Genomic DNA, 230,686 nt, shown 5'->3' with positions numbered 1-230,686 from the left:
TCTTTTTCATACAGAATCGCGTCAGGATTACTACCGGATATACTGATCTCCTGTTTGACTTTTAAGGTATCAAGATCAAATACTGTGATCGTGTTAGCCCGACCATTAGAGGTGAACCCCAGATTTAAATCCTGGGCAAAAGCAATTCCGTGAACACCCTGGGTATTGGCTATTTCACCCACCTCTTTTCCTGACGCCAAATCTACGACTTGCACATGATCTGCACGGCTCAAAAATAAGCGACTTCTAACTGGGTCTATATCCAGATAGTCCCATTTGCTTGCGATACCCAACTCCCAGCGCTGGTCCAGCTGATAGCCGGAATTTCCTGCCTGCGCTGCAGATTGCGCCAAGGATGCAGTTGCCAACATAGCTGCAACAATTAATTGTCTTCTAATTTTTTTCATAAAATATATCCATTGTTTTTATACTGATTTCAATCACAAGAACTGACGCAAACATTGCCCTGCAAAGCGTGACGATGCAGGTCATGGTAGACGAATGGTAAGTAGCCATAACGCTGCTGGAGCAGTTTTTCGTCTATCTTGGTAACTAATGTTTATGCCGATTTGATATGTCGTACCATCATACTCCTGCAGCATGGTTCGATTTGTTATGTTATCAAGAAGAAATGTGATTCATGGCGACACGCCAAGCACGTCTGTGCCTGCAAGCTCCACATCTTAGGGAGTGTATGTGACAGGGAAGCTACAGCAAAAGAAAAGCCGATTTGCCGTTGTTTTTGCATTGTTTTAACGATGGCTTAAGTATTCACCTGAGAAACTGTAGCTTTGCGTTCTATTATTTATTGCCAGGCTGCCGCAACCAGACGGTCAGATCGCTGAGATCCAGGTTTGACTTATTTCCTATCAAATCACACCAAACAGCCTGTGAAACCATTTCTTCATAATATGGGTAAGTACCAGATAGATGGCAAGCATGGCGGTAACGATGGGCCAGTACGACCAAGGAAGTGCGACGAAACCCAGGGAACTGGCAAACGGCGAATAAGGCAGCCAGATTCCAACGCAGCAAATGGCAACACTGGTCAATATCAGTGGCGTACTGGCGCGGCTTTCCACAAAGGGAATCCTGGAGGTACGGATGATGTGGATAATCAGGGTTTGTGACAACAATGATTCCACAAACCAGCCTGTCTGGAACAAGGAAGCCTGAGCCAATGTCCTGGCGTCAAAAAAATAATACATGGTTGCGAAAATCGCATAATCGAAAATAGAACTGATTGGCCCGATAAAGAACATAAAGCGGGCGATGTTATTGATTTCCCATTGACGTGGTTTATCCAGGTATTCAGGATCGATGTTATCGGTGGGGATTGCAGTCTGTGAAAAATCATACAACAAGTTATTTGCCAGCACTTGTATCGGTGCCATGGGCAAGAAAGGCAACCAGGCGCTGGCACCAAGCACACTGAACATATTGCCGAAATTCGAGCTGGCACCCATGCGTATATATTTGATGATGTTGCCAAACACCTTGCGTCCTTCAATGACGCCTTCATCCAATACCAGCAGGCTCTTCTCCAGCAAAATGATATCGGCTGACTCCTTTGCGATATCGACTGCCGTATCGACCGAAATACCGACGTCGGCTGCTTTAAGAGCTGGTCCGTCATTGATGCCGTCACCTAAATAACCTACTACATGCCCCCGGCGGTGTAGCGCCTCAATCACCATGACTTTTTGCGAAGGCGACAGCTTGGCAAACACCTGAGCTGCTTCTGCAGCATCGCAGCGTTCATCGAGGCTGAGTTTTTCAAAATCACTGCCTAGCATGATTTTATCGACTTGCAAGCCTACGTCTTTACAGATTTTCCTTGTGACGATATCGTTATCCCCAGTCAGGATTTTTACACTGACACCATGCTTGGCAAGCGCCGCCAGGGCAGCACTGACACTGTCTTTTGGCGGGTCCAGGAACGCGATGTAGCCCAATAAGATGAGATCAGTTTCATCCTTCACTGAGAAATCTGTCTTACTTGCGTCAACCCGCTTGTAAGCGATGGAAATAACCCTGAAGCCGTTCTCATTCAAATCTTTACTCTCGGCCTGGAGCGAGGTCAAATGGCTTGCATCGAGATCAAATGTCTTGCCATCCAGTTCGCCATGAGAACAGGCATTGAACACTTCCTCCACCGCACCTTTGCAAATTAGCAGGCGTTCGCCATGGCCATCGACTATCACTGACATTCTGCGACGCATGAAGTCAAATGGAATTTCGTCGACTTTGCTATATTCGCCGGTGGCATGTAGCTTTTCATGCACTTCGTTATATTTCAACACGGCAACGTCAAGCAAATTCTTCAGGCCCGATTGGTAGTAACTGTTAAGGTAAGCAAAATCGAGTACCCGTTCACTTGGCTTACCGTTCAGGTCCACATATTTTTCCAGGATGATACGGTCTTGCGTCAACGTCCCCGTCTTATCGGTACAGAGTATGTCCATGGCACCAAAATTCTGGATTGCATTGAGCCGCTTGACGATCACTTTCTTCGCGGACATCGCTAATGCCCCCTTACTCAGGTTCACTGTCACCAGCATGGGCAACATCTCGGGCGTAAGACCAACGGCAACGGCTGTAGCGAATAGCAGGGCTTCCAGCCAATTGCCCTTGCTTATTCCATTGATGACGAACACCAAAGGCACCATGACGGCAATGAAACGTATCATCAACCAGGTAAAACGGGTGATGCCACGATCAAAACTGGTAGGTGCCCGTTCACCAGCAATAGCTTTGGCGATGCCGCCAAAGACTGCCCGCGCACCTGTATGGATAACGACAGCGGTTGCAGTGCCACTGGCAACATTGGTGCCCATGAAGCAGACATTGCGCAACTGCAGGTAGTCAACACCGGCTGGCTCAACCAGGGGAAATTTCTCGGATGGCAACGCTTCACCCGTCATTGACGCCTGGTTGACAAACAAGTCTTTGGCAGTGAGCAAGCGAATGTCGGCCGGCACCATATCACCAGCTGACAAATGTACGACATCGCCAGGCACGAGCTGACTGATTGGAATTTCTTTTGTGGACGCGGCTGAGGCGGCACCTGAAATGTCTGAAGATGCACGACGCAATACGGTGGCCGTGGTATGTACCATTGCCCTCAATGCAGCCGCCGCACGGCTTGATCGTCTTTCCTGGATAAAAGCCAGAGTGACGCTCAAGATCACCATAGCGGCAATGATACCTGCCGATTCTAAATTGTGCGTCGCCAGCGACACACTGGCCAAAATCAACAGTAGAATATTGAGTGGATTGCCCAATCTTTGCAACAACTGCACGACAAGGTTTTTTTCTGTCTCTTCAGCAATCGCGTTGGAACCAAACGCTTTAAGGCGCACCTCTATATCGTAATCAAGTAAGCCCAAAGAATTACTGTCAAGTTTTTGCATTAACTCCGCTAAATCAAGTGCAGCCAGCGCACTCAATTCATGTTGGTTAGTCTGCTCAGCATGATTTGGCTGCGATAGTTCATGCGAACCGTGAAGACGCGAAAATTGCTTTCGTAGATAGTCGTAGAGTTGCATGACATGTTTCCAGTAAAGTGAAACTACAGCAACACTTGTCGCGGCATCGGTTAAAAAATGCCGGTATCAAGAGCAAATAAACCGATGGCCTATTTGTAAGTTCTAAAGATATTAACGTGGCTATCCTACCTTTGCCTTAGGCATTTAGATTTGACCTAACTCAAGCAAACGTGGGTAGAACAATACAGTAGCTTGCAGTGCGATGTACGTTGGATCAGTTGGACAACCAGTTAGCTATACTTATATCACTGTTTGTTGCCATAACTTGTTTCACCAATAGGAGTGAACAGGTCAGCCTGGTGGCTGACCACGGAAGTTGAGAGTGGAATTGGCAAAGAAAGCACTGATTATCAGAAAATTGTCACATAAATTGAGGCCGATTGCCGCAAAAGCTGAGATTTTTTTTATTTGTGTCAGAGAAAATGAGATTTTCTCGATTTCACTTTTTTTTTTGAAATCTACGTCTAAATATTGAGCCCACTTTGCCAGGTGATAGTAGTCATTCTTATCACATCCATTTTCTCAATACATACAGGTGAATGCACGGATGAAGGATATCGAAAAAGAGCTGATACAAGCGGCTTACCGTCATGGTCAATCGCAAAAAACGCTGTATATCGTGATCGATGAGGCGCACTTGCTGGATGTGGGCATTTTACGTAAATTGCGCTTGTTGTTTGAGCGTTTCCCTAAAAAGCACAATCTGGTGTTGCTGGGCCATCCTGAGTTGATGTTTCGTTTGTCAATGACGTGTAATGAAGACATCAAGAGCCGGATCAGTTATTCCAGGCAGGTGCTGCCGTTGCATGACGATGACTTGATCAGGTTTGTCATCACCGAGCTGGCTGCCGTTGGTTTGGGCGCCAATACTTTCGATGAAGCAGCCTTGCAGGTCGTGTTGCGGGCGGTGCAGGGTAATTTACGGCTATGTCATAACCTTTGTTACGCTACTCTGATTGCGACTTGCCTTGCGCATCAACGCATTTGCACGGTGTCGCATGTCAATGCCGCGCTTCTGCAACCGCACTGGCGGTCACACGATGCTTTGCTTAAGCAACAGGTCAAACCGCAGCGGGTGTCATCATGAGCATGCACATCCACAAGCTCACCACTTACCTTCGGCCAAAGGATGCGTACAATATCGTTGAATTCCTTGATCAGGTGCGTGATATGTTGATGCAGACTTATGGTGATGAAATAAAAATCATGCAACAAGAAGCATCACAGAGCAATCCAGCACAAAGAGAGTCGGATGATGAGTCGTTTTAGCAGGTAGCCAAAATCATCGTATCGTTCGGGGGCGTCATGCCCTCTTTTACACAGCATTCGATATGACGGCAATTGGGTTGTCGTTATGATTCAAGTGAAGTTGGACATGCAAAACCGTATGACCGGAATGGGGTAATCCACACTCAATCTTGCCAAAATCGTGCGATGGCAATTTGGGAGGAAGTACGATGGAAGCGGCGTGCGCAACACCTACTTCAAATCCTCATGCCTCAATAAAACGAAATCTTTCGCACTTTGGCTCAATCTCTCCTGCAAATCTGCTGAACGTGAAGTGTCATTTACATAGAATAAAATTTTATGCCCAGGAAATGACATTTCAGCAGGCTCATCATCAATAGGGTCAACATTCAGTTTCAAGACAAAATTCTCGTCGCCAGTTTTCCCCCATTTGTAATATTCCCCTCCCTGATAGTCACTATTGCGAACCTCAAATTGAATCTCAAGGGAGGATTCGAGAATTTTCCTTGCGCCACTGATGTCATCTAAAACAAAACCATAAAGATCGTAGACCGCCATATTCTTATTTCCTTCCAGGTAAAACCACACTCGGAGCTTTCTGAGAGGCTGTCGCCGTATTGTTATAGATCATGAAATTAACTTCCCTACCAGCTTGTTGGCCCATTTGGTTCGACAAGTCAAACACCCCAAGCGCGCGCAAGTCTCGTTCTGTAAGCGGCCCAGTACGGGTTCCACCTGAACGCAAACCAATACCCAATTCTTTAGCTCGCGCCAACATAGAGGGGTCTGCAAGTGCAACGTCAAAGTCACTCACATGGCCAACATCAAACGGTTGGCCAGTTTTAAAGCTCTTCCCGGTGACGGCACTTCCTTGAAGTAACGGCTCCGCATTCTCGTATCCTGCTCGGCCTAGCCCAGTACGCATATTGCTACCGAATTGGGCAAATTCGTCCACGTTTGCAAAGCCAAACGGCACTGTGCTATTTGCCCCACCAGATCCTGGCGGCACAATATATGCCGGCTGAGGCATGTCACTTATTGCCAGAAGATCCTAGTTGAATTGACTAAAATCCGGCTTCCGCTTCTGGAAAAAAGCCATAAACGCCTCCTTCGCTTCCGGACCACTCAGCATGGCGGCGAAGTGCTTGTTTTCTTCCAGCATCTTAGCGCTGATAGCTGCAGGCTGGTTGCCTTTCATCAGACGTTTGGTGACACGGATGGACGCTGCCGGCAAAGCAGCCAGCTTGGCTGCTTGCTGTTGCGCATAAGGCAGCAATTCTTCGAGTGGCAAGACCTTATTGACGAAACCCATTTCAAACGCTTCCTGGGCGCTGAAGGCTTCACCCAGCATGAGTTTTTCTGCGGCGCGCTGATAACCGACGATTTGCTGGAACACCATGCTGGAAGCAAATTCAGGGCACAAGCCCAATTGCGTGAAGGGCATGGAAAGTTTGGCATTGTCAGCCAGGTAAATCATGTCGCAATGCATGAGCAAGGTGGTGCCTATGCCGACGGCGGCACCAGACACAACAGCAATGACAGGCTTGCCGATTTCATTCAATGCCTGCATGAATTGGTACACCGGCGGCAAATTGTCTGGTGAGGCGATGCTGCCAGAATTTTTCATGAAATCTTCGAGATCATTACCTGCTGTAAAAATCTCCGGCTTGCCGGTGATCAGAATAGCGCGCACGGCGACATCGGTTTCTGCATCACGCAGAGCGTCAGCCATGGCCTGGTACATGGCCTGGGTAATGGCGTTTTTCTTTTCAGGACGATTGAAATTGATCGTCAAAATACCGTTTTCTTTGTGGGTCAGGATATCCATTGTCTAGTCTCTTATCTTCAGGTCGATTGTTTTATTGAAGCAGTATTTGAAGCAGTATTTAAAGCGGCATTTGGAGCAGTGTTGAGCCATTGTAAGGCTTGCTGCCAAAGTGTGTTGCGGAACTGTGGGCGGAAAAAGCCGAAATGTCCTATGCGTTTTGCATTCACTTCTGCGGGATGGATATAACGCCGTTCCACCGAAGCGTTGCTGTAATAATCATGCATGCTATCTATGCTGCGACGGCTCATCATTTCATCATCGGTAAAGCTCATGCACAGTATGGGTTTGTGGATTTTATGATGCCCGGTCTGCATGGGGCTGCCATCTTTTTCCACAAAATACGCAGGGTTGCGACACCAGCGTGACCATTGGTAGATCACCCCCTTGGGTAAATCACCCACCTTGCGCATTTTTTTTCCAGGGAAATAGCCCCACAGGCGCGTGTACAGAGGAACCAGGAAATACCACATCAACCAGACGAAACGCTTCAACTGCGGTGCATTATCTCGCCAGTAGCCGCTGCCACAACCAACGGTCAGCATGCCATCTATCAGGTGATTGTCCGGCACCAGACCTGGCAGCTGACCGCCCAGTGAATGACCAACAATCAGCAGCGGTACATCCGGCTGCCATTCTTTGGCGGTCTTCAGGGCAGCGTTGTAGTCTTTCTCGGCCCAGTCATTGATATTCGCCTTGAAACCACGCAACGATCCACGATACTGGTCAGGAATGGATTCACCCATGCCGCGATAGTCAAAGCTCAATACGGCAATGCCATGTTCAGCCAAAAATTCTGCAAAGGGCTCATAGAAATTCTGCTTCACTCCCATGGCCGCAGGCATGACCACCACCGATTGTATGCCGACAGCAGGTGTAAATTTCTTTGCTGTCAGCACCGTGCCATCAGCAGTAATAATTTGTATCGTCTCCATCACAACTCCTTAAAAAAAACCGCGCAGAAAATTCAGTCTGCGCGGTTTGTTTTACTCAGGCAGTCCAGCTTACATGCGTTCAAAAATACCGGCAGCGCCCATACCTGTACCGACGCACATGGTGACCATGCCGTATTTCAGGTTATTGCGATGCAGGGCATGGATAGTCGTTGCTGAACGGATCGCACCAGTTGCCCCCAGCGGATGACCCAGAGCAATTGCGCCGCCCATAGGGTTGACCTTGGCTGGGTCCAGTCCCAGGTCTTGCACCACGGCCAGAGATTGTGCAGCGAACGCTTCATTCAATTCAAACCAGTCGATCTGATCTTGCGTAATGCCAGCGGCACGGCATGCAGCCGGGATAGCTTCTTTAGGACCGATACCCATGATTTCTGGTGGTACGCCACGTACTGCAAAAGAAGCGAAACGTGCCAGTGGGGTCAGGTTGAATTGCTTGAGGATTTTTTCGCTGACGATGATCAGGGCACCAGCACCATCGGAAGTTTGTGAGCTGTTACCTGCTGTAACGCTGCCTTTGGCGGCGAACACAGGCTTCAGCTTGGCCAAACCTTCGATAGAGGTGTCTGGGCGTGCGCCTTCGTCACGACTGACGGTACGTGTTTTCAGTTCGATTTCGCCAGTGGCCAGGTTCGGCACACGGTCGATGATATCGACAGAGGTTGTTTCTGCATCGAAGTAACCGGCGTTTTGTGCAGCAATTGCGCGCTGGTGTGATTGCAGGGCAAATGCATCTTGCGCTTCGCGGGATACTTTCCATTGCTGGGCAACTTTTTCTGCTGTCAGACCCATACCGTAAGCCATGCCGACGTTTTCGTCTTTCAGGATAGCCATGTTCATGGATGGGCTATTACCCATCATAGGCACCATGGACATAGATTCGACACCACCAGCAATCATCACGTCAGCCTGACCGACGCGGATACGGTCTGCCGCCATCGCAACGGCAGTAATGCCGGATGCGCAATAACGGTTGATGGTGACGCCACCGATGGTATTTGGCAAACCCGCCAGCAACACGCCCATGCGCGCCAGGTTCAGGCCTTGCGGGCCTTCGGGGAAAGAGCAACCAATGATCGCATCTTCAGCCAGCTTTGGATCAAGGTTAGGCACTTGCGCAAAAGCAGATTGCAATACGCGCACCAGCAGGTCGTCAGGGCGGGTGTTACGGAACATGCCACGACCAGATTTGCCGATCGGGGTACGGGTAGCAGAGACGATGTAGGCGTCTTGGAGTTGTTTAGTCATGTTAATGTACCTCGATTAGTTACGGACTGGCTTGCCAGTTTGCATCATGCCCATAATGCGCTCTTGTGTTTTTGGATGATTCAGCAATTCCATAAACGCTTTGCGCTCCATGTCGAGCAACCATTGCTCGCTGACCAGGCTGCCATTATCGATGTCGCCACCGCTGACCACTTCAGCAATCATTTTGCCCAATTTAAAATCATGTGCAGAGATGAAACCACCATCACGCATATTGATCAGTTGTGCAGCGATAGTCGCAATGCCATGGCGTCCAGTGACAGGCACCAGTTTGCGCATCGGTGCACGGTAACCGGAATCAAACATGGCCCGTGCTTCTACCTTGGCAACGTGCAGCAACTCATATGGGTTGAAGACGATGACGTCATCCGCAGACAGGTAACCCATCTTCTGTGCTTCCAGCGCAGATTTGGATACGGCAGCTGTGGCTGCATTGGTGAAGTAGTTTTTCAGGAACTGCAGCACATCTGTGCCTTTGGCATCTGCCGCTGCACGCACTGCTGCTTCTTTCAAACCACCGCCACCAGGCACCAGACCAACACCGACTTCGACCAAGCCGATGTACGATTCAATGGAAGCCACGCGTTTGGCCGTGTGCATCATCAATTCGCAACCACCGCCGAGTGCCAGACCAGATACGGCAGCAACCACAGGGATATTCGCGTATTTCAAAGCCTGATGCGCATTTTGCAGGCGCGAGATCGCTGGCTCTATCGCTTTTACACCGCCAGACATGAACAATGGCAGCATGGCTTGCAAGTCAGCACCAGCAGAGAAGGCACCGCCGTCAGCTGCGTCTGCACTCCAGATGACCAGACCCTTGAAGTTCTTCTCGGCTTCGGCGATGGCTTTTTCCATGCCTTCGATCACGCCTGGACCAATCACGTGCATCTTGGTCTTCAGCGACAGGACCAATACGTCGTCATTCTGATGCCAGATACGGACAGATTCATCTTCAAAGAAAGTTGTGCCGGCTGTTGCACCTGTGGCTACGCCTGTGCCCAATACCGGAGCACGGAAGGCTTGGCGGTTATATACAGCCAATGTAGAACGTGGCACAAACTTGCCGCTGGCTGGTGACCAGGAGCCTTCTGCTGTATGGACGCCCGCATTTTCTGCAACCTTGCCATCGAATACCCAGGCTGGCAGCGGTGCATTGCACAGAGCCTTGCCAGCTTCGATATCTTCCTTGACCCAACCAGCGACTTCTTGCCAGCCAGATGCCTGCCACGTTTCAAACGGGCCGACATTCCAGCCAAAGCCCCAGCGCATGGCAAAGTCGATATCGCGCGCGTTGTCGGCTATCGTTGCGCCATGGAAGGCGATGTAATGGAAAGCATCGCGGAAAATCGCCCACAGGAACTGTGCCTGCACATTGGTCGATTCACGCAGGGTCTTCATTTTCTTGACCGGGTCTTTTTCTTTCAACATGCGGGCGACGACGTCGTCAGCCTTGGCACCGCCAGTCACATATTGTGCTGTAGCAAAGTCCAGGCGCTGGATATCTTTGCCGACTTTCTTGTAAAAACCTGCACCGGATTTTTGTCCCAAAGCACCAGCAGCGACCAGTTTGGCCAGCACTTCAGGTGTTTTGTAGACAGCAAAGAAAGGATCATCAGACAGATTGTCTTGCATGGTCTTGATAACATGGCCCATGGTATCCAGACCAACCACGTCCGCAGTACGGAAGGTACCAGAAGAAGCACGACCCAGTTTTTTGCCGGTCAGGTCATCGACGACATCCACAGTCAGGCCGAATTTTTCTGCTTCATACATCGTTGCCAGCATGCCGAAGATACCGACGCGATTGGCAATGAAGTTAGGTGTGTCTTTGGCACGGACCACGCCTTTACCCAGGGAGGTCGTCAGGAAGCCTTCGAGCTGATCAATGATTTCTGGACGGGTAGCAACGGTAGGGATCAATTCCACCAGGTGCATATAGCGTGGCGGGTTGAAGAAATGCACGCCGCAGAAACGGGCTTTCAGTTCTGCATCAAAGCCATCAGACAAAGCAGTGATAGACAGGCCGGAAGTATTGGATGCGAAAATCGCATTAGGTGCAATGTGCGGGGAAACCTTCTTGTACAGATCATGTTTCCAGTCCATACGTTCTGCAATAGCTTCGATGATCAGATCACAACCGGCCAGCACGTCAAGGTTGTCTTCGTAGTTGGCGACTTCGATGAGGGCAGCGTCTTCCTTGTTGCCCAGTGGGGCAGGGTTGAGTTTTTTCAGGTTCTCGATGGCGCGCAGGACGATGCCGTTCTTCGGACCTTCCTTGGCTGGCAGATCAAACAAGACTACAGGTATTTTTGCATTGATACAGTGAGCAGCAATTTGCGCACCCATCACGCCAGCGCCCAGAACGGCGACTTTTTTAACGATGAAATTGGTCATTTTTAACCTCAGGTAGGACGCTCCATCCTGCATAGACAGAATGGAGCGCATGTTTGATTAGAACAAGTCAGCTTCGAGTGCCAGCAAATTGGCAGAACCAGAACGTGCCTGGCGGATCAGCATCGCTGTTTCCGGATACAAACGGGCAAAATAGAAACGCACAGTCGCCAGTTTCGAGATATAGAATTTGTCGCCAGAATCCTGCTTTTCAAGAGCGATCTTGGCCATTTGTGCAAAGAAATAGCTATACACCAGATGACCGACTACACGCAGATACGGTACAGCAGCAGCGCCGACTTCATCCGGGTTCTGGAAGGCTTTCATACCGATTTCCATGGTCAGCTTGGTGACTTTGTCGCCCAGTTCAGCCAATGGTGTGATGAATTCTGACAGTGCTTCGTTAGTACCATTGGCTTCAACAAAGGCCTGAACCTTGGCACCAAATTTACGCAGTTTTGCACCGTTGTCCATCAGGATTTTGCGACCCAGCAAATCCAGTGACTGTACTGTATTCGTACCTTCATAAATCATGTTGATACGGGCATCGCGCACATATTGTTCCATACCCCATTCAGCGATGAAACCGTGGCCGCCATACACTTGCAGACATTCAGAAGTCGCGGTCCAGGCATTGTCAGTGATGAAGGCTTTGATGACTGGTGTCAGCAGAGCTACTTCGTCAGCGCAATCCTTGCGTACCTGTTCATCAGGGTGGTTCAATTCTTTATCCAGTTGCAGGGCAACGTAGGAACAAAATGCACGTGCGCCTTCAGCATAGGCTTTTGCGGTGAACAACATGCGGCGTACATCAGCATGAACGATGATAGGGTCAGCTGGTTTGTCCGGTGCCTTAGGGCCAGACAGGCTTCGCATCTGGATGCGGTCTTTGGCGTACACCAGGGCATTCTGGTAAGCCACTTCTGTCAGCCCCAGACCTTGCATGCCAACGCCCAGACGTGCGGCATTCATGAACACGAACATCGCGTTCAAACCCTTATTAGGGCCACCGATCAGCCAGCCAGTTGCGCCGTCCAGGTTCATCTGGCAAGTGGAATTACCGTGGATGCCCATTTTTTCTTCGATAGCGCCACAGAAGATAGGATTGCGTGCGCCATTGCTACCGTCAGCATTTGGCAGAAATTTAGGTACGATAAACAGGGAAATACCTTTCGAACCTTCTGGCGCACCTGGCAGACGTGCCAGTACCAGATGGACGATATTGTCCGACATATCATGTTCGCCGGCAGAGATGAAAATCTTTGCACCTGTGATTTTGTAGCTGCCGTCAGCCTGTGGTTCTGCTTTGGAACGCAACATGCCCAGGTCAGTACCGCAATGTGGCTCGGTCAGGCACATGGTGCCAGTCCAGTCACCAGAAATCAGCTTAGGCAGGTACAGGGATTTTTGTTCTGGTGTGCCATATTCATGGATACATTCGTAAGCACCATGCGACAAGCCTGGGTACATGGACCAGGCCTGGTTCGCTGAATTCATCATTTCATAGAAAGAATTGTTGACTACCAGTGGCAAGCCCTGACCGCCGAATTCCGGGTCGCAAGACAATGCAGGCCAGCCAGCTTCCACATATTGTTTGTAAGCTTCTTTAAAGCCTTTTGGTGTAGTGACAGTGTGGTTGGTCTTGTCGTGGTGGCAGCCTTCGCGGTCACCGGAATGATTCAGTGGGAACAATACATTGGCAGTGAATTTGCCGCCTTCTTCCAGAATCTGGTTGATGATGTCGCCATCAACATCAGCATGCTTAGGCAGCTGTTTCAATTCTTCTTCAACATTCAACAGCTCATGCAACACGAACTGCATATCACGCAATGGAGCGATATATTGACCCATGATTTTCTCCTGACGGCAAAGTTATAACGTTATTTGTGGATACAAAACTTATTTGCGACGGTGCTTCAAGCGGTTTCTTTCACCGGCGCGTAATACTCGATCATTCGTTCAAATCCGACTTCAGCACGACCTACACTACCTGGTTTGCGCAAGAAACGCGCATCATGGTGCAGTGCCAGTATGAGGCCGTACATCTCATACACAATCTGTTCAGGGTCAACATCGTTACGCAAATGGCCCAGTTGTATCGCCTGCGCTGCTGCACGGTGCAAGGCCCCCTGCCACGCATGGACCATACCCACCAGCTCGTCCCTGATCGGCCCTGCCCTGTCATCGTATTCGGCAGCGCCACTGATATAAATACAGCCAGAGGCGATTTCTACCGTAACACGCTTGACCCACAAGGCAAACATGGATTGCAAACGCGGCAAACCACGTTCTTCTTTCATGCTGGGATAAAACACTTCCTGTTCGAAATGGTGGTGATACAGCTTCAGCACTTCGATCTGCAAGTCTTCACGCGATCCGAAATGGGCGAACACGCCAGACTTGCTCATGTTCATCTTGTCGGCCAGCAAACCTATGGTCAGGCCCTCAATACCGTCACGACTGGCGGCATCCAGAGCTACATCCAGAATGGCAGCACGGGTCAATTCCCCCTTGCGCATGAATTTTGATGTCATATTCATATTACATTGATTGTGTTGAGAAGATTCATGCTTACATAAACCAATAGAAAAAGTGATGCAAACAAATGAATTTATCGAACGCTCGTACTATTATGCACGGCGCATAAAATGTCAAACCAGATTCCGTCTTTAGAGGAGAGTATCTATTATGTTTTACCTCCTTGAATCCTGCTTGTGTCTTGCTGGTGGCCTCGCCTGTCACCGTGTTTTTTATCTTTTCATTGTTTTCAGCCTCATTTAACTGCGCGTCTGGTCCAATTGTCGCCTGTCACGCTTGGTAGGCCTGCCAGTCAGCGTGGCCGTTGGTTCACGGAAATACTTCCTGTCTTCTGCAGCTTTGGCGCGTTTTGCTGCGCTTTCGGCGGTTTCTTCATACATAGTCTGGGCAACCGTCGCTGGCCCGCGCATTTCCAGTATGCGCAACACCCTGACCTGCCAGACTTGCTCGGCCTGCTGCACCTCAATCAGGTCACCCACTTTGACGTTATGGGCAGGCTTGATACGCTGCTCGTTTTGCATTACACGGCCAAGTTCTATGGCATTGGTCGCCAGGCTGCGGGTTTTAAAGAATCTGGCTGCCCATAGCCATTTATCGATACGGGTGGTGTCGCTCATGAAAGATGTCGCTTTTCCTTGAAATTGAAGCTACGCAAAAGCCAAGCATAACCCTAAAAAATACGTCCATACTATTTTGATGCAATGTATGGCAGCTGAAAGGCAAATACAAGCCATTTTCGCCCAATTTTTGTGCATACAACAAAGCCCGTCAACAAGTTGAGCTATGTTGCAGTGCGCATAGACAATAAACTGAACGACCGTACAATTCGGCAAAGTTTTGCATTAATTTAAATATTCGCATGCTTGCCAATTTGGTCGGATCAGCTCATGAGCTCTGTTGAAGAACTAAGTGGAAAAAAGCGCGCAATTCTCATTGCCGCAGAGAAATGCTTCGCCGCACAAAGCTATGAAGGCGTCTCCATACGTGACATCGCGCATGAGGCTGGGGTGCCTATTGCCCTGATCGGTTATTACTTCGGTGCCAAGAATGAGCTGTATCATGCCATCTATGAGCACCACAGCGGCTATATTGCAGAACGCCTCAATGGCTTGCGCCACGCTCGCGCGCATAGTCCCCCCGGTGCCGCACTTGAAGCCATCATCGCCGCCTTTGTGCTGCCTGTACTCAAACTCAACGAAAAAGCCGAAGGTGCCAATTTCTCCCGGATGGTCATGCGGGGCGTCATTGACCAGCATGAAGCCAGCGAACGCATCACCCGCGAATTCTATGACCCCATGGCCCGTGAATTCATCGCTGCACTGCACGATGCCCTGCCCCACGCTCCCGCCGACAGCGTCTACTGGAGCTATCAGTTCGCCCTTGGTGCGCTGTTGCACCACGTCGTCGATACCCGCATAGAACGCCTGTCCGACGGCCTGTGCCCTGCCCGCCAGGCCGACCTTGCCGCCCCCCACCTGCTGCGCTTCATTACAGACGGAATACGGGCGGCCACGCGGGTGAGTTAACTGCGCTATCGCATGTAATACAATACAAAACCAACATATCAGTGTGCAGACGAATGGAAGCCATCATATTTATAGGATTACAGGCCAGCGGTAAATCTTCTTTTTACAAAGAGCACTTTTTCAATAGCCACCTGCGTATCAGCAATGACTTGCTGAAAACCAAAAATCGCCAGGCGCGCCTGCTGGATTTTTGCTTTGACACCAGCATGTCTTTTGTCATCGACAATACCAATGCCACTAAAAAAATCCGGGCAGACTATCTGGAACAGATCAAAGCCAGGCAATGGCGCGTAAGCGCCTATTACTTCAAGACCGACCTGGAAAGAGCCTTGACATGGAATAGTCAACGGCAAGACAAGGATATAGTTCCCAAGGTCGGAATACTGGATACGCATAGAAAAATGGAAATTCCCGACTATGACGAGGGCTTTGACCGTCTGTATTACGTCGATTTTATAGATGGAAAATTAACTGCCATCGATTGGAAAACATGAAGTTTGATGAACTTGAAAAAGTCATGCGTGCCTACGAAACAGCACATGATGACTGCGTCCCGATCGGGACTTATATGGTGGCACGCATAGACGGCCGTAGCTTTACGCGTCTGACCAAAGAAATCTGCGCGTTCGAAGCACCGTTTGACATCAGATTCCGTGACCTCATGGTAGAAACCTGCAAGCATCTGATGAACTGCGGTTTCAAGGTTGTCTACGCTTATAACCAGAGCGACGAGATTTCCTTATTGTTAGACCTGCATATCAATGCTTTTGGCCGCAAATTAAGGAAATATAATTCCCTGCTAGCAGGGGAAGCTTCTGCCAAATTCAGCCTGATGCTAGGTCAGGTGGCTGCCTTCGATTGCCGTATCTGCCAGTTACCAAGTGCGAATCTGGTCGTGGATTATTTTCGCTGGCGCAATGAAGATGCTCACAGAAATGCCCTGAATGCCCATTGCTATTGGCAACTCAGGAAAGAAGGCAAGTCACAAAACGAAACCACCAGCTTCATAGAAGGCAAGTCGCTGGCCGAAAAAGAAGCACTGCTGCAAAGCAGGGACATACACTTCGCCAGTCTGCCGCTTTGGCAAAAACGTGGCACCGGCCTGCACATGGTTGACGAAGAAAAAATTGGCTTTAACCCCAAAGAAAATAAAGAAGTTGTCAGCATAAGAAAAGTATTGAAAACAGACTATGAATTGCCGCAGGGGGACGCATATGGAGATTTTCTGTCAAATTTGTTAGCGAATAATGCAGACTGATCACAGTACAAATAATCAACAGCGATATCCTGCTTTGGCCTACGCGCTGGCCCCTTTATTTGCACCAGTCATCTGGTTCGTTACCGGGCTTATTAAAGATGTATCTGGCCGTGGATTAGGTCTTGCAGTACTTGGTTTCAAAGTCCTGTTCATGATGTCGCTATGTCTGGGGTCCTATGCCTTGTGCATACCCTTGTTGCGCATCTTGGACTCCTTGCTGCCCGAACTCCACAAGAGAATAAACGGTAGCATCCTGTCTGTAACAGTATTTGCTACAACTATGACAACGGTAACCGGAATCGTCTACGCGCAGCCCGATTTTCAAGATGCCAGCATACCCACCCGTAACATGTTTTACCTTGGGATCATGTTACTCATCTGCCTTGGTATGTTTATCGGCCTTAAAGACATCTTTACAGCCACAAATCACCGGCATTTCGCAGCCCGACTTACATGGATAAGCAAAATCCAAAACCGATGGGGAATATTAAGCATGCTACAAGGGATAGTGTCCATCACCCTGATCAGCATCGTGACTTATTTTCAATCCATCAATTTCCATGTAGATGTCTTGAAATTTTTTTCAAAAAAAGACGAGCACGACATCTACCCGGAAGAAGTATTCCGTGCGTCTGTATTTGATGTGAGTCCGAACGCTATTGTCGATTGGTGTTTTTATGCCGCAATCATCCTGGCGCTTGCAGCGATTACCTCTGCACTGGTAGCAAAAATCCAGAATGAAAATTCTTTATATCGCGCAACAGGATGTGTTTGCGGTGGATTAGCATTTGCCATCATTGACCCCAGGTTAGCGGTATATGCGATGGTCTTCTATGGCATCACTACTTACGCTCTACAGTTTAAAGTACGCTAAGAACTCAGGCTCCAACTATCCACCCTTCCAGCGCATCAAACTCAGGCAAGCCATAATTATTTTCCCGTCTTTGCCAGGCCCATGCGGCCAGCAGCATACATAGCACGGCATCCAGTAAATCGGCGCTACCATCGTCCACCAGTTCGGTTCTGAACTGCCCCATATCCAGTTTGATCTTCCAGGGCGTGTTGCCAGCTTCCAGTGCTTCGACTATCTGTACACGCGCCTGTCTGCGTTCAAGTGTCTGTTTGGTTTTATCGTCGCTCTTGTACGAGACTTTCGTAATGCTGCGTGCCACCATGCCAGGATAGGCTTCCAGCGCGATGCGTTGCGGGTCGCCCCCATGCATACCAGGTATGCTGACACCCGCGTCCAGCAGGCGCGGGGCACCTGCATGCAGCATATAGGCGACGGGTGGGTTGACCCATTTCATGGATGGCGAAGAACCTGCAGGAATGTCGGCGGCCCTGTGGGCGAATTTATTGCCAACTGTGCGGGCGTCGCAAAAAGCCTTGAATTGCAAACGCATGTCGGCTCGCGAAAGACTTTGCAGATGTCGCATCAAAGCTGGCCAATTGGTCGGCCAGCCCAGATGTTTCACCAATTCTCGCGGCAGAGAGAATGGCAGATCAAAACCTGCCAGCCAGGGGCCGGGCTGCATGAGCCAGATTTCAAACGCTGCAAAGTCAGACAGGCTGGTCAGTGTCTGCAATTGCAAGACATCTTCACGCAGTGTACCGCTGGCAATGGTGATGCATTTGCGGCGCGTTGGCGCTGAAGTAAAATCGACGCCGTGCAACTTCATCCGTAATGTCCAAATGTGACAATGCGCATCAGACCGCGGTAAACCAGATAGGCAATGCTATGCCAGACGTGTCTATACCAGGCTTTTTTATGAACGTCAGCGGCCAGAATTTCCACGCCATCGGCCAACCCCTGGTCCAGTTCACGTGACAGCATGGTGACAAAATCCCGGTCACGGACAACTATATTTGCTTCATGATTGACGAACAGACTCAGCCCGTCGAAATTGCTTGACCCCACGGTCGCCCAGTCTTCATCTACCACCGCAACCTTGGCGTGTAATTGCGTCTTGCGATATTCAACAATGCGTACACCTGCCTGCAACAGGCGACCATAAAAGGACTGTGCCACCGCATCCTGTAGCGCAAATTGACCAACACCCAACAAGAGCACGACGTCAACGCCGCGCGACGCCGCAGATATCATGGCACGTCTGAATTTTCTGCCAGGCGCAAAATAAGGCGTCACCAGAATGGCACGTGTTCTGGCTGTACCCAAGGCGTGCAGGTAAGCCTTTTGTATAGTGGTACGGTTACGTAAATTATCCCTCACCACCAGGGCGGCTGCCGTGATTTGCCTGCCTCCGCTTTTGGCATCAGCATGCAGATGCCGCATCAGTGCAAAGCGTGAACGGAAATCCAATCGTCCCAGTTTGCGCCATTGTGCATCCACTTCCAGATGTACATGCGCAACCAACGGCCCGATTACCCTAACAGCAAAATCCCAGCGCGGAAAAGGCAGGGGCCGGGCAGACCCATCATCTGACACTGCGTCATCAATAATGTTCAGGCCACCTACCATTGCGACCTGTTGGTCAAGCACACAAATTTTTCTGTGAGTACGGGCTAGCCCACGTGTAAACCAGGGATTGAAGCAACGACAATCGACACCGGCACCATTGAAACGCTGGGTCAGGTCAATGGCAGCCTGACGGTCGCTGCCTATCCAGTCGATGACGACCCGGACCTGCACGCCACGCGCGGCGGCCTGCACCAGTGCAGTCTGCACATCAACAGCTGTCTGGTCATTGGCGAAGATATAGGTTTCCAGGTAAATTTCGTGGCTGGCCTGATTGATCCCGCCGATCAGCGCAGGAAAAAACTGCGCGCCGCTGTGTAGCAGTTGTATGTCATTCCCAGCAACGAAATGCAGTTTGCTCATGACATTTCAGCAGGTTTCAACAATTCCAGAGTGACCATAATCGGCACATGGTCTGATAGCGTGGTCCAGGGTGCTCCCGTAAGTACTTCTGCTCCTTCGACTTTAAAACCTCGCAAATAAACACGGTCCAGACACAACCATGGCAACCCTGCAGGAAAAGTACGGGCATGGCGTCCCTTGTTTTTGACAAACAGGTTACGCATATTTTTCAATGAAAAACGTGACATGCCGTGACTCGCATCCACATCAAACGCCTCAAACACCCCCAACTCCTGATACAGGGTCTGACTAAGCCGCTGGCTCCAGTCATTGAAATCACCAGCAATGACCAATGGTGCCTGGTCAGGCAAATCGCGTTTGATGGTGTGGATCAGGGCCTGTATCTGGCGTCGCCGACTGACAGCAAACAGACCCAGATGGATGACGAAACAATGCACATCCACTTCGCCCACACGTACTACGGCATGCAGTATGCCGCGTTGTTCATAGGCATGATCGGAAACATCGTGATTCACAAAGGACGAAATGGAATAGCGGCTCAGCAAGGCATTACCGTGATGACCATGTTCGTACACGGCATTCATGCCATATACAGCCTGGTGAGATTGCCCTGCCAGGAATTCATGCTGGCCTTCTTGTGGCCACAGCGTATGGTTTTCAGCATGCAGATCATGCTGGCCCTGCACTTCCTGCAGGAATACGAGATCAGCGTTCAGCAGGTCTATGGCATCCTTGATGCCATGTATGCGCGCCTTGCGCCCAAATGCACTGACGCCCTTGTGAATGTTATAAGTGGCGATGCGCAGCTTCATTGCGGCTCTCTTTAACTGTTAAGGTCGGCATTGGCCCGTATCATTTCAGGCAATTGCAGAATGGCTTCAGCATTCGATGCAGAAAAACAGCGATCTGCCGCCTCGCGCCATGACAACCACTGATATTGCAAGTGCTCACGCGGTGCCAGACGCACAGGTACGTCGCGGCTGACACATAAGCCGAATACATGCTCCGTATTCCGTGTCACACCTGGGGCATAGCGGTGACGCCAGACGGGGTAAATGTCATATACGTTCGACAATTGCCAGTCACGCAAATCGAATTGTGTCGCATCAATACCCGTTTCTTCAGCAACTTCACGGATGGCGGTAGTCATCAGGGCTTCATCAGGCATATCTTTGGAACCAGTGACCGATTGCCAGAAACCGGCTTTATCAGCACGCTCCAGCAAAAGAACATCAAGTGACGGGGTATAGATGACGACAAGAACAGATTCAGGAATTTTATACTCGGGCATAGTGCTTATGGATGCCGGGCAGAGCCATACAGGTATCTTCAACGACACCATTTTAGCGCCTTTACGCTAAGCATTTTTGCAATTGTGCAAAGTAAAATGCCGCCCCGTAAAACTTGTTACACAGCGCAACATCAAAAACCGGGCGCTTGCCCATCATATTGACAGGCTTAGGCAGGGCAAAGACTAGAAATCATTCCATCAACAGGAACGATCTCCAATTATTTAGCGAAATAGGTACCAACGCAGATCATGCTTTCACCAGCACCGCGTTCGCAATACGAACGTTTCAACTCATACGACTGGGTTGCCGGATTATTGAATTTATAAGGGCCATACCAACCTTTGGACGATGCCTTAACGAGATCTATCATGCCTTTGATAAAGGCATTGCCATCCACGTCTTTCATGGAAATCAGATTTTTCCCGACCATTTTTGCATTAGCACCCTGCGCCAGACAATTACCGTCAAAGTCATAGACAAATACATACAGATCCTTATCTTTGAAGGCGCCATCTGGATGGTCAGTAAACGCTTTATAAGCTTTTTCTATTCCAGCTGATTTGACCAGTGCGACAGCCTTTTTCACCATATCTTGCGCTTCGGCTTCGCTACCATGTTCTCCAGCTGCATAGGCCATGCGGGTCAGTGCGACAGCCGCCAGCGCGACTACAGGCATTATTTTTCTGAACAAGTCACCCATATTTTCTCCGTAAAATAATTATTTATCCGCAAGTCAGCCCCTGCCTGCAGCGCGCCTAGTTTCTTTATAGCAGCTTTTATTGGCTGTCCAAGAAAATGAAACAAGAGTTCACACTAGCATGTTATTACGACGCTATTTAGATCTGGCGCAAATTCAACGATAGACACGGATAAGGTATTTGCATCTGCAAACATGGCCTCTCTTTCCCTGCACCACGACACATGGCACTGGTCCAGACAGATGAAAAGTAAAAAGGTCTGCAACGCAGACCTTTTTAGTGAAATCACGGGTGTAACTACCGATCAAACTACTTCTTGACGGGCACTGCAGGCGGCAATTCTTTTTCCTGCAACTGCCTGACTTGTGGCACCAGCTTGTTGTGTGCATCCAGAAAGGCTGCAACGATGACCTTGGCTTCATTGGTATTGCTCCAGCCTGCACCAAAACCGCCACCGCCCGCACCGAAGCTTAAGCCACCCATACCCAGATCAGTCGACTTGGCAGAGCCGGTTGATGCTGCCAGTTGCTCTGTTGTTTCATTGTCCGTCAACAACAAGGCCACCTGGGCTTCCTTAAAACTGACTTTTTCGGCATAGCCGGTAAAGTTTTTCAGGATAGGGATCATGCCCATGATGGCACCAATACCGCCACCGGCCTTGCTTTCTGAAAACGTCAGGCTGGGCGTGATGGTGTATTGCGCTTCATAGCCCTTGCCTTTGGCAACGGTAGAATTTTTACGGATGATGCCCTGGTCTTTCAGTTCTTGTTCCTGTATCACTGCCTTCAGGCCGGATGAACGATCAACCACCCGGAAGCAACCGCTTTGCTGTGCCAGCAAACGTATCAATGGCACTGGTGACGTAGGCAGGTTGTACTGACTGCTCATCACATAACCGTTTGGGTTTTCCACCAGTGACAGGGTTGCCACTGGTGCATCGCACTTCACCAGGCTCTTGCTGGCACCTTTGGCACCGGCAGGACCGGCAGCGCCGGTCACTTCAGACGAGCCTTCACCCAATTCGGTTTTCTTTTCACCGCAGGCAGCGAGAAACAGACTGGCACTTAACAACAAAAACAGGGCTTTCTTGTTACTGGCTTGAATGTTGAAATTCATCGTCGTTTCCCGCGTTGGTCAGTAAAAATCAGGCGATTTTTGGTTCGGTCGTACGCAAGCGGATATGCAGTTCACGCAATTGTTTTTCATCCACTTCAGATGGCGCTTGTGTCAACAGACATTGTGCACGCTGAGTTTTCGGGAAAGCAATTACGTCACGGATGGATTCTGCACCGGTCATCATGGTAACGATACGATCCAGGCCGAAAGCCAGACCGCCATGTGGAGGCGCACCGTATTGCAATGCATCCAGCAAGAAGCCGAATTTCAATTGTGCTTCTGCATCATCGATCTTCAATGCGCGGAATACTTTGCTCTGTACGTCAGCACGGTGGATACGTACAGAACCACCGCCCAGTTCCCAGCCGTTCAGAACCATGTCATAAGCTTTGGCGATACATTTACCCGGATCTGTTTCCATCAAATCTTCGTGACCATCTTTTGGCGCAGTGAATGGATGATGCGTCGCAGTCCAGCGATCGTTTTCTTCATCATGTTCAAACATCGGGAAGTCAACTACCCACAATGGCTTCCAGACATCGTCGAACAAACCATTGGATTTGCCGAATTCACTATGACCGACTTTGACGCGCAGTGCGCCGATCGCGTCATTCACAACTTTGGCTCTATCAGCACCGAAGAAAATCAGGTCGCCATCTTGTGCGCCTGTACGTTCCAGGATTTGTGTCAGGGCTGCATCATGGATGTTCTTGACGATAGGCGATTGCAGACCGTCACGGCCTTGTGCTTTTTCGTTGACCTTGATGTAGGCCAGGCCTTTGGCACCATAAATGGCGACGAACTGCGTGTAAGCATCGATTTCAGAACGTGGCATATTGGCACCGCCTGGTACACGCAAACCAACCACTCGGCCATTCACCATATTCGCGGCACCGGCGAAGACTTTGAAATCGACATCTTTCATGACATCTGTCAAATCTGTGAATTGCAGCTTGACACGCATGTCTGGCTTGTCTGAACCATACAGGCCCATCGCTTCCGCATAGTCCATGACGGGGAAAGGATTTGGCAGGTCGATGTCCAGCGTGTTTTTGAAGACCAGACGTATCATGCCTTCAAACATGTCGCGAATTTCCTGCTCATTCATGAAGGAAGTTTCGCAATCGATCTGGGTGAATTCTGGCTGACGGTCAGCACGCAAATCTTCATCACGGAAACACTTGGTGATCTGGTAGTAACGGTCAAAGTTCGCCACCATCAGCAATTGTTTGAACAATTGCGGCGATTGTGGCAGGGCAAAGAAGTTGCCAGCGTTCACACGAGATGGCACCAGATAATCACGTGCGCCTTCTGGTGTGGACTTGGTCAGCATCGGTGTTTCGATATCAATGAAGCCGTTCGCGTCAAGGAACTTGCGCACTTCCATAGTTACCTTATAACGCAGACGCAGGTTGTTTTGCATTTGCGGACGACGCAAATCCAGCACGCGGTGAGTCAGACGTGTGGTTTCAGACAGGTTGTCATCATCCAGCTGGAACGGTGGCGTAACGGAAGGATTCAATACTTCCACTTCATGCGCCAGCACTTCTATCTTGCCAGATTTCAGATTTGCATTGCCTGTACCTTCTGGACGACTACGTACCAGACCTGTAATCCGGAGGCAGAATTCATTACGGACCGTTTCTGCAGCTTTGAACACGTCAGCACGATCAGGATCGCAAACAACCTGCACCAGACCTTCGCGGTCACGCAAGTCAATAAAGATCACGCCGCCGTGATCGCGACGACGGTGCACCCAGCCACACAGGCTGACGGTTTGGCCGAGTAATTCCTCTGTAGTGAGGCCGCAGTAATGGGTACGCATGGACATATTTCTTACCTGTCTGTATTCAAAATTAATAATGATTTGATGCGGTGGGTAACCACATCATTTATTTGGTGGGGAGATGCTCGGGAGCCACCACGCCCATGGAAACAATGTATTTAAGTGCGGCATCCACACTCATATCCAATTCTATCGCCTGTTCTTTCGGCAACATCAAAAAGAAACCAGATGTCGGGTTGGGTGTCGTTGGCACATAGACGCTGACAAATTCACCTTTTAGGTGATTGACCACATCGCCACCAGGTATACCGGTCAGGAAACCAATCGTCCAGCAATCGCGACGCGGATATTCAATCAGCACCGCCTTGCGAAACGCATTACCTGAGGACGAAAACAATGTATCCGATACCTGTTTGACGCTAGAGTATATCGAACTGACGATGGGAATGCGCTGTAACAGGCTTTCCCATGCCTTGATGACATAGTTGCCGATAAAGTTCTGTGCCAGTAAGCCAGTAACAAAAATGATCAGCAGGGTCAGCACCGTACCTATGCCCAGCACCTGGAAACCAACCAGTTTTTCTGGTCGCCATTCAACTGGTAACAATAGCAATGACTGGTCCATGGTACTGATAATGGCATGCAGCACCCATAGCGTAATTGCCAGGGGCACTAAAATTAGCAAGCCAGTAATAAAGTATTTACGCATGGTAATCGATTCACTTTTGATAAATATGACAAAACGAACTGGGCAAATGCCGGTCAGACAGCCTGATTACCTTCTGTTGATGTCGACGATGCCGGGGTCGGTGCCGAGACAGAGGTAGCAGCTGACTCAGTTGACGCCGGTGCAGGTTCGCCTGCTGGTGCAGTTGCTGCTGCACCGCCGGAACCACCACGGAAGTCAGTCACGTACCAGCCAGAACCCTTGAGTTGGAAGCCGGCAGCAGTGACCTGTTTCGTAAAAGAAGATTTGCCGCATGAGGGGCAAACACTCAACGGATCATCGGAAATCTTTTGCAATACATCTTTGGCAAATCCGCATTCTTGACAGCGGTAAGCATAAATCGGCATGGCTTTGCCCCTAAAAAAACTGATAAAACCCTGAATTATAAAGGTTTTTGATCAGAATTTGCGCATTGCATCACAGCCATGCCTGTGCCAAGCCTATATCGCCATCGTCTTGCGGCTCAACTGGGGCAGTAAAGAACCCAGAATCATCCCTGTCATGCTCATCAATACGCCTACCAGTTGTGGCGGCCACAAGCCTTCAGGAGCCAGGATTTCCATGCTAACCCAGGAAACCAGCCCAAGAATGATGGATGCCAGACCACCCTGTGTCGTAGCGCGCTTCCAGTACAGGCCAAAGGCCAAGGGCACAAAAGCAGCCACCAAAGTCACTTTGTAGGCATTCTCTACCATTTTATAGATACTGGATTCGGTATTCATTGCAAAAAGTGTAATGATCGTAGTAAAGACCAGAACGACTATGCGCATCATCCGCAGAAATTGCTTGTCACTTTGATTAGGAAAGAAAGGCTTCAGAATGTTTTCCGAGAAGGTCACCGAAGGCGCCAGTAAAGTTGCACTTGCACAACTTTTTATAGCTGACAGCAAGGCACCAAAGAACATCACCTGAGCCAGCATCGGCACCTTGGTCATGATCAGGGTAGGTAAAATCAGTTGTGAATCCTTGTCGATCAGGCTTTCCACCATTTTAGGGTCAATCAGGGTTGCCGAATACGCCAGGAACATGGGAATAAAGGCAAAGCAAAAATACAGTACACCGCCCAATACAGACGCATTTCCGGCAATTTTTTCATTTTTCGATGAAGCCACGCGCTGGAATACGTCCTGTTGCGGTATCGAACCCAGCATCATGGTGATCCAGGCGGCAAAGAACCACAGGCTTTCCTTGGCAGTAGGTGTTGGCCAGAAATCCAGTTTGCCGGCATTGGCTGCATGTTCTATGACCACGCCGGCACCGCCGACCATGCCCGACACTTCCCAGCCTATATACAACATGCCAACCACGATGATGATCATCTGCAGGAAATCCGTGATGGCCACCGACCACATCCCGCCCATCAGGGTATAGATCAGGACGCTGCCAGCACCAATGATCATGCCCACATCCATGGGAATATAACCGCCAGATACCACACTAAAAACCAGACCCAGCGCCTTGATCTGTGCAGCTACCCAACCCAGATAAGACACCACGATGCACATCGTCACCATGATTTCAGCAGTGCGGCCAAACTTGTTGCGGTAATAATCGCCGATCGTCAGCAAGTTCATGCGGTACAAAGGACGGGCAAAGAACAGGCCTACAAATATCAGGCACAAAGATGAGCCAAAGGGGTCAGCGACCACACCTTTCAAGCCGTCCTTGACGAAAGTCGATGAAATGCCCAGCACCGTTTCGGAACCAAACCAGGTCGCGAACACCGTTGCCGTCACCACATACATGGGCAGGGAGCGTCCAGCAACCGCATAGTCTTTGGAATTGTTCACGTAACGGGCGGCATACAGACCTATCCCCACAGAGATGACCCAATACAGAATGACGAACCAGATTAGTGTATTCATGAATAGATGCGTGATGACGTCAATAAAAAACCCGCTTTTTTGCTGCGGGCATTATAGTCGTAAGTTACACGAAGTTTGAACCTGAAACAGGTGATTTTGTAACAGATCGAAGCTTTATTTTCTGTACGGAGCGGCATGGCAACACAGAAGGACGAATTTGCCTTTTAAATAAACCATTTGCACAACAAAAGTGCACCTGAATTTGCCTGCAAGCGGCAAGAAGGGCACACCAATCGCAGCGGTGAAAATGTAAAAATTTGTGATATAGCAATGACTATTGTAGAATCAGGGACGACTTGCAATTTTTGCAGGTTACCTAATAAATCAAGCCGCTTACCTTTTTACAGGTTTAAGGCAATTCTAAGATAGGGATATCCATGGAACTGACAAGCACCCAACAAGGCTACGGACCAGCGCGCGAGCGTTTTATCAGCAAGACTTTCAATCACCTCGGTGGTGCCATTCTCGGTTTTACCGCGATTGAGGTCATCTTATTCAAAACCGGTGTAGCAGAAGTATTGGCCAAAGGCATGATGAGCATGTCATGGCTTATCATTCTTGGTGCCTTCATGCTGGTGGGATGGCTGGCATCACGCACAGCCCATACAGTAGAAAGCCTGGCCATGCAATATGTGGCGTTGGCTGCCTACGTTCTGGCTGAAGCCATTATCTTCATTCCTATCCTGTTTATTGCCAATCAGGTTGCTCCTGGTGCAATCGCCAATGCTGGCCTGATTACTGTACTGGCAACCATTGGTCTGGTCGGCGTAGCCTATATGTCTCGCAAGGATTTTTCCTTCTTGGGCAGTATCCTGAAATGGGCTGGCCTGGTAGCACTGGTACTGATCGCAGGTGGCCTGATATTTGGTTTCCAGCTTGGCTTGTTCTTCAGCGTTGCCATGGTCGCACTATCTGGCGCAGCGATTTTGTATGACGCGTCGAATGTCATCCATCACTACCCAGAAGATCGTTATGTCGGCGCATCACTGCAGTTGTTTGCCTCTGTCGCCATGATGTTCTGGTATGTACTGCGCATCCTGATCAGCTTGCGCGATTAAGTTTTAGTTTCAACATGCGCTGCCGTCCTGGCAGCGCATGGCATTTCCTGCATCCTCCGCTACACTGTGTATCACCACCTGATCTGCCCCCCCCATTACCGCTTAATCCTGAAATTTATGGTCAACAAGGCCTGGTCCAGCAAATAACTGGCTTTCGATAACAAATCTACTGCACCCAAATAAAACTGCGGGTTGATCTTGTCTGCCGTATCCGTAGGCTGATGGTAATCGGCATGGTCTTCAACACCGAAATAGATATGTGGTACACCTGCCGCAAAGAAAGGATAATGATCTGACTGCCTGGTCCAGTCATCAGCACCCTGCTCTGGTCTGTCGTGTCCAAACATCAGCTTCACGCCCTGATTGCCGTCCAGCGGGGCCAGCAAGGTTTTTAATACGGGTAATTGATGTGTGCCGCTGGCATACAACTCACCTTTGTCGCCACGGGCAATCATGTCGAAATTCATCATCATGCCGATACGTGCCAGATCAGCTGCAGCCTGCGCCGTGTAGGCACGAGAACCACCCAGATTGACTTCTTCGGCATCAAATAGAATAAACATCACATCATGCCTGGGTGGTGTCTTTTTCATGGCGTTGGCAATTTCCAGGACCGCAGCAACACCAGAGGCATTGTCGTCTGCACCGTAATAGATATTGCCATCACGTACACCCAGATGATCATAGTGGGCAGCAATCACCATCCTGGCCGCGCTAGCATGGTCTTCCAGACTACCTGGGCGGCAAGCCAGAATATTGCGCCCTGTCTTGCTTTCTCCAGAGCGCGTCTGAAACCTGAATTCCTGCACGAAATCCGGCCCGCACGGCACAACACCGATCTGCTTCAGTCGCTGGATAATATAATCACGTGCTTGAGCATTACCCGCACTATCACTGGCCCGGCCCGCCATTTCTGCACGGGCCAGGTACTGAACATCTATCAGCACTTGCGGTTTTGCCTCTTCTGCCAACGCTACACCACTCGCGCCCGCCATTACAAGCAGACTCAAAAATGAGACACACACAAACAATCTAGAAAATTCAGGCATATAACACATCACATTCAAGATAAAACAGCAGATTCCGGGGTATTCCAGGCAAAGTCAGAGACACAATTTGCCATTAAGTTCCATCAAATTGGGCAGCCACAAAAACATCAGAACTCACTTCATCAATTGGGATAAAACCTGTTCTGGTACTGATATCGACAGTATCCACTGCTTTACAAGCTTGCAATTTCCATCAGACCATGGCATAAACGCCGACTTGATAGCCGTATTGTGCTTCTGTTGATTTGAAATCATGCCTGTATTAACACGCTGATGGCTCACGCCTTGCCAAAATATCCTATTGATGTTGAATCCTGAAAAATTTGTCCTGACTACCGAAGCTGGATTTGACGCTTTGGCAGCGCCCTGGCGTCAGTTGGAGACCCAGGTTGCACATTTGTTGCCCTTCCAGACGTTTGACTGGAACCGGGCCTGGTGGTCCATTTTTTCAGACTCTTCGTGGTTCCACAAAGATGAACTGGCCATCTGCGCCTTGTATCGTGAACAACAGCTGGTTGCCGTCATGCCGCTGACCAATACCCACGTCGGCCTGCACAGTCTGTTCATCTACCGCTATGTACGCCCCTTTGGTGCTGACCCTAACCTGACTGAAATTCGCATACCACTGGCACTGCCAGCTTATACCGAAACCATATTGCAGCAGTGGGAAGACTTATCGAAACAGGAAATCTTTGGCTTGACCGAATTCCAGGTCATCCATACCAAAGAACAAGCAGCCCATTTTCTGGCTACGAATGCAGCTGTTCATCCATTGGAAACAAGAGATATCCCAAATTTCATCCTGCATCTGGATACTGATTGGCCAAGCTTCAAAGCCGGGTTGAAACGCAATATCAAGGAATCCTTACGCCATTGCTATAACTCACTGGCCCGTGATAACTTGCAAGTCAGCCTTCAAGTCTGGCGCGGCGGTACCGCAGTCAGGGAAAAAATTGTTGATTTCTATGCCCTGCACAGCGCCCGAGCAGCAGCGACCGATACGGTAGAGCATCCTGACTATTTTGCGGATAATAAGCATCGCGCCTTTATCCAGGCGTTGCTGGACAACGAATTTTCCAGCAGGATCATGCTGTTTGGCCTGGAATTAAATGGCAAAACTGTCGCCATGCGCATGGCTTTCGATATGGGCGACGAGTTATATCTGTACTATTCAGGTTATGACTTGCAATATGCAAAATATAGCGTCATGACGACGCTGTTGGCAGAAATCATACAGTGGGCATTTACACAAAACCTGAAACGCATCAATTTATCCGTAGGCGACGACGTATCCAAAACCCGCTGGGGCCCTGGCGTCACCAACTATGTTGAATACCAGTGCGTCAAAAATAATCACTGGCGCAAAAGCCTGGGGAAAAATATCCTGAAGATACGCAAGTTGCGCAAATCGTGGTCAGCTGGCAAACAGGAATAAGAAGGAATTAGTATGATAGACGCATTAATCGCCGGACGGATTTACGGACAAGTCGAAGAACGTTCAGGACAAAATGGTTCTGTGTATGTCACCTGCAAAGTGCGTGCGGCAACAGATGACGGAGAATTTATCATCTGCAATGTGATTGCCTTCAACGATGCGACACGCAATACTTTGCTGGGCCTGGGTGATGGCGACAGCCTGTCATTATCCGGCGCATTGACACCCAAGGTCTGGACTGACAAACAAGGCAAAGCCAGGCCCGCACTGGATTTGATCGCGCATGCCGTGATCACGGCGCATTTGAATACATCTGAGTAAACGTTGATAGCAAGGGTGCGCCACGCGCACCGTTCAGCAAAAATTGATTGGTTGAGATGGTGTGCGTAGCGCACCCTACAGTCGAAATTCCTACAAACCTGCACCTACTTCACTAACACCAGCAAACGATTATTGGCGGGCATCGCCACATCTTCCAACAAGCGCATGCCGTACTGGTCAGCCAGCCCGTTGATCTTTTCTATGTCACGTATGCCCATATGCGCAGCCTGCTGTTTTAGTGAGGCATCAAACTGCTGATTACTAGCGCTGGTGAACTGGCCTGCATAATTGAAAGGGCCATAGATACAAAAACGTCCTCCGTTTGCCAGCACGCTTGCTACGCCGGCAAACATCAACTGCACTTCTTCCCATGCCATGATGTGACAGGTATTGGCGGTGAAGACCGCATCAAACTGCCTTTCTGGCCACGGGTTTTTGCCTATATTTAATTCTAGCGGCGGCAGCACATTTGGCAACGCTGCCTCGTCCAGCCATGCCGTGATGCCGGGATGGTATTCTGGCCTGTCACTGGTTTGCCATTGCAGATGTGGCAAATGCAGTGCAAACGTCACGGCATGCTGGCCAGTGCCGCTGCCAATTTCCAGCAAGCTATGGCAGTCCGCCAATATGGGTGAGATGACTTGCAGGATTGGGCCGCTGTTTCTTTCACAGGCGGCGGAATACGGTTTGTTCATGCCAGCACTTTCCTTGATTTACTTGGTTGCCTTGATCGTGGCACTACTCTACGTTGAAACAGACAAAGCCACAATCAGCTAATTTTGCCATTCGCATAATTAATGCGATACTGGCAAAAAATTTAATCAATGCAAATCAACGCAACATCACACCATCAGGAATATTCATGCAAAAGAAATTGATCGCTATTGCCGCCTTGTTACCCCAACTTGCGCTGGCACAAAATACGTCAAATTCAAAAATCGCCAATGTTCTGGTCTACCCCGGTGGTGCCAGTGTCGAAAGACTGGCCAGAGTAGCCGCTGGTGCCAGGGAGTTGAAGATCAATTGCCTGTCTGCGCGCTTTGACGTTGACTCTCTAAAAGTACAGGCAGATGCCGGCATACAGGTCGGCGACATCAGCGTACAAACATTGGACAGGACGCGTGCGCCAGAATGTGCGAATACCATTCTGGATTTGCATATACGCGAGCTGCAAGAACAAAAAGCCAGCGTCAGCGCCGATAGCGATGCGCAAGATCTGGTGATCGGTTATTTGAAGAGCTTTGGCAATGAACGCCAAAGCAACAACGGCGCTGTCGTCACCACGGCAGAGCAATTACGCCGCACCGGACTGGATGCCTTGCAACGCCGCCTGAATGCGCAAAAACGCTTGAACGAAATAGAGCAGCAATTAACACCACTGTTAGCTGAGCAAACGCGGCAATTTCAGGCTAACCCTCAAGTACGCAGTGTGCAAATTCGACTGGCGGCACAAACCGAAGGCGAAGTGAGATTGTCTTATCGCTTGAGTCAGGCCGGCTGGACACCCGTCTATCGCGCTTATCTGGATACTAGCAAATCGCAGGTCAGACTGGAGCGCCATGCGCAGGTCGCCCAGAACAGTGGTGAAGACTGGAATGGGATCAATCTAAAGCTGTCAACATCACAAGCCAGTCAGTCCAGCCAGTTGTATCCCCTGTATCCATGGACGTTGACCATCATCCCGCCCGCTCCTAAAGAACCACAATACGCGAGTCCCATGATGATGACACCACCAGCACCAGCGCCAGTAGCCAGGGCGATGACTTCCGCTGGCGACAGCAGCGTTGCAGAAATGCCCAGTTTTGATGTCAGCGTCTTTCAAAGTGAATATGCTGCAGAGTTTCAGGTGCCGGGCAAAATCAACTTGAACAGCGATGGTCAGAAAACCGGCTTTGCATTGGGCAGCCAGATCATTGATGCACAAGTGCTGGTGCGCGTGCAACCCAAGCAAGAGGCACAGGCTTATTTGCTGGCCAATGCTGCCCGCCCTGCCGGGTCGTGGCCAAGCGGCAACCTGCAGTTATACCGCGATAATGATTTTATCGGCCAAAGTCTGCTGGCTTTCGGTGGACAAGAAAAACTGGAATTATTCTTTGGCCGCGACAACATGGTCAGGGTCGAAGTCGAACCAGAACAACGCGACGACGCCAACAAGGGCTTCATCAACAGCCGCATAGAGAAAAAGTTCACTCATGCCTACGTGATAGAAAACAATCACAAAACTGCAATCAATCTGCAAGTGCTGGAAGCATCACCAGTTGCGCGTCATGAAGACATCAAGGTGGACACCAAATTCACTCCGGAAGCCACGCAAACCAGCTGGAACAAGCAGCCCGGCATCATCGCCTGGCAATTGCCACTGGAGCCTGGCAAAAACTTGAAATTCAGGGCCGACTATACCATCAGCTATCCAAAGGATGCGATGGTGAATGGTTTACGTTGAACACCATTAAATTACACGAATTTTGAGATGTACTTATTACCTTAGGTTCCAAGACTCACATTGCGCCTTGTTCATGCCGGGGCAAATCAAACCCCGGCGTGCAAACTCAAAATTTGCCAAACTGCAAACCCCAGCAGCAAGCAACCACCAGCACGGTTAATCAACGTCATTATTACTGCGCTAATTCTTTTGCGTATCAATGCGACCCCGGTACTCAACATCAACCACCACAAGGCAGACCCCAGAAATACGCCTGCGACCATGAAAGCAGCGGCAGAAGGATGCACGGCAACCGGACCCGCGATGCTGGCGAATACCGCTATGAAAGAAACGATAGTCATGGGGTTGGTGATGGTCAGCAAAAATATGGACACAAATGCCTTCATCACAGGCAGCCTGTTTGTCGTACTTTGATCTACAAGCTGTGCTTTGTTTAAGACCAGCTTGCCTCCCATCCATGCGAGAAACAAGGCACCACCGATGGCCAGCGGTGTACTCAGTGACACAAAATAGTCGGTGACGGCCACCATGCCGAACGCACCCACAGCACCATACACGGCGTCGGCACAGGCCGCGCCCATACCACTGACAAAGCCGATGCGCATGCCGTGTTCCAAAGTGCGCTGTATACACAACAAACCAATAGGACCAACCGGTGCTGCAATGGACAGCCCTATCAGCATTGCCTTGAAAAATAAACTCCACTCCATGGATACACCTGACAATAAAAAACATACAACAAGTATGAAGATTTTTCCTCAGCATTCACATGGAAAATTTCAGGCAAAACTGCTACATTGCCTTAACTATTCTTGCGAATCTGCATCTGGACTTAAATATCATGGATATCGACGCCAAAGCCTGGAAAATCCTGGCAGCCCTGCAACGTGACGCCCGCATTTCCTTAAAGTCGCTTGCTGATGAAGCAGGTTTATCCCTGCCTGCCACATCTGAAAGAGTTAAGCGCCTGGAGGAAGCAGGTGTCGTCAGAGCTTATAGAGCAGAAATAAATGCCGAAGCCATCGGCTTGCAAGTCCAGGCTGTCATTGGCATCACCGTGCCGCAACCACAAAAGGCCAACCTGATCACCCTGCTCAAATCCCTGCCTGAGGTATTGGAATGTCTGCATGTCGCGGGGCAAGACTCTTTCCTGTTACGTGTGGTAGCGACGGACTTGCGCCATCTGGAAAGTTTTGTCGGCAATATCAATCACTATGGAGAAACCCGCACCTCCATCATCATGTCGGCACCGATACCGCTACGCGCATTGACACCCATGCCAAATCACAAAAAGTAAGACTGTTGGACCACAGGTTTGTGCTACATCAAACCTTGTGTCCGAAACCACCTGAACTAGTTCCATCGAGGAATGGTCTTTAGTTCGTCAACAGCCTAGTCTGAACTCCACTATTAAATTCAATATGCATATGGAGTTGACATGCAGCGCAGAATATTCATCACAGGTGGCCTCATCATGGCTGGGGCCTTGTCATTGCCATTCACCGCACTAGCCCAGGTGGCAAACATCAACGACGCCATCAACAAGGCTGGTCGCCAGCGTATGCTGACACAAAGACTGGCCAAGGCTTATCTGCAAATCGGTCAGGATGTGGAAACAGAGACATCAAAGAAAATCCTTGATCAGTCAATGTCCAGTTTCGACCGCCAACTGGTAGAGTTACACGCATTTGCCCCGACCACAGATATACGCAGTAATTTGTCCCACATGGAACAAACCTGGCAGGAATACAAACAAACCCTGGTTGGCAAGACACCAAATAAAAGTGACGCGAAGATCGTATTAAATCTCAGTGAAAATCTTTTGCAAATGGCCGACGAGGTGACCACGCAACTGGAAAAACATGCTGGTGGCACCACAGGAAAACTGGTCAATCTGGCGGGCCGTCAACGCATGTTATCGCAACGTCTGGCCAAGTTGTATCAAGCAACAAACTGGAATATCGCACCGACCAATGCAGCAGCCATTATAGAAACCACTCGCAAGGAATTTTCCACCGCCATGCAAACCCTGCAAGCCGCCAGCGGCAGCAATACCCGGCTGAAAGATGAATTGTTATTGGCCCAATCCCAATGGGTCTTTTTCGAAACGGCACTGAGCCAAAACGGCGACGGAAAACAGCACCGCCTGTCTGCCAGCAACGTGGCAACCACCAGTGAACGGATACTGGAAGTGATGGACAAGGTTACCGTGATGTATCAGCAATTGACTGTCTGACTTCCAGCCCAGAAAATTTCACGTCCGTTTCCAGCCAGCCCAAATAGAAGTCAAGTCGCATACTTCCTCCATCACCACCAACAAGCGAGGAAGAAATGCACATCAACAGCGAATCAGCCATTCTGTATTTTGGTACACCAGTCATCCTGGTCAGCACTGTCAATGAAGACGGCAGCTTTAATCTGGCTCCTATCTCATCTGTCTTCTGGCTGGGCTGGCGTGCCATCATAGGTGTTGGCTCCAGCTCACAAACAGCACGCAATCTGCAAAGAAACGGCCAATGCGTGTTGAACCTGGCATCCGTCAAAGAAGTCGAAGCCGTCAACCGGCTGGCACTGACCACAGGCTCAGATGCCATGTCACCCTGGAAAATGGCACGCGGCTACAGGCTGGAGAGAAAGAAATTTGAACTGGCAGGCTTGACGCCAAAAAAATCTGAAACGGTCACTGCAGCACGTGTGCAAGAGTGCCTGGTACAGCAAGAAGCCACGGTCGCTACCATGCATGGCATCGCCGATGATGAAGCCATGCTGCGCGGTGGCATCCTGACATTTGAACTGCGTGTTCAACGCCTGCATGTGGATGCATCCATCCTGCTGGATGGCAACCCTGACCGTATAGATCCAGATAAGTGGCAGCCTTTGATCATGAGTTTCCAGAAATTTTACGGCCTGAATAATCAGCAATTGCATGCATCCACCTTATCCAGCATACCGGCGAAAGCTTACCGCAGCCCGGATGTCGATAAGGCGCGCAACATCCCTTCACTACCAGAACTCATTTCATAAACAGGGATGACCTCCGGTGCGCGTTGACGGCAACCTAAACCCGCATCATGGAAGCTGTCCTGGGTTTGGACAAGAGTTCGGCAAATACCTGCCAGCGACTTTGTTCATCCCCTGGCCTGGCCAGTTTTTCTACATACGCCTTGGTCATATCCTGGCCAAGGTTGTAATTGATGACGTAGGAACGATGTCTTTCCATGAAACGCAAACGCTGTCTGGATCTGGCTTCGTCCGACAAGGCATATTTCATCAGCATGGCGACTGCGGCTTCCGTGTCGATGTCACCATCCAGATAAAGCCTGGCAACCATATTGCCTGCATACGACAGCTTTTGCAGCACCGCCTGCACCTGGTAATAATGTTCCACCTTGGACGGGTCTATGCCCGCCAGCGGGAATAGTTGAGCCTTTTCAAAAGCCATCCGTTCTTCATGCGGGAAAGCGACTTCGATGCCGTAATTGGCGCTGCCCTCTGCCAGAAAAGACATGGGGGAATACAGTGGATAAACGCAGTATTCAACCCAGCCGTTTTCATTCACCAGATGCTTTTCAATCAGCAAATTGAAGACATGGTGGCCGGGGTACCCCTCATGGCTGGCCAGGTCGATGGCGCGACTGATGAACATGGGGAAATCAGTATTCACCTGTATCAGGCTATAGCTATTGCCCTTGTACCAGTTGTAGGCACTCCAGACCTGGTCCTTCACATATTCAACCTTGAAGCTTTCTCCCTCCGGCAAGCTGATGTATTTTCTGGTACGCGCTCTTGCTTCATTGATGGCAGTGCTAAAGACTGCATCAAGCTTGTCTTGCGGAATTTCAAATTGCTTGTTGTAGGCACTCAGACGGGTGTTCAAATCACCGTCGCCAGGCAAAAGCTGATCGAGTTCAATCAGGATGGGCTCAAAATCAGCCGGACTCAAATCAGGCGAGCAGGCGTCATACAAAGCCAGGGATTCTTCATTGAAGGGTAATTTCGTCCCCGCCAGGTGAGCGATGTAGGTACGCAAGGCAGCAACATGCAAACGCAAAAAGTCCTGGCGCAACTCTTGTCCGGCAACCGCTGGCGGCAAGGCATGCATCTGCCTGGTCAATTCTTCTGCCTGTTGCAAAAGTTCAGGCAGGGGTAACTTTTGACTTTCTTCTTGCCATTCTGGCGGACCATAATAGGCATCAACATAGCCAGGATCATGCTGGCCGGTGGCCAGTACCAGTTTTACATAGGCTTCGGCAAGTTGATTGAGTGTCATGGGATATCCTGATTTAGATTTGTTGCAAGTATTTTATAGTGCTTGGACCACGCATGCGCAGTCAAGTTCAAACCTGTGAAAGCCCGGCGCAATACAAGAATTGACACGCTGTTCGGCTAACACTATATTGCGCTACCGCCCGTGATCAAATATATTAAAACCGATTCATGGTGCGACTCTGAGCATAAGAAGCATCCCACAAGGATGCAGTACTACTAACTGGATTTACACAAAATTGTTCCAGTGTGGAACCGCAACGTCGCAAACAATTTGTGTAAATCCGAATAAAAATGGAGAACATATGGCTCTGCAACAGTTGGACGAAGCACAGATACGCACCTGGACACGACGCCAGAAAGACCAGTGGTGGTTTGACAATATCTATCGCAAGGACATGGCTCAACTGACCTTGCGTTCTGCCCTGACCGGTTTCTTGCTGGGTGGCATATTGGCCGCCACTGCACTGTACATTGGCGCCAAGACCGGCATAGGTATAGGTGTAGGTCTGACCTCTGTGATTTTATCCTTTGCGATTTTCCGCATTTTGCATGGCCTGGGTATCACCTCGGACTACACCATACTGGAAAACAACTGTACCCAATCCATCGCCACAGCAGCCGGTTACATGATCAATCCACTGATTTCCAGCCTGGCCGCGTATATGCTGATCACCGGCAAAATCATTCCCTGGTGGCAGATGCTGATCTGGGTCACGGTGGTTGCACTGATCGGTGTGCTGGTCGCTTTCCCGCTGAAACGTCGTTTTGTCAATGAAGATCAACTACCCTTCCCGGAAGGCCGTGCCTGTGGCGTGGTTCTTGATTCTTTATACGGCGCTGGCGCTGGCAGTGGCCTCTACAAAGCCAAACTGTTGGGCTATACCAGCCTGTTCGCCGGCTTGTACCAGATGATAGTCAGTGATGGCTGGATGCGCCTGATACAGTTCAAGATATTGCGCATGGATAAATGGGCAGGTATGACAGAAGCCTGGAATTTGCCCGAACGCCTGGATACTTATTACTACACGGCTGCCACCAAACTCCACTGGTGGATACCCAACATACTCGGTACTGACATACGCCAGCTGGGTCTGCGCCTGAATCTGGATGTTGCCATGTTTGGCATTGGCGGGCTGATGGGCATACGGGTTGCCAGCAGCGTCATGCTGGGTGCCTTCATCAACTTTGTCCTGCTGGCACCGTGGATGATACAAAAAGGCGATATCGCAGCGCGCACCATGCCGAATGGCACAGTGGTACCTATCTCGCGTGCTGAAATCGTCAATCAATGGGGCTTGTGGTGGGCAGTAACCATGATGGTGGTGGGCTCCATGGTGGGCTTGCTGGCCAAGCCGGAACTTTTCAAAGCGGCTTTCAAATCCATGTCTGGCAATGGCAAAAAGGCTGAGGATGCCGGCCCTGACCCGCTGAAAGATATTGAAGTACCCTTGTGGATTTCCTATGTCGGTGTGCCACTGTTGTGCATGTTTGCAGCCTGGTTGGTTAACCTGCTGTTTGGCGTTTCTTTCATCATGGCACTGGTTGCCTTTCCACTGATTTTTGTATTGACCATCATCTGCATCAACGCCATGGCACTAACTTCCTGGGCACCGATTGGTGCGCTGGCAAAAATCACCCAGTTCAGCATGGGTGCCATCGACCGCAGCAATCCGGCCAATAACCTGCTGCCAGCTGGCATGACTTCAGACATCGCCTTCAATGCATCTGCCCTGCTGTCTGATATCAAACCAGGTTATATGCTGGGTGGCAAACCCAGGCATCAGGTGATCGGCCATATCATCGGCATTTTTTCCGGAGCACTGGCTTGCGTGCCGCTGTTCTTCCTGTTGTTTCTGCCGCCGGACCATGATGGCATACGCAGCACGGCCACCATAGTCAGCGAGCAATTCTCTTTTCCGTCTGCCCTGCAATGGAAGGGTGTAGCCGAGATTATCGCCAAAGGTATCAGTGGCTTGCCGACTTCTGCCGTCATCGCCATGGCCGTGGCCGGTTTGTGTGCCGCCTTTATTGAAATCACCAATGTCATCACCCGTGGCCGCTTGCCACTGTCCGCCGTTTCCATAGGCCTGGGCGTGATATTGCCGCCAGAATCCTGCTTCGCCATGTGGCTGGGTGCCTTGATATTCTGGTACATGGGCAAGAAAAACCCGAAAGAAGGTACAAAAGGGCACACTTTCTGGGTCGAAGGTTGCGAAGCCATCAGCGCTGGTCTGATATCCGGTGCAGCGATCCTGGGCATAGGTAATGCCATCATCAATGTGTTGATGTAAGTCCAGCGCAGGTTCTGCCAGATCAACGGGTCTGGCAGAACCTGCCTTTACAGGCATCAGCAAAGGGCGCAGTGATTAAACGAATCAGACATTTCATTGATCACTCCTGAAATCATAGGCAAGCAGATACTCCCTTACCAGCACACGAGCGCGGTGCAGGCGACTCTTGACGGTACTGGCTGGTTCCGCCAGACGTTCAGCAATTTCAGTGATGGTCAGTTCTTCAAAGTCCCGCAAGATGATGACCTCCAGATAATGTGCAGGCAGAGACTCAAGTGCAGCAGCCAGGTCTAAGTGCAAGGCTTCATCACTTTTGTGCGCAAGCTGCTGTTCATGCGTGATCTCATCCAATGGCGTATATGGCAACAACACACGGCCAAGCCTGAAACATTCACGCTTGATCACAGTAAACAGCCAGGATGAAAACGCGATTACCGCCTGCAGTCCACCTAGCTTGCGTGAAATAATCAGCAAAGATTCTTGCACAGCATCATCCACGTCACTGGCACGGCAATGCCGGTAGGCATAGCGCCGGGCATCGGCCTGACAAACTTTAAGCAGGCGGGAGATGGCACCGGCATCACCTGTCTGCGCAGCAACAATCAGTTGGTCGCGTTCCACACTGGCTGTCATGGCCTAAGCCTTTCCGGATTTGCGCGCAACCGACTTGCGCCCAAACAACGCACACATGGGGCAAAAACCCATCAAGCCGGTCAGTGCCGCCACTGCCCCACTAATTCCAGCTACCACACTGAGTCCAGATACACCCCAGTTCATCGCAGCAAACACCAGACATGCCAGACCGGCAACAAGGCGCAACAGACGTTCCCAAACTGGCAAATTTTTCATATACAGCATGATATCCCCTTATAAACATGTGAATGACGGCTTGTCATGCATAAGAGGCGCTTAAAAGATAAATGGATTCGCCGCTACAAAACTATTTTCAATATCTATTCGCCAACTGCACTACGGAAACAAACAAGCAGTAAATCAAAAAAATTCAAGTTTATGGAATTCTTTGACATCCAAAACGTCCGTTCGTGCGTTAACGAGGAAACAGCTCGATTATTTTTAAACTACCCCTGCCGGGAAGAGACAAATGAGTGCAAATTTTCGTTCGACCCCAGTCCTGAGCATTGCTGCATTGCTGATTGCCACCCTGTTTATCCAGGCTCCAGCCCGGGCACAGGATGAGCCGCCAGGACGCGTTGCCAGGGTCAGTTATTCCTATGGCAATATCAGTTTTGCTGATGCTGGCACCGACAACTGGACCACATTGATACCTAACCGCCCCATTGCTGGCGGCGACAGCCTGATGGTCGCACCATCCGGCAAGGCTGAATTACATGTAGGTGGCAATGCCGTACGACTGCAGGAAGGCTCACGCATCAGCTTTACCACTCTCAATGATGAAAATACCCAGATCGACATGCAGCAGGGCAGCGTAATCTTGCGCATACGCTCGCTGGCCGGTAAAGAAAATTTTGATGTCAGCACCCCCAATCTGGTGTTTTCAGTACAAGAACCGGGTGAATACAGAATCACCATCAATTACGACAACAGCACAAGTGTTCTGGTGCGTAGCGGTACCGGTATTGTCCTGGGGGATCGCGACACCATCACCATACGTGCTGGTGAACAATCACGTTTTTCCGGCACCAATCTCCAGCATACACAAATAGGTTATGCACCTCCACCAGATACCTTCGACATGTGGTCCGCAGACCGTGACCGCGCCGAAGAAAATGTGACGACAGCACGCTATGTATCGCGTGAAGTCATAGGCTATGAACAGCTTGATGACTATGGTACGTGGGAAACCACGGTCGAGTATGGCGCAGTGTGGTATCCAAGACAGGTCAGCAGCACTTGGGCCCCTTACCGCGATGGTAGATGGATCTGGGTTGCACCTTGGGGCTGGACCTGGATAGACCGTGCCCCCTGGGGTTTTGCACCCTACCATTATGGCCGCTGGACTTGTGTCGGTACACGCTGGGCCTGGGTGCCAGGCCCATATCATGCGCATCAACGCCCCGTATATGCGCCAGCGCTGGTCGCTTTTGTCGGCAATAGCAATGTAGGTATCAATCCTGCGAATGGGCACCACAATGTACCTGGCGTTGCCTGGTTCCCGCTGGGGCCTGGCGAAGCTTATCACCCCGGTTATACGCACAACACCAACTATATACAGAGAATGAACCAGAACGTGGTCATCAACAACACCGTCATTAACAATAATCGAGGTGGTGTATATGTGAACCAGAATATACGTAATGCTGTCACCGTTGTGCCTACACAGACCTTTGTGCGTGGTGAGCATGTCTTGCCTGCATCTACCACCAAGATCGTCGTGGAAAACCAGCGCACACCGGTGGTCACCGAAGCACCAGCATTGGTACCAGGTAACAACAACCGCTTTGGCGAGGCCCGCCCACAAAATGTAGGCAACGGAGATCAGTACCGTCAAAGAATTTTGAGAAATGCCCAGACACATGGCGAACCACAAGGCACTTCTGTCAATAATTTCAATAACCGCCCGCAGGACAATGCAACAGTCAACCGCACGTATGGCAATGGCATACCCAATAACGGTAATAACCGCCCACAAGGCAATGGAACACCAATACAAACAGTACCTGCAAATACTGCGACGGTAACGCCGCCTGCGGGCGTCAACGCACCGGCCAATAATGTTCCCGCAGCTAATTCACGCCCGGGTGACAACAATAGTGGCGTACGTCAGTATGGTAATGGCGGGCAAAGTAACTACATTGGCCGACCACAAAACAATGGCGCACCAGTACAAAATGCTGCACCAATCAGCACCCCTCCAGCTGGCGCTGGCATCAGCGCGCCGGTAGGTAATTCAATCAATGCACCTATCCATACGCCGAATACCAACAGCCCTGCCAATAACGCCATCATGACGGCACCCAATAACCGCCCTGCTGAAAATATCGACCGGACACCAAGACAAGGTGGTGGCAGAGCCTGGGACAATAACGGCCAGGGCGAAACACGCAATGAAAGAGCGGTAGAACGTATGCCTGATCGCCCTGTCGTCGAAAGACCTGTTGAGCATCAACGCCCCAGCTATACACCTGCAGAGCGTCCGGCACAAACGGCTCCAATGCCACAACAAGCCCCACGTGTGGAAGCGCGCCCGGCACCCGGCCCGGTAATGCCAGCTCCAGCGGCAGCACCAAGAGCAGAAAAACCGAAAGAAAAAGAAGAAACCAAAGCCAAGCAGCATGGATTGAACGAGCACGAGCGTTAGGGCGTGTTGACCTGGTAAGCAACAGCGGTAACATCAGACAGGGGGCATAAGCCTCCTGTTTTTTGGCTGCGTAAAATGAGACCGGCATAGCTGCGACGCCCTGCCGCACTACCTGTGCTAAAGACTTTTCTGCAGTGCCAGTACCTCACTGGCCGTGTCAGGCCGCTTTGATTTTTCAATCGCCACTTATATTCCCGCACACTGATACACCTTGTTTAACAAGACCAAGATTAGAACTTGTCGTCAAATCCAGCAAATGAAATACGTACAAAACCGACAATTACATCCTCTTCTTTGCAACATGCACTAACAATGTTTCACTTATGTTGCTACCGCAATTTCCATAATTGTTGTAAATTCAGTTTGATCAAACGTTCTAAAAAATTTCACACTGATGATATTTTTTGCACAATAACATGGCGCTTAATCATGCTTGCTGCATCACTTCGTATTTTGTTTCTTCATCAGTTTCTGCGTCATGCCTGCACCTGGCTGGTATTTGCTTGCGCAACGTTCCTGATACACACTCACGCTCAAGCTCAGGAACTGCAAATTTTTACTGAAGACTGGCCCCCCATCAGTTTTGGCAGTGGCACCAAAGCCGAAGGTATGGCTGTGGAAGTGGTACGCGCCATGCAGGCACATATGGGTAGCGTTCAACCGATACAGGTCGTTCCCTGGGCACGTGGTTACAAGGCCCTGCTGGAAGAACCGAATACCTTGCTGTTTACCGTGGGGCGCTCTGAAGAAAGAGAAAAGCTCATGGTTTTGCTGGGCCCGATTGCCATTTCCACGACTTCACTTTATACACGTAAGGGTAACGCCGCCTATCTGCAAAACCTGGGGGATGACATACAAAAATTGAAGGTCGGCGCCTACCGCTCAAGCATTTTTGCAGACACAGCACGCAAAAAAGGTTTTATCAATATCGAGCAGGCACCTACGCCTCAAATCATTGCCAATATGCTGTTGGCAAAACGCTTCGACATGTGGGTGGAGGGTAGTCTGGCAGTCGCATCTGTGATGAAGGACATCGGTCATTCACCAAATGAAGTCGAAAAAGTGAAGGTACTCGATAGCCTGGAACTCTATCTTGCGTTTTCCAGCCAGACTGCACCAGCTACCATCAAAGCTTGGGAAGATGCTTTGCGCTGGCTGAAAAAGGAAGGACATTTTTCCAGAATTCATCAAAAGTGGCTACCGAACGAACCCGTGCCAATGGTCGTCAACCGACTGGATCCACCCGCTCACCTCGTGACGCCTTGATTTGGCAATGGGCGCAACAAAGCCAATTGAAGATCTGCCTTGCAAATTGCTTGGCACAAAGCAAATCGCGCCAATTCAGGTCATCTGAATGTTTTCCAGATTGAACGTAAACGGCGTTGCGCTTTCCCCAGTTCCACCACCTGTCATGACAATATCGGCGGAGGCAATACCCAGCAAAGAAATTTCAGTATTGATGTTGGATATGATAGCTGAATTCATCACCTGACCTTGCTGGACCTGGGATGCCACACCTATCCAGATAGTAGGCTTGAAAGAAAATACTGCTTTTTCCTGCGGTGAAATTCCAGTTTTTTGTGCCAACAGCCTGTTGTCCTTGTAAACATAGGCGTTAATTGCACCAGTCTTCAAATTATTCAGTACCTGCAACTCGTTACTACTGCTTGCGGGGCCAGCATATTCCAATTGGTCACCTGAAGATGTCAGGCTCATTTGAAACAACTGTCCATTTTCAGCCGCCAGATGTGGCGTGTAATTTCCATATGAATCACTGGCCCCGACAGCCATGGTCATCGGATAGTTAAACGGATGGTTATCTCCCTGACCGCAGTTTTGTATCACAGTCCAGGCTACTGCCAGTTCGTCTGCACTGGTTGCCACGTTCTTTTGAAAAATCACGACTTGCGAATTATTCTGATCGTTTGAACGATTGATGAAATTAAGCTTGATATCCATAATTTTCCCTTGTCTCGATTAGCCCAGCTTAAACCAGGGCAGTTGACGAAATATATTCCGCAGGCAATTCAAATGAGTATTAAAGACAGCATCTCTTTAATAATAAATATCAAAAAGACATCAAATTTCATGTAATGTAATTAGTTTCAGGACAACAGCACCACCAAAGCGTCAGGATGGATATGCCAGCCCATCAAGCCAGCCAACCCCATCAGTACACCAAAACCTGTGGGCACCAGTGACAGAAAATACAGCCATCTTTGCCGGGTCAGCGCTGTTACTGCCAGTAGCGATATCGAGATTGCCAGCAAGGCATCCGACAAGTCAAACTGATCGTCTTTATAGTTAGCCTGGTCATAATCGACCTGATCTTGCTCGGCCTGCTTTTTCAGTTCTTCTTTTTTCTCATGCTGCTCTTTCCCCAGTTTCGCATAGCTGTCGATAGCGGTCTGATACTCCGCCTTCTGCTCAGCTGGTACATTCCTGGAAGCAAGGCGCAATTGCAATTCGGTAGACTTGGCTAGTTCTTCACGCATGTTTCTAGCCTGGTAAAACGCCCAATGATCAATCTTGTTGGCTTGCGACTGCTGCATGGCCTGCACAATATTGTCGTCCTTGACCTTGCATATACCCATGAAGGTAGCCAGCAAGGCGACAGTAATTGCCACCATAATATTCAATTGATGAGTGGATTTGTTTTGCTTATCTTCTTCTTGATCTTCCGTCAGTTGTTCTACAGTTTCCATGGGATCCAAGTCCATATTTCCTCCTAAAATCAAAAAATGGGATGCGCTATTGTCGCACCAAGCACGGCAGGTTGACCTAAATCAAGATAATAAATTATAAAGGCGGTGCGACTGCTTTTACACCCCGGTTTCTTGGATTCATCAGGCTTTTTTTGCTTTTGTCGGAAAAAGCAAGACGAAACCAGCTAAGGCAATTATTCTTGGCAGCAATCGCACATCATAAGAAAGCAATCATGTTCACAACTATCTGGTTTATCTTACGGGCCAGTTTTGGCTGGAGCCTGCTGATTCTGTTCAGCTCGATATTTATCGTCAACGTGATTTTCAGAAATCATATGCCGGAAGAAATCATCTTTCTGCCTATGGCTGGAGTAGCGCTGGTGATGGGTATCAGTTTTTCCCATGTGCGCAGGGTCCGCCTGATTGCCAGCAAGGTGGATGCCGGTACTCTCGCCAATCGTCAGCGTCGCCAGATAGAAATCCCGCTGGAAGCAAATGAGGCATTTGAACTGGTGGATGCCGCCATACGTGAACTGCCCGGTGCAGAAGGTACCGACAGTGCCAAAGACAGCCTGCAAATACGCGCCAAAATCAAACGCATCGACCCCTACCAGACGAATTTCATTGATGAATTAAAGATGCTGGACTTTTTGACGACCGAGCGCAATCAGATCCTGGCGACGATCACACCAGGGGACGGTGTCGGCAGCCTGACCCTGATTTGCGAGCCGGAACGCCCGGCCTGGACAGATTTATTTCTGGTCGACAATGGAACCAACCTGGAAAACGCAGAAGCCATCACCCGCGCCATTACCCGCCGCATCGCAGAACGCAGACGCAAGGAAAAAGCCAGCGCCGCACAATCCGTCACGGAAAAAGAATTGACCGTGGCCAAGCTGAACCTGCTGCATGCGCAGGTAGAGCCACATTTCCTGTATAACACTCTGGCCAGTGCACAATTATTGACACGGGTTGACCCGGCAGCGGCTGACCAAATGCTGGGTAACCTGATCACCTATCTGCGCCATTCACTGCCACGTACTGAAGATACTGCCTCAACCATAGGTGAAGAACTGGAGCGATCTATCGCCTACCTGGACATCATGAAGATCCGTATGGGCACACGCCTGAACATACAAATCCAGGTACCAGCAGAATTGAAAGCCCTGCCCTTCCCCATCATGATGTTGCAAACCCTGGTAGAAAATGCCATCAAACACGGACTGGAGCCCAAGACCGGTGGCGGCACCATCTGGATCATCGCCAGACAGCATGAAGGCAATGTCGCCGTCACCGTCGCCGACGATGGCAATGGTCTGGGAACAGAAATTGGCGGTACCGGCATAGGTTTGAAGAACGTCCGTGAACGTCTGCGTCTGGCCTATGCGAACGCAGCAAGCTTTGTACTGGTTGGCAATTTCCCCAGTGGTGTAGCTGCCACCATTACTGTGCCGGTCACCAAGGAGAAAACTGCGGACAAAGGAGAGCAGCATGCCTAAGTGTGTCATTGCAGAAGATGAAAGCCTGCTGCGCGAAGCCCTGCTGCAACAATTGAGCCTGGCCTGGCCAGAACTGGACATTGCAGCCGCCTGCGATGATGGCGGCAGCGCACTGGAGGCGATAGCCGCCCATCAGCCGGATGTCGTGTTTCTCGATATCCGCATGCCGGGCCTGAGTGGCCTGGAAGTGGCTGCTGCCATGACAGAAGTCAGCCCACATAGCCAGATTGTGTTTGTCACCGCCTATAACCAGTACGCGATTGATGCCTTTGAAAAAGGAGCGGTCGATTACCTGCTCAAACCCATCGCTCAGGAACGCCTGCTTGCCACCGTAAAACGCCTGCAAATACGCGCACTGACTGGTGCCATTGACTTGCAATCGATTAGCACACTGGTGCGCCAGTTAAGTGGAGGCCCGGCCGATGTGCCCAAGCCGGCACCGCTGGTATGGATTACCGCCAGTGTCGGTACAGAAACCCGGCTCATCATGGTGGATGATATCGCCTACTTCCAGGCAGACAGCAAATACACTGTCGTCATGACAGCAGAAGGCGAATCCCTGTTGCGCAAACCTATACGCGACTTGCTACAAGTGCTGGACAACAGCATGTTCAAGCAAATACACAGATCGACGATAGTGAACATGCGTGCCATCGCGTCTATCACGCGTGACGACAGCGGCAAGGGGCTGGTCAGGCTAAAAACGCGGCCAGAAACCCTGAGTGTCAGCCAGCCCTTCATGGCCTTGTTCAGGAATATGTGAATACCATGCGATTCTTTAATGGCCGAGCCTTGTTACAGGCAGGCAAATCCCTGCTGGCACTGTCTGCCGCTGTCAGTCTCAAGGTACTGGACCAGCAGGACAGCAATGGCAACTACCTGTATGCACGTGGGCGCCACAAATATTTTGGCATAGGCGCACTGGTGATCTTCTTCGCGCTGTTTTCTGGCTACGGCATGGCGCATATGCTGGCCAGTATGGTGAATGTCAGCAGCAGCGGTGCCATCATTGCCGGCTGCCTGTGGGCCATGTTCCAGTGGTGTCTGGAACGCCAGATGATCATGTCGATTCATTCCGACAGCCACTGGGTCAGCAAAACTATCGGCATCAGTTGGCGCAGCCTGCTGGCCTTGCTGTCAGCCATCACCATGGTCTACCCGTTTTTTGTAGATAGCAACCGGGCTGAAATTGATGTCAAGGTCGGTGAAATGACGCGCACGAGACTGATACAGAATCTGCAAACTGCGCAGGCAGCAACAGGTTTGCCCGTATTACAAAAGAACAGTGCAGACCTGGATGAAAAACTGCATAAAGCTGAAGACGCTCTACTGAGCGACCCGCCACAACTGGCAGCAATGCGCAAGCAATTGAGCATCTGCCGTGATCGTGCCAGAGAAGATGAACACAAAGGCATGCAGCAGATTGCCAGCTGGCAGCAGGCATTGACAAGCATTGCAGCTATCGGTTCAGAGGCAACTTTGCTACAACAAAAAATCGCCGCCACACAAAATCGCATCAAGGCGGGTAAAGCCAGATGTCAGCAATATGAACTGGAAATCAACCGTGACCTTCTGGTCTGGAAAAATGAAAAAATCGCTGAGAAAGCACAAGTGACAAGCTCACTCAAACAAGTCCAGTCCAGCGTCAGCAAAGCGCAGGAACGCAGTGACGTGCTGGAACAAAAACAAACAGCAAAAATAGAAGCAGCAGCGGCGTCAGGCTTTGCGGCAGACTTTGCCGCCACCTGGCAAATGCTGCAGGATGACCAACATCGTCGCCTGCAATTTATCTGGTGGCTGCTCTGGTTCCTGACCATAGAAATGGTCGCCATCATCGTCAAGTTCAGTTCACATACGGATGTCGATGCCAGGCTGAATAGCGATGAAGAACTGGTCAAATTCGATATCGCTCAAAACATCCAGATGCGCCGTGCCGAACTGCAAATCAGACAACTGCATCATGCAATGAACATCAGGGGGCAGCAGGCTGCGCTACAAGCCGATGAAGGTAAAAGTGCAGCAGCACTTGCCACACTGCAACGGCTTCAGGAACTGGAGAAACAGGCAGAAACCAGTGGTGGCCTGTCTTATGAATCACGACAGATGTTGCAACAAACCATCAACGCCATTCACGCCAGCTTTGCAAGGCTGCTGCTGGCAAAATAAGGGGCTTAGCCAACTAATAAAGTATGGTTCATTAAGACAATAGTGTCCGCTGCGTCCGCCAGTGTCCGGCACACTTAAGGCAAGCGGACAGTCAAGCATCGAAAAAATTCCCCCAATTCATTGTTTTAAATGAATTTCTTTATTTCCAGGAGTTGGCACAGTCCTTGCAAAACACAAAAACGGAAGCAAGCATATAATTGCGATTCAATTGTTATTTGATCGGGGACGCAGGCAAAATGAATACGATACTCATTATTAAGCTGACATGCGCCACGATCTTGCTGGCGACCATGCTACCGGCATCGGCCCGTCAACCATTACCTGTGACACATCAGGATGCCCAATTGATTTCCTACTTCAGGTCCTATGCGCCAGCCGCCGAAGTCATGATCAAGAAAGCAGATACCGGCATACCGGCTAATAGCGACGCTGCCAGCATGGAAAAGAATGCTGCGTCCAGAAAAGCATCAGCCACAGGTAATGCAACTGATAGTGACAAACAAAGCGGCAGAATGAATGAGGCGAACCTGCGGGACGACAGACTGGTCATACCGCAAGCACCACAATTACCGCAATAAATTTTTTCCCACACATTAGGGTGTGTTGACATATCTTTTAGTCAAGCAAATGGGTTTGAAACCTTGTCTGGCTAGGCGTGCGGAGCGCTGCTTGGTAATCCAAGTGAGCGACGCACAACAACGCCAGGCGAGGTTTCGGACCCATTCCCTCCGGGTTTCACCTAGGCGGCCCCCACCATACCGCGTGCTGGACTGCAGGGGTTGCAAGATTCTGCGTCTTGTCAGGGGCACCAGCCCTGACAAGACGCCCTAGATACCCTGCCCACCACGGCAGATATTGCCGTCACACTGCGGCTTCTGTCCGCAGCTTCAAGCTGATCTTTCAATGTATTGCGCCACCAGCAATGACCATGTCTTGCCGGGTTTTCAATATGGTTTCCAGTACATGTACCAAGGCTGTCTTCATCATGTCCAGCGGCATGCTGGCTGCTCCCGGGTGAGCAACGGCTTGCTCCGGCAGATAGGGAATATGGATAAAACCAGCCGCCTGCACATAGTCCATCTTTTTTGCCATATGCATGAGACCATAAAACACATGGTTACAGACATAGGTGCCAGCCGTCTGTGATACCGCTGCTGGTATGCCACTCTGCTGCAGATCATGCACAATCGCCTTGACCGGCAGGCTGCTGAAATACGCTGCCGGACCATCACTGATCACAGGCACATCAATCGGCTGCGCACCGGCATTATCGGGAATGCGCGCATCGTTCAGATTGATGGCAATACGTTCAATACTGATTTCGGCACGACCGCCAGCCTGGCCCAGGGCCAGCACGATAGCTGGCTGGTACTTCGTCAGCGCGGCTTCCAGCATGTGCAAAGACCGATGAAATTCACAAGGCAACAGAACGCTGACAATCTGATGTTGCTCACCGATCAGCAAACCTTCCAGCTTGCGTACCACTTCCCACGAGGGGTTGCTGAGCTCGCCAGCAAAGGGGTCAAACCCGGTCAGTAGTATGCGTTTCATAGGCACCTCATGCAGGTAAAAAAACCAGGTGAAAATTCAGGGAAAAACAAAAAAATGTATCAATAGAATATTACAAACCAGTACCAGCAAAGCGGTCGGTATTTGTGTCTTGATGACCAGGTACTTGTCTTCCAGTTCCAGTAAAGCCGCCGGGACGATATTGAAATTGGCCGCCATTGGCGTCATCAGGGTACCGCAATAACCAGAAAACATGCCTATTGCCACCAGCGCCGCCGGATGGGCATGATGCTGATTGATAAGGAATGGCAAGGCAACCCCCGCCGTCATCACCGGGAAAGCCGCAAAGGCATTGCCCATGATCATGGTGAACAAGGCCATGCCACCACAATACATGACGATAAGGGTAAACCGGCTATCCGGGTTGATGAACAGATTGACGATGGATTGTATCGATTGCCCCGTCTTTGCCGCCACAAACACACCGCCCAGCATGGCAAGCATTTGCGGCAATATCAGCGCCCAGCCAATGGCATCGGTCAGGCGACGTGATTCTCTGACTGCTTGCAAGAGGGAGCTATGCGTAGTTCGGCAAGCAATGGTCACGGCAACCAGGCAGGCCAGGCAAAGCGATGTCAGCGTCAGGTTCATTTGATCCAACAGATACCAGCCACCCAGTTGCAGATCCTTTACCACAACGGTAAGAATAACCGTGACGACGGGTATAGTCAGTGCGGGCAGAAAGATCCAGTTACCCAGCTTGCTCAACTCTGCCAGTCGCTGCGAGCGGCCTGCGTCAACATGGCTACCCTTACCCAGCCAGTTCATCCCTGCCAGTACAGCCATGACAATGACACCTATGCCTGTCAGTTTATAGGTCAGTGATTTGCCCAGTGTCACCAGCATCAGGTCACCAAACAAAAAACTGCTACCGAACAGGCACCAGAACAGCGCTGTCGTATAGCGACGCGGATTACTGTGGTCGCGCAGCGCCATGTATGCCATCAGCATGACGATGATGCCGATCAGGTAAAACACCAAATTGATGCTGACGATGGCACTCATGACGATACACCTGCTTTGTCAGCAACGTTGACAACCATCTTGTTTTGCTCCATTGCATGCCATGCATGGATGTCACGCGCAATCGCCGCATCCAGACGAGACAAGCGAAACAGGTGAATGACCAGCGCACACAAGGCTGTCGGTATGCCCCACATGCCTATGGTCAGCGGCTCCACCCCCTGTATACCATTTTCCTTGAGAAAGACGCTCATCAGCAATACCGCACCAAAGGCGATGAAAATATCCTCGCCAAAGAACAGGGCAACATTGTCACAGGCAGCAGCATGGGCAGCAATGCGGTCACGTATGGTTGCAGGCAAGTCACCATGCAGGTTGCTGGCTGCCGCTTCTGCCATGGGTGACAACAACGGCCTGACGGTTTGTGCCTGTCCACCCAGACTCAACAAACCCATGGTCGCGCTAAATTCACGCACTACAAAGTACAGCATCAGTATTCTGCCTGTGGTAGCGCGTCGTATACCTGCCACCCAGGCCTGGGCACGCTCGCGCAGACCGGCCCTTTCCAGCAAACCGATCACGGGCAATATCAGCAAGGCACTTGCCAGTTGGCGGCTATTGAGAAATTTCTCACCAAAAGTTTCCAGCAGACTGCCAAAGTCCATGCCTGTCGCAAGCCCGGTCACCAGGCCCGCCGCTGTCACGACCAGCAAGGGGTTAAAACGCAAAGCAAAACCAATGACCACAACCGGTATGCCTATCAACGGTAACATCAGTGACAACAATGACGCCAGGTCCATGCTTAGCTCCCGTGAAACTTATTTAGAATTCATTTTACAGGACCCGATATGCAAGCCTGTCCAACCGGGTACGACTCAGCCGGCTGAGTAATTTACGTACCGGATCGGGGTAATCGGTCAACTTTTCCAGCTCGTGATAGTGATGAATCTGGCTGGTTTTTTCCAGAATGCTGTTCAGCTCCTGCTGCCTTTGCGCCAGCAACAGCAATTGCGGATCATGAATCAGCAAGGCGTTTTCCAGGTCCAGCCGAAAGGCCCGGGGGTTTAAATTATTACCGGTCATCAACGCATAGTCCTGGTCTATCCACAAGCCCTTAAGGTGAAAGCTATTGTCAGCATCTTTCCATAAATGCAGTTGCAACTGCTTGCTGGTAATTGCAGCCTGATGTGTTTTGGCAAAACGCCGCAGATTAACTTCATACAGATAAGGCAGGGCCGCAATCGCCTTGAAAGGCTGGTCAGGTGGAATGAAAAAATCATTGGCCGTTTTGTCACCAACGATAATACTGATGCGCACACCGCGTTTCAGCGCACGATTAATCTCACGCGTCACCGCCAGCGGGAAATTAAAATACGGAGTGCAGATGGTGATCTGTTGACTGCTGGCTGCCAGCAACTGACATATCACTTTATTCAAGGGATTGTTTTTCCCCACACCCACCAGCGGGGTCACGCTCAATTCCTGTGTTCCGCTTTCGGCACCTGCCACATGACAGTCATAACGTGCTCGCTTCAACTTCTCGCGGAATTGCTTTATTTCACGTCGCATACTGCGCGTAGATGGAATTTCAGGCATATCCAGTCTGTGCACCGCCGCTGCCGAAAGCAGATGCTCGCGAATAAACTGCACCATGCAATTGGCCAGGACCTTGTTATGTATCAGCAGATAACGGTCATGGCGGTATTTATCCTGTTTGTGCAGGTAGACATTATTCAGGCTGGCGCCGCTATAGATGACCTCATCATCGATGACAAAGCCTTTCAAGTGCAAGACTCCAAATAATTCCCGGGTCTGTACCGGGATGCCATACAGTGCCACCGCATAATTATTGGCCTTGCTGACGGCCTGGTACCAGGCAGCATTGCCACCACTTTTGCCAGCACCAATCAACCCCCTTTGTGCCCGGTGCCAGTCAACCAGTACGGCAATATCCAGGGCGGGACGAGCTGCTTTGGCTGTATACAAAGCCTGCAAGATTTCCGCCCCGGCTTCATCGTTTTGCAAATACAGGCTGCACAGGTAAATCCTGTGTTTGGCACCGGCAATTTTGGCCAGTAATTCGTTGCGATATTCAGCCGCCGTGTGCAAGGTACGCACAGATTCGGGCTGCAAGCGAATACCAGTCAGATGAGTGAAGTCAGAAGCAGATTTTAATATGCGCATGAGTCAATTGCAGTCAGTGAAAAACCTGATGATGGTAACACCAGGACCTGCCAACAACAATTAACGAAACAGATGCGCCAGTCTGAAGGTAGAGCCACGTCCCAGTTGTTCAAAGCTTTCCGCCAGCCATGCTTCAGCACGCAAGCGCCCTTCCGCATGCAGGCTATGCAAGAAAGCGGGACTTGCATTCATTTTGCTGTGAGAACTCAACTGGCTTATCAGTTCTGGCGCTGCGATCATATGCATGTTCAGCCGACGCAATCGACGCTCCAGCTTGCCCAATGCGAGCCAGCCACGTTCGGCCTGGCGCTTGGCCAGCATCACACCCTGCATCTCGGTATAGAAAGTGGAACTGAAGCCCATTTCTGTCAGGCGCTGCGCGATTTCTGTCGCCGAAGTCGGTATCTGTGATTGTGCCTGCGCATGTAGCAAAATGACCACGATATCGCGTGCCAGACACTGGTGCACCAGAGGAAACAAAGGTGGGTTGGAAGTCAGGCCGCCATCCCAATACGCTTCGCCGTCAATTTCAACCGCCCTGTGTACCATGGGCAGGCAGGCCGATGCCAGCAATACATCCAGACTCAATTGACGATTACGAAACAGCTTCAGACTGCCGGTACTGACCTGGGTCGTGGCAATGAAGAGTTTGATGCCATCTTGCCTGCGCAAGGCATCAAAATCGATCTGGGCAGCCAGGATGTCGCGCAAAGGATTGATATCAAATGGATTGAGCTGATAAGGTGAAAAGAAGCGCGTCAGCGCAAGCAGATGTTTCATGGCAGCAGGAATATCAGATTGCGCTGCGATATCCGCCGAAAAGCCGTATTCTTCATGAGGAACGCTGAAGGGGGAACTGCTGGCGACACTTTCCCAGAAAGTCTTCAGAGCCAGCCTGGCACCCTCGCGCCCTCCTTGCAGGTAACCATGCGCCAGCACCACGGCATTCATGGCCCCGGCACTGGCACCGCTGATGGCTTCTATGCTGATGCGCTCATCTTCCAGCAGGCGATCAAGTACCCCCCAGGTCAAGGCGCCATGCGAGCCGCCACCTTGCAATGCCAGTGAGAGCGTTTTCTTTGTCAAATTACCTCCCGCGTCAAGCGAGTAAGATTGCAACTGGGAAATGACTACGTGATGACTATACTATGAATCAGGAAAACACACGCCTCCTGCCCATATCGTGCAATAGGCAGTTACAGGATTAAGGTCGCCGACGCCAGACTTGCCAACGCTCTTTGCCTTCAAATACAGAAATAGAATCGCTGACAGCACTGTCTTGTAGCAATTCAAAAAAAACTTCCATCAGGTGACGGAAATCATGGGTGTTGATACTGAAAGGCGGGCCCTTGGTCGACGCATCAGCGGCATCATCATAAAAGAAATATCCTGCCAGCAAGGCGCCTGCAGGTAAAAGCGTAGCCCAGCGCCTGATGATGTCGGGCCGCATTTCTGCCGGCAAGGCGCAAAAGAAAGCGCGTTCATAAATCAGATCCAGCGGCAATGCTGGCGTGTAGCAAAAAAAATCGGCTTCAATGACATATTTGCCCCATACACCTATGGCAGCTTTTGCACTTTGCACAGCTGCCGGGGAAAAATCTATTGCTGTCACATCCCATCCAGCCTGGGCCAGATAAGCTGCTTCATAACCGTTGCCGCAACCAGGAATCAGGGTGTGCAAAGGTCGTGCTGCTGTCTGCACAAATGCTTGCAGTGCTGCCGGTACATTACCTTTGTCCCATGGGGTAAATTTCTTTGCAAAGCGCTCATCCCAGAAATCTGGATTACGTGGGTCGCGGGTCCGAAATATTGCCATGGGCAGAAGCTATTCAGCGATTGAAATGAAAATACAATAACAGTAGTGCGACGATGATGCCGAAAAACAGGCAAGCACCAAAATACACAATAATACGCAACATGCGATTGGTACGGCGTTGTTCGCTCAGCAGGGCCATCAGCATGTCGTCACTGCGGGAAGGTTCGCCAGCACGTGTCAAAGCCTGATGTGCGAGGCGCGGTAACTGCGGGAAGATATGGCTGTAACGTGGTGCTTCCGCTTTCAATTTATCCAGCAGGCCACGCCAGCCTATCTGCTCGCTCATCCAGCGTTCCAGATACGGTTTGGCAGTTTTCCACAGATCCAGGTCAGGGTCCAGTTGACGCCCCAGACCCTCGATATTCAACAAGGTTTTTTGCAGCAGCACCAGTTGCGGTTGTACTTCAACATTGAAACGGCGTGAAGTCTGGAACAGGCGCAACAAGACCTGGCCGAAAGAAATGTCTTTCAATGGCCGGTCAAAGATGGGTTCGCAACAGGCGCGTACAGCAGCTTCAAGTTCATCGACGCGGGTTTCTTTTGGGGCCCAGCCAGATTCGATGTGGGCTTCTGCCACACGCTTGTAATCGCGCTGGAAGAAAGCCAAAAAGTTTTGCGACAGATAGTCCTTGTCGAAATCATTCAGGGTGCCAACGATACCAAAGTCGAGCGCGATATATCGCCCCAATGTGGCTGGCGCAGTCGATACCAGGATATTACCCGGATGCATATCAGCATGGAAAAAACCATCACGAAACACCTGAGTAAAAAAGATGGTGACACCGTCACGCGACAGTTTTTGCAAATCAACACCCGCTTCACGCAGCTTGTCCAGTTGCGAAATCGGTATGCCTTGCATGCGTTCCATCACGATGACGGAAGACGAACAATAATCCCAGTACATTTCTGGCACCAGCAACAAATCCGAATCCGCAAAGTTGCGGCGCAACTGGCTGCCATTGGCTGCCTCACGCATGAGATCAAGCTCGTCATGCAGATATTTATCAAACTCGGCCACGACCTCTTTGGCTTTCAGGCGTTTGCCGTCAGCCCACAGGGCCTCCAGCCAGCCGGCAGCAATCTGCATCAGGGCCACGTCATCATCAATGGCTTCTTTCATACCAGGACGCAGCACCTTGACGGCGACTTCGCGACCATCCTTCAATGTCGCAAAGTGTACCTGTGCAATCGATGCCGAAGCCACGGGCACACGCTCAAAACTGGCAAACAACTGGTCGGGATGTGAGCCCAGGGATTTCTTGATTTGGGCTATCGCCAGATCCGGGTCGAAAGATGGCACGCGGTCTTGCAAATGCGTCAGTTCATCAGCAATATCCGGCGGCATGAGATCACGCCGGGTAGACAGTACCTGTCCAAATTTGACGAAGATAGGCCCCAATTCTTCCAGTGCCTTGCGCAGGCGCTCACCGCGCGGTGCCGACAGGTCACGCCAAAACAGCAGGATGTCAATAAAACGTGCAGTACGTGGAACAGACAGGCCGGAAATCGCAATTTCATCGATGCCATATTTGATGGCAATACGAATAATCTTTGCCAGTCTGAGAAACTTCAATATCATCCGCGCATCCTTTCCAGTTTTTCGATGCGCTTGATAAGACGCTCGACATCATCCCGCGTCTTACTGACTTCGGTACTCATACCCTGCACAGCCACAGGTCTGACCAGCATGGGGTTTTCTTCCAAAAAATATTCGGCCAGATTTTCCTGGATTTTCTGATGGGTCTCCAGCGCGGTCTGGTGTATGGACTTAGCCAGACCAACCATGCGTACGGCAGTGATATCGCCAAACACCTTGCTCAGGTCTTCTTCCGCTTCCCAGCGCAAATTCTGGCTGAGGCTGGAAATGGTATTGGCAAACTCGGCATCACCTTCTATGCGAACATAAGAAAATGCCCGTTCGCGGTTTTGTGCGATCAGGGGTAAATCACTAAGTTTGATATGGATAGTGACCTGCGGGACAGCGTCAGCCCGGGCTGTTTCCAGCAAGCCATCGGCACCGACTTTCAGGCGTACTTGCATGGTCTGCAAGTCTATGCAGGCAATATGGCCGGCATGAGGCAGAAGCTTGTTTCTGGCCCAGCTTTCCTGTGCCAACAAATGATTGATAAAGGGAGCGATGGGGATCATGTTCAAATCTGGGCTGTTGCAAAATAATCCTGGCAATGGCATTGCATAAGTTGATAAGCGAGCCCTCAACTAAGCTCTCAACCATACCGCCAATGAAAAAGCCGTCCAGCAAATGCGGACGGCTTCCAGTTTAACAGCTTATCGCAGCAAGCATCACTGCGCAGCATCAAACTTGCTTAGAACCTGTTTGCGATCTTACATTTGTTGAATACCAGCGAGTACCCAACCACCCTGACCATTGACTGGCTTGGACAGATTCCACACTTCCGTGAAGGCTTCTGCAGGTGCATTTTGGGATTCCTTGATCATGCCGGTGAATTTGATGCTGGCCAGATGATCTGCACCAACGGTCTCTACACCCAGCATGTCCGCATTCAGGGTCACAACATCCGTCACATTGGCGGATGCGCCACGTTCCTGTATCTGCAATTTCAGTTCAGCATACATTTCTGCCGTTGTAAATTCACGCAGATCGTTGATGTCTGCCTTGTCCCATGCTGCCTGCAAACGGATGAAATAGGTTTTGGCATTACGCAAGAAACCAGGCACATCAAAGTCAGCAGGAACCGTCCAGTTAACATTGGTATCTATCGCAGGCGCAGCGTTACCCTGGAAAGCCATAGGTTCCTGGCGTGAGCCAATTTCCGGCGTGCCGGATGCCATTCCTGCATAAGCTGGCTGATTGAACCCCGGTGCGCTGCCCTGACCATTCCTGTTGCGGAACAGACGGATTACAAAGAAAATGGCCAAACCTATCAAGGCAAAAGTCAGCAAACTACCCAGCATGCCAGCAACTGCACCACCCAGGCCAAAGTGTGACAAAGCTGCACCCAGCAAGGCACCACCGATAAGGCCGCCAACTATACCCTTCCAAGGGGAAGCTGGTTTAGGAGGAATTGCCGCATTCGGTGCTGCCACGGGTGCTGTCGGTTTTGCCTGGTTAAAATTGGTGTTTGCTGGCGGTGTTGCTGCCTGGCGCGACACATTATTCGACTGACGCCCGATAGAGCCGCCACCGCCCAGACGTTTGGCTTCTGCATCAGAAACAGTCATTGCGATCGTACTTGCTACGACCAGCATTGCGATCAGAAACTTTTTCATCATTCAACTCCTGTTGTTTCAACTTTTATTTGCATCAAAGTTTGATACCGGTGTGTAATGCGGCCACACCTGCCGTCAAATTAAAGTACTGCACGCTGTCGAGCCCTGCCGTTTCCATCATCGTTTTCAGAGTTTCCTGATCCGGATGCATACGTATCGATTCAGCCAGATACTTGTAACTTTCGGCATCGCCAGCAATTTTTTGTCCCATCCACGGCAAAACCTTGAAAGAATACAGGTCATACGGTTTTTGCAAGATTTCCGGTACCTTGGAAAACTCCAGCACCAGCAATTTGCCACCCGGCTTCAGCACACGCTGCATTTCTGCCAGTGCCTGGTCCTTGTGGGTCATATTGCGCAAACCGAATGCTACTGTCACTCTGTCAAAGTAATTGTCCTGAAAAGGCAATTTCTCTGCGTCGCATAACAAGGTGGGGGTGATCAGACCTTTATTCAAGAGACGGTCACGCCCTACCCTGAGCATGGATTCATTAATGTCGGTATGCCAGACCTCACCGGTCTTACCAGCCTGACGCACGAATTCCTTGGTCAGGTCACCGGTTCCCCCGGCAATATCCAGTACCCTGAAGCCAGGGCGCACACCAGCTTGTGCCACGGTAAATATTTTCCATATCCGGTGCAGGCCGGCAGACATCATGTCATTCATGACATCGTATTTGGCGGCGACCGAGTGAAAAACTTCGGCAACCTTATGGACTTTTTGATCTTCTTCTACGGTGGTATAACCGAAATGGGTGGTATTTTTCATATTTTCTAGCTTGGGTATCTGATCAGCAACACGCTGCCTGTCATTTTTTACATTGTATTAGTTATCCATCAAGGCGCGTTGAATAAATTCAAGTCGCTCGCTAATTCGCTGCCCTATCACTTCAGGACTAAATTCTTCCAGCATGGTTTGTCTGGCCGCCTGGGATATCCTGTTTCTATATTTTTCATCCTTGACCAGCAAAACCATTTTTTCAGCAGCATCGGCACTATCTGCTTCTGCCCATTTTTGCCCAGCACGATACACGCCGATGTCTTCCTGTATGGTCACAAGTTTGTAATTGACCAGACAGGAATTATCCGCGCGCATGAATTCCGTATTACCAGACCAATTGGTTGCCACTACAGGTTTACCCAGAAACATGGCTTCCGCCGGCCCCAGACCAAAGCCTTCTGAACGATGCAAGGATATCAAGGCATCGCAGACCGACTGCAGGTCATACACCTCCTGCCTGGATAAAGTTTTGTTGATCCAGATGATATCCTCCCGTGCGGCTATACGCTTGCGTAAGGCTTCTGCATCCGCCTCATGATGATGGGCATTCTGGGTCTTGATGACCAATATAGCATTCATGCCATATTGCGAACAGGCAAGTTCAAATGCTTGCAAAGCAGCCTGAGGATTCTTTCTGGCTTGATAAGAAGAGAAATCATACATCATCAGGAAAATGAATTTTTCTTCAGGCAAGCCAAAAGACGAACGGCTTGCCGTTTCACTTACTTCAAAGCTGACGGCGTGCGGAATCCGGACCACTGGAATGGCCGAGCTTTTCGCTATAGCTTGCTGGACAAAACCGGTCGGCACCCAAATTTCATCCAACTCACCAAAACCGCCAAAATGTTCTTCCTGCATGTCAGGTAATTCCCAATGCCAATACCCAATATTGTAACGAGAGAAAAAATGTGAAGGCAGGCTGGCGCGTGCTTCAGGCATTTGGTCGGCGTTGATATGGAACACATTGATGCGGTGTACCGGCTCGTCCACCAAACGTTTCTCGACACTGCTGTCTTGCACGCGACTGAAATTATTTTTATTGAAATCTATGATAGCCGTATCTATATCTGCGACATCTGCTGCCAGGGTAAATTGGCGCAAAGACTGACCCACACCGTGTTCCGAGCGCGCATAACCAAACACATTCACACCTGGAGGCAAATTAGCCCTGGCCGGTTTGACATGTGGATCTCTGGCGTTAAACACATTCCGGTCTCCAATATCTATGGATGCGAATTGCACTGACAGGCATCGGGTATCATCACTAATGCCCAATTCGGCAGGAACGAAAGTGTGCCCGGCAACAATATGTAATGTTGCTGGCCATTGCTGAGGAATCTCATCCAGCGTCAGGCTGACATCAAATTCTCCGTTCTGCACCACCAACGGATAACTTTTTCCATTATTCATCGATACCGTCAGTTTCAGTTGCGGCTGACCGTGTGCGCGCTGATGTAACTCCCCCAGATGATGGCCACGAATTCGCAGCACCGCAGAAGAAAATTGAGAAACAGAAAATTTCGCTTTCGCACCTATCCATAGATAATCTTTTCCAGGCTCTATAAAAACGCCGGAATGTTGTTCAATCAAGCGGTGCCGCCTGTATGTATTCTGTGTTAAACGCGGCCCGTGCATGGTACGGCTGCGCAAGGGATCATACACATCATGAGATTTTTTCAATCCCACACGTTCTGCCAGCCTCGATTGCCGGAATTGCCGGTACCCTATCTTTAGAAAATCCCCCGGCCCGCGCACACTTTGATATTGCAACAGGCGTGCTGTCCCTAGCACGCCACCGGTTGCCCGTTTGTGTGCGTAAATCAATCCTTTTGCCCAGATTGACATATCCTTACCACCTGCGTCAGTCGAATACGTATAGAGCTCGCCACTCTCAACAAGTTCTTTCAAGGCCCATTTGACGGCCTGTACATAGTCATCCGGAATTCCAATTTCTGCGGCACCCGATTCGGTGAACCAGCGGTAATATGCTTCCCGGGAACTGGCGAGGGGATCTGGAAAGGCATGCTGTAAATGCACATGTTGCATCCAGAGTGCACGTAAAATGACAGGCAATCCACCCAGCATGCCGGCGACAAATATCCCGCTATCATCAAATGGATTGGTTCCTGCCCGCTTACGCAACTCTTCTACGTCACGGTATATGGCTCTGATTTCTGCAGGAATAGCAACGCCATCTTTGAATACGCCAAAAGCATAAGGGTGCTGTTGATATTTCGTGTGGCCATGTTTCAAGACCAAAGCTGCGTACTCGAGTGCCAACTCGCTCGCCTCGCCTATGTTGGCCATGTTATAGCGGTTCTGATGTTTGGAAAATGGCTTGGGATTCAGAGGATTGAAACCACTGAAATGGAAGAAGCGTAAAGGACGACCAGCAGCGAACCAGGCACCATCCTCGCGAGTGACTGGGCGATGGTTAAGATTCCAGTACGCCACGTTATAACCGGTGTCTCTCAAAATAGCAAAACCACCAAACATGCCAGGCGCGAGGTCCACCCATTTTTGATCAGTGAACAAACCACGGGCAGGATCAGATACCGCGCCATATTCCAGTTTTTCTTGCCACCACTTGACGAAGGCATCCGATTCCGGTTTACTCCCCACCGCGATAAATCCAAGATTATAGGCACCGGCCCGCATAATTTCGAGTTCACCTGGCATCAGACCGTCGTCCAGTGCTGCGGTGAGATGTGGTGTAACGACAGCGGTAGCTCCCTGATCCAACAAAGATTCAACATCAACCAAACGGTCTATCACCAGGATATCAGGGTCTATATAAACCACTCGGTCGTAGCCCTTTTGGCGTAAATACTCAAACATCCAGGGCTTTGCTGCCGTGTTCAATTCCATAATGCCATACCGGAACAAAAATTCGTTCATCTTTGGCAAAGGTAATTGTTCAATGGTCAAGCTCGAGAACAACTCGCCGCCGAAATTCGCGACATCTTCACACCGATCGACCAGCAAAACATGCCTGTCCCATTCTGGATGTACCTTGGACAGCGATTCCATCAGGGTCTTGGCGAAAGCTCCATAATTGAGCGAGACAATAGTAAATACGGCTGTTTTTTGTGTCATTTTTAAACGTTTTAATGTGAGTTATCCCAGATCGCCTGTTCCCGATACTTGCTCAAAAAAAATTAAATTGAGTTTGTTCATGCCTTACCGTAACAATTGAGACATAAATGGCAACTTAGTTCCGCAACAGGTCGTTAACTGATGAGGAACACAATCTGAGATGTGAAGACAACATTTCCCGTCTATGCGGACCTGTCATTGTGCGAATGACAATGATCATACCCTATGAGCATGCCGGCTGTTTCCTGCATGAGCAGCAAGAGATTGACTCCAGAATACAAGCTCAATCATGGTTGCCTATCCATTTTCCAGCGCCAAAAATATTGCCCGCTTAAAACAATGCTTCAAAGACTGTTTCCAAAGACGCAAGTTTAGCCCCTCAGGATTGTACTCTATGCCATTAATCAGGACAGCTTTGTGTCTGGCTGTCGGGCGTCAAAACCCGGGCTAGCTTATCCAGCCATTCTGGTGCAGTCCTGGCATTCCATACCAAACAAACCTCTTCACGACATTGAAAACCGCAATCGATGACCTCCAGCCGGACTAGCTCAGGGTCACGTAAAGCAAAATCTGGCAGATAAGCCAGCGCCTTCCCTGATTTCACCATCATCAGCAATAACTGCAAATCATCTATCCAGTATCTGATCTTGCGAGGCAGTTGATCATCTCGCCAACCATCAGAACGACCGCCCCTGCGTTCCCCACAAAATAAGGAGCGTGAAGGACAAACAAAATCACATGCTATTACTTGAGCGGCTCTTACCCGCGCAATCTGCCCATTCTCACCACGCTTTGCCAGCGGGTGCTGATAGCTGGCAAGCAATTGCAAATCCAGCGCACCAAGTCGTATGGTCTGCCAGTCGGCATGCCAATATTTACTGCGTCCATCAATCACTTCAGTTGTTACTATCGCAGCACTGGCTTCGCCACGCTCGAGCACAGCCAGTGCATCTTCTTCAAACAGGGAGTCAAATTGCAATGTCCCTTCCTCATAGCTGGACATTGCCTGTTCCAATTGCCTTGCATGACGCCATAACAAGACTGCTGGCCCCACTATTTTGCAGGCAAAACTGGCACATTCACCACCCACATCGGCTTTAATCTGGTCCACCATGGCCAGCATATTACGGGCAAATTCCAACATACGCTGACCACTCGCATTCAGACTAAGTTGCTTGGCAGAACGATCAAACAGCACCGTATCCAGATCTCCCTCCAGCCTGCGTAAGGCTTTGGAGACTGCAGATGGTGTCAGATGTAATTCTTGCGCAGCCACTCCCAACGAAGGCTGCCTTGCCACACAGACAAAGATTTTCAGGTCTACCAGGTTCATTGCGGCTTACATTTCCAATTTGGACATTAAAAGTGAATATATATTGCTTTACCAGACATTTTATCAGACCTAATATACAAGCTTCTCCCTCCGGAATCTGACTTCTACATGACCAGCACTGAAAATCTGCTACACCGGCAATGGATATACAGCCGCCATCCCACTGGCATCGTTAGCGATGAACATTATGAATTACGCAACCAGCCACTGGACACCGCGCTGGATCGCGATGAAGTATTAATTGCCGCCCGCTATATCAGCGTAGACCCGTATATGCGCATCAACCAGTCCGCCAAACCCACCTATAACCCGGAACCGCATCCACTCAATACAGTGCAGACCGCCGGGGTAGTCGGCCAGGTAATGGCATCGAATGCCGCCGGCCTCAAGGAGGGTGACTGGGTATTTGGCATGACAGGCTGGCAAAGCCATGCACGGGTACATGTCAGCGCACTGAGCAAAATCGACCCGACTATCGCCCCTGTCAGTACAGCGCTGGGCGTACTCGGCATGCCGGGCCGCACAGCCTGGTTTGGCCTGACCGAGGCAGGCAAGCCACATGCCGGTGAAGTTGTCGTCGTCTCCGGCGCAGCAGGAGCAGTCGGCTCACTGGTAGTGCAATTCGCCAAGCGCCATGGGGCAAAAGTAATGGGCATTGCCGGTGGTGCGGAGAAATGCGCGTGGCTGACAGACAAACTGGGCGCAGACTGGGCAATTGATTACAAAGCCTTTGCCGACGACGAAGTATTGAGCAAGGAAATCTTCAGGCTCACTGGTGGTGTCGACGTGTATTTCGATAACGTAGGCGGCATGGTCACCGATGCCATCATCCCCATCATCAAACGCCGCGCCCGCATCATCATCTGCGGCCAGATCAGCCAATACAACGGCGGCCTGGATGTGCCAGAAATGGGCCCGCGCCTGCTGCAGCACATGCTGTACCAGCGTGCCACCATACAAGGCATATTGGCACGCGATTACCTGCACCGCATGGATGAAATGCTGGCCATCGTCGCACCCTGGGTCAAGGCTGGTGAGCTGGTATTTGAAGAAACCGTCATCGACGGTTTTGAACAATTGCCGCATGCCTTGAATTCATTATTCACAGGCGAGCATCGCGGTAAATTGCTGGTCAGGGTATGAAGACATGCGGCGCATCTTATCCTTTGTCACACTCAGTTTTTGCTTCATCTTCAGTGCTCATGCCGAAAACAAACATGGTCCCACCTGGGGCGTACATGGCATGCTCCTGTTTGGCAATAGTGAAGGCATGTATGTCTCCCACCTACCGATGTTCCACGCACCGCATGATTATCAGGTCGTATTGCAGATACGCTGCCTTGATCAAAACCTTGATGCAAGTGTCAAAGCGAGACTGGAACAAAAACTGGCCTTGTGGACCATGGAACCAGAACAATTCGAGATCGCCAGACTGGCCGCAGACAGTAAAATACCGCTCAGACAATTCAAGGCAAACATCGTGCTCGGCCATTTTGAACAAGGTGGCAAAGTCGAATACAAGGATGTGGCTGTAGTGATTGAAAAGCCCCTGATCTTCCGCCAGTTGTTGCCACAAATGCGCGATAGTAAACAGGCTACCTATCATCAGATAGGTGGCGGCAAGCAGCGTTTCTTATTGAAGGAAATCAATAGCCGGCCAGACTTTGACCATGTGTTGGCGATCATTGTACCCGCCGCTACCGGGAGGTCGGATGTGGTGATGAAGAAGACAGGATTGCAGGGGGCGACGGATGCTGAGTTTTTGCAGGTGTTGCAGAGCAAGGTGGATAAACGGGCTGGGGTGAAGGGAACGATTTATCTTGATCGGGCGGATTTGGAGTAAGTGTTGGGCTGATGAAGCGTAGCCTAGCGAGGCCCGGCCCAACCTACGCGCTATTTCTCAAAATCACACGATTCTGACATTAACAAACTACACTACATGCCACAAACGCTGCGGGATTCCTGCCTACGCAGGAATGACGTTAATATGAGTACGGTTTATCAAAGGATAGTAGCCTCAAGCTAGAGTAGATGGTCAAAGCAAACTCAATGCTTAGTCCCACAATTCCCGCCACCCTTCACCTGCATAGGTGCATCCCTTCCCGTCTCGCCAGCATGCCCTGCTGCCTGCAAACGGTCCAGATAATCCTGCCACAACTGCCCCTGATTCTCTCCCAGCCAGTACAGATAATCCCAGGAAAAAATCCCCGAGCTATGCTGGTCAGAAAAAATAGGCTTGATCGCATAATTACCAACCGGCTCTATGCCAACAATACCAATCTCGCGCTTGCCAGTCTGCAGGGTTTCTTGCCCCGGTCCATGACCACGTACTTCAGCCGAAGGCGAGTACACACGCAGCAATTCAAAAGGCAAAGAAAATTCCTTGCCATCATCAAAGGAGACTTCGAGTACGCGCGATTGCGTGCGTGCATTTAAAGCTGTGGGTTGTGGCTTGCCTATGCTCATGATTTAAAACTGGAGATAATGGTTTGCCTTAATTGCGGCAACAAACTGCGGCGCGCATCCAGGCCGGACTGGTCTTGCTTGTCAGACCGCGCTGCGGCCCAGACAGGATTAGGGAAATGCGCATCATCGGTAAAGCGAGGAATGATATGCCAGTGCAAGTGCGGCACCATATTACCCAGGCTGGCGACGTTCATCTTGTGCGGCTGCATGACTGCACGCAAGACCGCTTCCACCTTCCAGACGGCTTGCATGAAAATAGTCCTGTCTGTCTCAGACAAATCCGTCATTTCTTTCACATGTGCATTCCAGATGACACGGCAAAACCCGGGATAATTCACATCATCTACCAGGACCACCCGTAACTGATCTGTGCTGACGATGATATCGCCAGCACTGGCATCACATAATTCACAAGTCGCCGACATTACACCAGCACCCTTTCTATACCGCCGTTATTGGCCTTGGCCACATATTCCGGCATCCAGTTTGGTCCCAGAATATGTTTGGCCATTTCGACGACGATATAGTCAGCAGTCGTGCCAGAATCTTCATCGTAGCGCGTCAATCCTTGCAGGCAGGCCGGGCAAGATGTCAGGATTTTCACGTCGCCAGTAAAGCCATCAGCACGCAGTTTATCTGCACCCTTGTTCATCTCTTCTTCCTTGCGGAAGCGTATCTGGGTAGAGATATCAGGACGCGACACGGCCAGCGTACCTGCCTCGCCACAGCAACGATCATTCTTTTCGATCTTCACATCATCGACCGTGGTGATCAGTGCATTCACCGTTTTCAAAGGATCTTGCAATTTCATCGGCGTATGGCAAGGGTCGTGGTACATGTAACGCGTGCCATTCACTGCGGCCAGCTTGACATCTTTTTCCAGCAGATATTCGTGGATGTCGATAATCCGGCAACCAGGGAATATCTTGTCGAATTCATAGAGCTGTATCTGGTCATAACAGGTGCCGCAAGAGACAACCACGGTTTTGATATCCAGATAGTTCAAGGTATTCGCCATGCGATGGAACAGCACGCGGTTATCGGTAATCATCTTCTCGGCCTTGTCGTACTGGCCAGCACTGCGTTGCGGATAACCGCAGCACAGATAACCTGGCGGCAGCACCGTTTGCACACCGACATTCCACAACATGGCCTGGGTTGCCAGGCCAACTTGCGAGAACAGCCTTTCCGAACCGCAGCCAGGGAAGTAGAACACCGCTTCGGTATCCGCCGTCGTCGTTTGCGGATTGCGGATGATGGGCACCATCTTGTCATCTTCAATATCCAGCAATGCACGCGCCGTTTTCTTGGGCAAATTGCCAGGCATTTTTTTATTGATGAAGTGAATCACCTGCTCACGCATGGCAGGTTTGCCCAGACTGGCCGGTGGTGCCTTGGTTTGCTTTTTGGCGAGCTTCTTCAATACCGTATTACCCAAGCGCTGTGCAGCTACGCCCCAGCCAAAAATTACCTGGCGTGCCGCCTTGATGGTGGCAGGGTCTTTGGCATTCAAAAAGAACATGGCAGAAGCCGTGCCGGGATTGAAGGATTTCTTGTCCATCTTGCGCAAGAGATTACGCATGTTCATGGACACATCGCCAAAATCGATATCGACCGGGCATGGCGTTACGCATTTATGGCAAACCGTGCAGTGGTCAGCCACATCTTCAAATTCTTCCCAATGTTTGATCGAGATGCCACGGCGGGTTTGCTCTTCATACAAAAAGGCTTCGACCAGCAGCGATGTGGCCAGAATCTTGTTACGTGGCGAATACAGCAAATTGGCGCGTGGTACATGGGTTGCACACACAGGTTTGCACTTGCCGCAACGCAGACAGTCTTTGACGCTATTCGCAATCGCACCGATATCGCTTTGCTGCATGATCAGGGATTCATGCCCCATCAAGCCAAACGAAGGCGTATAGGCATTGCGCAAGTCGGCAGCAAACTCAGGCAGGTTCAGCAGCTTGCCCTTGTTGAAGCGGCCTTCCGGATCAATACGCAGTTTGTACGAGCGGAAATCCTTGATTTCATCTTCGGTCAAAAATTCCAGCTTGGTGATACCTATGCCATGTTCGCCAGAGATGACGCCATTCAGCGAACGCGCAAGCACCATGATGCGGGCGACGGCATGATGCGCCACCTGCAGCATTTCATAATCGTCAGAATTGACCGGCAAGTTGGTATGCACATTGCCGTCACCAGCATGCATGTGCAGAGCGACAAAGACGCGGCTACGCAAGACTTTTTTATGCAGGGCCACGCATTCGTCAAGGATAAGCTTGAAGGCACCGCCATTGAAAATGTGGCGTAACTGCGCACGGATTTCTGTCTTCCATGACACCCTGATTGTCCTGTCCTGGACAATGGAAAACACAGTCGCATCAGGCTGTACCTTCAGTCTTTCGTCAAAGACAAATTCCAGTTTATCCAGGCCCAGGGTCAGCAATTCTGCCTTCGCTGCACTCAAGGGCTTGTCGAGGTTATTCAGCAAATAGGTCCAGCGTGCTTCAGCTTCTTGCAGCAAAACATCAGCCTGATTGACGCGGTCTTCCAGCAATTCAGATGCAGGGATATCATCACCCGCCGCATCTTCACTCTTGCCCAGTGGCAGGTTGCGCTTGGCAAAAAAACCCTTCAATGCGTCCAGCAAGGCCAGCTTGTTTTGTATCGATAATTCTATGTTGATGCGTTCAATGCCATCGGTGTATTCACCCATGCGGTTGAGCGGTATCACCACGTCTTCATTGATCTTGAAGGCATTGGTGTGTTTGGAAATCGCGGCAGTCTTGGCGCGGTCCAGCCAGAACTTTTTACGTGCTTCCGGGCTGACGGCGACAAAGCCTTCACCGACGCGGGTATTGGCGATGCGTATGACTTCAGACGCAGCCTGCGCTACCGCATTTTCATCATCACCAACGATGTCACCGAACAAGGCCATCTTGGGCAAGACACCGCGCTTGGATTTGGTCGTATAACCGACGGCGCGCAGATAGCGTTCATCCAAATGTTCCAGGCCAGCCAGTATCGCGCCGCCCTTTTTGGTTTCACTGTCGAGGTAGTCCTTGATTTCTACAATGCTAGGTATGGCATCGCGCGCCTGACCGAAAAACTCCAGACAGACGGTACGGGCAAACTTGGGCATCTTGTGCAAGATCCAGCGCGCCGAGGTAATCAGGCCATCGCAACCTTCTTTTTGCACACCCGGCAAACCCGCCAGGAATTTATCGGTGACGTCCTTGCCCAAACCTTCTTTACGGAAGACGCGACCCTTGATATCGAGTTGTTCCGTCTTGAACGGCTGTTTCTCACCCGGATGTGTCCATTCGAGCTTGAACTTGGCAATTTCCACATCATGGATTTTTCCCAGATTATGTTCAAGCCGTGTCACTTCCAGCCAATCACCATTCGGGTCCACCATGCGCCACGAAGCCAGGTTGTCGAGCGCCGTGCCCCACAATACCGCCTTCTTGCCGCCAGCATTCATGGCGACATTGCCGCCTATGCAGGAAGCTTCGGCAGAAGTTGGGTCAACCGCAAATACAAAGCCCGCTTTTTCAGCTGCGTCCGACACACGTTTGGTGACTACACCGGCACCGGAATAAATAACCGCATAATCACGGTCCACACCCGGCAGGCGCGTCATTTCAACTTCGCCCAGTTGTTCCAGCTTTTCGGTGTTGATGACAGCAGACAACGGTGTCAGTGGTATCGCACCACCGGTATACCCTGTGCCGCCGCCACGTGGGATGATGGTCAGTCCCAATTCAATACAGCTTTTGACCAGACCCGCCATTTCATCTTCGGTATCCGGTGTCAATACGACAAATGGATATTCGACCCGCCAGTCGGTCGCATCAGTGACATGCGATACGCGGCTCAAGCCATCGAACTTGATATTGTCTTTTGCGGTAAAACGCGCCAGCAGCTTGCTGGCTTTTTTACGCAGGTCATAGGTGTCGCGGAACTCTTTGGAAAACGCAGCCACCGCCTTGCGTGCACCCTGCACCAGGGTCTCTACACTATTGCTACGCTCGGCATCGTCATCGTTGGCGGTACTCAGGCGGCGCTTCTCGACTTCTGCCAACCTGTGATTCAGGGCATCAATCAAATCCTGACGACGCCTTGGGTTATCCAGCATGTCGTCTTGCAGATAGGGGTTACGGCGTACTACCCAGATATCCCCCAGCACTTCATACAGCATGCGTGCAGATCGCCCGGTCTGGCGTTTGCCACGCAATTGATCGAGCAATTGCCATGCATCTTCACCCAGCAGGCGGATGACGATTTCGCGGTCAGAAAACGAAGTGTAGTTATAAGGAATTTCCCGCACGCGGGTAGGAGTGGCACCTTGGGGCGTGTCAGCAAGCAGGGCCTGGATTTGGGCTGGAGCGTTCATCAGTGACGTGGTTGGACGGATTTTTAAACATCCATTCTAACTTATTGCGATGCACCACGTGCCAACAGCCTTGAAGTTTATACGGTAATAAATGGTGCTTCTGGCAATTTTCCAAATGGAATTTGGCAAAAGCTGCCAGAAATGGCACAAAGACGGCTATCTTTGCAAATTCGCCACAATTGCAGCTGAACAAAAATCAGGCAGCCAAATTTGATCGAAATTATCTGTGACATTTTACACTGGCTTTATAGGCAGGTATAAGCCAGCACTTTAAATATTAAGGTAAAGACAATATTTTGAGCAAAAAAACGGGCAGCGCTGAATAAACTGAACTGCCCGCAGTTTGAACAAGAAATTAACCCAGCAAAGCAGGTGCAGTCTTGCCGTATTTCAGTGTCGTTTCCACCGGCAACCAGTTACCCGTAGTTTCCTGGCGGCCTTGCAGCAGAAAGCGCGGGTGAGCTTCTTTGACTGTGTCGGCAGCTGCCTTGGACAATTCACCGATCTTGCCTTTTTTAAGACGGTTCACAACCAGACCAATTTCGGTTTCTTTAAAATCGCGCAGCATGTCGTAGTCACCATCGCTGTCACCGGCAACAAATACCGGGCCGTAGCCTTTTTTGGCGACCAGTTCACGCTTGATGACCTCGGATTTTCCTGGGCCCCAGTTCAAAGGCCAGTCTTTGCGGTAGGCATTTTTATAGACATCGCCATTTTGTTCAAGACGCAGACCCAGGACGTTTTCACGTTTGACGTGGTAACCGTATTTAGGATTGGTGGCGAAGACAGCAACCACGTCTTCCAGCGAAGCAGTACTGACATACACGTCGAAACCGTTTTGGCGGAAAGTGTCCATCAGTGTCGCAATTTCTGTACACAGGCGTATGCCGTGAAAATGGGCAGTGGTGACAACGCCAGCTACACCTGGCAAGGATGCTGGGCTGGTGTATTTGGTCTTGGTCAGGCTCATGCCGAGGTTGGCATCATTTGATGCTTCTGCCAGCGCGCTGACTTCGGCGACTGTCATATTGGCGAAGAAATAGATCACCCATGGGTAGCCAACATTGACGCCATGTGTGTCATTGACAGCTTCGTACAGGAGATAGAGTTTGGCGCGGAAGTCCTGAAACTGTGCAGTTTCAGCGATTTCTTCCAGGCTACGGCTACCCGCCATGCCTTTGAAATTGCCATGCAGGTAAGCGTAATCGCTGTCGAGGTCAGTACAGATGCTTTCGAGGTCCAGTTGTTTACCAGCAGCATTTTTGTAGTCGGCAGTGAAATTACCGGCCGGTACATTTTGACGGATAATTGCAGAAAATTCTGCCGGAGTCAGCTTGAATGCCAGGTGATTGATCTGATACATCAGCAAGGCTTCTTCGCAGTCATTCATGATGCTGGTGTTATCCCAGTCAAACACGGCGTAAGGCTTGCGCTTGGCCGAATAACTCTTGCTGGCGCTGCCATGATGGGCAATCAGGGAGGCGATCATTTCACGGTTACGCGGCGACCATTTTGCAGCATCGAGATACACATTAACTGCCGTTGTAGCCGGTTTTGCCAGTGCTGGAACAGCCAGAGTGATCCCTGCTGTGGCAGCCACCATGCCTTGCAAAAATCCACGACGTGGTTGCTTGTGTGCTGATTTGCTATTTTGCATTTGATTTCCTTGTAATGTGCATACCTGTGCAGGTACCCTGACAACTTTCAAGTACGCTAAAAAAAGCATATTTCTGCTGTAAGGCAAGAATGATAGACAAGGATTGTGACAAGCCTGTAAAACGGAAACATTTTTTAGAAAAAAGTTTATTGCGCGCCGGACTGCTCACTTACTGCAAAACTTGGTTCAGCAATTGAGCATTACTTTGCTGAACCGTCATGAACAGGATGCAAGTGGCATAAGTGGATTTCTGAAGGTGCAAACAGGCGCAAAGGCAAATCACTCATACCTATACCCCGGCTGGTCAGCAATAAACCTTGCCCGGGCAAGGTAAACAACCCTTGGGCAAAACGGCGTTCACCCGAGCCTGGCGGCAAGATCAGTGGCTTGCCTGCTGGGGTGGCTATTTGCCCGCCATGTGTATGGCCACAAAAGGCAATATGAAAATCATGCTCTTCCACATGCTTGAGACCAAGCGGTGAATGCATAAGCAGCAAACGTACGTCGCCTGCCCCGGCAAAAGTCTGCTTGCCATCCGGCATACCAACTCCGGGTTCGTCCATGCCACAAATAGAAATTTCTGCAAATGGTACAGGCAAGCGCCTGTTTTGATTAATTAACACCTCAATACCGGCATCCTGCAGGCAATAGATGATATGTGCGTCGTCCAGCCATAGATCATGATTACCCATGATGGCAAACTTGGGCGTAGACGGATTGAGCAAACGCAACGGCCTGTGCAAATGCTGCATATGCCTGGCATGCAGGGATACATAGTCGCCGCCAAACAGGATGATGTCCGGCGCAAAGGCAGCAATAGCGGTAAATGCCTGATCCAGCAAACGCGCATCAGTCAATGGGCCTGCATGTAAATCTGAAATAAAGGCTAGCTTGCAAGACCTGTCAGCCACAAATGGCAGATAAAAGTCGCGCTGGTCTATATGGAGGCGGCCTTGCAATTTGCATGTGTAGGCCAGACGCGCCGCCCAGTTTTCCTGATATAGCAGGGCTTCCAGCTGTTCGCCGGCATGTCGCCACCATGTGTAATACTTACCCCGCCCCATGTGTCTGGTGCTTCAATCAAACGATGTAATTGGCAATGCTGCGCCAGAAGCCGTCTGGTAATTTCAGCAATAGCCATGTAATGAGGATGTAACGCAGGCATTTACCTATCGCCATATAGATGACACTGGGCCAGAATGGCATTTTCAACCAGCCTGCCAGGGTGCAGATGGGGTCACCAATGCCGGGTAGCCAGGCCAGCAGCATGGTTTTTGGCCCAAAATGCTGTAGCCAGCGGTACCAGTAGCTTTCTCTTTCCTTGTGAAAAGCCTGCTTGGCAGCATAGCCCATGCCATAGTCAACTATGCCACCCAGGGTATTACCTATTGTAGCTATAAGGATCACCAGCCAGAAAATATCGGGATTGGCCTTGATGACGGCAAAGACCGCCGGTTCCGACCCCAGCGGCAATAAAGTCGCCGAGATAAAACTGATCAAAAAAACTGAAGTCAGACCAATTTCTGGCAGGGCCAGAACGCTTAATAACCAGTGTATGCCTGCTTCTATCATTGCGTTTTGCTATGTCTGTAAAAGGCATCCATTATAATGGCGCCGGTAATTTCAAATCCGTAAGCAACAAATTAGACTTAAATCCGTCATTTTTAACCATAAATAAGACATCCATGAGCACCGATTATCTGAAGAAGATCCTGACAGCGCGCGTCTATGACGTCGCCTTTGAAACCCCGCTGGAACTCGCGTCCAGCCTGTCGGCGCGCATGGAGAACCGAATTTACTTCAAACGCGAAGACATGCAAAGCGTGTTCAGCTTCAAATTGCGTGGTGCTTATAACAAGATTGCCCATCTCACCCCGGCGCAATTGAAGCGCGGCGTCATCTGCGCCTCAGCAGGCAACCATGCGCAGGGCGTGGCCCTGAGCGCCCGCAAAAAAGGGTGCAAGGCTGTCATCGTCATGCCGACCACAACGCCACCAGTAAAAATCGATGCTGTACGCACCCATGGTGGTGATCTGGTCGAGATAGTGCTGCATGGCGACTCCTATACTGATGCCTATGGCCATGCACTGGAACTGGAGAAAAAGCGCAAGCTGACCTTTGTCCACCCCTTTGATGACCCGGATGTAATTGCTGGCCAGGGCACAGTGGGTATGGAGATTTTGCGCCAGCATGCCGAACCCATCCACGCGATCTTCGTCGCCATCGGCGGTGGTGGCCTGATCTCAGGCGTCGCAGCCTATGTCAAGGCGGTACGCCCTGATATCAAGATCATCGGTGTACAAACCACGGATTCTGACGCCATGGCGCGCAGCCTGAAGGCTGGCAAACGCGTCACCCTGGCAGATGTCGGCCTGTTTTCTGATGGCACGGCGGTCAAACTAGTGGGTGAAGAAACTTTCCGTCTGGCCAAGATGTATGTGGATGAAGTCATTACTGTTGATACAGATGCCGTCTGCGCCGCCATCAAGGATGTCTTCCAGGACACGCGCAGCATACTGGAACCCGCCGGTGCCTTGGCAGTGGCTGGTTGCAAAGCCTATATTGAGCGCGCCAAAGCTGACAAGAAGCCGCTGAAGAACGAGACCATGGTCACCATCGCCTGCGGCGCCAACATGAACTTTGACCGCCTGCGCTTTGTTGCCGAGCGCGCCGAAGTCGGTGAAGCACGCGAAGCTGTGTTTGCGGTTACTATTCCTGAAGAGCGCGGCAGCTTCCGCCGTTTCTGTGAGCTGGTAGGTGCACGCAATGTGACAGAATTCAATTACCGCATCAGCGATGAAAAAGCAGCCCATATTTTCGTCGGCATACAAGTACACGATAAGATGGAATCTGGCAAAATTGCCAAGAATTTCGACAAGCACGGCTTTCCTACCCTGGACCTCACCCATGATGAATTGGCGAAACTGCATATTCGTCATCTGGTCGGTGGCAAGAGCAGTCTGGCGAAAGACGAATTACTGTATCGCTTTGAATTCCCGGAACGTCCGGGTGCACTCATGCGTTTCTTGAACAGCATGGCGCCGAACTGGAACATCAGTCTGTTTCACTATCGTAACCACGGTGCCGATTACGGCAGAACTTTAGTCGGTTTACAGGTTCCAAAGAAGGAAATGAAAGCTTTCCGTGAATTTTTAGCAACATTAGGTTACCGTTATTGGGATGAAAGCAAGAATCCCGTATATCAATTATTTTTGGGTTGATTTGACCAAATTTAGCCTGGATTAACAAGCAACAACGAGCAAGACAATATGACAGATTCAGCCCCAGGTACGCCCGAGCTTTCCTTACTGGGCAAGCCCGCGACTTACAAGTCCGAATACGACGCCAGTTTGCTATTCCCAATTTCCCGTACCGGAAAAAGGGAAGAAATTGGGTTGGGCAGCAATCTGCCATTTTTTGGTGTGGATATCTGGAACGCTTATGAAGTGTCATGGCTGAACCTGCGCGGCAAACCCCAGGTGGCGATTGCAGCTATTACGGTGCCTGCTGATTCACCTAACATCATTGAATCCAAGTCATTCAAACTGTACCTGAATTCTTTCAACCAGACTCGTCTGGCAGGCGGCGATGCATTGATCAGCCTGTTGCAGGCTGATTTGTCTGCCGGGTTTGGAGCGGCAGTGCAAGTCAAGCTGACCACACCAGATCAGTTTGGTAAATTATCCATGCATGAAATGCAGGGACAACTGCTGGACAGACTGGATATTGAAGTCGACAGTTACACCCCGAACCCGTCACTGCTGACCGCCAATTTTGACGAAGCGCCAGTTGAAGAAACCCTGATTTCCCATTTGTTGAAATCCAACTGCCTGGTCACTGGCCAGCCGGATTGGGGCAGTGTGCAAATCCATTATGTCGGTCCGCAAATCGATCAGGAAAAACTATTGCAATACCTGATCGGCTTCCGTGACCACAATGAATTCCACGAACAATGCGTAGAACGCATTTTCGTCGACATCCTGCGTCAATGTAAGCCACAAAAGCTGTCCGTCTATGCGCGCTATACAAGGCGTGGCGGACTCGATATCAACCCCTGGCGCAGCAATTTCAGTTCCGGCCAGGGCCCGGACAATCGTCGCAATGCGCGCCAGTAGGCCAGTCGCAGGCAATTTATTTGCCACGCTGTTGCGCGTTTTTATTCATTACCATTTCAATATCTATTTATGCTGAAGTTCAACAATTTTCCCCTGCGTGCTGCAATGTGCGCTTCCAGCCTGTTAGCTTGCCTGTCTTCGCAGGCACAAACCAGCAATCAGGATGACATGGGCTGGTGGGACAGCTCAAAAGCCAAGGTCAATAAAATTTTGGATGAGGGCGACCTGCAACTGCTGGTAGCCGGTTACACTCACCACGGTCGCGGTACCTATACCGCCGCCAGAATTGCTGAATTGAATGAGCGCACCTGGGGCTTGGGTTTTTCCAAAGCCATACGTAACAAAGATGACAATGAAGAAATGCTGTATGGCATGATCATCTCTGACTCTCATTTCCGCCCTCAACCTATGGTTGGCTATGTCTATCAGTGGATGAAGCCACTGGGTGACAAAGTGGAAGTCGGTGGCGGGTTAACCGGATCGCTGATTAGTCGTACCGATTATTTTGGCGGGTTTCCCTTCCCTGCCATCTTGCCGGTTGCTTCCATAGGGACCCGCAGCAGCAAGTTGATGGCGACTTACGTACCCCGTTTTTCCAGAAACAAGGGTAATGGTGACGTATTGTTCCTGTTTGCGCGTTTTGACCTGAATTAAGCTGGCGGTCAAAGACATCAATTGGCTGAGCGTTTCATATATTTTTAATATACCAACTAATTATCGTCATTGTCCTTGACAGTTGCTTGATGTAAAGTAGTCAGACTTATTATCCATTAAGATTGTTGTCGTGATATCAACCATTCCGTTTTCCACCAACAGCGTGCGCGAACATATCGTCAGTGATGACTGGCATATGGCGTTGCTGGAAAATAATCCGGATGCGATGTATGTCTTGATTGATGACAATCTGGTGTATGCCAATCCCGCCGGTACCGAGCTGATGCGGGCAACTGAGCAACAGCAATTGATAGGCTTGAAACCGGAAGCTTTCCTGCATGGCCAGCACCATGAAGGTGCCAGGACCATACTGCAAAAGCTGCGGAAGGAAGGCGCGCAAAGCAAGCACGTTTGCCAATGCATACGACTGGACGGCCAATTACTGGATGTAGAAGTACGTGGCACCCAGTTCAACTTCAATAAACAGACCGCGATACTGCTGACTGCACGTGAAATCACTACTCGTCATGGCACTACAGTCACCCCCTTGCCAGTGATAGACCAGGTACGCTATAAATCCAGCCGCGTACATGAAGCCCTGCATCACGAAAAAGAAATTCTCGAAATGATCGCGCTGGACAAGCCGCTGGCCGATATTCTGGAAGATGTTTGTGACCGCATGGAGAGGTTGCTTGACAACGGTGCGCTGTGCGCGATTAGCCTGTTTGACAGCAGCAGCCAGCTATTGACGTTGGGGGCGGGTCCATCGCTACCAGATGGCTTTGCCGCTTTGCTGAATAACCTGCCGGTCAATACCAGTTCAGGTTCGGCATCTGCTGCGGTTTTTTATCAGCGCACCACCATCGTTCAGGATATTGCTGTCAGCCCCTTGTGGAAAAATTTGCGTGAACCTGCGTTGCGCTATGGTTTGCGCTCTTGCTGGTCATTGCCGATCACGACTGCGTTCAATAGCCTGCTTGGCACCATCGATGTCTATCACCAGATGGTGCATAGTCCGAATGAAGATGAACGCGCCATGATCATGGATGCCTGTGATCTCATCGGCCTGGCGATTGATAAAAAGAATATGGAACAAAGCCTGGAGGAAAGCGAAGAACGCTATCGCTCCGTGGTGACCAATCTTAGCGAAGGCATTATGGTGATTGGCCCAAGCGGCCAGATCCTGACCTGTAACCCCAGTGCCCAGCGCATCCTGAAGATAGAAGACATCAATACCGTAGGCCGGCGCCATCGCTATTTCAAGAATATCCTGGGCGAGGAAGGCCAGTCCATCCGCATGGGTGATGACCCGGCATCTGTCGTTTTCCGCAGCAAAACCCCTATCCTGAATTTGTCCATGGGTGTGGAATTGCGGGATGGCTCCATCGTCTGGTTATTGGTCAATGTACTTCCTATCAACAAGAAAAGCAGTGCCTCGGTTTCCGCAGTGCTGATTTCATTCACCGACACCACTGAAGTTCGTGAAACGCAAAAGCAATTGAATTTCATGGCATCCTACGATGCGCTGACAGGTTTGCCGAACAGGCATCAGTTGAACCAGCGTCTGGTCAAAGCCCTGTCGACAGCCAAACGTACCCAACACAGACTGGCATTGCTATTCCTGGATCTGGATCGTTTCAAGTACGTCAATGACACTGCAGGTCACGCGGCAGGTGATACGCTGTTGCGTGATGTGTCGTCACGCCTGAGTTCATGCATACGTACCACCGATATGCTGGCCCGTCTGGGTGGTGATGAATTCGTCATCGTGGCGGAATCCTTTGAGGACGCCGCACAACTTCAGGATCTGGCAGAACGCGTGCTGTCACGCATGCGAGATCCTTTCGTGATTGAAGGCAATGAGTATCACCTGGGTACGTCGATAGGTATCGCCGTCTATCCGCATGATGGTGAAGATGGCCCGACACTGATGCGCTGTGCCGATTCAGCCATGTACCATGCAAAAGAGTCCGGCCGCAACAACTACCAGTTCTTCACCACTGAACTGAATGTCCGTGCACAGCATCGCTACGCGCTGGAAACCAATCTGCGCCGTGCGCTGACAGAAAACGAATTCCTGGTGTACTACCAGCCCAAGATATCCCTCAGCACTTCACGCATCGTTGGTGCAGAAGCCCTGATACGCTGGCAAATGCCGGGAGTGGGTTTGGTGCCACCAAATGAATTTATCCCCATATCAGAAGAAATTGGCCTGATCCTGCCACTGGGTCGCTGGATATTGCGCCAGGCCTGCCTGCAAACACAGTTATGGCGCCAGCAATTTTCATCTGATCTGGTCATCAGCGTGAATATCTCACCGAAGCAATTTCATGACCCCGGCCTGCCCAAATACATAGAACAGGTTTTACAGGAAACCGGCTTGCCAGCTACTGCCCTGCAACTGGAAATTACTGAAGGCTTGCTGATGGGCGACATTGACGTGCTGCTACCAGTCTTTGATGCAATCAAAAAACTCGGCATCAGTATTTCACTTGACGATTTTGGCACAGGTTTTTCATCTTTATCCTATTTGCAACGTTTCCCTATAGATAATTTAAAGATAGACCGCTCCTTCATTCGTGAAATTCCGGATAGCCAGGATTCCGTCATCCTTACCCACGCCATTATCGCCATGGCAAAGGCACTTGGCATGAGCGTCACAGCGGAAGGTGTGGAAAAAGCCGATCAGATGTTCTTCCTTGCTGACTCTGGTTGTCAGGAGATGCAGGGCTTTTATTTCAGCCAACCACTACCTGTAGGCAAATTCGAAAAATTGCTGAGTGACAATATCCGTTAAAAGTGTTCGTCAAGTTTTACGCATAGCAGTCAAAAGAAGCCTATAATTTGTCAAAACCCAACTTTGTGCATTGCACCATTTCGCTGTAAACCGATCTTGCACCATGACGAATATTGCAAAAATCCTGCCTCTCAACAACGTACTTCTGGATCTGGAAGTCTCCAGCAAAAAAAGAGCATTTGAACAGGCCGGACTGTTATTCGAAAATAATTGCAGCATAGCGCGCTCCGTTGTTTCCGATAATCTGTTTGCCCGTGAACGCCTGGGCTCCACTGGACTGGGACATGGCGTAGCAATTCCCCATGGTCGCATCAAGGGTCTGAAAGCCCCGATTGCTGCGCTGGTCAGGCTGAAAGAAGCAATCCCGTTTGAGTCACCAGACAGTCAGCCCGTCAGCCTGCTGATTTTCTTGCTCATGCCTGACAATGTCACCCAGCAACATCTGGAAATTCTTTCGGAAGTGGCAGAAATGCTGTCCAACGAAGATTTCCGGAACACGCTGAATACAGAAGCCAATGCTAGCGCCATTTATGAAAGAATCATGGCATGGCGACCCGATTTGCCAGAAACGCCCTGATTTCACCTTCACGTGACCACGGCAAGTCCGTTTGGCCGACCAGTTTGGTCATGCCTTTGCTGAAGTCCTGACACCGACAGCCCATACAGCCATGCCATCACTGACCGAATTAACCATACAAAAAATCTACGATGATAATCGTGACACCATGCAACTGGGCTGGTTTGCAGGCTTTTCTGGTGCCGATAAACAGATCACCGGTGATGCTGCTTCATCAGCCGATCAGGTTGGGCATTTAAACCTCATCCATCCGGGCCGTATTCAGGTCCTCGGTCATCAGGAATTATCGTATTACAACCGTCTGTCAAATGCGTCACGCAACAATCTGATGCGTGAACTGGTGGCTGGTGCGCCGCCTGCACTGATCGTCGCCCAGGGGCTGGATTCGCCACCCGCTTTTTTGGCAACCTGTGACGACAATAATATCCCGCTGTTTTCGACGCCCTATCCTTCCGCCCAGGTGATCGATTACCTGCGTGTTTATCTATCCAAAAAACTGGCGCAACGTATCACCATGCATGGCGTGTTCATGGATGTGCTGGGAGTAGGCGTCCTGATCACTGGTGAATCCGGTCTGGGTAAAAGCGAATTGGGTCTGGAATTGATTTCACGCAGCCATGGTCTGGTGGCCGACGATGCCGTCGAGTTTTCACGCATTGCCCCGAATATGATAGAAGGCCGTTGCCACGAACTATTGCAAAACCTGCTGGAAGTGCGTGGTCTTGGTTTGCTGGACATTAAAACCATCTTTGGCGAAACAGCAGTGCGCCGCAAAATGCGCCTGAAACTGATTGTGCATCTGGTCCGTCGCAGCACGCTGGAAGAAAATTACGAACGCCTGCCCATCGATTCGCAAACTGAAGAAGTACTGGGCTTGCCGATCAGAAAAGTCGTCATCCCGGTTGCCGCGGGCCGCAATATCGCGGTCTTGCTGGAAGCAGCTGTACGCAATACCATCTTACAATTACGTGGCATTAATACTCTGGAAGATTTCATGGAACGCCAACGACGTGCCATGGAAAACGGTGACTGAATATCCACTAAGTACACTCTATGGAAATCCTGCTTATCTCCGGCATATCCGGCTCGGGCAAGTCAGTCGCCCTGAATGTGGTGGAAGATGCCGGCTATTATTGCGTCGATAACCTGCCACCCAGCCTGCTGGCCGACCTGATCACCACCCTGATCAGAGAAGGCATACCTTCTGCCGCTATCGCCATTGATACGCGCAGTGCCCACTTGCTGACCGACCTGCCTGCAGCCATACAAACCTTGCGCGATCAGGCGCACGATGTCAAAGTCCTGTTCCTGACGGCCAGTACCGAATCCCTGGTCGCCCGCTTTTCAGAAACCCGCCGCAGCCACCCCTTATCACACCGGCTAGGCCTTGACAAAGAACCCGGCGACAGACTCAGCCTCACCGAATGCATACAGGAAGAGCGTGAAATACTCTCAGGCATACAACTGGTCGCCCACGTTATCGACACCAGCGACCTCAGCGCCAACAAGCTGCGCACCTGGGTCAAGGACGTTATACAGATAAGCCATGCGCCGCTAACACTGATGTTTGAATCTTTTGCCTTCAAGATCGGCGTGCCGCTGGATGCGGATTTTGTTTTCGATGTCAGGATGCTGCCCAATCCGCATTACGACCCCGACCTGCGCCCTTTGACTGGCCGCGATGAGCCGGTGATCCAGTACCTGAACGAACAGGCCATGGTGCATGATATGTTCGCTGACATCAGCCAGTTCATCGCCAAATGGTTACCAGCCTTCAAACGCGACAACCGCAGCTACCTGACAGTCGCCATAGGCTGCACCGGTGGCCAGCACCGGTCTGTGTATATGGTGGAAAAACTGGCCGAACACTTTAAAGGACAAGAACAGGTTCTGGTCAGACACAGGCGCCTGTCTTAAACAAACACCGTGCCTGAGCCAAAACCTCAGTGCATCACCACCCTGCGCATTTTCTGCGAAATATAAGCCAGGCTGAACAGGCTCATCAGTGCACACACCAGGAAGGCAATGCCAACCGCCAGCGGGCTTAGCGCCTCCCCCTTCAATACCTGGTTCATCATCTGGTTTTGTGCCAATACCGGCACCCACTGGAACCATGCTGGTTCCCTGCCCGGAAACAGGATAGGCACCAGGGAAACGAAGGGAATGAACATGGTCACCAGTTGGTTGCGCACCTGGGCTTCCTTATAGCTTTTGCAGTCCAGCGAAACGGCAATCTGTATCGCTGCCATGCTGGCGGCCAGCGGCAACAGCACAAACAGAAAACCCATGGCATCCCTGAAATTGAACTGGAATTCAGCACGCAGGGTTTCATTATGGATCAGCCATTGTGACGGGAAGAAGCTGAAGATGGTCAGCACCACCACCCCCATGCCAACAATGGCAACCGCCCCCCATTTACCTATCGTCAGTTGCCAGCCACTGACGGGATTCATCATCAATGGTTCCAGCGAGCCACGTTCACGCTCACCGGCGGTAGTATCAATCGCCGCATACATACCACCCAGCACGATAGCCATCAAGACCATCATGGGTAACATGGTGGTCACGGTGGCCTTGCGCTCATCCGGCTTTTGTAAATGCCGTTCGCGCACATCTATACGCTGCAATAATTCTATCGAGACCCCACGCATCAGCAGGCCCATGGTGGCGGTTTCTTGTGCATAGGCATCCAGCAGGCGACGCAAGGGACGTACACCAAATTCAGCAGGGCGATTCGACGTGTCGTAAGCAATTTCCACTGTGGCTTTATCGCCTGCCGCCAGCTTGTCGTCAAAATCATCAGGGATCAACAGCACTGGCTGATCGAGCTCCTTGCTTTGTGATTTCGCTTCGTAATCAGCAGGTGCGGTTTTCAGCTTGTAGCCCTGGCGGGCGATAAAGTTTTCCAGGCCGCGTGCATGTTCAATACCGATGACCATGACAGAACGTTTTTCTTCCTGTGACTCGACCTGTGACAGAACGATGGAAAAAATCAGCAGCATCAAAGGCACGCCAAGCAGAGAACTGATCAGTGCCACCAGCAAGGTACGACGGTCCCGCAGGGCATCGCGCAGTTCTTTGCGCAAAATAGCCAGACTCGCTCTCATCAATTTACTCCTGACTGAGATGGTTGAGGATGCAAGAATGCCAGCTTGACGAATGCATCTTCAAAATTATTTTCGCTGGATTGCTGCAACAATTCTTCTACCGTGCCATGGGCTACATCCCTGCCTTGGGCAACAATCACCACCTGATCACACAGGCGTTCGACCTCCTGCATGATGTGAGTGGAAAAGATGATGCATTTGCCGCCGCCTTCAGGTGAGCGCAGGAAACGTAAAAACTCCCTCAAGGCCCGCGTTGCCACCACATCCAGGCCATTGGTCGGTTCATCCAGGATGATGTTTTTCGGGTCGTGCACCAGCGCACGTGCCAGCGCGGTTTTCATACGTTCACCTTGACTGAAGCCATCGGTACGCCGGTCCAGCAGGGCTTGCATGTCCAGCCATTGCGCCAGTTGTTGCGTGCGCTGTTCTGCCAGCCCTGCGTCCATGCCATGCAACAGACCGTAGTACAGAATATTTTCCCTGGCAGTCAGGCGCGGGTACAGGCCACGCGCATCAGACAACACTCCCATCTGGGATTGAGTGGATGAAGTACCGGCCTTGACTGCCGTGCCATCCACCATGATCTCGCCCTTGTCGGCCTGCAACAGGGCCGCGATCATGCGCAAGCTGGTGGTCTTGCCAGCACCATTCGCCCCCAGCAAACCGGTGATGCAGGCATCATTCGCAGTGAAACTGACGCCATCAACAGCGCGTACCACTTCACTGGTTTTTTTCATCAGGCCCAGGCTGCGCGCTACACTGGTAAGGGTATTGCCGGATGATTTGCCCAAGCGCACAAATTCCTTGTGCAGGTCTTTGACGATAATCATGGCTTGAGCTCCTCTTTGAGCTTCCCTTTGGGGCCGGCCTTGTCTGCCATCTTGTCGGCAGCTATATCAGTCTTTGCCGCTACGGGTGCCTGCCATGCCAATGCCCGCGGTATCTGGCGCACACATTTCGCGTCAACCTTGATGGCCTCATCATCTTCCTTGGCATTCAGGAAGCGATGCACGACATCACGCACACAACCCTGAGCCAACAAACCATGACCGGCGTTATCGATCTGCACATGGCGCGCTTTCGCCCCCAGTGCTTTGGTCACTGCTTCACCATGCCTGGTTGGGGTCACCGGGTCGAGGCCTCCACTCAGCAGCAAGACCGGCGATGCGCTTAACGGGATGGTAAAGAACGCAGCAGGAATTTCGGCACGTGGCCATTTTTTGCATGTCTGGGTATACATCTCAGCCATCAGTTTTTCAAAGTCGTCATTCGCTGGCAAGGTAGCCGACTGCGCAAAGGCTTCGCCACACCACACAGAAAAATGCATGCCGTAGGCAATACCACCCGGCCCCGGCAGGCTGGTAGCACCACTCATGGTAATCAGCGGGGCGTAATTTCCCTGTTCAGCCTGTGTCAGTGCATACGGCAAAGCCGACAATGAAGTCGGGCTGTACAGGGTCTTGTGCACCAGTCCCAGCAAACCATCACGGGTCATCTCGAATTTAAGTGGCGTGCCCAAACGCGGATGCGGCATGCTGACTTTTTGCGGCTGGCTGGCCAACAGTTTTTTCCAGTGATTCGCCAGGTCGGGATAACTGGCGTTGCAGGCCGGCTCTTTCACACAATCCCTGAACAAGGCATCCAGCGCTTTTTGTGCATCCGAGCTGGCCAGGCGCATATCGGGTGGCACCACACCATCCAGCACGACACGACGTACCGATTGTGGAAACTGGCGCAGATATTCCAGACCAACACGCGTACCATAAGAAGCACCAACCAGATTAATGCGGCCATAGCCTTGCTGCTGGCGCACCGCCTCCAGGTCCTGCACGGCTATGCTGGTACTGAAATATTGCAAGTCGCCATAAGGCAGCGTCTGCAACTGGCGCAGGCAATCATCGGTGAGTTTGACTTTTTGCTCAGGCGACAAGACTTCGTCAGCCTTTTCCAGCGCCGGGCATTCAAGCGGCGCACTGCGGCCGGTACCACGCTGATCAACAAACACCAGGTCACGGCGACGGTTCATGCGGGCCAGCAAGCTATTCGCCCAACTGGCGACATTGATGGCACTCTGCCCAGGACCACCAGCAAGCAGGAAAACTGCATCTGGCAATTTGTTTCTATCCTGGGAAACAATGACGACATAATGGATGTCTATCTTCTTGCCTTGGGGCTGCGCCGGATTCAAGGGTCTTTGTATCTGCCCACATTGCACTTCCTGTGGAAAATCCGGCAAACGGCAAGGTTTGGTCGTGGCGGCATGAACTGTCACCGACAGGCACAGGGCAAACCCTGACAAAAGTCCGGGTATCAAACGTTTCAACAAAGCAGTCTCCTGACTATTTATGGTTTCCGCAGATGTCAGATACGGGGCATGTCATCCACTGATGTATGTCCAGAACTCATTTTATAAATAGGGATGAGTTCTAGAACTCATTTCATAAATAGGGATGAGTGCGAGCAAGGCGATTCGGGATGCAGTGCAAGGCGTGACGCGTAGCCAAGGCTGGTGCCTTGGCAAGCGGCACAACGCAGCAATGCGCCCGAATCGGCCAGCTCCCGGAGGGTTTGCCTCATAGCGCGTGCTGGACTGCGTTGGACTCTTGTCAATAGACCCGCTATTGACTGCCTCGTCCGCCTTGCCAGCCCGCGCTATGAGGCAAACGCATCTCACCCCTATTTATGAAATGAGTTCTAATAACTATTCGCCATCCGTACCAAAAGCATCAAAAGCCAGGCTGGCTTGCGTGCCAAGGGACATCAACAGGTTTTTTATTGGAGCAGGCAAGGCCAGTTGTCCGGCATCGTGCAGATTTTGCCAACTATGGTCATCTTCTGAAATCATTGCACGACGTTCTGACAATTGCACTTGCACAGGCAAAATCTGTAATTTGAAATGGGTGAACACGTGACTGACGACAGGTAACACACGGATGCTGGCAATCACACCAAACTGTGCAGCCTTTTGTTTTAGTTCAGCCATTTGCTCGTCCACAGAAATCATGTCGTCGCCATATTCCTGCATGCCTGCCAGTTCTGGCAAAGACAGCAGACCGCCCCAGATGCCGGTAGGTGGACGACGTTCCAGCAATACCTGCTGGCCTTCCTGCACCACCAGCATGATGGCCTGCTTTTCTTTCTGGGCTTTTTTGGGTTTGCGTTCCGGCAGTTCGGCTGTCCTGCCTTGGGCATAAGCCTGGCAGCGATCCTGAAACGGACATTGCTGGCATTTGGGGTTGCTGCGAGCACACAGCGTCGCCCCCATGTCCATCAAACCCTGGGTGTAGGCTTCAATGTCTTGCGCTGGCAATAAAGCCTGCGCCAGTTTCCACATTCGCTCTTCGACCGGTTTGCTGCCAGGGTAACCTTCAATGGCAAAGACACGGGCAAACACCCGTTTGACATTACCATCCAGAATTGCAGCTACCGTGCCATAAGAAAAAGCCGTAATCGCGGCAGCAGTAGAGCGGCCTATGCCTGGCAGCTCCTGCAACAACGCTGGATCAGCGGGAAACTGCCCCTGATATTTTTCCACGACCTGTTTTGCGCATTGGTGCAAGTTACGCGCCCGGGTGTAATAACCAAGACCGCTCCAGTGTTCCATGACTTCTTCCACCGGGGCGGCTGCGAGCGCAAATACTGTAGGGAAGGAAGTCAGGAAACGCTGATAATAAGGAATGACCGCAGTGACCTGGGTCTGCTGCAGCATGATTTCTGACAGCCAGACGCGATATGCCTCGCGGCTCTGCTGCCACGGCAGGCCATGGCGGCCGTGCTGCTTTTGCCATGCAATAAGACGGGAGGAAAAATCTGGGTCAGGTGCAACAGGATGGCTTTTTGTCGCCATCCTGTTTGTTGATACAGTAGACTTCATCTATCAGGCAGCAACCCTGAGTGCACTCAGTTCTGCAGTCAGTGCATTTTTGAGACTGACTTCGAGTTCAGTCAGCGAACTCTTCTGTGCCTCAATATCTGCCTGCATGGTCTCGAAAGACTTGATCTTGTCTTCCAGGCTATCTGTCGCCACATGAATTCTTTGTATCGACTGCATGCGGTTTTTCAACTGGCCCTTGTGTTCACGGATTTGCGCTTCCAGCGGAGCCATAACAACTTTTTGCCAAGCTTCGACATCACGATTGGCTTGCAAAAAGCTTTGCTTGACCCGGGCAGCCACCGAATCAAAGAATTTATGCATGAGCACCACTTGCGGCGTGGTCAGCATAGTCGCGGTACTGAACTGTTTTTGGTACACAGCTTCAATGGCTTCAACTTCTTTGATGTATTTATCCAGAGAAAATGGCATGGGGGCAGACAGGGCCAGCCCATGCTCGGTCGAAAATTTGCGGTACATGATAGTCATCATTTCCGAAATTTCGTCGGTCTTCTTATTGGACGTCAACAGGTTCAGTTTTACCTGGGCAAAGAAATGCTTGACCGAGTCACGCAGGCCGATTGAGAATTTGCTCTTTTCCATGGCTTCCCGCGACTTGCGTATTTCTTCACGCAAGATGTCCATGCCCAGGCTGGTGTATACCTCGGTAGACAAACGGGTAAATACCGAGCGGGTACCCTGCATGCGCAAGAGACTGGCGTCAAATTCTTTTTTCTCGGCATCGATACGTTTCATCATGTGTTCGATGACGTTCATGTTCTTGCCACGCAAGCTCTTCAATTCCAGCATCTGTTCGACCACGCTGCGGCTGCGGGCAGAAATGATGGCCTGCTGACCACTGGTAATTTCATTCACTTCAGAAGTCAGTTGGGCACGGATGATGTTTTGCTTGGCCGGGATCAGTTCTTTGGACAGGGCATATTCCAGCGTCGGCAGACGGCTGCGGGCCAACAGAGGTGCATCCTTGTTGATCTTGGCGACCAGTCCTTTTTGCGCAGAAATCGGAAATACCTGCTTTTCTTCGATTGACAGGGTATGCGCCACGGTGCTGATCTGGCGCACAATTTGCGCTTCCACTTCTTCCGGTGTGCGTAACTCATCCCACATGCTATCTATCTTGTTGAGCACCACCATGCGGCCAGGACCATTACCGATATGATTACGCCAGACATCAATATCACTCTTGGTAACGCCAGTATCAGCCGCCAGGATAAACAATACCGCATGCGCGTTCGGGATCAGGTTCAGTGTCAGTTCAGGTTCAGTACCGATGGCATTCAGGCCCGGGGTATCAACAATGATCAAGCCCTCTTTCAACAATGGATGCGGGAAATTGATAATGGCATGACGCCATTGTGAAATTTCAACCAAACCATCTTCATCCACTTCCAGCGCAGCATCAGGATCGTTTTCATCAAACAAACCGTAGTATTTTGCTAATTCTATGCTAACTTTTTTGGTCTGGCTAACTTGCTTGAAAGCTTCCAGCATGCCATCACCGGAATTGATATTCAGGGGCAGCACGGTCCAGACATGGCTTTGGCCCTTGTATTCGCTGGTGGACTGGGCTTCGGCCCGGGTTTCTATGGGCAGCAGGCGTATGCAGGGTGGAATCGTATCGTCGTACAATAATTCGGTCGGGCACATGGTGGTACGACCGGCAGAGGATGGCAAAATGCGCTGGCCATAGTCGGCAAAGAAAATCGCATTGATCAACTCTGACTTACCACGTGAAAATTCTGCAACAAACGCGATGGACAGTTTGTCGTCAACCAACCTTTCCATCAATCGCGCAATACGCTGATCACTGGAGGCATCGGCCATATCCGATCCATGTATCCACGTACGATACTGCTCCAGCGCTTTCACTACTCCTTTGCGCCAGTCGCTGTACTCCTGGAATTTCTGAACCAGATTGCTCATGTTCCCCTCAGTTAACTTTTTTTAATTTTCCAAGTATATATGGAAGCTCTGAAAAAAAACGTGTAAATTGAATTTTGCCTATATTTCTGACTATTTGCAGGGCTTATTTCTGACATTTTACGCAATAAAAGCTGCTGCGTTGGCCCTGACGTATCTGTTTGATGACATGTCCGCAAACTCTGCAAGCCTCTCCAGTTCTATCATAGACGAAATAAGACTGTTGAAAATAACCAGTTTGTCCATCTACACCAAGAAAATCCTTGAGTGTACTGCCGCCCTGCTCTATCGCTGCTGCCAGCGTTTCCCGGATGGCCTCAGCCAATAAGGTGTAGCGCGCCAGACTGATGCGTTTGGCCGACGTTTTGGGGTTGATACCAGCCCTGAACAGACTTTCCGAAGCATAAATATTACCAACCCCCACCACAATATCGCCCGCCAGCAGTACCTGCTTGACTGGTGCCGTGCGCTGACGCGTCTCACGATACAGCAATTCCGGGCTAAAACCGGGCTCCAGGGGCTCTACACCCAATTGCCGTAATAACAGATGCTCTTCAATGTCGCCGTCTGCCGCTGCGTGCCAGAGCACTGCACCAAAACGGCGCGGATCTGTCATGCGCAAGGCCATATCGCCAATGACAATGTCAATATGATCATGTTTGGCTGGCACGACATCTTTATGCAAGACCCGTAAGTGCCCCGACATGCCAAGATGAATCAATACGCAGCCATGCTGAAAATATAATAAAAGATATTTGCCACGCCTGCCAGTGGCCAATATGCGCTGACCAGTCAGCAAAGCTGGCAAATCAGCAGGAAAAGGCCAACGCAGACCACTTCGCCGCAAAATGACCTGGCTGACGATTTTGCCATCCAGATGGGGCGCAACACCGCGCCTGGTAACTTCAACTTCAGGTAATTCTGGCATAGACGGGAACTTTTACCATTACAATTTGACACAGTGTAATAACATAGCTGAACCCACAGCTTTTCAGCTTCAGCGTAAAATCAATCATCTTTTCTGTTAATCCGGGCTCGTTTTGAAAACATTTCCAGCATTATTTTCTACTTCTATTGTATCCGTTCTACGCCCTGCGTCATGGCTGTTGAGCGCGGCGCTGGTCACAGGATGTGCCACCATAGGTCAACAAGCTACCGATCCAGGCAATGATGCCAATCACGCTAACGACGCGGCACAAGCAGCCCTGTCTGCCGAAAAAACCTTAAATGGTGTAACGGCCGATGCCTCGCTTCCCGAAGACAAATTGCCGGAAGTAACACTGTCTGAAGAATTATTTTACAAAATCATCACTGCCGAAATCGCCTATCAGCGTGGCAGCTGGCAGGGTGCCTACGTGACATTGTACTCAGTTGCCCAGCAAACCCGTGACCCGCGTATCGCCCGTCGTGCTGCTGAAATCGCCCTGAGTGTCAAACAAGCTGGCGAAGCGCTGGCAGCCATACGTCTTTGGCGTGAATTAGCCCCGAATTCCAATGAAGCTACCCAATATTATCTGGGCTTTATGGTAATGAATAATAATCTGGCAGAAATCCAGAGCGTATTCACAGAAAAATTGAAAACTGCTGATCCTAAACAGCACGCTGTACTCATGCTGCAAGCGCAGCGATTGCTATCCCGTGCACGTGACAAGAACGCAGCCTTTGATGTTTTGGAAGAAATTCTCTCCCCATACAAAGACAGCCCTGACGCCCACCTTGCGCTGGCGCAAGGTGCCTACACCAAAGGTGACAATAAGCGCGCCGTGAGCGAAGCACAAACCGTATTGAACACCAAGCCAGATTCGCAACTGGCCATCCTGACGATAGCCCAGGCTTCATCACAACAAGATGCAGCCAAAGCCATGGTCAGCTTTTTACAGAAAAACCCGGAAGCGCGCGATGTACGCCTGGCCTATGCCAGTATTCTGATCGATCTCAAGCAACTGGATAAAGCCACGCACGAATTCGAGCAAATCGCACGCGACAGGCCAGACGACAATAACGCCACGTATACTCTTGGCGTGCTGGCCATGGAAAGAAATCAGCCGGCGGAAGCTGAAAAATATTTCATTCAGTATCTGAAAACCCTGGAAGCAAAACCAGGTGAAGAACATGATCCAACCAATGCGCTGATCAATCTGGCGCGTATTGCAGGTGAACGTAAAAACTATAAAGCTGCGCAAGAATGGCTGGCACAGGTGGAATCTTTTGATGGCCGCAACACCGCCTGGTTCAATGTACAAATGCGGCGCGCCTTCCTGTATGCCAAAGAAGGCAAGCTGGATGAAGCAAGACAGTTTTTGCACACGGTGAAAGCGTCTAACGAAGCCGAACAAACACAATTGGTACAAACCGAAGCGCAATTGCTCAAGGATGCTGGCCAACCCGACCAGGCCAAGGCAATATTGCAGGAAGGCATACAGCAACAACCGAATAATCCTGACCTGCTGTACGATTTTGCCATGCTGGCCGAATCCCAGAAAGACATCGACAGCATGGAAACTTCTCTGCGCAAGGTCATAGAACTCGCACCGAATAGCCAGCATGCCTACAATGCACTCGGCTATTCGTTTGCTGACCGCAATATTCGCCTGGATGAAGCATCTACACTGATAGAAAAAGCCAACCTGTTGGCACCGGATGATCCATTTATCCTCGATAGCCTGGGCTGGGTCAAGTTCCGTCTGTCCAAATACGATGAAGCTGAACAGGCCTTGCGTCGTGCCTATGAATTACGGCCCGATGCTGAAATCGCCGTGCATCTGGGCGAATTGTTATGGACCATGGGCCAGAAAGACAATGCCAGGAAAATCTGGCGCGATGCCCAACAAAAAGATCCGGACAACCAGACACTGAAAACCACGCTGGACAGATTGAAGGTCAAGCCCTGAGTCTGCTACCCGCGTTTCAACAGACTGCTTTTGCCCGGCGTGATCATGCCGGGCGCATTGAAATTCCTGCCCCCAGGGTGCGGGCAAAATACGGACAAATACGAACAGCCATGCGTAACAAGATCAGCTTGCCCCGGCATATTGCAGCATCTGCCTGCCTGCTACTCAGCAGCGCCTGCACCAGCCTGCACCAGCAAACGTCGACCACAAACAATACGCCGGCAGCTTCGGTAAGCGTGCAACAAACACCTGTTGGCAATACCCGCACATATCAACAACAGATACAAATAAGCGGCAGAATCACCGTGCTGTACCAGCAGGCAAACAAGCCGCAAAGCCTGCCCGGCAGCTTTGAATGGGAACAAGACAAGGATGGCATACGTATCACCCTGCTATCGCCTTTGGGGCAAACCCTGGCCAGAATCACCCAAACCGCACAAGGTGCCAGACTGGAACAGGATGGCAAGGAAACCCGTCAGGCTGCCGATCTTGATCTGTTACTGCAAGATACAATGGGCTGGTCCTTGCCGGTAGCAGGTCTGCGCGACTGGTTGCAAGGTTTCGTGGCAATAGATGGCAAAACCGCCATACCCTTGCAAGCCAACGACCAGACTATCGATGCCCAGGGCTGGAAACTGCGGTATGCGACCTGGCATGAGCAACCCAGCTTTCCAAAACGTATTGAATTGCAAAGGTATACCAGCCAGGCTGGTGATATTTCCATCCGTATCGTCGTCGACCAATGGAAATAATGCGCGCACTCAAGCATTGCCCGGCACCTGCCAAGCTCAATCTCTTCCTGCATGTAACAGGCCGCAGGCCGGATGGTTACCACTTGTTGCAAACAGCCTTTCAGTTGATAGACCGCTGCGATTATCTGGATGTGGAAGTGCGCGACGATGGCATTGTGCACAGGAGCAATGATCTGCCTGGTGTACCTGCCGGCAGCGATTTGATTGTCAGGGCAGCCAGGTTATTGCAAAGCCATAGTGGCTGTGGATTGGGGGCCAATCTGACCCTGCACAAACACTTGCCCATGGGCGGTGGCCTGGGCGGCGGTTCATCTGATGCGGCAACTACCTTGCTGGCACTGAATCATTTGTGGAATACCGGTCTGACGCGCGCGGAATTGATGAAACTGGGTCTGCAACTAGGTGCCGACGTACCTTTCTTTCTATTCGGCGAAAACGCCTTTGCCGAAGGCGTAGGTGAAGAATTGCAAGCATTGAGTACCGCTGAAGACTGGTTTGTGGTGCTTGAGCCCGGTGTACAGGTCCCCACACCGGCAATTTTTTCGGCAAAGGAGTTGACAAGAGACACAAAGCCCGTCAGAATAGCGGACTTTTCCAGTGATGCAAAAACTCATTGGAAAAACGATCTGCAAACAGTTGCCTGCGCATTGTTTCCGCAAGTTGATGAAGCCATCAAGTGGCTCTCGCAATACGGACATGCAAAGATGACGGGATCAGGGGCTTGTGTTTTTTGTGCTTTTGCCGACGAAACGGCAGCTGACGCAATATTAAAACAAGTGCCGGATCGCTGGACATCATGGAAAGCAAAAGCGCTGAGTCGCCACCCGATGGCGCAGGAATTGGGATCGAAAAGCATTTGGCTTGAAGCTGGTTTGACGCTAAAATAGCGGCGAACTTGGAAACAGGCAAACGGTTGTGTAGGGGAGTCGCCAAGCTGGTTAAGGCACCGGATTTTGATTCCGGCATGCGAAGGTTCGAATCCTTCCTCCCCTGCCATTAAATTAAAGCCGCCGCATAGATTGTGCGGCGGCTTTTTCAGTTTTATCAGCGGCTTCTTTTGTATAAAACCCATGCAAAATAAGCCAGACCCACAATCTCAGCCGATAGGTCCCAGCCATGGCAAATGCGCGCGCAAATGACAACATGATGGTTTTCACTGGCAATGCCAACCCTGCACTGGCTGCTGGTGTTGCCAAGCAACTCGGCATCCCCCTCGGCAAGGCAGACGTTTCCAAATTCTCTGACGGCGAAGTGATGGTCGAGATCAATGAAAACGTCCGCGGTAAAGATGTTTTCGTTCTGCAATCCACCTGTGCGCCAACCAATGACAACCTGATGGAAATCATGTTGATGGTCGATGCATTGAAACGTGCTTCTGCTGGCCGCATCACTGCCGCTATTCCTTATTTTGGTTATGCCCGCCAGGATCGTCGCCCACGTTCTGCACGTGTTGCGATTTCTGCCAAGGTAGTCGCCAATATGCTGGAAGAAGCCGGTGTAGACCGCGTGTTGATCATGGACTTGCATGCCGATCAAATTCAGGGTTTCTTTGATATCCCGGTTGACAATATTTACGCTTCACCGATTCTGCTGGGCGACCTGGTTGCCAAGAATTATGAAGACCTGCTGGTGGTTTCCCCTGACGTAGGTGGTGTTGTCCGTGCCCGTGCTTTGGCAAAACGCCTGGGTTGCGATCTGGCCATCATCGACAAACGCCGCCCAAAAGCGAATGTTTCTGAAGTCATGAACATCATTGGTGAAGTTGAAGGCCGCAACTGCGTGATCATGGATGACATGGTTGACACTGCCGGTACCCTGACCAAGGCAGCGGAAGTATTGAAAGAACGTGGAGCCAAGAAGGTATTGGCTTACTGTACCCATCCAGTCTTGTCCGGCCCGGCGATACAGCGTATTTCGCAATCGCCGCTGGATGAACTGGTGGTCACAGACACCATCCCGCTGACAGAAGCAGCCCGTGCCTGCCCCAAGATTCGTCAATTGTCTTGCGACAGCCTGCTGGCCGAGACTTTCCGCCGCATCACCAAGGGCGAATCGGTCATTTCCCTGTTCACGGACTAAAGTATTTCGGCACTGCCATCTCGTTGATGACAGTGCTTTTTTCTGGGCCCCTGGTCGCGGGGGTTCAACACCGCAAAACAAATAAATGTTTTGCATTTTTTGGAGTAACACCATGAAAGTAATCGCATTTGCACGCAAAGAACAGGGGACCGGAGCGAGCCGCCGCCTGCGCAATGCTGGCCAAACACCTGGCATCATCTACGGCGGTAAAGAAGCACCAGTCGCCATCACTCTGGACCACAATGCGCTGTACCATGCATTGAAAAAAGAAGCATTCCACTCTTCCATTCTGGACCTGGAAGTGGATGGCAAATCAGAAAAAGTATTGTTGCGCGACTTCCAGGTCCACGCTTACAAACAACTGGTTTTGCACGCTGACTTCCAACGCGTAGATCCTAACCAAAAAATCCACGTTAAAGTGCCTCTGCATTTCATCAATGCTGACGTATCCCCAGCCGTGAAACTGTCCGCTGCTGTCATCAGCCACGTTGCTGTTGAACTGGACATCTCTTGCCTGCCAGCAGAATTGCCAGAATTCGTTGAAGTTGACCTGTCCAAACTGGAAGCTGGTCAATCCATCCACGTATCTCAACTGACATTGCCAAAAGGCGTGACAGCTGTTGTACATGGTGGCGACGTAACTGTTGCTATCGCTGTTGTTCCAGCCGGCGCAACTTCTGCAGAAGCTGAAGCAAAATAATTTGCATTTTGCAAGTTAGATGAAAAGCCGCCTTCGGGCGGCTTTTTTATTTTGCTTACCAGATACTTTGTCAGTGCGCGATTTCAGAATTAGTATTACTATTTTCGTCACCACCGATTTCCGGAGTAATTCACATGCCCTCCCCTCGCAAGCTATGCCTGAGTCTGCTCATCCCGCTGTGCTTTGGCCTGCTCAGTCCTGTCAGCCAGGCGCAACTGGCGGCTGGTATCAAATACGATACCAGCTACCCCATCATCAGCCCAGTCTATGCCAAACAAGGCATGGTGGCGACCGAGCAGGCGCTGGCCAGCCAGGTTGGCCTCGATATACTCAAGCGTGGGGGCAATGCCGTCGACGCTGCAGTGGCAGTCGGCTTTGCACTGGCAGTGGTGTTGCCAAATGCCGGCAATATCGGCGGCGGCGGCTTCATGGTCATCCATGACAGCAAGTCAGGCAAGGATATCGCCCTGGATTTTCGTGAGTTGGCACCAGAAAAAGCCACACGCGATATGTACCTGGATGCAAATGGCAAGGTGATTCCCGGCAAGTCCCTGCATACGCATCTGGCAGTCGGCGTGCCCGGGACGGTCGCCGGCATGGACCTGGCCTTGCGCAAATATGGCAGCATGAAGTGGAAGGAGGTCATTGCACCATCCATACGTCTGGCCGAGCAGGGCTTTGACATCAGCCCGCATCTGGCTGAACTGATCGAAGTCGGCAAAAACCAGCTTGGACAATGGCCCGCCAGCCGCGCCATCTTTTTCAAAGATGGCAAACCCATGCAGACGGGTGAGCGTCTGCAACAAAAAGACCTCGCACAGTCACTGCGATTGATTGCCGAACAGGGTCCATCAGCTTTTTATGAAGGGGCAATTGCAAAAAAAATCGTCGCCGAAATGCAGCAACATCAAGGCCTGATATCTGCCAGCGACCTTAAAAATTACAAAGCCGTGGAACGCATCCCCGTGCGTGGTAATTATCGCGGCTATGAAGTCGTATCCATGCCACCACCCAGCTCTGGCGGTGTTCACATTATCCAGATGCTCAACATGCTGGAGCATTTCCCCCTGAAAGAACAGGGTGCAAACAGTGCACAGACCCTGCATCAACTCAGCGAGGTCATGAAACTGGCATATGCTGATCGTTCAGAATTTTTGGGCGACCCGGACTATTACAAAGTACCGGTCAAGGGCCTGACTTCACGCGCTTATGCCGATGAACTGGTGAAGAAGATACAGCAGGATCATGCAACACCGTCAGTCGACATCAAGCCCGGCAAACCCCTGCCGTATGAAAGTGACCAGACCACGCATTACAGCGTTGCCGACAAATTCGGTAATGTTGTTGCCACGACCTATACACTGAACCTGAACTTTGGCAGCGGCATCGTTGCCAGCGGCACCGGCATCGTCCTGAACAATGAAATGGATGATTTTTCGGTCAAGGCAGGCGTACCGAATGCCTTTGGCTTGCTGGGTGGAGATGCCAATGCCGTGCAAGCATGGAAACGCCCGTTAAGCTCAATGTCACCCACGATAGTACTGAAGGATGGCAAACCCTTCCTGGTGACTGGCAGCCCCGGTGGCAGCCGCATTATCACCACGACCTTGCAAACAATATTGAACGTCATCGACCACGGCATGAATGTCGCTGAAGCCACCATTTCACCGCGCATACATCAACAATGGATGCCAGACCAGCTAAGCTATGAAAAAGGGATCAGCATTGATACCCTGCGCCTGCTGGAACAAAAAGGCCAGATCCTGCGCCCGGCGGCTAATTTAGGTAAAACCCAGACCATACAAGTCTACCCCCAAGGATTTGCCGGCTACTCAGACACGCGCAATCCGGATGGCAGTGCGGTCGGATTTTAAGCTCTCAGATCCTGGGTTTCGGTGATGATGACATCCATAGGAATATCATGGGTGTCAGCAACAAAATCCGCCTGCGCGCATTGATAAGCAATACCGATAGTGAGTGGGCGCGGTGTGTTTTCCAGCGTGCGGTCATAATAACCACCACCGTAACCCAGGCGATACTTGTCAGCATTAAAGCCTACACAGGGTATTAACAGCGCTGCGGGCTGTATCAACTGCCCACGCTGGGCTGGTACCGGTATGCCATATTCATCAACCAGCATGGCGTCGCCAGGCCGCCAGGCCAGGAATTGCAAGGGTTGCTGCCTGGTATGCACCAGTGGTAACGCCAGTTGCACACCGGACTCGGACAAGGCCACATACGCTGCCTGCAAATCAGGCTCACCCCGTATTGGCCAGTACACAGCCATGCTGAGCACTTTTTGCAATTTGCAGTATTGCAACAACTTTTCGCTCAATTGCGCGTCCCATTGTTGCCTTATGTCTGTCCCAATATTTTGACGTTTTTGCAGTAAACTTTTCCGCAGATCCTGACGACTGAGTGCTGGTTCTGTGTACATCGGATGTGCGCTGGCCTTGGGCTGTGTCATACTGTCAGAAATGTAATCAAAAACTGTCAAAAGATGTCTGTGAAAAAAAGTTTAGCTGGACTTGGCCTGATGATCTTAGCAGGTTTCGGCGCATCCCCTGTCGCCAGCGCAGCTGCGGCAAAAAAAAGCCTGATCAATGATGATGACCGCTTCATGGCCTTGCGTGATGCCGCCTTCCATGATGACTCCAGTAATGCTGAACAACATGCGGCGGCACTCAAAAATTACGAAATTCCCTCTTATATTGAATATTATCGCCTGCGTGCCCGCCTGGTGAAAACCACGAATGCCGAATTTCGTGAATTTCTGAACAAGTATGAAGGTAGCGCCATCGCTGACCGCCTGCGCAATGACTGGCTGTTGTTGCTGGGCAAACGCGGCGAATGGGAAAGCTTCGATCAGCAATATCCCCTGTTCGTGGTGGCGGATGACAATCAGTTACGTTGCTATGCCGTGCTGTCCAAAGCCATCAAACAGCAAAAGGTCGCCAGTGAAGCGCGCAATTTACTGAACTCGCCGCGTGACTACGGCGAAGGCTGCTACGCCATGGTGTCTTACCTTGCTGGCAATGGACAATTCAGCAATAGCGACTTGTGGGCACAAGTTCGCATGGCGGGCGAAAACGGCGCACTGCCACTGGCACAGCGTCTGGGAAAATTGCTAAATGTACCAGAAAAACAGATGGCCGACGCCATCGACAAACCTGCTGCCGTAACGAAGAAAGCCCCCGAAGCTGGCCACACCGCACATGAACTTTATCTGATCGCCCTGGGTCGGCTGGCCAAGACCGATCATGAACAGGCAGCCAGCACACTCAGCCGCTATGCCAGCCAGTTCAATGATGTCGAAAAATCTACAGGCTGGGCACAAATCGCCCTGCAGGCTGCACTCAAGCTGGAGCCAGAAGCACTGGGTTACTGGCAACGTGCAGATAGTGCGCCTCTGTCACAGGAAGCCTATCAATGGCGGGTACGTACCGCCTTGCGCGAAGGGGACTGGAAGCTGGTCAAAACCGGCATCACCAACATGCCGCCAGCCTTGAAGGCTGATCCAGCATGGGTATACTGGTATGGTCGCGCCCTGAAGGCCGAAGGCAAGAGTGAAGAAGCACGTGCACAATTTGCCAGCATCGCTGATCAGCTGCATTTCTATGGACAACTGGCGCTGGAAGAACTGGGGCAAAAAATTGGTGTTCCCGTTACCGTCAAGCCAGTGACACCAGAAGAATTGGCTCCAATGGAAAAAAATCCCAACCTGCAAAGAGCATTGAAATTCTATGCGATGAACCTGCGCTTTGAAGGCACGCGTGAATGGAACTGGGAATTGCGCAAAATGAGCGAACGCCAGCATTTGGCCGCCGCCGAACTGGCACGCCAAAACAACTTGCTGGACCGCATGGTCAATACTTCGGACCGCACCAAGGGTGAGCTCGACTTCAGTCAGCGCTACCCTACGCCTTTCAATGAAAGCATGTACAAAACCACGCAGGCACTGGGACTGGATATGGCCTGGGTGTATGGTCTGATACGCCAGGAATCACGCTTCATCATGAACGCCAAATCCCATGTAGGGGCATCCGGCCTCATGCAGTTGATGCCGGCTACCGCCCGCTATGTCGCCAAGAAAATCGGCCTGGGCAAATTTGTACCTGAACAGGTCAATGATGTGGATACCAATATTGCCCTGGGCACCAATTACCTTAATATGGTGTTGACCGACCTTGGTGGTTCACAGGCATTGGCATCAGCCGCCTATAATGCTGGCCCTGGTCGCCCCAGAGCCTGGCGAGCAAAACTGAGCCGCCCGGTAGAAGGTGCGATTTTTGCAGAGACCATTCCCTTTAACGAAACCCGTGGTTACGTGAAGAATGTCTTGTCGAACGCCACCTACTATGCAGCCCTGTTCGAGAAAAAACCTCAGTCCCTGAAAAGCCGCCTGGGCACGGTGGTACCGAAGGGAATGACCGCAGGTGATGCGGACCTTCCTTAATATTTTTCAAATACAAATACTCATGCAAGATACTGAAATGCAACCCGCACTGGCAGCCATGCTGGGCCAAGAACGCGCCGGCTTGCGACTGATCATAGGCAATAAAAATTACTCTTCATGGTCCATGCGTCCCTGGGTGGCAATGAAGGCATTTGGCATTCCTTTTGAAGAAGTACGCATTGCGCTGAACCAGCCGGATACCACCAACCGCATCGCTGAATATTCTGCCGCTGGCCGTGTGCCGGTCTTGCTGGCAGGCGAAATCACAGTCTGGGATTCGCTGGCGATTTGCGAGTACCTGGCCGAGCAGTTTTCCATACTCAACCTGTGGCCAGAAGATGTAGCAGCTCGCGCCACGGCACGCAGTATCTGTGCAGAAATGCACTCCGGTTTTTCATCTCTGCGGTCAGACATGCCCATGGATATTCGCGCTTCGCTGCCAGGCCAGGGCCGCACCATAGGCTCACAAGCAGACATTGGACGCATCAGCGAAATCTGGGAAGACTGTCTTTCCCTTTACGGTGCACATGAATTCCTGTTTGGTGCCTTTTCCGTTGCCGATGCTTTTTATGCACCAGTGGTCATGCGTTTCCGCACGTATGGCGTCTCACTGGCCCCGGCCCTGCAAGCCTACGCCGACCGGGTGCTGGCACATCCTGCCGTCGCCCAGTGGGTCAGGGAAGCACAGCTGGAAACAGAAGGCCTGCCCGGACATGATGACAGCGCAGAAGACTAACGCAGCGGCATGAAGACCTATATCGTCGGTGGTGCCGTACGCGATGCTCTGCTGGGCTTCCCCGTGCAGGACCGTGATTTTGTGGTGGTCGGTGCGTCACCAGAAGAGATGCTGGCAAAAGGTTATCTGCCAGTGGGCAAAGACTTCCCGGTATTTTTACATCCGCAAACCCACGATGAATATGCGCTGGCACGTACTGAACGCAAAACTGCTGCCGGCTACAAGGGCTTTGTATTTCATACCGACGCCAACGTTACACTGGAAGAAGACCTGATACGCCGCGACCTGACCATCAATGCCATGGCACAGGATGAGGCCGGTAATATCATCGACCCGTATGGTGGTCTGCGTGATTTGCAGGACAGGGTATTCCGTCATGTATCGCTGGCGTTTTGCGAAGACCCGGTGCGCATCTTGCGTCTGGCACGCTTTGCCGCCCGCTTTGCCATACCGCCACAGGACTTCACTGTAGCAGAAGAAACCACAGCCCTCATGCAGCGCATGGTAGCCGCTGGCGAAGTCGATGCCCTGGTGGCAGAACGGGTATGGCAAGAATTGTCACGCGGCCTGATGGAAGCACGGCCTTCCCGCATGTTTGCCGTACTGCGCAGTTGTGGTGCCCTGCAAAGATTATTACCAGAACTGAATGTGTCGTTTGAAGCAGGCGCGACTGGTCAGCGCGGCCAGCAATTGATGCAAATACTAGATGCCACGACCCAACGTAACAGCCCGCTAACTACCCGTTTTGCGGTGCTGCTGCATGATTTGGCAATGCCCCCGACAGGGACCGATACCCTGCCAGTTGAAAAACTGCGGGTAAAGTTGGCAGACGGTATTTGCCAGCGCCTCAAAGTACCGGCAGATTGTCGTGACATGGCTGTCATGCTGGCGCGTGAGCATTTACATATCAAGGATGCAGCATCACTGTCCGCCGCAGACACGGTTGATTTACTGACACGTTGCGATGCCCTGCGCAAGCCTGAACGTTTTCTTGAGATGCTCAATGCCTGTGCCTGCCTGTTTCCTGAAGAATTGACAACAGCCCATATCTTCGCCCCGCAGTTGCAATTAAGCCAGGCATTGGACATCGTATTAAAAGTTAACGGCGGCGAAATTGCCAGCCTGTATGCCGCCCAACCCCAGCAAATCCCGATTGCCATCCGCGCAGGCAGGATAAACGCACTGGAAGTAGCAGCAAATGCACAACAATAGAAGTTTTATTCTCAAAGTGAGCACTTATCTGGAATAATCAGAACAGATCATCTACAATGCATTGTGCAGTGCACAAAAGCTACCCATAAGGAGCTGCCATGAATGCGTCAGATATGTTTCCTGAAGATCCAAAACACTTGCTCGATACCAGCAACAAACATTCCAAATCTACCATTTTCGTCAAGGAATTGTCGGAAAAGGACAGGCACCGCATCCTTAGGCATTTTCTTGGACTGGAAGAAAGCGATCGCCTCTTGCGCTTCGGTACTTACCTGCCAGATGCAATGATAGAAAAGTATGTAGACGGTATTGATTTTTCACGCGACAAGGTGTTTGGTGTCATCAGCCATCACTTCCGCATCGTCGGGGTCGGTCATCTGGCCTACGCACCGCGTGCCGAAGATGATGACATCACCGACAAAGACAAGGTCGCCGAATTTGGCGTATCCGTCTCCAAGATCGCACGTGGCAAGGGCATAGGTTCCAAATTGTTTGAACGCGGTGCCATCCACTGCCGCAATGATGATGTAGATACCCTGTACATGCATTGCCTGTCTTCCAACCAGACCATGATCCACATCGCCAAAAAAGCTGGCATGGAAATCCAACGCGAATATGGCGAAGCTGACGCCTACCTGAAAATCCTTCCAGCCAATGCCGTCAGCGTCTTGAGAGAAGCCGTGCAGGAACAGGTCGCCGCCATCGATTACACCATCAAGGCTAATACCCGCGCTGCCGCCAAATGGCTCAGTCATTTGCCGGGGATGAAGGATAGTTCGAAGTAGATTTTCCCAGACCTCTCACCGCAGAGACACAGAGGAAGAAATAAACTTTCGCAAAAGTTTATCGTTGCGTAAGCAAGCGACATGTCGCTGGAATTCCTTACTCCACCGCAGAGAAAAGCGGGAGGAAAAGCAAAGTCTGGTTTTCTTCCTGCTTTTCTCTGTGCCTCAATCATTAATCAATCCAGTAATAAGAAACTTGGCTAAAGGCCGCATTGACGTTGCTTTTGGGGTCGCTGCTGTTTTTGAATTTTGCAGTTCCCATGTGTCCTGTGTCCCTATAGGGAAGGAATCTCGCCTTGCAAGGCGAGATCGTTACGCAGGCGGATTGCAAGCAATCCAAATTCCCTGCTACACCGACGCCATTTGTGCGGTACAGAAAATGGAATAGAAGAGCCGATGTTTGAGGTGTAGCTGGGATTTCGAGATGCATGCATCTCGCCAGCATAACGGCAATCGCTTGCAAGCGATTGTGCGCCCTGCAAGGGCAGCGAGTTTCGGATCTTCCCATTTTTTGTACCGCATAAACGGGAACCCCCTTTAGGGGGCGACGATGCCTGAGTCGCCTTTTTGGCATACCTTTTTGGCGAAGCAAAAAGGTATGTAGCCGCCGGTCTACCACCGGCCTGCGGTCGTAAATGACGCATGCAGGCACTTAAAAATCTACATCATCATGGTGCAGAGATTTAAATCACTACATAGTATGTTGCGAACGCCACTAGACTCCTGCCTGCGCAGGAGTGACGATTTTGAGGTTAATTGTATTAACTACGCTCTGCTGCAAATGCGTTACAAAACACAAGGCGATAAACCTGTGAACGTTAGCAGCACGCCAACAATGTATGCTCAATGCTATCCAGAGTTCAAACTCTTAAATCACCCACCCACCAACACCGGCAACGCCGTCGTATCCTTAATCTGCTGCAATGAAAAACTCGATTTCACATCCAGTACCGCGGGATGGCGCAACAGGGTTTCCATCATGAAGCGTGAAAAATGGTTCATGTCCCCCACGTGCACCCGCAACAGATAATCCATTTCTCCCGTCATGGCGTAGCACGCCACCACTTCCGGCCACTGGGCGACGGAAACCGAAAAGTCTTCACGCGGTGAACGCGAGCCGCCCTTGCCAGGGTTGTCACTATGCTTTTCCAGCCGCACGTTGACGTAGGCCAGCAAACCCAGGCCTATCTTGGCCGGCTCCAGCAAGGCCACATATTTGCGTATGACGCCGCTGTCTTCCAGCCGCTTGATGCGCCGCAGGCAGGGGGAAGGTGACAGATTAACCCGTTCTGCCACCTCTTGATTGGTTAGCCTGCCATCTGCCTGCAAAATTGCCAAAATTTTACGGTCAATTTTATCCAGTTCAATTTCCATCATAATCTGCCATCATTTAAATAAATTAAGCAATATTATTGCTCAAATTGCGAAGTCTTTGGGGTATTTGGCAATTATATGGCGCGTTTTGCGGACTATACTGAGAACTTGAGCTACATCAAAACCTGCATGAAAACTGGTCAGATGCAGCAGACACTGATGATCACACTGAGGAGACAGGCATGACGTTCCAAACTTGGGAAAACCCTATGGGTACCGATGGCTTTGAGTTTATCGAGTACGCAGCACCCGATCCAAAAGCACTCGGCGAATTATTCGTCACCATGGGTTTCACTGCGATTGCCAAGCACCGTACCAAGGACGTGACCTTGTACCGTCAAGGTGGGGTGAACTTTATTATCAATGCAGAACCTGATTCTTTTGCACAGAAATTTGCCCGCAAACATGGCCAATCCGTCTGCGCATTCGCTTTCCGCGTCAAGGATGCCAACGCCGCCTACAAGCGCGCCCTGGATCTGGGTGCCTGGGGCTTCGACAATAAAACCGGCCCTATGGAATTGAATATCCCTGCCATCAAAGGCATAGGCGATGCACTGATTTATTTTGTTGACCGCTGGCATGGCAAAGATGGTGCAGAAGCTGGTGCCATCGGCAATATCAGCATTTATGATGCAGACTTCGTTGCCATCCCCGGTGTAGATTCCAACCCTGTTGGCAAAGGCCTGACTTATATCGATCACCTGACCCACAATGTACATCGCGGTCGCATGAAGGAATGGGCAGATTTTTACGAAACCCTGTTCAATTTCCGCGAAATCCGTTACTTCGATATCGCTGGCAAACATACAGGTTTGAAGTCCAAGGCCATGACTTCACCTTGCGGAAAAATCCGTATCCCTATCAATGAATCTTCGGATGACAAATCCCAGATCGCTGAATACCTGGATCTGTACCACGGCGAAGGTGTGCAACATATCGCCATGGGCACAGACAATATCTATGACACCGTTGGCGGCATGAAAGCCAATGGCGTGGTATTCCAGGACACCATAGAAACTTACTACGATCTGGTTGACCGTCGTTTGCCTGGCCACGGTGAAAACCTGGAAGAATTGCGCAAACTACGCATCCTCGTCGATGGCAAGAGCACAGAAACATCGCGCGAATTGCTGCTGCAGATTTTCACGACCACGGTCATTGGCCCTATCTTCTTTGAAATCATCCAGCGCAAAGGTGATCAGGGTTTTGGTGAAGGTAATTTCCGCGCCCTGTTTGAATCCATAGAACTGGATCAGATCCGTCGTGGCGTCATCAAAGACGAAACAACTGTCTGATTTTTCGCCAAACCTGAATGGAGATATAAAAAGGCTGATCGTCGTGTTGATGTCAGCCTTTTTTCTAAAATATGATGGACACCACCGTTACCAACGAAGATTTTCTCGCCACCGTTGCTGAGAAGTCGAATGGTGCCGCCCTGCGTGGCAACTATGAAAAAGCCGACGAACACTATGTTGTCGAACAAGACTGGGAAGCCTATACCGAAGAAGAGCATGCCCTGTGGCGCAAGCTGTACCAGCGTCAGATGGAGCTCTTGCCCGGTCGTGCCTGTGATGAATTTATTGAAGCCCTGCACAAGATGGATGCGGCAGATGGCATCCCACGCTTTGGCCGCACTTCAGAAGAATTATTTGCGGCTACCGGCTGGCGCATTGTCGCTGTCCCCGGCCTGATACCTGAACTGACTTTCTTTGAGCATCTGGCCAATCGTCGCTTCCCCATCACTGTATGGTTGCGTAAGCCGGAAGAATTCAATTACATCGTAGAACCCGATGTCTTCCATGATTACTTCGGTCACGTACCGCTGTTGTTCAATCCAGTCTTTGCCGATTACATGCAGTTATATGGCAAAGGCGGCTTGAAGGCAATGAAACTGGGGGGACTGGATTATCTGGCACGCCTGTACTGGTATACGGTGGAATTTGGCCTCATCAATACCGACAAGGGTTTGCGTATCTATGGCGCAGGCATACTGTCATCTGGTGGTGAAGTCGAATACTGTCTGAAGCCGGGTACAATGTCGCGCCATATCCATCTGGACATAGAACGTTGCCTGCAAACCCTGTACAAGATAGACAGCTTTCAGGAAACCTATTTCGTTATCGATGATTTCAAGCAATTGTTTGATGGTACAGCACCGGATTTCACGCCTTACTATGAGCGTCTGAAAAAACTCGATGCCTTGCCAGCCAACACCTTGTTGCCAGGTGAAGCTGAATTGCTGCCATAACACTGGCAATCATTCAACTGAAACGGGGCATCGGTCGATGTCCCGTTTTTCTTATCAATGACTACTGTGTGCAACGACGGTAGTTGATACGCGGGTCCAGACCTGGCTACGTCCATCTTCCGGCTTGTCTTTGAATGGCGTGACTTCCAGTTCTGTCGGGCTGAGCATACGCATCTGGCAGGTATACGTTGCACCATCCCCACGATTGAAGATTTTGCCCGTCCAGGTTGCCGGCTGGGTAGGTGTAAAACTTTCCAGTATGGTTTTGCCCAGCATGGGCGTAGCCGCCGCAGTATTGGCTGTGTTCATCGCGGAAGCATCAAGAACCTTGCTAACTTTACCGCACAGGGCCCGGCCACAACTGGCAATTTCAACTTCCAGACCACCACTTTGCGTCAGCCACGTACCGGCAACTGCTTCTTGCTTGTTTGCCTGCATTTCTGCTTCCACAGTTGCCAGATAATAGTCAGACAAGCCCGGCTGCTGAGCCTGTGCGGACCAGGAACTCATCAAGACAGTAGCCAGAACAGTGGCGGCGAAGATCATTTTCTTTTTCATTTGTATTCCCCTGGAAAATTGTGCAGGTGATGAAAATCATCACGGCCATGCAATTAGACCCGGGCAAGGTATCTGGCAGATGTCATGAAATGACAGATTTGCATCTGTACATGTGTTATCAGCTCTCAGATACACTGGGATACAAAAGATTTTGTCTCTGCCACAATGTGGGCTATAAAGCTCCATGAAGCAACGCCAAAGAAAGAGCACGAAGCCCGCCATGGAAAACACTGAATCCCCAGATCACGTCCTCATCGTCGATGATGATGCCGAAATACGCGAGCTGACTGCTCTCTATTTGCGCAAGAATGGCTGCAAGGTCAGTGTAGCTGCTAATGGCAAGCAAATGCGGGCCTTGCTGGATAGCGCCGTCATAGACCTGATCGTACTGGACATCATGATGCCGGGTGAAGATGGACTCAGTCTGTGCCGGGAATTGCGTTCCGGCATACACAAGATCATTCCCGTCCTCATGCTGACAGCACGTGCAGAAGAAACTGACCGGGTGGTAGGACTGGAAATGGGGGCGGATGACTATCTGACCAAACCCTTTGCTGCCAGGGAACTCCTGGCCAGGATCAAGGCTGTATTGCGTCGCACACGTATGCTGCCACCCAATTTGCGTGAGCAAAAGCCCCCTGCCATGTTGCACTTCGGTGACTGGCAGCTAGATACTCTGGCACGCCATCTGCTGGACAACGAAGGTGTTATGGTCACCCTTAGCGGCGCCGAATACCGTTTGCTGCAAGTCTTTGTCGAACATCCACAAAGGGTATTGAACCGTGACCAGTTGCTCAACCTTACCCAGGGTCGTGATGCTGAACTGTTCGAACGTTCCATTGATTTACTGGTCAGCCGCCTGCGCCAGCATTTGCGCGATGATGCACGTGAACCCCGCTATATCAAGACCGTGCGTAGTGAAGGCTATGTATTTTGCGCACAGGTCACCACGCCAGAGGAAGCATGATGCAAACCATGGAAAGCTTGCGCTGGCCACGCACCCTGTTTGGCCGCCTTTGTCTGATTTTACTCAGCGCCCTGCTGATGGCGCATGCGCTTTCTTTTGCGTTGTCGCAATGGGAAAAAATGCAATTCAAGAAAAATTTGATGGTGTATTCCTGCGGCAAGGATGTTGCCAATGCGGTAGCTTTTCTGGATCGCATACCGGCTGCAGAACGTGCCTTCTGGCTACCGCACTTTGCCCGTAATAATTATCAATATGCATTGCAGGCCGCACCTGCAAATGCCATAGAAAACCGTGAACTGGAAATCGCCCAGGACGCTGTGCGCTCCATAAAAGAGAATCTCGAACATCCTGTAAAGATCAAAACCAGCATCACTGTCATAGATGATAAAAAAACGCTGGAAATACATCTGAACTTGCTGGATGGCACGCCATTAACCGTCATGCTGAGCGCCACACCATACAGCGTGCAGTGGAGCATGGTCTTGCTACTCTGCCTGCAACTTGCGATCATCATGTTGGCCGCCTGGCTGGCCGTCAGAATGGCAACACGGCCGCTGGCCATGTTGGCCGATGCGGCTGACGCCATAGTCAAGCCGGGTGCCAGACCACAACTACCTCTCAGTGCACCACAAGAAGTATTTCGTGCCGCCACCGCTTTTCAAAATATGCAGCAACGCATCGATACCTACCTGGCCGAACGCATGCAGATACTGGCTGCCATTGCACACGACTTGCAAACCCCCATCACCCGCCTGCGCCTGCGTACCGAGTTGATGGAGGACGACAGCCAGCGCGACAAAATGCAGGCCGACCTGCAAGCCATGCAAAAACTGGTGGAACAGGGCCTGGCCTATGCCCAGGCACAAAATCAACTGCAAGTTGACCAGGAAACCGCCAGCAAGCTGGATCTGGATGCCCTGGCAGGCAGTCTGGTACATGATTATTGCGACACAGGTCAGAAAGTAGCCCTGATTGGCAGCAGCCACTTAAGCATACGTACCCGTTCCCAAGCTTTAACACGCCTGCTCAGCAACCTGATCGACAATGCACTGAAGTTTGGCAGCGAGGTAGAAGTCACCCTGAGCAAAAATGTCCAACACGCAGTAATCACCATCCAGGACAGAGGCCCCGGCATCCCTCCAGAACAATGGGACGCCGTCATGCAACCTTTCGTCAGACTGGAATCCTCCCGCAACAGCGACACTGGCGGCGCTGGCCTGGGCCTGGCAATAGTCGCCCAACTGGCGCTACAACTGCATGCCGACATACAGTTTGCCAATCGTGAGGGTGGAGGTTTGGCGGTGAGTGTCAGATTGCCTTTGCAGGCTGGGGTGGAGTAGATCGAATCGTTAGAACAATTGACCGCGAAAAATATGAGTTGAGATCGTGGTGACGTTGCTGTTGCTGTTGCTGTTGCTGTTGCTGTTGCTGTTGCTGTTGCTGTTGCTGTTGCTGTTGATTTTGACTTTGACTTTGACTTTGACTTTGACTTTAATCCGCTTGGGACGATGTAATTTGTGCGTCACAGAAAATGGAAAAAGAAGATCCGATGTTTGAGCCGCAGGCGAGTTGCGGATCTTCCCATTTTTTGTGACGCACAAATTATGCTGAAGCGTAGCGCAAGCACCCGAAGGGCGAGTCTGCGGTCGCCTTTTCTTTGGATACTTTATTTTGGCGACGCAAAAGAAAGTATCTCGGCCGCCGGGCCGAGACCCGGCTTGGTTCCACGAAGGGTAATCGCTTTAATTAATGACGAAGGTATGCAACAAACGCCGCTGGAGCGCCAACACGGTAGATTCCTGCCTGCACAGGAATGACGCTAATTTTATTGCCGTCAAATTGAAGGTTAACAGCCATGTCGGTACAACCCGGCCGCCAAGCAAAGTCCATCTGCATCAAAATGCAAGATGCCGATTAAACCCGCCAATACTCCCCCTCCGCCCTCTCCATCAAACCGTTCATAATAAACTCCCGCCGCAAGGTCGCAAAATCCGAATGGAATTGCAGCAAAAAACTATTGATATCAGCTTCCACATACCGCCGTTCAAACTGCAATTGCTCCACCAGCCAACGCAGGATGACGAGACGCTTTTTACGTTGTTCCGGGATACTCACCAGGCGACCATTCTTGACGAAAGACTTCATCACCCGTTCTGCCTCAACTTCCGTTGACTGCAAATCCAGCATGATTTGAGATGCATCCCAGTTGGCCTTGAAACGCTCGGTGCGACTGGCTTGCAGGCGTTGCTGTGCCAGACTCAACCAGCTCGCGCTAGCATAACCCTGTACCAGATCACGCCCTATAGCATCCCAGAATTCCGGCGCAGCGCTGACACCCATGGCCTGTAAATAATCGCTGGTGACAACCAGATACTGACGCCGGTACGGCAGCAGATAAGCCGCTTGGTTGGCTTGTAATTGTGCTTGCGCTTCGGCATAGCTGGCATACCAGTGGTTGAAGAAAGAAGTGACTTCGGCACCGTGCCAAAAGTCGCCCATATCTTCACCAGCTTGCGCCTGGCCGCCAAGGACGACGCGCGCATGTTCCCAGTTCTGGAAACCGGCATCGGCTGCGGCCAGGTTCATGCAGTGCTTGAGTTGCCAGCTGCCGGGTATTTCCCAGTGGCGCTGGCGGCTTAAAATCAGCGCACGTTTGCTGGCTGCGACATTGCTGGTTTCCAGCAGTTTTTGCAATAAGCGGGCGCGGGTTTTGATTTCTGTAGTGAGTGCGTTCATGCAGCAGCTCCTGAAAAAGCAGCCAGTTGCGCGATGAACAATGAAGGGTAGTGCAGAGATAACATGATGAACTCCAGTTCGCTTATCGACGACCCGCTGACGTCAAACGAAACATGGCAATTATCACATTAATCTGGATGTGCATATCTAGAGGCTGTTACAAAATTAAGATGGCTAGGCGATGCAACAACGCCAGGTTAATTTTGTAACAGCCTCTAAGGGTGAGAGCCTCTTGTGCGGGCAGGCGCCCCTTAGCACCTGTGCCGCAATTGTAGGCTTGCATCCAAACTTCGTCAACCGTGTCTCTAATGCAAGGCAGGCAAACTGGCCAGTGACACACCCAAGACGATCAATACTGCGCCAATGAAACGATTCAACACCACCTGCTGCCTGAGCATGCTGGCACGCAAGCGACTATCCGAGAAAAACAGGGCAACCAGGCTAAACCATATCCAGTGCGCAAAGGACATGAACAAGCCATAGCCAAATTGTGCCAGCAGGCTGGTATCGACCTGCACGACTTGGGTATAAGTGCTCAGGACAAATAAAGTGGTTTTGGGGTTGAAGGCGTTGGTCATAAAACCTGCCCGCAAGGCAGCAATATTATTCAATGACTGCCCTGTCCCGGCGTCTGCGCTGATGACAGCGCGGGTAAAAAAAGTCTGGTAACCGATGTAGATGAGATAGATTGCGCCGACGATCTTGATGGCGAAATACAGGCTCGGTGATTTGGCAATCAGCAAGCCTACACCCAGCATGGTGTACATGACATGTACTTGTACACCCAGGGCTATACCACTGGCGGCCAGCAATCCGGCACGTCGGCCATACAGGTAACTGTTTCTGGTGACCATGGCAAAGTCAGCACCGGGACTGATGACGGCCAGGATGGTGATGATGGCAACAGCGATGAGTTCTGTCATGTTCTTCCTCAAGATATAAAGATTTAATGCGTGATCAAGTATCACGTATAGACAGATTCTGAAGTCAGATACCAACTATGAATATCGATATATACTGAGACATATCATTGAGAAAATCTCACCTATGAGCTATCACTTGCCATCCCTGAATGCAATACGCGTGTTTGAAGTCGCGGCTCGCCATTTGAGCCTGGTCAGGGCGGCGGAAGAACTACATGTCACCCACGGTGCCGTCAGCCGTCAGATCAAACAGCTGGAAGAAAATCTTGGCATAGACTTGTTCGAACGCCGCAACCGGGCCATCTTTTTAACGCCAGCCGGCCTCAGCCTGCAAGGCACTTGCACGGACATCATGCGGCAACTGGAAGCTGGCTTGCGCCAGCTCCGGCAGGCGGATAATCAACCACTGGTAGTCTCTTGCGAACCAACCATAGCGATGCGCTGGTTGATTCCGCGTCTGGGCAAATTCAGACAGCTATACCCAGAATTGGAAATCCATTTATTTGCTGCTGGCGGACCTGTGGATTTGCACCACGGACATATCGATCTGGCACTGCGACGCAATGATTTTTCCTGGCCGCAAATCTACCATGTCGCCAGAGTTGCCCGGGAATTGGTTGCCCCGGTGTGTGCGCAAGATTTACTCAAACTGGGAAAACTGCCATTGAACCAGCAATGCCTGCTGCATACCGCAACCCGCCCCAATGCCTGGGTACAATGGCAAAAACTCAGCGGGCAAAACACACGCGGTAAAAGTCGAGCGACCTATGAACATTTTTACCTGAGCCTGCAAGCGGCTTGCGCTGGCCTGGGCGTCGCCATGGCATCGGCCTATATGGTGGAAGATGAAATCCGCAACGGGGTATTAATCGCACCCCACGCATTCATGGCTGATGGAACTGACTATGTGTTGCTGTCAGCCTTGCCATTTGACGAAGACAAGCGCCGTCTGGTATTTTTGGAATGGCTACAACAGGAATTTAAAGTGACAGCGCAGGCCGTCACCGGTCTTCATCAATAAAAACCAGCCTCACCAGAAGGTCTGGTTTTAAAGCGTTTATGCGCCCAGAAATACTCGGCAGGCGCTTTCAATATTTCTTGCTCGATGAAGGCATTCATATAGCGTGTAGCCGCCACGATATCGTCGCCAGGATAGTTTTGCCACGGCTCATGGAAGGTCACTTTCCAGCCCTGGTAGTCCGGCAAGATAGTGGCGATAACGGGAATGACCTTGGCACCCGTGGTCGCAGCTATTCTTGGCACCGCAGTCAAGGTCGCAGCGGGTACGCCAAAGAAAGGCACGAACTCGGCATCCTTGGCACCAAAATCCATGTCCGGCAGCATGAAGAAAGGCAGGCCTTCGCGCATGGCACGGATAATGGGCTTGACCCCTTCTGCACGCGAAAACAGTTTCACCGGACGAAAACGCGAACGCCCCTTGCGCAGAGCAGCATCGAATACCTTGCTCCTTTGGCTGGTATAGATGGAACACAGGGACGACTCCAACATCACTGCCACACCTGCCACATCCAGGCTAACAAAATGCGGACACATCAGTATGGTCGGGCCAGCAGCGATGGCGGCCATGGGCACGGCAGGATCTATCTGTATCAATCGCTTCAGGCGTACTTCTGATGCCCACCAGAGTATGCCGCGTTCCAGTACGCTGCGTGCATAGACTTGGAAATGTCGTTTGGCAATCGCCGCTCTTTCTACCTCACTGAGATGCGGCAGGCAAAGGGACAGGTTTTTCAGAGTAATGTGGCGACGTTTGCGTATCACTACAAACAGCATGCTGCCTACAGCTTCACCAAGACGCCCCAATACAGGCAAAGGCAACCAGTGCAACAGCCACATCAAGACCAACACAGCTCTCATGCCTGCCCCTGCGATTCTGGGCCATCCACACCATCTGGCTTTTTATAGCGGTTATAACTCCAAAAATATTGTGCCGGAGAACGAGCGATCAGTTTTTCCATACCACGATTGATTGCTGTCGCCTGATCTACCGGATCGGCTCCCAGTTCTTCTTCAAATGGTACGAAACGGATCACATAACCACGCCCGAATGGCAGCCTTTCTGCGTAAGTCAGAATAATGGGCGAGCCTGTCATGCTATGCAGCTTCGCAGACAGCGTCATGGTGTAGGCACGCTTCCCAAAAAACTTGGCCCAGACACCCTCACCTTCCTGTGGCACCTGATCCGGCAGCAAGCCAATAGCTTCTCCCTTTTTAAGGGCCTTGGCCATGATGCGTACACCGGACAGGTTGGCCGCTGCCAGTAATAAATTATCACGCGCACGCGCGCCCTCGATCAGCGGCTTGAGGGCTGCCTTGCGTGGGGGGCGATACAAAACCGTCAGGCGGGTACGCACGGCAATGCTTTGGGCAACTATTTCAAAACAGCCCAGGTGAGGAGTCAGGAAGATCACTCCTTTTTTGCTGTCCAATGCAGCCTGTACCAGCTCCCAGTTCTCTATACTGGCAGTCTTTAGCACCCTTTCAGGCTTGGCACACCAGATGAAAGGCAGTTCCAGGATATTCTTGCCCGCCTCGCTCACTGCCTCATGCAAATGCCCGGTAAAACCGGCCCTGGTGATATTTTCTTTCAGGCGACGACGATATGATCCTGACAATAAATACACCACCCAACCCAGTGCAGCTCCGGCAAAATGCAAGACGGATAATGGAAAAATGGAAAGAAGACGAAACAATGTGACAAGCATGACGCCGCTCAAGTAACAGTTTAAAAAATAGGGGATATTCGACAGAAAAAGCAGAACGAGCGTAAAATATCACACATTGGCTAGCTTTGACCTGCTTAACCGCAGGACAACCCATAAGAACTGAACAGGTTCTAAGAAGCAAGCCACCGCCGAGTTAACAGACAACTTGCGAGGCGGTTAATAAAATTCGCTAAAGCGTCGCAGGATCTCTTTCCGACTGCGGCAAAATCTTTACGGTCAATTTTTATAGGAGCCTGCGATGGCAAATGATTTTCTTTTTACTTCTGAATCAGTTTCCGAGGGACACCCGGACAAAGTCGCTGATCAGATTTCCGATGCAATCCTGGACGCCATTTTTGAGCAAGACCCACGTTCCCGCGTTGCCGCCGAAACCCTGACCAACACCGGTCTGGTCGTGCTGGCTGGTGAAATCACCACCAACGCCCACGTTGATTACATCCAGGTTGCACGTGACACCATCAAGCGCATAGGCTATGACAATACCGAATATGGCATTGATCACAAAGGCTGCGCGGTTTTGGTTGCCTATGACAAACAATCCAACGACATCGCCCAGGGCGTTGACCAGGCATCTGACGATCACCTCAACACTGGTGCTGGTGACCAGGGCCTGATGTTTGGTTATGCCTGCGACGAAACACCTGAACTGATGCCTGCACCGATTTACTATGCCCACAGGCTGGTAGAGCGCCAGGCACAACTGCGCAAGGATGGCCGCCTGCCTTTCTTGCGTCCAGATGCCAAAAGTCAGGTCACCATGCGTTATGTGGATGGCAAGCCGCACAGTATAGACACGGTAGTCTTGTCCACCCAGCACAGTCCTGATCAAAGCGAAACGGCAACCAAGATGAAGCAGTCCTTCATCGATGCCGTGATCGAAGAAATCATCAAACCAGTGCTGCCGAAAGAATGGCTGAAAGACACCAAGTTCCTGATCAACCCGACTGGCCGTTTCGTCATTGGCGGTCCGCAAGGTGATTGTGGCCTGACCGGCCGTAAAATCATCGTTGATACCTACGGTGGTGCCTGCCCACATGGCGGTGGCGCTTTCTCTGGTAAAGACCCTACCAAGGTTGACCGTTCTGCAGCGTATGCGGCGCGCTATGTTGCCAAGAACATCGTGGCTGCCGGCATCGCCCGTCAATGCCAGATCCAGGTTGCTTACGCGATTGGCGTAGCACGCCCAATGAACGTCACGGTCTACACCGAAGGCACCGGCGTCATCCCTGATGACCAGATCGCCGCATTGGTGAATGAATATTTTGACTTGCGACCAAAAGGCATCATCCAGATGCTGGATTTGCTGCGTCCAATCTATTCCAAGACTGCAGCCTATGGTCACTTTGGTCGTGAAGAGCCTGAATTCACTTGGGAACGTACCGACAAGTCAGCGATTTTGCGCGCCGCTGCAGGTTTGTAATTTGTCGTCGATATTGTTGTAACGTATCATTTGTAGCACTGGGAGTAGAAGCAAGAATGCCGGTAAGTTTTTTCAGAAGTAAGTTCACTGCATTTCGCTGCAAAAACCTCGGTGCTTTGTTTGCAATGGCTGGTCTGTTGTCCATGCCATCTGCAAACAGCCTGTCAGCCTCACCACCCGTAAAACCAAAAGCAATCAGCGACTGGTGCACACCATTGGTAGCACGCCTGCCCAAGGTCAGCCTGAACGACTGCAAGAACAGCAAGCTAAACCCGAGTGGCGCTAACTCACTCAATGGTTTTCCGGTGTTATTCCGCGACATCAAAGCCGATGCCAGACATCCGCAGGCCATACGTGTGCTGATGCTGGGTGGTATCCATGGTGATGAACAGACGGCCTCTTCCATTGTCTTCAAATGGATGGATGCCATGCAAAAAACTCCGCTTGAATTCAACTGGAAAATTGCCCCGGTGGTCAACCCCGATGGCCTGCTAGCCCCCAAGCCACGCCGTATGAATGCCCGTGGCGTAGACCTGAACCGCAACTTCCCTACCCCCAACTGGCAAAAAGAAGCCCCCAGTTACTGGGCGCGCGTCACCCGCAGTGATCCGCGTCGCTATCCGGGCAAGGCACCAATTTCAGAACCAGAAAGCCGCTGGGTCTATGAAACCATAGAAAAATACAAGCCCGATGTCATCATCTCGGTGCACGCCCCTTTTGGCGTGCTCGACTTTGACGGCCCCACCACACCGCCGAACCGCTTTGGACGCCTGATCTATAATCGCGTAGGCGTCTATCCCGGTTCACTGGGGAATTATAGCGGCGTACATAAGGACATCCCTGTGGTCACCATAGAATTGCCTAACGCCACCCAGATGCCGCCAGATGCAGAAGTGCAGCGCATCTGGCAGGATATGCAAAACTGGATAAGACAGAATGTGACGGGGCCATTGAAGACAGCAAACAAGTAGAAATACTCGATCCAGTTCCGCCATGCGTGTTTGAAAATCAGTCCCCTTGCTGCTGCCAGATCGCTTTACCTGCCTTCAAATAAATCAAGGCGCTGGCGGAGCCTTCCTTCCCCACGACGATGCCATCATTCTGCAATTTGACAGACTTCTCATGATAGCTATGCGGTTGCGATCCCTTATCTTCGACATACCAAATTTCCAACCAGGAAAAATCATCCCCGCCTTTGCCAACATTGCCAATCGCATGTCCTGCACCTACGATAACTGGCTTGGCTTTGGCATGTGACAAAAAGACGATACCCTCTTTTTTACTCCTGCTGTCCTTGACCAATACCGCCAGGTCTCCCTTGCCAGCGCCAAGAAAATTGCCACGCCAGACAAAGGGATTGATACGACTATTGACCTCGATTGATTCTTGCTGAGACAAGCTATCAAGCTGCTTGCTTGCCCAATCAGGTAATTGCATCTTGGGCGATATATCCTGTGCAAAAGCAATGCTGTTGACGAATAACAGGGCAATGGATACAGATTTGAAATTCATGGCAAAACTCCAAGTAATAATATAGGTGGGTTGGAAACCTTAGTATTGCTGATTGTGAACAGAACCTGGCCAACTTTGACTTGTTCACATCCCCTGACACTGGCTACAAATTATTGCAATTTAAATGACATCTTGCTTTACTTGCTGTAATTTCTTAAAAGCACATTCTTGCTGTGCACTTGATAAAAGCATGCATCACTACTGTTTTTAGAACTCATTTCACCGCAAACTGATCGTCTGCCTCTTCCAAGCCGGGTCTTGCCACTTGTAGAACACGCTCAAAGAGCCCGGTTTGTCTGCGCCATTTTCGACTTGCAGACTATCCATACTGACAATTTCAAAACTCTTCTTGAATCTGCCTTCGACCTTGGCTTCACGCGCTACCAGCATCTTGTTTGTGCCTGGCACCCAGCCGGCAAATTCGGCATAACCCAGGTCAGGGTCACTGTTGGCTGGCGGCAGGACGTCGATGATCCAGCCCTGGCTGGTCTGGTGGAATAGCCAGAGTTCACGCCAGTTTTCCATCGGCTGTACCGCCAGCGTCAGTGCCGTGCTTTGCGCATTGACGCGGGCAGATGCGGCCCAGACCACGCTATAGGTGCAGCGCTTTGTCAACGGGGTTTTGACATCGTGTTTGGCGTCAGTCAGCATGACGCAAGTTTCGCCAGGTTGACCAGCGGCGGTGACGATGTTCAAGCCGGGCTTGGGTACAACCACTGGTTCAGCAGCCCAGCGTGTCGTGCCTACCCGTACACCGGCATCGGCATAGGAATACACGTCTTCATCGGCAAATTCTTCCTTGTTGACTGCTGCCAGTTCGGTCAGGGCGCGGTTGGCGGCTTCTGCCACCGGCTCGCCCTTACGTGCGCGCTGGAAGGCAATGCTGGACCAGACGCTGGCCTTGCGCATGCGCATACGGTTTTTAAGGTACTCGGGCAGGCTGGTGGTGTTGACGCGGTCCAGCACATCAGCACGCCACTGATCAAGGGCAAAACGCTCGGTTGGACGCATGGCAGGGTCTATGCAATCCTGGCGTGTCAATGCCAGGGCCGCACGGGCCTTTTGATCTGGCGTGGCATTCATCGCCAGTACACGACGGAAAGCTTCGCCGTCATAGCAAAGCTGCATGCGGCCTTCGCGTTCATAACCTTTGATGCTGATGCCGTAATTGGCGACCACTTCCAGATGAGCAGCAATGGTCGCTTCATTTTGCTTGGGCTGTTTGCTTGATGCACGCTTTGCCAAACGTTCTGCCATGGTGCCGAGCGCATCAAAGGCTTCGGCTTCAATGGCATTCGCTGGCGCAGCTTTCAGGTAAGCAGCGGTATAGCTGATGCCCAGGGATTCTGCCCCTGGCGTATCACGCAAAAAACGGATGACGGCAAAGGCATCGGGGGCATCATCCGGCTGCATGGATACCAGGCGCACCTGCGATGCCTTGATATAACCTGCACGTTCACGCCTGTGGTCATACACTTGCAGGTAATCGAGTTTTTCACCGCGAATTTCCAGGCTGTCGCCCTGCCACAGGATGGCCTGTTGTTGCGCACCGTCTTTGGGGGCTGCGCGCAATTGTGCCTGATCCTGTGTGACAACAGCGAGTACGGCGACAGCAGCTAAAGTAGCAAACATGATTATTGGCTTTCCTTGTTGTCATTCATTGCTTCAGCGTCAGCCGATACTTTTTGCTGTGTGGCCCGACTATTTTTGCCAGCGCCCAGCAAGGCCGAGCCAATGAAGCCGCCATCAGCCGGTGGTGGCGCGATGATGACCGAGATCTTGTCCGACAATTTATCGGCCATGGTTTTTTGTATCAGCAAAGGGTGCTTGGTCAGCAACGCGCCATCGCGTTCCAGTTGCGAGCTGGCGACCTTGCCGACCAGGTCTTGCCTGTAGGCTTCGGCATCAGCCAGCTTGCGACGTGAATCAGCTTCGCCCTGGGCTTCGATGATGCGTGCCTGCGCTGTACCTTCTGAAGTCTTGATACGCGAAACCTTTTCTGCCTCGGCTTCAAACTGGCGTTGCTCTATCTGTTTTTGCTTGAACGGTAATACGTGCTTCATGGCTTCTTCCTGCGCTTTGGCGGCAATGATTTGCTCGTTACCAGCGGCTTCGGCGGCTTTCTCTCGTTTGATCTTATCGGCATCTGCTTCCAGCGCGGTTTGCTTGACCTGCTTGTCTTTCAATTCCAGGGTGTAGCGCATTTTTTCGCTTTCCAGCTCTTCGGCCAACAGTTTTTCCATGCCGCGCTTATAGTCGGCAGGCAAGTCGACCTTGCCCATCATGACGCTGCGTAGCAAGATGCCGTCAGCGGCCAGTTTAGGCTTCAGTTCGGCTTCTATTATTTGCTGGATTTCTGCCCGTTTGCTGGAGAAAATTTCCCTCACCGTATAACGGGTAAATGCCTTGTAAATCACGCCCTGCACTGCTGGCTCCACGATTTCTGCATTGATGTTTTCGGGCAGGCTCTTGGACATGTTTGCCAGCTTGCTGGGGTCAAATGCATACCGTACGCTCAGGTCAACACCCAGCGACAACCCCTCTACCGACTGAAAAGGTGCTTCGCCATCGGCACGGCTGCTGCGTGTGGGTCGGTACAATTGATCTTGCAGATTAAACAGACGCAATTCATGCAGACCGGGTACAACGATGACAGCACCATCACGTACCTGTTCCGCACTACCGGTCAACTGATTGATACGCACGCCGACTTCCCCGCGCGGGATACGCTGCATTGGTGGGTGGGTACTGATGGCATACACGGCACCGCCAACCAGACTCAATACCACCAGGCGATTGAAAGTGGTTTTGCTGAAAACGCCAGACCCAGCCGTCACCCTGGCCCCGGCTTTGAGTCCCGAAGCGCTTTTGCTGAAGACAGAAGACAGAGTGGATCGTACGGCTTGTACCAGGGATTTGATACGGTCAGACATGATAACTCTCCAATGATGGTGTGTTTCCAGGGTTGCTTGCAGTGGCGTTTGCCCTGCTTTCCTTTGAACCTGCCGATGATCTGTAGCGAGCGTGCGTCAGCGGGAGTGAAGAGCAGCGCAAAAAGCGGAATGTACTTGAGTACATGAGCATTTTGAGCAGCGCATGAGCCCCGATCACGCTCGCGCAGTAAGATCGTCGGCAGGTTCTGATACACATCATGCCCTGCCTCCCACGGAGCATACAATGCTGTGGCAAGGGCAGAAATATCACTCTTGCAAGCTATTTATTCGCAGTCATGAATAAGCCTTGCCGCGTGTGAAGAAAAACTCACAGCCGCTTTATGACTTTTGCCAAAAAACCGTGGATACTGCTGGTATCGTATTAATCGCAGGGGTACACCGTGGTAAAAGTAGCTGTCATCGAAGACGATCTGCCCACCAGCAATCAGTTAAAAAGCTGGATAGAAGCAGCAAAACCCGGCATACAGATAGACCAATGGTTCAGCCGTGATGATGCCGAAGCAGCGATTGCACGTGAAAATTATGACCTGGTGGTGCTGGATATAGAACTGGGGCGCGAGCGCCATGCTGGCGTTGCCATCATCAATGCCATCAATAAACAACATGCGACGCCGGTATTGGTAGTGTCTGCCATGCCCGCAACGATTTATCGCAGCATCATGAAGGCGCTGGACGCCTGGGATTACCTGCAAAAGGCGACCTTTGAAGAAGCCGACTTCATAGAAACATTCCTGGAAATCCTGCGCTCGGTCAAAGAGCGCAAACAGCATAGCAACCAGAATGCGGCCTACAAGGAAGCAGCCAAAACACCCGTCGCCGACCAGCTCAGCATGGACCCATTGCGCCAGCGCACACCCATCTGGCGTGGTCAGCGCATCAATCTGCCACTGACAGCGCAACGCATACTGGCGGCCCTGTTTGCCCGCCGCGGCCAGGTGGTATCGTATGAAGACTTGTATGAAGTCGTCAAGAGCGGACGCAACCGCGACAATATACGCAAGCATGTGTCCACCATACGCGACGCTTTCCGTGAAATTGATGCGGATTTTGAATGTATAGAAAACGTCCCCATGCGCGGTTTCAGATGGGTGGATGACGACGCAGGCAGAAACTGACATGACCAAATTCCTGCTGGCGACTTACCGGCTGCGGATATTATTTCGCGGCGTCTTCCTGTTGCTGGCACTGGCAACCGTGGGCCTGGCGCTATCTGTACTCCAGCAGGAAAAACAACTCAGCTACAACAATTACCAAAGCAATTTCAACAAAACCCGTTTGCAAATTTCGGCCACCCTGCGCCACCCTGCCGGACAATTGGCCTTGCTGAATCCACCGGCAGAAAACAAGCATGCTTCGTTACACCCCTTGTTGCTGCCCTATTCTGCAATTGATTTTGATGACCAGAACAAGGTGCAGCAAGCTATCGCCATGTCAGGTTGCCTGGTGCAATATGGGAACAATGGGGCGCTGTGCAGCGGTATAGGCAACAACCCCTGGGCCGGCGGTTTCATCTATGTTGCCGGCAATTTCAACAGCACACAACTGGTCTCGCACAAGCGCGGCAATGACAGCCTGTCCCAGGCACACAGACTGAAAGTCAGCGTCAGCTTGCGCGGCCAAACTTATCGCTGGATAGCCCCATTTGAAGAAGAAGTCGCCCCTGCCAGACAAAACCAGGGTGTGCGCGGGCGCTGGACCGGCTTCAATGAAAGCGAAGCGAATAAATCGAATGCACGTCCAGTCAGGGATTTTCGTGGCTGGGCATGGCAACAGGCAATATGCAATCAGGCAGATCAGGACGACAAGGATGCTAACTGCCAGAAAAATACTTTTTTCTCATTGCGCCTGCCTATCCCGGTTTTGCAAGAAGCTCTGTTTGAAAAGAAGCGCCCGGTCTGGCCGCCACAAGACCTGGATCAGATGGAAGTCAGTCTGTCCGTGCTGCCACCCGATTCTGAAATAGCCTTGCTCGACAGCAAGAATGCACCAACGGCCACCCCGTTTTCACTCAAGGATTTGCAAGGCAATCTCTTGCCTGGTGAAACCCTGCGCATACGCAAGCGCGACAGCCAAGATGACCTGGTGAACCTGACCGGTGCCTTTGAACAAAGTGATGAATCATGGAATATCATCACCCGTCTGATACGCCGTCTGCCGGTTGATGAATACGATATTCCACTGGAAAGCCGCGAAACCATCAATACACCACTAGCCAATTATGAAGTCTTGCTAAAGGGTGATGTGCGCAGCGTCAGCAAAAGCCTGAGTGTGGTCGCCAGCCGCCTGTCCTGGTTTGTCGGGGCCATGTTGCTGGCGCTGACGCTGGCCTGGCTGTTGATCGAGATCAGCATCATACGGCGCATCACGCTGCTGACCAAACGTGCAGTATCACTGTCCAAAACCATGAAGGGTGCAGGCGAACTGGAACAGTTCGATGTCAGCGATTTGCGCAGTCCAGATGAGCTGGGTGTACTCGCCAGTTGCCTGCACGACTTGTTGCGGCGGGTAAAAGAAGACGTAGAACGCGAAACCATACGCACCGAGCAGGAAAAAGAAATGTGGCATGCCGTCGGCCATGAAATCATGTCACCTTTACAGTCTTTAATGGCTTTACATGGCAGCCCGGACGATCAAAGCAATCGCTACATCAGCCGTATGCAGCAAGCCATACGTGTATTGTATGGAAGTGCTTCACCCAGTGAGGCATTTCAATCCACCGTCTTGCAGGTCAGTGAAATTGATATCACGTTGTTCCTAAAAAATGTCGCCAGCAATGCGCCACTGGTGGGCATACCTAATGTAGCTTACCAGGGCACTGACGATGTGATCATGGTCAAGGCAGATGAGTATTCACTGGAAGATGTCGTGACCCATGTCTTGCGCAATGCAGAACGTTATCGCAAGACTGATAGCATCATCAGCATTAAACTGCAAATCAGTGAAACCGCTGCGACTATCACCATACACAATGACGGCCCACACATTGCTGACGATTTGATCGACAAGATATTTGAATATGGTGTATCTGATCAACATGACTCTGGCGCCAACGGCAACCGTGGTCAGGGACTGTTTGTCGCCAAGACCTATATGGCAAAAATGGGGGGCACCATCAACGTGCAAAATGTCGTTGATGGTGTGAGTTTTATACTCAGTCTGCAAAGAGGAAATTGCTGAAGGAAATTGATTACGGCTGGGTAAAATCAAGATAACAAACGAGAAGTCAGAATGCAGCAACGCAAGCCTGACTTCCCATCAGCCGCTAGCTTTTGATGATGAGTTTCCCGCTCATGCCTTCATGCCCGTCACCGCAAAAATTGTCGCATAAAAAATCATACTCACCAGGTTTGTCCGGTTTCAGTTCTACGTTGACGACTTTGCCTGGCACCAGGTCCATACGAAGCTTGAAATCAGGCAAATTAAACCCGTGTGGAAAATCCATCGCACTCAAAGCCAGTATGATGGTTTCCCCCACTCTGGCTTCGATACGATTGGGTACAAAAGAAAATTTTTGCGCCTTGACTGGAATCACTCGCTTTTTGGTATTCCCCTGTGCCTGGGCTATTTGACCCGACATCATGGTGGCAGTTGCGCCTAACAGCGTTAGCGACATACCTGTGCAAAAAAAACGCCTTGATGTATTCATCGTCATGCCTTTATTACTGGAAATTCAGTCACTCCGGCAATCTTTCCTTCTACATCAATTTCCCGGAAACCCAGTCCCTGGAAAGGTGCTTCCGGCTTCCATGGCAAAGGAGTGCGCTTGTCTTGCGAACCAGGAGCAGGAAGCGGGAATATCAGGGATTTGGCCGCATGATGTGGAATATGACCAGTCATGTGATGGTGTTCCTGGTGGATGTGGCCATAAAACACGGTGAGATTGGTATAGGGCATCAATAAGCTGATTGCCTGTGCACCGTCACGGGTAGCCCAATCCCATTTGGGCACGAGGTCAAACAAGGGCCTGTGCGTGAATAGCACAATGGGGGCATCTTTTGCCTGTCTGGACAGATCTGCCTCCAGCCAGGCCAATTGTTTTTCACCTATGCGCGCCCCGGCATCAGACACATTATCAAGGGCAATAAAATGCACGCCTTTATGCTCAAAAGAATAGTTGGTCGCACCAAAATATTCTTTGAAGGCAGCACCAGAATCAAGCGAAGCATCGTGTTCACCAGGTATGAAACGGATGTTCTTGACCTTCAAGCCACCAATGATTTCCTTAAATTCCGCCATGCGCCTGCGCCGCTCAACCGGATCATCAGTGGTATGCGTCAAATCACCGGTAAAAATGATGAAGTCAGGTTGATGCTGCAAGGCATTGACACTTTCGATTGCCTTACGCAAGGTGTTCTTCGCTTCCGGATTAGCATCACCGGTATAGCCCCAGTGCACGTCCGACAATTGCACAAAATAAAAATCTGCCTCTGTATTGGCCTGAACAGAAGTATACAGGCCCGACATGAATACCGCGCCACCGCCGACGGCACCGAGTTTCAAGAAACTTCTGCGATCTATCATGATATTTCCTTTATTGAGAATGATTGAAAATGGCAGTGCGTCTTGATTTGGATAAAAACAGCAATGCCAGAGGGGATAAACGAAGCGCTAGCGATCAACTTTCAAGGTCTTTAAATAAGCAATCAGATCTGTACGCTCGTGCGCAGAAGGAATGGAAATACCCATTTTCTGACCCGGCACCAGCTTTTCGGGATTACGCAACCATGCGTCAAGCAGCTTCTCATTCCAGACCAGGTCTGACTTGGTCAGCGCTGCAGAATAGGTATAACCGTCCACGCTGCCCGCTTTACGCCCAACAACACCAAGATGGGCCGGACCAACACCGTTATATTGAATTGAATGGCAAGCAGCGCATTTTGCCTGGTAGAGTGCCTGTCCGACGCTGGCATCACCTGCCGCTTGTGCAGTTTGCATACTAAGCGCACCGCCCAAACCAACTGCCAGTATCCGTAAATATGTTCGACTATTCATCTCATTAGCCTTATGCTTGTTGTGAAAATCCTCACAGAGGCAAATACTCGTAAGAGCAGGGATTTATTCCCGATAATTCAAATTTTTTTTGCGGAAATTTTATTTTTTAGCGGGAATAAATCTGACTGATATTGAGTCTTCATAGTAAGGATCAATAAAATGGGTGTTTTTTTGAGAGAAGACCGTGCTGCCAAAGAGTTTGAAACCCTCGTCCTGGCTCATCTGGACTCGGCATACAATCTGGCGCGCTGGCTGACGCGCAATGACCATGATGCGGAAGATCTGGTGCAGAATGCTTATCTGCGGGCCTTCCGTTTCCGTGACAGTTATCGGGGCGGTGACGTGCGTGTCTGGCTCATGACCATCGTCCGCAATACTTATTACACCAGCGTGCGTGACGGCAAAGCCATGAGCACAGACATTGGCTTTGATGAAGAATTACATGGCGACGCCGAAGCCGCCAATGACGGTTCGGCCTATGCCTTCAACAAAGACCCCGCGCATGCATTGGAAGATCGCGACCAGCGCAAGATTGTCAATCGCGCCCTGGAAAAGCTGCCACAGGTGTTCAGGGAAGTTCTGGTATTGAAAGAAATGGATGATTTTTCCTATAAAGAAATTGCCGATGTCGCAGGCATCCCCATAGGAACAGTCATGTCACGACTGGCCAGAGCCAGAAAATTATTGCTGGGATTCTTAAGCACTGAACAGCAGGGAGATAGACATGGAATGTAATCAGGCCAGGCAGTTGATGTCTGCCTATCTCGACCAGGAACTGGACGCCGGACAAGCCCATCATATGGGAGAACACCTGGCGAACTGTGAGACATGCCGTACTGCACTGACGCATACGGAAGAATTGTCTGCGAGTGTCAAGCAGCATGCCACCTACCATACAGCACCGGCAACACTGCGCGCACGCATCGTGGCTGATTTAGCGCAAAAGCGTCCTTCCCGTTTCAGTACCTGGCCCTGGGCCTGGATCAACCTTGGTGTCAGTGGCCTAAGCACGGCAGCATTTGCCTTCACCCTTGTGCTCTACCTGAATCAGCCATCAGCTACGCAAATTTTTAATGACGAAGTACTTGCCAGCCATTTCCGCTCGCTGACACCGGGACATCTGCTTGATGTTGTATCTTCGGACCATCATACGGTCAAACCCTGGTATGCAGGCAAGCTCGATTTTTCACCTCCTGTAGTTGACCTGACTGCACAAGGCTATCCTTTGCTGGGGGGGCGGCTGGATTATCTGTCTGGCAGGCAGGTTGCCGCCCTGGCTTACCAGCACGGCAAACATATTGTGAATTTGTACCTGTATCCTGATACCACCAGTACTGCCGATACCGGCAAAACCGCAGCTAAAATAACAACAGCTTCCAGTCGCGGCTACCAGCTCATGCAGTGGAGCACGGCTGGCGTACATTATGTTGCAGTGTCAGACATGAATGGCACAGAAATGACCCAGTTCGCCAATCAAATCAAGGCATCCGTCGAATAGCGATGCGCTGCTCATAGTTCAGAAAATGATCAAAATTACATTAATCTGATGTGTGCAGCAGTTTTTTCATAAAAAGCAAAACTTAGTTTTGCGATGTGATAAAAATCACATCGCACCATCGGAATGTCCCGAATTAAAATGCCTGACCAAGGTATGCCAAAGAAACTGCGTCAAGGCACCTGATCAATCCGGGTGAAGACTCCTGCCTGGCTCACAATAAGGAAGACAATGAAACCACAAATGAAACTGATCGCTGCCCTGTGCATGGTATGTGCAAGCAACCTGGTGCTGGCCCAGGCTGAAGACAAATTCCAGTGGCTGGAAGATGTCACAGGTGAAAAACCCCTGAACTGGGTCAAGGACCAGAACAAGCTCACGCGCAGCAAACTGGACAACGATGCCGGTTTCAATAAACTGAAGGCAGACTTGCAAGTTGTGCTGGATTCCAAAGACCGCATTCCCGGCATACGCAAAATGGGAGATGCCGTCTACAACTTCTGGATGGATGCAGAACACCCACGCGGTGTCTGGCGTAAAACCAGTCTGGAGGAATACAAAAAACCTCAACCGAAATGGGAAGTGGTGCTGGACGTTGATGCCCTGGCCAAAGCAGAAAATGAAAACTGGGTCTTCAAGAACAGCCTGTGCCGTGAGCCAGTCTATGACCGCTGCCTGATCGAATTATCACGAGGTGGTGCTGATGCCGTGGTCACACGTGAATTCGACCTCGCCAGCAAATCCTTTGTCAAAGACGGCTTCAGTCTGCCAGAAGCAAAAATGAATCTGGACTGGGTCAATAAAGACACCCTGTTTGTGGCTACCGACTTTGGTGCAGGCACACTGACTGATTCCGGCTATGCACGCGTAGTAAAGGAATGGAAACGCGGCACAGAATTATCAACTGCAAAAACACTGTTCGAAGGCCAGAAAAATGACATGTCGGTTGCAGCCAATGCCAGTGATCATAAGGGTGTACACAGGGAACTGGTCAGCCGCCAAATCACTTTCTACACATCAGAACAATACCTGAAAGAGGGCGACAAGCTGATCAAACTGGATATACCAGCCAAGAGCGATCTGTATTTCTTTGATAAACAAGCCATCATCACACCACGTGAAGCATGGACAGTGGGCGGCAAGACTTATGCATCCGGCAGCGTGCTGGCCATCGACTTTGATGCCTTCATGAAAGGCAATCGTGAGTTCACAGTCTTGTTTGAACCCAGCGACACCACATCCTATACGGGTGCAGCTATCACCCGCAATTACCTGCTGTTGCAATCTCTGGATAACGTCAAGAGCAATCTGAAAGAATGGAAATTTGATAGTGGTAAATGGTCCGCACGCCAGGTCATATTGCCTACTCTAGGTGCGGTTGGTGTCAGCGGCATGGATGCAGAAAACTCCGACGATTACCTGCTCAGTTATTCCGACTATCTGACGCCCAGCGTGTATATGCTAGCCCATGCAGGTAACGATAAACGCGAATTGCTGAAATCAGCCCCCAGCTTCTTTGATGCTTCGGCCTATGAAACCGTGCAAAAATTCGCGACATCCAAAGACGGCACCAAAGTACCTTACTTCATCATACGTAACAAGAATATCAAATACGATAGCAACAACCCGACCCTGTTGTATGGCTACGGTGGCTTCCAGATTTCCATGACACCATCTTATTCCGGTGGTCTGGGCAAGAGCTGGCTGGAAAAAGGTGGTGTGTACGTCGTAGCGAATATTCGTGGTGGTGGCGAGTTTGGCCCGCGCTGGCATCAACTGGCCTTGAAAGAAAACCGTCAGCGTGCCTATGATGATTTTGCAGCGGTTGCTGAAGACCTGATCACCAGCAAAATCACCAGTCCTAAACACCTGGGTGCCATGGGTGGCAGCAATGGTGGCCTGCTTGCAGGTGTCACTCTGACCCAGCGTCCAGACTTGTTTAATGCCATTGTCAGCCAGGTACCTTTGCTGGATATGCGCCGCTTCAACCAGTTGCTGGCCGGTGCGTCGTGGATGGGGGAATACGGTAATCCGGATGTCCCTGCAGAATGGGATTACATCTCTAAATATTCACCTTACCAGAACGTCAAGGCAGGCGTGACTTATCCTAATGTCCTGTTCATTACTTCTACCCGTGATGACCGCGTGCATCCTGGTCACGCACGCAAGATGGCAGCCAAGATGATGGATCAGGGCCACAAGAATGTCTGGTACTACGAAAACACCGAAGGTGGTCACGGTGGCGCAGCCAACAATGCGCAACGTGCCGACATGAGCGCCATTTCCTATACTTTCTTATGGAATATGCTCAAACGTGACAATGAAGCGTATCAGGTTCATTAAATAAATATTCAGCCGTCAAAAATCAGCGCATTTGTTCAAAGGGAGACAGCAGACACATGCTGTCTCCTTTTTTATCTGCAATTAGAGTAGCAGCAAGCGATTTGATCAAGCTTTGTTGATAATTTCAAATCGCCATCTGTGTCAGTTTGATGCTCCTCCCCGCCGCCTCCCTGTCAATACGCAATTAGATTTGAACCGCCCCCCATCACACCGTCTGCGCACTGACAATTGCCCCAAATACACAAACAGCAATTTCGCAAATCAATGATTTTTGAATCATTTGACATCACCGTCTCAGCTCTTTCTATCAAGAAAACAGGAATATTGAAGAGCACACCAGGCTAGCGCCTCAATAAACTTACCTAATTGACAATAAAATACCGGTGAATGGAGGATGAATTTTGCGAATGCTGTATCATTTCCCGCTTTGCCGTGAACTCATGGTCATAGTGCATGCAACCATTTTCCTGATTTCAGGTCTGAACCACATATGAGTTTGTACCAGCTTCTTGCTCAGTTTATCCGCCAGCACTGGCGCCAGTACATCAGTGCTGGTGTTATGCTGTTTGCCGTTGCCGTCATGACAGTCCTGATACCGCGTCGTGTCGGCATGATCATTGATGGCATGGTGGCAGGTCGTTTTGATAACACTGGTCTGCTGTGGGAATTATCATGGCTGATAGCGATGGGGCTGGCCATCTATTTCTTGCGGGTGGGCTGGCGCACCCAATTGTTTACTGCTTCATATCAACTGGGTATGCAATTGCGTACCCGCCTCTACCAAAGACTGAGTGTGCAAGGCTCACGCTTTTTCCAGCAACAAAGAACCGGTGACCTGATGGCACTGGGCACCAATGATGCCGACGCCATCGAACTGGCGGCCGGTGAAGCTGCTTTGGCGGGTTTTGATGGCAGCCTGACCTTTGCCCTGGTGATAGGCATGATGCTGCTGGGAGTGGACTGGCGGCTGGCGCTGGCAGCATTGTTGCCCTTTCCCTTCATGGCCTGGGCCTTCAAGCATATTACCCACCATATACAGGACGCTTCGCGCGATTCGCTGGATCGTTTCAGTAAGCTTAATGATCAGGTGCAGGAAACTTTATCAGGTGTACGTACCTTGCGCGCCCTTGGCCTGGAACAACGCAGTGCCGTCCAGTTTGCAGAACTGGCAGAAAATGCCGCCGCTGCCAGTCTGAATGCTCAACGCTGGGAGGCTGCTTATGAGCCTGCCGTTGGCCTGAGCCTGACTACGGCAGGTGCATTGACACTGGGCGTGGGTGGATATCTGGTCTGGCATGGCGAAATGAGTATAGGCGCGCTGACCAGCTTTTCCATGTATCTGGGGCAATTGATCTGGCCCATGTTTGCTGCTGGTTGGGTCTTGTCGCTGCTGGAACGTGGCAAGGCTGCCTGGGCGCGGCTGGAACCAGTATTGACACAGGAACTCAGTGTCAATGATGAAGGCGAACTCGATACGCCGCCTGCAGGCGATTTGCGGATAGAAAATGTCAGCTTTACTTATCCGGGACAAACCAGGTCAGCCTTGCAAGATATCAGCCTGAACATCGCGCCTGGGCAAACAGTGGGCATCGTTGGCCCTACTGGTTCAGGAAAATCAAGTATCGTGCGTTTATTGCTGCGCCAGATTGAGGCTGAACAAGGCCAGGTCAATTGGGGTGGACATGCACTGGCAGATTACAAACTGCAAGCCCTGCGCCTGTCGATTAACTGGGTGGCGCAGGAACCATTTTTATTCTCTGCTTCCATTGCTGACAATATCGGTCTCAGCAACCCGGCAGCAAGCCGTGCTGAGCTTATGCAGGCTGCCAGACTGGCATCAGTGGACGATGATATACAACGCTTCCCGCATGGCTATGACACCCTGGTGGGTGAGCGCGGTGTCACGCTGTCGGGTGGACAAAAACAGCGCGTCGCTATTGCCCGTGCCCTGCTGACTGCCAGCCCCTTGCTGTTACTCGACGATGCCCTGTCTGCAGTGGACACACAAACTGAGACCCATATCCTGCAGCACCTGGCAGAACTAAGACAGGAACATCCCGAACGCAGTGCAGTCATCGTCAGTCATCGTTTGAGTGCCGTGCTGGAAGCCAACCACATCCTGGTTTTACGCGAAGGTAAAATCGTCGAACAAGGCAATCACCAGACCTTGCTGGACCTGGATGGCTGGTATGCAACGCAATGGCGTTATCAACAACTGGAAGCAAGCCTGGATGCCGCCTGATATCAACAAGAAAACAGCCGCCATGTCAGAGAAAAAGCTGGCAGTGCGCCTGCTGTTACAAGCTGCCAGTACTGAAACACACCATATCTGGCTGGGTATATTCTTTCTGTTTGTGGCAGCTGGCCTGGAAGCAGTCGGCCCGCTACTAGGTAAGGCATTCATAGACCGTTACTTGTTACCGCATCAAATGGATATGGGAATGGTCATCGTTCTGCTGGCAGCCTATGTACTGACAGGCTGGGGGGCCACATGGCTGCGCTATCTGCAACTGACGCGGCTGGCCGGTGTTGCCATGCGTTCAGTACGTCGCCTGCGCGAACAAGTGTATGAACACGTTTTGCGCCTGCCCATGGCATTCTTTGACAAGGCAATTACCGGGCAACTGGTCAGCCGCGTGACAAACGATACTGAAGCCGTCAAGAGCCTGTATGTGCAAGTCTTGTTCGTGATGCTCGACAGTTCCATCGTCGTCATCGGAGCACTGGCGGCCATGGCCTGGCTGGAATGGCGTCTGATGCTGATTGTGATCATGCTGATACCTGCGGTCATCATCATTGTCTGGTTTTATCAGCGCTGGAGTGCCCCAGCCGTCAGCCGCGCACGCCAGTTGCGCAGTGAAATCAACGCTCAGGTTGCCGAAAGCATCAATGGCATGAGTACACTGCAAGCCAGCAATGCCGAGCGTCGCTTTGGTGAACGCTTTGCAACCACCAATCAATTACACTATGCAGCCCGGCTGGATGAATTGCGTGCCAATGCCTGGCTACTAAGACCAGCGCTGGATCTGATGAATTCGATTTTGCTGGTAGTAGTGATTTTCAGTTTCAGCCAACGCAGTTTTTCTGGCGTGGAGATAGGCATACTGTATGCGTTTGTCAGTTATATCGCGCGGGTGGTGGAGCCACTGATACAGATCACCCTGCAATTCGGCCAGATACAGCAGGCGGTCGTTTCCGCAGCGCGGGTTAATACCCTGCTGAATGAACATCAGGCACCGGTCGCCAACAGCGACGCCCGCATTGTCGATGGTCATCTGAAGCTGGAGCAAGTCAGCTTTGGTTATGACCCGGCACATCCGGTTTTGCATGACTTCAGTCTGGATATACCGGCGGGCAGTTTTTACGGTATTGTTGGTCATACTGGCAGTGGCAAATCTACCCTGCTTAGTCTTTTGCTGCGGTTCTATACAGCGCAGTCTGGCCGCATCAGCATAGATGGTCAGCCACTGGCCAGTGTCAGTGACGCGCATTTCCGCGACAAGGTAGGCCTGGTGCCACAAGAACCATTTTTGCTGGCAGCAAATGCGCGAGAAAACATTTCCATGGGCCGCAACATCAGTGAAGCCGATATCATCGCTGCCGCCAAGGCAGCTCATGTGCATGACTTCATTCTGCAACTGGAAAACGGTTATAACACCCCATTGGGTGAAGGTGGTGCCCGCCTGTCTACGGGACAAAAACAATTGCTGGCCATCGCCCGCGCCCTGGCTGGCAAGCCAAGCGTGCTATTTCTGGACGAGGCAACTTCCCATATCGATAGCGAAACTGAACAGGTCGTACAAACTGCACTGACAGAATTGCGTGGCAAAGTCAGCATTGTTGCCATCGCCCATCGCCTGTCCACCATCCGTGATGCAGACCGCATCATCGTACTGAATCACGGCAAGCTGGCGGAACAAGGCAATCACCAAGAATTAATGCAAGTGGAACAAGGCATCTATCAGCGCCTGTACCTGCTGCAAACCCTGGAAGAGTAAGGAAAACCATGAAGAAGTGGATCACGATTATCATCAGTGCTGGCGTCACTGTCCTGTTGTCAGGTATAGCCTATGTATATCTGGTGGTGGCACCCGGTCTGCCAACGCTGGAAGCTGTGACCGATTACCAACCAAAAATCCCGCTACGTATCTATACCGCAGACAACGCACTGATTGGTGAATTTGGTGAAGAACACAGGGATTTTGTACCCATCAAGCAAATTCCTGCTGTCATGAAAAATGCACTGTTGTCGATTGAAGATGAACATTTTTATGAACATGGTGGTATTTCCTTCCGTAGTGCAGCCCGTGCCATTTTGGCTGATTTACATGGTGGCTTTCATCAGGGTGCATCCACCATCACCATGCAGGTGGCACGTAATTTTTTTCTGACCAATGAAAAATCGTTGCCGCGCAAATTGAAAGAGATTCTGCTGACCTATCGTATCGAAGATGCGCTAACCAAGGATCAAATTCTGGAGCTGTACATGAATCAGATTTTCCTGGGCCAGCGCAGTCACGGTTTTTCCAGTGCGGCCAAAACTTACTTTGGTAAATCACTGGACCAGTTGAGCCTGGCGGAAGCCGCCATGCTGGCTGGCGTACCGCAAAACCCGGTCAGGAACAATCCTGTCGTCAATTTTGAAAAGATCAAGCAAAGGCAATTGCTAGTCTTGAAGAACATGGTCAGGAATGGTTTCATCACCGAAGCACAAATGGAGGCTGCTGCCAAAGAACCTATCAAGGTCGTCAAAGGTCAGCAATTCGATACGCAAGGTGACTATATCGCCGAGATGGTGCGTCAAAGTATTTTTGCGCAATATAAGGAAGATACCTATACCAAAGGTATCAAGGTCTACACCACCATCAATAAGGCTGAACAGGATGCCGCCTATGACGCGGTGCGCCGCAATGTCATGACATATGACCAGCGCCATGGCTACCGTGGACCAGAGACTTTTGTCGAACTGCCTGCAGATGAGGATGAACGCGATGATGTCATAGACCAGATCTTGCGCAAGCACCCTGACAATGACAAATTGCTGTCTGCTGTAGTCACCCAGGCATCCGCCAAAATCATCAAGGCAGAACTGCAATCCGGGGAAAGTGTGGAAATTACTGGCGAAGGTTTGCGCTTTGCTGCATCCGCATTGACCGACAAGGCCAAAGCGGGCTTCAAGATACGTCCAGGCGCTGTCATCCGTGTCATAGAAGACAATAAAAAGGATAACAAAAAACGTTGGTCAGTGACCCAGCTACCTGAAGTCGAAGGTGCTTTTGTCGCATTGAATTCTGAAGATGGCTCCTTCCGTGCCTTGGTCGGGGGCTTCGATTTCAACCGCAAGAAATTCAACCATGTGACCAGCGCCTGGCGTCAGCCAGGTTCCAGTATCAAGCCCTTCATTTATTCTGCAGCACTGGAAAAAGGCTTCTATCCAGGCACCCTGATCAATGACGTTCAATTGTCGGCAACGTCAGAAGATGCATTGCGCTGGGACCCCCGCAATGACGACGGTAAATATGATGGCCCCGTCGCCATGCGCACCGCCCTGGCTCAATCCAAGAACGTGGTATCAGTCAGGATATTGAAATCCATAGGCGTGGATACCGCCAGAAACTGGTTGCCACGCTTTGGCTTTGACAAGGACAAACACCCGGCCAATCTGACCATGGCACTTGGTACAGGTTCTGTGACACCCTTGCAACTGGTTTCAGCGTATGCAGTATTTGCCAATGGTGGTTATTCCGTCAGCCCGTGGTTGATCAGCAAAGTCGTCGATGGCAAGGGCAAGGTGCTGTTTGAAAATAAACCGCCTGCCGTTGCCCAGGAAGAAGCGCGGGTCATTGATGCCCGCAATGCCTTCATCACCGACAGCATGCTGCGTGAAGTGGTACGCAGCGGTACCGGTGCCAGTGCATCAGTCAAATTGGGCAGACATGATCTGGCAGGTAAGACCGGTACCACCAGCGATGCCATGGATGGCTGGTTTGCCGGGTATGCCGGCAATGTCGTGGCAGTCGCCTGGATGGGATATGACGATCCCAAATCACTGGGTGGCCGTGAATTTGGTTCCACCCTGGCCCTGCCCATCTGGATAGATACCATGCGGGTAGCATTGGCGGGTAAGCCTGAAGGACAACGTGCAGTCCCTGAAGGCGTCAGTAATACCGAGGGAGACTGGATGTTTACTGAATTCCTGAATGGCTCCAGCGTCCGCACCCTCGATATGAATGAAAGCCCGCCGCCAGCAGAGACACCACCAGCACAATAGAAAAAAGCCCGCAGATTATTCTGCGGGCAAAGATCCCGACCTTTGGAGGAATAACTTTCAGGATGGTCGCATGGTAGCGCTGGAAGATGACATTGCCATGACAAGGAGTCTGCACTTGCTTCCGCAAGCAAACCATCAGTTTCATCAAAAAAAAGCCCACACGGGAGCATGCGGGCTGAAAATCCTGAGCTTATGAGGGATACAGGATAGGGAGATAACAAACATATTTGTTACAAATTCACAGCGAATCCCCGAACAGAGCGCAAAGCACCCGCTTATTCCGGGTCTTAAATCACACTGACATTTTGTAGACTCATCTACATCCCTTTACAGAATGTCAGGTTTCAAGATGACTACTTCTTACCGTACACAAAGGACGCTGCCGCGTGAACCTCAATTCATGCATGGCACCCCTGGTACCATCTACATTTTGCAAAATGACGGTCTGCGCAAAGGTCTGTACAAAATAGGCGCTACCCGTCGCTCCGGGGTCTCCAAAGCCATGGAGCTGAATCGTGACCAGCAACAATTAATTCCCGGCACTTACGAATGCGTCTTTGAACTGCATACCAAAGACTGCGGGCAAGCACTTGATGAAATTCTCAAACAATTCCAGCATCACCGGCGCGGCAAGCGTGGACAAGATTTTTATGACCTCGATCTGGATGCAGCAGCAGAAAAAATTGCCAACACCATCGCCCTGATCAATCGCAATGGCCTGATCCGCCAACAGCAAACCCTGAGCATGATGCGGCACCTTGTACCCGATGAACCCGGTAACAAACAGACCGAAGAATTCAGCCAGCCACCGGCCAGCCTGTTCAGGAAAGCCTATGAATGGGTAGCAGGCTAAACAAAAAACGGGAACCTTTCAGATTCCCGCTTTATACAAAAAAATCAAACCACTGCCTTCAAATAGCCACGTTCTTGCGGTGCTTCCGTTTTATTTCGCAAAGCGTCGAAGCCATGTGCAAGATCGTTCAGCAAATCATCAACATCTTCCAGACCCACATGCAGACGCAGCATGGGTGCAGTCCATTTATCGGCATTCACCGTGCGGTAAGCTGCGGGGCTGGTAGGTAAAATCAGACTCTCGAAACCACCCCAGCTAAAACCTATGCCAAACAGGCGGGTCCTGTCTATTAATGCAGCCATCTGCTGCTCGCTGATATCTGCCTTGAAAACCGCTCCCATCAGGCCACATGCATATTCAGGTTTGAAATCTCGTTTCCACAAGTCGTGACCAGCACATCCAGGCAAAGGTGGATACAGCACTTCAGCCACCTCTGGTTGTTGCTGCAGCCATTGCGCGACGATTTTGGCGCTCTCCCTGTGCACCCCCAAACGGGCGGCCATAGTACGCAAGCCGCGCAGGGCCAGTGCTGCATCATCGGCACCAATAGACATACCCAACTGACGATAAGTATTGCGTATGCGCCCGTGCAGCGCTTCTGTAGTCAGAATGGCCCCCATCAAAGCATCAGAATGACCGACGATGTATTTGGTAGCAGCATGAATTGATACATCAATACCCAGATTAAAAGAATCCCAGCCTATCGGCGTTGCCCAGGTGCTGTCAGAGACAACTACCGCACCACACGCATGGGCTTGCGCTGCAATCGCAGGAATATCCTGAATTTCAAATGTCAGGGAGCCTGGCGATTCGACAAATACAACCTTGGTATTCGCTTGTATCAGCGTAGCGATGTCGCGCCCGATCAAAGGATCATAATAGGTCGTACTGACATTCATCAGCTTCAACAAACCATTGCAGAAATCACGGGTAGGATCATAGACGGTATCAACCATCAACAGATGGTCGCCCGGTTGCAGCAAGGCCAGCAGTGTCGTGGTTACCGCAGACAGGCCGGATGAAGTCAGCATGCAGGCAGCTGCACCTTCGGCGGCACACAGGGCTTGCTCCAGCGCCTGCGTGGTTTCGTTACCATGACGGCCGTAGGCCCGTCGGGTGCCGTAAGCACTTTTCAAAGCAGCCACATCCGGGAACAGCATGGTCGATGCCCGTACCAAAGCCGGATTAACCGGACCAGGGTGGGCCTTGCCCTTGCGCCCGGCATGGGTAAGACGGGTCGCGGTTTGCAATTCTGATTCTACGATATTCATAGCTGTTCCAGTTCTTTGGGGCCTGTGCTGACTTATATGTGTATAAACGCGGCAACAAAACAAATCATTGCAGTGCATGGCTACATCGTAGCAAGCAGGGGCAGAAAATTTTTACCAAATACGTGGGCAATTCATGCTATTTTTAGGAATATTTTCTAATATTTATTAAAAATGGATAAAATAGATCTAGAAATTTTGAGCATCTTACAAAAAGATGCATCTATCGCACTGGCAGATCTGGCACAGGCCGTGCACTTGTCTGTGACACCCTGCTGGCGGCGTGTGCAAAAACTGCAGGAAGACGGTGTCATACGGCAGCAGGTGACATTGTGCGATCCGGTCAAGCTGAATCTGGGTCTGACAGTGATGGTGGCGCTGAAGGCCGCCCAGCATAATGAAAAGTGGATGCAGCGCTTTATTGGCGGCGTCGGTGCCATTCCCGAAATCGTCGAGATTTTCCGCATGAGCGGCGAGATTGATTATTTATTGAAAGTCCATGTACCCGACATGGCAGGTTTTGATCAGGTGTATAAAAAACTGGTGAAGGTAGCTGACTTGCAAGATGTCAGTTCCAGCTTCGTTATGGAAGTCATCAAGAATACGACAGCATTGCCTCTTAATTATGCCGTGCTGAAAACTGCCAAAACCTGAAGACAAGCTTCCTGCCTATCGTCTCTAACCACGAAAGCGATAATGTTCTTGGGTGAACAAGTCGATACCGCATTGCAGGTTTTCTATCCAGTCAAGAAAAGCGGTGATTGCTTCCCTGCCCTTGAAATACCGGCCATGCTGCGGCACCAGCATGTCGACATCCATTTGCCTCACCATGTTTGCCCACAACCTGCACACCTTGTTGGACACCATATAACGTTTGTGAAAACCAGCCATGGTATGCACATGTTCTAAAAACTGGGTCCTGGTGGTGATCGGCGCTTCGATGTCATGCGCGTCTACCATGGAAGCACCAACATCGCCGGAAAACAGGATTTTTGACTTGCTGTCGTAGAATTGGAAATTACCTTCTGCATGCAAAAAATGGGCAGGCACGGCATAGATAATGGTGTCCCGCAAGCGCACCGGCATACCCTCATCCGGGATGCCGACGATACGTCCCTCGGAGCGGTTCAAATTACAAAAATGTGGAACAAAGCGCGACCACAGTTTTGACACATACAAGTCGCAATCGGTCCCCATGAGCCACTTGTCCAGCGCGCCGATGATGTCAGGGTCCTGATGCGAGGCGAACAAGTATTTGAGATCTTTTTTCGGCAAATATTTGTGTATGGCCAGCAGCAGTGCGTTGTAAGTCAGGTTGCCAGAGGGATCGATCAATGCCCCTTCACCTTCGGACACGACAAGAAATTGATTGGCCTGGACAGCATGATCAGCTGTGTCATCCAGCAGATCATTAAACATCACGCAGATGTGTTTGCCGTCATTAAAAAGTTCTATCGCCAAGTGATCCCCGCAGTGCCAAGATGTGAATTCGCTATTCTAGTAAGGCTGGCAATAAGCCTCTTGACCTGGATCAAGGGAAGACAAGTCAGACAAATTTGCGAATGACGGGTTGCAAGTCAGATGAAATCTTGTCATGTGTTCCCTCAAGCACGGCGTACAAACGACAAAGCAATTGCACTCTCGCAATCCGTATTCACTTCAACGCTTTAAATTTTCATATCAGCACACGCATGATAGAACGCATACTTTCCATCATCCTTCCAGTCTTTATCGTCATAAGGTCAGGCTAATTTTACGCGCGGCGCAAGGGAGAGGCAGCAACAACTGATTGGTATCGGTCAATCGCATCAACATGGATGTACTTTGCCCGCTGTTGATTTTCACTGCGCTGACCAGGAAGAATTTTGATGTCGGCAACAATCTCTGGCTGATCATCGCTGGCGTCCTGATTACTCTTGGCTCAGGCTTATGGCATGGCCGGTAGCGCGTCTGTTTGTACCATCGGGCTTGTGGCTGGGTTTGCGTTAATCTTTGCCCCCAATAAAAATCCCCGGAAGCTTCTGTCTTCCGGGGATTTTTTTCAGAGATAGTTTTTCGATCTCTTTTTAATCAGTTCTGAACCAGTCTTTGCCAGATCGCTGTGGTAGCCGCCGCCTGATTCAACGAATAGAAATGCAGACCAGGTGCGCCACCTGCCAACAGGCGTTCACACATGGCAGTCACCACATCCAGACCAAAGGCTTTGATGGAGGCAGTGTCATCACCATAACTGAGCAGTTTCAGACGTATCCAGCGCGGTATTTCTGCGCCGCACATTTCAGAAAAACGTTGCAACTGTGTGCTATTGGTGATGGGCATGATGCCAGCCACAATAGGTGCTGAGACACCTGCCTTGCGCGCTTCTTCGACAAAGCGGAAGTAAGCATCAGCATTATAAAAATACTGGGTGATAGCGGCATTGGCACCGGCATTCATCTTGCGCACGAAACTATTCAGATCGTCTTGCGGCGAGCGTGCCTGCGGATGCATTTCAGGATAAGCCGCCACTTCAATATGGAACCAGTCACCAGTCTCGGCACGGATAAATTCAACCAGCTCATTAGAATATCGGAATTCACCACCCATGCCATACCCGCTGGGCAAATCACCACGCAAGGCGACCAGGCGGTGGATGTCGTTTGCTTTGAATTCATTCAATATGGCACGTATCGATTCTTTAGTGCCACCGATGCAGGACAGATGCGGCGCAGCATCATAGCCTTCACGACGAATCTCAATCACGGTATCAAGCGTACCCTGCTGTGTGGTACCACCAGCGCCGAAAGTGACAGAAAAATATTTGGGTTTAAGTTCGGCCAGTTTGGCTCGTGTTGCACGCAGCTTTTCCGTGCCTTCCTCCGTCTTGGGCGGGAAAAATTCTATGCTGAAATCAGGCGTCTTCATTTTTGTTGTTGCAACAATAAGGTCGAAAGTGTCCAGGAAATCACGCTGTACAACAAGGCACCACCCACCGCGGCCCAAAAGCCGGTAACGTGGAAGCCATTTACCACATTTGCCACGCCCCAGAACATCAGGCCATTGATGACAAAGATAAACAAGCCCAGGCTTAATACCGTTGCAGGCAGCGTGAGTATCAATATGACAGGACGGATGATAGTATTCACCAGGCCAAGCACCACAGCCACCACCAGTGCAGTAACAAAGCTGTCGATTTTCACCGACGACATCAGATAAGGGATCGCCAGCAAAGCCAGCGCATTAACCAACCAGGTTGCCAGTAAACGCATATATGCTCCTGTCTGTAGATTGTTAAGGCTACCCAATATTGGAGTGCAGCCTCATTGCATCTATCCGGACTTGCCCTTGGCAAACCCGGATAGATTCTCAAGGTGATTAATAACGGTAGTGATCAGCCTTGTAAGGGCCTTCTTTTTTCACACCGATGTAAGCAGCTTGTTCATCCGTCAGCACACTCAATTGCGCATTAAGTTTTTTCAATTGCAGACGGGCGACTTTTTCATCCAGATGCTTAGGCAAAGTGTAGACGCCCACTGGATATTGCGCTGTATTGGCAAACAATTCGATTTGCGCGATAGTCTGATTGGCGAAAGAAGAACTCATGACATACGATGGGTGGCCAGTACCGCAACCCAGGTTCACCAGACGACCTTCTGCCAGCAAGATGATGCGTTTGCCGTCAGGGAGAATCACGTGGTCAACTTGTGGTTTGATGTTTTCCCAGGTGTATTGCTTCAGAGCGGCAACGTCGATTTCATTGTCGAAGTGACCGATATTGCAAACGATGGCCTGGTCTTTCATCTTCAGCATGTGAGCATGGCTGATGACGTGGTAGTTGCCTGTGGTCGTCACGAAGATGTCACCATGTTCAGCCGCATATTCCATGGTCACGACGCGGTAGCCTTCCATCGCTGCCTGCAGTGCGCAGATAGGATCGATTTCGGTGACCCAAACCTGGGCAGACAGGGCGCGCATGGCTTGGGCAGAGCCCTTGCCTACATCACCGTAACCAGCGATAACAGCAACCTTGCCAGCGATCATGACATCTGTTGCACGCTTGATGCCGTCTACCAACGATTCGCGGCAGCCATACAGGTTGTCGAACTTGGATTTGGTGACGGAATCATTGACATTGATGGCCGGGAAAGCCAGTTTGCCATCTTTGTGCATTTGATACAGGCGATGCACGCCAGTGGTCGTTTCTTCTGTCACACCTTTGATTTGCGCCAGGCGTTTGGAATACCAGGTGCCATCGACAGCCAGATGTTTTTTGATGGCATTGAACAGGCAGATTTCTTCTTCTGAACCTGGATTGGCCAGCACAGAAATATCAGATTCTGCACGTGTGCCCAGATGCAGCAGCAACGTGGCGTCACCACCATCATCAAGAATCATGTTGGAATAGCCGCCGTCTTTCCATTCGAAAATACGGTGAGTGAAGTCCCAGTATTCATCCAGGTTTTCACCTTTAAAAGCAAATACTGGCGTGCCGCCGGCAGCAATCGCTGCCGCTGCGTGATCTTGGGTCGAATAGATATTGCAAGATGCCCAGCGCACTTCTGCGCCCAATGCCAGCAGTGTTTCGATCAACACGGCTGTCTGAATGGTCATGTGCAGGGAACCAGTGATACGTGCACCCTTCAGTGGTTGAGCAGCAGCGAATTCTTCACGGATAGCCATCAGGCCAGGCATTTCTGTTTCAGCAATGCGAATTTCTTTACGGCCCCAGTCAGCCAGACTGAGATCAGCAACGTAAAAATCCTGGGAAGTGGTGTTTGATGTACTTGTAACGACGGCGTTCATCACGCCCTCCTTTCTTATGAAAAAAGTAACGTGAGCGCGGTTGTGGATATTCCAAGCCTGGCAAAAACTTGTAGTTTTCGTCGCAACGCTCCTTGGAAGATTTGAAGTATAGCGCAGCTACAGTTTTTTTTGCTGATTTCTTGCGTTATCAAAGAAATCAGAGAAATGCTGCTCAATAGAAATTTTTGAGGCCGCTTATTTCCTTTTAATTCTTTTTCAATTCTTTTTCGAAGCACACTGCCTCTGCCTTACCCACATATTTACCAAAATTGGGGATGCGGTAATAGCCATGTTTTTCATAGAAGGCGACAGCGCGCTGGTTGACCAGGCGTGTTTCCAGACGCAGCTTGTGATAGCCATATTCTTTGGCAGCACCTTCAAGATACGCTAGTACGGCATGGCCCACACCCGCTACCTGTGCATACATGCGCTTGACTTCAGCCACGCCCTCGCCCATGGGACGAAAAGCGCCGCAACCCACCGCCTTACCATCGGCATCGCGCGCCAGCACAAACAGCGCACCGGGCACACGAACATCTTGCATATCAAAGGAAGAACGCCCACTGTCACCCGTGATAATAGCCAGGCTGGCGGACAGTTCATCCAGCAAAACCGCAGCCTCGGGCAGGGACGGGTCAACTGCCGTGATATGAAGCAATCTCATGCGAGTGAAGGCTTGCGACTTATTTGCTATTTATTTGCGATTTATTTATCAATGGCCTTCAAAATTACATACCGTATACAGAGGCAAGCCGCTGTCACGGATGATTTTTGAACCACCCAGCTCCGGCAAATCTACAATAACTGCGCCTTCAACCACAGTCGCCCCCAGGCGCTCCAGCAATTTCTTGCCTGCCATCATGGTGCCGCCCGTGGCAATCAGGTCATCAATGAGGACGACGCGGTCGCCTTTTTTGCAGGCATCAGAATGCAATTCCACTGTCGCGCTGCCATATTCCAGCTCATATTGTTCAGAGACTGTATGGAAAGGCAGCTTGCCTTTCTTGCGAATAGGCACAAAACCCAGGTTCAATTCATACGCCAGTACAGAACCAATGATGAAGCCACGCGCATCCAGACCAGCCACAACATCGAGCTTTTCATCCATATAACGATGCACAAACATATCAATCAGTACGCGGAACACTTTAGGGTTTTGCAACAGCGGCGTGATGTCCCGGAACATGACGCCTGGCTGTGGCCAGTTCTCGACGGTACGAATATGTTCTTTAATGTACTCTGATGGATTAAACATCAAGCATGTCCTTCAAATTGAAAAATAACCCGCTATTTTAACAGCCGCTGCTCTGCTCTTGCGACTGCTTCGGAAGTTCCCCTGACCACCACCACGTCGCCATTCTGCAAAACAATTTCATCTTCATGATCCAGCCTGGTCTTGCCGCGCCGTATAGCCTGGATGTCCACCCCCAGCTCACCCAGTTTCAAGTCTCTCAGATGTAGTCCCAGAGCCTTGGCTCGCTCGGTCAGCACCACGGTATGCAGACGTATCTGCATGTTTTCCGGGCTGTCCGCTGCGTCACTGGCACCATGGAAGAAGCCACGCAGGGATTCATAACGAGCGTCCCTGGCTGCCTGCACCCTGTGTACCACGCGACGCAAAGGCACGCCTAGCATGACCAGCGCATGGGACGCCAGCATCAGGCTGCCTTCCATCAACTCTGGCACTACTTCGGTGGCACCGGCAGCCCTGAGTTTTTCCAGGTCAACATCGTCATGGCTGCGTACAATGACGGGCAGGCTAGGATTCATTTCATTCACGAAATGCAATATCTTCAGCGCCGATGCAGTACTGGTATACGTCACCACCAATGCCGCCGCACGGTTGATACCAGCCGCCAGCAAACTTTCGCGCCGTGCTGCATCGCCATAGGATACGTTGGCGCCAGCAGTCTGGGCTTCACGTATACGGTCGGGGTCCAGATCCAGCGCATGATAGGCAATATTTTCTTCAGTCAGGATGCGTGCCAGGCTCTGGCCGCTGCGGCCAAAGCCTGCAATGATCACATGTTTTTTGGTTGTCATGGTGCGCGCTGCAATCTGCGTCAGGGCCAGGGATTGCATCATCCATTCATTGGCCGAGAATTTCATGACGATGACATCTGACTTGGCCAGGATAAACGGGGACGCCAGCATGGAAATCACCATTGACGCCAATATCAATTGCACCAGCAAAGGGTCTACCAGTTGCAAGCCCCCCGCCTGGTTCAGCAAAACGAAGCCGAATTCGCCCGCCTGCGCCAGTCCCAGTCCCGTGCGCAGGGCAACACTGGTGGAATTACCAAATGCCCTGGCCAGGGCAGCGATAAGTACCAGCTTCAATAATACCGGGCCAGTCAGCAGCAACATGACCAGCCAAAAATGCTCCATCACCAGACGCACATTCAACAACATGCCAATAGTGATGAAGAACAAACCCAGCAACACGTCGCGAAAGGGTTTGATATCTTCTTCCACCTGATGCCGGTATTCGGTTTCGGAAATCAGCATGCCTGCCACGAAAGCCCCCAGAGCCATGGACAGCCCCGCCTTGTCGGTCAGCCAGGCGGCGCCAAGAGTAACCAGCAAGAGATTTAACATGAACAACTCTTGTGAACGCCGCTTGACTACGATGCTGAACCAGGTACGCATGATTTTTTGCCCGACCACCAGCAACAGAACCAAAACCACGATGGCCTTACCGCTTGCCAAAGCAAGGGTTTTTGCCAGGTCAGGGGATTTTGATGCCAGTGCTGGCACCAGAATCAGCAGAGGTACAACAGCCAGATCCTGGAATAGCAATACGCTGATGATTTGTCGTCCGTGCAGGCTTTCCAGCTCCAGCCGCTCTGTGAGCATTTTTGACACAATGGCAGTGGAAGACATGGCCAGCGCACCACCCAGCGCGAATGAAGCTTCCCAACTGATTTTGAATAAAGGTGGCAACCAGCGGCTGGCTATCCAGCCAAACAGCATGCTGGTCAAGATGGTCACCAGCACCTGCGCCATCCCCAACCCAAACACCGCCTTGCGCATGGCCATCAGTTTGGACAGGGAAAATTCCAACCCTATCGAAAACATCAGGAACACTACGCCAAACTCAGCCAGTTCATGGGTGACGGCGCTTTCTTCCGCCACTCCCAGGCCATATGGACCAATCAGAATACCAACGACCAGGTAACCAAGCATGGGCGGCAGTTGCAACATGCGGAAACCGACCACGCCCATTACGGCGGCTGCCAGCAATAATAATGTAGTGTCTAGACCTGTCATACTTACTATTATTGCCGATTTATCGCGTCTGAAACCTGCTTTGGGGCAAACAATATTCACTACGTTACAACTGGCAGAGTTCTTGCTTTGCAGATTTCGTTTATACTGCGGGCATGAATGAATTCAATGCCCCATCCTCTCGCGACCATGTTGCACCTGTGCGCACGACTGAAGCTGCGCAACGTGCTCTGAAACTGGCACGCGAAACCCTGCAAATCGAGGCCGATGCCCTGCTTGCATTGCAAAAGCGCCTGAGTAATGGTGACGCTGCTGGCTTTTCTGAGGCAGTGTATATGTTGTTAGCTTGCCACGGTCGCGTGGTGGTCTCAGGCATAGGCAAGTCTGGCCATATCGCCCGCAAGATCGCCGCCACTTTTGCCTCTACTGGCACGCCGTCCTTTTTCGTCCATCCGGCAGAAGCCGCGCATGGTGATCTTGGCATGGTGACACCTCAAGATGTATTTATTGCCATTTCTTATTCTGGCGAAGCATCTGAATTGATGTCCATCCTGCCCATCATCAAGCGCCTGGGTGTCAAACTGATCGCCATGACTGGCAACCCGGAATCCAGCCTGGGGAAACTGGCCGATGTACACCTGAATCTGCATGTGGCAAAAGAAGCCTGCCCACTGAACCTGGCACCAACTGCCAGTACCACGGTAACGCTGGCGCTGGGTGACGCACTGGCCGTTGCCGTACTGGACGCACGTGGTTTTCGCGAAGAAGATTTTGCCCGTTCCCACCCCGGTGGCTCACTTGGCCGTCGCTTGCTGACCCATGTCAGAGATGTCATGCGCACTGGTGATGCCATACCTCAAGTGACGCCAGATACCGGCCTGAAAACTGCGCTGCTGGAAATCACCAAAAAAGGCATGGCGATGACCGCCGTGGTGGATAAAGATCAACATATTGTCGGCATTTTCACCGACGGTGACCTGCGTCGCCTGATGGATGGCACACGTGACTTCACACAATTACAGATTGCCGAAGTCATGCATGACAATCCGCACCGCATACGGCCAGAACAACTGGCTGTAGAAGCAGTAGAAATTATGGAAACCCATCGCATCAATCAATTGCTGGTGGCAGATGAACAGGGCAAACTGGTCGGTGCACTGCATATTCATGACCTGACAAGAGCCAAGGTAATCTGATGGAACAGGCTAAACAAACTGCAACCCATATTGCAACAATAAACGCAGCCAACATTCAGCTCATGATATTTGATGTGGATGGCATACTCACTGACGGCAGCCTGCATTTCGGACCGGAAGGTGAAATGATGAAGACCTTCAACGTGCTTGACGGCCAAGGCATCAAACTATTGCAACAGGCTGGCATTGCCACGGCTATCATCAGCGCCAGGCAATCACCAATCGTCAGCAAGCGCGCCAGTGATCTTGGCATTACCCACGTGCGTCAGGGCATACACGATAAAAAATCAGCCTTCCTGCAACTGATAGCAGAACTCAATATTGCAGAGAAGTCTTGCGGCTTCATCGGTGACGACATCATCGACTTGCCAATACTGATGCGCTGCGGCTTTTCTGCCAGCGTACCGAATGCCCATGCCGAAGTCAGGCAAAGAGTGAACTACGTCACAGCTGCCATTGGTGGCAAAGGTGCCGCACGCGAAGTCTGCGACTTCATCCTGCGTGCCCAGAACAAATATGACAAGGCGATTGGGGCATACCTGTCATGAAACATCACATGACCATAGACCGCTTTCGCATCTGGCTGGCGATCATTCTGCTGGGTGTCATTACCCTTGGTACCATTTGGGTCATGGAACTAATACGCCGGAATGCGAATGACGAACAAAACCGTTCGTCGGCACGTTCTGCACCGGATTATTATGTGGAAAATTTCAATTTTATCCGGCTATCGAATAATGGCAAGGCGAATTACCACATCACCGGCCAGCGCCTGATCCACCTTCCGCGCACGGACAATATAGAAATCCAGCGCCCACAAATTAATAGCTTTGATGTAGATCGTCCGCCTTTGCACCTGCTGGCTGACCTGGCTGTGGTGTCACAAAAATCTACGGTTACCACCCCCAAACGTGAACATGATGAAGTGCGTCTGTATGACCATGTCAGCATGGAAAGGCCCGAAGGCCTCAGCTCACAATTCATGCGTCTGGAGACCAGTTATTTGTTGCTGCTACCTGACGATGACATTGTCAAAACCGACAAACCCATTATTGTAAAAACGGGAAAAGTGGACACCACCGCAGTCGGCATGGTGGCCAACAATTCCACCCAGCATCTGGCCCTGTTAAGCAAGGTGCACATACATTTAAAGAAGCGTGACCCTGAGCCCCCTACACCATCCAAATAGAGAAAGCGATATTTGCCAATGAAACAGATGAAATTGACACGCTCCCTTACCCAGTGTCTGGGGCTGGCCGGCTTTGTTTTTATCCATACACCAGCAAGCGCAGAAAAAGCTGACAGCTTCAAGGAAACCACGATAGAAGCCGGCTATTCTGAAAGCGATGGAAAAAACAGCGTACGTATCTTATCCAAAGGTGTGCAACTGATACGCGGTACGCTAATAGTGAACTCTGAAAAAGCCGTCGTCACCGAAGCACCAAATGGTGACCAGTTTGTGGTACTGACTGGTGGTGTCGGCAAAAAAGTCAGCTTCCGGCAAAAACGCGATGGCGGCCCCGATCTGTGGGTAGAAGGCGAAGCCGACCGTGCTGAATACAATCAGACAACAGAGATCGTCAAATTCATCTCCAAAGCCAAAGTGCGCTACCTGGAGGGCAAAAAGGTCACTCAGGAACAGGAAGGCGAATACTTGTCCTACGACAGTAAAAATGATATTGCCATCGGTACCAATTCAACCACTGGTCAGCATGTAGACGGTGCTGGCCGCGTCAAAATCACCTTGCAACCCAAACAGACCAATTAAATGAGTGCCAAGCCTAGTACCTTGCTCGTCAAGGGATTGCAAAAACGCTATGGCGCGCGCCAGGTGGTGCGCGATGTATCGCTGGAAGTGAAAAGTGGTGAAGTGGTTGGCTTGCTTGGCCCGAACGGTGCCGGTAAAACCACCTCTTTCTACATGATTGTTGGCCTGGTGCCATCCGACGCCGGCGATATCACTATCGATGATGTCAATGTCTCGCAACTGCCTATACACCAAAGGGCCGTGCTTGGTTTATCGTACCTGCCTCAGGAAGCTTCCGTTTTTCGCAAACTGACGGTAGAAGACAATATCCGTGCTGTGCTGGAATTACAAAAAGATGCCAACGGAAAATTTCTTTCCGAAGATGCCATCACCAACAGGCTCGACGCCCTGTTGGCCGATTTACAAATTGAAAAGATCAGGGAAAACCAGGCGCTGTCGCTGTCAGGTGGCGAACGCCGACGTGTAGAAATTGCCCGTGCACTGGCTACCAATCCGCGTTTTGTCTTGCTGGACGAGCCCTTTGCCGGCGTTGACCCGATTGCCGTAATCGAAATCCAGCGTATTGTGCGTTTTCTCAAGGAACGTGGCATCGGCGTGTTGATTACCGACCATAACGTACGTGAAACCCTGGGCATCTGTGATCATGCCTACATCATCAATCAGGGGGCAGTACTGGCCAGCGGCAAGCCGGATGACATCATACAAAATGAATCCGTGCGTCGCGTCTATCTGGGGGAACATTTCCGGATGTGACGGGAATCATCATGAAACAAAGCCTGCAACTACGTACTTCCCAGCATCTGGCATTGACGCCTCAATTGCAGCAATCGATACGATTGCTGCAATTGTCCACATTGGAATTGCACCAGGAACTGGAAACCCTGCTCATAGAAAATCCCATGCTGGAGCGTGTGGATGACCCGCTGGACCATGCCGTACGGCTGTTGGCCGACGGTGCCATCAATACCAGCAGCACAGCGGCTGATGCCGGCATGGAAGCACCCGCCGTACGAGATGAAAGCAGTAGCACTGCCGAGCCGCAAGGTGAAACGGACACCGCCATCAGCAACGAGGCAACCAGCGCCAGTGAAGATGACTGGAGTTTTGATGATGTGCATCACGGCAGCAAGAGCAGTGACGATGAAGATGGTCGCCCGCAACTAGGTGCCGCCCACATCACGCTGCGAGAACATCTGCAAGAACAAATGCGCTTGAACCTGCGCGAACCCCGTGACCGCGCCCTGGTCGAGCTGATGATTGACGCCATCGACAACAATGGCTACCTGACGGAAACCCTGGAAGAAATCCATGCTAGCCTGCCACTGGAATTATGTGTCGAACCAGAAGAGCTGGCGTTTGCCTTAAACATGCTACAAAGCTTTGACCCGGCAGGTGTGGGCGCTCGCACACCTTCAGAATGCCTGGCCCTGCAAATCAAGCGTTTGCCAAAAGTTGCTTTCGTGACACGCAGGCTGGCGTTGCAAATTGTTGAAACGCAACTGACCTTATTTGCACAAAGAGATTTCACCAAACTCAAGAAAATTCTTGACTGTGATGACGAAGATTTGCGCGACGCACAAACTGTCATCAGGCTATGCAAACCCCGCCCTGGCATCGACTTTGCGGTCGATGAATCTGATTATGTTGTGCCGGATGTTATCGTCAAGAAATCAGGTAATGGCTGGCAAGTCATGCTGAATCAGGATGTTATGCCCAAATTGCGTGTCAGCAGCATGTATGCCAACATCATGAAGCAAAATCGTGGTGAAGGTGGGTTGGGCTCACAGCTGCAGGAAGCGCGCTGGCTCATCAAGAATATGCGGCAACGTTTCGACACCATTTTGCGCGTTGCACAAGCGATAGTTGAAAGACAACGCAATTTTTTCACGCACGGTGCTGTTGCCATGCGCCCCCTTGTTTTGCGCGAAATTGCTGATACACTAGGATTACACGAGAGCACTATCTCACGTGTAACAACTCAAAAATACATGCTGACCCCTCACGGCATGTTTGAGTTGAAATACTTTTTCGGCAGCCATGTCGCGACGGAAACAGGGGGAGAAGCATCTTCCACCGCGATACGCGCACTCATCAAGCAGTTGATAGGAGCAGAAGACCAGAAAAGCCCACTCTCTGATAGCAAAATTGCAGACATGCTGGGTGAACAGGGCATGGTAATTGCCCGACGGACAGTTGCCAAATACCGTGAAGCCCTCAAAATCCCCCCAGTGAGTTTGCGTAAATCTTTGTAAGCAGTCCTTGTAATCACGGTTTGAATTGCTATATATGATTTAGCTCAAGGCAATAAGACAGCAATGAGCTTATCGTTACAGCAAGCAACATCACTATAGGAGCACAGTATGAATCTCACCATCAGTGGACATCACGTCGAAGTAACTCCTGCAATTCGTGAATATGTACATACCAAACTAGAACGTATCAGGCGACATTTCGACCAGGTCATTGATATCGCCGTCATCCTGACGGTGGACAAGCTCCGGGAAAAGGAAAAACGACACAAAGCCGACATTAATTTGCATATCAGTGGCAAAGATATTCATGTTGAAAGTCTGGCTCATGATCTGTATGCAGCGATTGATACGCTGGTAGACAAACTGGATCGTCAGGTCATCAAGCACAAAGACAAGATTCAGAACCATCAGCACGACGCCATCAAGCACATACCTGATCCGGCATCGGCTTCATAAGACTTACCACCCCTGCCTTCGGGTTGCGGGTATCCAAAACAAGGACGCGAAAAGCGTCCTTTTTTGTTGGGTGCAGGGTTTGAAATAAATCATATATTTAATTCACTAAATTGATTGCTCTCTGACAAGCTGTGCACATATTACTGTAACTCATAGGTGGTCAGGAATATGGCGGGCGCTCCAAAGTCATTTGTTACCTCCCATACTTTGATGAAAACGATTGCTCTTTGTAGATACAAGCCGGGTCTCGGCCCGGCGGCCGAGATACTTTCTTTTGCTTCGCCAAAAGCAAGTATCCAAAGAAAAGGCGACCGCAGACTTGCCCTTCGGGTGCTTACGCTATGCTTCAGCACAATTTGTGCATCCCAAAAAATGGGAAAGCTTCGAAACTCGCCTTCGGCTCAAACACGAAGCTTTCTGATCCATTTTCTGTGAAGCACAAATTGCTACGTCCCAAGCGGTTTAAAGTCAAAAAACAACCCCAAAATCAAAACCACGACCAAGCGTTCGTCACACGATTTCCATATATGATCATGCGCTCCGTGACGCGCATCTCTGACAAAGCTAAAATAACAGCTTCATCCTCTCCCTATAGTCAATCACCATGAGCGAATTTGTCCTCACTTCTGTCAAGAATAACATCGGCTACATCACCTTGGACCGGCCAAAAGCCTTGAACTCATTGTCACTGGAGATGGTGCGTGCGCTCACCACGAGCTTACTGGCCTGGCAAGAAGATAGCAATGTGCGTGCAGTGCTTATCCATGGCAGTAGCGAAAAAGCCTTCTGTGCCGGCGGCGACATCCGTTTCTTTTATGACGTGGGTACTGCAACACCCAAAGGTGATTCGGCCTTACTGGAAGATTTTTTCACTGAAGAATATGCACTAAATCATTTAATCCATTTCTATCCCAAACCTTATATCGCGCTGATGAATGGCGTGGTCATGGGTGGTGGCATGGGTATCGCCCAGGCAGGCAGTGACAGCCGCCTGCGCATCGTTACAGAACGTACCAAGATGGCGATGCCGGAAGTGAATATTGGTCTGTTCCCGGATGTTGGCGGCGGTTACTTCCTGTCACGTGCACCAGGGCAGATAGGTACTTACATGGGTTTGACAGGTGAAATCATCAATGCCGCAGATGCACTATATGCTGGGCTGGCCGACGTATTTATACCTACCTCAGAAATACCTGCATTGATGCAACTTCTGGAACAAAGTACCGCCTCCGATTTGCAAACGGCAATCCGCGAATTTGCTGCCCCGTATGCCAGCCAGGCAGCGCCAGACCAAAGCAGATTAGCAGCAAACAGATCAAGTATTGATACTCTGTTCAGCGGAAACAGTGCTATCGAGATCAGCAAACACTTGCAGCAAGACACATCTGAATTTGCACAGCAGGCGTTTGCCATCATGCAAAAACGCTCTCCACTTTTGATGTCCGTCACACTGGAACAACTGCGACGCAGCGCCAGCATGACCGTATCCGATTGCCTGCGCATGGAAAGAAACATAGTGCGCCATTGCTTTAAACACGGCGAAGTGCTGGAAGGAGTACGTGCCTTGGTGGTGGACAAAGACAACACACCGCGCTGGTCACCCGCTACGCTTGCGGAAGTGACGGCAGAACAAGTGTCAGGATTTTTTTCAGAAGTATGGCCAACGCACGCACATCCTTTGCGTTACTTGAATGGCTAAACAGAACAAATTTGATTGAATGAAAAAGGGAAGCATTGCTTCCCTTTTTTATCTGAGTTCGATCACATCAATGATGCGCACCGCCACCCAAATACGCTGCTTTCACAGCCGGATCATTTTGCAGATTGGCCGCCGGTCCATGCACTGATATGCGACCGTTTTCCAGTACATAACCATAATCTGCCACGGCTAGGGCTGCAGCAGCAAATTGTTCAACCAGCAGCATGGTAATGCCCTGCTCTTTCAATCGTACAATAATGCGGAAAACTTCATCCACCAATATCGGTGCCAAGCCCATGGATGGCTCATCCAGCAAGACCACGTCAGGATTGAGCATCACCGCTCTGGCCATGGCCAGCATCTGTTGTTCACCACCGGACAATGTACCGGCCAACTGATTGCGGCGTTCTTTCAGACGTGGAAATAATTCCAAGGCTTTTTGCAGGTCAGTTTCTATATCGCCGCGTGGGCGACTTCTGGTAAAACGTGGAAAGGCACCCAGCAACAAATTGTCCGTCACCGACATGGTAGCGAATACACGCCGACCTTCTGGTGAATGCGCCAATCCGGCGCGGGCAATCTTGTGAGAGTCCATCCCGGTCACATCTTTACCTGCCAGCATGACTGAACCTTCTTTCGGTTTCAGCATGCCAGAAATAGCGCGCATGGTCGTGGTTTTTCCGGCGCCATTTGATCCTATCAGGGTCACCACTTTTCCCTTTGGTACTTCAAGAGAAATACCGTGCAAGACTTCCACCTTGCCATATGCTGCATGTAAATTTGAAATATTCAACATGATGTTCTCCTTATGCAGCGACAATGTCGGCTGTATCTGCAATACTGCCACCAAGATAAGCCTCTATCACTTTGGGGTCAGTCTGCACCGCAGCCGGTTTGCCTTCGGCGATTTTTTGCCCGAAATCCAGCACCGTCACGATGTCGCAGATGGACATGACCACATCCATATGATGTTCAATCAGGATGATGGTAATACCGTGCTCACGTATCTTGTGAATGATGGCGATCAATTCCTTGATATCCGGTGCGGTCAAACCAGCAGCAGGTTCATCCAGCAACAGTAATTGCGGATTAAGGCCAAGCGCACGCCCTATTTCCAGCAGGCGTTGTTTACCATAAGGCAGATTGCGTGCCTCTTCATTTGCCAGATCAGCCAGGCCGACAAAATGCAGCAGGCTGGCAGCTCTTTCGCGCGCCTGACGTTCTTCCCGCATGTAACGAGGCGTGTGCAGCATGACATCCAGCACATTGCTGCGGAAGGTATTGTGCAAGCCTACCAAAATGTTTTCAGTCGCCGTCATCTCACCAAACAATTGCACGTTCTGGAAAGTGCGGGCAACACCACCAAGGGCGATGGCAGATGGCGTATTGCCGGAAATGACGTGACCACCAAATTCAACCACACCATCAGTAGGTTGGTAGATGCCGGTCAGCACATTCATCATGGTGCTCTTGCCAGAGCCGTTAGGCCCGATCAAACCATGCACTGTGCCTTTGGTAATTTGCAAGTCCACCTGGTTCAGTGCCTTCAGGCCACCAAACTGCATCAGCACTTTTCTGGCAGTCAGCAAGACACCCACTCTGGTTTCACTGGCCTTCATGATGGCAGCGTCATTGCTGACATTTGCATGACTCGCATCCAGATGTACATGACCAGGACCATTGCCGAGCAGACTGTTCACAAAACCTACGATACCGTCCTGCAGGTAATACACGACAAACAAAGTCATCAAACCAAAGATGGTCAGACGCCAGTCAGTAATGTTTTCCAGCTTGTAAGAAAACAAGGCCATGGCCACTGTTGCACCTACCGGCACCAGCATTTCCCTTACTGTCTTGCGTTGTTTGACAATCGCGGCACCACCGGCAAGAACAGCAACAACGGCAGCGACACTGGCGATTTTGCGGAACAGTTCTATATCCGCCAGCAACGATGGCAGCATGACCACGATCAGGGCACCCAGCAATGCGCCACTGCGGGTTTTGCGCCCGCCCATGATTACAGCAAGCAGGAACATGAGAGTCAGTTCAAAGTTGTAGGTATTCGGAGAAATATATTCTTCTGAATACGCATACAAACTACCCGCCAAACCAGCCAGAGCGGCGCTGATAACGAAGGCAATCACTTTGTAACGATATACCGACACACCCATACAGTCTGAAGCTATCGGACTGTCACGCAGGGCCTGAAAAGCACGCCCCAGATGCGAACGCAAAATACGATGGACTACAATCAGCGCCAGCACCATCATCACCGCGACAACATAGTAATAGTCTACCTCGCTGAGCTTATAGCCCAACACGACAGGCTTGGTCAGCTTGATCCCCATAGGACCTTCGGTCAGAAAGGTCATTTCATTGATCAGGATCGTGATGATGGTCCCAAACGCCAGCGTCACCATGGCCAGATAAGGCCCGGTCACACGCAACGCAGGCAGGGCCAGCAAGGCACCAAATACCGCCGTCACGCCGATACTGCAAGGCACAGCCACCAGGAATGGCAAGCCCAGTTTAAATACCAGCACGCCCGTGGTATATGAACCTATGCCAAACAAGCCGGCATGGCCAAGTGATACCTGACCGGTATAGCCCACTACAATATCCAGACCAAACAGCAAGATCGCATAAATAAGTATGGTTTCAACCAGATGCAGGTAATAAGGATTGTGCATGACAACCGGAAACAGGCCTAGTGCAGCAATCCCGACAATGGAAATAATCAAGGTCTTTTTATTCATGATCTGGCCTCACACTTTCTTGATGGCGGCTTTGCCAAACAAACCTGCCGGCTTGATCGCCAATACCAGCAATAGCAATACCAGGCCAGGCACTTCCTTGTAGCCGGTAGATACATAAAAGCCCGTCGTGGTTTCGGCGATGCCCAATATCAAGCCGCCGACGATAGCACCGACGCCAGATGTCAAACCACCGATGATCGCCACCGCAAATGCCTTCAAACCAAGGGCAGAACCCATGGTGGCACCGGTCAGTGTCAGCGGTGCCACCAGTACACCGGCAAAAGCCGCAGTAGCAGAAGACAGCGCGTAGGAAAAGGTAATGACCATGCTGGTATTGATACCCATCAAGCCTGCCGCATCCCTGTCATTCGACGTAGCAACAACCGCTTTGCCGTAGATGGATTTGCGGTTGAAAAACTCTACCGCCAGCATCATTGCCAGCGCCCCCAGTACCACCACCACCTGCATGGGTTGTACATTGGCACCGAATATCTGGAACGGTGTTGCAGACAGTGGCGATGGGAAGGTCAGGTCATCCTTGCCCCAGATATTTTCTGCAACATTTTTGAAAATAATGGCGAGCGCGATGGTGGACATGATCCAACCAAATTCGGATTTGATCTTGATTGCGGGACGCACACCTATCCATTCCACCACCATGCCCTGCAAGGCGCCGAAGACGATGACAATAGGTACCATCAGCCAATAATTCATGTACGGGCCACCGTGCACATTGCCGACAACACTAAGGCCAACCAGGGCACCCAGCATCAGCGCTTCGCCCTGACCAAAATTGAGCGTACCTGAAGTAGCAAAAGTCAGTTGATAGCCAAAAGCGATGACCGCGTAGATCATCCCCAGGGCGATACCGCTGAAAACAAGTTGAAGTAAGATATCCATTTTCTCTATCCAATGGAGTGCAGTTCACCGGCCAGCCCGGTATCAACCCGGGCCAGCAAATAAACTGACTGACTGAAAAAAGGTCAGCTCCAGAGGGGAGCCAACCGTTAGACTACAGAGTGCGAAGAGTGTGTCTGTGCCTTACTTGGCAAGAACGATATGACCACCCTTGGCTTCACCCATAACAGGGATACCTGGCTTGATGGCTTCATGATCATCATGTGTGAAAGGCTTGTTGTAAGTGGTAACAACGCCTTCGACTTTTTCATTCAGGTTTTCCAGCGCTTCACGCACTTTCACGCCATCTGTACTGCCCGCCTGTTTGAATGCCGCTGCCAGCAGATAAATGGAGTCATAGCCCTGGGCTGCAGAAACAGCAGAAGGCATACGCTCCAGCTTGTACGTCTTCTGATAGGCTTCGATAAAGGCTTTGCGCTTAGGTGTATTTGGGTCTTGAATAAAAGTTTGAGGCATCATAGCGCCATCACCATTTTTGCCGGCATTGTCGAGGAAGTTCCCCATGGACAGCGTCCAGCTACCAATCATCGGTACTTTCCAGCCGAGTTTTTCCATGCCGTTGGCAATCTGCGCCAATTCAGGGCCGATACCATAAGTCAGAATAGCTTGCGCACCGCCTTGTTTGGCCTTCAGCAACTGGGCCGTCATATCCACATCCTTGACATTGAACTTTTCTACCGCGACTGGCTTGATACCTTTTGCGTTCAATACTTTTTCCAGATCTTCACGGCCAAGCTGACCATAATTGGTGGAGTCAGCAAGGATGGCGACTTTGGTGAATTTGTTTTTAGTGATTGCTTCGTCAACAATCATTGCCGACTGTATGGTGTCGCTGGCGGCAGTACGGAAAATGTAGTTATCCTTGTGTTCAGGCGCGAGAAATTGCTTTGTGACTACGCTGCCCGTCGCTACATTATTCAATACCGGGATTTTGGCTTCCTGATAAAAGCGCTGTGATGCAAGTGCCACACCTGTGTTGATATAACCGACGGTAGCAGCTACTTTTTCTTTATTGATGAGCTCTTGTGCGACCTGTACACCACGCTCATTTTTGGCTTCGTCATCGCGTTCTACCAATTGCAACTGGCGGCCAAGGACGCCGCCTTTGGCATTGATTTCGCTGACAGCCAGTCTGACACCGTCACGCATCGATACACCCATGGGTGCAGAGCCCCCAGTGAAGGGGCCTGCAACACCAATCTTGATCGGTTCAGCTGCATTGGCAACAGCCACCCAGCTCAATAATGCGGACGCAACGAGGGATTTGATTTTGTACGACATGATGGTCTCCTGATTTATTTTTGGTTGGTAGTTCAAAAAGCGAATTGATGAAATACGGCACCAAGTTATCAGGAAGTGATCAACATGTTGAATATTGCGATACTTAAGTAATACTACGCAACATCAAGCTAGCGAAACGAAGACCGGTGCCGAATAAAATTTAACGATACCCGGCAAGCCTTATGTAGCAAGGCTTGCCAGCCTTTATTGCATTTTTAATATCGCACTTTGCGATGAAAAAATAGTTGATTCAGTATTTTTTTTCACGCATCGAGTGAATATTTTTCACTCATTTATAACATAGCTATCGTTTATACAACATACATAAACATTGCCTCAACTATTTGAGCAGGCCAAATACCTTGCTGATAGCCTTGCTGCCCGCACCAATCGGGTCTTTGCGTATGGCTTTTTCTTCTTCAGCGATCATCAGGAACAAGCCATCCATGGCTTTTTGAGTGACATATCCCTCTACCGTTGCTTCTTGCTGGGAAACGGCACCGAATTTTTGCGCCTGCCCCATGATGCTATTGTATTTTGCCGACAAACCTGCCTTGTCCGTCACGCCCTTGACCATGGGTAAGAATTTGGCACTGAGAGGTGCTGCAGTTTTTTCCTTGAAAAAATCTGTTACGGAAGTCTCACCTCCTGTCAAAATATTTTTGGCATCAGTCAGTGTCATGGATTTGACGGCATTGACCAGCAAAGGTTTGGCCATGGGGACTGCAGCTTCAGCTGCCCGGTTCATGGATACCACCAGTTCGTCAAGCTGCTGTCCCTTACCAGTCATTTGCAAGATGGGGCGGGCTTTTTCCAATATCGAAGGTAATTGAATTTTGACTTTGTCATTATTCAAAAAACCGTTTTCCACACCAAGCTTACTGATTGCCGCTGCCGAGCCTTTATCCAGCGCAGCTTTCAGGCCGGTGCTGGCATCCTGGTTACTTAAGTCAGCAAATGACAACGCGTAGGCCGCCCCGGCAGTACCAGCGACTGCAATAGTTAATACAAGACGGGCACACAAGGATGAGATGGAAGACATGTTTTTTCCCAAATAAAAAAGGGCCTATGATAGCCCGGATTTGATAGCCCATCTTCAGATTCAAATTTCATCGACCATGAACAAGCGGCGGTGCTCGCGCATGGCATAGCGATCGGTCATACCGGCGATATAGTCAGCAATTTTTCTTACCTGCAACCGAAGATGTTCTTCTTCTGGCAATTCCCGCTTTACCTGGTAGTCTGGCGGCAACAAATTCGGTTCCTGGAACATGGCCCCGAATAATTCACTAATGGTTCGCCTGGCCTTGAAGGTCATGCGATTGACCTGATAATGCCGGTACAGATTTTCAAACAAAAATTGCTTCAGTGCCTGAGCTTCCTGATACATGGGTTCGGAAAACGCAATCATTCTTTCCATTTCACGCACCTCATCAACGCTGTCCGGCGCACACTCGCGGATTTTTTGCGCCGAAGTCTGTATCAGATCAACGATGAGGGTATTGATCATGCGGCGTATGGTTTCAGAGATTGCGCGCCGTCCGTTGATGCCGGGATAACTGGCATCCACAATGGTGCGATGGCGGGCATAAATATCCAGGTCCAGCAACTGCGCTTCCTGCAACAGGCCGGAGCGCAAGCCATCATCAATGTCATGATTATTGTAGGCGATGGCATCGGCCAGGTTGGTCACCTGGGCTTCCAGGCTGGGCCTTTTCTTTTCAATAAAGCGCAGGCCAACATCGCCAAGCAATCTTGCATTAGTCACGGAGCAATGCTTTAGTATGCCTTCCCGCGTCTCAAAGGTCAGATTCAAGCCATCAAATGCGCCGTAGCGCTCTTCCAACTGATCGACCACCCTCAGGCTTTGCAGATTATGTTCAAAGCCGCCAAATGCCTTCATGCAGGCATTCAGCGCATCCTGGCCGGCATGCCCAAAAGGGGTATGCCCCAGATCATGCGCCAGCGAAATGGCTTCGACCAGATCTTCATTCAGGCGCAGGTTACGGGCGATGGAACGCCCTATCTGGGCGACTTCCAGGCTATGGGTCAGGCGGTTGCGGAATAAATCGCCTTCATGATTGACGAAAACCTGGGTCTTGTATTCAAGCCGGCGAAAGGCGGTGCAATGAATAATACGGTCACGGTCACGCTGATATTCACTGCGTGAAGAGGACGCCTCTTCAGCGTAACGCCGACCTCGGGTGCTGGCAGATTGTGCTGCATAGGGAGCGAGGTGAGCGTCAGAGAACATAGTCGTCAGTGAGAAATACAGCTACGCAGGGTTTGTAGCAGGATATCCTGGGGAACGGTAGTAATGACAGCCTGGCCCAGCGGTTTCAACAAGATGAATTTGATTTTTCCACCTTCATTTTTCTTGTCGACTTCCATCAATTCCAGCCAGCGCTGTTCTCCAAGGTCTGGTGCTACGCTAGGCAAACCTGCTGCTTCCACCAGTTGCTTGATGCGGGTCTTGCTGACGTAATCCATATATCCAAGGCGGCAAGACAGGTCTGCTGCCATCACCATACCACAGCCAACAGCTTCGCCATGCAACCACTTGCCATAACCCAGGCCAGACTCAATGGCATGGCCGAAGGTATGGCCGAAATTCAAAATAGCGCGCAAGCCACCTTCACGTTCATCCTGGCGTACAACATCCGCCTTGATTTCACATGACCGCAAAATGGCATGTGTCAGGGCCGCTGGATCCTTGGCACGCAAGGCTGCCATATTGGCTTCTATCCAGTCAAAAAAAGCGGCATCGATAATCGCGCCATGCTTGATCACTTCTGCCAGACCAGCCGACAATTCCTTATCAGGTAAGCTTTGCAGGGTACTGATATCGGCAATCACCGCCTGTGGCTGGTAAAAAGCACCTATCATGTTTTTGCCCAGCGGGTGATTGATACCCGTCTTGCCACCAACCGATGAATCTACCTGTGATAACAAGGTAGTCGGAACTTGAACAAAAGGTACGCCACGCATATAGGCAGACGCGGCAAAGCCTGTCATGTCACCTATCACACCGCCACCCAATGCCAGCAAGGTGGTTTTTCTATCGCATTTCTGTTCCAGCAGAGCATCGAAAATCAGCATCAGGCTGGCCCAGTTTTTTTGTTCTTCGCCATCTGGCAAGACAACTGATACCACTTCCTTGCCAACTGCCCGCAGGCTTGCTTCCACTCCAGCCAGATAAATAGGAGCAACCACAGTATTGGTCACGATGACGATACGCTTACCCTTGATCTGGGATTGCAGGAACAGGCCATCAGACAACAAGGCCGAACCGATAGAAATGGGGTAACTACGCTCCCCTAAATCAACATTCAAAACCTTGCAAGAGGAAGTATTTTCGTGAGACATAGTTTGCTTTGTACTACCATCTGTCTCGTTGCCCAGGTAATGCTGCGGCAACTTATCCAGTATGGACTGCACTAAAAATTGGACGTTGGGCCGTCCGGTTTCAACAACCAGATGGGCAACTTCCTGATATAAGGGATCACGCTGGGCTTCTAACTCTTCCAGCTTTTTGCGGGGATCACCGGTGCGCAATAAAGGCCGGTTTTTATCGTGCCGGGTACGTTGCAATATGCTTTGTATACCAGCGCGCAAATAAATAACGGTGCCGCGCTCATGCAAAAACTTCCTGCTTTCTGCATTTAACACGGCACCGCCACCTGTAGCCAAAACGATATTTTCCTGTGCCGTCAAATCACGGATGGCATCCGCTTCACGCTGACGAAAACTGGCCTCGCCCTCGATCTCGAATATCACGGGAATAGAGACACCGGTACGCGCCTCTACTTCGTGATCAGAATCAATAAATCGCTTATTAAGTTTTTTTGCCAGGGCCCGGCCAACCGTGGTTTTGCCGGAGCCCATCAGGCCTACTAGAAAAATATTAGTCGACACTATTTCTTATTTCATACATATAACAATAAACTTGCCAGACTAACATTCCATCATCAGCAACCACCAACAGCAAGATCCTTGATCGTCATCGTGCTTGTGGCAGTAACGTTCTGAGAATCCTTGACCGTGATAGTCACAGGAGTATCTGCTGCAACGCAACGTGTACCCTGGGTACCCAAGGCAACACTGATAACCCGACCATTGAAACTCAAAGGATTCAACGGATCTGGACTATTGCCTGATACGGTAGACAACAAGGCACTGCTGGTGAACACCTGGAATGGTGCATTACCACCCGCAATATTCAAAGTAATCGTCGAAACATTCGTTTCATTAATGTTGAATACGACTGGGCTGATAGACAGTGTTGTCACCACTGCAGATGCAGTAATACTCACCAGGCTGGTGTTGCCTGAAGCATCTGCAACAACCAATGTTGTAATCCCGGCTTTTGCCAGAGTCACGTTGAAGATACCGCCACTAGCTGCAACCGACCCATTCGCCACGCTGGCAATAGATTGGTTATTTGAAGTGATGGTATAAGGAGCTGCACCGCCATCGATGCGGAAAGCCAGCAAGTCGCCAACATAACCGGTGCTTGAACTTGGTGTGACTGCCAATGTTGCGCTTGTGGTACCGATAACAACAACGTTGATCGCTACTTTCGCACCAACGCTGTCCGCTACGGAAACAATTGCAGAACCTGCAGATACACCAGTCAAAGTCAATGTAGATCCACTGACTACACTAGTTACGATACGCGCATCGCTTGTAGTTGCCGTATAAGGGCCAGTACCGCCACCAATTGTATAAACCGGCGCCGCACCGACCGACAAGTTCAAGTTTGCTGGTGCAGAGGTGTACAAGGCAACAGCCGTACCGGAACCGACGCTGACACTGATAGTCACCGCAGAGCCAGATGCATCCTTAACCTGCACAATCGCATTACCAGTAGACACGCCAGTAATGGTCAAGGTCGTACCAGTAACCGACGCAGTTGCAATTGAAACATTGCTACTTGCTGCTGAGTATGGCCCAGTACCGCCACCAATCGTGTAAGTAGGTATAGCACCAACCGCAATGGTTATAGCCCCAGGTGCGGTCGTGAACAGACCATTTACTGCACCACTGCCAACCGTTACAGAAAGACTGATGGTGCTACCACCGGCTTCACGCAAAATAACATTTGCGTTACCTGGTGTCAGGCCGTTAATCACGACGTTCGTGCCGGATACTGTTGTTGTAACCACACTGGTATTGCTGCTGGTTGCGGTGAAAGGAGCACTACCACCACCTACTACATAGGTATTGCTGCCGCCAACCGCAAGGGTAATGGCACTTGGTGCAGTGGTATAGAAGGTAGCACCAGAGCCAATTGTGACATTGATATTGACCAAGGCACCAAGGCTATCCTTGATCGTCACTGTGGTAGCGCCTGGACTAACACCGGAAATCACAAAACTATTGCCGTTGATACCCACGGTTGCAATCTGCACATTACCGCTGGAAGCAGAATAGATCTGACTACCACCGCCTATAGTGAAAGTCGGACTTGATGTACCTATGCCAACTGTCAGATTTCCTGGTGCCGAAGTGAACAATGCTGCAGTCGAACCTACGGTAACTTTAATGCTGACCAAACCTGTAGATGCATCCCTGACCACAACTGTAGTCGTACCAACAGATGTCCCTGTAATCGTCAAGGTTGTACCGGAGATAGACGCTGTACCTACTGCATTGTTACTGCTGCCCACAGTGTAAGGGCCGTTACCACCGCCTACCTTGTAAGTAGCAGCAGCGCCAACACCCACATTGACTGCATCGGATGCCGTAGTAAACAATGGATCGGTTGAACCAACCACAACAGCAAGTTCGACAAGAGCCCCAACGCTGTCCTTAACTGTTACTGTTGTTTTACCACCTGTAACACCAGTGACGACAAACGTATTATTCAGTGTAGCAACTGTTGCAATCGACGTATTGTTACTGGTGACTGTATATAACAGACTACCGCCGCCGATGGTATAGGTAGTTGAAGTGCCACCAACGGCTACAACGATACCTGTAGTAGGTGCGGATGTGAACAAATCTACGCCGCTACCAATCGTTACATTGATGCTGACTGCAGCGCCAGCCCCGTCCGTGACGGCGATCGTGGCTTTACCACCGCCGCCGCCTCTGATTGTCAAAACGTTTCCACTGATACTGACTATCGCAGCGGCAGAATTAGTAGTTGCCGTGTAAGAAGGAACACCACCACCCACATTATAGGTACGAACTTCACCAGGTGCGATGGTCAGGGCAGAAGGTGCAGTCGTAAACAATGCGGTTCCGGTTGTATTGCCTGGTGAACCGCCGCCACCACCACAAGCCGTCAGGCCGACCAGCAGTAATAATGCGAATACTTCGCGAATAAACTTCATCATGAAACACCTATAGTTAAACAAATTCGTAAAATTGGTACTAGCAACTGACATACATTAGCAATTATTGTTTGTTACTAAATTTCTCAGCAATAATTTTGGGGGTAATGAATATCAGCAATTCTGTTTTATCGTTAGTACGGCCAGTTGACTTAAATAAATTCCCAAATAAAGGAAGGTCGCCAAAGAATGGTATTTTTGTAACGCTATCACGTTCGTTCTGCTGGAATATACCACCAAGTACAACGGTGCCTCCATTTTCCACCAAAACCATCGTTTTTACTTCTTTCTTGTCGATTGCAAAACCAGCTCTGGTTTCAATACCGACACTATCTTTGTGTACGTTAACATCCAGAATCACATTGCCATCAGGTGTAATTTGTGGCGTCACTTCCAGTCTCAGGCTGGCGGTGCGGAATATGATCGCTGTTGCACCACTGGAGGTGGCTATCTGGTAAGGTAATTCTGTACCTTGCTCTATCGATGCCTTCAACTGATCAGCGGTAACCACTCGAGGGCTGGAAATGATCTTGCCTTTGCCATCTGCTTCCAGCGCCGACAGTTCCAGATTCAGGAAGCGGTTGGCAGCGGAAGAGAACAGACTTACAGCCAGACTGCCCGGATTCAAACCGTTGATACCTGTCGCCGGCAGGCTCACAAATTGTGAGTTAGGTATGTAGCTTGAATCAGTGATTTTTGCCTGACCAGTCTGCTCACCAATACCCAGGTAATTACCAGTAAGGGCAACACGCTGATCTCCCGACATCTGGTAACCGACATCACCACCACGCACGCCACGCAAATCAGTGAAACCCAATTTTGCGCCAAGGCTCTTACTGAACTTATCATCGGCTTCAACAATCCTGGCTTCGATCAATACCTGTTTGGAAGCAATATCTGTCTTCTGTATCAGTTTCCGGATCTCTTCCAGTTTGGAAGCAATATCTGTCACAAACAACTGGTTGGTACGTGGTTCTATGACTGCACTGCCGCGTTTGGACAGAATGCGGTTAGTGCTGGAGCCATCGGCACCAAATACTAATTTGAACGCTTCCGCTTTCTGGTAGTTCAACTGGAAAGCTTCTGTTTTCAATGGCTCAAGATCAGCAATTTGTGCTTTTTGTTCCAGTTCAAGTTTTTCTTTGGTGAGCAATTCGTCTTTCGGTGCAATCCAGATGACGGAGCCGTTCTTGCGCATATCCAGCCCTTTGGACTGCATGATGATATCCAGTGCATGATCCCAGGGAACATCCTTCAGACGCAAAGTGATCGTACCGTTGACGGTATCACTGGCGATGATATTCAGATTGCTCACTTCAGCAATAATCTGCAAAATTGCCCGCACTTCAATATTCTGGAAGTTAAACGACAATCTTTCACCGCGATAACCCTGGGTACCCTGAGTCAATTTATTCGGATCTTCCTTGATAGGTTTCACTTCCACTACGAATTGTGTATCGCTCTGATAGGCAGAATGCTCCCACAAGCCGCTAGGTTCAATCACCATGTGTACATTTTCACCATCTGCAGTGGTGGTAATTTTTTGTACTGGCGTACCAAAATCGGCCACATCCACGCTCTTTCTGAGCACTTCCGGCAAACCAACCTTCAAGAAATCAACAATGATTTTCTGGCCTTGCTGACGTATATCCACTGCAACCTGGTTAAACGGCAGATCAATGATGACCCGTCCTTCGCCCCCTACGCCACGACGAAAATCAATATCCCTGAGATTCTTTTTGCCGGTAAGAAGTGTCTCAGTTGTAGCAGGCAAACCCTGGGAATTAACCGCTGTCGCCACACCACCTGAGCCATCAATAGTCACAATCAATGCATTGCCTTCAATCACAGTCGCATAATTAAGCGCTTTGTTCATATTGAAAACCAGGCGTGAACGACCACTGGCCTCAATCAGGTTGATACTGCGCAGATCAGAAATATTGATATCGAAAACAGTCTTGCCCGTGGCGTTGGTAATGTCAGCAAAGTCCAGTGCGATCCTGGCTGGGCTGGCAATCGAAAAACCAATAGGTGCTTTCAACAAGGTACTTTTGAAACCGATTTTGACGATAACATTAGCACCCTGCTGGTTAGCAGTGACCGACTCGATGGAATTGACTTGCGCAAACGCAGATTGGCAAAGCGCCAGCATTACCAAAAACATCAATCTCATCATCATGGCGCCCCTTATACTTGTATTTATCAACGCATTCATTTCTTGGTCTCCTGCAACTCTAACTTAGCTTCGCGCTCCACCCATTCACCCGCAGCATCCTGAACCCTTTCATTGATGCCTATACTATCTTCATCAATTTTCGTGATCTTGCCGAAATTCTGTCCCACATAACCGCCCGTTTTAACTTGATAAACCGTTTTATCTACCTGAATCAGGGCATATGTGACCTTATCCTTCTCTATGGTTCCAACCATTTTCAGAAGGTCCAGAGGGAAAGCTTCCAGCGCTTCGCGCCGCCTTTCCATATCAGGTTTGAGACCATTGCTGTTTTCAGCTTTTAACCTTGCCAGTACAACCAATAATTTCGCAGGATCAAAGGGGTCAATACTGTCTCTGCCCTGATAAGCAATAGGTACATACACTTTAGGCTCACTCAATTTGGGGGTAACAACCTTGATTTCTTTTCTCTCAGTTTCCATCCAGGCTCTGATCTCGGTTTCGTCACTATCTCCACACGCAGACAGTGAAGCCAGCAAGACCAACAGAAGTGGCAATCTAAACGCAGTTTTCATCATTTCTTCGGCCCCTTTTTCAGGCTTGCCTGCGTCATGACTTCATCCTTATTCAAATAACGGAAAGTTTTTGCAGTCACCTCCAGGGCCAGACCACCTTCCTTGAGAGTAGTGATGCCCAGATTATTCAAGGTAACGATCCTCGGTAACTTGGCGATATCAGCAACAAATTGCCCCAAGTCATGGTAGCTACCGAAAATCCTGATAGCAATGGGTAATTCGGCGTAGTAATCTTTAACGAATACGGTACCCGGGGTGAACGAATCAAACTGCAAGCCGCGACCCGTTGCCGCCTGGTTAATATCAGCCAGCAAGGCTGCCATTTCAGCCTGGCTAGGCAATTGCTTTTCCATCGTCGCCACATATTGAAGCACCAGCTTACGCTGATCTTTCAAGGCATCCAGGTTAACCGCCTGTGTCAGTTTCTGTTTGTAATCATTCTTGAGCTTGACTTCTTCCGCCTTACCCGCGTCAATGGCCTCCATCTGGCCATCCCACTGAAGGATCCACCCCAAACCCACAACCACTAGAAGAATCGCAATTGCGATGGCCATTCTGGGCGCAATCGGCCACAGACCAGGATGAAGTCCGCTTAAGTCTCGAAATTGCGAGCCAAAAGACTCGCCCATTTCATTCAGGTTAATCGCCATTTACAATTTTCCGTAACATTGCTAAAAAGTACAATCAAAGCCTACTTGGCTTTATTACCGCTTTCAGCGGCTTGCGATCCAGATTCTTCACGTTCCCTGGGTCGCTTGATTCCTACATTAATTGTAAAATCAAACACTTTCTTGGCATCCCGTCCTGTGCCTATTCCTGTGGAATGAATGCCCACCAGTTCAGGCTTATACATCCATTCCGACTTGCCACCCAAATCACGAATGTATTCAGCCACCCGGTCCTGAGACTGAGCGTAACCTGTCAACAATATGCGTTGTCCTTCTTGCTTCAGGGAGCGCAAATACACGCCCTCCGGCGTGAACTTGACCAGTTCATCAAGCAGGAATACAGGCTGATTGCGATCACCCTGCAAATCTTCAACTGCTTGCTGGCGCGCCTTCAGGGCATCGATTTCCTGGCGCAAGGTCGCAATTTCTGCAATCTTCTCATCCAGCTTGACGTTTTCTTTCTTGATGAATTCATTGCGTTCTGTCTGTGCAGCTTGCTGACGACCAAAATAGGTACTCACCACGACCACGATAAGGCCACCGACGATGACCGACAGTAATAACAACGAATAAAAATCATTTTTAAGCTGTTTCCGCTTTTCTTCCCTGTGCGGCAGGAGATTAATCTTTATCATCAGCCAAATCTCCGCAAGGCCAGACCGCAAGCAACCATATAAGCGGGTGCATCACCACGCAGAGCTTTTTCGTTCACACCAGATCCCAGCTCCATACCCTTGAACGGGCTGACAACTGCGGTAGAGATTTTTGTTCTCTCTGCAATGATATCTACCAACCCAGGAATAACTGCACATCCGCCGGTGAGGAAAATCTGGTCTACCCTGGTATAAGGGGTGGATGTAAAGAAAAATTGTATGGCGCGCGTCACTTCCAGCGCAGCACTTTCCAGAAAAGGTTCCAGCAATTCCATTTCATAGCTGTCTGGCAAATCACCGCTTTTCTTTTTAACTTCAGCTTCTTCCATCGACAAGCCATAGTTACGGACAATATCCTGAGTCAGTTGACTACCACCAAATTGCTGCTCACGCTCATAAATAACATCACCGTTGAGCATAATAAAAATATAAGTACGTTTGGAACCTATCTGGAAAACGGCAAAAATCTGGTCCTTGCCCTCATTCGCCTGTTGCGATACCAGCCGCGAAATCGCTGCCCGGGCTGCGTAGGATTCGATATCCATCACTTTTGCCTGCATGGCGGCCGCCTGGATGACGGCAACGCGATCTTCAATTTTTTCTTTTCTGGATGCTGCCAGCATGACCTCAACATCATCAGAAGCATTGGCAGCGGGGCCTAGCACACAAAAATCCAGACTGACTTCGTCCATGGAAAACGGGATGTACTGACTGGCCTCGGACTCTACCTGTACTTCCAGGGCCTGTTCCGACAGGGTGCCAGGTAAAATGATTTTTTTGGTAATCACAGCAGATGCAGGCATTGCCATGGCAACGTTCTTTGCTGACGTGCCACTCCTCTTCACAAGACGACGTACCGCGTCTGTAACTTGTTCAATATTCTCGATGTTGCCATCCAGCACTGCACCTTTAGGCAGTGGTTCTGAGGCATAGCGCTCAAGTCGATAACTCTTGTTGCTTCCTTCCGAAAGCTCAACAAGCTTGATATCGAGAGAACTGATATCCAAACCAATAAGTGGTGGATTTTTTCTGCCAAGCAATGATGCCAGATCTAAAGCCAAGAATATCCCCTCACGATTACTTCATCATTTCAATTTGCACAACACAAAGTGTGCAAATCAATCACTTTCCTGGAGTAAATTCTCTTTAAAAACCGCTATTTACGAGACAATTATCCAAGCTTACATGAAATCCTAGCAATAAGCCTGACATTGGTAAAGCAATTTCCACGCAGCATTACCCATATTCGTTGCCAAATATCCACGTACCGGACAATTTTATGAAAATTTGCTTTCAATTTGCATCCGTCTCAGGCCGATAGAAGGCGGCTATAATGTCTGCTGCCTTATTTACAATTAGCTCATATGTCTGATCAGAAAAAAGAACCCGACAATAAACCGCTGCCGCCAAAACGCACTGTTGGCAAGCTATTTGCCCGCATTTTACTCGGGACTGGTGGTCTTTTACTAGGATTGACTGTTGCTGGCGTGCTAATTATTGGTTTTGCCCTGACCGTGGCTTACCCCAATTTGCCGGAACTGGACTCGATTACCAGTTATCGCCCCAAAATGCCGCTGCGGGTTTTTTCTGCGGATAACATGCTGATTGGTGAATTCGGCGAAGAAAGACGCAATGTCGTGCGCTTCGCGGATATCCCAGAAATCATGAAAAAGGCGGTACTGGCAATTGAGGATGACCGCTTCTATGAACATGGCGGTGTTGACTATATGGGCATTACCCGCGCTGCCCTGCATAACCTGACTGGTGGTGCAAAACAGGGAGCATCCACCATCACACAACAGGTCGCACGAAACTTCTTCCTGTCCAGCGAGCAAACCTTCAAGCGCAAGATTTATGAAATACTGCTGGCCTGGAAAATCGAACAAAACCTCACCAAGGACCAGATTCTGGAGGTGTATATGAATCAGATCTATCTTGGTCAGCGCGCCTATGGCTTTTCTTCTGCCGCACAAATTTACTTTGGCAAGGATTTAAAGGACGTCACCATTGCCGAAGCAGCCATGCTGGCTGGTCTGCCAAAAGCACCATCTGCTTATAACCCGGTCGCCAACCCCAAGCGCGCGGCTGTCAGGCAGCAATACATCCTGCAAAGGATGCGTAATCTTAACTACATCACGGAAGCTCAATACGAACAGGCAAAAAATGAAGAGCTAAGAACCAAGACGGACAGCAGCGAATTTGGCATTCACGCTGAATATGTGACGGAAATGGCACGTCAACTGGTCTACGAGCAATTCAAGGAAGAAACCTATACCCGTGGCCTGAACGTCTACACCACCATCACCAAGGCAGATCAGGACAGCGCTTACCTGGCATTGCGGCGTGGCGTCATGGATTATGAAAAGCGCCACGGCTATCGCGGCCCGGAAGCGATTATCGCCATCCCTGAAGGCAAAGAAGCAGCGGATGAAGCCATAGAAAAAGAACTGGCCGAACATTCTGACAGTGATGATCTGCAAGTTGCCATGGTGCTGGAAGCGACGCCCAAACTGGTGCGCGCCGTGTTAGCGACAGGGGAAGAGATACGCATAGAAGACAGTGGCTTAAGCTTTGCTGCCAGTGGATTGTCAGTCAAAACTCCGGCCAATAAACGCATACAACGCGGTGCCGTGGTACGTGTCATGCTGGATGGCAAAACCTGGAGCATCACCCAGATGCCGGAAGTACAATCAGCCTTCGTCGCCGCCAATACCACCGACGGTGCCATTCGCGCCCTGGTAGGTGGATTTGATTACAACCTCAACAAATTCAACCACGTGACACAAGCCTGGCGTCAGCCTGGCTCCAGCTTCAAACCCTTCATTTACTCTGCTTCATTGGAAAAAGGTCTTTCTCCTTCAACCATTATTAATGACGAACCAATCAGCTTTGATGCCGGCCAGACCGGTGGCCAGGCGTGGGAACCCAAGAATTACGATGGCAAATATGAAGGGCCGATGACCATGCGTAAAGGCCTGACCAAATCCAAAAACATGATTTCCATCCGCATCCTGCACAGGATAGGGGCGAAATATGGTCAGGAATACACCAATCGCTTTGGTTTTTTGCCGGAAAAAAATCCTCCTTACCTGACATTGGCACTGGGTGCCGGTGCTGTCACACCTTTGCAGATGGCAGGCGCCTATTCAGTGTTTGCCAACGGCGGCTACAAGATCAACCCTTACCTGATTTCGAAAATCACAGACACCAACGGCAATATCCTGGTGCAAACCCATCCAGATCTGGCGGGTGACGAAAATAATCGGGTCATTGACGAACGCAACGCCTTCCTGATGGATAGCATGATGCGTGATGTCGTCAAAATGGGTACTGCCACCAAGGCGCTGGTGTTGAAGCGTCCAGATATTGCTGGCAAAACAGGCACTACCAATGACTCCTTCGATGCCTGGTTCGCCGGTTATCAAGCCAAGATCGTAGGGATAGCCTGGATAGGTTTTGACCAACCCAAAAACCTGGGTAACAAGGAAACCGGTGGCGGCCTGGCCCTGCCAATCTGGATAGGATATATGCAGAAAATCCTGAAAGATTTTCCAATAGAAGAAAGGCCGGTTCCCAAGGGAATTATTGCTGTGGACGGTGATTACTACTACGCAGAAAATCCGCCAGGAGCCGGCGTATCCACGCTCGCGCCCGCGCCGGTGACGATCATCGACGAATAAGCACCAACCATGTGACAGTCCTGCAAAGGGACTGTCACAATTGCTAGCCCTGCTGTTTCGCCACCGCAGACAAGGTCGCAAACAATTCTGAACCATCACGGGTGTTCAGCCAGTGCTGCCCATTAAACTTGTAATGGAAACCGCCACTGCGCGCAGCGACCCACATTTCCTGCATGGGGGCCTGGCTATTGACGATAATTTTTGAACCGTTGTCGACAAACTCAATCGTCAGTACATTGCCGCTGCGACTGCATTCGACATCGTACTCGTCGTTTTCATAAGCTTGCTCAAACATTTCCTCCACTTGCCGCAAACAAGTATCTGCCAGCACCAGGAATTCGGATTCAGTCATGCTACACTCCAGCGTCTTTAAAAGTAAAACACCATTCTATACGGTGTTACAGGATTGCAAGATGCGCAAACTTATACCCTTATTCTTCGTAATGACTTTAGTTACTGCCTGTGGTCAAAAAGGTCCTTTGATCATGCCCGCGAAACCCGCACCGCAGCCGACACAAAGCCCATCCTGAAATCAGGTTGATTGGCAGGTTGTCATGCCCCCATCAGTCTGCGGCCTTGTCCTCATCGGGACGTAAGCTAATCGGACTGGCAAAACCAGGGCGACATCCTTGCACACCCTCAAACACGGCCCGTATGCTGGCCATATCCCGCTCACGGTCACCTGTCAGATCCAGGTAATCGACTAAGGCCACTTCCTTTTTCGCAAAATCAAAATAGGCGCAGCCCAAAGGCACTTTTGCGCTCATGGCAATATGATAAAAACCGCTACGCCAATAAGGTTTGAGGCTGCGTGTTCCCTCAGGGGCAATCGCCATCCAGTACCAGTCGGCAGCATGCATTTTTTCTGCCAGCCGGGCGATGGCACCGGTTGAAACACCCCGCTCTACCGGCTCGCCACCAAGATAGCGCACAATGCGGCCGATACTGGCGCCTGTCAGCCCCTCGAACAAGGAAGACTTGGCGATGAAATGGAATGGCATGCCAATCGCCAACTTGGCCAGTATGCCGACAGGGAAATCCCAGTTGGACGTATGTGGATACACCACAATCACGCCACGTGGTCCCGGCAAAGGGCGGTAGCGCACGCGCCAGCCCAGCATACCTAAGAGTCCGAGCGCAAAACGCTGCATCAGTCCCGGTAACTCTTTCTTTTGAAGTAAATAATCTTCCATGTTTTACGTGTGCCATACGGGCCCTGCCCCAATCCCCCCGCGATTATGCAGCGAAGAAATAGGCGATGTAAAACAAGATCGATGTGCGCCCGCAACACAGACGCTATAGAAAAATTCAGGTACCTGTCACGATGACAGGATCACGTCCAAACCAGCGCCACCACAAGCGCATCATCAGCATGCTGGCAACGATAAGGCCAAACAACACCGGCTGGGAAAAATCATGCTTGCCCGATTTCATCCAGAAATAATGCAGTACACCCAGAGAAGCAATCACATACACCAGTTTATGCAACATCTGCCAGCGTTTACCGCCCAGACGTTTGATCATGCCATTGGTGCTGGTCAGCGCCAAAGGAATCAATAGCACAAAGGCGATAAAACCCACTGTGATAAACGGCCGCTTGATGACATCTTTCCACATTTCTTCCACGTCAAAGAAATGGTCGAACCACAAAAATGTCGTGAAATGCAGCAACGCATAAAAGAAGGCATACAACCCCAGCATGCGACGACACCGCAACAACCATGGCACGTGGAACAACTTGCGCAATGGCGTTACTGCCAACGTAATACAAAGGAAATACAAGGTCCAGTCGCCGGTATTGCGGGTAATGAACTCTACCGGATTCGCTCCCAACTTATCCAGAAACACAAAAGTCACCAGACGCAGAAATGGCAGCAATGCCAGGATGAACAGAGTGGTCTTGACATAGCTGACCTGCTTATTCGTGAGCAACATATCAGTAGAATTTCTTCAAATCCATGCCTGTATAAAGTGAGGCAACTTCACTATAACCGTTGAACATCAAGGTCTTGCGCTTGCGCGCCAGGAAACCATCTTCACCTATGCGACGCTCAGATGCCTGCGACCAGCGCGGATGATCAACATCAGGATTGACGTTAGAATAAAAACCATATTCACCTGGCGCAGCCAGGTTCCAGGCGGTACGTGGCTGGTCTTTGGTAAAACGGATTTTGACAATGGACTTGGCCGACTTGAAACCATACTTCCACGGCAAGACCATGCGTACCGGAGCCCCGTTCTGATTCGGCAACACTTCACCATACATGCCAAACGTCAACAAAGCCAGCGGATGATTGGCTTCGTCCATGCGCAAGCCTTCCACATACGGCCATTCCAGCACGGGGCTACGCAAACCCGGCATCTGCTTCTTGTCATCAAGGGTGATGAATTCGACATAACGGGCGTTGCCGGTAGGCTCCACCTTCTTGATCAAATTGGACAGGGAATAACCTATCCACGGAATAACCATGGACCAGCCTTCAACGCAACGCAACCTGTAAATCCGCTCTTCCAATGGCGCCAGCTTCATCAGGCTGTCCAGATCCAGCACCATGGGCTTTTTGACCTCCCCTTCTATACTGACACTCCAGGGACGCGGTTTCAGCGTATTCGCCATGACCGCAGGGTCAGCCTTGTCTGTACCAAATTCATAGAAATTATTGTAAGTCGTCGCATCCTTGTAGGCGGTTTTCTTTTCCATCAAGGCGTAGGCTGGATTGGCGTTCGCCGCCAGCTTCTGCGCACCGGCAGCCTGGGCAAAAGCTTCCCGGTTGGCCATTTCAAACAGAGCTGTACCAGCAATAGAGCCCAGCGCCATTTTGCGAATGAATTCGCGGCGCGAGTCAAACACGGCACGTGGGGTAATTTCGGAAGAGAAAGGCAGGTCTATGCCATTGGGACTACGTTTGATCAACATGGTGGACTCCGTGGTTGAGACTGGCGCAACGGTGATTGGACATCACTATTGCGCCCTAGTTTCTCATGAGTCGCAGAATTCTGCTGATCCTTACAAATTCACAGATATTTTTATAAAGTACCGTAAGAATGCAGGCCAGACAGGAACATATTCACACCCAGGAAGGCGAAAGTGGTCACCAACAAACCCACCAGTGCCCACCAGGCAGCAACCTGACCACGCAAGCCCTTCATCAGACGCATATGCAGCCAGGCCGCATAATTCAGCCAGACGATCAGGGCCCAGGTTTCTTTCGGATCCCAGGACCAGTAGCCGCCCCAGGCTTCCGCCGCCCACAAGGCACCAAGTATGGTCGCAATGGTAAAGAACGCAAAACCAACGGCAATCGCTTTATACATAACGTCATCCAGCACTTCCAGCGCTGGCAGGCGGTCTGCCAGATAGCCTTTGGATTTGATCAGATAAGCCATTGCCACCATCGCCGCCAGGGAAAAAGTACCATAACCAATGAAATTAGCGGGTACATGGATTTTCATCCACCAGCTTTGCAGGGCAGGCACCAGCGGCTGGATTTCAGCTGCATCACGACTGACGGTATACCAAAACAGGAAACCCACTGCAGCGGTAATTACCAGCAAGACAAAGGCACCCAGTTGGCGCGTTGCATATTGCTGTTCATAGTACAAATAGAACAAGGCAGTGATCATGGAAAACAGGATGAACACTTCATACAGATTTGACACCGGGATATGGCCGACATCCACACCAATCAGGTAAGACTCATACCAGCGCACCAGCATGCCGGTAAAACCCATGACCACGGCAGCCCAGCACAAGGCAGAACCGACCGATGAACCAAAATTGGAGCGGGCTATCAGACCACCCCAATAGAATACGGTAGACAGGCAAAAGAACACACTCATCCATAAAATGGCTGACTGACTGGACAGCAGATATTTCAAGAGAAATTTCTTGTTGGCCATATCCAGCGAACCACCATACAGCTGTATCGCCAGCAAACTCAGCAAGGCCAGCACCAGCAACAAGGGCCTCACCGGCTTCCAGTACCAGCCCAGCCAAGCAAAAGTGGGGGCAGCCAGCAAGACGATGGCTTTTTCATAGCCATCCATATAACTGCCAAAACGACTATAGGCGAACAGGGACGCCATGCACAAGGCAACGGCGTACACCCAGTCAACAATAGACAGTCGTTTGAAAAACCCTTGATAGGGTGTGTAATTCTGTGTCATTTCCATCATATTTCCCCTGGTACATACTTGGCGAACCGGTATGCACCACAGTGTAGTCGATTACGGCGCATCCTGTTTTGCGGTATCTGAAGATTCGGTCGTCAATTGCTGCAAATGCTGCCTGAGCTGCTCAAATTCTTTTTCAAAATCCAGGGTTTTTCTTTGCGAGCTCAATGCCATCAAGGTTTGAGCACCGGCCCCGTCATCCTTGACCCAGACCCACAGCCTGCGTTCGCGGATATAAAACATGGAAAACACGCCCATCACCAAAAACAGGCAGCCCAGGTAAACCACTTTCTTGCCAGGTGAACGCGTAACTTGCAAGACCGAAGCCTTGACCTCTTCAAAACCCGTCAATTGCAAGAAGACTGGCGCACCATAGAAGTAAGAGTCAGATATTGCCCCCGTTGCCAATTGCAGGAAGCGGGCATGCTTTTCATCCAGTTCCAGCACTGGCAAGCCGTCTTTTTCACGTGCTACCAGCCACAAATCCCACATGCTGCCATTCAATATCTTCATGAATACATCGGCGGCCTTGGTTTGCTCTGCTGCTGGTATTTGCTCCAGGAATTTGGAAATGGCCACAAAACCTGCCTGTTGAGCATCACCGGCAAAAATGCTCAAACTCTTCCGGGCCGACTCAGTCAGTTGCAATTGCACCTGCCCGGCGTTAGCCACATTTGGTGGCAAAGCCCGTTTGGCATAGCGCTGGGCGGCGAGTTCACGCAATTCTGGGTTATTCACTGCGGCACGCAGGCGCATCCATTCCTTGACGGTATCCTCATCATCTGCCGGTATGCGCAGGTAGCGAAAACCTTCAGACGGTGAATCCCGGGTACCGGCCAATATCATATAGCTACCCTCTATCAGGACCGGCTGCATGTAGTTATGGAATTCCCTTGCTTGTCCGGTTTTGTCACGCAGCTTGTATTGCAGGCTGGGGCCGACATTCTTCAAGTCTTTGTTATTCGCATTTTTTGCAGCCGAACCCAGATGCTTGTCAAGATCCGCACTGAATTGCTGGTTAAAGCCCTGATTTGCATTGACTGCCCGTACATCCGAGCCATTGCGCGCCATATTTTCGACGTTGAAGGGACGAAAACCCGACCACTCTATCGAATAATCAGTACCACTGGCCATCTTCAAAGGTGTATTACCGCCGACTTCGCCAGCAAGATCAAAGGTCTCTGCCGACCCACCAGACATAGGGTAAGCCTTCAGCTTCAGGCGGCTGCCGCCATCTTCAAAGCTGGATTGATAGACTGCAATACCCTTGTAAATCAGGGGATCATTGACCTTGATGGTGGAAGAAAATGACTTGCCGGTTTCGTGATCTGTAACCTCGACATCACTGGCAAACAGCTTGGGCATGCCAGTGGAGTAAAAATCAATGGTGAATTTCTTCAACTTGATGGTAAACGGCAAATCCTGAATCAGCACCCCGGTCGCCTGGGGCAGGATGGCAGTACTGCTGCTGGCGCCCTCGGGTATCATGGTATTGCCACGGAAGCTGGGGTTCGCCAGCGACAATCTGTGTTGTTGGGGAATTTTGGCGATGATGCCGCTACCTTCAAACGGCACCTTGCCCATAAACCACTGCTGGAAACGGATAGGCAAATCAGAATCGAGCAAACCACCTATACAGATAATCACAATTGCGCTGTGGGCAAATATATAACCCCATTTGTTTGCTGCCCCCTGTTTGGCCGCAATCAGGCTTGCTCCCTCCTTTTCCACTACCTTATAGCCATAACCGACACGGCTCAGGTGGGCTAATACACGCGCGATCACCTCAGTGCGTACATTGTTGCTATGCCATTCAGAACGATGATGGAAATTGCGAAGTGATTGCTCGCGCACATTATCGCGCCAGCTGCGCATGTCTTTTAGCATCTTCGGCGCATTGCGGATCAGGCACAGTGATGTCGATAACACCAGAAAAGTCATGATCAGCAAAAACCACCATGCTGAATACACGGAATACAGGCTAAGCTTACTAAAAATCTCAAACCAGAACGGACCAAACTGGTTGACGTAATTTGGCAGGGGCTCATTTTGCTTGAGCACCGTCCCGATCACCGATGCAATCGCGATTAGGGTCAGCAAACTGATGGCAAAACGCATGGAAGACAGCAATTCCACTGCGTCTGCCAGCCATGCCTGCCGGGTTTGAATCTTTAAGCCACCAGTGTCAGTTAGCTGTTCGCTATCTATCTTGTTGTCCATACCGTCCTGATATCCACTAAGAAAAAAGGGGATGGCATATTGCCACCCCCTCCCATGCTTCTTTATTTTTTTGAATTATTTCAAGCCGGCGACATAATCTGCAACGGCTCTCATTTCATCTTCCGACATCTTCTTGGCGATTGTCATCATTTGCGCGCTATTGCCACGTGCACCAGTGATTTTTGCAGCATCCATGCGAGTCGCATTCTGGAAGCCAGTCAACTGGGCAATCGTGTAATCCTGATGTTGGCCAGCAATGCGTGGGAATTGGGCAGGGATACCAGCACCATTAGGGCTATGGCAGCCTGCACAGGCAGGAACATTCTTTTCAGCAATACCACCGCGGTAGATTTGCTTACCCAGTTCAACGATATCCTTGTTTTTGGCTGCACCTGGTTTGGATTTCTGTGTAGACAAATAAGCAGCAACATTTTTCATGTCGTCTTCTGTCATGGCTTTGGCAAATACCGACATGACTGCATTTTTGCGGGTGTCACTCTTGAAATCACTGAGTTGTTTTACCAAATAGGCATCATGTTGAGCTGCCAGTTTAGGATTGGTAGCAATCGTTGAGTTACCAGCTGCACCATGGCAGGATACGCATGCAGTAATGCCGCGTGCGGCATCACCACTGCTATACAGTGCTTCACCCTTGGCTGGATCAGCTTTGACTGGCTTGGCTACTTCGTTAGCATAAGCTACGGATGCAAAAGAAGACACCGCCATAACAGCGATGCTAAAAGACTTGGACAACGACAGGAAAGCACGGTTCATTCAAACACCCTGAGACTAAATAATGGAAATCTGCCCTAATGGCGACGCATAGCTGCCAGGTTCATGCACATCACATGGTGCAAAAACCGGTATTGGATCATTGTTTTTATCGCTGCCCAATACGTAACCCCTTATTGTACAATAGCTTTCGGGCGTTTTTACTGCCTGATGTTGCATTTTTCCATTATTCCTTTCCTCTATGTCTATCCTCTGGCAAGCCCGCTTCTTTACCACGGTGAATCATCTCCGTGATCTTCCACGTACCCATGTACCGGAAATTGCCTTCGCTGGCCGCTCGAATGCAGGCAAATCGACTGCAATCAATACCCTGTGCAATCAGAAAAAACTCTGCTTTGCCTCCAAAACACCGGGACGCACCCAGCATATTAATTATTTCTCAATTGGCGGCGCCCACGTCGGCCAACATCGCAAAGATGAAACCCGGGTCGATGAGATCCGTGCCCTGCTGGTCGATTTGCCAGGCTACGGCTATGCCGAAGTTCCAGGTGCGGCCAAGCACCACTGGAATCAGTTGCTGGGGGCCTATGTACAGCGACGCACTCAATTAGCTGCGCTAGTATTGATCATGGATGCGCGTCGTCCGTTTACTGACCTTGATATCCAGATGCTGGAATGGTTTGCGCCAACTGGCAGGCCTATTCATTGCATATTGACCAAGGCCGACAAACTTAATCGCAGTGAATGCGCAGATGCTTTGCGCAAAGCCAAAGCAGTGCTCGACAGTTACGTTGATGATGAAGGGGCGTTATTCCCTTTCAGCGTGCAATTGTTTTCTGCACTGAAACGCATAGGTATAGAAGAAGCTGATGCCGCTGTGCAACGCCTGGTGGGACTGGACCGCGATCCAGTTGCTGACACCAGCGATGTAACAGAAGCCACTGAGCCAGATACATCTTCAGACACCGGCAATGATCCGGGCGTAATATAAGCAGGACTTGCGAAAAATTGTCGCAACAAGATACAACGACGAAGACAGTACGAATAGTACGGCGAGGAGCTGCAACGCTTTGGGGCGGTTTTGCGTAAGTCCTAATAAAAAAACCCCGGCACATTAGTCTATGCCGGGGTAATAACACCGTTACGAATAGGGACGCACGGTGCCCGCTCAGGGAGGAAAAGCGGTAGGCCTGGAGACATGTTCCAACCTGTGTATTAAGATGTTGCAAGTCGAAAAAAGTTTCATTAACCTGAATAAAATTCTTTTCATTTCTTCATGCCGCCTAACCATGGCGCTTACTTATGCCAATTATCAAATCCGCCCAATTCCCTGTAATACGTATGCGCCGCATGCGCAAGGACGTATTTTCCCGTGCGCTGATGCGCGAAAACATGGTCACTTCTTCTGACCTGATTTATCCGGTATTTGTAATAGACGGTGTCAATCAGCGTGAAAAAGTTGCCTCCATGCCCGGCGTTGAACGGGTATCGGTTGACTTGTTGCTGGGTGTTGCTGAAGATTGCGTTGCGCTGGGCATACCCGTTCTGGCATTGTTTCCAGCCATCAACCCGCATCTGAAAACACCGGATGGTATTGAAGCCACTAATCCCAAAGGTCTGATCCCGCGTGCCGTTCGTGAACTGAAAGCACGCTTCCCTGAACTGGGTATCCTGACCGACGTAGCACTTGACCCCTACACCAGTCATGGCCAGGATGGCTTGCTGAATGCCGCCGGTTACGTGCTCAATGATGAAACCACAGAAATGCTGGTGCGTCAGGCTTTGGTACAAGCAGAAGCAGGCGTGGACATTGTCGCCCCCAGTGACATGATGGATGGCCGTATCGGAGCCATACGCCAGGCACTGGAAACCAATGACTTCATCCATACCCGCATCATGGCGTATTCCGCCAAATATGCATCGGCCTTTTATGGTCCTTTCCGTGACGCGGTGGGCTCCGCTGCCAATCTGGGTAAAAGTGACAAAGCCAGTTATCAGATGGACCCGGCGAACAGCGACGAAGCCTTGCGTGAAGTCGCACTGGATCTGGCTGAGGGTGCCGACATGGTTATGGTGAAACCCGGCATGCCGTATCTCGATATCGTGCGCAGGGTCAAGGATGAATTCAAGGTACCAACCTTTGCCTATCAGGTCAGTGGCGAATATGCGATGATCAAGGCCGCCGCCCAAAATGGCTGGCTGGATCATAACAAGACCATGATGGAATCCATGCTGGCATTCAAACGTGCCGGTGCCGATGGCATTCTGACTTACTTTGCCCGCGACGTAGCCAGATTGCTCAAGCACGCAGGCTGATCTGCTGCCATGTCTTCAGGTCTGCGCTCTGCCTTCATATTGCTGTTTGCCGCACTCGCGATTGCGGGTGCGGAATTCAGCAATACCTTAGATGGCGCGCAATTCCTGCACTATGCATTCAAACCGCTGACCACGATCAGTATCTTTTTTCTTGCCCTGCGAGCGCAACCAACAATCAATGCACTCTATCGCAAGGCGATATTGACCGGCATTCTGTTTTCGCTACTGGGTGATATTTTCCTGATGTTGCCGGTCAGCTTGCTGACTCAGGGATTTTTGCTGGGTCTGTTGAGTTTTTTATTTGCCCACCTGTGCTTCTTGCGCGCATTCTGCAGCGACGCCCAATTCTTTGCCAAACCCCTGGTCTTCGTTGCGCTAGGCGCGCTTGGCGCAGCCCATCTGTTCGTATTGTGGCCAGGCTTGCCACCAGCCATACGTATTCCCGTGGTCACCTATGTCTGCCTGTTGCTGGCCATGTGTGCGCAAGCTATCAGTCGTGGTATCAACCTGGGTACTGCCGACAGCCGTATGGCGATGAGTGGAGGCATCTGCTTCATGTTGTCAGATACCATTCTGGCCTATAACAAATTCTATACTCCTATCCCGCATTCCCCCTTGCTCATCCTTGGCAGCTACTATATGGCACTATGGCTGATTGCACGTTCGGTCCAGTCACTCCACCCTGAACACCAGGATTAAGGCCGGGATTATGCATGAAAAAATCATCAGCTTTGCCAGTCCAGTTTTTTTCCTGCTGATTGCTATCGAATTTTTAGTCGCACGAAAACGGCAAAAGCATCTGTACCGCATCAATGATGCTATCAGCAGTCTCAGCCTGGGGGTCATGAGCCAGATCACCGGCGTGTTTTTGAAGCTGCTGTCGGTCGGTGTTTATGCCTGGGTAGTGACTCACTTCGCAGTACTGACACTGGACCCCGGCAGCATCTGGGTTTGGAGCACCGGCTTGCTGCTGTATGATTTTTTATATTACTGGCTGCACAGGATGGGACACAAAACCAACCTGTTGTGGGCGGCCCATGTCGTCCATCACCAAAGCGAAGCCTATAACCTGACCACAGCCCTGAGACAAACCAGCACTGGCCCGCTGTTTGGCTGGGTGTTTTATCTGCCCATGGCTATTCTTGGATTTCCGGTGCAGGTATTTGTCGTCATTGCCCTGATTGATTTGCTGTATCAGTTCTGGATACACACCGAACAGATCAACAAGCTGGGCTGGTTTGACAGGGTCTTTGTGTCTCCATCCAATCATCGTGTTCATCATGCAGTGAATGATATGTATCTGGACAAGAATTACGGCGGCATCCTGATCGTCTGGGACCGCTTGTTTGGCAGTTTCATCGAAGAACAGGATAACGAACCAGTCGTGTACGGTACACGCAGCCCCTTGCGTAGCTGGAACCCTTTGTGGGCCAATCTGGAAGTGTATAAGGCTGTCCTGCACGACGCCTGGCACACGCGCCATTGGGGAGACAAGCTCCTGATCTGGCTGCAACCACCAGGCTGGCGGCCAACGGATTTGCGTCAGCAAGCTCCGGCAAAGCAATTTGACCTGGCGCGCCCCCTGTATGATCCACCCGTCAGCAAGGCCACCATAGCTTACTGCCTGCTGCAATTTGTTGTCGTTCTGCAAGCGGCGACCTACTTCTTGCTGGCGTTTAAATCCATTTCACCCCTGAATGCTGTCGTCTATGCCGCCTGGCTGGTATTCAGTTTATGGTGCTTAGGTGGATTGATAGAAAAAGGCCGCTTTTATCTGGTACCAGAAAGTCTGAGACTGATAGCAATTTTACTCATGAGCATGCTGAGCAGCAGTTGGTTTTACTCTTATGCGCTGTCAGTCACTGAGCAGGCACTGATCGTGGCTGGTTGTATTATTTCTCTTGGCGCATTGTGCTTCATTTTATTACCTAAAAATACGCATGGACATCTTCCACATTAACGAAACTCAGACGCTGAAAAATCCCGAGGGTTATGCACAACTTCTGAAAACCGGTGGTTTTTTATGGCTGGATGCCACGCATGACGAAGTCTGTGAAAACCCCGAAGAATGGCGCAACCTGGTGGAACAAATCAGCGGCACTCAGATTTATGACCTGCATCTGAAAGACGTCAGAAACCTGAGTCATCCATCCTATTTTGATGCGACGCAGGATTATGAGATGGTGGTGTTTCGCAAGCTGACACTGACTGAAGAACCGGCTGAAGTAAAAAACGGCAGCAAACGTAAGATACCCGCTGCGCTCAACAAGTTGGCAACGACACCCGTCACTTTTCTGTTGATGGAAAATGTACTGGTGACCGTCAGACCCACCCAAAGTCGTACCGTGGAGCTGGCCAGGCAGCGCCTGCTTGAATACAAGTTCAAGGGGGAAAGTGCTACCCACGGTGGCCGGCTGCCTGCGTCACCTGAAGAATTGATGCTGCGTCTGTTGAATGCCATGGTCGACCAATACCTGGAACTGCGCCAGCCGCTGACCCAGCAACTGGATCGCTGGCAGCACGCCTTGCTGGACCCGCGCCGCCCTTTCAATAACTGGATGGCCTTGCTAGATTCACGCGTGGAATTACGCAAGCTGGATAATCTGTGTGAAGAGCAACACGATGCCATGCAGGAATTGCGCGACCATATCGTCGATAATCATGACGGCAATAGCCGCGCCAAGGATTTGCTGCTGGTACGCATCAACGATGTCATGGAACACATCAGCCGCGTTCTCAACCATGCGCGCCGTCTGGAAGCTTCACTGGAATCCGCCGTGCAGATACACTTCGCAGCCATGGCACACCGTACCAGCGAAATCATGCGCACCCTGACCGTAATCACTGCACTGTTCATGCCTCTGACCCTGATCACCGGGATCTTTGGCATGAACTTTGAAGTCATGCCTTTGCTGAAGCACGCATCCGGTTTCTGGATCACCATGGGTGCCATGGGCGTCATCGTGGTATTGCTGTTGATTTATTTCCGCAGCCAGCGCTATCTGGAAGACCAAGCCAGCCGTCGGCGTGAATAAGGCTGTCGAAAAAAATTGCAAGCCAGCTACCCTGTCTCGTCCAACTGAATACAAAACTAAATTTAGAAACAAAACAACATGCAAGAACATACCTTCCTCTGGCACGACTATGAAACATTTGGCGCGGTAGCCCGCCGTGACCGCCCGGCCCAATTTGCTGCCATACGTACCGATGCAGAACTGAATGAAATCGGCGAACCTGTCATGATGTATTGCCAGCCTGCGAATGATTTCTTGCCCGACCCACAGTCTTGCCTGATCACCCATATCACACCACAAACCTGCCTCGAGCGTGGCATACCTGAACACGAATTTGCGGCAAAAATAGAACAAGAACTCAGCAAGACCGGGACCATAGGTGTAGGTTACAACACCATCCGTTTCGATGATGAAATTACCCGCTTCATGTTCTGGCGCAACCTGATAGATCCCTATGCACGCGAATGGCAAAACAATTGCGGTCGCTGGGACATCATGGACATGGTGCGTACCTGCTATGCACTACGTCCGGAAGGCATCAACTGGCCACTGAATGATGAGGGCAAGCCCAGCTTCCGGCTTGAGCTGCTGACCGCTGCAAATGGCATTGCGCATGAATCAGCACATGATGCCTTGTCAGACGTTCGCGCCACCATTGCCATGGCGCGCCTGATACGCGAACGCCAGCCGAAATTATTCGAGTTCTGCTTTGCATTGCATAAGAAAGACAAGGCAGCAGCAGAAATTGGCATGCCCTTGCTGGATAAACCTTTCCTGCATGTGTCAGGCATGTTCCCGACGGACCGGGGTTGTCTGGCGGTGATGTGGCCATTGGCCATGCATCCAAAAAACAAAAATGAAATCATCGCCTGGGACCTGACATTTGATCCGTCCGAACTGGCAGACCTGGATGTTGCCACCATACAGTTGCGCCTGTTCAGCAAAACCGATGCTCTGCCAGAAGGTGTACAACGTTTGCCAGTAAAAAGCATACATATCAACAAGTCCCCTACCGTAATCGGCAACCTGAAAACCCTGTCAACGAACATGGCTGCGAAATGGAATATCGACATGCAACTGATGTTGCAGCATGCAGAAAAAGCTGCTGCGCTGAGCCCAGTTATATCGACCATATGGGAACAGGTTTATGCACGCCCCGAAGCCGCCGCAGCCGATGTGGATGAAGACTTGTATGGTGGTTTCATAGGCAGTGGTGATCGCCGCCTGCTGAATGAATTACGTCGCATGAAACCGGCACAACTGGCAAAAGCCAGCACCTCATTTCAGGATCAGCGCCTGACTGAATTACTGTTCCGCTACCGCGCCCGTAATTTCCATGACAGCCTGAGCATGGAAGAACAGGAAAGCTGGGAAGAACACCGCGCAGCACGTCTGCTGGATGGCGCAGGCAATGCCAGAACCGTAGACATGTATTTCAATGAGATAGATAGCTTGTCAGAAACAGCAGATGAAGAAGCGGAAGAGATTCTGGGCGCTTTATATGATTATGCTGAAATGATCGTACCCTCGCGATAGTTCAAATCTGCTTTGTTCAAATCTGCTCTGCAAATTTAAAAAGCCACGAAAAGATTCGTGGCTTTTTGTTTATCCGCAAATACGCTTACATTGCTTATTTGTTTGGCTGCGGTGTGATACGCAGATAAGGACGTGGTGCTGTATAACCTTTAGGATATTTTTGCTTGATAACTTCTTCATCCTTGATCGACAAAGGGATGATGACATCATCACCGTCACGCCAGTTACCTGGTGTGGCAACGCTATAACCATCGGTCAGTTGCAGTGCATCAATCACGCGCAAGACTTCGTCAAAATTGCGGCCAGTGGTCAAAGGATAGGTAATAATCAGGCGAACTTTTTTATTGGGATCAATGATGAACAGCGAGCGCACTGTAACAGTCTCGGACTGATTGGGGTGGATCATGTCATACAGTGCAGCAACTTTCCTGTCAGCATCAGCAATGATAGGAAAACCGACCACGGTTTTTTGCGTGTCTTCAATATCCTTGATCCATTGCACATGGGATTCTGCGCCATCCACAGACAAAGCTATCGCCTTGACGTTGCGCTTGTCAAATTCAGGTTTCAGTTTTGCAGTGAGGCCTAATTCGGTGGTGCAGACTGGTGTGAAATCAGCCGGATGTGAAAACAGGACAACCCAGGAATTGCCTGCCCACTCATGAAACTTCAATGTCCCGATTGAGGAATCTTGCTCGAAATCAGGGGCGATGTCACCTAAACGCAAAGTCATTTTTTTCTCCAAAAAAAGAAAACAAGAATTTGAATATAGCGCTTGTATCGTTACGACTCAAGGATAGTTTTGTTGCAAGCTTATACCTGTCCCTGAATATGCATCCCTGCTGGCTTATTTGCCTTCAGCGCGTTGCAATGAAGCAAGAAATTTCTCTGCATTCTGGTAACCGATAACGCGCTTTCCCTGCACTTCCGCTCCTAGTCCATCAAAGAAAATAATGCCTGGTGGCCCGAACAAGTTGAAGCGTTTCAGCAAGGCTTTATCATCTGCATTATTGGCAGTCACATCCACTTGCAGCAAGAGCATATTCTCTAGCCGGGCCTTGATCTTCGTTTCAGGGAAAGTCAGTTTTTCCATTTCCTTGCAGGATACGCACCAGTCGGCATAAAAATCCAGCATCGCCATTTTGCCTTTGGACTGTGCCAGTGCGGCATCCAATTCAGCAACACTGCGCACGCGGGTAAAACTGACGCCGTGTACCTGATTTCCATACAAATGCGCAAGCGGCGAAAACACGTCGCGACCACCGGTAGTCACACCAACGAGCTGCACCGCACCCAGCAACAAAAACACGACAGCCAGTGCTTTTGCACCCAGGCCGCCACGGTGAAAAAATAATTGATGGACGGCATAAGCAATCAACAGCACGGCCCAGCCTGCCATCTGTACCCAAACCGGGATCACCGGACTGATCATCCACAAGGCCATAGCCAGCATCAGCACGCCGAAAAAGCGCTTGATGCTTTCCATCCACATGCCAGCACGCGGCAACAAGCTGCCGGCAGACAAGCCTACCAGCAACAGCGGTACGCTCATGCCCATGGCCATGGCAAACAGTGCCGTACCACCGACCACCACATCACGGGTCTGGCTGATATACACCAGTGCACCGGCCAGCGGTGCGGCGACACAAGGACCGACGATCAAAGCCGAAATGGCGCCCATGAAAAAGACGCCGAACAGCTTGCCATTGCGCTGCCCTTCCGATGCGACTGTTAATTTTGTCTGCAGGGCAGTCGGCACCTGCAACTGGTAAAACCCGAACATGGATAGTGAAAGTATCACCATCAGCAAAGCGAAGGCCGACAGGACCCAGGGATTCTGCAGAGTAGCTGATAAGCCTTCGCCAACCAGACCAGCAGCAATGCCCAGAGCGGTATATACCAGAGCCATACCCAGCGAATAACTGAGTGATAACAGGAAACCGCGATGACGCTGTATGCCTGCCCCTTCGCCAATTATGATGGACGACAGAATAGGTACCATCGGCAACACGCAGGGCGTAAACGCCAGCCCCAGACCGAGTAGCATGAAGAGTGGCAAAATCAGGCTCAGCTTGCCACTTTTCAGGGCTGCACTGATGCTGCTGGTTTCTTCATCGGTACTCGCCTCATTTGGTTTGCTTACGTTAGCCTCACCTGCATCTGCGGGCTTGTCAATTGCAGGGGCGCTTGCTGCCGCAGTACTACCCGCAACAGCCTGTAATTTGAGTGGTGTTTCCAGCGGCGGGTAACACAAACCCTGATCTGCACAGCCCTGGCGCCCTACCTTCAATGTGAAATCCCCTGTTGACAGGACAGGCACACGGACCACTACAGACTTTCTATAGGTCTCCACTTCTTTCTGGAAGGTTTCATCAAACTTGACTTTGCCTTTTGGCAGTTGAACGTCGCCAAGCTTGGCGTCGTCAGAGCTGAATTTGAAACGTTCACGATACAGGTAGTAGCCATCCGCAATCGTGAATGTCACTTCAGCAATCCCTGGTTCCACCATTTTGGCAGACACCTTGAAAGCATCTTCAGGGTCGAGGAAATCTTCCGCCGTCGCAAATGGTGCCAGCAGCAACGCAAAAATCAGTGCGCCAAGGCGCAGCAGGTGAGCAAACACAACAAAATGAGGAGCGGATCGCTGTAGCGGAAATGAGTTCATGACGGTTCAGTTTCTTTTCTTACCCACCCCAGATAAGCTGGCAACCCAGAAACCAGGGGAATGGCAATGATTTCAGGTAATTCGTAAGGATGGATGCTTGTTATCAATTCCACCAGTTGATCATAGCGAGCTTGCGTCGTCTTGATCATTAACTGGACTTCTGTTTCTTCCTGTTGCTGGCCATCCCAGTTGTATATGGACAATATATCAGAGGAAATGTTCACACAAGCAGCCAATTTCTGAGCGACGATCTGGCTCGCCATGCGCTTTCCAATTTCGCGGTCTGGCACATTGGTCAACACCAATATAAAGTCTTGCGTGTCCACGTTTGCTCCAAAATTTTATTTTAACAACAGTTGTGTGCTAGCGTCCTGGGAGTCTCTTCAACTTATATAGCCAGTTCTCATTAGTCGGCGCAGGGCGGCTTTGCATTACATTGAAAGTAAATAATAGTGGGTAGAAAAACAAAAAGCCGTTCAGTATAAACTGAACGGCTTTTCAAGGCCGGGACATTGCTGTCACCGACATGCATTACTTTAGATTACTCAGCAACTGGTGCATCAGCTGCATCTACGCCTTCTGGGCGATCCAGCAGTTCAACGTATGCCATAGGAGCATTGTCGCCGACGCGGAAACCCATTTTCAGGATGCGCAGGTAGCCGCCGTTACGATTTGCGTAACGTGGGCCCAGTTCAGCAAACAGCTTGACTACCATTTCGCGGTCGCGCAAACGGGAGAAAGCCAGACGCTTGTTAGCCAGTGTGTCTGTTTTACCCAAAGTCAGAATCGGCTCGATAACGCGGCGCAGTTCTTTGGCTTTTGGCAAGGTTGTTTTGATAGCTTCGTGACGCAACAGGGATACTGTCATGTTGCGCAGCATTGCCAGACGGTGGGAAGAAGTACGATTCAGCTTACGTAAGCCGTGACGATGACGCATGGTATTTCCTTTCAGATTTAAATGCCAGCTCTTCTATCGATAAGTAAAACTTATCGCGGGCCGGTAATTATTTTTACTACGGTTAAAAAACGAGCGGGCTGTCTCAGCCCACTCGTAGTGACAAATTATTTTTCCAAGCCAGCTGGTGGCCAGTTTTCCAGTTTCATACCTAAAGACAAGCCACGGGAGGCCAGAACTTCCTTGATTTCGTTCAAGGACTTGCGACCCAGATTTGGTGTCTTCAACAGTTCATTTTCGCTACGCTGGATCAGGTCACCAATGTAGTAAATGTTTTCTGCTTTCAGGCAGTTGGCTGAACGTACTGTCAGTTCCAAATCATCGACTGGACGCAACAGGACAGGATCAACTGCAGGTGCGCGGGATGGAGCTTCAGCAGCGGCTTCAGTACCTTCCAGAGCAGCGAAGACATTCAATTGATCAACCAGCACGCGGGCAGATTGACGGATTGCTTCTTCAGGAGAGATAACGCCATTGGTTTCGATATTGATAACCAGTTTATCCAGATCAGTACGTTGTTCAACGCGGGCAGATTCCACAGCGTAAGAAACACGGCGCACTGGAGAGAAAGACGCATCCAGTATCATACGACCGATGGTTTTGTTCGCATCTTCAGACAAGCGGCGAACGTTACCTGGCACATAGCCACGGCCTTTTTCTACCTTGATCTGCATGTCCAACTTACCGCCAGCAGTCAGATTCGCGATAACGTGATCCGGATTGATCAGTTCTACGTCATGCGGCAGATCGATGTCGGAAGCCAATACGGCGCCTTCACCATCTTTTTTCAATGTCAGTGTAACTTCATCACGGTTGTGCAACTTGAAGACAACGCCTTTCAAGTTCAACAGGATGTCAACGACGTCTTCTTGCACGCCATCGAGGGAAGAATATTCGTGAACTACACCAGCGATCACAACTTCAGTCGGTGCATAACCAACCATAGTGGACAACAGAACGCGACGCAGTGCGTTGCCCAGTGTGTGGCCATAGCCACGTTCAAACGGTTCCATCACGACTTTAGCGTGACCGGCACCCAACATTTCCACATCGATAATACGTGGTTTTAACAGATTGTTTTGCATGAATGTCCTTTTCAATACCCTCGGCTCGTTACACCGATAAGGCTGATGGCATTAAAGAAAAAAGCCTGCCTGTCGCAAAACAGGCAGGCGGTGAAACTTGAATATTAACGAGAATACAATTCAACGATCAGGGATTCGTTGACATCGTGAGCGATGTCGCTGCGATCTGGCATGGACTTGAAAGTACCTTCCAGTTTCTTCGCATCAACAGCAACCCAAGTAGGCATGCCGGATTGTTCTGCCAGAGACAGTGCTTCAGCGATACGAACTTGCTTTTTAGCTTTTTCACGAACGGCAACTACGTCACCAGCTTTAACCTGGTAAGAAGCGATGTTGACAACGATGCCGTTGACTGTGAATGCTTTGTGGCTGACCAGCTGACGTGCTTCAGCACGTGTGGAACCGAAGCCCATACGGTAAGCAACGTTGTCCAGACGGGATTCCAGCAATTTCAACAGCGTTTCGCCTGTGTTGCCTTTTTGACGGTCAGCTTCAGCGAAGTAGCGGCGGAACTGACGTTCCAAAACGCCGTACATACGTTTAACTTTTTGCTTTTCGCGCAATTGATTACCGTAGTCAGAGGTACGAGCACCAGAAGTGCGACCATGTTGACCTGGTTTTGCGTCCAGTTTGCATTTAGAGTCCAGGGAGCGACGTGCGCTCTTCAAGAACAGGTCCGTGCCTTCGCGACGGGAGAGTTTTGCTTTTGGTCCGATATAACGTGCCACGATATTTTCCTTGTAAATGACGTAATGTTTTCTACACTACGCTAGTCTGATCTGCCTGCAATCAGACGGTGGTCTTAACAACAAAGACGGTGTCTTTGTGAATTCTAAAATTTCCACAACACAAAACCCGCCAACGAAATGGCGGGTCTGCATTCTAACGGAGATTCCGCAAGAATGCCAGCAGAGAATAATTCTGCTTAGCTAAGTAGCTTAAATACGCAACTTAAATACGACGACGCTTTGGAGGGCGGCAGCCGTTATGTGGAACTGGAGTAACGTCTTGAATCAGGGAAATCTTGATACCCAGATTGTTCAAGGCGCGTACTGAAGACTCGCGACCTGGGCCTGGGCCTTTGATACGAACTTCCAGATTTTTGATACCGCATTCAACAGCGACTTTACCAGCTGCCTCTGCTGCAACCTGCGCTGCAAACGGAGTAGACTTACGTGAGCCTTTAAAACCAGCACCACCGGCAGTTGCCCAAGACAACGCATTGCCTTGACGATCAGTGATCGTGATGATGGTGTTGTTGAAAGAAGCGTGAACGTGAGCGATACCTTCCGCAACGTTCTTTTTAACTTTCTTACGCGCACGTGCTGCTGCAGCGTTATTTTGAGCTTTTGCCATAATGTTTTCCTTGGATCCGGGCTAACCTGGATTATTTCTTCAAAGATTGCGCTGCTTTACGTGGACCCTTACGAGTACGCGCATTAGTGCGTGTACGTTGGCCACGGCAAGGCAAGCCTTTACGATGACGGAGACCACGGTAGCAACCCAAGTCCATCAAGCGTTTGATGTTCATGGACAGTTCACGACGCAAGTCGCCTTCGACGATAAATTTACCGATTTCGTCGCGAAGCTTCTCGAGTTCGTTGTCATCCAGATCTTTAACCTTTTTATTGGTCAAAACACCTGTTGCGTCACAGATTTTCTGTGCGCGTGGACGGCCAATACCATAGATAGCTGTTAAGCCGATTACGGTATGCTGATGATTTGGGATATTAACCCCTGCGATACGTGCCATTCGTTATTCCTCGTTCAATAACGTTAATTAACCTTGGCGCTGCTTATGGCGTGGTTCTGTGCATATAACACGAACAACACCCTTGCGCTTGATGATTTTGCAGTTGCGGCAGATCCGCTTAACTGATGCGAGAACTTTCATTTTTGCCCTCTTTCCTTCTAGTTCATTTTAAATTTACTTGGTACGGAACACTATTCGCGCCCGGCTCAAATCATAAGGCGTCAATTCCACTGTCACCTTATCACCTGGAAGAATACGAATATAGTTCATTCGCATCTTCCCGGAAATATGGCCAAGTACAACATGCCCGTTTTCCAACTTAACTCGAAATGTTGCATTCGGAAGATTCTCCAGAATCTCGCCCTGCATCTGTATAACGTCGTCTTTTGCCATTCGATCTGCTGTCCCCTGGGCGATTACCGTGAAGGAATCCCGCCCTTGAAATTTGCTTTACGAAGAAGCGATTCATATTGCTGGGACATCACATAGTTCTGTACCTGCGCCATAAAGTCCATGGTCACCACCACGATAATCAGCAGAGACGTTCCGCCGAAATAAAATGGTACTTTCCACTTCGCAACCAAAAATTCTGGCAACAGACAAACCAGCGTAATATAAATCGCACCAGCCAGCGTCAAACGCATCAAAATCTTGTCGATGTAGCGGGCAGTTTGATCACCAGGACGAATCCCCGGAACAAACGCGCCACTTTTCTTCAAGTTATCAGCGGTCTCTTTGCTATTGAATACCAAAGCGGTATAGAAAAAGCAGAAGAAAATGATCGCTACTGCATACAACAAAGCGTGTATCGGCTCACCTGGCGCCATCGACGCGGCCAAATCTTTCAAGAAGGTAACTACACCACTCGTTGAAGATTCAGCACCCTTGGTAAACCAGCTGGTAATCGTCGCCGGGAACAAGATGATGGAAGAAGCAAAAATCGGAGGAATTACGCCTGCCATATTCAACTTCAGTGGCAAATGACTGCTTTGCCCACCATACACTTTATTACCCACTTGACGCTTGGCATAATTCACCAGAATCTTGCGTTGACCACGCTCGACAAACACCACAGCAAACGTTACTGCCGGAACTAGAACACAGATCACCAGTGCCGAGAAATTACCTATCTGACCGCTACGTACCAATTCAAACAGATTACTCAAACCACCAGGCAAACCTGCCGCGATACCAGAGAAAATGATGATGGAGATACCATTTCCCAGACCACGTTCAGTGATTTGTTCACCGAGCCACATCAGGAACATCGTACCTGTCACCAGGGACACTACCGTCGTGAAACGGAAAGCGAGACCCGGGTCTATCACCAGGTTAGCCTGACCTTCCAGACCAAATGCAATAAAGTAGGCTTGCACAGTTGCCAGCAACAAGGTGCCATACCGCGTATATTGCGTAATCTTTCTACGACCGGATTCACCTTCTTTTTTAAGGGCTTCCAGTTGCGGAGAGACGATCGACATCAGTTGCATGATGATCGATGCCGAAATATACGGCGTGATACCGAGCGCAAAAATCGCAAAGCGCTGCAGCGCACCGCCTGAAAACATATTAAACATACCCAGAATACCGCCCTGGTTTTGTTTAAACATTTCCGCCAGCACGTTTGCATCAATGCCAGGTACAGGAACATGTGCACCTATCCTGTAGACAACCAGTGCCGCCAGCAAGAACCAGAGTCGCCCCCAGGGAAACCCGCTTGCAGCACTTTTATTTTGTTGTGGAGATGTTGCCAATTAATGCTCCGGTTGTCTGCTTTGAATTAAGCGATTGTGCCACCAGCAGCTTCGATTGCAGCTTTAGCGCCTTTAGTGACGATCAAGCCGTTCAAAGAAACTTTCTTGGTAATTGCACCAGACAAAATGACACGGACTACACGTGCCAGTTCAGAGACTACGCCGGCTTGTTTCAAAGCCAAAACGTCGATTTCTGTGACTGGCAGGTTTTCCAGGTCTGTCAGGCGAACTTCTGCTTTATACGGCGTTGCCAGTGATTTAAAACCACGTTTTGGCAAACGACGTTGCAGAGGCATCTGACCGCCTTCAAAACCAACTTTATGAAAGCCGCCGGAACGGGACTTTTGACCTTTATGGCCACGACCCGCTGTTTTACCTAAGCCTGAGCCGATACCGCGACCAACACGACGTTTGTAGTGTTTTGCGCCATCTGCTGGCTGGATTGTATTCAATTCCATAATTTGCTCCGATCGCAAACCAAACGGTTTACGATACAACCTTCACAAGATACGAGACTTTATTGATCATGCCACGTACTGCTGGTGTGTCTTCCAATTCAGAAACTGAATTGACGCGACGCAGACCCAGGCCACGTACAGTTGCACGGTGATCCTGGCGTGTGCCGATCAAACCTTTAACCAATTGCACTTTTACTGTCTTAGACATGAGGTGCTCCTTAACCGAGAATTTCTTCAACAGTTTTGCCACGCTTTGCAGCGATTTCAGATGGAGTACTCATCTTGGCCAAACCATTCAAAGTTGCACGAACCATGTTGTAAGGGTTAGTGGAACCGTTGGACTTCGCCACAACGTTTACAATACCCATTACTTCAAAAATCGCGCGCATTGGACCACCAGCGATAACGCCAGTACCTTCTTTTGCAGGAGAAATCATGACGGAAGATGCGCCGTGCTTGCCAGTAACGGTGTGTTGCAAAGTACCGTTCTTCAAAGTCACTTTAATCATCTTGCGACGTGCTTCTTCCATCGCTTTTTGTACGGCTACTGGAACTTCTTTCGATTTTCCCTTGCCCATACCGATACGGCCATCGCCGTCACCAACGACTGTCAGCGCTGCGAAACCCATGATACGACCGCCCTTAACCACTTTGGTTACGCGGTTGATCGCGATCATTTTTTCGCGCATGCCATCATCCGGCTTGTCGGCTGCTGTTTTTGCTTGCATTTTTGCCATGACAAATTTTCCTTAGAACTTCAAGCCAGCTTCACGGGCTGCTTCTGCAAGCGCCTTGACGCGACCGTGGTAACGGAAACCGGAGCGGTCAAACGCAACTTCGGTAACCCCTGCTTTGATTGCCTTCTCTGCAACACGTTTGCCGATCAAGCTCGCTGCAGCAGCATTGCCACCCGCACCAGACTTGCCAGCCAACTCTGCACGTACTTCCGCCTCTACGGTAGAAGCCGATGCCAACACTTTGGCGTCTGGGCCAATGATGTTTGCATAGATATGCAGGTTTGTGCGATGCACGGCCAGGCGGTTCACTTTGAGTTCTGCGATCTTGGCACGGGTTTGACGTGCGCGGCGCAGACGTGATTGTTTCTTGTCCATCGTCAACCCCTATTACTTCTTCTTGGTTTCTTTAATCACAACCACTTCGTCCACATAGCGGACGCCTTTGCCTTTATAAGGCTCTGGACTGCGGTATGCACGAACTTCAGCAGCAACCTGACCAACTTTTTGCTTGTCAATCCCTTTAATCAGGATTTCAGTTGGTGTTGGTGTTGCACATGTCACGCCAGTTGGCATTGCATGAACAACTGGGTGCGAGAAACCAAGAGACAAATTCAATTTGTCGCCTTGCGCTTGCGCTTTATAACCAACGCCGACCAAGCTCAGTTTCTTTTCGAAACCTTTAGTGACGCCATTAACCATATTATTGACGAGGGCACGCAGGGTACCGCTCATCGCATTGGCTTCACGACCATCATTAGCTGGGGAAAAACTCAAAGTGCCATTGTCGTTCGTAACAGTCACCAAACCATTTAAGGATTGAGACAATACGCCCTGTGGGCCTTTAATTGTAATCTGCTCTGTCGAAATGGTGACTTCAGCACCTGCCGGCAAAGCGATTGGCATCTTACCTACTCGAGACATCTTTCACTCCTTAGGCGACGTAGCAAATCACTTCGCCACCGACACCGGTTGCGCGCGCTTTGCGGTCAGTCATGACGCCTTGTGGTGTGGAAACGATAGCCACTCCCAAACCGTTCATCACACTTGGGATCTCGTCTTTACCTTTGTAAATACGGAGACCTGGACGTGAAACACGTTCCAAGCGTTCAATGACAGGACGTCCTGCGTAATATTTCAAGCCGATTTTTAATTCGGACTTACCTGCAGTTTCAGAAACTGCGAAATCTTCAATGTAACCTTCGTCTTTAAGTACGTTCGCAATTGCGATCTTTACTTTGGAGGACGGCATCGCGACGACAGTTTTTTGAACAACTTGTGCGTTACGGATGCGGGTCAGCATATCGGCGATAGGATCGCTCATACTCATTGCTTATTCTCCTATTACCAGCTGGCTTTAGTCATACCCGGGATTTCACCACGCATGGCGACTTCACGGAGTTTAATACGGCCCAAACCAAACTTACGGAATGTGCCACGTGGGCGACCTGTCAAAGCGCAGCGGTTACGCTGACGAGTCGGATTGGAGTTACGTGGCAAGGCCTGCAACTTCAGACGAGCAGCATACTGCTCTTCTTCAGTCTTTGATTGGTCATCAATGATGGCCTTCAATTCGGCGCGTTTGCCAGCGAATTTCTTCACCAGGTCTGCACGCTTTTGCTCACGATTAATCAGTGCCAGTTTTGCCATGGCGACCTCAGTTTCTGAACGGAAATTTAAATGCGGCGAGGAGCGATTTCGCTTCGTCGTCGGTCTTTGCTGTTGTCGTGATACTGATATTCATACCACGCAACGCGTCGATCTTGTCGTATTCGATTTCAGGGAAAATGATCTGTTCCTTGACACCGATATTGTAGTTACCACGACCATCAAACGCACGACCAGAAACGCCACGGAAGTCACGTACACGCGGCAAAGCCACAGTGATGAAACGATCCAGGAATTCATACATCTGAGCGCCACGCAAAGTTACCATACAACCAATTGGGTAACCTTCACGGATTTTAAAACCAGCGATCGCTTTGCGAGCTTTGGTAACTACTGGTTTTTGACCAGCGATCTTGGTGAGATCACCAACCGCATGCTCGATAATCTTTTTGTCAGCGATTGCTTCAGACAAACCCATATTCAGGGTGATTTTCAAGATACGTGGGACTTCCATGACTGACTTATAAGCGTACTTTTCAGTCAATTCACCAACGATTTTATCTTTATATATTGCTTGTAGACGGGCCATGATGTTATGCCTTCACAACTTCGCCAGTCGACTTATAGATACGGACTTTCTTACCATCCACTACCTTGAAGCCTACACGGTCTGCTTTGCCAGAAGCTGCATTAAACAATGCAACATTTGACACATGAATCGGCATCAGTTTATCCACGATGCCACCAACTGCGCCAGTCATTGGGTTTGGTTTAACTGCCTTTTTGGCCACATTAACACCAGCAACAACAACGTAATCGCTATCGATGCATGTTTGCACCTGACCGCGCTTACCTTTGTCTTTACCCGTCAAGACGATGACTTCGTCGTTTTTACGAATTTTGTTCATCACAACCCCTTACAGCACTTCAGGAGCCAAGGACACGATTTTCATAAAGCGCTCAGTACGCAGTTCGCGTGTTACTGGGCCGAAAATACGAGTACCGATAGGCTCAAGCTTTGCATTCAACAATACTGCAGCATTGCCATCAAATTTGACCAACGAGCCATCTTGACGACGAACACCCTTAGCTGTCCTCACGACAACGGCGTTGTAAATTTCACCTTTTTTTACACGACCGCGCGGAGCAGCAGACTTAACAGTGACTTTGATTACGTCACCAATACCCGCATAACGACGCTTGGAACCGCCCAACACTTTAATGCACAAAACTTCGCGCGCACCAGTATTGTCAGCCACTTCCAGCCGGCTTTCTGTTTGAATCATAATGTTCTCTTTCCCAACTTAATCCACACAACTTGCACTATGCAAATTTGTAGTCAGTCTTGGTCCTGCCAGCTAACCCCTACATAACCTACAATGCACGAGCCAACTGATTAGGTGGACGATTTTTTAACCACTTTCACAACAGGAGGGCGTTGCGAAAGACATTTAGGCTGCCATTCGCATACTTTGCAAATGACAGCCCATCATTATTACACCAAAAAACGATTTGTGCAATAAATTTATACTACTTGTGCGACTTGAACTACACGTGTCACTGTCCAAGCTTTAGTCTTGGAGATAGGACGACCTTCTTGAATTTCAACGGTGTCGCCAGCCTTTGCCTGGTTTGCTTCATCGTGTGCATGGTACTTTGCAGTACGTACGATGATCTTGCCATACAGAGGATGCTTGACGTGACGCTCAACAACCACTGTTACGGTTTTGTTCATCTTGTCAGAGACAACCTTGCCAATCAATGTGCGCTTGAGTGCAACTTTAACTTGATCGTTCATTATTTGGCATCCTTCTGGTTCATGACGGTTTTTACACGTGCGATGTCACGACGAACTTTTTTCAACTGTGAAGTGTTAGTCAGCTGTTGCGTAGCGATTTGCATACGCAGGCTGAATTGCGCCTTCAACAGGTCATTCAGTTCTTTAGTCAAAGCCGCCTGATCCTTACCTTGGAGTTCAGATACTTTCATTTACAACTCCTATTATTGGCCGACTTGACGGACGACGAACGTAGTCAACAGCGGCAATTTAGCTGCAGCCAAGCGGAACGCTTCGCGTGCCAGCGTCTCATCGACACCATCCATTTCGTACAACATTTTGCCTGGTTGAATCTCGGCAACGTAGTACTCAGGATTACCTTTACCATTACCCATACGGACTTCCGCTGGTTTCTGGGAAATTGGCTTGTCCGGGAAAATGCGGATCCAGATACGGCCACCGCGTTTAATGTGACGTGTCATTGCACGACGCGCAGCTTCAATCTGACGCGCTGTGATACGACCACGGCCAACCGCTTTCAAGCCAAACTCACCGAAGGAAACTGCTGTACCACGAGTATGCGAGATACCCTTGTTACGGCCTTTCTGTTCCTTACGATATTTTCTGCGTGCTGGTTGCAGCATGATTATTCTCCTGCTTTCTCAGCCGGGGCTGCAGCGTCAGCTTTTGCGCGTACGCGCTTGGCTGCCGGGGCTGCTGCGCCGGTCGTCGGTGTTTGTCCTTCAGGACGCTTGGCACGTGGACGGCTATTTGGCTTGCCATCATCACGACGAGGACCACGACGTTTTTTGTCGTCTTCCGGAGTCGCTTCGATAACAGGCGCATCGCCATTTGCCAAACGATCGCCTTTGTACACCCATACTTTTACGCCAATGATGCCGTAAGTTGTGGATGCTTCGCCGAAGCCGTAGTCGATATCAGCGCGCAAAGTATGCAGAGGCACGCGGCCTTCGCGATACCATTCTTTACGTGCGATTTCGATACCATTCAAACGACCACCAGACATGATCTTGATACCTTGTGCACCCAGGCGCATTGCATTCTGCATCGCACGTTTCATGGCGCGGCGGAACATGATGCGTTTTTCCAGCTGTTGAGCGATAGAATCAGCGATCAATTGTGCATCGATTTCTGGTTTGCGAATTTCTTCGATGTTGACGTGAACAGGCACGCCCATCAATTTCGACAACTCAGATTTCAATACCTCAATGTCTTCGCCTTTTTTACCGATTACAACACCCGGACGGGAGCTATAAATAGTAATGCGTGCGTTTTTGGCAGGGCGCTCAATGACGATGCGGCCTACAGACGCGTTTTTCAGTTTCTTCTTCAGGTATTCACGTACCTTCAGATCTTCGATGAGCATGCTGGCAAAGTTACCATTGCCAGCATACCAACGGGAAGACCAGTTACGCGTTACTGCCAAACGAAACCCGGTTGGATGTATCTTCTGTCCCATCGTGACTCCTTAGTTACCAACGGTCACATAAATGTGACAGGATTGTTTAGAGATACGATCACCACGACCCTTAGCGCGTGCTGTGAAGCGCTTCAGAATCGCACCTTTTTCGACATAGATAGTCTTTACTTTCAGCTCATCAATGTCAGCGCCATCATTGTGTTCGGCGTTTGCAATTGCAGACTCCAACACTTTCTTGATGATCGCAGCACCTTTTTTAGGGCTGAATGCCAGGATATTCAATGCCTGATCTACTTTTTTACCGCGAATCAGGTCAGCCACCAGGCGACCTTTTTGCTCAGACAGACGCACACCGCGCAAATTTGCTTTAGTTTCCATCATCGGTCCTTATCTCTTAGCCTTTTTATCGGCAGCGTGACCCTTGAACGTACGGGTCAGCGCGAATTCGCCGAGCTTGTGACCAACCATGTTTTCGGAAACATAAACTGGTACGTGCTGCTTACCGTTATGAACCGCAATGGTCAAACCGATGAAGTCCGGCATAATTGTCGAACGACGGGACCAAGTCTTGATTGGCTTTTTGTCTTTAGTCGCTTGCGCGGTTTCGACTTTCTTCACCAGGTGGGCGTCGCAAAACGGCCCTTTTTTCAATGAACGTGTCATGTTTTATCCCTTATTTCTTGCCACGGCGTGAGACGATCATCGAAGTAGTGCGCTTGTTGCGACGTGTCTTCTTACCCTTGGTTTGCTGACCCCATGGCGATACTGGGTGACGGCCGGCTGCAGTTTTACCTTCACCACCACCGTGCGGGTGATCGACCGGGTTCATGACCACACCGCGAACGGTAGGACGAACACCACGCCAACGCATTGCACCAGCTTTACCGATTTTGCGCAGGTTATGCTCGCCGTTGCCCACTTCACCGATCGTTGCGCGGCATTCGATATGAATACGACGAACTTCACCGGAGCGCAGACGAACCTGAGCGTAAGTACCTTCGCGTGCCATCAGCACAACGCCAGCACCAGCTGTACGTGCAATCTGAGCACCTTTACCTGGCAGCATTTCTACGCAATGCATAGTTGTGCCGACCGGGATATTACGGATAGGCAAACAGTTACCAGATTTGATCGGCGCTTGCGAACCGTTCATGACCTGATCACCAGCTGCCATACCTTTAGGAGCGATGATGTATGCACGTTCACCATCCGCGTAGCACAACAAAGCAATGTGTGCCGTACGGTTAGGATCGTATTCAATACGTTCTACTTTTGCAGGGATACCATCTTTGTTGCGTTTGAAGTCAACCAGACGATAATGCTGCTTGTGACCACCACCGATATGACGGGTAGTGATGTGACCGTTGTTATTACGGCCAGCAGTTTTTGATTTCTTTTCCAACAAAGCAGCGAACGGACGACCTTTGTACAGGCCTTCAGTCACTACCTTCACCATACCACGACGACCTGGTGAGGTTGGCTTCATCTTAACGAGTGCCATGCTTATGCCCCCTCAGTGAAGTTAATTTCCTGACCTGGCTTCAAGCATACAAAAGCGCGTTTTGTATGATTGCGGCGGCCATTAAATTTACCGGTACGTTTTTGTTTACCTTGGCGATTTGCTACTTGTACAGATTCAACTTGTACTTTAAACAGCAATTCGACGGCAGCTTTGATTTCTGGCTTGGTTGCATCTGGCATAACCAGGAAAACCACTTGCTCATTCTTTTCAGCAACCATAGTTGCTTTTTCAGAAATCACAGGAGCCAGCAACACCTTCATCAGGCGTTCTTCGCTATGTTTGACTGGTGCGTTCATGCCAGCATCTCCTCAATCTTTGCCAGTGCCGGCTTGGTGATCAACACTTTCTTGTAGAACACCAAAGAAACTGGATCAGCATAACGTGGCTCAACAACCAAAACATTTGCCAGGTTACGCGCTGCCAACATCAGGTTTTCATTGAATTCGTCAGTGATGATCAGGACGGAATCCAGGCAACCCATTGCCTTGAGCTTTTCGGACAACAGTTTTGTCTTAGGTGCATCAACAGCAACATTGTCAACCACATTCAAACGACCTTCACGAGCCAACTGAGACAGAATCGAGCAGATACCTGCGCGATACATCTTCTTGTTAACTTTGTGAGAGAAATTCTCATCAGGTGAGTTCGGGAATATACGACCACCGCCACGCCACAAAGGAGAAGAAGACATACCAGCACGTGCACGACCAGTACCTTTTTGACGCCAAGGCTTCTTGGTTGTGTGATGGACTTCTTCACGATCTTTTTGTTTGCGGTTACCGCTACGAGCATTGGCTTGGAATGCAACGACGACTTGATGAATCAAGGCTTCATTGTAGTCACGACCAAAGATAGTATCAGGAGCGGCTACGTTAGACGCTGCTTGACCTTGTTCGTTTAGGAGCTTCAGTTCCATGGATTAGGCTCCCTTCTTTGCTTTAACTTTAACAGCAGGAGATACAACTACCTGACCATTTTTTGCACCCGGTACAGCACCCTTCACCAGCAACAACTGACGCTCAGCATCAACGCGAGCGATTTCCAGATTTTGCACAGTGCGAGTAACGTCACCCAGATGACCAGTCATGCGCTTACCAGGAAAAACACGACCTGGATCCTGCGCCATACCGATAGAACCAGGTACATTATGCGAACGGGAGTTACCGTGAGAAGCGCGACCGGAAGCGAAATGGTGACGCTTGATGGTACCGGCATAGCCTTTACCAATAGAAACGCCTTGCACATCCACTTTTTGACCAGCTTCGAACATGCCAACAGGCACAACATCGCCTGCTTTCATTTCAGCAGCTTTAGCAGCATCAATACGGAATTCTTTTAATACAGTACCAGCTTCAACACCTGCTTTTGCGAGGTGACCGGCAGCCGCTTTTGTTACGCGAGATGCACGGCGCTGACCGAAAGTTACCTGAACAGCGGAGTAACCGTCTGTTTCAGGAGTTTTGACTTGCGTCACGCGGTTGTTGGATACGTCCAAAACAGTAACCGGAATTGAATCCCCGTCATCTGTGAAGATGCGCATCATACCAACCTTGCGACCAACTAGGCCCAAGCTCATTGTTTTCTCCATTCTCACCTACGATTGGGTGAGGCTGATGTTTAAAAAACTTAAACGAATAGGCCAGCAATTGCTGACCTACATCTAAGCCTTCGATTATAGCCTGCGAATTTTTTATTTACAAGACTATTTATTTGAATTTTCGAAAAATTGTGGTATGTCGAATTTTCAGTATTTATCTGGAAATACAAATTTGCATCCGTATTTCCAGATCAAACAGGATTATTGCAATTTGATTTCTACGTCAACGCCAGCTGGCAGATCGAGCTTCATCAATGCATCAACTGTTTTGTCAGTTGGGTCGACGATGTCCATCAAACGCTGGTGAGTACGGATTTCGAATTGATCACGGGAAGTTTTGTTCACGTGTGGGGAACGCAATACGTCGAAACGCTGGATACGTGTAGGCAGAGGAACCGGGCCTTTAACAACAGCGCCAGTGCGCTTGGCTGTTTCTACGATTTCCAGAGCGGACTGGTCGATCAGTTTGTAATCGAAAGCCTTCAGACGAATACGGATTTTTTGATTTTGTGTGGACATGTTCATTCCTGTAAAGAGCGAGCCACTCACGGCAGAGCCGGTGGCATATTGAATAAAGAGCGAAAACTACACTGGCTGCCGTATCAAATTTAATACGACAGCCAGCTAGTATACTACAAATTACGACAGATATTACTCGATGATTTTAGCAACAACGCCAGCACCGACTGTACGGCCACCTTCACGGATAGCGAAGCGCAAGCCTTCTTCCATCGCGATCGGGTTGATCAATTTAACAGTGATAGAGACGTTATCACCTGGCATGACCATTTCTTTGTCTTTCGGCAACTCGATCGAACCAGTTACGTCCGTTGTACGGAAGTAGAACTGTGGACGGTAGTTGTTGAAGAATGGGGTATGACGACCACCTTCATCTTTGGACAGAACATAGATCTCGCCTGTGAAGTGGGCGTGAGGCTTGATGGAGCCTGGTTTTGCCAACACTTGACCACGTTGGATATCTTCACGTTTGGTACCGCGCAGCAATACACCAACGTTGTCGCCAGCCTGACCTTGGTCGAGCAATTTGCGGAACATTTCAACGCCTGTGCAAGTTGTCTTGACTGTGTCTTTGATACCAACGATTTCGATCTCTTCGCCAACTTTGACGATACCGCGTTCGATACGGCCTGTAACGACTGTACCGCGACCGGAGATGGAGAATACGTCTTCTACTGGCAGCAAGAAGGCGCCGTCAACAGCACGTTCTGGTGTTGGGATGTAGGAATCCAGCGCTTCAGCCAGTTTCATGATGGCTTCTTCGCCCAATGGGCCTTTGTCGCCTTCGAGGGCCAACTTAGCGGAACCTTGAATGATTGGCAGGTCGTCGCCTGGGAATTCGTATTTGGACAACAATTCACGAACTTCCATTTCGACCAGTTCCAGCAATTCTGCATCGTCAACCATGTCGCACTTGTTCAGGAACACGATGATGTAGGGAACGCCAACTTGGCGGGCCAACAGGATGTGTTCACGTGTTTGTGGCATTGGACCATCTGCTGCGGAGCAAACCAGGATCGCGCCGTCCATCTGTGCTGCACCGGTGATCATGTTTTTAACATAATCAGCATGGCCTGGGCAGTCTACGTGGGCGTAGTGGCGATTGGCTGTTTCGTATTCGACGTGGGCTGTATTAATAGTAATACCGCGCGCTTTTTCTTCTGGCGCTGCATCGATCTGGTCGTAGGCTTTGGCTTCGCCGCCAAATTTCTTCGACAAGACTGTCGCGATCGCTGCTGTCAGTGTGGTTTTGCCGTGATCAACGTGACCAATTGTGCCTACGTTTACGTGCGGCTTGGTGCGCTCGAACTTACCTTTTGCCATTTTATTCTTCCTTCAAAAAGAACGATTTATCAACAATAGAAAACCTGCCCCTACATGGGGCAGGCCTTTGATTCTGTATTACTTAGCTTTGGATGTGACGATTGCGTCGATCACGTTCTTAGGCGCTTCAGAGTAGTGCTTGAATTCCATCGAGTACGTAGCGCGACCTTGGGTAGCGGAACGCAGGGACGTGGAATAACCAAACATCTCAGACAAAGGCACTTCAGCTTTGATGATCTTACCACCGCCGCCAGCGATTTCGTCCATACCTTGAACCATACCGCGACGTGAAGACAAGTCACCCATGACTGTACCAGCGTAGTCTTCAGGTGTTTCAACTTCAACGGCCATCATTGGTTCCAGGATAACTGGACTTGCTTTACGGCAGCCATCTTTGAATGCCATCGAACCCGCCATACGGAAGGCGTTTTCGTTGGAGTCAACGTCATGGTAAGAACCGAAGAACAATGTGACTTTAACGTCAACTACCGGGTAACCAGCCAATACACCAGAAGTCAGTGTTTCGCGAACACCTTTTTCAACTGCAGGGATGTATTCGCGTGGAACTGTACCACCTTTGATCGCGTCAACGAATTCAAAGCCTTTACCTGGTTCTTGCGGTTCGATCTTCAAAACAACGTGACCATACTGACCACGACCACCGGATTGCTTAACGAATTTACCTTCGATTTCTTCGCAAGTTTTGCGGATAGTTTCGCGGTAAGCAACTTGTGGTTTACCTACAGTGGCTTCAACATTGAATTCACGCTTCATACGGTCAACGATAATATCCAGATGCAACTCGCCCATACCAGCGATAATTGTTTGACCAGATTCTTCGTCAGTACGTACGCGGAAAGATGGATCTTCAGCGGCCAGACGGTTCAATGCCAGACCCATTTTTTCTTGGTCAGCCTTGGTTTTTGGCTCAACTGCCTGAGAAATAACTGGTTCTGGGAATATCATGCGTTCCAGAACAACGATTGCTTTTTCGTCACACAGCGTATCACCAGTAGTTGTGTCTTTCAGACCAACAACCGCAGCGATATCACCCGCCATCATTTCTTTGATTTCTTCACGTTGGTTCGCGTGCATTTGAACCAGACGGCCGATACGTTCTTTTTTCTCTTTAACAGAGTTGTAAACGCTGTCGCCAGAATTCAATGTACCGGAGTAGCAACGGATAAAGCACAATTGACCAACGAATGGATCAGTTGCGATTTTGAATGCCAGAGCAGAGAATTTCTCTGTATCTTCAGCTTTACGAACAACTGGTTCGTCATCTTCGTTCACACCAGGAACTGGAGGAATATCCAATGGGGATGGCAGGTATTCAACAACCGCATCCAACATCGCCTGAACACCTTTGTTCTTAAATGCAGTACCGCACATCATAGGAACGATTTCAGAGGCGATAGTACGTTGACGCAAAGCAGCCTTGATTTCAGCTTCAGACAAATCACCTTCTTCAAGGTATTTATTCATCAGCTCTTCACTGGCTTCAGCAGCTGCTTCAACCATGTTTTCACGCCATTTTTGTGCGTCAGCAACCAGATTTTCTGGAATGTCGCGGTATTCAAATTTCATACCTTGAGATGCCGTGTCCCAGATGATCGCTTTCATCTTGACCAGATCGATAACGCCTTCAAACAGGTCTTCAGCACCGATAGGTACTTGCAGAGGCACTGGATTGGCTTTCAGACGTGCACGCATTTGATCGTACACTTTGAAGAAATTCGCGCCAGTACGGTCCATCTTGTTGACGAATGCCAAACGTGGGACTTTGTACTTGTTAGCCTGACGCCATACGGTTTCAGACTGAGGCTGCACACCACCTACTGCACAGTAAACCATGCAGGCGCCATCCAGAACACGCATGGAACGCTCAACTTCAATCGTGAAGTCAACGTGGCCTGGTGTATCAATGATGTTGATGTGATGCTCAGGGAAATTGTTCGCCATGCCCTTCCAGAAGCATGTCGTCGCAGCGGAAGTGATAGTAATACCACGTTCCTGCTCTTGCTCCATCCAGTCCATGGTGGCAGCGCCATCATGCACTTCACCAATTTTGTGGTTTACACCTGTGTAGAACAGAACGCGTTCAGTTGTCGTCGTTTTACCGGCATCAATGTGAGCAGAGATACCGATATTGCGGTAACGCTCAATGGGGGTCTTACGGGCCATAGCTAATCCTAAATCTTTTAATGGACAAAACCGAGCGCATTTTTTTACAAAAATCGCGCCCGGCCTGATTCAAAATACTTGCCAGAGCCATTGCATGATTGACATACAATCGCTCCTTACTCTTACTCTTAGAAGCGGAAGTGAGAGAAGGCCTTGTTGGCTTCAGCCATACGATGGACTTCATCACGCTTCTTCATTGCGCCGCCGCGACCTTCTGCGGCTTCCAGCAATTCACCACCCAGACGTTGTGGCATGGATTTTTCGCTACGCTTGTTAGCGGCTTCACGCAACCAACGCATAGACAAAGCCAGACGACGAACTGGACGAACTTCTACAGGCACCTGGTAGTTAGCACCACCAACACGGCGGGATTTAACTTCAACCAGTGGCTTGGCGTTGTTGATTGCCAGCGCAAACACTTCCAAAGGATCTTTACCAGATTTTTGTTGGATGTGATCGAATGCACCGTAGATGATACCTTCAGCAACAGACTTCTTGCCGGACAACATCAATACGTTTACAAATTTTGCTACTTCTACATTACCGAATTTTGGATCCGGCAGTACGTCCCGTTTCGGGACCTCACGACGACGTGGCATTTCAATTCCTTTCAATCTTCAGTTGAGCACAAAGCAACATTTTGCTTCACACTCGCGACAGGCCATCATAGCCAGTCACTTACTCGGCTTATTCCAAACCGACACTGATCCGTAATAGATTACGGAGATTAAATTACGAGATAATTACTTCTTAACTGCCTTAGCACGCTTAGCACCATATTTGGAGCGAGCTTGCTTACGGTCTTTAACGCCTTGAGTATCCAAAGCACCGCGAACCATATGGTAACGAACACCTGGCAAATCCTTTACACGACCACCGCGCAGCAATACAACGCTATGTTCTTGCAGGTTATGCCCTTCACCGCCGATGTACGAAATAACTTCGAAACCGTTGGTCAGGCGAACTTTGGCAACTTTACGCAAAGCCGAGTTAGGCTTTTTTGGAGTTGTCGTATAAACGCGGGTGCAAACGCCACGTTTTTGCGGGCTGTTTTCCAGCGCCGGCGATTTGCTTTTAACACGTGCAGAAACACGTGGTTGGCGAATCAGTTGATTGATGGTTGGCATCGTTTTTAATCCAACAAAATACAACGTTAAACACAAACCCGGAAACGGTTGCCCGGGAACTTAAAATCATTTTTTTGCCTGAATCCTCAGGCCAACCCGACTTGGCCGACTGCTTTTGCCTGCTTTTTAAGCATTGCCACACATGCCAACATATGCCAAATACAGCGCATAAACACATGAAACAACAATAGAAAATACAAACCCAAAATCGAGAACTCGCAATTTTATGCCCTGATGGACAAGCCTGTCAACGCTTTTTATTTCTTAAATTCAAGCGCTTAGCTCGTATGTGAGGTCTTTCAGGGTAGAAAATTTACTCAAAAAATCAAGCTCTAACGATGTCGCCGATAGATCCTGATGATCAGTCAAAGTCAAAATACCCTTAAATGCTGCAGCTATCGCGCCGTAGATAGGTCAACACGCCCCAATCTAAATCATTTACTATTTACGCCCTTGATCCGGCGGAATCCATCGCCAGCGGCAACACTGGCACCGATGACGCCCACTTATTCAGCAAACTAAGCAATTTGACAATGCCCACCCTGTTTCGCCCTGCATCACTGTTCCTGATCGCCAGTTACCTGTTGATTTCAGCCTTGCCGTTTTTCCCACTCTTGCAGGGCCAGTCCGTGGACAAGCCTTATCACTTGCTGGCAATGGAAGTGTTGTCCTGGCTGGGATTCTGGGCCCTGCTGAAAAAACCGCGCTGGTTTCATTACCTGTTGCTGCCCGCATTTTTTGCTCTGCCTGTTGAAATTTACCTTCGCCTTTACTTTGGGCAGGGCATTTCTACCCATCATCTGGGCATCATGGTTGAGACCAGCCCAAAAGAATCAATGGAATTTCTTGGCAATAAGGTCTGGCTACTCCTGTTGATTATTGTTGCCGTCATCGTCTGGTGGTGGGGTCTGTTAAAGATAGCGCGCGCTCACAGTCACTGGGACTGGCATCATCGTTCACGCTGGCTGGTATTGGCCATGTTCGTAGTTGGTCTGGGCGTGTGGTTTTATGGCGAGCAAATCGGTATTGCAGAAAAACCAGCGTCTGCCAGCACCAGTGCATCGGCCTCTGATACGGACGAAGATGATGATGACGACGATAGCAGTGCATCTGCATCGGCCAACGCTTCTGCCAGTGCTTCTGCTAATCACATAAGTAAATGGGCGGACAGTCTGAAGAAGCAACTCCCCCCCCTGCCATACTGGGCACAAATCCCGTATGACGAAGAAACTTACATACGCACCTGGCCTTTTGGCCTGAGCTTGCGGGCTGCTGATTTCTGGAATGAGCGCGATTACCTGTCCAGATTATCTGAAAAAAGCCGCGCCTTCCGCTTTCAGGCCCATCTGGATGGCAACCCTGAATTGCCGCAAACCGTGGTGATGGTCATCGGTGAATCCTCACGCTTCGATCGTTGGAGCCTGAATGGTTATGAACGTGATACCAATCCCCTGCTCAGGCAGGAAAGCAATCTGGTCAGCTTCAGTGACGTGGTCACGGCAGTCTCTGCCACCCGGCTGTCGGTCCCTATTATTGTGTCGCGCAAACCTGCCGCACAGAGCCTGAAAGCCGGCTTTTCAGAAAAATCTTTCCTGACGGCCTATAAAGAAGCTGGCTTCAAAACCTATTGGCTATCGAACCAGATGAGCTTCGGGCAATTTGATACCCCGACTTCAGTATTTGCCAAAGAAGCAGATGTGACCCAGTTCCTGAACCTGGGCGGCTTTACCAATAGCTCGAATCTGGACGAAGTGCTGTTGGAACCCATGGCCAATGCCATGCGCGATCCTGCACCGAAAAAGCTAATCGTCTTGCATACCCTGGGTAATCACTGGAACTACAGCCATCGCCACCCCGCCTCCTTCGATAAATGGAAGCCTTCTTTGTTCGGCGTGAGCAATCCCGCCTATACCGACTTGAAAAACAAGCAGGCGCTCAACAATAGCTACGACAATTCGATTTTGTATACCGACTGGATGTTGTCTGAAGTCATACAGAAACTGAAAACCAGCCAGCAAATCACCGCCCTGTTTTTTGTCGCTGATCACGGCCAGACCTTGTATGACGGCACCTGCAACCTGGCTTTTCATGGTCACAATACGCAGTATGAATTCCATGTCCCTGCCTTCATCTGGTATTCGGATGCGTATCAGGAACAATTTCCCAACAAGGTCATCCAATTGCGACTGCATCAGAAAGCCCGGCTGTCAACTGAAAACGTGTTTCACAGCCTGCTGGATATGGCCAATATCCGTTACCCAGACGAAAAACTGGAATGGAGCATACTCAGCCAAAAACTGAAAGCGCATACACGCTATGTCGACAGTTATGGCTGGACCAATTACGACAATGCCACCTTCAAAGGGGACTGCCGTGAAGTGATGGATAAGAAGACGCCGTTGGCACAGGAGAAATAAAGCGAACCCCAGTGTCGCACCAGACTAGCTTTCATTGCAGCAAATACACTTTCTCACTTACACTTGTGATATGCCACATGAGATCGCGCCCACCCTGCAATTCACGCACCAGCAACAGCCGACCGCCATTGTGTCAGGGGCCTGGCTGGTGCATCTACTGTCCAGGGCAGCCACCATGCATGAAATCAGCACGCAGCTAAACAAAGCCGCGCAACAAAAAAACCTACGCTGGGATTTGTCACAAATCAGTAGCCTCGACCACATAGGCGCGCAAATGTTATGGCGTGCCTGGGGCAAACAAAGGCCACTACAAGTCACCATGCGAAATGTGCATGAAGGCTTATTCGAGCGGCTGGAACAAGTCAGCCAGATCAGTATTCCCGGCGCCCCCAAGTCGCGCCTGACACGCACCATGCAATTGGGTGCCCAGATGCTGGGTCTGTTTAATCACCTCTATAGCTTCACTGCCCTGCTCGGCCAGTTGATGCTGGATCTCGCACATTTTATACGTCGCCCACTCAAAGGTCCGTGGAAGGAATTGTCTGCCAACATTTACCGCACTGGTGCCCAGGCGCTGGGTATTACCGCCCTGGTCGGCATTTTGATTGGTGTAGTGTTATCGTATTTATCAGCACAGCAATTGCGCACCTTTGGCGGCGACCTGTATATCGTCAACATCCTGGGCATGAGTATCGTCCGCGAGTTGGGGCCCATGCTGGCCGCCATCCTGGTCGCTGGTCGCTCTGGTTCAGCGATCACGGCGCAACTTGGGGTCATGCGTGTGACAGAAGAACTGGATGCCATGAGTGTCATGGGCATACCCCACGGTTTTCGACTGATCATGCCCAAAGTGCTGGCGCTGGCCATCGCCATGCCGTTGCTGGTGATCTGGACCGATGTCATGGCACTGGCTGGCGGCATGATTTCCGCCCAGGCATTGCTTGGAATGTCACCCGAATTTTTCATTTATAAGTTGCCTGAAGCTGTTCCCCTCATCAATTACTGGATAGGGCTGTCCAAAGGGGTGACCTTTGGCATGCTGATTGCCCTGATCGCCTGTCATTATGGCTTGCGCATTGAACCAAACACCGAAAGCCTGGGGCGCGGCACCACCAACTCTGTGGTCGTGGCAATTACCGTGGTCATCATTGCCGATGCGATATTTGCCATCATTTTCAGTAAAACAGGATATTGATGAACAGCGAACATATCATTGAAATCCACAGTTTGCGTACCCAGTTTGGTCGTGCCGTCATCCATGATCAGCTGGAATTACAGGTCAGGCGTGGTGAAATATTATCCATCGTCGGTGGCTCGGGCTCAGGCAAGACTGTATTGCTACGGCAAATGCTGGGGCTGGAAACGCCAAATCGCGGCAGCATCAAGGTGTTTGGCGAAAATTTGCATGCACCGCAGGCACACCATCTGGATTACCTGCGCAAGCGTTCTGGCATGCTGTTCCAGCATGGTGCCCTGTATTCAGCCATGAGTGTTTTTGACAATGTTGCTCAACCCATGCGTGAACTGGGCACCTTGTCGGAAGATCTGATCACTGACCTGGTGTACCTGAAATTGCATATGGTAGACATCGCCTTTGAGCATGCGCGCAAGATGCCGTCTGATCTTTCAGGTGGCATGATCAAGCGTATTGCATTGGCACGGGCGCTGGCGCTGGACCCTGAACTGCTGTTCCTGGATGAACCCACCGCCGGGCTGGACCCAGACCGGTCCGACAGTTTTGTTGAGCTGATATTATCGCTGCATAAACAACTCAGGCTGACTGTCATTATGGTAACGCATGACCTGGACACCCTGTTTGCCCTGTCCAGCCGGATTGCCGTGCTGGCAGAAAAGCGCGTCGTTACCGTAGGTACACCGCAAGAAGTGCTGGCATTTAAACATCCATTTATTGACAGTTTCTTTCTTGGCGGACGCGGTCAGCGCGCCATGGAAGTGCTGTCACCAACCATGCATCAGGAAATGTAAGTTATGGAAAACAGATCTCATGCACTCATGGCCGGTTTCTTTACCATCGCTTTGCTGATATTGGCGACGGTATTGGCAATCTGGCTGGGGCGTGACAAAATCAAACGCGTACCGTATGAGGTCGCTACCAAAATGGCTGTGTCTGGCCTGAACCTGCAGGCTGCAGTCCGTTACAAAGGTATCAAGGTTGGCAATGTCACGGACATTGATTTTGATGACAAGAACCCAGGACAAATCGTCTTGCGCCTGGAAATCATTCCCGATGCACCAGTCACCAGTTCCACCTATGCTACCCTGGGTTACCAGGGTGTGACCGGCATCGCCTTTGTACAGCTCGACGATGACGGTACATCCAAACAATTGCTGATCGCCGATGGTGCCGAAATTAATGTAGATGCACCGCCACGCATTCCTATGCGTCCGGGCATGATGCAAAATCTGGAACAACGCGGCCAGGCCATTCTCACACAAACCGAAGAACTGACACGTCGCCTGAACAGCCTGTTTGATCCAAGCAACCAAAAATCGCTGATGACGACCATCGACAATTTTGGCAAAGCCTCTGCCGCCTGGAAAGCAGTACCCGACAAACTGAATCCAACCCTGACACGCCTGCCAGAACTAGTAGAGCAAGCCAAAACGACCCTGAAATCTATCAACGGGCTGGCGTCAGATACCAGCAAGCTCAGCAATAATCTGAACCAGTTTGCCAACAATTTGCAGGCGGCAGATGGTCCGCTGGCACGCTTCAATCAGTCCATGGACAGGGTCAGCGACAGTCTGATCATTGATACTCTGCCACGTGTACAGACATTGACAAGTGAAACACGGGCCACCATGCGTTCCATCAACCGCGTATCGGAAAGCCTCAATGAAAGGCCGCAAAGCCTGTTGTTTGGTCCGCCCGCGCCAGCACCTGGCCCCGGCGAGCCCGGTTTTGTTGCTCCCAAATAAAGGAATTCGCATGAACTACCGACACCTGCGCCAACAACTTGCACGTCTGGGCCTGATGATCAGCGTATTCGCCTTTCTTTCAGCCTGCTCCAGTACCCCAGCTGTTCAGCGGCAACAATATGATTTTGGCCCCTGGATGGCAGAAACACCTGCCACCCCGGTGTCAGGCAAGCTGCAATTCAGCCTGGCAGAGATTGCCGTTCCGGCGGCACTGGAAAGCAATGCCATGTTATATCGCTTGCAATATGACAATGTCCAGCAGCTCAAAGCCTTTTCCCAGCATCGCTGGAGCATGCCGCCTGCGCAACTGCTGTCACAAAGGCTGAAAACCCGCATGGCGAATCAAGGCAGTGATGTCATGGTCAGCACTGAAGCAGCATCACCATTCCCGGTATTGCGTATAGAACTGGAAGAGTTTTCACAAATCTTCACCAGCCCGCATCAAAGCCACGTCCAGATCAGCCTGCGTGCCAGCCTGGTCAAAGGACGTCAATTGCTTGCACAGAAGAGCTTCCAGCAAATGGTAAATGCGGCTAGCGCCGATGCACCTGGCGGTGCCAAGGCCATGCAGGAAGCCGCCGATGCCAGTATTGATGCATTGCAGACCTGGATCAAGAGTCTGCCACTAAATTAAGCCATGCAGCCCACCCCAATAGCTGACCACTTAGCTGATCCCGTCAGCCCACCTCACAGTTCACCCTTTGCCAGGGTGAGTCTGGCGGCTTACCTGTTTTTGATTATCTATGCCAGTTGGTATCCGTTCACCGGTTGGCAAGCCAATAACTGGGCAGCCTTACCGGATGTCATTCAGCAATGGCCAAGGTATTGGTCAGGCTTTGATGTCATTATCAATGTGGTTGGTTACGTCCCGTTTGGCATACTGATCGTGTTTGCGCTGTATCCACTGGTCACACGCTGGTGGGCGGCACTGCTGGCTACACTGAGCGGCATTGTGGTTTCCGCTACGGCAGAAATTGTGCAATATTTCCTGCCTAGCCGTGTCACCTCCTTGCTGGACTTTCTGACCAATTCATCCGGTGCCATGCTGGGGGCCATACTGGGTGCCCTGCTTACTCCATTAATACTGGAGAAAGGCCGCCTTCAACTACTGCGCAAGCAGTGGACATATAAAGAATCCAGCCGCGAAATCCTGGTGCTGGGTTTGTGGACCATGGCGCAAATTTATCCGCAAGCCTATCTGTTTGGTCTGGGACAAATCCTGCCCATCATTTCACAAAGTCTGAGTGAGATGCTGGACACCGATATTGATATCAGCAATTTCCTGCTGCAAGGTTTTGAACCCAGTGCTGACGAATATTTAATGTCCGAAGCCATCATCACAGCCTGCAGTTGTACTGGTGCCTTGCTGATCTGCCTCAGCATTCTGAACCGGCATGCCCCCAAATCCGTGCTGGCCAGTCTTTTACTGCTTGCTGCACTGACGATCAAATCATTGGCCAGCGCACTGCTGTTCAAACCCGAATATGCTTTTGCCTGGCTTACCCCCGGTGCGGGTGGCGGCCTGGTGATCAGCATCATCATGCTATACGGTTTTTCTTTTGCACCGGCCCATGTGCAAAAACGGCTGGCGCTGGTATTGCTGGCGATTTCCCTGATCGTATTGAATCTGGTGTCCGACAACCCCTACTTTGCTGCCACCATGCAGACCTGGGTACAGGGCAAGTTTTTGAACTTTAATGGCGCGGCACAGTTCCTGTCTGTATTCTGGCCTTTCCTGGCAATCTGGGCCTTGTTGCGCAAGCCGGCCAGTAGTTGAAACCTGGCTTCCAGCCCCTGTCCGCGCAATTGCAGTATCATAGTGGGCTTCAACTACTGCCATCCGGCGGCGCAACCTCAGATAAGCTCAGGTTGCATGATCCGCAGGCTGAATAATCTATGTCTGAAGCTCTCTATTTCCAAAAACACGTTTTCTTTTGCATGAACCAGCGTGACGATGGCCGCCCATGCTGTTCTGACCGCGGTGCGCAAGCTGCGCAAGAGCACGCAAAACGTCGCATCAAACAGCTGGATATGAACGGTCACGGCAAAATCCGCATCAACAAAGCGGGCTGCCTGGATCGCTGCGAAGAAGGTCCGGTCATGGTCGTCTATCCACAAGGCACCTGGTATACCTATGTTGATCAAAGCGATATTGATGAAATTATCGAAGTCGACCTGATAGGCGGCGGTGTGGTTGAACGTCTCAAGATCTGAATCCCATGAATGCCCAAACTGAACAATTTTTGATACAGGGCGCAGCCGGACAATTGCAATGTGCGCTGGACCTGCCTGATCCCGAAACCCATACCAGTCCTGTGGGCCTGGCCCTGGTAGCCCATCCGCATCCGCTGTATGGCGGCACCATGGACAATAAAGTTGCCCAGACCCTGGCGCGCACGTTTACTGGCCTTGGTTATGCCGCCGTACGCATGAATTTTCGTGGTGTTGACCAGTCTGCAGGCAGTTATGATGCAGGCATGGGTGAAACCGATGACATGGAATTATTGCTGAACGCCATGCGCGCACGTTTCCCTGGTCTGCCACTGGCATTGGCAGGTTTTTCCTTTGGCACCTTTGTACAGGCTCGCTTGCAACAGCGCCTGCAAGAAAAAGGCCAAGCCGCAGAGCGCCTGGCGCTGGTCGGTGCGGCTGCTGGCAAATGGGATATGCCGCCTATTCCAGCAAATACCATTTTGATCCATGGCGAGCTGGACGACACCATTCCCTTGAGCGCGGTACTGGACTGGCTACGCCCGCAGGACATACCGGTTACCGTCATACCCGGCGCGGACCATTTCTTTCACCGTCGCCTGCACCATATCAAACAACTCATCACCAGCATGTGGGATAAAGCCTGATGATGTATGTACCAGATCCGTCCCATCAGACCGCCCGATGAGGACGTAGATTATTTGTTTTTTGTCACCCTTGTTTTACTGGTTACCCCTATGAAAAAATTCCTCGCCTCCATTGCCGTATCGCTGCTGACCATGACAGCTGCGGTCGCGCAAACCCTGCCAGCGCCGACTATCGCTTCCAAATCCTGGGTCTTGCTTGACGCCACCAGTAGTCAGGTGATCGCCGCCCAACAACCAACGATGAGCGTAGAACCCGCTTCGCTGACCAAAATCATGACCGCTTACCTGGTGTTTGCTGCCCTCAAGGACAAGAAACTGGACCTGAACCAGAGCATCAATGTTTCTACCCGCGCCTGGAAAGTCGATGGCAGCAGTTCCAAGATGTTTATCGAGCCGAACAAGCCAGTCACCATCAATGAACTGCTGTATGGCCTGATCGTACAATCCGGCAATGATGCTGCCGTCGCCCTAGCGGAAGCAGTGGCTGGCAGCGAAGAAGCCTTCGTTGTGCAAATGAACCGCGAAGCCGAGCGTATGGGCTTGAAAGCCACTCACTTTGCCAATCCACATGGTTTGCCAAGCAAAGACAATTATTCCTCCGCCCAGGATTTGTCTACCATGGCAGCACGCCTGATCATCGATTTTCCCGAATTTTACAAGACCTATTATTCAACCAAAAGCTACACCTATAACAAGATCACCCAGCCCAACCGTAACCGCCTGCTGTGGCTGGACCCAAGTGTAGACGGCATGAAAACCGGCCACACCACGAGTGGTGGCTATAGCCTGATTTCTTCTGCCAACCGCCCGAATGGTACGGGTACACGTCGCCTGATCTCGGTCGTCATCGGTACTGACAGCGACCAGATACGTGCACAAGAAAGCCTGAAATTGTTGAACTGGGGTTACCTGAACTTTGACACCCTGAAGCTGTATGAAAAAGGCCAGGCCATTGCCACACCAGAAGTCTGGAAAGGCACGCAGGCACAGGTCAAGATCGGTTTTGATCGTGACCTGTATGTGACCTTGCCCAAAGGGGCAGCCGCCAAACTGAAACCGGCGCTGGAACGTAAAGACCCGCTGGTGGCACCCGTTGCGATCAATAGTAAAGTCGGTACCGTAAAAATGATGCTGGACGGCAAACCCGTAGCCGAATTCCCGGTAATGGCATTGGAACAAGTCAATCAGGCCAGCATCTTTGGTCGCGCCTGGGATTCGATACGCCTGATGTTCAAATAATCAATTCAAATAAGCAGTTGAAATAAGCTTCTCTGTTACCTCTTATGCGCGGCCCCTCGACCGGGCCGCACATAAATCTGGGCTATGCTTGTATGCTTTATTTGCATAAGCCGCCCCGTCGTTCTGTGTAAAAATAGACCCTCTCCTCCTCACTCACGCAGACATCATGAATGATCCCCTGGTATACCTGAATGGCGAAATGACACCCCTGTCGGAAGCCAAAATCCCGGTCCTGGACCGTGGCTTTATTTTTGGTGATGGCATTTATGAAGTCATACCGGTGTATCAGCGCAAGATGTTTCGTGCTGACCAGCATCTGGCCCGCCTGTTCCGTAGCCTCGCGTCCATAAGCATCGCCAATCCGCACAGCAAGGAAGAATGGCTGGCCCTGATTACCAAGGTCATGGCGGCCCATGAAGCCGATGACCAGATGGTGTATTTGCAAGTCACCCGTGGCGTGGCCAAACGCGCGCATGCCTTCCCCAAGGATGTGACGCCCACCGTGTTCATCATGACCAACCCCATCGTACTGCCGACCGCCGCCGCACGCGAAAACGGGGTTGCCTGTGTCTCAATGGAAGACAAGCGCTGGTTACGTTGCGAAATCAAATCAATCTCACTGCTGGGCAATATACTGGCTGCACAAAACGCAGCCGAACACGGTGCAGCCGAGAGCATACAGTTCCGCGATGGTTATCTGACCGAAGCATCGGCATCCAATGTGTGGATAGTCAAAGATGGCGTGCTGATGGGACCACCAAAAGACAACCTGATACTGGAAGGCATACGCTACGGCCTGATAGAAGAACTGTGCGCCGCCAACAATATCAAACTGGAAGCCCGCCGCATCACCCGCGAAGAAGTCTTCGCTGCCGATGAAGTCATGTTGTCGTCCGCTACCAAGGAAGTGTTGGCCGTGGTAAAACTCGATGACACGACCATCGGTGACGGTAAACCAGGTGCGGTTTACCATAAGTTGTATGCGGCTTATCAGGCTGCCAAAGCAGCTTAAATATCATACCGAGAACTTAATGAGTTTCGTAGGTTGGGCTACGCTTCATCAGCCCAACACTCAGCCTCAGCAAACGTATACGTTATTTAAGAGCCGAGTGTTGCACTGGTAAGCCGCAGTCTAGCAGGACCCGACCTGCAGTAGAAAGCCTACGCCACCTTCGCCTGTCCCAGCAAGCTGAAACCATGTGTCCAGTGCTGACGCTGGAAGGCATAGCTGATCCACAACATCGCCAAAGGTTCGAGCAAACGCGCTGCCGTGATATCGCCCATATCTATCGCTGAGCGCCAGCCAAATGCCTTCAGGATTGCGGCAACCTCCTGCTTGGCCTCATTGTCATTTCCAGCGATAAACATATCCGGCTGTCCGTCTGAAAACTGGGGTCTGACCATATGGGTCGTGACAATTGTATTGAAAGCCTTGACCACCCGCGCTTTCGGCAACAGTCTTTGTACCAGCTCACCCGCAGAATCACTGAAGCCAATCGCTAGCTTTGGCGAACCTGCAGAAAAATCCAATAGCGGATTAACGGCATCAATCACGGTTTTACCAGCAAAGTTGACGCTGCCTGTCAATTCCAGGCTTTCTTGCAAGCCCAACCACGGCAAGGCCAAAAAGACCAGATCACCAGCTCTGGCTGCATCCGCATAGTTGCTGGCACGTGCTGTCGGCACGGCTGCCAGTGCTTCGCGGGTTTTGTCACTGTCAGGGTTACGGGTACCAAAGATGACTTGATAGCCAAGACTGGCAAAACCCTTGGCTATGGAAACGCCAACGATACCATTACCCAGCACTGCGACTGTTTTTGAAATTGTTTGCATGTTGCTGCTCCTATGTGTGTGTTGATAGGAGTGATTGTGATCTCATTGATTAATACCGATAAGCCAGCTATTCTTATTTTCACTCACAACCTCAGGTTACGAATATGAAGCTCGATGCGTCTCAACGCGTACCCGCCATGCTGTCTTTCATACAGGCGGCAGATCGTGGCAGCTTTGCGGCAGCGGCCAGGGCGCTGCATATTTCTGCCGCAGCTGTCAGTAAAAATGTGGCGGGTTTAGAACAAAGCCTGGGCGTACGCCTGATGAATCGCAGCACCCGTTCGCTACAATTAACCAGCGAAGGTCGGACTTTTCTGGAAAACGCGCGCGCAGCAATTGATGCACTTGATCACGCGGTGGACAGTGTCAGCCGCCAGCATGCCGAAGTGATTGGCCATGTCAGGATATCGACCGGCAACGCTTTTGGTCAGCATTACCTGCTGCCCTTGCTACCCAAATTGCAGCAACGCCATCCAGGCTTGCGGCTGGCGATAGATTTTGATGATCATCGTATAGACTTGGTCCGTGACGGTTATGACCTGGCCCTGCGTGGTGGCATGATAGAAGATTCCAGCGTCATTTCGCGCGCAGTCAGCCCTTTGCACACCATACTGGTTGCTGCCCCCTCTTATTTGGCGCAGTACGGCGTCCCGCAGCAGATTAGTAATCTTGGACCAGCACAAGCAAATCGCCGTCCGTTTTCTGAATGGTAAAATGACTACCTGGAATCTGAAGCTCAGAGAGGGTGAGATAAACCGCCCCTACCCGCGTGAACCCGATCTGACGGTGTCGGCCCCTGAATTTGCAGTGCAAGCGGCCATCATGGGCATGGGCATTGCCCAGGTGGCCGTCTACCATTCATGGCATTATTTACGTGACAACAAGCTAAAAATCGTGCTGGGCACGTTTCATCAAGAAGGTAATAGGCAGATGGTATTGCAATATCCACATCGCGCGCTGATTGCACCGCGCGTTAAAGCGACAGTGGATTTTTTGCTGGAAGAGTTGGCACAAATCGAATCGTTGCATGTCCCCCTGGCATCACTGACCAGCTTTTATGCATGATGCCAGGATAGGTCAAAGGAGTATGTGATGGTATTGGAATTCCGTCGCAAGACCCCATATACTGGCATTAAGTTATTTTGAAATATGGAAGTATTATGGAAATGAGACCCATCCCCCCCGAAGAAAGCCTGATCGAATATCCCAGCGATTTTCCAATCAAGATCATGGGACCCATGCATGACCAATTCGCCCAGACCATGGTGGAAGTGGTAACTATCCATGATCCGACGTTTCATGCGGGCAAAGTTGAAATGCGGCCGTCAAGCAAAGGCTCTTACTTGTCCGTGACGGTGACCGTGCGTGCGACCAGCCGTGAACAATTGGACAATCTGTACCGCGAACTATCCTCTCACCCCATGGTGAAAGTGGTACTGTAGTCAATCTGCCTGCCAGCACATGCTCGCAGGCAGAAGCGTTGATTTATTTACTGCATATATCAATCTTCCGCCAGCTTATTTCATCTGCCGGCTCTCTTCCGCAATTTCTTTCAGCAACCATTCCCTGAAGGCTTTGACTTGTGGCTTCAACAATGCACTGGGCGGATACACCAGGTAATACGCGACCTCGCAAGGGATGTCGATCGTAAACAGACGTTGTAGCAAACCCGCCTTGATATCCGGTTGCACAATGACATGCCGGCCCAATGCGATGCCCTGCCCATCTACAGCCGCCCGCACCAGCATGGATGAATCCTGAAACACCAGTCCACCGGTAGGTTCTTCATTGTCCAGGCCAGCGGCGCGGAACCAGGGTTCCCAAGGTTCGCCATCGCAGCGCAATAATTGCATACTGGCCAGTTCTGCCGGTGTCTGTGGTAATTGCCCGCCGTGGAAATACGGGCTGGCAACCGGATAGTAATAATCCCCCATCAACAGTTCACTGACCATGCCCGGATAATTGCCCAGGCCGAAGCGTATGCCTATGTCTATCGATTCTCTGGTGTAATCCGTCAAATGATTGCTGGACTGCAGGCTGACTTCCAGATCCGGATAATGCTCGATAAAACGCCCCAGTCGGGGCGAAAGCCAGCGGGCGGCAAAGGAAGGTAAAGAAGTAATGCCCAGGCGTTTTTGTTTGTTGCGGGTTTTCAGCAGTTCAGCCGCATCACCCAGGTCTTGCAATGCCTGGCGGATAGTGGCGGCAAACTGTTCACCGTCTGGCGTGATGGAAATACGCTTGCCATTGCGGACAAATAAGGCAACGCCCAGCTCCTCTTCCAGTGCCCTGACCTGATGGCTGACCGCACCGTGAGTCAGATGGATTTCATCTGCCGCGCGGGAGAAATTTTCATATCTGGCAGCCGCCTCGAAGGCACGCAGCGCCGCAAGATTGGGGAGTCGTCGAAAATCCATTTTTATGTGAATAAAATTAGCAAGACAATCAAAAATTACTCGTTTTATTTCTTGATAGCAGCAGACTACAATGCATCTATCGCACTGCAACAAATCACGTTTTACCTGCTGATAGTAAAGAAATTTTGATTGCAGCGCATTTCAGGCAGTAAATACAGGAGCATGGAAATGACAAATAATTTCGCAAACCCATCATACACGATTGCAGCTGGCAACACCTTGTCTGGCCATTCGGAAACAGCCCGTAAAATCGAAGTGGCTTGTGGCCGTATATGGCTGACTATTGCTGGACACCCGGATGATTATTGGCTGTCCACGGGCGAATCCATGGTTATCCCGGCAAATCAACTGGTCGTGATTGAAGCGGAACAAAAAGCTAGCCTGGTCGAATTGTCTGCCGTTTCCAGCGTAATTTCGATGAAACACCAGAATCTTCCGGTTAGCAGCTATCTGCAAAGACTGACACGCAAATTGAGCCAGGTATTTGCCTGATAGCTTTTGTGCAAGCAGTCAAGCAGGCAACTGAACGGGAAAACCATCATGAAGCAGACGGCACTATTACTGATCGACGTACAGCAAGGTTTCGACGACCCCAAGTGGGGCCAGCGTAATAATCCGGCTGCCGAACAGTATATGGCTGCCCTGCTTCAGCACTGGCGTGAGCATGAACGAACGGTTATCCACGTCCGCCATCAGTCGCAAGAAGCTGGCTCGCCACTGCGGGCAGGCCAGCCTGGTTATGAATTCAAGAACCTGGCACGTCCGCTGATTGGTGAAGCCATCTTCACCAAAAAGGTCAATAGCGCCTTTATAGGTACCGAACTGGAAGCCTATTTGTACGTCAAAAACATCAGTCAGTTAGTGATTGCAGGTCTGACCACCGATCATTGCGTATCCACCTCGACACGCATGGCGGGCAACCTGGGTTTTGACGTGATACTGGCCGCCGATGCCTGCGCCACCTTTGACCGCGCTGATGTCAACGGTGTGCTGATTCCGGCAGAAGAGATACACCGCATCCACTTGGCCAGCCTGCATAATGAATTCTGCAAAGTAAAGACCAGCTCTGAGATCATTGCACTGCGAGCGTAATTGCAGGCTAAAATCGTTCCCGATGATAATGATTTGGAAATGCCATGACTGTTTCTGTTGAAGTCCACATAGTTCACGCCTTCACCCACAACAATGCAGGTGGCAACCCGGCAGGGGTAGTGCTAAAAGCGGATCACTATACTGCTGAGCAAAAACTGCACATCGCCAAAGCCGTGGGCCTGTCAGAAACCGCCTTTGTGTCCCATTCAGACAGCGCTGCCTTCAAGTTGGAATTTTTTACCCCAAACCGGCAAATTGCCCACTGCGGCCATGCCACTGTCGCCACTTTTTCCCTGCTGCGCGCATTGGATATGGTCGGTGAAGGCATGAGCAGCAAAGAAACCATTGATGGCAAGCGCGACATACTGATCAAGGCCGACATGGCTTTCATGCAGCAAAAGGCACCGCGTTTCCAGCCAATTCCTGCCGATGACAAGCAATATCCTCAAGTCTATGACCGCATACTGAACAGCATGGGCCTGGTGACGCAAGACTTGATACCAGGACAAGTCCCCAGCATCGTCAATACCGGCAACAGCTTTTTACTGATTCCCATTAACAGCCGCGATTGCCTGGCACAGATACAGCCCAACCAGACCGAGATAAACGCCATCAGTGAAGAATTTGACCTCATCGGTTTTTACCCCTTTACGCTGGAAGCGCAAGATACTGGTCATGCCGCCAGCACACGCATGTTTGCGCCACGCTATGGCATAGACGAAGAAGCCGCGACGGGCATGGCTGCCGGCCCACTGGCCTGTCTTTTATACACAGCCTTTCAACAGACCGGGCCAGGCTTGCAGATAGAACAAGGTTACCTGATGCAGCCAGCTTCACCCAGCCTGATCCATGTCGACCTGGACATCAGGCATGGTGAAATCCATAGCCTGATGACGGGTGGCAAAGCCAGGGTAGAAAAAACCCTGAAAATCGACCTGTAGCGAATCCTCAGCGCTTTGCGCCAGATCATGCCATTTTCACAAGCACAGACCTTCATCCCGCAAAATGTTACACTAGCGGTCTATGCAAGCAGCCATCTCGCCATCTGTGATTCCCCGCATCATCCACCGCGGCATTGAGCCTTATCAGCTCACTTTCGATGCCATGCGCGCCTTTACCGATGCCCGCACAGATCAGACACCCAATGAATTCTGGATTGTCGAACACCCGCCCGTCTACACCCTGGGCCTGGGTGCTGACCAGTCGCACGTGCTGGCTGCCCACGACATCCCTGTGGTGCAGACTGACCGCGGTGGCGAAGTCACCTACCATGGCCCCGGGCAAGTCGTGATTTACCTGCTGATGGACTTGCGTCGCAGCCACCCCAAGGCCCGTTTATTTGCGCGTGAATTCGTCAACAAGATAGAACAAGCGGTCATCAACACCCTGGCAGCGTATAATCTGGCTGGTGAACGCAAGGAAGGTGCACCCGGCATCTATGTCAGCAACGGCCAGTGGCAAGGTGCCAAGATCGCCGCCCTGGGCCTGAAAGTGCGTGGCAATGGCTGCACCTACCATGGCGTATCACTGAATGTAGATATGGATTTGACACCGTTTTCCTGGATTAACCCCTGCGGCTATGCTGGTCTGGCCACGGTGGACATGAAAACCCTGGGCGTGACCGTGCCGCTTGCACAAGTCCAGACTGCATTCGCCCAGCAATTGCAAAACCTTTTGACTGCCCCCTGATTTTTCGACATCGCTTCATACCATGACAACCGAAAACACACCCGTCGCCACCGCTGCTTACGATCCTACCGAAAAACAAAAAGGGGCAAGCAAGACTGCACGCATCCCTATCAAGATCGTACCAATGGAAAGGCTGCCCAAGCCCGACTGGATACGTGTCAAAGCCGGTTCGCCCACCACCCGCTTTTATGAAATCAAAGACATCCTGCGCGCCAACAAACTGGTGACCGTCTGTGAAGAAGCATCTTGCCCGAATATCGGTGAATGCTTTGGCAAAGGCACCGCCACCTTCATGATCATGGGTGACAAATGCACGCGCCGCTGCCCCTTCTGCGACGTCGGCCATGGCCGCCCAGACCCGCTGGACGTGGATGAGCCAGCCAACCTGGCAAAAACCATCGCTGCATTAAAACTCAGCTATGTCGTCATCACCTCGGTAGACCGCGATGATTTGCGCGACGGCGGTGCCGCCCACTTTGCCGAGTGCATTACCCGTGTCCGCGAATTGTCACCGATGACACGCATAGAAATCCTGACACCAGATTTCCGTGGCCGCATGGACCGTGCACTGGAAATATTGAACATGGCACCACCAGACGTAATGAACCACAACCTCGAAACCGCACCGCGCCTGTACAAAGAAGCGCGCCCGGGTTCTGACTATGAATATTCACTAAACCTGCTGAAACGCTTCAAGGAACAACACCCTAACACCCCAACCAAATCCGGCATCATGGTGGGCCTGGGTGAAACCGATGAAGAAGTCCTGCAAGTCATGCGCGACATGCGCGCCCACAACGTCGACATGCTGACCATAGGCCAATACCTGGCCCCCAGCGGCCACCATTTACCAGTACGCCGTTACGTCCACCCGGATGTCTTCAAGATGTATGAAGAAGAAGCTTACAAAATGGGCTTCGCCCATGCAGCGGTGGGGGCGATGGTGAGGTCTAGTTACCACGCAGATCAGCAGGCGCATGGGGTGGGGACGGATGTGAAAAGTTAGAAGATAATGAGAAAGTTTAACAGTTAATGAGAAAAATCAGTAGTGTAACAGCCACAATTTTCACAATAACATCATAAATATCAATAACTTACCTACCATTTCTGCCTTTCCTAAGGATGAAAAAATTTGGCGAATTGATTGGTTCGGCGAAGTGAACTTTCCGAACCGTCTGCTTCGCCGGACACAACCTTCAGTTCTCGTCCATCTTTCCAGAATTCAAGATGATCGTTTCCCCGACGATCTGGCTACCCAACTCTCTCCTCAATCAACTTCACCCGCCAAATTTCAAAAGAAGATCTGGCTGTCTATTGGCATCTTGCCATTTTTGCGTATTGGCGATCTTTGGTTAAACGGCCAGTTGAAGGCGAAGCCTGTCGAATCATATCTTCGTTGCACCATCTAATTTTCGATGAACGTAGGACAGGATTCCAAACACGTCGATTGCATCCTGCTCTGGCATTGCCCAAGTAGTCTTCGGTGCATGTGCCACAGGGTTTCGAATCGCACCAAAAATGCCGACCAGCATGTTAGCGATTCCCTTCTGCTCGCTTAGGCTTTATGTCATCGATGCTTCGCCCACACATTTAAAACTCTTCCTCGCACCAGACGAAGAGGATGTGGATCTTGAAAAGATCGACTGCTGCATTTCAATAGACCTCGATTCAAGCCATGAGTTGAGGGTAGACGCAGTCAGGCTACTCGTCGGCTGAAAACATTAGACAAGAAAAGAATGCCCGTTAACTAAACTCAATGTCTTTTTCGCTTTCTTTTTTGAAATATCTGATCACCGAGTTGTTCCTGCCGCCGCTGAAACGAACATTGCTCCATACCAAAGCCACATTGGATAAAATTAATGGGAAATTATTGGTACGATATCTCCAAATCCAACAGTGGTAATCACAATAGAACTAAAGTAGACCATTCTCCAAAAACTCCCGCTAACGCTACCAGCATTTCCACTCTTACCAAGAAAGAACTGTTTAAGTTGCTCATTTTCAGTGCCATTTACTTCCATAGCATGCAAATCAGTATTAATCATATCAATTAGCTCAGATTTTATATTGGGAGCTGTTTCTGGAATAAGCTTTTCGAAGTTAGTATCGTAAGCGTGCATGTGACCGTGTATCCATACGGTTGAACGGAATTATGACCGCGCCCACGGGCGCGGTCATAATTCCGCCCCCTCCGGTGTTCAGGCCCAGTGGGCCTTGAAGTCCTGTGCGTACTGTTCCAGACGGATCGGAGCTTTCCCGGTAATGCGCTGCACCGCGTCGGTGATGCGCTCGGCATAGCCGGCCTTGAAGGCACCCAGGATCGCCAGCAGGAACTCGGCGTAGTCCGCCGACAGACCCGCGCCCAGCAGGCCCTGGCGCATTGCGTCTTCGGGAACGTCGGTATAGCCAATGGTCCGGCCTGCGGCCTTCGATAGGATCGCCGCCACCTGGCTGTGGTCGAACGCCTCGCTGCCGGTCAGGTCGTGCGACTGGTTTACGAAGTCGTCGCTGCTCAGCAGCTTGGCGGCCACGGCCGCGACGTCGCGCGTGTCGATGAAGCTGCCCTTCGCGGCGCCCACCGGTAGGAGTATCTGACCTTGGGTCTGGATGCCCTGCAGCCAGAAGGTGTGGAAGTTCTGCATAAACCAGTTGGGACGGATCACGTTCCAGGCCAGACCCGAACGCTCCAGGTGCAACTCGGCGCGGCGCAGCGGGATGCTGTCGTCGGCATTGGCACCCATGGCGGACATCAGCAGCACCTTGCTCACACCGGCGGTTTTGGCGGCGTCGATGGCGGGTATCAGCAACTCGTAATGGTTGGGAAAGCCGGAAGGTGCCAACAGGAACAGCTGGTCGGCGCCGGCCAGGGCCGCATCCAGGCCTTCACCGGTGGCCAGGTTGAGATGAACCTCGCTGGCCTGGGTGGGGGTGCGGCTGGTGGCGCGGCGCACGGTCTGGCCCTGGGCGGTGAGCAGGTCAACAAGGGGCGAACCGTTCTGGCCATTGGCGCCAGTCACGAGGGTGGTGGTCATGTAAAATTCCTGTTTGTGGTTGGGAAGGCTCCCAGTGTGTACTGTCCTCGCAAAAATATAAATGCATGAAATTCCACAATTCATGTCTAAACGTCCTATAATTTTAATGGTGGACATACTCTCTGACATACTGCGTATCGCCGGACTGCGCCGCCGCCTACTCAATCTGCACGCGCTCGCACCCGGAGCGTCGCTGCGCTTTCCCTGCGACCGCAGCTTTGGCCTGCACGCGGTCACGCGTGGTCGCGCCTTCGTGCACGCGTCCAACCTGGATGCGCCGCTGGAGTTGCAGGCGGGCGATCTGGTGCTGATGGCCCGCGGCTGCGTGCACCAGCTGTCGCTGGATCGCACAACGCCCACGCACAGCACCACCATGACGATCACACCATTCGCAGGCGCTTGTCTAGCAGACGGAGCACTGTCCTCCAGGGCCGGGGCCGACGACAATCCGCGCACCCAGTCCTCCGCGCAAGTCATCAGCGCGGCCTACCAGTTCTGGCACGACCCGCTGCATCCTTTCCTGCGCAGCCTGCCGCCGTGGTTCGTGGTGCGCGGCCACACTCTCCCCCCTCTCTCCGCCCTGCCCCTGACCCTCGGCCTACTGGACCGCGAGCTGGGCGAAGAGGGGCTGGGAGCCAGCTCGGCCACCCACGGCCTGCTCGACGCGCTGTTTGCCTTTGCCTTGCGCGAGATTGCACAGCGCCAAAGCCCCAACGGACCGGGCTTGCACCACGCAATCGCCGATCGACCTATCCGCCAGGTACTCACACTCATGCATGGCAACCTCGGCCACGGCTGGACGCTCGATGAACTGGGCCAACAGGCCTGCCTGTCGCGTTCGGCGCTGGCCGAGCGCTTTCGCAACGCGCTGGGTGACACGCCGATGAACCACCTACGCACGCTGCGCATGCAAAAGGCCATGCAGCTGCTGGCCGACACCCGGCAGCCGCTGGAACAGATCGCGCAGGCCGTGGGCTATCAGGACGCCTTCGGTTTTTCCAAGGTGTTCAAACGCACCACCGGCCAGTCGCCACGCCAGTTCCGCGAGCAGGACGCTGCGGATCGGCAGAGCCCGTACCGGGTCCAGGAGGCCTGATCCGAAGCTCGGAACCGGTGGGGATACAGTGTCACCCTGATCAAGAACATCCGCGTGGTCAAGTGAGCTATGAACAAAGTCAGAGGCAGGTGGTGTGAAATCGGATCATCCTGCCGGGCATATCCTCGCTGACGCTAGACAACCTTGCGGACAGGTCGCCGACACCAGCCCGGTTTCAGCAGCGATATCCTGAGTAGCCTTTGCAAGTTCGCGCTCGCGTAAGCGCACTACGCTTCTCGGCGTGGAAAGACAAATCGCGCTCAATCGGCACCCCCAGCCGCCCCCGCACCATCGCCTGTTCGTCCACGCTGACCCTGCCGATTTCCGGTATCTCCAGCCCCAAGTCACAAAGCCCAAAGGCGTGGCCATGGTCATCGGGATCAATCTCAGTCAGCAGCATCATGCACTGGTCGTCGGTGATGAGTGCGCTGTTCATGGTGAACACCTGAAGGTTGCCGGGCGGAATTGCCCGTCACCGTTGGGTCACGGCGCAGCACAAGCCGTCAGGGCAGCGACGGCCGCCAGGACGCAAGGCCTGCGCAGCTCTTGACGGCAAGAGCGCTGCCCCCGTACCCACACCCCCTTCGGCAAGTGCGCAACACGCGCATTCCCGCGAGGGCCCGAGCCGCACCGCTAGGCTCAGAAATAAGGGCCAACCCCTGCATGCACTCGCCTGCACAATTCATGACGAAAAAAGTACTAATTTGTGATTGCCTTTTCGTCGTCGGCGCGGAGCTCGCCCAATACCGAGCGCGCCGGACGCGGCGCACCAAGATGCAGGTAACGTAGTTCATCCATAACGGCACTCCAAAGTGAAGGGCCGCCCTTTTCCAGCAGCTCCCCGCGCAAAGACGCTTCCTTGCTCGGATGCGTATGCCGAAGGCCCCAGGCAGCCATATGTGCGAGCAGAGGTAC

Annotated in this window: 227 protein-coding genes, 1 tRNA gene, 3 pseudogenes and 1 riboswitch (1 of these 232 cut by a window edge); of the genes and pseudogenes, 93 read left to right on the top strand and 138 right to left on the bottom strand. The window is 50.7% G+C overall.

Features of this window, described 5'->3' with window-relative positions; genetic code table 11:
* Window positions 1-407, bottom strand: partial view of a hypothetical protein gene (locus tag AC1RVX_RS21785; protein ID WP_493218669.1) — the 5' portion only. The gene continues 586 nt to the left of window position 1, outside the view; 407 of the gene's 993 nt are visible here — the first part of the coding sequence; its start codon is at window positions 405-407; its stop codon lies off the left edge, out of view.
* A gap of 462 nt (window positions 408-869) precedes the next feature.
* Entirely contained in the window at window positions 870-3,548 is a 2,679-nt protein-coding gene (mgtA, locus tag AC1RVX_RS21780; RefSeq protein WP_493218668.1) for a magnesium-translocating P-type ATPase, read from the bottom strand.
* A gap of 547 nt (window positions 3,549-4,095) precedes the next feature.
* Here mgtA and AC1RVX_RS21775 point away from each other — a divergent pair.
* Together AC1RVX_RS21775 and AC1RVX_RS21770 are read left to right on the top strand one after the other, a co-directional pair.
* The gene (locus AC1RVX_RS21775) at window positions 4,096-4,635 is read left to right on the top strand and encodes an AAA family ATPase (protein WP_493218667.1); all 540 of its coding nucleotides are present in this window, start codon (window positions 4,096-4,098) and stop codon (window positions 4,633-4,635) included.
* Entirely contained in the window at window positions 4,632-4,817 is a 186-nt protein-coding gene (locus tag AC1RVX_RS21770) for a hypothetical protein (RefSeq protein ID WP_493218666.1), read from the top strand. The genes AC1RVX_RS21775 and AC1RVX_RS21770 overlap by 4 nt, the downstream gene beginning before the upstream one ends.
* A 210-nt stretch (window positions 4,818-5,027) precedes the next feature.
* On the opposite strand, the gene AC1RVX_RS21765 is transcribed toward AC1RVX_RS21770, so the two are convergent.
* From AC1RVX_RS21765 to AC1RVX_RS21725, 9 genes are all read right to left on the bottom strand, one after another.
* Window positions 5,028-5,354, bottom strand: a complete 327-nt coding sequence (locus tag AC1RVX_RS21765) for a hypothetical protein (RefSeq protein WP_493218665.1) — start codon at window positions 5,352-5,354, stop codon at window positions 5,028-5,030.
* Between the two features lie 4 nt (window positions 5,355-5,358).
* The gene (locus AC1RVX_RS21760; RefSeq protein WP_493218664.1) at window positions 5,359-5,826 is read right to left on the bottom strand and encodes a hypothetical protein; all 468 of its coding nucleotides are present in this window, start codon (window positions 5,824-5,826) and stop codon (window positions 5,359-5,361) included.
* A gap of 21 nt (window positions 5,827-5,847) precedes the next feature.
* Window positions 5,848-6,624, bottom strand: a complete 777-nt coding sequence (locus tag AC1RVX_RS21755; protein ID WP_493218663.1) for an enoyl-CoA hydratase — start codon at window positions 6,622-6,624, stop codon at window positions 5,848-5,850.
* A 17-nt stretch (window positions 6,625-6,641) separates the two neighbouring features.
* On the bottom strand, window positions 6,642-7,556 hold the full coding sequence (locus AC1RVX_RS21750; protein ID WP_493218662.1) for an alpha/beta hydrolase family protein: 915 nt from the start codon (window positions 7,554-7,556) through the stop codon (window positions 6,642-6,644).
* Between the two features lie 69 nt (window positions 7,557-7,625).
* Window positions 7,626-8,822: an acetyl-CoA C-acyltransferase gene (locus AC1RVX_RS21745; protein ID WP_423034758.1), complete on the bottom strand. Its 1,197-nt coding sequence runs from the start codon at window positions 8,820-8,822 to the stop codon at window positions 7,626-7,628.
* 15 nt (window positions 8,823-8,837) lie between these two features.
* Complete coding sequence (locus AC1RVX_RS21740) at window positions 8,838-11,237, bottom strand: 3-hydroxyacyl-CoA dehydrogenase/enoyl-CoA hydratase family protein (RefSeq protein WP_493218661.1); 2,400 nt, start codon at window positions 11,235-11,237, stop codon at window positions 8,838-8,840.
* Window positions 11,238-11,294: 57 nt separating this feature from the next.
* Window positions 11,295-13,085, bottom strand: a complete 1,791-nt coding sequence (locus tag AC1RVX_RS21735; protein ID WP_493218660.1) for an acyl-CoA dehydrogenase C-terminal domain-containing protein — start codon at window positions 13,083-13,085, stop codon at window positions 11,295-11,297.
* 65 nt (window positions 13,086-13,150) lie between these two features.
* The gene (locus tag AC1RVX_RS21730) at window positions 13,151-13,753 is read right to left on the bottom strand and encodes a TetR/AcrR family transcriptional regulator (RefSeq protein ID WP_493218701.1); all 603 of its coding nucleotides are present in this window, start codon (window positions 13,751-13,753) and stop codon (window positions 13,151-13,153) included.
* Window positions 13,754-14,011: 258 nt separating this feature from the next.
* On the bottom strand, window positions 14,012-14,389 hold the full coding sequence (locus AC1RVX_RS21725; RefSeq protein ID WP_493218659.1) for an RNA-binding S4 domain-containing protein: 378 nt from the start codon (window positions 14,387-14,389) through the stop codon (window positions 14,012-14,014).
* A 270-nt stretch (window positions 14,390-14,659) separates the two neighbouring features.
* Here AC1RVX_RS21725 and AC1RVX_RS21720 point away from each other — a divergent pair, with 270 nt between their 5' ends.
* Genes AC1RVX_RS21720 through AC1RVX_RS21705 form a run of 4 tightly spaced genes read left to right on the top strand, consistent with a single transcriptional unit; the run spans window position 14,660 to window position 17,430 of the window.
* The gene (locus AC1RVX_RS21720) at window positions 14,660-15,298 is read left to right on the top strand and encodes a TetR/AcrR family transcriptional regulator (RefSeq protein WP_493218658.1); all 639 of its coding nucleotides are present in this window, start codon (window positions 14,660-14,662) and stop codon (window positions 15,296-15,298) included.
* Between the two features lie 53 nt (window positions 15,299-15,351).
* Window positions 15,352-15,792: an AAA family ATPase gene (locus AC1RVX_RS21715; protein ID WP_493218657.1), complete on the top strand. Its 441-nt coding sequence runs from the start codon at window positions 15,352-15,354 to the stop codon at window positions 15,790-15,792.
* Window positions 15,789-16,556, top strand: a complete 768-nt coding sequence (locus AC1RVX_RS21710; protein WP_493218656.1) for a tRNA(His) guanylyltransferase Thg1 family protein — start codon at window positions 15,789-15,791, stop codon at window positions 16,554-16,556. The genes AC1RVX_RS21715 and AC1RVX_RS21710 overlap by 4 nt, the downstream gene beginning before the upstream one ends.
* Window positions 16,546-17,430 (top strand): hypothetical protein, encoded by an 885-nt coding sequence (locus AC1RVX_RS21705; protein WP_493218655.1) that lies wholly within the window; start codon window positions 16,546-16,548, stop codon window positions 17,428-17,430. The genes AC1RVX_RS21710 and AC1RVX_RS21705 overlap by 11 nt, the downstream gene beginning before the upstream one ends.
* Window positions 17,431-17,434: 4 nt before the next feature.
* Here the strand turns inward: AC1RVX_RS21705 and AC1RVX_RS21700 are convergent, their stop codons facing one another.
* The 10 genes from AC1RVX_RS21700 to AC1RVX_RS21655 form a co-directional block, all read right to left on the bottom strand.
* Window positions 17,435-18,235 carry a DUF429 domain-containing protein gene (locus AC1RVX_RS21700; protein WP_493218654.1) on the bottom strand — a complete coding sequence of 267 codons (801 nt, stop codon included), beginning with the start codon at window positions 18,233-18,235 and terminating at the stop codon, window positions 17,435-17,437.
* Window positions 18,232-19,395: a phospholipase D-like domain-containing protein gene (locus tag AC1RVX_RS21695; protein ID WP_493218653.1), complete on the bottom strand. Its 1,164-nt coding sequence runs from the start codon at window positions 19,393-19,395 to the stop codon at window positions 18,232-18,234. The genes AC1RVX_RS21700 and AC1RVX_RS21695 overlap by 4 nt, the downstream gene beginning before the upstream one ends.
* Complete coding sequence (locus AC1RVX_RS21690) at window positions 19,392-20,207, bottom strand: endonuclease/exonuclease/phosphatase family protein (protein WP_493218652.1); 816 nt, start codon at window positions 20,205-20,207, stop codon at window positions 19,392-19,394. Before AC1RVX_RS21690 ends, AC1RVX_RS21695 begins: the two co-directional genes overlap by 4 nt.
* A gap of 11 nt (window positions 20,208-20,218) precedes the next feature.
* Window positions 20,219-20,686: a dihydroneopterin triphosphate diphosphatase gene (nudB, locus tag AC1RVX_RS21685; protein ID WP_493218651.1), complete on the bottom strand. Its 468-nt coding sequence runs from the start codon at window positions 20,684-20,686 to the stop codon at window positions 20,219-20,221.
* Window positions 20,687-20,904: 218 nt separating this feature from the next.
* Window positions 20,905-21,387 carry a cache domain-containing protein gene (locus tag AC1RVX_RS21680; protein WP_493218650.1) on the bottom strand — a complete coding sequence of 161 codons (483 nt, stop codon included), beginning with the start codon at window positions 21,385-21,387 and terminating at the stop codon, window positions 20,905-20,907.
* A gap of 307 nt (window positions 21,388-21,694) precedes the next feature.
* Entirely contained in the window at window positions 21,695-22,501 is an 807-nt protein-coding gene (locus AC1RVX_RS21675; protein ID WP_493218649.1) for a CsgG/HfaB family protein, read from the bottom strand.
* 28 nt (window positions 22,502-22,529) lie between these two features.
* Window positions 22,530-24,332 carry an aspartate--tRNA ligase gene (gene aspS, locus AC1RVX_RS21670; protein WP_493218648.1) on the bottom strand — a complete coding sequence of 601 codons (1,803 nt, stop codon included), beginning with the start codon at window positions 24,330-24,332 and terminating at the stop codon, window positions 22,530-22,532.
* Between the two features lie 61 nt (window positions 24,333-24,393).
* Window positions 24,394-24,996, bottom strand: coding sequence for a DUF502 domain-containing protein (locus tag AC1RVX_RS21665; protein WP_493218647.1), 603 nt, complete (start codon window positions 24,994-24,996; stop codon window positions 24,394-24,396).
* 53 nt (window positions 24,997-25,049) lie between these two features.
* Window positions 25,050-25,361 (bottom strand): FmdB family zinc ribbon protein, encoded by a 312-nt coding sequence (locus AC1RVX_RS21660; protein ID WP_493218646.1) that lies wholly within the window; start codon window positions 25,359-25,361, stop codon window positions 25,050-25,052.
* Window positions 25,362-25,454: 93 nt separating this feature from the next.
* On the bottom strand, window positions 25,455-26,879 hold the full coding sequence (locus AC1RVX_RS21655) for a high affinity choline transporter 1 (protein ID WP_493218645.1): 1,425 nt from the start codon (window positions 26,877-26,879) through the stop codon (window positions 25,455-25,457).
* Between the two features lie 377 nt (window positions 26,880-27,256).
* Here AC1RVX_RS21655 and AC1RVX_RS21650 point away from each other — a divergent pair, with 377 nt between their 5' ends.
* Entirely contained in the window at window positions 27,257-27,937 is a 681-nt protein-coding gene (locus AC1RVX_RS21650; RefSeq protein WP_493218644.1) for a Bax inhibitor-1/YccA family protein, read from the top strand.
* A 95-nt stretch (window positions 27,938-28,032) separates the two neighbouring features.
* Here AC1RVX_RS21650 and AC1RVX_RS21645 read toward each other — a convergent pair whose 3' ends face one another.
* On the bottom strand, window positions 28,033-28,947 hold the full coding sequence (locus AC1RVX_RS21645; protein ID WP_493218643.1) for a M20/M25/M40 family metallo-hydrolase: 915 nt from the start codon (window positions 28,945-28,947) through the stop codon (window positions 28,033-28,035).
* 343 nt (window positions 28,948-29,290) lie between these two features.
* Here AC1RVX_RS21645 and AC1RVX_RS21640 point away from each other — a divergent pair, with 343 nt between their 5' ends.
* Window positions 29,291-30,421 (top strand): GNAT family N-acetyltransferase, encoded by a 1,131-nt coding sequence (locus tag AC1RVX_RS21640; protein WP_493218642.1) that lies wholly within the window; start codon window positions 29,291-29,293, stop codon window positions 30,419-30,421.
* Between the two features lie 12 nt (window positions 30,422-30,433).
* The gene (locus AC1RVX_RS21635; protein WP_493218641.1) at window positions 30,434-30,742 is read left to right on the top strand and encodes a single-stranded DNA-binding protein; all 309 of its coding nucleotides are present in this window, start codon (window positions 30,434-30,436) and stop codon (window positions 30,740-30,742) included.
* 104 nt (window positions 30,743-30,846) lie between these two features.
* Here AC1RVX_RS21635 and AC1RVX_RS21630 read toward each other — a convergent pair whose 3' ends face one another.
* The gene (locus tag AC1RVX_RS21630) at window positions 30,847-31,437 is read right to left on the bottom strand and encodes a DUF938 domain-containing protein (RefSeq protein ID WP_493218640.1); all 591 of its coding nucleotides are present in this window, start codon (window positions 31,435-31,437) and stop codon (window positions 30,847-30,849) included.
* Between the two features lie 167 nt (window positions 31,438-31,604).
* On the opposite strand from AC1RVX_RS21630, the gene AC1RVX_RS21625 reads away from it, so the two are divergent.
* Window positions 31,605-33,185 carry a DUF4139 domain-containing protein gene (locus AC1RVX_RS21625; protein WP_493218639.1) on the top strand — a complete coding sequence of 527 codons (1,581 nt, stop codon included), beginning with the start codon at window positions 31,605-31,607 and terminating at the stop codon, window positions 33,183-33,185.
* A gap of 86 nt (window positions 33,186-33,271) precedes the next feature.
* Here AC1RVX_RS21625 and AC1RVX_RS21620 read toward each other — a convergent pair whose 3' ends face one another.
* On the bottom strand, window positions 33,272-33,895 hold the full coding sequence (locus AC1RVX_RS21620; protein ID WP_493218638.1) for a LysE family translocator: 624 nt from the start codon (window positions 33,893-33,895) through the stop codon (window positions 33,272-33,274).
* Window positions 33,896-34,026: 131 nt separating this feature from the next.
* On the opposite strand from AC1RVX_RS21620, the gene AC1RVX_RS21615 reads away from it, so the two are divergent.
* The 3 genes from AC1RVX_RS21615 (at window position 34,027) to AC1RVX_RS21605 (ending at window position 36,209) form a co-directional block, all read left to right on the top strand.
* Window positions 34,027-34,482: an Lrp/AsnC family transcriptional regulator gene (locus tag AC1RVX_RS21615; RefSeq protein ID WP_493218637.1), complete on the top strand. Its 456-nt coding sequence runs from the start codon at window positions 34,027-34,029 to the stop codon at window positions 34,480-34,482.
* 141 nt (window positions 34,483-34,623) lie between these two features.
* A complete protein-coding gene (locus AC1RVX_RS21610; protein ID WP_493218636.1) occupies window positions 34,624-35,421 on the top strand; it encodes a type IV pili methyl-accepting chemotaxis transducer N-terminal domain-containing protein in 798 nt (265 codons plus the stop codon).
* A 95-nt stretch (window positions 35,422-35,516) separates the two neighbouring features.
* On the top strand, window positions 35,517-36,209 hold the full coding sequence (locus tag AC1RVX_RS21605) for a flavin reductase family protein (protein WP_493218635.1): 693 nt from the start codon (window positions 35,517-35,519) through the stop codon (window positions 36,207-36,209).
* A gap of 34 nt (window positions 36,210-36,243) precedes the next feature.
* On the opposite strand, the gene AC1RVX_RS21600 is transcribed toward AC1RVX_RS21605, so the two are convergent.
* Complete coding sequence (locus AC1RVX_RS21600) at window positions 36,244-37,455, bottom strand: hypothetical protein (RefSeq protein WP_493218634.1); 1,212 nt, start codon at window positions 37,453-37,455, stop codon at window positions 36,244-36,246.
* 301 nt (window positions 37,456-37,756) lie between these two features.
* On the opposite strand from AC1RVX_RS21600, the gene AC1RVX_RS21595 reads away from it, so the two are divergent.
* Entirely contained in the window at window positions 37,757-39,745 is a 1,989-nt protein-coding gene (locus AC1RVX_RS21595) for an OPT family oligopeptide transporter (protein WP_493218633.1), read from the top strand.
* Between the two features lie 93 nt (window positions 39,746-39,838).
* On the opposite strand, the gene AC1RVX_RS21590 is transcribed toward AC1RVX_RS21595, so the two are convergent.
* Both AC1RVX_RS21590 and AC1RVX_RS21585 read right to left on the bottom strand, forming a co-directional pair.
* Window positions 39,839-40,378 (bottom strand): RNA polymerase sigma factor, encoded by a 540-nt coding sequence (locus tag AC1RVX_RS21590; protein WP_493218632.1) that lies wholly within the window; start codon window positions 40,376-40,378, stop codon window positions 39,839-39,841.
* Window positions 40,379-40,381: 3 nt separating this feature from the next.
* Window positions 40,382-40,603 (bottom strand): YgaP family membrane protein, encoded by a 222-nt coding sequence (locus tag AC1RVX_RS21585; protein ID WP_493218631.1) that lies wholly within the window; start codon window positions 40,601-40,603, stop codon window positions 40,382-40,384.
* A gap of 244 nt (window positions 40,604-40,847) precedes the next feature.
* Between AC1RVX_RS21585 and AC1RVX_RS21580 the strand changes: the two genes are divergently transcribed.
* Together AC1RVX_RS21580 and AC1RVX_RS21575 are read left to right on the top strand one after the other, a co-directional pair.
* Window positions 40,848-43,025, top strand: coding sequence for a DUF6600 domain-containing protein (locus AC1RVX_RS21580; protein WP_493218630.1), 2,178 nt, complete (start codon window positions 40,848-40,850; stop codon window positions 43,023-43,025).
* A gap of 429 nt (window positions 43,026-43,454) precedes the next feature.
* Window positions 43,455-44,291, top strand: a complete 837-nt coding sequence (locus tag AC1RVX_RS21575) for a substrate-binding periplasmic protein (protein ID WP_493218629.1) — start codon at window positions 43,455-43,457, stop codon at window positions 44,289-44,291.
* 75 nt (window positions 44,292-44,366) lie between these two features.
* Here the strand turns inward: AC1RVX_RS21575 and AC1RVX_RS21570 are convergent, their stop codons facing one another.
* Window positions 44,367-44,984 carry a hypothetical protein gene (locus tag AC1RVX_RS21570; RefSeq protein WP_493218628.1) on the bottom strand — a complete coding sequence of 206 codons (618 nt, stop codon included), beginning with the start codon at window positions 44,982-44,984 and terminating at the stop codon, window positions 44,367-44,369.
* A 146-nt stretch (window positions 44,985-45,130) separates the two neighbouring features.
* Window positions 45,131-45,745, bottom strand: coding sequence for a DUF4337 domain-containing protein (locus AC1RVX_RS21565; RefSeq protein ID WP_493218627.1), 615 nt, complete (start codon window positions 45,743-45,745; stop codon window positions 45,131-45,133).
* Window positions 45,746-45,963: 218 nt separating this feature from the next.
* Between AC1RVX_RS21565 and AC1RVX_RS21560 the strand changes: the two genes are divergently transcribed.
* The 4 genes from AC1RVX_RS21560 to AC1RVX_RS21545 all read left to right on the top strand — a co-directional run bounded on the left by AC1RVX_RS21560 (window position 45,964) and on the right by AC1RVX_RS21545 (window position 49,973).
* Window positions 45,964-47,229 carry a sensor histidine kinase gene (locus tag AC1RVX_RS21560; protein WP_493218626.1) on the top strand — a complete coding sequence of 422 codons (1,266 nt, stop codon included), beginning with the start codon at window positions 45,964-45,966 and terminating at the stop codon, window positions 47,227-47,229.
* A complete protein-coding gene (locus tag AC1RVX_RS21555; protein ID WP_493218625.1) occupies window positions 47,222-47,992 on the top strand; it encodes a LytR/AlgR family response regulator transcription factor in 771 nt (256 codons plus the stop codon). The genes AC1RVX_RS21560 and AC1RVX_RS21555 overlap by 8 nt, the downstream gene beginning before the upstream one ends.
* Before the next feature lie 5 nt (window positions 47,993-47,997).
* Entirely contained in the window at window positions 47,998-49,395 is a 1,398-nt protein-coding gene (locus tag AC1RVX_RS21550) for a DUF4407 domain-containing protein (RefSeq protein ID WP_493218624.1), read from the top strand.
* 236 nt (window positions 49,396-49,631) lie between these two features.
* Window positions 49,632-49,973 carry a hypothetical protein gene (locus AC1RVX_RS21545; protein ID WP_493218623.1) on the top strand — a complete coding sequence of 114 codons (342 nt, stop codon included), beginning with the start codon at window positions 49,632-49,634 and terminating at the stop codon, window positions 49,971-49,973.
* 322 nt (window positions 49,974-50,295) lie between these two features.
* On the opposite strand, the gene pcp is transcribed toward AC1RVX_RS21545, so the two are convergent.
* The 12 genes from pcp to AC1RVX_RS21485 all read right to left on the bottom strand — a co-directional run bounded on the left by pcp (window position 50,296) and on the right by AC1RVX_RS21485 (window position 64,386).
* Window positions 50,296-50,946, bottom strand: a complete 651-nt coding sequence (gene pcp, locus AC1RVX_RS21540; RefSeq protein ID WP_493218622.1) for a pyroglutamyl-peptidase I — start codon at window positions 50,944-50,946, stop codon at window positions 50,296-50,298.
* 36 nt (window positions 50,947-50,982) lie between these two features.
* Window positions 50,983-51,969: a DUF979 domain-containing protein gene (locus AC1RVX_RS21535; protein WP_493218621.1), complete on the bottom strand. Its 987-nt coding sequence runs from the start codon at window positions 51,967-51,969 to the stop codon at window positions 50,983-50,985.
* Entirely contained in the window at window positions 51,966-52,700 is a 735-nt protein-coding gene (locus AC1RVX_RS21530) for a DUF969 domain-containing protein (RefSeq protein WP_493218700.1), read from the bottom strand. Before AC1RVX_RS21530 ends, AC1RVX_RS21535 begins: the two co-directional genes overlap by 4 nt.
* A 61-nt stretch (window positions 52,701-52,761) precedes the next feature.
* Entirely contained in the window at window positions 52,762-54,111 is a 1,350-nt protein-coding gene (pssA, locus tag AC1RVX_RS21525) for a CDP-diacylglycerol--serine O-phosphatidyltransferase (protein WP_493218620.1), read from the bottom strand.
* A gap of 60 nt (window positions 54,112-54,171) precedes the next feature.
* A complete protein-coding gene (locus AC1RVX_RS21520) occupies window positions 54,172-55,197 on the bottom strand; it encodes a patatin-like phospholipase family protein (protein WP_493218619.1) in 1,026 nt (341 codons plus the stop codon).
* A 118-nt stretch (window positions 55,198-55,315) separates the two neighbouring features.
* Window positions 55,316-55,927: a methyltransferase domain-containing protein gene (locus AC1RVX_RS21515; protein WP_493218618.1), complete on the bottom strand. Its 612-nt coding sequence runs from the start codon at window positions 55,925-55,927 to the stop codon at window positions 55,316-55,318.
* A 13-nt stretch (window positions 55,928-55,940) separates the two neighbouring features.
* Window positions 55,941-57,506: a ubiquinone biosynthesis regulatory protein kinase UbiB gene (ubiB, locus tag AC1RVX_RS21510; protein ID WP_493218617.1), complete on the bottom strand. Its 1,566-nt coding sequence runs from the start codon at window positions 57,504-57,506 to the stop codon at window positions 55,941-55,943.
* On the bottom strand, window positions 57,503-58,075 hold the full coding sequence (locus AC1RVX_RS21505) for a ubiquinone biosynthesis accessory factor UbiJ (protein ID WP_493218616.1): 573 nt from the start codon (window positions 58,073-58,075) through the stop codon (window positions 57,503-57,505). The genes ubiB and AC1RVX_RS21505 overlap by 4 nt, the downstream gene beginning before the upstream one ends.
* 195 nt (window positions 58,076-58,270) lie before the next feature.
* Window positions 58,271-59,176 carry a Tim44 domain-containing protein gene (locus AC1RVX_RS21500; protein WP_493218699.1) on the bottom strand — a complete coding sequence of 302 codons (906 nt, stop codon included), beginning with the start codon at window positions 59,174-59,176 and terminating at the stop codon, window positions 58,271-58,273.
* Between the two features lie 34 nt (window positions 59,177-59,210).
* Window positions 59,211-59,945, bottom strand: a complete 735-nt coding sequence (ubiE, locus tag AC1RVX_RS21495; RefSeq protein ID WP_493218615.1) for a bifunctional demethylmenaquinone methyltransferase/2-methoxy-6-polyprenyl-1,4-benzoquinol methylase UbiE — start codon at window positions 59,943-59,945, stop codon at window positions 59,211-59,213.
* A 57-nt stretch (window positions 59,946-60,002) separates the two neighbouring features.
* Window positions 60,003-63,053, bottom strand: a complete 3,051-nt coding sequence (locus tag AC1RVX_RS21490; protein WP_493218614.1) for a glycosyltransferase family 4 protein — start codon at window positions 63,051-63,053, stop codon at window positions 60,003-60,005.
* 400 nt (window positions 63,054-63,453) lie between these two features.
* Window positions 63,454-64,386, bottom strand: coding sequence for a LysR family transcriptional regulator (locus AC1RVX_RS21485; protein ID WP_493218613.1), 933 nt, complete (start codon window positions 64,384-64,386; stop codon window positions 63,454-63,456).
* A gap of 108 nt (window positions 64,387-64,494) precedes the next feature.
* Here AC1RVX_RS21485 and AC1RVX_RS21480 point away from each other — a divergent pair, with 108 nt between their 5' ends.
* Together AC1RVX_RS21480 and AC1RVX_RS21475 are read left to right on the top strand one after the other, a co-directional pair.
* Entirely contained in the window at window positions 64,495-65,529 is a 1,035-nt protein-coding gene (locus AC1RVX_RS21480; RefSeq protein ID WP_493218612.1) for an NADP-dependent oxidoreductase, read from the top strand.
* A gap of 4 nt (window positions 65,530-65,533) precedes the next feature.
* Window positions 65,534-66,229 carry a hypothetical protein gene (locus AC1RVX_RS21475; protein ID WP_493218611.1) on the top strand — a complete coding sequence of 232 codons (696 nt, stop codon included), beginning with the start codon at window positions 65,534-65,536 and terminating at the stop codon, window positions 66,227-66,229.
* A gap of 203 nt (window positions 66,230-66,432) precedes the next feature.
* Here the strand turns inward: AC1RVX_RS21475 and AC1RVX_RS21470 are convergent, their stop codons facing one another.
* The 6 genes from AC1RVX_RS21470 to AC1RVX_RS21445 form a co-directional block, all read right to left on the bottom strand.
* A complete protein-coding gene (locus AC1RVX_RS21470) occupies window positions 66,433-66,852 on the bottom strand; it encodes a gamma-butyrobetaine hydroxylase family protein (RefSeq protein ID WP_493218610.1) in 420 nt (139 codons plus the stop codon).
* Window positions 66,849-67,277 (bottom strand): HIT family protein, encoded by a 429-nt coding sequence (locus AC1RVX_RS21465; RefSeq protein WP_493218609.1) that lies wholly within the window; start codon window positions 67,275-67,277, stop codon window positions 66,849-66,851. The genes AC1RVX_RS21470 and AC1RVX_RS21465 overlap by 4 nt, the downstream gene beginning before the upstream one ends.
* Window positions 67,277-71,251, bottom strand: a complete 3,975-nt coding sequence (locus AC1RVX_RS21460) for a DUF3683 domain-containing protein (protein WP_493218608.1) — start codon at window positions 71,249-71,251, stop codon at window positions 67,277-67,279. Before AC1RVX_RS21460 ends, AC1RVX_RS21465 begins: the two co-directional genes overlap by 1 nt.
* A 355-nt stretch (window positions 71,252-71,606) precedes the next feature.
* The gene (locus AC1RVX_RS21455; RefSeq protein ID WP_493218607.1) at window positions 71,607-72,908 is read right to left on the bottom strand and encodes an HAD family hydrolase; all 1,302 of its coding nucleotides are present in this window, start codon (window positions 72,906-72,908) and stop codon (window positions 71,607-71,609) included.
* Between the two features lie 200 nt (window positions 72,909-73,108).
* Window positions 73,109-73,972, bottom strand: a complete 864-nt coding sequence (locus AC1RVX_RS21450; protein WP_493218606.1) for a metallophosphoesterase — start codon at window positions 73,970-73,972, stop codon at window positions 73,109-73,111.
* A 16-nt stretch (window positions 73,973-73,988) separates the two neighbouring features.
* Window positions 73,989-74,480, bottom strand: a complete 492-nt coding sequence (locus AC1RVX_RS21445; protein WP_493218605.1) for a YqaA family protein — start codon at window positions 74,478-74,480, stop codon at window positions 73,989-73,991.
* 98 nt (window positions 74,481-74,578) lie between these two features.
* On the opposite strand from AC1RVX_RS21445, the gene ilvA reads away from it, so the two are divergent.
* The 7 genes from ilvA (at window position 74,579) to rapZ (ending at window position 82,968) form a co-directional block, all read left to right on the top strand.
* Window positions 74,579-76,129 (top strand): threonine ammonia-lyase, biosynthetic, encoded by a 1,551-nt coding sequence (ilvA, locus tag AC1RVX_RS21440; protein WP_493218698.1) that lies wholly within the window; start codon window positions 74,579-74,581, stop codon window positions 76,127-76,129.
* Between the two features lie 48 nt (window positions 76,130-76,177).
* On the top strand, window positions 76,178-77,023 hold the full coding sequence (gene queF, locus AC1RVX_RS21435) for an NADPH-dependent 7-cyano-7-deazaguanine reductase QueF (RefSeq protein ID WP_493218604.1): 846 nt from the start codon (window positions 76,178-76,180) through the stop codon (window positions 77,021-77,023).
* A 69-nt stretch (window positions 77,024-77,092) separates the two neighbouring features.
* Window positions 77,093-77,677 (top strand): hypothetical protein, encoded by a 585-nt coding sequence (locus tag AC1RVX_RS21430; RefSeq protein WP_493218603.1) that lies wholly within the window; start codon window positions 77,093-77,095, stop codon window positions 77,675-77,677.
* 130 nt (window positions 77,678-77,807) lie between these two features.
* Window positions 77,808-80,474, top strand: coding sequence for a sensor domain-containing phosphodiesterase (locus AC1RVX_RS21425; protein WP_493218602.1), 2,667 nt, complete (start codon window positions 77,808-77,810; stop codon window positions 80,472-80,474).
* Between the two features lie 103 nt (window positions 80,475-80,577).
* Window positions 80,578-81,051 (top strand): PTS sugar transporter subunit IIA, encoded by a 474-nt coding sequence (locus AC1RVX_RS21420; protein ID WP_493218601.1) that lies wholly within the window; start codon window positions 80,578-80,580, stop codon window positions 81,049-81,051.
* Between the two features lie 91 nt (window positions 81,052-81,142).
* On the top strand, window positions 81,143-82,084 hold the full coding sequence (hprK, locus tag AC1RVX_RS21415; RefSeq protein WP_493218697.1) for an HPr(Ser) kinase/phosphatase: 942 nt from the start codon (window positions 81,143-81,145) through the stop codon (window positions 82,082-82,084).
* 20 nt (window positions 82,085-82,104) lie between these two features.
* A complete protein-coding gene (rapZ, locus tag AC1RVX_RS21410; protein WP_493218600.1) occupies window positions 82,105-82,968 on the top strand; it encodes an RNase adapter RapZ in 864 nt (287 codons plus the stop codon).
* Window positions 82,969-82,994: 26 nt separating this feature from the next.
* On the opposite strand, the gene AC1RVX_RS21405 is transcribed toward rapZ, so the two are convergent.
* The 6 genes from AC1RVX_RS21405 to mutM all read right to left on the bottom strand — a co-directional run bounded on the left by AC1RVX_RS21405 (window position 82,995) and on the right by mutM (window position 90,898).
* Entirely contained in the window at window positions 82,995-84,158 is a 1,164-nt protein-coding gene (locus AC1RVX_RS21405) for an ABC transporter permease (RefSeq protein ID WP_493218599.1), read from the bottom strand.
* Window positions 84,158-84,988 (bottom strand): ABC transporter ATP-binding protein, encoded by an 831-nt coding sequence (locus AC1RVX_RS21400; protein WP_493218598.1) that lies wholly within the window; start codon window positions 84,986-84,988, stop codon window positions 84,158-84,160. Before AC1RVX_RS21400 ends, AC1RVX_RS21405 begins: the two co-directional genes overlap by 1 nt.
* On the bottom strand, window positions 84,985-86,481 hold the full coding sequence (locus AC1RVX_RS21395) for an alpha/beta hydrolase (RefSeq protein WP_493218597.1): 1,497 nt from the start codon (window positions 86,479-86,481) through the stop codon (window positions 84,985-84,987). Before AC1RVX_RS21395 ends, AC1RVX_RS21400 begins: the two co-directional genes overlap by 4 nt.
* Window positions 86,482-86,859: 378 nt before the next feature.
* Window positions 86,860-88,005, bottom strand: coding sequence for an A/G-specific adenine glycosylase (gene mutY / locus AC1RVX_RS21390; protein ID WP_493218596.1), 1,146 nt, complete (start codon window positions 88,003-88,005; stop codon window positions 86,860-86,862).
* 30 nt (window positions 88,006-88,035) lie between these two features.
* Complete coding sequence (locus AC1RVX_RS21385; protein WP_493218595.1) at window positions 88,036-89,973, bottom strand: dynamin family protein; 1,938 nt, start codon at window positions 89,971-89,973, stop codon at window positions 88,036-88,038.
* A 103-nt stretch (window positions 89,974-90,076) separates the two neighbouring features.
* Window positions 90,077-90,898: a bifunctional DNA-formamidopyrimidine glycosylase/DNA-(apurinic or apyrimidinic site) lyase gene (gene mutM, locus AC1RVX_RS21380; protein WP_493218594.1), complete on the bottom strand. Its 822-nt coding sequence runs from the start codon at window positions 90,896-90,898 to the stop codon at window positions 90,077-90,079.
* 112 nt (window positions 90,899-91,010) lie between these two features.
* Between mutM and AC1RVX_RS21375 the strand changes: the two genes are divergently transcribed.
* The 4 genes from AC1RVX_RS21375 to AC1RVX_RS21360 all read left to right on the top strand — a co-directional run bounded on the left by AC1RVX_RS21375 (window position 91,011) and on the right by AC1RVX_RS21360 (window position 94,609).
* A complete protein-coding gene (locus AC1RVX_RS21375) occupies window positions 91,011-92,861 on the top strand; it encodes a tetratricopeptide repeat protein (protein WP_493218593.1) in 1,851 nt (616 codons plus the stop codon).
* Window positions 92,862-92,971: 110 nt separating this feature from the next.
* A complete protein-coding gene (lolB, locus tag AC1RVX_RS21370) occupies window positions 92,972-93,613 on the top strand; it encodes a lipoprotein insertase outer membrane protein LolB (RefSeq protein ID WP_493218592.1) in 642 nt (213 codons plus the stop codon).
* Entirely contained in the window at window positions 93,610-94,500 is an 891-nt protein-coding gene (gene ispE / locus AC1RVX_RS21365; protein ID WP_493218696.1) for a 4-(cytidine 5'-diphospho)-2-C-methyl-D-erythritol kinase, read from the top strand. Before lolB ends, ispE begins: the two co-directional genes overlap by 4 nt.
* A gap of 32 nt (window positions 94,501-94,532) precedes the next feature.
* Window positions 94,533-94,609, top strand: a tRNA-Gln gene (locus AC1RVX_RS21360).
* A gap of 5 nt (window positions 94,610-94,614) precedes the next feature.
* On the opposite strand, the gene AC1RVX_RS21355 is transcribed toward AC1RVX_RS21360, so the two are convergent.
* Window positions 94,615-94,770 carry a hypothetical protein gene (locus tag AC1RVX_RS21355; protein WP_493218702.1) on the bottom strand — a complete coding sequence of 52 codons (156 nt, stop codon included), beginning with the start codon at window positions 94,768-94,770 and terminating at the stop codon, window positions 94,615-94,617.
* On the opposite strand from AC1RVX_RS21355, the gene AC1RVX_RS21350 reads away from it, so the two are divergent.
* The 3 genes from AC1RVX_RS21350 (at window position 94,730) to ggt (ending at window position 98,266) form a co-directional block, all read left to right on the top strand.
* A complete protein-coding gene (locus AC1RVX_RS21350; RefSeq protein ID WP_186950326.1) occupies window positions 94,730-95,692 on the top strand; it encodes a ribose-phosphate pyrophosphokinase in 963 nt (320 codons plus the stop codon). The two genes, AC1RVX_RS21355 and AC1RVX_RS21350, sit on opposite strands and share 41 nt — an antisense overlap.
* A 112-nt stretch (window positions 95,693-95,804) precedes the next feature.
* Window positions 95,805-96,392, top strand: a complete 588-nt coding sequence (locus AC1RVX_RS21345; protein ID WP_493218591.1) for a 50S ribosomal protein L25/general stress protein Ctc — start codon at window positions 95,805-95,807, stop codon at window positions 96,390-96,392.
* A 134-nt stretch (window positions 96,393-96,526) separates the two neighbouring features.
* Entirely contained in the window at window positions 96,527-98,266 is a 1,740-nt protein-coding gene (gene ggt / locus AC1RVX_RS21340) for a gamma-glutamyltransferase (RefSeq protein ID WP_493218590.1), read from the top strand.
* Here ggt and AC1RVX_RS21335 read toward each other — a convergent pair.
* Window positions 98,263-98,829, bottom strand: a complete 567-nt coding sequence (locus AC1RVX_RS21335; protein WP_493218695.1) for a 5-formyltetrahydrofolate cyclo-ligase — start codon at window positions 98,827-98,829, stop codon at window positions 98,263-98,265. The genes ggt and AC1RVX_RS21335 overlap by 4 nt on opposite strands.
* A gap of 99 nt (window positions 98,830-98,928) precedes the next feature.
* On the opposite strand from AC1RVX_RS21335, the gene AC1RVX_RS21330 reads away from it, so the two are divergent.
* From AC1RVX_RS21330 to AC1RVX_RS21315, 4 genes are all read left to right on the top strand, one after another.
* A complete protein-coding gene (locus AC1RVX_RS21330) occupies window positions 98,929-100,848 on the top strand; it encodes a lytic transglycosylase domain-containing protein (RefSeq protein ID WP_493218589.1) in 1,920 nt (639 codons plus the stop codon).
* Window positions 100,849-100,870: 22 nt separating this feature from the next.
* Entirely contained in the window at window positions 100,871-101,584 is a 714-nt protein-coding gene (locus tag AC1RVX_RS21325) for a glutathione S-transferase family protein (protein WP_493218588.1), read from the top strand.
* 9 nt (window positions 101,585-101,593) lie between these two features.
* Window positions 101,594-102,796: a multifunctional CCA addition/repair protein gene (locus AC1RVX_RS21320; protein WP_493218587.1), complete on the top strand. Its 1,203-nt coding sequence runs from the start codon at window positions 101,594-101,596 to the stop codon at window positions 102,794-102,796.
* A gap of 98 nt (window positions 102,797-102,894) precedes the next feature.
* Window positions 102,895-103,581, top strand: coding sequence for a GNAT family N-acetyltransferase (locus AC1RVX_RS21315; protein ID WP_493218586.1), 687 nt, complete (start codon window positions 102,895-102,897; stop codon window positions 103,579-103,581).
* Between the two features lie 873 nt (window positions 103,582-104,454).
* Here AC1RVX_RS21315 and AC1RVX_RS21310 read toward each other — a convergent pair.
* Window positions 104,455-104,958, bottom strand: coding sequence for an Lrp/AsnC family transcriptional regulator (locus tag AC1RVX_RS21310; RefSeq protein ID WP_493218585.1), 504 nt, complete (start codon window positions 104,956-104,958; stop codon window positions 104,455-104,457).
* Window positions 104,959-105,137: 179 nt separating this feature from the next.
* On the opposite strand from AC1RVX_RS21310, the gene hppD reads away from it, so the two are divergent.
* Both hppD and phhA read left to right on the top strand, forming a co-directional pair.
* Entirely contained in the window at window positions 105,138-106,250 is a 1,113-nt protein-coding gene (hppD, locus tag AC1RVX_RS21305) for a 4-hydroxyphenylpyruvate dioxygenase (RefSeq protein ID WP_493218584.1), read from the top strand.
* A gap of 74 nt (window positions 106,251-106,324) precedes the next feature.
* Window positions 106,325-107,203, top strand: coding sequence for a phenylalanine 4-monooxygenase (gene phhA, locus AC1RVX_RS21300; RefSeq protein WP_493218694.1), 879 nt, complete (start codon window positions 106,325-106,327; stop codon window positions 107,201-107,203).
* A 54-nt stretch (window positions 107,204-107,257) separates the two neighbouring features.
* Here phhA and AC1RVX_RS21295 read toward each other — a convergent pair whose 3' ends face one another.
* Window positions 107,258-107,761 (bottom strand): DUF2147 domain-containing protein, encoded by a 504-nt coding sequence (locus AC1RVX_RS21295; RefSeq protein WP_493218583.1) that lies wholly within the window; start codon window positions 107,759-107,761, stop codon window positions 107,258-107,260.
* 220 nt (window positions 107,762-107,981) lie between these two features.
* On the opposite strand from AC1RVX_RS21295, the gene AC1RVX_RS21290 reads away from it, so the two are divergent.
* Together AC1RVX_RS21290 and AC1RVX_RS21285 are read left to right on the top strand one after the other, a co-directional pair.
* Entirely contained in the window at window positions 107,982-108,728 is a 747-nt protein-coding gene (locus AC1RVX_RS21290) for a response regulator (protein ID WP_493218582.1), read from the top strand.
* Window positions 108,725-110,068: a sensor histidine kinase gene (locus AC1RVX_RS21285; RefSeq protein ID WP_493218581.1), complete on the top strand. Its 1,344-nt coding sequence runs from the start codon at window positions 108,725-108,727 to the stop codon at window positions 110,066-110,068. Before AC1RVX_RS21290 ends, AC1RVX_RS21285 begins: the two co-directional genes overlap by 4 nt.
* A gap of 574 nt (window positions 110,069-110,642) precedes the next feature.
* On the opposite strand, the gene AC1RVX_RS21280 is transcribed toward AC1RVX_RS21285, so the two are convergent.
* Window positions 110,643-111,464: a DUF2087 domain-containing protein gene (locus AC1RVX_RS21280; protein WP_493218580.1), complete on the bottom strand. Its 822-nt coding sequence runs from the start codon at window positions 111,462-111,464 to the stop codon at window positions 110,643-110,645.
* A 305-nt stretch (window positions 111,465-111,769) separates the two neighbouring features.
* Entirely contained in the window at window positions 111,770-112,387 is a 618-nt protein-coding gene (locus AC1RVX_RS21275) for a LysE family translocator (protein ID WP_493218579.1), read from the bottom strand.
* A gap of 124 nt (window positions 112,388-112,511) precedes the next feature.
* Between AC1RVX_RS21275 and AC1RVX_RS21270 the strand changes: the two genes are divergently transcribed.
* On the top strand, window positions 112,512-113,408 hold the full coding sequence (locus AC1RVX_RS21270; RefSeq protein ID WP_493218578.1) for a LysR substrate-binding domain-containing protein: 897 nt from the start codon (window positions 112,512-112,514) through the stop codon (window positions 113,406-113,408).
* On the opposite strand, the gene AC1RVX_RS21265 is transcribed toward AC1RVX_RS21270, so the two are convergent.
* Window positions 113,402-114,265: an LpxL/LpxP family acyltransferase gene (locus tag AC1RVX_RS21265; RefSeq protein WP_493218577.1), complete on the bottom strand. Its 864-nt coding sequence runs from the start codon at window positions 114,263-114,265 to the stop codon at window positions 113,402-113,404. The genes AC1RVX_RS21270 and AC1RVX_RS21265 overlap by 7 nt on opposite strands.
* Window positions 114,262-115,113 carry a lysophospholipid acyltransferase family protein gene (locus AC1RVX_RS21260; protein ID WP_493218576.1) on the bottom strand — a complete coding sequence of 284 codons (852 nt, stop codon included), beginning with the start codon at window positions 115,111-115,113 and terminating at the stop codon, window positions 114,262-114,264. Before AC1RVX_RS21260 ends, AC1RVX_RS21265 begins: the two co-directional genes overlap by 4 nt.
* Window positions 115,114-115,372: 259 nt before the next feature.
* Here AC1RVX_RS21260 and metK point away from each other — a divergent pair, with 259 nt between their 5' ends.
* Both metK and AC1RVX_RS21250 read left to right on the top strand, forming a co-directional pair.
* On the top strand, window positions 115,373-116,554 hold the full coding sequence (gene metK, locus AC1RVX_RS21255) for a methionine adenosyltransferase (RefSeq protein ID WP_493218575.1): 1,182 nt from the start codon (window positions 115,373-115,375) through the stop codon (window positions 116,552-116,554).
* Between the two features lie 143 nt (window positions 116,555-116,697).
* Window positions 116,698-117,525: a M14 family zinc carboxypeptidase gene (locus AC1RVX_RS21250; protein ID WP_493218574.1), complete on the top strand. Its 828-nt coding sequence runs from the start codon at window positions 116,698-116,700 to the stop codon at window positions 117,523-117,525.
* A gap of 37 nt (window positions 117,526-117,562) precedes the next feature.
* Here the strand turns inward: AC1RVX_RS21250 and AC1RVX_RS21245 are convergent, their stop codons facing one another.
* The 3 genes from AC1RVX_RS21245 to AC1RVX_RS21235 form a co-directional block, all read right to left on the bottom strand.
* The gene (locus tag AC1RVX_RS21245) at window positions 117,563-118,066 is read right to left on the bottom strand and encodes a hypothetical protein (protein ID WP_493218573.1); all 504 of its coding nucleotides are present in this window, start codon (window positions 118,064-118,066) and stop codon (window positions 117,563-117,565) included.
* Between the two features lie 219 nt (window positions 118,067-118,285).
* Window positions 118,286-119,698, bottom strand: coding sequence for a hypothetical protein (locus AC1RVX_RS21240; RefSeq protein WP_493218572.1), 1,413 nt, complete (start codon window positions 119,696-119,698; stop codon window positions 118,286-118,288).
* A 2-nt stretch (window positions 119,699-119,700) separates the two neighbouring features.
* Window positions 119,701-120,999 carry an SPFH domain-containing protein gene (locus tag AC1RVX_RS21235; RefSeq protein ID WP_493218571.1) on the bottom strand — a complete coding sequence of 433 codons (1,299 nt, stop codon included), beginning with the start codon at window positions 120,997-120,999 and terminating at the stop codon, window positions 119,701-119,703.
* 401 nt (window positions 121,000-121,400) lie between these two features.
* Here AC1RVX_RS21235 and AC1RVX_RS21230 point away from each other — a divergent pair, with 401 nt between their 5' ends.
* Both AC1RVX_RS21230 and AC1RVX_RS21225 read left to right on the top strand, forming a co-directional pair.
* Window positions 121,401-122,135, top strand: coding sequence for a response regulator transcription factor (locus AC1RVX_RS21230; protein ID WP_493218570.1), 735 nt, complete (start codon window positions 121,401-121,403; stop codon window positions 122,133-122,135).
* Between the two features lies 1 nt (window position 122,136).
* Complete coding sequence (locus AC1RVX_RS21225; RefSeq protein WP_493218569.1) at window positions 122,137-124,197, top strand: sensor histidine kinase; 2,061 nt, start codon at window positions 122,137-122,139, stop codon at window positions 124,195-124,197.
* A gap of 85 nt (window positions 124,198-124,282) precedes the next feature.
* Here AC1RVX_RS21225 and AC1RVX_RS21220 read toward each other — a convergent pair whose 3' ends face one another.
* The 3 genes from AC1RVX_RS21220 to AC1RVX_RS21210 form a co-directional block, all read right to left on the bottom strand.
* Window positions 124,283-124,666: a cupredoxin domain-containing protein gene (locus tag AC1RVX_RS21220; protein WP_493218568.1), complete on the bottom strand. Its 384-nt coding sequence runs from the start codon at window positions 124,664-124,666 to the stop codon at window positions 124,283-124,285.
* Window positions 124,667-124,668: 2 nt separating this feature from the next.
* Window positions 124,669-125,541: a metallophosphoesterase gene (locus AC1RVX_RS21215; protein WP_493218567.1), complete on the bottom strand. Its 873-nt coding sequence runs from the start codon at window positions 125,539-125,541 to the stop codon at window positions 124,669-124,671.
* An 87-nt stretch (window positions 125,542-125,628) separates the two neighbouring features.
* Window positions 125,629-126,012: a c-type cytochrome gene (locus AC1RVX_RS21210; RefSeq protein ID WP_493218566.1), complete on the bottom strand. Its 384-nt coding sequence runs from the start codon at window positions 126,010-126,012 to the stop codon at window positions 125,629-125,631.
* Between the two features lie 159 nt (window positions 126,013-126,171).
* Here AC1RVX_RS21210 and AC1RVX_RS21205 point away from each other — a divergent pair, with 159 nt between their 5' ends.
* From AC1RVX_RS21205 to AC1RVX_RS21175, 7 genes are all read left to right on the top strand, one after another.
* Window positions 126,172-126,747, top strand: coding sequence for a sigma-70 family RNA polymerase sigma factor (locus AC1RVX_RS21205; protein WP_493218565.1), 576 nt, complete (start codon window positions 126,172-126,174; stop codon window positions 126,745-126,747).
* Window positions 126,737-127,510 (top strand): anti-sigma factor family protein, encoded by a 774-nt coding sequence (locus AC1RVX_RS21200; RefSeq protein WP_493218564.1) that lies wholly within the window; start codon window positions 126,737-126,739, stop codon window positions 127,508-127,510. The genes AC1RVX_RS21205 and AC1RVX_RS21200 overlap by 11 nt, the downstream gene beginning before the upstream one ends.
* 228 nt (window positions 127,511-127,738) lie before the next feature.
* Entirely contained in the window at window positions 127,739-129,850 is a 2,112-nt protein-coding gene (locus AC1RVX_RS21195) for a prolyl oligopeptidase family serine peptidase (protein ID WP_493218563.1), read from the top strand.
* 490 nt (window positions 129,851-130,340) lie between these two features.
* Entirely contained in the window at window positions 130,341-132,092 is a 1,752-nt protein-coding gene (locus AC1RVX_RS21190) for an ABC transporter ATP-binding protein (protein ID WP_493218562.1), read from the top strand.
* Window positions 132,040-133,848 (top strand): ABC transporter ATP-binding protein, encoded by a 1,809-nt coding sequence (locus AC1RVX_RS21185; RefSeq protein ID WP_493218561.1) that lies wholly within the window; start codon window positions 132,040-132,042, stop codon window positions 133,846-133,848. Before AC1RVX_RS21190 ends, AC1RVX_RS21185 begins: the two co-directional genes overlap by 53 nt.
* Before the next feature lie 8 nt (window positions 133,849-133,856).
* Window positions 133,857-136,121 (top strand): penicillin-binding protein 1A, encoded by a 2,265-nt coding sequence (locus AC1RVX_RS21180; RefSeq protein WP_493218560.1) that lies wholly within the window; start codon window positions 133,857-133,859, stop codon window positions 136,119-136,121.
* Between the two features lie 349 nt (window positions 136,122-136,470).
* On the top strand, window positions 136,471-136,974 hold the full coding sequence (locus tag AC1RVX_RS21175) for a GIY-YIG nuclease family protein (RefSeq protein ID WP_493218559.1): 504 nt from the start codon (window positions 136,471-136,473) through the stop codon (window positions 136,972-136,974).
* A 44-nt stretch (window positions 136,975-137,018) separates the two neighbouring features.
* Here the strand turns inward: AC1RVX_RS21175 and metC are convergent, their stop codons facing one another.
* A complete protein-coding gene (gene metC / locus AC1RVX_RS21170; protein WP_493218558.1) occupies window positions 137,019-138,245 on the bottom strand; it encodes a cystathionine beta-lyase in 1,227 nt (408 codons plus the stop codon).
* Window positions 138,246-138,416: 171 nt separating this feature from the next.
* On the opposite strand from metC, the gene AC1RVX_RS21165 reads away from it, so the two are divergent.
* Window positions 138,417-138,896 carry an Lrp/AsnC family transcriptional regulator gene (locus AC1RVX_RS21165; RefSeq protein WP_493218557.1) on the top strand — a complete coding sequence of 160 codons (480 nt, stop codon included), beginning with the start codon at window positions 138,417-138,419 and terminating at the stop codon, window positions 138,894-138,896.
* A gap of 24 nt (window positions 138,897-138,920) precedes the next feature.
* On the opposite strand, the gene AC1RVX_RS21160 is transcribed toward AC1RVX_RS21165, so the two are convergent.
* On the bottom strand, window positions 138,921-139,703 hold the full coding sequence (locus AC1RVX_RS21160; RefSeq protein ID WP_493218556.1) for an oxygen-binding di-iron domain-containing protein: 783 nt from the start codon (window positions 139,701-139,703) through the stop codon (window positions 138,921-138,923).
* Window positions 139,704-140,031: 328 nt separating this feature from the next.
* Here AC1RVX_RS21160 and AC1RVX_RS21155 point away from each other — a divergent pair, with 328 nt between their 5' ends.
* Window positions 140,032-140,187 carry a hypothetical protein gene (locus AC1RVX_RS21155; protein WP_493218555.1) on the top strand — a complete coding sequence of 52 codons (156 nt, stop codon included), beginning with the start codon at window positions 140,032-140,034 and terminating at the stop codon, window positions 140,185-140,187.
* Window positions 140,188-140,312: 125 nt separating this feature from the next.
* On the opposite strand, the gene metF is transcribed toward AC1RVX_RS21155, so the two are convergent.
* The 6 genes from metF to AC1RVX_RS21125 form a co-directional block, all read right to left on the bottom strand.
* The gene (gene metF / locus AC1RVX_RS21150; RefSeq protein ID WP_493218554.1) at window positions 140,313-141,146 is read right to left on the bottom strand and encodes a methylenetetrahydrofolate reductase [NAD(P)H]; all 834 of its coding nucleotides are present in this window, start codon (window positions 141,144-141,146) and stop codon (window positions 140,313-140,315) included.
* Window positions 141,143-141,490, bottom strand: coding sequence for a phage holin family protein (locus tag AC1RVX_RS21145; RefSeq protein ID WP_493218553.1), 348 nt, complete (start codon window positions 141,488-141,490; stop codon window positions 141,143-141,145). The genes metF and AC1RVX_RS21145 overlap by 4 nt, the downstream gene beginning before the upstream one ends.
* 106 nt (window positions 141,491-141,596) lie before the next feature.
* On the bottom strand, window positions 141,597-143,024 hold the full coding sequence (gene ahcY / locus AC1RVX_RS21140; protein WP_493218552.1) for an adenosylhomocysteinase: 1,428 nt from the start codon (window positions 143,022-143,024) through the stop codon (window positions 141,597-141,599).
* A gap of 25 nt (window positions 143,025-143,049) precedes the next feature.
* Window positions 143,050-143,124, bottom strand: a riboswitch (S-adenosyl-L-homocysteine riboswitch).
* A 105-nt stretch (window positions 143,125-143,229) separates the two neighbouring features.
* The gene (locus AC1RVX_RS21135; RefSeq protein WP_493218551.1) at window positions 143,230-143,688 is read right to left on the bottom strand and encodes a GNAT family N-acetyltransferase; all 459 of its coding nucleotides are present in this window, start codon (window positions 143,686-143,688) and stop codon (window positions 143,230-143,232) included.
* A 48-nt stretch (window positions 143,689-143,736) separates the two neighbouring features.
* Window positions 143,737-144,279: an adenine phosphoribosyltransferase gene (locus AC1RVX_RS21130; RefSeq protein ID WP_493218550.1), complete on the bottom strand. Its 543-nt coding sequence runs from the start codon at window positions 144,277-144,279 to the stop codon at window positions 143,737-143,739.
* A 32-nt stretch (window positions 144,280-144,311) separates the two neighbouring features.
* A complete protein-coding gene (locus tag AC1RVX_RS21125) occupies window positions 144,312-146,294 on the bottom strand; it encodes a monovalent cation:proton antiporter family protein (protein WP_493218549.1) in 1,983 nt (660 codons plus the stop codon).
* 113 nt (window positions 146,295-146,407) lie between these two features.
* On the opposite strand from AC1RVX_RS21125, the gene AC1RVX_RS21120 reads away from it, so the two are divergent.
* The 8 genes from AC1RVX_RS21120 to AC1RVX_RS21085 all read left to right on the top strand — a co-directional run bounded on the left by AC1RVX_RS21120 (window position 146,408) and on the right by AC1RVX_RS21085 (window position 153,623).
* The gene (locus AC1RVX_RS21120; RefSeq protein ID WP_493218548.1) at window positions 146,408-147,448 is read left to right on the top strand and encodes a KpsF/GutQ family sugar-phosphate isomerase; all 1,041 of its coding nucleotides are present in this window, start codon (window positions 146,408-146,410) and stop codon (window positions 147,446-147,448) included.
* Entirely contained in the window at window positions 147,448-147,996 is a 549-nt protein-coding gene (locus AC1RVX_RS21115; protein WP_493218547.1) for a KdsC family phosphatase, read from the top strand. The genes AC1RVX_RS21120 and AC1RVX_RS21115 overlap by 1 nt, the downstream gene beginning before the upstream one ends.
* Window positions 147,993-148,637 (top strand): LPS export ABC transporter periplasmic protein LptC, encoded by a 645-nt coding sequence (gene lptC, locus AC1RVX_RS21110; RefSeq protein ID WP_493218546.1) that lies wholly within the window; start codon window positions 147,993-147,995, stop codon window positions 148,635-148,637. Before AC1RVX_RS21115 ends, lptC begins: the two co-directional genes overlap by 4 nt.
* Before the next feature lie 27 nt (window positions 148,638-148,664).
* Window positions 148,665-149,216 carry a lipopolysaccharide transport periplasmic protein LptA gene (gene lptA, locus AC1RVX_RS21105; protein WP_493218545.1) on the top strand — a complete coding sequence of 184 codons (552 nt, stop codon included), beginning with the start codon at window positions 148,665-148,667 and terminating at the stop codon, window positions 149,214-149,216.
* Entirely contained in the window at window positions 149,217-149,969 is a 753-nt protein-coding gene (lptB, locus tag AC1RVX_RS21100) for an LPS export ABC transporter ATP-binding protein (protein ID WP_493218544.1), read from the top strand.
* Window positions 149,970-149,980: 11 nt separating this feature from the next.
* Window positions 149,981-151,468, top strand: coding sequence for an RNA polymerase factor sigma-54 (locus AC1RVX_RS21095; RefSeq protein WP_493218543.1), 1,488 nt, complete (start codon window positions 149,981-149,983; stop codon window positions 151,466-151,468).
* Between the two features lie 108 nt (window positions 151,469-151,576).
* Window positions 151,577-151,924: a ribosome hibernation-promoting factor, HPF/YfiA family gene (gene hpf / locus AC1RVX_RS21090; RefSeq protein ID WP_422989213.1), complete on the top strand. Its 348-nt coding sequence runs from the start codon at window positions 151,577-151,579 to the stop codon at window positions 151,922-151,924.
* Between the two features lie 604 nt (window positions 151,925-152,528).
* Window positions 152,529-153,623: an enoyl-CoA hydratase/isomerase family protein gene (locus AC1RVX_RS21085; protein WP_493218542.1), complete on the top strand. Its 1,095-nt coding sequence runs from the start codon at window positions 152,529-152,531 to the stop codon at window positions 153,621-153,623.
* A 67-nt stretch (window positions 153,624-153,690) separates the two neighbouring features.
* Here AC1RVX_RS21085 and AC1RVX_RS21080 read toward each other — a convergent pair whose 3' ends face one another.
* From AC1RVX_RS21080 to AC1RVX_RS21020, 13 genes are all read right to left on the bottom strand, one after another.
* Window positions 153,691-154,419 carry an ABC transporter ATP-binding protein gene (locus tag AC1RVX_RS21080; RefSeq protein ID WP_493218541.1) on the bottom strand — a complete coding sequence of 243 codons (729 nt, stop codon included), beginning with the start codon at window positions 154,417-154,419 and terminating at the stop codon, window positions 153,691-153,693.
* A gap of 10 nt (window positions 154,420-154,429) precedes the next feature.
* On the bottom strand, window positions 154,430-156,379 hold the full coding sequence (locus AC1RVX_RS21075) for a branched-chain amino acid ABC transporter ATP-binding protein/permease (RefSeq protein ID WP_493218540.1): 1,950 nt from the start codon (window positions 156,377-156,379) through the stop codon (window positions 154,430-154,432).
* A 9-nt stretch (window positions 156,380-156,388) separates the two neighbouring features.
* A complete protein-coding gene (locus AC1RVX_RS21070; protein WP_493218539.1) occupies window positions 156,389-157,279 on the bottom strand; it encodes a branched-chain amino acid ABC transporter permease in 891 nt (296 codons plus the stop codon).
* Between the two features lie 141 nt (window positions 157,280-157,420).
* Window positions 157,421-158,578, bottom strand: a complete 1,158-nt coding sequence (locus AC1RVX_RS21065; RefSeq protein ID WP_493218538.1) for an ABC transporter substrate-binding protein — start codon at window positions 158,576-158,578, stop codon at window positions 157,421-157,423.
* A gap of 340 nt (window positions 158,579-158,918) precedes the next feature.
* The gene (locus tag AC1RVX_RS21060) at window positions 158,919-159,620 is read right to left on the bottom strand and encodes a DUF4197 domain-containing protein (protein ID WP_493218537.1); all 702 of its coding nucleotides are present in this window, start codon (window positions 159,618-159,620) and stop codon (window positions 158,919-158,921) included.
* Window positions 159,621-159,680: 60 nt separating this feature from the next.
* The gene (locus AC1RVX_RS21055; RefSeq protein ID WP_493218536.1) at window positions 159,681-160,832 is read right to left on the bottom strand and encodes a deoxyguanosinetriphosphate triphosphohydrolase; all 1,152 of its coding nucleotides are present in this window, start codon (window positions 160,830-160,832) and stop codon (window positions 159,681-159,683) included.
* 5 nt (window positions 160,833-160,837) lie between these two features.
* Window positions 160,838-162,463, bottom strand: a complete 1,626-nt coding sequence (gene aroKB / locus AC1RVX_RS21050) for a bifunctional shikimate kinase/3-dehydroquinate synthase AroKB (protein WP_493218535.1) — start codon at window positions 162,461-162,463, stop codon at window positions 160,838-160,840.
* 83 nt (window positions 162,464-162,546) lie between these two features.
* Window positions 162,547-164,919: a beta strand repeat-containing protein gene (locus AC1RVX_RS21045; RefSeq protein WP_493218534.1), complete on the bottom strand. Its 2,373-nt coding sequence runs from the start codon at window positions 164,917-164,919 to the stop codon at window positions 162,547-162,549.
* 61 nt (window positions 164,920-164,980) lie between these two features.
* Window positions 164,981-167,092, bottom strand: a complete 2,112-nt coding sequence (locus AC1RVX_RS21040; RefSeq protein WP_493218693.1) for a type IV pilus secretin PilQ — start codon at window positions 167,090-167,092, stop codon at window positions 164,981-164,983.
* Between the two features lie 35 nt (window positions 167,093-167,127).
* Window positions 167,128-167,667: a pilus assembly protein PilP gene (locus AC1RVX_RS21035; protein ID WP_493218533.1), complete on the bottom strand. Its 540-nt coding sequence runs from the start codon at window positions 167,665-167,667 to the stop codon at window positions 167,128-167,130.
* The gene (locus tag AC1RVX_RS21030; RefSeq protein ID WP_493218692.1) at window positions 167,664-168,293 is read right to left on the bottom strand and encodes a type IV pilus inner membrane component PilO; all 630 of its coding nucleotides are present in this window, start codon (window positions 168,291-168,293) and stop codon (window positions 167,664-167,666) included. Before AC1RVX_RS21030 ends, AC1RVX_RS21035 begins: the two co-directional genes overlap by 4 nt.
* 62 nt (window positions 168,294-168,355) lie before the next feature.
* Window positions 168,356-168,967 carry a PilN domain-containing protein gene (locus AC1RVX_RS21025; protein ID WP_493218532.1) on the bottom strand — a complete coding sequence of 204 codons (612 nt, stop codon included), beginning with the start codon at window positions 168,965-168,967 and terminating at the stop codon, window positions 168,356-168,358.
* A complete protein-coding gene (locus AC1RVX_RS21020; protein WP_493218531.1) occupies window positions 168,967-170,046 on the bottom strand; it encodes a pilus assembly protein PilM in 1,080 nt (359 codons plus the stop codon). Before AC1RVX_RS21020 ends, AC1RVX_RS21025 begins: the two co-directional genes overlap by 1 nt.
* A 303-nt stretch (window positions 170,047-170,349) precedes the next feature.
* Between AC1RVX_RS21020 and AC1RVX_RS21015 the strand changes: the two genes are divergently transcribed.
* The gene (locus AC1RVX_RS21015; protein WP_493218530.1) at window positions 170,350-172,665 is read left to right on the top strand and encodes a penicillin-binding protein 1A; all 2,316 of its coding nucleotides are present in this window, start codon (window positions 170,350-170,352) and stop codon (window positions 172,663-172,665) included.
* A gap of 43 nt (window positions 172,666-172,708) precedes the next feature.
* On the opposite strand, the gene cyaY is transcribed toward AC1RVX_RS21015, so the two are convergent.
* Entirely contained in the window at window positions 172,709-173,017 is a 309-nt protein-coding gene (gene cyaY, locus AC1RVX_RS21010) for an iron donor protein CyaY (protein ID WP_493218529.1), read from the bottom strand.
* On the opposite strand from cyaY, the gene lptM reads away from it, so the two are divergent.
* On the top strand, window positions 173,016-173,195 hold the full coding sequence (gene lptM, locus AC1RVX_RS21005; protein WP_493218528.1) for an LPS translocon maturation chaperone LptM: 180 nt from the start codon (window positions 173,016-173,018) through the stop codon (window positions 173,193-173,195). The two genes, cyaY and lptM, sit on opposite strands and share 2 nt — an antisense overlap.
* Before the next feature lie 33 nt (window positions 173,196-173,228).
* Here the strand turns inward: lptM and AC1RVX_RS21000 are convergent, their stop codons facing one another.
* The 6 genes from AC1RVX_RS21000 to AC1RVX_RS20975 all read right to left on the bottom strand — a co-directional run bounded on the left by AC1RVX_RS21000 (window position 173,229) and on the right by AC1RVX_RS20975 (window position 179,832).
* Window positions 173,229-173,858 (bottom strand): 1-acyl-sn-glycerol-3-phosphate acyltransferase, encoded by a 630-nt coding sequence (locus AC1RVX_RS21000; RefSeq protein ID WP_493218527.1) that lies wholly within the window; start codon window positions 173,856-173,858, stop codon window positions 173,229-173,231.
* 115 nt (window positions 173,859-173,973) lie between these two features.
* Entirely contained in the window at window positions 173,974-174,600 is a 627-nt protein-coding gene (msrQ, locus tag AC1RVX_RS20995) for a protein-methionine-sulfoxide reductase heme-binding subunit MsrQ (protein WP_493218526.1), read from the bottom strand.
* 1 nt (window position 174,601) lies between these two features.
* On the bottom strand, window positions 174,602-175,582 hold the full coding sequence (gene msrP / locus AC1RVX_RS20990; protein ID WP_493218525.1) for a protein-methionine-sulfoxide reductase catalytic subunit MsrP: 981 nt from the start codon (window positions 175,580-175,582) through the stop codon (window positions 174,602-174,604).
* A 110-nt stretch (window positions 175,583-175,692) separates the two neighbouring features.
* Entirely contained in the window at window positions 175,693-176,841 is a 1,149-nt protein-coding gene (gene ccsB, locus AC1RVX_RS20985; protein ID WP_493218524.1) for a c-type cytochrome biogenesis protein CcsB, read from the bottom strand.
* Between the two features lie 51 nt (window positions 176,842-176,892).
* Window positions 176,893-179,058 (bottom strand): cytochrome c biogenesis protein ResB, encoded by a 2,166-nt coding sequence (locus tag AC1RVX_RS20980; RefSeq protein ID WP_493218523.1) that lies wholly within the window; start codon window positions 179,056-179,058, stop codon window positions 176,893-176,895.
* Window positions 179,059-179,133: 75 nt separating this feature from the next.
* Complete coding sequence (locus AC1RVX_RS20975; RefSeq protein WP_493218522.1) at window positions 179,134-179,832, bottom strand: c-type cytochrome; 699 nt, start codon at window positions 179,830-179,832, stop codon at window positions 179,134-179,136.
* Between the two features lie 199 nt (window positions 179,833-180,031).
* On the opposite strand from AC1RVX_RS20975, the gene yihA reads away from it, so the two are divergent.
* The 6 genes from yihA to sbcB all read left to right on the top strand — a co-directional run bounded on the left by yihA (window position 180,032) and on the right by sbcB (window position 186,656).
* A complete protein-coding gene (gene yihA / locus AC1RVX_RS20970; protein ID WP_493218521.1) occupies window positions 180,032-180,781 on the top strand; it encodes a ribosome biogenesis GTP-binding protein YihA/YsxC in 750 nt (249 codons plus the stop codon).
* Between the two features lie 311 nt (window positions 180,782-181,092).
* The gene (gene hemB / locus AC1RVX_RS20965) at window positions 181,093-182,106 is read left to right on the top strand and encodes a porphobilinogen synthase (RefSeq protein ID WP_493218520.1); all 1,014 of its coding nucleotides are present in this window, start codon (window positions 181,093-181,095) and stop codon (window positions 182,104-182,106) included.
* 9 nt (window positions 182,107-182,115) lie between these two features.
* On the top strand, window positions 182,116-182,805 hold the full coding sequence (locus AC1RVX_RS20960; RefSeq protein ID WP_493218519.1) for a lysoplasmalogenase: 690 nt from the start codon (window positions 182,116-182,118) through the stop codon (window positions 182,803-182,805).
* Window positions 182,806-182,815: 10 nt separating this feature from the next.
* Window positions 182,816-184,066: a sterol desaturase family protein gene (locus AC1RVX_RS20955; RefSeq protein ID WP_493218518.1), complete on the top strand. Its 1,251-nt coding sequence runs from the start codon at window positions 182,816-182,818 to the stop codon at window positions 184,064-184,066.
* Complete coding sequence (locus AC1RVX_RS20950; RefSeq protein ID WP_493218517.1) at window positions 184,047-185,141, top strand: magnesium transporter CorA family protein; 1,095 nt, start codon at window positions 184,047-184,049, stop codon at window positions 185,139-185,141. Before AC1RVX_RS20955 ends, AC1RVX_RS20950 begins: the two co-directional genes overlap by 20 nt.
* Before the next feature lie 78 nt (window positions 185,142-185,219).
* Complete coding sequence (gene sbcB, locus AC1RVX_RS20945; RefSeq protein WP_493218516.1) at window positions 185,220-186,656, top strand: exodeoxyribonuclease I; 1,437 nt, start codon at window positions 185,220-185,222, stop codon at window positions 186,654-186,656.
* A 94-nt stretch (window positions 186,657-186,750) separates the two neighbouring features.
* Here sbcB and AC1RVX_RS20940 read toward each other — a convergent pair whose 3' ends face one another.
* From AC1RVX_RS20940 to rpsL, 36 genes are all read right to left on the bottom strand, one after another.
* The gene (locus AC1RVX_RS20940) at window positions 186,751-187,389 is read right to left on the bottom strand and encodes a peroxiredoxin (RefSeq protein WP_493218515.1); all 639 of its coding nucleotides are present in this window, start codon (window positions 187,387-187,389) and stop codon (window positions 186,751-186,753) included.
* 114 nt (window positions 187,390-187,503) lie between these two features.
* Window positions 187,504-189,321 carry a protein-disulfide reductase DsbD gene (gene dsbD, locus AC1RVX_RS20935; RefSeq protein ID WP_493218514.1) on the bottom strand — a complete coding sequence of 606 codons (1,818 nt, stop codon included), beginning with the start codon at window positions 189,319-189,321 and terminating at the stop codon, window positions 187,504-187,506.
* A complete protein-coding gene (cutA, locus tag AC1RVX_RS20930) occupies window positions 189,318-189,647 on the bottom strand; it encodes a divalent-cation tolerance protein CutA (protein ID WP_493218513.1) in 330 nt (109 codons plus the stop codon). The genes dsbD and cutA overlap by 4 nt, the downstream gene beginning before the upstream one ends.
* Before the next feature lie 215 nt (window positions 189,648-189,862).
* The gene (gene rplQ, locus AC1RVX_RS20925) at window positions 189,863-190,258 is read right to left on the bottom strand and encodes a 50S ribosomal protein L17 (RefSeq protein WP_110255935.1); all 396 of its coding nucleotides are present in this window, start codon (window positions 190,256-190,258) and stop codon (window positions 189,863-189,865) included.
* Window positions 190,259-190,383: 125 nt separating this feature from the next.
* Window positions 190,384-191,361, bottom strand: coding sequence for a DNA-directed RNA polymerase subunit alpha (locus AC1RVX_RS20920; RefSeq protein ID WP_110255934.1), 978 nt, complete (start codon window positions 191,359-191,361; stop codon window positions 190,384-190,386).
* Between the two features lie 104 nt (window positions 191,362-191,465).
* Window positions 191,466-192,089: a 30S ribosomal protein S4 gene (gene rpsD, locus AC1RVX_RS20915; protein ID WP_422939641.1), complete on the bottom strand. Its 624-nt coding sequence runs from the start codon at window positions 192,087-192,089 to the stop codon at window positions 191,466-191,468.
* Window positions 192,090-192,312: 223 nt separating this feature from the next.
* A complete protein-coding gene (rpsK, locus tag AC1RVX_RS20910; RefSeq protein WP_110255932.1) occupies window positions 192,313-192,717 on the bottom strand; it encodes a 30S ribosomal protein S11 in 405 nt (134 codons plus the stop codon).
* Window positions 192,718-192,748: 31 nt separating this feature from the next.
* Window positions 192,749-193,114 (bottom strand): 30S ribosomal protein S13, encoded by a 366-nt coding sequence (gene rpsM, locus AC1RVX_RS20905; protein WP_186950499.1) that lies wholly within the window; start codon window positions 193,112-193,114, stop codon window positions 192,749-192,751.
* Between the two features lie 27 nt (window positions 193,115-193,141).
* Entirely contained in the window at window positions 193,142-193,255 is a 114-nt protein-coding gene (gene rpmJ / locus AC1RVX_RS20900; protein ID WP_014004415.1) for a 50S ribosomal protein L36, read from the bottom strand.
* Between the two features lie 33 nt (window positions 193,256-193,288).
* On the bottom strand, window positions 193,289-193,507 hold the full coding sequence (gene infA, locus AC1RVX_RS20895; protein WP_005663428.1) for a translation initiation factor IF-1: 219 nt from the start codon (window positions 193,505-193,507) through the stop codon (window positions 193,289-193,291).
* 23 nt (window positions 193,508-193,530) lie between these two features.
* Window positions 193,531-194,868 (bottom strand): preprotein translocase subunit SecY, encoded by a 1,338-nt coding sequence (gene secY / locus AC1RVX_RS20890; protein WP_493218512.1) that lies wholly within the window; start codon window positions 194,866-194,868, stop codon window positions 193,531-193,533.
* A 26-nt stretch (window positions 194,869-194,894) separates the two neighbouring features.
* Window positions 194,895-195,326 (bottom strand): 50S ribosomal protein L15, encoded by a 432-nt coding sequence (rplO, locus tag AC1RVX_RS20885; protein ID WP_110255929.1) that lies wholly within the window; start codon window positions 195,324-195,326, stop codon window positions 194,895-194,897.
* Window positions 195,327-195,354: 28 nt separating this feature from the next.
* Window positions 195,355-195,534, bottom strand: a complete 180-nt coding sequence (gene rpmD / locus AC1RVX_RS20880) for a 50S ribosomal protein L30 (protein ID WP_162039560.1) — start codon at window positions 195,532-195,534, stop codon at window positions 195,355-195,357.
* A 10-nt stretch (window positions 195,535-195,544) separates the two neighbouring features.
* Entirely contained in the window at window positions 195,545-196,063 is a 519-nt protein-coding gene (gene rpsE / locus AC1RVX_RS20875; protein WP_110255927.1) for a 30S ribosomal protein S5, read from the bottom strand.
* A gap of 12 nt (window positions 196,064-196,075) precedes the next feature.
* Complete coding sequence (gene rplR / locus AC1RVX_RS20870; protein ID WP_110255926.1) at window positions 196,076-196,438, bottom strand: 50S ribosomal protein L18; 363 nt, start codon at window positions 196,436-196,438, stop codon at window positions 196,076-196,078.
* A gap of 12 nt (window positions 196,439-196,450) precedes the next feature.
* Complete coding sequence (gene rplF, locus AC1RVX_RS20865) at window positions 196,451-196,984, bottom strand: 50S ribosomal protein L6 (RefSeq protein ID WP_493218511.1); 534 nt, start codon at window positions 196,982-196,984, stop codon at window positions 196,451-196,453.
* A gap of 10 nt (window positions 196,985-196,994) precedes the next feature.
* Window positions 196,995-197,390 (bottom strand): 30S ribosomal protein S8, encoded by a 396-nt coding sequence (rpsH, locus tag AC1RVX_RS20860; RefSeq protein ID WP_110255924.1) that lies wholly within the window; start codon window positions 197,388-197,390, stop codon window positions 196,995-196,997.
* A 14-nt stretch (window positions 197,391-197,404) separates the two neighbouring features.
* Complete coding sequence (rpsN, locus tag AC1RVX_RS20855; RefSeq protein ID WP_110255923.1) at window positions 197,405-197,710, bottom strand: 30S ribosomal protein S14; 306 nt, start codon at window positions 197,708-197,710, stop codon at window positions 197,405-197,407.
* 7 nt (window positions 197,711-197,717) lie between these two features.
* Entirely contained in the window at window positions 197,718-198,257 is a 540-nt protein-coding gene (gene rplE / locus AC1RVX_RS20850; RefSeq protein ID WP_423009073.1) for a 50S ribosomal protein L5, read from the bottom strand.
* A 4-nt stretch (window positions 198,258-198,261) separates the two neighbouring features.
* A complete protein-coding gene (gene rplX, locus AC1RVX_RS20845) occupies window positions 198,262-198,576 on the bottom strand; it encodes a 50S ribosomal protein L24 (protein WP_493218510.1) in 315 nt (104 codons plus the stop codon).
* Window positions 198,577-198,585: 9 nt separating this feature from the next.
* The gene (gene rplN, locus AC1RVX_RS20840; RefSeq protein ID WP_006464924.1) at window positions 198,586-198,954 is read right to left on the bottom strand and encodes a 50S ribosomal protein L14; all 369 of its coding nucleotides are present in this window, start codon (window positions 198,952-198,954) and stop codon (window positions 198,586-198,588) included.
* Window positions 198,955-199,193: 239 nt separating this feature from the next.
* Window positions 199,194-199,466, bottom strand: a complete 273-nt coding sequence (rpsQ, locus tag AC1RVX_RS20835; RefSeq protein WP_493218509.1) for a 30S ribosomal protein S17 — start codon at window positions 199,464-199,466, stop codon at window positions 199,194-199,196.
* Window positions 199,466-199,657 (bottom strand): 50S ribosomal protein L29, encoded by a 192-nt coding sequence (gene rpmC, locus AC1RVX_RS20830; protein WP_162021780.1) that lies wholly within the window; start codon window positions 199,655-199,657, stop codon window positions 199,466-199,468. Before rpmC ends, rpsQ begins: the two co-directional genes overlap by 1 nt.
* A gap of 12 nt (window positions 199,658-199,669) precedes the next feature.
* Complete coding sequence (rplP, locus tag AC1RVX_RS20825; RefSeq protein WP_110255918.1) at window positions 199,670-200,089, bottom strand: 50S ribosomal protein L16; 420 nt, start codon at window positions 200,087-200,089, stop codon at window positions 199,670-199,672.
* 2 nt (window positions 200,090-200,091) lie between these two features.
* Window positions 200,092-200,925 (bottom strand): 30S ribosomal protein S3, encoded by an 834-nt coding sequence (gene rpsC / locus AC1RVX_RS20820; RefSeq protein ID WP_493218508.1) that lies wholly within the window; start codon window positions 200,923-200,925, stop codon window positions 200,092-200,094.
* A gap of 9 nt (window positions 200,926-200,934) precedes the next feature.
* Complete coding sequence (gene rplV / locus AC1RVX_RS20815) at window positions 200,935-201,267, bottom strand: 50S ribosomal protein L22 (protein WP_174244915.1); 333 nt, start codon at window positions 201,265-201,267, stop codon at window positions 200,935-200,937.
* A gap of 6 nt (window positions 201,268-201,273) precedes the next feature.
* Window positions 201,274-201,549 carry a 30S ribosomal protein S19 gene (gene rpsS, locus AC1RVX_RS20810; protein ID WP_110255916.1) on the bottom strand — a complete coding sequence of 92 codons (276 nt, stop codon included), beginning with the start codon at window positions 201,547-201,549 and terminating at the stop codon, window positions 201,274-201,276.
* A gap of 10 nt (window positions 201,550-201,559) precedes the next feature.
* Window positions 201,560-202,387: a 50S ribosomal protein L2 gene (gene rplB, locus AC1RVX_RS20805; RefSeq protein ID WP_186950513.1), complete on the bottom strand. Its 828-nt coding sequence runs from the start codon at window positions 202,385-202,387 to the stop codon at window positions 201,560-201,562.
* A gap of 2 nt (window positions 202,388-202,389) precedes the next feature.
* A complete protein-coding gene (gene rplW / locus AC1RVX_RS20800; RefSeq protein ID WP_422939648.1) occupies window positions 202,390-202,704 on the bottom strand; it encodes a 50S ribosomal protein L23 in 315 nt (104 codons plus the stop codon).
* The gene (gene rplD, locus AC1RVX_RS20795) at window positions 202,701-203,324 is read right to left on the bottom strand and encodes a 50S ribosomal protein L4 (protein WP_186950515.1); all 624 of its coding nucleotides are present in this window, start codon (window positions 203,322-203,324) and stop codon (window positions 202,701-202,703) included. The genes rplW and rplD overlap by 4 nt, the downstream gene beginning before the upstream one ends.
* A gap of 3 nt (window positions 203,325-203,327) precedes the next feature.
* Window positions 203,328-203,984 (bottom strand): 50S ribosomal protein L3, encoded by a 657-nt coding sequence (gene rplC / locus AC1RVX_RS20790; protein ID WP_422989130.1) that lies wholly within the window; start codon window positions 203,982-203,984, stop codon window positions 203,328-203,330.
* Between the two features lie 222 nt (window positions 203,985-204,206).
* Window positions 204,207-204,524 (bottom strand): 30S ribosomal protein S10, encoded by a 318-nt coding sequence (rpsJ, locus tag AC1RVX_RS20785; protein WP_110255911.1) that lies wholly within the window; start codon window positions 204,522-204,524, stop codon window positions 204,207-204,209.
* A 132-nt stretch (window positions 204,525-204,656) separates the two neighbouring features.
* A complete protein-coding gene (gene tuf, locus AC1RVX_RS20780; protein WP_493218507.1) occupies window positions 204,657-205,847 on the bottom strand; it encodes an elongation factor Tu in 1,191 nt (396 codons plus the stop codon).
* A 78-nt stretch (window positions 205,848-205,925) separates the two neighbouring features.
* On the bottom strand, window positions 205,926-208,031 hold the full coding sequence (gene fusA, locus AC1RVX_RS20775; protein ID WP_493218506.1) for an elongation factor G: 2,106 nt from the start codon (window positions 208,029-208,031) through the stop codon (window positions 205,926-205,928).
* A 128-nt stretch (window positions 208,032-208,159) separates the two neighbouring features.
* A complete protein-coding gene (gene rpsG / locus AC1RVX_RS20770) occupies window positions 208,160-208,630 on the bottom strand; it encodes a 30S ribosomal protein S7 (RefSeq protein ID WP_162039546.1) in 471 nt (156 codons plus the stop codon).
* 144 nt (window positions 208,631-208,774) lie between these two features.
* Window positions 208,775-209,158: a 30S ribosomal protein S12 gene (rpsL, locus tag AC1RVX_RS20765; RefSeq protein ID WP_110258019.1), complete on the bottom strand. Its 384-nt coding sequence runs from the start codon at window positions 209,156-209,158 to the stop codon at window positions 208,775-208,777.
* A 533-nt stretch (window positions 209,159-209,691) separates the two neighbouring features.
* On the opposite strand from rpsL, the gene AC1RVX_RS20760 reads away from it, so the two are divergent.
* The 10 genes from AC1RVX_RS20760 (at window position 209,692) to AC1RVX_RS20715 (ending at window position 219,624) form a co-directional block, all read left to right on the top strand.
* Complete coding sequence (locus tag AC1RVX_RS20760; RefSeq protein WP_493218505.1) at window positions 209,692-211,575, top strand: phosphoethanolamine transferase; 1,884 nt, start codon at window positions 209,692-209,694, stop codon at window positions 211,573-211,575.
* A gap of 70 nt (window positions 211,576-211,645) precedes the next feature.
* Window positions 211,646-212,770, top strand: coding sequence for an MlaE family ABC transporter permease (locus AC1RVX_RS20755; RefSeq protein WP_493218504.1), 1,125 nt, complete (start codon window positions 211,646-211,648; stop codon window positions 212,768-212,770).
* A complete protein-coding gene (locus tag AC1RVX_RS20750) occupies window positions 212,770-213,561 on the top strand; it encodes an ABC transporter ATP-binding protein (protein WP_493218503.1) in 792 nt (263 codons plus the stop codon). Before AC1RVX_RS20755 ends, AC1RVX_RS20750 begins: the two co-directional genes overlap by 1 nt.
* 3 nt (window positions 213,562-213,564) lie before the next feature.
* Window positions 213,565-214,515: an MlaD family protein gene (locus tag AC1RVX_RS20745; RefSeq protein WP_493218502.1), complete on the top strand. Its 951-nt coding sequence runs from the start codon at window positions 213,565-213,567 to the stop codon at window positions 214,513-214,515.
* Between the two features lie 10 nt (window positions 214,516-214,525).
* The gene (locus AC1RVX_RS20740) at window positions 214,526-215,149 is read left to right on the top strand and encodes an ABC-type transport auxiliary lipoprotein family protein (protein WP_493218501.1); all 624 of its coding nucleotides are present in this window, start codon (window positions 214,526-214,528) and stop codon (window positions 215,147-215,149) included.
* 3 nt (window positions 215,150-215,152) lie between these two features.
* Window positions 215,153-216,292 carry a VanZ family protein gene (locus tag AC1RVX_RS20735; protein ID WP_493218500.1) on the top strand — a complete coding sequence of 380 codons (1,140 nt, stop codon included), beginning with the start codon at window positions 215,153-215,155 and terminating at the stop codon, window positions 216,290-216,292.
* A 119-nt stretch (window positions 216,293-216,411) separates the two neighbouring features.
* The gene (locus AC1RVX_RS20730) at window positions 216,412-216,729 is read left to right on the top strand and encodes a (2Fe-2S) ferredoxin domain-containing protein (RefSeq protein WP_493218499.1); all 318 of its coding nucleotides are present in this window, start codon (window positions 216,412-216,414) and stop codon (window positions 216,727-216,729) included.
* Window positions 216,730-216,734: 5 nt separating this feature from the next.
* A complete protein-coding gene (locus AC1RVX_RS20725) occupies window positions 216,735-217,373 on the top strand; it encodes an alpha/beta hydrolase (RefSeq protein WP_493218498.1) in 639 nt (212 codons plus the stop codon).
* A gap of 90 nt (window positions 217,374-217,463) precedes the next feature.
* Window positions 217,464-218,612: a D-alanyl-D-alanine carboxypeptidase family protein gene (locus AC1RVX_RS20720; protein WP_493218497.1), complete on the top strand. Its 1,149-nt coding sequence runs from the start codon at window positions 217,464-217,466 to the stop codon at window positions 218,610-218,612.
* Window positions 218,613-218,778: 166 nt separating this feature from the next.
* Window positions 218,779-219,624: a D-amino acid aminotransferase gene (locus AC1RVX_RS20715; RefSeq protein WP_493218496.1), complete on the top strand. Its 846-nt coding sequence runs from the start codon at window positions 218,779-218,781 to the stop codon at window positions 219,622-219,624.
* A gap of 149 nt (window positions 219,625-219,773) precedes the next feature.
* Here the strand turns inward: AC1RVX_RS20715 and AC1RVX_RS20710 are convergent, their stop codons facing one another.
* Window positions 219,774-220,445 (bottom strand): NADPH-dependent F420 reductase, encoded by a 672-nt coding sequence (locus tag AC1RVX_RS20710; protein ID WP_493218495.1) that lies wholly within the window; start codon window positions 220,443-220,445, stop codon window positions 219,774-219,776.
* Window positions 220,446-220,549: 104 nt separating this feature from the next.
* Here AC1RVX_RS20710 and AC1RVX_RS20705 point away from each other — a divergent pair, with 104 nt between their 5' ends.
* The 3 genes from AC1RVX_RS20705 (at window position 220,550) to AC1RVX_RS20695 (ending at window position 221,887) form a co-directional block, all read left to right on the top strand.
* A complete protein-coding gene (locus tag AC1RVX_RS20705) occupies window positions 220,550-221,158 on the top strand; it encodes a LysR family transcriptional regulator (protein ID WP_493218494.1) in 609 nt (202 codons plus the stop codon).
* A gap of 1 nt (window position 221,159) precedes the next feature.
* Complete coding sequence (locus AC1RVX_RS20700) at window positions 221,160-221,510, top strand: LysR substrate-binding domain-containing protein (RefSeq protein ID WP_493218493.1); 351 nt, start codon at window positions 221,160-221,162, stop codon at window positions 221,508-221,510.
* A gap of 95 nt (window positions 221,511-221,605) precedes the next feature.
* Window positions 221,606-221,887: a DUF493 family protein gene (locus AC1RVX_RS20695; protein ID WP_493218492.1), complete on the top strand. Its 282-nt coding sequence runs from the start codon at window positions 221,606-221,608 to the stop codon at window positions 221,885-221,887.
* 75 nt (window positions 221,888-221,962) lie between these two features.
* Here AC1RVX_RS20695 and gcvA read toward each other — a convergent pair whose 3' ends face one another.
* Window positions 221,963-222,862 (bottom strand): transcriptional regulator GcvA, encoded by a 900-nt coding sequence (gene gcvA, locus AC1RVX_RS20690; protein WP_493218491.1) that lies wholly within the window; start codon window positions 222,860-222,862, stop codon window positions 221,963-221,965.
* 168 nt (window positions 222,863-223,030) lie between these two features.
* Between gcvA and AC1RVX_RS20685 the strand changes: the two genes are divergently transcribed.
* From AC1RVX_RS20685 to lipA, 5 genes are all read left to right on the top strand, one after another.
* Complete coding sequence (locus tag AC1RVX_RS20685; protein WP_493218490.1) at window positions 223,031-223,354, top strand: DUF2917 domain-containing protein; 324 nt, start codon at window positions 223,031-223,033, stop codon at window positions 223,352-223,354.
* A 48-nt stretch (window positions 223,355-223,402) separates the two neighbouring features.
* Window positions 223,403-223,954, top strand: a complete 552-nt coding sequence (locus AC1RVX_RS20680; RefSeq protein ID WP_493218489.1) for a cysteine hydrolase family protein — start codon at window positions 223,403-223,405, stop codon at window positions 223,952-223,954.
* A 44-nt stretch (window positions 223,955-223,998) separates the two neighbouring features.
* Complete coding sequence (locus AC1RVX_RS20675) at window positions 223,999-224,895, top strand: PhzF family phenazine biosynthesis protein (protein WP_493218488.1); 897 nt, start codon at window positions 223,999-224,001, stop codon at window positions 224,893-224,895.
* 82 nt (window positions 224,896-224,977) lie between these two features.
* Complete coding sequence (lipB, locus tag AC1RVX_RS20670) at window positions 224,978-225,643, top strand: lipoyl(octanoyl) transferase LipB (RefSeq protein WP_493218487.1); 666 nt, start codon at window positions 224,978-224,980, stop codon at window positions 225,641-225,643.
* A 22-nt stretch (window positions 225,644-225,665) separates the two neighbouring features.
* The gene (lipA, locus tag AC1RVX_RS20665; RefSeq protein WP_493218486.1) at window positions 225,666-226,649 is read left to right on the top strand and encodes a lipoyl synthase; all 984 of its coding nucleotides are present in this window, start codon (window positions 225,666-225,668) and stop codon (window positions 226,647-226,649) included.
* A gap of 379 nt (window positions 226,650-227,028) precedes the next feature.
* On the opposite strand, the pseudogene AC1RVX_RS20660 reads toward lipA, so the two are convergent.
* From AC1RVX_RS20660 to AC1RVX_RS20650, 3 genes and pseudogenes are all read right to left on the bottom strand, one after another.
* Window positions 227,029-227,187, bottom strand: a pseudogene (locus AC1RVX_RS20660) (TIGR02391 family protein); the annotation flags it as partial.
* Window positions 227,188-227,499: 312 nt separating this feature from the next.
* Complete coding sequence (locus AC1RVX_RS20655) at window positions 227,500-227,763, bottom strand: ion channel (RefSeq protein ID WP_493218485.1); 264 nt, start codon at window positions 227,761-227,763, stop codon at window positions 227,500-227,502.
* Window positions 227,764-227,841: 78 nt separating this feature from the next.
* The gene (locus AC1RVX_RS20650) at window positions 227,842-228,675 is read right to left on the bottom strand and encodes an SDR family oxidoreductase (protein ID WP_493218484.1); all 834 of its coding nucleotides are present in this window, start codon (window positions 228,673-228,675) and stop codon (window positions 227,842-227,844) included.
* An 82-nt stretch (window positions 228,676-228,757) separates the two neighbouring features.
* Here AC1RVX_RS20650 and AC1RVX_RS20645 point away from each other — a divergent pair, with 82 nt between their 5' ends.
* A complete protein-coding gene (locus AC1RVX_RS20645; protein WP_493218483.1) occupies window positions 228,758-229,771 on the top strand; it encodes an AraC family transcriptional regulator in 1,014 nt (337 codons plus the stop codon).
* Window positions 229,772-229,946: 175 nt separating this feature from the next.
* Here AC1RVX_RS20645 and AC1RVX_RS20640 read toward each other — a convergent pair.
* Window positions 229,947-230,168, bottom strand: a pseudogene (locus AC1RVX_RS20640) (DUF2958 domain-containing protein); the annotation flags it as partial.
* 302 nt (window positions 230,169-230,470) lie between these two features.
* Window positions 230,471-230,686 (bottom strand): annotated as a pseudogene (locus AC1RVX_RS20635) (winged helix-turn-helix transcriptional regulator); the annotation flags it as partial.

The organism is Undibacterium sp. GW821-FHT11B02 (assembly GCF_058808955.1).
This window is presented reverse-complemented; position numbering and strand designations above follow the sequence as displayed.

Excerpts from the sequence above, each read along its gene's own strand:
- AC1RVX_RS21615 (WP_493218637.1), top strand. The coding sequence starts at position 34,027 with ATGGATATCGACGCCAAAGCCTGGAAAATCCTGGCAGCCCTGCAACGT.
- AC1RVX_RS21735 (WP_493218660.1), bottom strand. The coding sequence starts at position 13,085 with ATGGGTCAATATATCGCTCCATTGCGTGATATGCAGTTCGTGTTGCAT.
- AC1RVX_RS20740 (WP_493218501.1), top strand. The coding sequence starts at position 214,526 with ATGAACTACCGACACCTGCGCCAACAACTTGCACGTCTGGGCCTGATG.
- AC1RVX_RS21250 (WP_493218574.1), top strand. The coding sequence starts at position 116,698 with ATGCCATCTGCAAACAGCCTGTCAGCCTCACCACCCGTAAAACCAAAA.
- AC1RVX_RS20730 (WP_493218499.1), top strand. The coding sequence starts at position 216,412 with ATGTCTGAAGCTCTCTATTTCCAAAAACACGTTTTCTTTTGCATGAAC.
- AC1RVX_RS21680 (WP_493218650.1), bottom strand. The coding sequence starts at position 21,387 with ATGGGTGACTTGTTCAGAAAAATAATGCCTGTAGTCGCGCTGGCGGCT.
- rplN (WP_006464924.1), bottom strand. The coding sequence starts at position 198,954 with ATGATTCAAACAGAAAGCCGGCTGGAAGTGGCTGACAATACTGGTGCG.
- rplE (WP_423009073.1), bottom strand. The coding sequence starts at position 198,257 with ATGGCCCGTCTACAAGCAATATATAAAGATAAAATCGTTGGTGAATTG.
- mgtA (WP_493218668.1), bottom strand. The coding sequence starts at position 3,548 with ATGCAACTCTACGACTATCTACGAAAGCAATTTTCGCGTCTTCACGGT.
- metC (WP_493218558.1), bottom strand. The coding sequence starts at position 138,245 with ATGAATATCGTAGAATCAGAATTGCAAACCGCGACCCGTCTTACCCAT.
- AC1RVX_RS21235 (WP_493218571.1), bottom strand. The coding sequence starts at position 120,999 with ATGTCTGACCGTATCAAATCCCTGGTACAAGCCGTACGATCCACTCTG.
- rplR (WP_110255926.1), bottom strand. The coding sequence starts at position 196,438 with ATGGACAAGAAACAATCACGTCTGCGCCGCGCACGTCAAACCCGTGCC.
- gcvA (WP_493218491.1), bottom strand. The coding sequence starts at position 222,862 with ATGGATTTTCGACGACTCCCCAATCTTGCGGCGCTGCGTGCCTTCGAG.
- AC1RVX_RS21600 (WP_493218634.1), bottom strand. The coding sequence starts at position 37,455 with ATGACACTCAATCAACTTGCCGAAGCCTATGTAAAACTGGTACTGGCC.
- AC1RVX_RS21180 (WP_493218560.1), top strand. The coding sequence starts at position 133,857 with ATGAAGAAGTGGATCACGATTATCATCAGTGCTGGCGTCACTGTCCTG.
- ahcY (WP_493218552.1), bottom strand. The coding sequence starts at position 143,024 with ATGAACGCCGTCGTTACAAGTACATCAAACACCACTTCCCAGGATTTT.
- AC1RVX_RS21070 (WP_493218539.1), bottom strand. The coding sequence starts at position 157,279 with ATGGATATCTTACTTCAACTTGTTTTCAGCGGTATCGCCCTGGGGATG.
- lptA (WP_493218545.1), top strand. The coding sequence starts at position 148,665 with ATGAAATTGACACGCTCCCTTACCCAGTGTCTGGGGCTGGCCGGCTTT.
- lptC (WP_493218546.1), top strand. The coding sequence starts at position 147,993 with ATGAAACATCACATGACCATAGACCGCTTTCGCATCTGGCTGGCGATC.
- AC1RVX_RS21405 (WP_493218599.1), bottom strand. The coding sequence starts at position 84,158 with ATGAGAGCGAGTCTGGCTATTTTGCGCAAAGAACTGCGCGATGCCCTG.
- msrQ (WP_493218526.1), bottom strand. The coding sequence starts at position 174,600 with ATGTTGCTCACGAATAAGCAGGTCAGCTATGTCAAGACCACTCTGTTC.
- rplP (WP_110255918.1), bottom strand. The coding sequence starts at position 200,089 with ATGCTGCAACCAGCACGCAGAAAATATCGTAAGGAACAGAAAGGCCGT.
- AC1RVX_RS21015 (WP_493218530.1), top strand. The coding sequence starts at position 170,350 with ATGTCTGATCAGAAAAAAGAACCCGACAATAAACCGCTGCCGCCAAAA.
- AC1RVX_RS21075 (WP_493218540.1), bottom strand. The coding sequence starts at position 156,379 with ATGAATAAAAAGACCTTGATTATTTCCATTGTCGGGATTGCTGCACTA.
- AC1RVX_RS21025 (WP_493218532.1), bottom strand. The coding sequence starts at position 168,967 with ATGATAAAGATTAATCTCCTGCCGCACAGGGAAGAAAAGCGGAAACAG.
- rplV (WP_174244915.1), bottom strand. The coding sequence starts at position 201,267 with ATGATGGAAACTAAAGCAAATTTGCGCGGTGTGCGTCTGTCTGAGCAA.
- AC1RVX_RS21465 (WP_493218609.1), bottom strand. The coding sequence starts at position 67,277 with ATGTCGGCGACTTGTGAATTATGTGATGCCAGTGCTGGCGATATCATC.
- AC1RVX_RS21080 (WP_493218541.1), bottom strand. The coding sequence starts at position 154,419 with ATGTTGAATATTTCAAATTTACATGCAGCATATGGCAAGGTGGAAGTC.
- pssA (WP_493218620.1), bottom strand. The coding sequence starts at position 54,111 with ATGCGCATATTAAAATCTGCTTCTGACTTCACTCATCTGACTGGTATT.
- aspS (WP_493218648.1), bottom strand. The coding sequence starts at position 24,332 with ATGTCCATGCGTACCCATTACTGCGGCCTCACTACAGAGGAATTACTC.
- ubiB (WP_493218617.1), bottom strand. The coding sequence starts at position 57,506 with ATGATATTGAAGTTTCTCAGACTGGCAAAGATTATTCGTATTGCCATC.
- AC1RVX_RS21755 (WP_493218663.1), bottom strand. The coding sequence starts at position 6,624 with ATGGATATCCTGACCCACAAAGAAAACGGTATTTTGACGATCAATTTC.
- hprK (WP_493218697.1), top strand. The coding sequence starts at position 81,143 with ATGCCATCACTGACCGAATTAACCATACAAAAAATCTACGATGATAAT.
- AC1RVX_RS21595 (WP_493218633.1), top strand. The coding sequence starts at position 37,757 with ATGGCTCTGCAACAGTTGGACGAAGCACAGATACGCACCTGGACACGA.
- AC1RVX_RS21295 (WP_493218583.1), bottom strand. The coding sequence starts at position 107,761 with ATGAAAAAGAAAATGATCTTCGCCGCCACTGTTCTGGCTACTGTCTTG.
- lptM (WP_493218528.1), top strand. The coding sequence starts at position 173,016 with ATGCTACACTCCAGCGTCTTTAAAAGTAAAACACCATTCTATACGGTG.
- AC1RVX_RS21215 (WP_493218567.1), bottom strand. The coding sequence starts at position 125,541 with ATGATAGATCGCAGAAGTTTCTTGAAACTCGGTGCCGTCGGCGGTGGC.
- AC1RVX_RS21480 (WP_493218612.1), top strand. The coding sequence starts at position 64,495 with ATGACCAGCACTGAAAATCTGCTACACCGGCAATGGATATACAGCCGC.
- AC1RVX_RS21610 (WP_493218636.1), top strand. The coding sequence starts at position 34,624 with ATGCAGCGCAGAATATTCATCACAGGTGGCCTCATCATGGCTGGGGCC.
- AC1RVX_RS20955 (WP_493218518.1), top strand. The coding sequence starts at position 182,816 with ATGCATGAAAAAATCATCAGCTTTGCCAGTCCAGTTTTTTTCCTGCTG.
- AC1RVX_RS20725 (WP_493218498.1), top strand. The coding sequence starts at position 216,735 with ATGAATGCCCAAACTGAACAATTTTTGATACAGGGCGCAGCCGGACAA.
- AC1RVX_RS20695 (WP_493218492.1), top strand. The coding sequence starts at position 221,606 with ATGGAAATGAGACCCATCCCCCCCGAAGAAAGCCTGATCGAATATCCC.
- AC1RVX_RS21750 (WP_493218662.1), bottom strand. The coding sequence starts at position 7,556 with ATGGAGACGATACAAATTATTACTGCTGATGGCACGGTGCTGACAGCA.
- pcp (WP_493218622.1), bottom strand. The coding sequence starts at position 50,946 with ATGAAACGCATACTACTGACCGGGTTTGACCCCTTTGCTGGCGAGCTC.
- AC1RVX_RS21285 (WP_493218581.1), top strand. The coding sequence starts at position 108,725 with ATGATGCAAACCATGGAAAGCTTGCGCTGGCCACGCACCCTGTTTGGC.
- AC1RVX_RS21570 (WP_493218628.1), bottom strand. The coding sequence starts at position 44,984 with ATGGATATCAAGCTTAATTTCATCAATCGTTCAAACGATCAGAATAAT.
- AC1RVX_RS21625 (WP_493218639.1), top strand. The coding sequence starts at position 31,605 with ATGCAAAAGAAATTGATCGCTATTGCCGCCTTGTTACCCCAACTTGCG.
- lolB (WP_493218592.1), top strand. The coding sequence starts at position 92,972 with ATGCGTAACAAGATCAGCTTGCCCCGGCATATTGCAGCATCTGCCTGC.
- ccsB (WP_493218524.1), bottom strand. The coding sequence starts at position 176,841 with ATGATGGAAATGACACAGAATTACACACCCTATCAAGGGTTTTTCAAA.
- infA (WP_005663428.1), bottom strand. The coding sequence starts at position 193,507 with ATGGCAAAAGACGACGTTATACAGATGCAGGGCGAGATTCTGGAGAAT.
- AC1RVX_RS21565 (WP_493218627.1), bottom strand. The coding sequence starts at position 45,745 with ATGGACTTGGATCCCATGGAAACTGTAGAACAACTGACGGAAGATCAA.
- AC1RVX_RS21345 (WP_493218591.1), top strand. The coding sequence starts at position 95,805 with ATGAAAGTAATCGCATTTGCACGCAAAGAACAGGGGACCGGAGCGAGC.
- AC1RVX_RS21185 (WP_493218561.1), top strand. The coding sequence starts at position 132,040 with ATGCAACGCAATGGCGTTATCAACAACTGGAAGCAAGCCTGGATGCCG.
- rplC (WP_422989130.1), bottom strand. The coding sequence starts at position 203,984 with ATGAGCTTGGGCCTAGTTGGTCGCAAGGTTGGTATGATGCGCATCTTC.
- AC1RVX_RS21655 (WP_493218645.1), bottom strand. The coding sequence starts at position 26,879 with ATGAATACACTAATCTGGTTCGTCATTCTGTATTGGGTCATCTCTGTG.
- AC1RVX_RS21065 (WP_493218538.1), bottom strand. The coding sequence starts at position 158,578 with ATGTCGTACAAAATCAAATCCCTCGTTGCGTCCGCATTATTGAGCTGG.
- AC1RVX_RS21450 (WP_493218606.1), bottom strand. The coding sequence starts at position 73,972 with ATGGGGCGGGGTAAGTATTACACATGGTGGCGACATGCCGGCGAACAG.
- AC1RVX_RS21330 (WP_493218589.1), top strand. The coding sequence starts at position 98,929 with ATGATCTTAGCAGGTTTCGGCGCATCCCCTGTCGCCAGCGCAGCTGCG.
- AC1RVX_RS21630 (WP_493218640.1), bottom strand. The coding sequence starts at position 31,437 with ATGAACAAACCGTATTCCGCCGCCTGTGAAAGAAACAGCGGCCCAATC.
- AC1RVX_RS21260 (WP_493218576.1), bottom strand. The coding sequence starts at position 115,113 with ATGCTTGTCACATTGTTTCGTCTTCTTTCCATTTTTCCATTATCCGTC.
- AC1RVX_RS21200 (WP_493218564.1), top strand. The coding sequence starts at position 126,737 with ATGGAATGTAATCAGGCCAGGCAGTTGATGTCTGCCTATCTCGACCAG.
- tuf (WP_493218507.1), bottom strand. The coding sequence starts at position 205,847 with ATGGCAAAAGGTAAGTTCGAGCGCACCAAGCCGCACGTAAACGTAGGC.
- AC1RVX_RS21730 (WP_493218701.1), bottom strand. The coding sequence starts at position 13,753 with ATGCGCAAGGGGGAATTGACCCGTGCTGCCATTCTGGATGTAGCTCTG.
- AC1RVX_RS21725 (WP_493218659.1), bottom strand. The coding sequence starts at position 14,389 with ATGAGCGACACCACCCGTATCGATAAATGGCTATGGGCAGCCAGATTC.
- AC1RVX_RS21695 (WP_493218653.1), bottom strand. The coding sequence starts at position 19,395 with ATGAGCAAACTGCATTTCGTTGCTGGGAATGACATACAACTGCTACAC.
- AC1RVX_RS21190 (WP_493218562.1), top strand. The coding sequence starts at position 130,341 with ATGAGTTTGTACCAGCTTCTTGCTCAGTTTATCCGCCAGCACTGGCGC.
- AC1RVX_RS21135 (WP_493218551.1), bottom strand. The coding sequence starts at position 143,688 with ATGAGATTGCTTCATATCACGGCAGTTGACCCGTCCCTGCCCGAGGCT.
- ubiE (WP_493218615.1), bottom strand. The coding sequence starts at position 59,945 with ATGAAAAATACCACCCATTTCGGTTATACCACCGTAGAAGAAGATCAA.
- AC1RVX_RS21500 (WP_493218699.1), bottom strand. The coding sequence starts at position 59,176 with ATGAAAAAGTTTCTGATCGCAATGCTGGTCGTAGCAAGTACGATCGCA.
- mutY (WP_493218596.1), bottom strand. The coding sequence starts at position 88,005 with ATGGCGACAAAAAGCCATCCTGTTGCACCTGACCCAGATTTTTCCTCC.
- AC1RVX_RS21470 (WP_493218610.1), bottom strand. The coding sequence starts at position 66,852 with ATGAGCATAGGCAAGCCACAACCCACAGCTTTAAATGCACGCACGCAA.
- AC1RVX_RS21740 (WP_493218661.1), bottom strand. The coding sequence starts at position 11,237 with ATGACCAATTTCATCGTTAAAAAAGTCGCCGTTCTGGGCGCTGGCGTG.
- AC1RVX_RS21315 (WP_493218586.1), top strand. The coding sequence starts at position 102,895 with ATGAATGCGTCAGATATGTTTCCTGAAGATCCAAAACACTTGCTCGAT.
- AC1RVX_RS21325 (WP_493218588.1), top strand. The coding sequence starts at position 100,871 with ATGCAAGATACTGAAATGCAACCCGCACTGGCAGCCATGCTGGGCCAA.
- AC1RVX_RS21650 (WP_493218644.1), top strand. The coding sequence starts at position 27,257 with ATGGAACTGACAAGCACCCAACAAGGCTACGGACCAGCGCGCGAGCGT.
- rpsJ (WP_110255911.1), bottom strand. The coding sequence starts at position 204,524 with ATGTCCACACAAAATCAAAAAATCCGTATTCGTCTGAAGGCTTTCGAT.
- AC1RVX_RS20735 (WP_493218500.1), top strand. The coding sequence starts at position 215,153 with ATGCAGCCCACCCCAATAGCTGACCACTTAGCTGATCCCGTCAGCCCA.
- AC1RVX_RS21035 (WP_493218533.1), bottom strand. The coding sequence starts at position 167,667 with ATGATGAAAACTGCGTTTAGATTGCCACTTCTGTTGGTCTTGCTGGCT.
- rpmD (WP_162039560.1), bottom strand. The coding sequence starts at position 195,534 with ATGTCTAAGACAGTAAAAGTGCAATTGGTTAAAGGTTTGATCGGCACA.
- rpsL (WP_110258019.1), bottom strand. The coding sequence starts at position 209,158 with ATGCCAACCATCAATCAACTGATTCGCCAACCACGTGTTTCTGCACGT.
- rplB (WP_186950513.1), bottom strand. The coding sequence starts at position 202,387 with ATGGCACTCGTTAAGATGAAGCCAACCTCACCAGGTCGTCGTGGTATG.
- hpf (WP_422989213.1), top strand. The coding sequence starts at position 151,577 with ATGAATCTCACCATCAGTGGACATCACGTCGAAGTAACTCCTGCAATT.
- rplF (WP_493218511.1), bottom strand. The coding sequence starts at position 196,984 with ATGTCTCGAGTAGGTAAGATGCCAATCGCTTTGCCGGCAGGTGCTGAA.
- nudB (WP_493218651.1), bottom strand. The coding sequence starts at position 20,686 with ATGCCCGAGTATAAAATTCCTGAATCTGTTCTTGTCGTCATCTATACC.
- AC1RVX_RS21765 (WP_493218665.1), bottom strand. The coding sequence starts at position 5,354 with ATGGCGGTCTACGATCTTTATGGTTTTGTTTTAGATGACATCAGTGGC.
- hemB (WP_493218520.1), top strand. The coding sequence starts at position 181,093 with ATGCCAATTATCAAATCCGCCCAATTCCCTGTAATACGTATGCGCCGC.
- AC1RVX_RS21620 (WP_493218638.1), bottom strand. The coding sequence starts at position 33,895 with ATGGAGTGGAGTTTATTTTTCAAGGCAATGCTGATAGGGCTGTCCATT.
- AC1RVX_RS21205 (WP_493218565.1), top strand. The coding sequence starts at position 126,172 with ATGGGTGTTTTTTTGAGAGAAGACCGTGCTGCCAAAGAGTTTGAAACC.
- fusA (WP_493218506.1), bottom strand. The coding sequence starts at position 208,031 with ATGGCCCGTAAGACCCCCATTGAGCGTTACCGCAATATCGGTATCTCT.
- AC1RVX_RS20980 (WP_493218523.1), bottom strand. The coding sequence starts at position 179,058 with ATGGACAACAAGATAGATAGCGAACAGCTAACTGACACTGGTGGCTTA.
- AC1RVX_RS20720 (WP_493218497.1), top strand. The coding sequence starts at position 217,464 with ATGAAAAAATTCCTCGCCTCCATTGCCGTATCGCTGCTGACCATGACA.
- AC1RVX_RS21665 (WP_493218647.1), bottom strand. The coding sequence starts at position 24,996 with ATGCGTAAATACTTTATTACTGGCTTGCTAATTTTAGTGCCCCTGGCA.
- AC1RVX_RS21430 (WP_493218603.1), top strand. The coding sequence starts at position 77,093 with ATGCTGAAGTTCAACAATTTTCCCCTGCGTGCTGCAATGTGCGCTTCC.
- AC1RVX_RS21350 (WP_186950326.1), top strand. The coding sequence starts at position 94,730 with ATGGCAAATGCGCGCGCAAATGACAACATGATGGTTTTCACTGGCAAT.
- rpsS (WP_110255916.1), bottom strand. The coding sequence starts at position 201,549 with ATGACACGTTCATTGAAAAAAGGGCCGTTTTGCGACGCCCACCTGGTG.
- AC1RVX_RS21040 (WP_493218693.1), bottom strand. The coding sequence starts at position 167,092 with ATGATGAGATTGATGTTTTTGGTAATGCTGGCGCTTTGCCAATCTGCG.
- AC1RVX_RS21675 (WP_493218649.1), bottom strand. The coding sequence starts at position 22,501 with ATGAATTTCAACATTCAAGCCAGTAACAAGAAAGCCCTGTTTTTGTTG.
- rpsK (WP_110255932.1), bottom strand. The coding sequence starts at position 192,717 with ATGGCAAAAGCTCAAAATAACGCTGCAGCAGCACGTGCGCGTAAGAAA.
- AC1RVX_RS21560 (WP_493218626.1), top strand. The coding sequence starts at position 45,964 with ATGTTCACAACTATCTGGTTTATCTTACGGGCCAGTTTTGGCTGGAGC.
- AC1RVX_RS20940 (WP_493218515.1), bottom strand. The coding sequence starts at position 187,389 with ATGACTTTGCGTTTAGGTGACATCGCCCCTGATTTCGAGCAAGATTCC.
- aroKB (WP_493218535.1), bottom strand. The coding sequence starts at position 162,463 with ATGGGCTCCGGCAAAACCACGGTTGGCCGGGCCCTGGCAAAAAAACTT.
- ggt (WP_493218590.1), top strand. The coding sequence starts at position 96,527 with ATGCCCTCCCCTCGCAAGCTATGCCTGAGTCTGCTCATCCCGCTGTGC.
- rplO (WP_110255929.1), bottom strand. The coding sequence starts at position 195,326 with ATGGAATTGAATACAATCCAGCCAGCAGATGGCGCAAAACACTACAAA.
- yihA (WP_493218521.1), top strand. The coding sequence starts at position 180,032 with ATGTCTATCCTCTGGCAAGCCCGCTTCTTTACCACGGTGAATCATCTC.
- AC1RVX_RS20755 (WP_493218504.1), top strand. The coding sequence starts at position 211,646 with ATGCCACATGAGATCGCGCCCACCCTGCAATTCACGCACCAGCAACAG.
- AC1RVX_RS20710 (WP_493218495.1), bottom strand. The coding sequence starts at position 220,445 with ATGCAAACAATTTCAAAAACAGTCGCAGTGCTGGGTAATGGTATCGTT.
- AC1RVX_RS21030 (WP_493218692.1), bottom strand. The coding sequence starts at position 168,293 with ATGGGCGAGTCTTTTGGCTCGCAATTTCGAGACTTAAGCGGACTTCAT.
- AC1RVX_RS21085 (WP_493218542.1), top strand. The coding sequence starts at position 152,529 with ATGAGCGAATTTGTCCTCACTTCTGTCAAGAATAACATCGGCTACATC.
- AC1RVX_RS21125 (WP_493218549.1), bottom strand. The coding sequence starts at position 146,294 with ATGACAGGTCTAGACACTACATTATTATTGCTGGCAGCCGCCGTAATG.
- AC1RVX_RS21635 (WP_493218641.1), top strand. The coding sequence starts at position 30,434 with ATGATAGACGCATTAATCGCCGGACGGATTTACGGACAAGTCGAAGAA.
- rpsN (WP_110255923.1), bottom strand. The coding sequence starts at position 197,710 with ATGGCAAAACTGGCACTGATTAATCGTGAGCAAAAGCGTGCAGACCTG.
- AC1RVX_RS21275 (WP_493218579.1), bottom strand. The coding sequence starts at position 112,387 with ATGACAGAACTCATCGCTGTTGCCATCATCACCATCCTGGCCGTCATC.
- AC1RVX_RS21710 (WP_493218656.1), top strand. The coding sequence starts at position 15,789 with ATGAAGTTTGATGAACTTGAAAAAGTCATGCGTGCCTACGAAACAGCA.
- sbcB (WP_493218516.1), top strand. The coding sequence starts at position 185,220 with ATGCAAGAACATACCTTCCTCTGGCACGACTATGAAACATTTGGCGCG.
- AC1RVX_RS21420 (WP_493218601.1), top strand. The coding sequence starts at position 80,578 with ATGACGAATATTGCAAAAATCCTGCCTCTCAACAACGTACTTCTGGAT.
- AC1RVX_RS21210 (WP_493218566.1), bottom strand. The coding sequence starts at position 126,012 with ATGAATAGTCGAACATATTTACGGATACTGGCAGTTGGTTTGGGCGGT.
- phhA (WP_493218694.1), top strand. The coding sequence starts at position 106,325 with ATGGACACCACCGTTACCAACGAAGATTTTCTCGCCACCGTTGCTGAG.
- AC1RVX_RS20705 (WP_493218494.1), top strand. The coding sequence starts at position 220,550 with ATGAAGCTCGATGCGTCTCAACGCGTACCCGCCATGCTGTCTTTCATA.
- rpsQ (WP_493218509.1), bottom strand. The coding sequence starts at position 199,466 with ATGAACGATCAAGTTAAAGTTGCACTCAAGCGCACATTGATTGGCAAG.
- AC1RVX_RS21120 (WP_493218548.1), top strand. The coding sequence starts at position 146,408 with ATGAATGAATTCAATGCCCCATCCTCTCGCGACCATGTTGCACCTGTG.
- AC1RVX_RS21660 (WP_493218646.1), bottom strand. The coding sequence starts at position 25,361 with ATGCCGATTTATGCTTACCGCTGTCAAGAATGCGGATTTGCCAAAGAT.
- AC1RVX_RS20920 (WP_110255934.1), bottom strand. The coding sequence starts at position 191,361 with ATGCAAAACAATCTGTTAAAACCACGTATTATCGATGTGGAAATGTTG.
- AC1RVX_RS21385 (WP_493218595.1), bottom strand. The coding sequence starts at position 89,973 with ATGAGCAATCTGGTTCAGAAATTCCAGGAGTACAGCGACTGGCGCAAA.
- AC1RVX_RS21310 (WP_493218585.1), bottom strand. The coding sequence starts at position 104,958 with ATGATGGAAATTGAACTGGATAAAATTGACCGTAAAATTTTGGCAATT.
- AC1RVX_RS21145 (WP_493218553.1), bottom strand. The coding sequence starts at position 141,490 with ATGCGTTTACTGGCAACCTGGTTGGTTAATGCGCTGGCTTTGCTGGCG.
- rpmC (WP_162021780.1), bottom strand. The coding sequence starts at position 199,657 with ATGAAAGTATCTGAACTCCAAGGTAAGGATCAGGCGGCTTTGACTAAA.
- AC1RVX_RS21775 (WP_493218667.1), top strand. The coding sequence starts at position 4,096 with ATGAAGGATATCGAAAAAGAGCTGATACAAGCGGCTTACCGTCATGGT.
- msrP (WP_493218525.1), bottom strand. The coding sequence starts at position 175,582 with ATGTTGATCAAACGTAGTCCCAATGGCATAGACCTGCCTTTCTCTTCC.
- AC1RVX_RS21690 (WP_493218652.1), bottom strand. The coding sequence starts at position 20,207 with ATGAAGCTGCGCATCGCCACTTATAACATTCACAAGGGCGTCAGTGCA.
- AC1RVX_RS21505 (WP_493218616.1), bottom strand. The coding sequence starts at position 58,075 with ATGATCCCCATCGCTCCCTTTATCAATCATTTGTTGGCACAGGAAAGC.
- AC1RVX_RS21165 (WP_493218557.1), top strand. The coding sequence starts at position 138,417 with ATGGATAAAATAGATCTAGAAATTTTGAGCATCTTACAAAAAGATGCA.
- AC1RVX_RS21715 (WP_493218657.1), top strand. The coding sequence starts at position 15,352 with ATGGAAGCCATCATATTTATAGGATTACAGGCCAGCGGTAAATCTTCT.
- AC1RVX_RS21485 (WP_493218613.1), bottom strand. The coding sequence starts at position 64,386 with ATGAACCTGGTAGACCTGAAAATCTTTGTCTGTGTGGCAAGGCAGCCT.
- AC1RVX_RS21055 (WP_493218536.1), bottom strand. The coding sequence starts at position 160,832 with ATGTTCTCTGACGCTCACCTCGCTCCCTATGCAGCACAATCTGCCAGC.
- AC1RVX_RS21400 (WP_493218598.1), bottom strand. The coding sequence starts at position 84,988 with ATGATTATCGTCAAAGACCTGCACAAGGAATTTGTGCGCTTGGGCAAA.
- AC1RVX_RS21045 (WP_493218534.1), bottom strand. The coding sequence starts at position 164,919 with ATGATGAAGTTTATTCGCGAAGTATTCGCATTATTACTGCTGGTCGGC.
- AC1RVX_RS21545 (WP_493218623.1), top strand. The coding sequence starts at position 49,632 with ATGAATACGATACTCATTATTAAGCTGACATGCGCCACGATCTTGCTG.
- AC1RVX_RS21445 (WP_493218605.1), bottom strand. The coding sequence starts at position 74,480 with ATGATAGAAGCAGGCATACACTGGTTATTAAGCGTTCTGGCCCTGCCA.
- rpsH (WP_110255924.1), bottom strand. The coding sequence starts at position 197,390 with ATGAGTATGAGCGATCCTATCGCCGATATGCTGACCCGCATCCGTAAC.
- AC1RVX_RS21335 (WP_493218695.1), bottom strand. The coding sequence starts at position 98,829 with ATGTACACAGAACCAGCACTCAGTCGTCAGGATCTGCGGAAAAGTTTA.
- AC1RVX_RS21605 (WP_493218635.1), top strand. The coding sequence starts at position 35,517 with ATGCACATCAACAGCGAATCAGCCATTCTGTATTTTGGTACACCAGTC.
- rpsE (WP_110255927.1), bottom strand. The coding sequence starts at position 196,063 with ATGGCAAAAATGCAAGCAAAAACAGCAGCCGACAAGCCGGATGATGGC.
- AC1RVX_RS21590 (WP_493218632.1), bottom strand. The coding sequence starts at position 40,378 with ATGACAGCCAGTGTGGAACGCGACCAACTGATTGTTGCTGCGCAGACA.
- AC1RVX_RS21555 (WP_493218625.1), top strand. The coding sequence starts at position 47,222 with ATGCCTAAGTGTGTCATTGCAGAAGATGAAAGCCTGCTGCGCGAAGCC.
- AC1RVX_RS21245 (WP_493218573.1), bottom strand. The coding sequence starts at position 118,066 with ATGAATTTCAAATCTGTATCCATTGCCCTGTTATTCGTCAACAGCATT.
- AC1RVX_RS21195 (WP_493218563.1), top strand. The coding sequence starts at position 127,739 with ATGAAACCACAAATGAAACTGATCGCTGCCCTGTGCATGGTATGTGCA.
- AC1RVX_RS20760 (WP_493218505.1), top strand. The coding sequence starts at position 209,692 with ATGCCCACCCTGTTTCGCCCTGCATCACTGTTCCTGATCGCCAGTTAC.
- AC1RVX_RS21460 (WP_493218608.1), bottom strand. The coding sequence starts at position 71,251 with ATGAACGCTCCAGCCCAAATCCAGGCCCTGCTTGCTGACACGCCCCAA.
- AC1RVX_RS21580 (WP_493218630.1), top strand. The coding sequence starts at position 40,848 with ATGAGTGCAAATTTTCGTTCGACCCCAGTCCTGAGCATTGCTGCATTG.
- AC1RVX_RS21535 (WP_493218621.1), bottom strand. The coding sequence starts at position 51,969 with ATGAGTGCCATCGTCAGCATCAATTTGGTGTTTTACCTGATCGGCATC.
- rpsM (WP_186950499.1), bottom strand. The coding sequence starts at position 193,114 with ATGGCACGTATCGCAGGGGTTAATATCCCAAATCATCAGCATACCGTA.
- AC1RVX_RS21720 (WP_493218658.1), top strand. The coding sequence starts at position 14,660 with ATGAGCTCTGTTGAAGAACTAAGTGGAAAAAAGCGCGCAATTCTCATT.
- AC1RVX_RS21115 (WP_493218547.1), top strand. The coding sequence starts at position 147,448 with ATGGAACAGGCTAAACAAACTGCAACCCATATTGCAACAATAAACGCA.
- AC1RVX_RS20700 (WP_493218493.1), top strand. The coding sequence starts at position 221,160 with ATGACTACCTGGAATCTGAAGCTCAGAGAGGGTGAGATAAACCGCCCC.
- AC1RVX_RS21515 (WP_493218618.1), bottom strand. The coding sequence starts at position 55,927 with ATGGCAATATTTCGGACCCGCGACCCACGTAATCCAGATTTCTGGGAT.
- AC1RVX_RS21490 (WP_493218614.1), bottom strand. The coding sequence starts at position 63,053 with ATGACACAAAAAACAGCCGTATTTACTATTGTCTCGCTCAATTATGGA.
- AC1RVX_RS21455 (WP_493218607.1), bottom strand. The coding sequence starts at position 72,908 with ATGCAAAATAGCAAATCAGCACACAAGCAACCACGTCGTGGATTTTTG.
- hppD (WP_493218584.1), top strand. The coding sequence starts at position 105,138 with ATGACGTTCCAAACTTGGGAAAACCCTATGGGTACCGATGGCTTTGAG.
- AC1RVX_RS21585 (WP_493218631.1), bottom strand. The coding sequence starts at position 40,603 with ATGCTGTATATGAAAAATTTGCCAGTTTGGGAACGTCTGTTGCGCCTT.
- dsbD (WP_493218514.1), bottom strand. The coding sequence starts at position 189,321 with ATGAACTCATTTCCGCTACAGCGATCCGCTCCTCATTTTGTTGTGTTT.
- AC1RVX_RS21175 (WP_493218559.1), top strand. The coding sequence starts at position 136,471 with ATGACTACTTCTTACCGTACACAAAGGACGCTGCCGCGTGAACCTCAA.
- AC1RVX_RS21640 (WP_493218642.1), top strand. The coding sequence starts at position 29,291 with ATGTTGAATCCTGAAAAATTTGTCCTGACTACCGAAGCTGGATTTGAC.
- AC1RVX_RS21225 (WP_493218569.1), top strand. The coding sequence starts at position 122,137 with ATGACCAAATTCCTGCTGGCGACTTACCGGCTGCGGATATTATTTCGC.
- rplX (WP_493218510.1), bottom strand. The coding sequence starts at position 198,576 with ATGAACAAAATTCGTAAAAACGACGAAGTCATCGTCTTGACGGGTAAA.
- AC1RVX_RS21320 (WP_493218587.1), top strand. The coding sequence starts at position 101,594 with ATGAAGACCTATATCGTCGGTGGTGCCGTACGCGATGCTCTGCTGGGC.
- AC1RVX_RS21095 (WP_493218543.1), top strand. The coding sequence starts at position 149,981 with ATGAAACAAAGCCTGCAACTACGTACTTCCCAGCATCTGGCATTGACG.
- AC1RVX_RS20675 (WP_493218488.1), top strand. The coding sequence starts at position 223,999 with ATGACTGTTTCTGTTGAAGTCCACATAGTTCACGCCTTCACCCACAAC.
- AC1RVX_RS21265 (WP_493218577.1), bottom strand. The coding sequence starts at position 114,265 with ATGAGAGCTGTGTTGGTCTTGATGTGGCTGTTGCACTGGTTGCCTTTG.
- rpmJ (WP_014004415.1), bottom strand. The coding sequence starts at position 193,255 with ATGAAAGTTCTCGCATCAGTTAAGCGGATCTGCCGCAACTGCAAAATC.
- cyaY (WP_493218529.1), bottom strand. The coding sequence starts at position 173,017 with ATGACTGAATCCGAATTCCTGGTGCTGGCAGATACTTGTTTGCGGCAA.
- lipB (WP_493218487.1), top strand. The coding sequence starts at position 224,978 with ATGCAAGCAGCCATCTCGCCATCTGTGATTCCCCGCATCATCCACCGC.
- rplD (WP_186950515.1), bottom strand. The coding sequence starts at position 203,324 with ATGGAACTGAAGCTCCTAAACGAACAAGGTCAAGCAGCGTCTAACGTA.
- AC1RVX_RS20745 (WP_493218502.1), top strand. The coding sequence starts at position 213,565 with ATGGAAAACAGATCTCATGCACTCATGGCCGGTTTCTTTACCATCGCT.
- lptB (WP_493218544.1), top strand. The coding sequence starts at position 149,217 with ATGAGTGCCAAGCCTAGTACCTTGCTCGTCAAGGGATTGCAAAAACGC.
- AC1RVX_RS20685 (WP_493218490.1), top strand. The coding sequence starts at position 223,031 with ATGACAAATAATTTCGCAAACCCATCATACACGATTGCAGCTGGCAAC.
- AC1RVX_RS21530 (WP_493218700.1), bottom strand. The coding sequence starts at position 52,700 with ATGTTACCGTTGATAGGCATACCGGTTGTGGTCATTGGTTTTGCTTTG.
- AC1RVX_RS21290 (WP_493218582.1), top strand. The coding sequence starts at position 107,982 with ATGGAAAACACTGAATCCCCAGATCACGTCCTCATCGTCGATGATGAT.
- AC1RVX_RS20750 (WP_493218503.1), top strand. The coding sequence starts at position 212,770 with ATGAACAGCGAACATATCATTGAAATCCACAGTTTGCGTACCCAGTTT.
- AC1RVX_RS20715 (WP_493218496.1), top strand. The coding sequence starts at position 218,779 with ATGAATGATCCCCTGGTATACCTGAATGGCGAAATGACACCCCTGTCG.
- metK (WP_493218575.1), top strand. The coding sequence starts at position 115,373 with ATGGCAAATGATTTTCTTTTTACTTCTGAATCAGTTTCCGAGGGACAC.
- AC1RVX_RS20960 (WP_493218519.1), top strand. The coding sequence starts at position 182,116 with ATGTCTTCAGGTCTGCGCTCTGCCTTCATATTGCTGTTTGCCGCACTC.
- AC1RVX_RS21240 (WP_493218572.1), bottom strand. The coding sequence starts at position 119,698 with ATGTTTGCTACTTTAGCTGCTGTCGCCGTACTCGCTGTTGTCACACAG.
- AC1RVX_RS21220 (WP_493218568.1), bottom strand. The coding sequence starts at position 124,666 with ATGAATACATCAAGGCGTTTTTTTTGCACAGGTATGTCGCTAACGCTG.
- AC1RVX_RS21575 (WP_493218629.1), top strand. The coding sequence starts at position 43,455 with ATGCTTGCTGCATCACTTCGTATTTTGTTTCTTCATCAGTTTCTGCGT.
- queF (WP_493218604.1), top strand. The coding sequence starts at position 76,178 with ATGACAGATTCAGCCCCAGGTACGCCCGAGCTTTCCTTACTGGGCAAG.
- mutM (WP_493218594.1), bottom strand. The coding sequence starts at position 90,898 with ATGCCAGAATTACCTGAAGTTGAAGTTACCAGGCGCGGTGTTGCGCCC.
- AC1RVX_RS21280 (WP_493218580.1), bottom strand. The coding sequence starts at position 111,464 with ATGAACGCACTCACTACAGAAATCAAAACCCGCGCCCGCTTATTGCAA.
- AC1RVX_RS21060 (WP_493218537.1), bottom strand. The coding sequence starts at position 159,620 with ATGTCTTCCATCTCATCCTTGTGTGCCCGTCTTGTATTAACTATTGCA.
- AC1RVX_RS21270 (WP_493218578.1), top strand. The coding sequence starts at position 112,512 with ATGAGCTATCACTTGCCATCCCTGAATGCAATACGCGTGTTTGAAGTC.
- AC1RVX_RS21550 (WP_493218624.1), top strand. The coding sequence starts at position 47,998 with ATGCGATTCTTTAATGGCCGAGCCTTGTTACAGGCAGGCAAATCCCTG.
- AC1RVX_RS20975 (WP_493218522.1), bottom strand. The coding sequence starts at position 179,832 with ATGAACCGTGCTTTCCTGTCGTTGTCCAAGTCTTTTAGCATCGCTGTT.
- AC1RVX_RS21130 (WP_493218550.1), bottom strand. The coding sequence starts at position 144,279 with ATGTTTAATCCATCAGAGTACATTAAAGAACATATTCGTACCGTCGAG.
- AC1RVX_RS20950 (WP_493218517.1), top strand. The coding sequence starts at position 184,047 with ATGGACATCTTCCACATTAACGAAACTCAGACGCTGAAAAATCCCGAG.
- AC1RVX_RS21700 (WP_493218654.1), bottom strand. The coding sequence starts at position 18,235 with ATGAAGTTGCACGGCGTCGATTTTACTTCAGCGCCAACGCGCCGCAAA.
- AC1RVX_RS21000 (WP_493218527.1), bottom strand. The coding sequence starts at position 173,858 with ATGGAAGATTATTTACTTCAAAAGAAAGAGTTACCGGGACTGATGCAG.
- AC1RVX_RS20645 (WP_493218483.1), top strand. The coding sequence starts at position 228,758 with ATGTCTAAACGTCCTATAATTTTAATGGTGGACATACTCTCTGACATA.
- rapZ (WP_493218600.1), top strand. The coding sequence starts at position 82,105 with ATGGAAATCCTGCTTATCTCCGGCATATCCGGCTCGGGCAAGTCAGTC.
- AC1RVX_RS21705 (WP_493218655.1), top strand. The coding sequence starts at position 16,546 with ATGCAGACTGATCACAGTACAAATAATCAACAGCGATATCCTGCTTTG.
- AC1RVX_RS21760 (WP_493218664.1), bottom strand. The coding sequence starts at position 5,826 with ATGCCTCAGCCGGCATATATTGTGCCGCCAGGATCTGGTGGGGCAAAT.
- rpsG (WP_162039546.1), bottom strand. The coding sequence starts at position 208,630 with ATGCCACGTCGTCGTGAGGTCCCGAAACGGGACGTACTGCCGGATCCA.
- rplQ (WP_110255935.1), bottom strand. The coding sequence starts at position 190,258 with ATGCGTCATCGTCACGGCTTACGTAAGCTGAATCGTACTTCTTCCCAC.
- rpsC (WP_493218508.1), bottom strand. The coding sequence starts at position 200,925 with ATGGGACAGAAGATACATCCAACCGGGTTTCGTTTGGCAGTAACGCGT.
- AC1RVX_RS20655 (WP_493218485.1), bottom strand. The coding sequence starts at position 227,763 with ATGCACGCTTACGATACTAACTTCGAAAAGCTTATTCCAGAAACAGCT.
- metF (WP_493218554.1), bottom strand. The coding sequence starts at position 141,146 with ATGAAGACGCCTGATTTCAGCATAGAATTTTTCCCGCCCAAGACGGAG.
- lipA (WP_493218486.1), top strand. The coding sequence starts at position 225,666 with ATGACAACCGAAAACACACCCGTCGCCACCGCTGCTTACGATCCTACC.
- rplW (WP_422939648.1), bottom strand. The coding sequence starts at position 202,704 with ATGAACGCACCAGTCAAACATAGCGAAGAACGCCTGATGAAGGTGTTG.
- AC1RVX_RS21475 (WP_493218611.1), top strand. The coding sequence starts at position 65,534 with ATGCGGCGCATCTTATCCTTTGTCACACTCAGTTTTTGCTTCATCTTC.
- AC1RVX_RS21770 (WP_493218666.1), top strand. The coding sequence starts at position 4,632 with ATGAGCATGCACATCCACAAGCTCACCACTTACCTTCGGCCAAAGGAT.
- AC1RVX_RS20680 (WP_493218489.1), top strand. The coding sequence starts at position 223,403 with ATGAAGCAGACGGCACTATTACTGATCGACGTACAGCAAGGTTTCGAC.
- AC1RVX_RS20650 (WP_493218484.1), bottom strand. The coding sequence starts at position 228,675 with ATGACCACCACCCTCGTGACTGGCGCCAATGGCCAGAACGGTTCGCCC.
- AC1RVX_RS21745 (WP_423034758.1), bottom strand. The coding sequence starts at position 8,822 with ATGACTAAACAACTCCAAGACGCCTACATCGTCTCTGCTACCCGTACC.